The organism is Dyadobacter sp. UC 10 (assembly GCF_008369915.1).
Taxonomy (GTDB): Bacteria; Bacteroidota; Bacteroidia; order Cytophagales; family Spirosomataceae; genus Dyadobacter.
In genome coordinates this window covers 5,141,674-5,372,359 of record NZ_VSRN01000001.1, presented here as the reverse complement: position 1 = coordinate 5,372,359, position 230,686 = coordinate 5,141,674, and the positions used below count along the sequence as shown (strand labels likewise).

Below are 230,686 nucleotides of genomic sequence, written 5' to 3'. Positions count from 1 at the left end.
AGAATGTCAGATTGAGATTGGCTCCGAAGCTCTTCACGGAAGGTGTCTGAAAACTCGTGGCGGTTCCGGTAAACTGGTCCAGATCGATGTTGCGGGTATATTTGCCGGTAATGTAAAGCAGGTTTCGGCCTACCAGCGAAATACTCGCCGCCGATGCGAATTTGGTTTTTGCCAATAATTTGGAAGGCAGGTTATAGCTGATCACCACCTCACGCAGCTTCACGTAACTCCGGTTTTTAGCCGCTACATAACCCGACTGATAATAATTGGTAGCCCAGGCCTGCCAGAGTACCGGGACATCATTCGGCGCAAATTCCCGGGTGTCGGAGATAATTTTACCGTCCTGGTCCGTGTTCAGCTGCCCTTTCACGATGCGCTGGCCCTCGGTCATCACGGTGCCTTTGTATCCGGCCACATCCCGGTTATTCCAGTCTTTCAGACGAAACTCATTGGCTGATTCGGGAGCAGTTCCGCTGCCAAACTGTTTGGTATACATATAGTTATCAACTTTCCCACCGAAGCGACCATCGACCTGAAAGCTCAGCATCAGCGATTTGTGTTTGAAAGTATTGTTGATACCCGCGGTAAACTTGTTGTCGTAGTGACCGATTTTGGTGTTGTATGGATTGTAGGCAGGCATTCCATTTGTACCAACGATCATGTTACCCTGCTCATCGCGCTGAAAATCCTTGATATAATAACCGTCGGCACGGTCACCTACCTTAATATTTCCATTGCGCATTTGGGTGCCGTCGATCCTGTCAAGCCAGCGATGGTTGGTCGACCAGTTGGCTGCAACATTCCACGAAAAATCCTCGGTTTTAATCGCAGTCCCCTCGACAGTCAGCTCGGCGCCTTTTCTGACGTAGGTATATGCATTCTGCTGGATACCTGAAACACCGGAAGTGATCGAAGTCGGCACATTCACGATACCGGGGCCTTCTACATTGCGGAAAATTGCCGCGTCGAAAGCCAGCCTGTTTCGGAAAAAGCGTACTTCAAGACCCAGTTCAAGGGTTTTCACCCGAGCCGCTTCCAGGTTGTCGCTATACAAAGTACCCGTGTAGCTCACGCCAGTGTAAGAATTATTCCAGCGGCCTGAATTGGAGTAGGTAGGCAAAAGACTGTAAATCGCATACTGATCATTTTCATTCACAAAATCACTCGCCACGTTCGCATAAGAACCTCTCACTTTCACGAATGAAATCTTCTCCGGAAAAGAAATCACTTCCGACAAAACCGTACTCAGCGAAGCCGAAGGATAGAAATAAGTGTTGTTCTTTTTAGGCATTGTACTCGATTTGTCTACACGGCCCGTCAGGTTCAGAAAGAGGAAATCCTTGTAATCCATATCCACAAAACCGTACACACTTCCTACCTGGCGTTTTGCGTAATCATTGCTGGAAGTAGCTGGCTGCACCGAGTTCGACAATGCATATACGCCCGGCACAATAAGCCCCCTCGTCGTGGTTCCTGTCAGCGAAGTCACTTTCACCGACCGCAGGTTTCCGTAAAGTGACGCGCTCAGGCCGAAGTCCTGCGTAAGTCGCTTGTCGTATTTCAAAGAAGCCTCCGTGTTGTTTTCGAAGAATGTATCGTACGTTTCCGAGTAGCCGCCTGCCTGGTTCGGGAAACCGAAATTGTACAGGTTGGAAGAGATCGGGGCGCGCGTGCTGCGGTTTCTGTTCCAGGTACTTACATTCGAACGGAGGTTAAAAGTCAGCTTATCAGTGAGCTTGTAATTCATTTGCAGAAAACCATAGGTATCGTTCTTATAATAGGTTTTCAACGCCTCGTAAGCCGTCATCCACGGGTTATCGTAAATGGTATATTCACGGTTAAACTGCTGGGCATGCTCCTTTCCGGGCTGCCAGTAGTTGCGCATATCGTTCACATCATAATCCACTCCTCCCCATACCGTGAAAATGTAGATCGGACTGGCCGGACCATAATCGAGTGTAGGATAATTGGGCGAATATTGGCGGTTATAGTTGATGCTGGCGTCAAAGCGCAGCTTGCTGCCCGCATTGATCCCGCCCGAAATGTTGACGGTCGTTCCGCCCAGCTTGGTATTCGGCACCTGTCCGCGCTGGAACATTTGCGAGACGGAAAGGCGGAAATCACCGAAGTCGCTTTTGTTGGAAATTGCGATGTTATTGGTGCTCAAAAGGCCGTTACGAAGGAAGTTAGTGAAGTTGTCTTTTCCCCTTGCAAGCCAGGGAAGCGGTACGAGTTTGCCCGTTTCCGGGTCCGTTGGGCTGTTGTATTGGGTAATTGGCTGCCCCTCGAAACGCGGCCCCCAGATATTGTAATCATTATCGTTGATCCCGCCCCCGCGACCGTCGACAAAGGAGTACTGAAAATTACTTCCCGGGCCATATTCGGTCTGATATTTGGGGATCGCATTGAATCCCGCCTGCAACTGCGTGCTGGAATTGAAATCAACCTGAAAGCCCTTTTTGTTGCCAGATCCTTTTTTGGTGGTAATGATAATCGCACCATTCTGCCCCCGATTTCCGTAGAGTGCCGCCGCACTGGCGCCTTTTAATACAGAATACGTTTCGATATCGTCCGGGCTCAGGTTCCACGAATCGGTACTGACAGGCACACCATCCACCACATACAAAACGCCGCTGCGGCCCCGGAGTGTCACTTGCGGATTAGAAAAAAGATCGGTGCTCTGGGCAATGGTAAGCCCCGCCACTTTTCCGGTCAGCGAGGCAATCGCGTTCGGTTCGCGCGCTTTCACCATCGTTTCACCTTTGACTTCCTGCACGGCATAACCGACAGCTTTTTTCTCCTTCCTGATGCCTAATGCAGTCACCACCACTTCATTGAGCTGTCTTGGATCTGCGCTCAGCGCAACGTCGATGACCGTGCGATTGCCGGCCTGTACTTCCTGGCTCATAAATCCCAGAAATGAAAAGATCAGCACATCGCTGGTATTCTGCACTTCCAGCGAGTAGTTCCCGAATGCATCGGTGATCGCCCCTTTGGAAGAACCTTTGATCATGACGTTCACTCCCGGCAGCGGTGTGTTGCTGGAAGCGTCGACTACTTTACCGGAAATTTTTTCTACTGCCGGTTCGGTAACAGCTATTAAATGCGCCCTGGAAGGCATCGCGCCCACCGGAACGCCGCATGCTGCTATCAGGAAGAGGCAGGCCGACAACATACCTTTTGTCCGCCCGGGGCGATGAAGGGAGTAAACCTTGTTTTTCATAGATTAGGATGATTGGAGATTACCATCCTACTATCAAAAAGCCAGCCAAGTTACATTCAACTGAAAATCAGTACATTAACTAAAATATAGTGTCATTTTTTGATGAAACGGGTTCGTTTTGATGATATTTCGTCAAAAGCCGCACCATCCTTTCATTATCTTAACATTCAGATAATGCTGCCAATCCGAAATTTTTGAAACAATTCATCAACAAAGCCGAATAATGCAAATATATTTTTTGCAAACTGAACCAAAAGCAAAACAAATGCCCGGTCGCAGGTACGAACCGGGCATCTTGGTTGAGGAAGACTGATGATTAATCATCAAACTCTTTCGGCCGCCGGATCTGTAATTTCCTGATGCGAGATTGCAATGTGCGCTCGTTGATCTGCAGTAACCTGGCCGCCCCCTGGTCGCCCGTCACGCGCCAGTTTGTTTGCTGCAGGGCACGTATAATATGGAGCCGCTCATTTTCTTCCAGCGAATTCAGCGCTCCGTTTTCAGCACCGCCCGTTACCGGCATGTTGCCCAGCTCCTCCGGCGGGACTTTGAACTTATCGGTTTTACTCATGATCACACCTCTTTCCACCACATTTTCAAGCTCCCGGATATTGCCCGGCCAGTGATGCGTTTGCAAAAGCTGGTATGTTTTCTTGGAGATCCGCCTGATCACCTTTCCGTTCTTCAAGGCATATTTTCTCACAAAATGCCTGACAAGCAGCGGAATATCTTCTTTCCGTTCGCGCAGCGGCGGGGTATGAATGGGGAACACGTTGAGCCGATAAAAAAGATCTGCGCGAAATTTGCCTTGCTGCACTGCCGCATTGAGGTCCACGTGGGTAGCAGCGATAATGCGGACATCCACTTTGGTGGTCCTGGTCGCACCGATGCGATCGAATTCCCCTTCCTGCAATACACGAAGCAATTTGGCCTGCAATTCGAGCGGAAAATCACCTATCTCGTCCAGAAAGATAGTCCCCTGGTGCGCCAGTTCAAACCGGCCGGGCCGGGCCGAGGTTGCCCCGGTGAATGCACCTTTTTCGTGCCCGAACAGCTCGCTTTCAATGAGTTGAGCAGGAAGCGCGGCGCAGTTGATTTTGATAAATGGCTTTTGCCGCCGGTTACTGATCCGGTGTACAGCCCTGGCCAGCAACTCTTTACCTGTCCCTGTCTCGCCGGTGATCAGCACCGTCGCCTCGGTAGCTGCCACGCGGGCAGTACGCTGCAGCACTTCCTGGAAAACCGGGCTTTTGCTTACGATATCATCGAAATTGAAGGAATCGTTGACTTCTTGACGCAGCAGCTGATTTTCTTCTTCCAGTAAGGTTGTCAGTGCCTCAACTTCATGCAGCGCGCGGCTCAGTTCTTCATTCGTTTTTTGTAAGTGTACGATCAACCCCGCATTTTCCTGCTGCAGCGTGCGGATCTTCAAAGCTCTTTCGAACGCCCGCGTCAGATCTTCCTCCGCCCAGGGCTTTTGAAAAAAATGAAAGATCTTGCCGTGGTTCACAGCCTGGATAATCGTTTCGAGATCGCCGTAGCCGGTGAGCAGGATGCGGGCTGGCTCGGGGTTCAGGCCGTAAATGTGCTCGAAAAACTGCACACCCGACATGCCTGGCATACGCTGGTCGGCTACTACCAGATCGATGTCGTTTTCCACAAAAATCCTGATCCCCTCCTCGGCGGAAAGGGCTGTCAGTATATTGTACTCCCAGGAAAACGTGGCGGCGAAAAATCGGAGGTTGACCTCTTCATCATCGACGTACAAGATCGTATAAGGCTTTTGCTCCATTCTTTTTGTTAATAAATATTAAACATAGGAACTTGCCCGCCAATTCCGGTTATGCTATTGTTAAGTTTGTGGGCAGCCGGATAAAAAAAGTGGTCCCAACACCCGGCTCGCTCTCCACTTGCAGTGTTCCCAGGTGCTTTTGAATAATCCCGTAGGTAATAGAAAGACCAAGCCCAGTACCTTCTCCTACCTGTTTTGTGGTAAAAAACGGATCGAATATCTTGGCAATGATATGCTGGTCTATGCCAGTCCCATTGTCGCTGATCATAATTTCCACTGTTTCACCTTTCTGAATGGTTTTCAGTTGAATGAGACCGGAGTCGCGATCGGCTTGCGCTTCGATCGCTTGTACAGCATTCGTAAACAAATTCATAAAAGCCTGGTTCAAAGGACCGGGGTAGCAGGCCATTTCAGGAACATTGCTATCGTAGGATTTGACAAGTTCTATTCCTGTCTGCTTCAATTTAAAATGCAACAGTACCAGTGTTGAATCCAGACAGTTATGCACGTGCGCCATCGTCCGCTCCGACTCGTCGGTGCGCGCAAAATTCCTCAATCCACTCACAATATCGGCAGTCCGTTTTGCGCCCAGGCGTATCCCGGTGATAAATTCGGCTAAACTCTCCTTCACTTTCTCATAGCGGTTCTGCTGCTTCGTCTTTTCAATGACGGTTCGTTGCTCCGCTACTTTTTCATCCGGCAAATCCGCTGCGATTTCCAGCTCCTTTACCACATTCAGCAGCGCCTTCATATTCTTTTCCAGACCATTGATTCCCGTAAAAATAAAATTGACAGGGTTGTTGATCTCGTGCGCAATGCCCGCAGTCAACAAGCCGAGCGAGGCCATTTTTTCGGAATGGATCAGCTTGTCCTGGGTCAGTTTAAGGTCGGACAATGCATGCTCAAGCTCCCTATTTTTTTGGATAAGTGCCTCATTTAACAGCTGTTTGGAGCGGCTCGTCTGGATTACCACTACAATGATTGCAACGATGCCGATCACGATAAGGCCTAGCAGGTACAATGAAAATGTTTGTGTTTTTATTTGCACGATCTGCTGTTCCAGAACCGCATTTTGTTCACCGATCCTGGTGCGCTGCATATCAATCAGATTGTCTCCTTTTGCAAGCTCGGCAGCTTGCTGGGCGAGCCGTTCTTCATAATAATTCAAAAAATACACGAGCTTTCCCACTTTGTCAGCGGCCTGTTGTACCGAAACAAAATCAGCCGCCGTCGCATCAACGAAACGCGCCGGATCCACGGCGCCCCAGTTTTCCTGAATATGCCGCCACACCGCAGGGTCATCTTGGTGCAGGTTCAAAAAGAGTGTACGAAGTTCCTGCCGGAGCTGCTGCGGCAGGTTGCGCCGGATGACCACCGGGCTTTGGGTGATCGGCTCGGATTTCCAGACAATCCTGACAGCGCCTTTCTTCACTTTGCCGGTCGACTCGTAGTTGATCAGATCGTCGATGGAAACAAAGGCTGCACCGGCCCGTTTCTGGATTACTGAATTAATTGCCTCCAAATGCCCCCCTGAAAAATGAATACTTTCAAACTGCGCTTCCGGGTAAAGGACACCCATCGTCGCCAGCTGCATCCGCGGCACAATGTGCCCCGATGTGGATGCCACGTATGCAAAGTCGAGACTCGTTTTCTCTGATGCGTCGATCACCTGCTGCAAACTTCTGTACGGGCTCGACGGCCTGACGATCAGGCAGCTGCGGTAACTCTTCGCTTTGCCGCTGCTATCCCCCAAAATCATAAAAGGCTCGATATTCGTAATCCTGTCGCTTTTGGCGAAAACATATTGAAAGGTATTCATCAATGCCAGATCCACTTTGCCGTCCCGCAGCAAGGCGTGCATGCGTTTGGTCGACGGAATATTTTCGTATTTGACCGGTATGTTCAGCCGGGACGAGATATAATTGCAAAGTACCAGTGTCCTTTTTTCGTCGAAATAGGAAGAACCGGTAATTTTAAGCGTATCGCGCTGTGCGCTTGCGGAGAAGGCAAAGATCAGTAGACAAAATACGAGTACCGGCGTCGGTTTAGCCATTGTTTGCTGCTAGCATTTAAGGTTCGGGCCATGCAATTTAAGTAAGTCCTCCAAAATGAATATTAAACATAACATTACCTTCATATTGCTGTTCGATCAATTTGCGTGATTTGAAAGTTACTGACATATTTTGAATACAAACTTCCTGGTTATGAATGCCCGCCAGAAAAGACGTTACGAACGCAGGTTAATCAAGGTTTCGATCGCACTCGGCTCTATATTGACAGTCTGGGCCATTGTTGTCGGCATTTTGGGAGATTCGAAATCAATCATTTTCGATGCATTGTTTTCAATGGTCGGGATCAGCTTGTCGGGCGTGTCGCTTCTTGTAAATAACTTCATCCGCAAGCCGGACGATGAAAATCTGCCTTTCGGCCGGGCGCAGTTTCAGCCGTTTGCGATCACGCTGCAATCGTCGGTAATTATTTTCCTGTGCCTCTACTCGCTGGCCACTTCGATTATTGATATCATCAATGGCGGTAAGGTCGTGGAGCTGGGGATCGCACTGCCCTACCTGATCGCCTCCATTATCGTCTGTTTCGGCCTTTGGCTGTATTTCCAGAAGAAGGCGAAATTGTTACAGTCCGAATATATCAGGATCGAAGCGTCAGAATGGCAGCTGGATGCATTGCTGAGCCTGGGCGTTTTGTGCGGCCTTTCCCTGGGATATTTTTTCAAATCCACCTCACTGGCTTACCTGATCCCGTACCTCGACCCTGCCATGGTGGCGATTATTTCTGTGGCTTTTCTGCGCGTACCAACGCGGACATTTCGGAAAAACCTGAGGGAGTTACTTCAATTCGCACCGGACGACGATGTTGAAAATCAGATCCACGAAGTTGTAGAGGCTATTTCAGCTTCCCAGCGCTTCCTCGACGCATTTGTCAGAGTTACCAAAACCGGCAACAGCTATACCGTTGAAATAGACTTTCTGCTACCTCAGGAACTTGCACATACACCCGTATCGAAACTGGACGAAATAAGACAGCAGGTCCATGACCAGATCTCCGGCAACTATGAAATGTGGCTGACAATATCGTTTACCACGAAAAGGAAATGGATTATTTGAATGGCTGTTGATCAGAGAACGTGCGCGTTGGATGCTCAACGAAAGAAAATACCTCAGGGTAAGACCTTACTATTTATGTAAAGATGCAATGGGGTCAATTGTGTAATATTTACAAATAAAAATGGCGCTCAAACCAGGTATTATCGGAGAATAAATTGACTACATCATTTATTTAATGGAATAATAAAACACAACCGATTGAAGATTAAACAGCTAAATTACCGTTAATTAAATCATGCTTTAATTCTACAATTTTCAAAAAATAAAATATATAGGTTTGCCAACACTATAAATCGGAATTATCCCGATAAAGTCAAAACACCCCAATTCAGAGTCATCTGTTTCTTGAAAGTCTTCCGCCTTTTGGAGAAAGCATAATTGCAAATCATTGTTGATATACCTTCGTTCTACGGCATATCAACCTATCAAACTCAACAGAAATTTATAAAAATCTCTTTAACGCCATAAAAAATGGTGATGGGTTTTCTATTGTATTTAATCGATGTGTTTATGAGAAATAATTATACGGAAAAGATTACATTAATCATCAATTTTAAATCCAAAATATCAACATTAGTACATCATTTCAGTAAGGTATTTTGGTTTCTTACAATCTTCTACGGGTTCAATTCATTTGCACAAAATGTAACCTATCAAACCTTACATACTGGTGCCACTTTTGATAATCGGTTGATTAATCAAAACTTACCTGTCGGAAGTATTCCGGGGAGTGCAAATGTTGCATTGGGAGGTGCCGCTTATTCAATAGCAGTGGCAGTACCGCCCGGGACCAATGGAATTGCCCCGGCTGTCTCGGTGAACTACTATTCTTTGGGAGGAAACGGCCCTTTGGGGCAGGGTTGGGCAATCGGCGGCCTCTCTGAAATCACCCGGAGCACCCGAAATATGTATTTTGACAATGAAGCAAACCCTGTCGTCATGACAAACAGCGACAGGTTTGTTTTGGACGGTTCGAGGCTGATCGCCAAAGCAGGTAACTACGGGGATCCAAATACAACATACGGAACTGAAAGTGAAAACTTTGCGACCATCACTTCCAAAAGTACGCAGGGAGGTGGGCCTCAGTGGTTTGAAGTACTGACCAAAGATGGTATCAGGATGGAGTACGGAAATTCCCCGGATTCAAGGCTTACCGGCCAAAATGCGACTGTTCTTACCTGGGCGTTGTCCCGTATTGTATATCCTGATGGAAATTATATCTCCCTCAAATACAAAGCGCTAAGCTTCTGCTTGCTTATTGAAGAAATCAATTACACCGGTAATGCTGCGCAATCAGTAGACCCTTATAATCAGGTCAGATTTGACTACAAGATCCGAACCATTGATGAAAACGCGGGTTTTGAACATAATACGCGTGTTGAAAGTAAATATTTGCTGGATAAAGTTACGACCAAAACCAGCGGGGTGACTGTCAGGGCCTATCAGTTCAACTACGGTCACGATAACATCAATTCCTATCTGAAAGAGGTCATTGAATCAGGTGCCGACGGTACCGCCTTAAATGCAACTATTTTTAAATATGGGGATCCGCCGGCTGAATTTAGTACGGTTACCACAGATGGGTACGACCATCCATCCGCGACTACAATTACAGGTGATTTTAACGCCGATGGGTTAATTGATTTCCTCGAAGCCAGCCTGATCCAGAACCCTCCCGTATACAGGATGGTCGTTTACAATAAGTATCCCGCATACGATGCAAAACCAAACGATTTTTATGTAGGCAATGTGACAGATGTGCCTACCACCTATTCTGTTGTCAAGAAGCAAAGTATCCCCAATTCCTTTAATTTTCTCGCCTACGACTTCACTGGCGATGGGGCGGATGATGTGCTGATGACCAATATCGCAGGAGCGGGACAAAACCGAACGCTTACCAGTCTCCGTATTTATCGCACCGTCCAAAACTATGACTGGCAGACCAATGGACAGTTTGCAGTCCAGTTCGATCCGCTCACCATATCCCCTTATACAGGCTACTCTAAAATCCACCCAAGTGGACATTTCATTTTTCCTGGGGATTATGATGGGGACGGTATTCAGGATATCCTTACGATGCTTGGAAGTAACGCCGTCAATTACAATTGCCATTTGTACAATGGCAAAGTCCAGCCTGATTTTGGGTCAATCGTTATTTCAGGGACACACCTCTTTGAGACAACCGACTGGGTCACAGCTGACAAAGTGCATATCGTCGATTTTAACGGGGATGGCAAAAGCGATATCATGCTGATCAAAGGCACGAATTGTGAAATTTTCACTTTTGATGGGTGGACTGCGCGTCGTATCCACTACTCTACCAGTTATTTAAACAAAGACCACCTCAGCTATTTTGGCGATTTCAATGGCGACAGAAAGACAGACATTCTTGCCAAATTAACAACCTCCGGGGCATGGAAGGTTGTGATCTCTAATGGGGTTGGGTTCTATGAATCCCCTTTTACTTTTAATACAACACCTGATACCGATCTTTTTCTGGGGGACCAGCTGGGTATTGCCGACTTGAACGGGGATGGCAAATCGGATATCTACCATGGCTGGCAACCGATTGCCGTAGAGACAGCGAATTTCGATGTTTACTACGGAAAAGGGTACTCTAACGCAGGTGCCGCTTTTCACCGTATCAGTAGCACTTATATAGTAGAATTAGGCGCGCCACCTCCCATGATCGGCGACTTCAATGGAGACCGTAGGGCGGATGTTATTAATTTTAAAAATATAGCGCAGCCCATGGATGTTTTCAACTTCAAGAAAGAAGGACGGGAAAACATGCTGGAAAAAGTGAAGAATGGGTACAACCATGTCACTGAATGGAATTACAAAAAGCTGACGGATGAAAATGGCTTTCATCTACGCGGCAATCTCACCGCCTATCCCTTCAATGCAATACAACCCGCGCTGTACGCCGTTTCCGATTTTAAATTGCAGAATGGGATCGGCGGCTATACTACCACTCAATATTCATATGAAGGCACTAAACTGCACCGGGCGGGAAAGGGATTTCTGGGGTTTGGCAAGATCACAGCAAACAACCTGGCGACAGGGTTCAGGACGGTTGTTGAAAATGAATTCAATACGACTTATTACACCGCAATACCTTACCGGACTTCCACCTACCTGGCGTCCACCAATGCATTGCTCAGCCAGACTACCAATACCAATGTGCTGGTTTCTCCCGCAGCAAAACGCTTCTGGGTCAAGACCACCAATATCCTGGATAACAATGCATTCGAGGGACGGACGACCACTACGGTAAATATTTATGATAATTTCGGTAACGTCACAAAAAGCACGGTCAACAGTGGGGTTGAAACGATCGTAACGGATGCCGTTTACGGGGCTTATCCGGCGGGGGTTTTGAACAAGCCCACTTCCGTAACCGTCTCAAACACCCGGACAGGCCAGCCTGCACACACGGTTTCAACGGGTTATGGCTATAACCCGATCGGTCAGCTTACTTCGAAAACCGATTTTGCGGGACTTCCGAAAAGTGTAGCCACCATATACGAATATTATCCGCTGGGAAACCTGAAAAAGGCGACGGTTAGCCCGTCTGCTCTTCCTGCCCGGGCTACTTCTTCCGTTTACGATTCCAAAGGCCGCTATCCGGAAACCACGACGAATGAGCTCGGTCAAACCGCCTCGGCAACTTTTGATCCCAAATGGGGAAAGCCGCTGACCTTGACCGGAGTGGATGGTTTGGTAACGACGATTGAGTACGACGCTTTTGGCCGCGAGAAGAAAACCATATTGCCCGAAGGTTATTCGGTGACCCAGAACTACGGTTGGGACGTTTCAGGTAATTCGGTCTGGTATTTGAACACAAGTCATCCCGGCAAACCGGATGTAAAAACGTGGTATGACCTCGTCGCAAGGGAAATTAAAACCGAAAAAGAGGGTTTCCAGGCACAGGCGGTCACCCAGGTCAAAACCTACGATGCCCGGGGCAATATCTCTACCTCAACCGATCCGTACAAATCTGGCGAACCGATACTGACCACCACGACGCAGTACGATGCCTATAACCGGGCTTTCCATATCAGCAACAGCGGTCCCTTTGGCACCACTACCATCGGTTACGCCTACGCGGCAGGCAAGCTGACGACCACCACGACAACTCCATCAGGTGTGTCTTCGAAAACAACCGATGCGAGCGGCCAGGTCGTCAGCGCCACTGACAATGGGGGGACATTGACCTACACTTATTACAGCCACGGAGGTCTTAAGGAAGTAAGTAACGGCACTGTGATTACCAGCAGCCAATATGATGTACACGGCCGGCAAACGTCGCTGACCGATCTGAATGCCGGTACGACCACTTATGACTACAATGCGCTCGGGCAGCTTTCCAGCCAAACCAATGCCAACAATAAAACGCACACGATGCAGTACGACCTGCTGGGCCGGAATACGAACCGTACGGGCCCGGAAGGCACAACAGTCTACGAATATTATCCATCAGGCAGCGGAGCTTCGACCAATCAGCTGAAAAAAGTAACGGGCTTTGCCGGCAACCTGGAAGAGTATAGCTATGATGCCTTGGGAAGGTTGCAGACAGCAAAACAAACTGTCGATGCAACTGTTTACACCACCACCTACGGCTATAACCTTTACGGCGATATGACCTCGGTGTTATATCCTTCCGGCTTTGGCACCAACCATGCCTATGATAACAACGGTTACCCGACCACCATCAAGAACAGCACAAATGCTGTAACACTCTATACCAACAGTGGCATGAACGGGCTGGGGCAAAACACAGCCTATACGTTGGGAAATGGCAAATCGTCGGCCATTCAATACCATTACGGGATACCCAAATTGTTTGCGACCGCTGGCATACAAAACCTGGATCTGACCTGGGACTATCCCAAAGGCAACCTGGATAAGCGAAAGGACCTGATCAAAAACAAAGAGGAAAGTTTTACGTATGATAACCTCAACCGGCTCCTCACGGCGACCGTTTTGGGCAAACCGGCGCAGGTAACTTCCTACTCACCCTCCGGAAACATTACCGCTAAAAGCGATGCCGGGCAGACATTCAAGTATCACCCTGCAAAACTGAATGCGGTGACGGGCATCGTTTCTCCCACGACCGCAATTCCGTTGTTCACCCAGGAAATTACCTACACGGCATTCAACCAGCCCGAAAAAATTCTGGAAGACGCCACGGGCCAGCCTTATGAGCTGACCTACTCCTACGGGGCCGATTACCAGCGGCTGAAAGGGGTAATGAAAAAAAACAATGTGCTGATCAACACGCACTATTACTTTGGCAGTTACGAGAAGGATTTAACGCCAGGCATTGCGGACAAGCACCTGCATTACATCAGTTCTCCGGCGGGGCTGATCGCCATCGTGATCCGCCAGAACAATGCAGACCAATACTACTACACCTATACCGACCACCTCGGCTCCCTGCTGACGACCACCGCTGCCAACGGTACCGTCCTGCTCGACCAGAACTTCGACGCCTGGGGCCGCCTTCGCCATCCAGCCAATTGGGATTATGTGAATGTTCCGGCCCCGACGAGTTACCTGTACCGCGGTTTCACCGGTCATGAACATTTGACGAATTTTAATTTGATCAACATGAACGGCCGGATGTATGATCCGGTGGTGGGGAGGGTGTTGAGTGTGGATAATTATGTGCAGGATGGTTATTCGACGCAGGGGTATAATCGGTATTCATATGTAAATAACAACCCGCTAAAGTATACTGATCCAAGCGGTGAAATCTTCAAAATGGCTTACTTCTCAATGGCTTTTACCGCAGATTTTGCAAGTAATTTGTTGAATGGCGTTAGTCACCCTGGAAAAGTAGCATATAGAAATGCCTCAAATGCTACGAACGCGATGAGCAATTCCCTACAATTTCAAGTTTACAATAATGGAACCAGCTCAGTTTCGGTGGGCGTAGATCCCTTGGGGTTGGGAGTTTCTGCAAGTGTTTATCAAACTCAGGGTAATGTTACAACCGGCGTAAATGTTGGTGTCAACATTTCAGGAACCTTTTCAGTTAATGGGAGTACGTCTATTTCCGCTGGTAACTGGAATTTCAGTGTTGGCGGAGGCGGAGGCAATAATCACTCAGCCTATGGAGGAAGCATAAGTTACAAAGGATATGGGGCAGGTTATTACCAAACGCGGTACGGGGGAGCCACAGGACCAGATGGGATGTCTAATAGTCAGGTTGTAGGAGGTGCCAGCTTATCCCTGGGTAAAGTCTCAATCAGAATTGAAAATGATTTTTTTGCATTCAATCACCAGGATCGCTGGCGCTCCAATGCGTTAGAGATTGGAATCGGAGATTTTGTTGTGGGAACTAGGCTTTACAATAATGATCCAAAAGGCGGAAAGCAAGGAATTAAAAATCTGCCAGACCTTATGGGCAATTTCAACAAGCATGACAACCAGGCTTGGGAAAACGGTCAGACATATAATGCTCCATTTTGGGTTGGTTATCGCTTCGGAAACACTGTGGAAAGAATCGGATATAGCCACCCGATTTTCCAAGACCGGACACAGAATTTCATTCATTTAAGATTTCCACCGGGATATCAGCACTTTTATACGCGATATGATCAATTCAATTATGGTATTTTCATGCAATCAGGTTACTATAATCCTTACTCATTATGGGGGAGATAATAAAATTGAAAGCCATTGTGAAGATATGCTTGTTGCTAACATTTATAAGCTGTCGTCAATCCTTGAAAGCGAGAAGACAATTTTCTCAAACAGGCTATTGCTATACTGCAAACACTAATCTTGAAACGAAATTGCATCACGATGGTTTCTATTCATTTCATGATTCAAGCTATGCATATTCTGGTCATCCCGCCCGTATGACACTAAGTAATTATCGAGAAAATTATGTGTTTTTCGATAACCATCAGTTAGCAATTTTTTCAGATAATGATAAAGACTATTTCGTATGGGGGAGCTATACTATAGCTGGTGACACTATAAAATCACTCACTTTTGCAACTCCACCCAATGTAACCTGGGGGAAGAAGGAAATTTGGTTTAAAATACTAAACCGAAAAGAATTACAACAAATAGGTTTGGTATGGGAAAGAAAAATGACCCATTCAGATCTGGAAAGTTACCAATCCATGAACTCAAAAAAAAAATCTCTCTCTGGACATTTTATTAGATCCGACAATCTTCCAGATCCGGACAAAAGCTGGCTAAAAAAGCGTAAATGGTTTTGGTGCGATAAAAAGGAATATAAAAGATGGAAACAGGATAATTAGAAAATGACTATCAGCATTAAAATCCAAACACCAAATATGATTCATTCAAATATGCAATGATGTTCCAAAGTGGCTTTTACAATCCGTATTCATTATGGGGAAGATGAAGATTTTAAACATTAGCGTTCTAGTTGCGATTCTAATCGTCGGCTGCTGGCGTGACGCTCCAAAAAGGTCGAAGGTACGAGAAACAAATTTCTGTTTTTCACCAAATAGGGACAACTCAAAAATTGTTCAATCTAACGGCGTTTATTCATTTTACCATAAGTCTTCTAATAAATTGGAATCTTCTGAAAGAATACGCACGAGTGATTATAGCGAAAATTTCATATTTTATCCGTCTGGGGAATTATACACATTTCTTAGTACCGACTCATCCTATGGTCTATGGGGTAGTTACTACATTGAAAAAAATATAGTCAAAACTCAATATTTTTCACCTCCAATTACTGTGTCATGGGACAGAGATGAAGTATGGTTTGAATTAATGGAAAATCACAGATTGAAAGTAATTGGTAGAACATGGGATAAGATCTTATCCAAGTCTGACCTGGATAAATATCAGCAAAACAATAGAAACACGGATGCTGTGCTTAGCCAATTTACAAAATACAACACTTTGCCCGATCCAAACAAAAGCTGGTTAAAAAAGCGCAAGTGGTTTTGGTGCGACAAAAAGGAATACCAAGTATGGAAGAGGAATTTGAAATCAACCAGGTAATTGAAGGACCGGGTTGTATCACATTATCGATTAAACAAATTGTAGCGATTGCATATTTTCACAACTATTATGAAACACTTCATTTTGAATGCCGCATTAGACGGTGCAGGGATTCAAGAGAATTATAATGGAGAATTCTTAAATCCAGATGAACTACTGCTCTGTCAAAAAATAGTAGAAGATCTTAAAATGTGGATATCCAGGTATCAAAAGGAAATTTGTAATGAAGACATTGATTACTTGATGGTGTGTGATAATGAAAGAGAAGGCATATGCATCGCTAGAAAATTAAAAAACGAATTGCAACATGTAAGAATAGAATATCTTTCTGATATTTTAATGATAGAAATATATTGAGATTACATAACAATTAGCATTCCCTGCTTTGCACGGATTGTATATTTTGCCAATAAGAAATTAATACTACCACTTAAAAACTCATTATCCAAGATTAGATATTTCATGCTATAATTGGCGAGATATTGTGTCAATATCAATTTAAACAGGGTGAAGATAATTTCTATTTTAAATTGACAATACCGGAAACAATCAATACCATTTACAAACAATATATTTTATATGAGAAACCTTTCATTGATCTTCTTTATTTTGCTCTCCCCATTGAGTAGTCATGCTCAAAACCCGGCCGACTCTGCGGTAATCATTCAAAATCAGCAGCTCTACACTGTTGCAAAGCCCGAGAACCTGAATATCAAAGGACAGATAGACGCTGCCAGACATTACAAAAGATATAAGGGAGCTGCAACGGGAACATTGATAACCAGCTTGGTTTCTCCATTTATTGGTCTCATACCAGCCATTCTATGCTCGTCCACCTATCCAAAGATTGAAAACTTAGGCTACCCTAACGAAGAATTGTTCAGATAACCGGAATACTACAAGGCTTATACTAAAAAGTCGAAGAAAATTAAGCAACGAAAGGTTTGGTCCAATTGGGGTATTGGGCTAGGAGTTAATCTCGTGGTTATTCTGGTTCTGGCAAACTAATCGAAATTCCGATCATTGAACTTATTAAATATGGAAATAGTATGATAATCATTCCGCAAACTTTCAGAGGTATTGCATTTATTGGAATTTTTATGATGATTGCTTCCATTGCATTTACCCGAATGAATTCAAAAGAAAAAACTGAATACATTTCCTTGAAAGGGCAAATCATTTATCTGGATCAAACGATGGGGACGTTGCCAACCAGAGACAAAGGTAGTTATCGCTATTTGATAATCGATTCCTATCAATTTCCCTTTGAAATATACGCAGACAAGCAAGCGAGAATTGTTGATAGCTTAGCTATAGGCGATCATATAACTGTATACTTTTATGAGACTGGCAATACACATTCCGAAAAACTGAATCGATATCTTCAATTTCTTGAAAAAGACGGAATCATATATTTCAAAAGAACAGGATTCCAGAGGACGATGGGTTTTATTATGATTGGTATGTCATTGGGACTGGTTCTTTTCGGATATGCACTATGGAAGACAAATAAAATAGGATATTGAAAATTAATTTACATATGAGAATAGTCAGCTTAATATTTGTATTATGCATTGCGCATTTCGCCCAAGCCCAAATCAACCTCACAATCGATCACAATTGTAAAGACATGACCCTTGGTTTCTCTAACATCGAAGTAATCGGCAACAGAGAAGGCGAGAAACTGTTAGGCTATATTCATAAAGGAATAGGAAATAACAGCAAGCAAATCGTCTTCAACGGAAGTATTGCGGATAGCCTTTCTATGTTTTTCAAAGATAAAAACGGAACCATACCTAGTCAAAAATCATTGGTCTTCATTCTGAATGAGTTGTTCATGAATGTAAATACACGAGACATTCCTGAAAATGGGAAACTTAAATTGTCACTCCGTTTATTCCTTGAAAATGAATCCGGGAGATATTCTGAAGTACTTGCTGTTGACAGTATCTTCACAGTAAAAGGATTTGATGTCACCAAAAAGCTGTTTCGATCGGTAAGTGAGGAATTTTGTTCTATTTCAAAAGCAGCGACTGGAAGGAAGCTCGATGACGATAAGCCCGCATTCACAAAAGATGAGCTAAATTATCTGGATAGTCTGGAAATAAGTCGGATCCCAATTTTTTCAAATCAAATACCAAATCCAGGAATATTTAAAGACTATGCTCACTTTGCGCAGAATAACCCTGACATAGCAGCAAAAATAGTCATTGAGAAATCGAAGAAGGGAAAAATTACAGCCTATCGCTTCTATGGCACCAAAAAGAAAGGAGTACCATTAGAAACTACGGGTCTTTACGCAATCTCGGATGGACTGAATTTGTACAAAGCAACTGCGGCAGGCTTTTTCGAAATCAAAAAGTGTTAACCAGAGACTCTATTATGACCGGCCAGGATCTTTCACGGATGCGAATAGCGGCGCAATGTGGGGAATGTACTTTGGTGTTGCCGGAGCTGTCATTGCGACTTCAATGTCTCCTAACAGATCCTATTTGTTTCGTTTCAAAATTAACCATCGCAGAGGTAATTCCATTCCGATTGGAACAGCAGAATAGCGAGCAACTTACCCGACATAATTAATCATATTCCAAAACAACAATCAAATGAAAAACACACTAAGTCTTTCTATCTTGCTCCTCATCTCCACCGCCCAAACCTGCGCTTCCCAGGACAAACCGCAACCAATCAGCCAGGAATACGAATCCTGTTGCGGTACCCAGCCGGTTGAGTTTTCTTACGAAAAGAAGCGAATTTATGTACCCAATGTTTTCACTCCCAATAAAGATGGCGTGAATGACTATTTCGTGCCTTTTGTAAATGATGTGGTTACAGATGTGTGGGGATTCACCATATATAGTGCCGTGGGCGATACGATCCTTTACCAGAAACCCTATTTCAATTCCAATATGGCCATAGCAGCATATGGCTGGGATGGATTAAGGCCTGACGGGTCCCGGTACAAAGGTCTGTTTAAATATAAAATGCGTGTAGACGATATCGAGGCGCACAAACATATAGTAGCAGGCCAGGCATGCGTCATTATTTGCGGAAACGGATCGGAAGTTTTCAAAACAAAAACAGGATGTTTTTACCCTGCGCAGGGTGGCATAGATGGCACAGTAGACAAGTCGATCGCCAGCGGAGAAAAGGATTGCTTTTAACTTCAAATGTATTCGGACAGCTATGAAAACACGATATACGCTGCTAATTTCCCTGGCACTCTTGGCGCACACAGCCTTTGCCCAGAATATACAATTCGACTATGATGCAGGCGGTAACCGGGTATTAAGAAAGGCAGTAGGGGCGCTTCCCGTAACACTGGTCAGCTTCACGGCAGAGAAATCGAATGCCGCGGACGGTAGCCTCGAAAATACACTGGCATTGCTAAGTTGGCAAACTTCGGCTGAGGTTAACTTTGACCGTTTCAGTATTCAGCGCAGCCGCGACGGGAAAAATTGGTCCGATATAGGTAGCGTCAAGGCAAAGGGTACAACGAATCAGGAAGATGATGAAATTTCCAATACCTATACATTCACAGATAAAGCACCCGCAGAGGGCGAAAACCTGTATCGTTTAAAGATGATTGACAAGGATGAGAGCTTTGCGTATAGCCAAATACGTAATCTCTATTTTGAATTAAAAATTCTTGCCTACCCAAACCCGGTAAGTGATTTATTAACTTTAAAATGGTCAGCCTTACAAACTGTTCAAATATTTAATAGTTCCGGAAAAATGGTATATGAGACCTCGGAAAAAACCTCGACAATTGACGTAAGCGAATTAGCAGCCGGCGTATATATTTTTAAACTGATTGGTAATGCTGGAAGCAGCGTTGCACGGAAAATTGTAAAGGAATGAGGGACCTTCTTGGGAAATCTAAAACCGGTTTCTCAGCACCAATTTCAGCAACAAAGGACATGTTTTACACGGCGATCGGCCACAACCTATTCCGATCCGGAGGGCACTGGGCTTTTTTTAGGAGCAGTAAGCTGGTCGGGAATGTCGTCCGTGGCATTGCCAAAGTAGCTTTGCCTGGCAAAAAACGGTTTCAGCAATTACAACGAAAACACGCTGATCATGGTCTTTCCCTCAAATTCTGATAACGATGAAAAAACTGATCACTTTTGTGCTGCTGCTATTTGTATTTACACAATGCAAAAAGAAAGAAGATCCCGAACCGCTGCCGGAGATCGCTTCCATAGCAGGGAAATGGCGGGTAACAGCATATAGCCAAACAGAGGGCGACTCACTAATCACCAATCCTGTTTCCGAGGGGAACGTTACCATTTACCAGTTTCGGTTTGATGGGGCATTTTTGAATGAAAACGGATATATGCCTTGCTGTCTTTCTCAGAAATTTACTTTAAACGGGCAGCCGTTTGAGCCAAAGCCGCTAGCTCCTCTCCAATTGGACCCAAGTTGCGGTCTCGTTTATTGTATGCCTTGCGCCGAAATGATAATCACAACTCCGATAGCAGATGTAATTATGATTGAAACCTGTAAGGGAAACTTTATGACACTGGTACGGGAAAAGTAGGCGTTCAATTGCTATGTGGTTCCCCTGCCAGCTTCGCCCAGAATTGGACGCCTCCTTGTCCGCTATCAGGCAGAACGACGAATCAAAAATGCGCTAAGGCTAATTGTTCAGAGAGTTTCGGGGATGAAATCTTTAAGGCTCATTTCACTATATCTGAGTAAGACAATGTTTCCATCTGCGGGTTTCCTTCAAACATATGGCGCAATGACTCAATATGTCCCATACCATAAACTACCATTACCCGCTGATCACTTGCCGAGATATTGCTCATTATATTTGTGTAGATCTGTAAGTTCCGAACCACATTGGATATGGATCCGGTTACGCCTGAATCCAGTGCATTTTTATCCATTATCATGATATTGTTGGCATAATAGAGCTTTTTAGAGAATTCAGGGGTATTAATGATTCTCAGGGATTCTTTGACCGGCAATCCAGCGATTTCCTTATATGTCTTTTGAAAAGACGCAATTACTGATTTTGCGTTGGCTGTCCACCAGACATTATCATCTTCCTTTATCGTTTTGAAATGTTTGCTGACCGCATTTTGATAATTCCGATACATTTGATCGAAAGGCGAATTGCTGGTTGTATCGGATAGTTTCCAATGAACACCTATGACTGCTTTTGGCAATTTCAATCGTTGTGCCAATCGTGTGCCCAATTGAAAGGATTCGCTGCCGGCCCATCCATCTGTTGGTAAAATGCCCTTTTCGGCAAGAATATAGGCGCTGTCCCAATGGGCTTGTAAGAAGGGCATTACTTCGACAAAAATTTTTGTTGGACGAAATTCTTGCAGTTGATCAAGTACTTCATCAATTTCTTTCTGCCGTTTTGGACTTAGCATGTTGTCTGAATCTACTTTCAAGGGATCGTCTGTCCCGGCCATATGGTAGGAACCGACTAAAAGGACTTTTGTTTTTGATTGGCCCTGAACCCCGCAAAATGTTCCAAAGAAGAGAACTGAGAGGATGATTGCTAATTTGCTCGACATAGATTTATCAGGATGGTTGAACAGATACAAACGTTAGACCTGTTAAGCTATATGTAACTTTCGGACCTGGACTATTTAAGTTTTTTCAGGTATATATTCCCATTGTAATTGCTAATCATGATCTCCGGACCACCGCCGTCAATTTTGCCATACAGCCAATCATCCAGTGTTGATTTGTTTACTCCCGAATTGCTGGTCTTGACAACCCCGGCGGGAATTTTAGTAATATCAAAATCACTAAACACTTCCCCATTCTCTGATTTTACCTTCACATTGGCTTTCAGTGAAGAAGGGTATGAAACTTCGATGCGCCCACCCATAGAAGAAAAAGCCATAGGTTTGTCGAATCTGGTATCCTGAAACGATGCTTTCAGCTGTCCGTTATATGTATTTGCGACGATCGAGCCGCTGACATTTTTTAAGCTGATGGCACCATTTACGTTATCCACTTCCATATCACCAATTACATTTTCCACGATAATATCACCCTTATCGTAAGTTCTCAATTTTAACGAAGTGCGCCAGGGAACCTTAATAGTTAGATTGACCGGAAATGCGTTACTGTTTGTGCTTATAGAAATATTATTATTCCTCTCTTCTGCCGAAAGCCCCAGTGGGTTTCCTTTCGAGATACGTTTCAAACCCTCATTGCTTTCACGCTGCGATTCATTGCTCGACGCAGCATCAATAAGTACATCTTTACCGGCATAACCCTGGATATAGATTTGTCCGTAAACCAGATTTACATCCAGCATTCCAGGTCTGGCGGGATTGGACAGACTGACCGTTAGCTGATCTCTGGTCGTATTTTGTGCTTTGGTAACGCAGCTGGATATCAGTAAGATAAGGCCGATTTTCAGGTATCTGTTCATAGTTAAAGATTTAAATTGTACACAAAAAGTTGTGCTATGAAAGCTGTATAATGGATTGTTCGATTTTTGCTTTGGCCGGACTACGGATCCCTTTCTGCTGAAGTAAGCCGCGCAGTGCTTTGATTGAGCGCTTTTCCTGAAGTTTGACCATCAGATCGGCTAATGCCATTTGAACTAATGGAGAGTTCTGGTAAGGTAATGATTGAATGAGTCCTTCCCTGACATAAGGACTATCGGTGTACTTTATCAGTGCATTCAGAGTTACCAGGCGTACATTTACATTGGTATCGTAGCTCAATGTTGTTAGTAACGCGTCAATCACCTGTTGATCCGCATGATCAAGTTCATTGGACAGACTGACTGCCTGAAGTCGTTCTGATGCTGACGGATTTTCCAGTAAGGTCAGCATCATCATCTGCCTCATTTGTTGAATCTGCACAGCCATCGTATCAATCTGCGCCTGGGCCACTTGATCCCTGGGAGTCTGACTCCGCAACCAGTATCCTGTGATCATGCCGCAGCCGACCAAAAGGACCGTTGCAGCGATTTGTAACCATACAGTTGGATTAGTTCTAAATTTGAATTTTGTCACCGGGGAAGCGGACGTTTTTGGTATCTCTTCTGAGTTGACTTCTCCAAGCGAATAAAGCATGTCATAAAATTTGGTTTGCATCCTCAGACTCGGTTCAGGTGTCGGATCGGTTTGTAACCATTGGCTAACCTGCCGGGCGTGATCCAAATCCTTCTGACATTGTTCACACGAACTAATATGCGCATCCAAAGCAGCCTGCTCGGCGGCCGGCAAATTCCCTTTCAGTCCATCTAATATCCAGTCCTTTGCCTGGTTACAATCGAGAGGTCTAGCGTTCATGTTCGATTTTTAAATATTTGATTTTCAATTCATTGATTGCCCTGTGAACCCGGGTTTTAACCGCTCCTTCCGTTATATCCAGTATTTCGGCTATCTCTTTATATTTCAACTCCTGATACTCACTCATTACCAACACTTCCCGATGTGCGTCGCTTAACAGGGCCAGGGCATTTCTGAGCTGTATAGCTTGTTCCGTTTTTTGAAGCGACTCATCTGCCAGGGTACCGCCTCCAATCTTTTCAGCAAAGTCATCCAGATTTTGCCCATGATAAGATCGTTTATTTTGTTGCACATGATCCCGCAGCACATTACGGGCCAGTTGATACATCCAGGCTCTGAACGGCCCTTCGCCAGTAAATGAATTCTTGTATTTTATCATTCTATAAAATGCGGTCTGAACCATATCTTCACATGCGTCCGGATTTCCATACATATGGTAAAAAAAGCCAAACAGCTCCCGATGATAGTGTTTAAACAACACGCCCATCGAATATAAATCGCCCTCTTTGACCCGGAGCATCAGAACATTATCAGCCAGTGAATTCAAGTTTACAGACGGTCAGATGTTAAAATCGACGTGAAGACCAGTTTAATCAAAAAAGGTTACTCAGATAATCGTATATTTTTATAAAAACTTAACGAACCACTTAAAAGCCATTAAAATTTGAAACGGCTTTAAGTTAAGTTTAAACATTAACAAGTGTAGACTCACAAAATGCGAGAAAACTTTATTACCTACATACAATCCGGAAAGAAAAGGAATTACCGGGCGTCATTTATCCATATCAGACTTAACCCTCCCGTTACCGTCTCACAGGAGCTTACCCTGCCTACTGTCAGCTACCGGCCATGAAAGCCGCGTTGCTTAACCCGGAACAATGCTTGCAAGTAAAAAAAGCAGGACCTGACGCTGGTCTGTTACATGGAAACTGACTACTTTAAGCAAACCAATTCAAAACATCATCTGCTGGCCACTGTCAGTCTTCACAATGGTTAAAAACTATATAAAAATCGCATTCAGGGGATTTCAGAAAAATAAGGGCTACACGCTGATCAATGTGTCAGGGCTGGCGCTTGGAATGGCGATGGCCATGCTCATCTCTCTGTGGGTTTGGGACGAATGGAATTATAACAAAGGCTCCGGAAACTTTGTGCGTACAGCACGTGTGATGTCCCATACGGTACAAAACGGGAATACGGTCACTTCGCCTAATATGCCGTTTCCACTCGCTGCCGGATTGAGAGAGAACTTTCCTGACGATTTTAAAAATGTTGCCGTATCGTGGGATACCGAAGACTACAACCTGCTGGCGGGCGATAACAAATTCAGGAAAAAGGGCCGGTTTATGGAACCCGACGGCCCCAAAATCCTGTCGCCGCAAATGATCAGCGGAAGCATGACAGCCCTTACTGATCCTTCCAGTCTTTTATTATCGGAATCTGCTGCCATTTCCATTTTTGGCGACCGGCAGCCCATCGGCCAGACCATCACCATCGATAATGAACTGAAAGGGACTGTGGCAGGGGTGTACAAGGATTTCCCTTCCAATTCGGATTACTATAACCTGTCTTTCCTGGCCCCTTGGAAGCTTTTTGCTTCGGCCAAAAGAAGGCAGTGGGTTAACGAAGTAAAAGACAACTGGGAGGTAAAAACTTTTGAGATACTCGTTCAAACCAGGGAAAACAGCAGCATTGAAGGCGCATCGGCAAAAATCACACGTTTGCTGCAAAACCACCTGAAAAACGACGACCACCCGGGTACTGAAACTGCTCTTTTTCTGCATCCTATGGGCGACTGGCATTTGTATGCCAAATGGGAAAATGGTGTGAATGCGGGAGGCCAGATCTACTATCTGAAACTCTTTTCCGCTATCGCAGTCTTCATCCTGCTGCTGGCATGTGTGAATTTTGTAAATCTGAGCACTGCCCGCTCCGAGCACCGTGCGAGGGAAGTGGGCGTGCGAAAGGCGATCGGGTCCAGGCGGACGCAGCTTATACTTCAGTTCATTTCCGAATCATTCATTGTCGTAGCTTTTTCCTTTTTGCTGGCGGTCTTGCTGGTTCAGCTTGCATTGCCGTTTTTCAATGCGATCACCGAAAAGAAAATAGAATTTCTTTTTGGCGGCGGCATTGTCACCAATCCCTGGCTGCTATTGGCGGGTGCGCTGTTTTGTGTCCTGGTAAGCCTCATTGCCGGTGGTTATCCGGCATTGTACCTGTCTTCCTTCAAACCTGTCAACATATTAAAACCGGGATCCGGCAGTACCTGGCGGCTTACATCGGGGCCGCGCAGGGCACTTGTTGTCTTCCAGTTCACAATTTCCATTTCCCTCATTATCGGCACAGCGGGAGTTTTCCGGCAAATTCAGTTCGGACAGGACAGAAGTACCGGCTATGATAGAGAGGGACTGGTCAGTGTAAAGATCCCGCCCGGCAGCCCGCGTTTGGAAGCACTGAAAAATGACTTGCTTCAATCGGGTGTCGTGGCCTCCGCAGCTCAATCCTCCGGCCCGGTTAGCGACGTACTTTCCAACTCCAGAGGATTTTACTGGCCGGGGAAACCGGCGAATGCCCCGGACGAATTTGCAGTGATCGCGGCGTCCCATACCTATGGCAAAACAGTCGGCTGGCACATCTCCGCCGGAAGGGATTTTTCAGAAGAGTTCATGTCCGACTCCTCCGCAATTATTATCAACCAATCGGCAGCGAAATACATGGGCCTCAACGACCCGGTGGGCAAAAAAGTGAGGTGGAAAGACGGTACTTTCAACGATTCGGAATATCATATTGTGGGCGTGGTAAAAGATATGGTCATGCAATCGCCGTATGAGCCTGTCAAACAGACGATTTACTTTATGACTTATGCGCCCAACTATCTGTTTATCAAACTAAATAACCATGTAATAACAGCAGATGCAATCGCAAAAATCCGCCCGCTGTTCGACAGGCATTTACCTGGTAATGTTTTCGACTTTCAATTTGCAGCCGAGCAGTACGGTGCGAAATTCAAAACAGAAAACCGGATTGGAAGGCTCACATTTTTGTTCGCCGCAGTCGCGATCTGCATATCGTGCCTGGGCCTGCTCGGGCTGGCGGCATTCACAGCTGAGCAAAGGCGGGCCGAGATCGGTATCCGCAAAGTTTTGGGTGCCTCCATTGCCGGTGTCTGGAAATTGATTACGAAAGACTTTGTATATCTGACGGTCGTCGCCATTTTCATCGCCACACCGCTGAGCTACTATCTTTTGTCCCAAATGCTGGATAATTACCATTACCGTACTACAATTCCGTGGTGGCTCTTCGCTGGCTCAGGCCTTGCGGCACTTGTCATTGCATTGGCTACCGTTAGTTACCAGGCGATTAAAGCCGCGCTGGCCGATCCGGTGAAAGCCCTGCGTTCGGAATAGTATAGATTTTTCTGCCGAAAATCTTTTAAAAAATTTAGTTAAAAAAAGAGGTCCGGCATGGAAGCAGCCGGGCCTCGTCGCTATTGAAGCTTTACAATCGAGAAGTATTGCGACTCAGTAGCTGACAGCGATGCAACACCAAGAAGACCAAATGCCTGTAAGTTAACAACGGATCCTGCGGACACGTCTGCAATCACACTGGTCGAGAAGGTATCGAGTGTAGCTACCGGCGCGATCTCAGACCCCGCTAGCGGGGCGCCGTTGAGCATAATTCTGGTCGACATAAGAAGCGCAGCTGTCAGTTTTAGCCTGTAAGACAACTGATATCGTCCGCCAGTGTTAATAACGAAAGACGTGCTGCCGGGAAAGACAGTGAATTCGGGCGAAACAGTCTGGTGCGAAGGGAATGGGACGCTGATCCCCCCCAACATAATCACCAAAGAGGTCCCTGTATTATTGCCCGCATACAGACTGGGAATGGATGCGGTTGCACTTTCCGCAGAATTGACCAAACGCACCCATTGCGATCCGGTATAATAGTAGAACCCGGCAGGTGGATCGGTCTGGTACACCAGCAAACCCTCCGCTGCCGGATTAATGCCGGTCCTTTCAAAGCTGGCCATACGCGGGATCAGGACACCTTTGCTGTTGGAAGTAACATCAAGCTGGGCGGAACCGTCCGGGGTTGTAGTACCCACGCCCACCTGCGCCTGAGCGCCGAAAGCCAGTAAAGCAAAAGATGACGTAAGTAATAGTTGATATAATTTTTTCATCGATATAAGATTTTAACGTTTCACAACTTTCACGACCTGGCTCTGACCATCAGTCATAGTGAATTGCACCAGATAAGTTCCTGCGGGATAATTCTTCATATTTACTTCCTGCCCGGAAACCGGCTTTGGTAAGTTCAGCAGCTGCCTTCCAGAAAGATCCGTAAGTTTCATGCTGGCCATTTTCCCGGTCGCATTAATGAGGAGTTTTTCCGTTACAGGATTAGGATATGCGCTTACAAGTTCAACCGCTGTGAGATGGACACTACGTATCTCGCTATACGCATAACTCCCATCAGCATCAACCATTTTCAGCCGGTAGTACTGGCGGCCGCTTCTGAACGCAGGATCCTGAAAGGAATATTCTCTGAAATTTCTGCTTTCCCTCGCGGCCGTCACTTTCCCCAGTGCGTTCCATTTTCGTGCGTCGGTACTTTGCTGGACCTCGAAAAAATCACTGTTCTTTTCGTCTGTTGTCTGCCAGTTCAGCAAGGTCAAATTTTCAACGCGACTTACCTGAAAGCCGATCAGCGACACCGGAAGTGCTCCTTCCTGACTCGCGGTGACGAAAGTTAAATTCGTCAGACTACTCAGATTATTCGAAATGTAACCCTGCGCAGGCACCACTGTGCTGCCGGCTGTGGTGACGAAAGTCTCGTTACCGTGCGCGAGTTGCAGGTTGTTCTCCTCGTTCCCATTCAATTCCGTGGGCAAATAGAAGAAACCTAAATTCCCCGCAAAGTCTATCGGCGAACTGAAACTATAAACTTTGCCAATGCCCGGGGGGTTACCGCGGACAGGCGTAGAAGATATCGTCAGGCTTCGGTCAGCAAGCGTGAAGTCTGCGCTTGGCCTGATAGTAAGCCCATTGATGGCAACCTGGGTTTCACTGGCAATAAAAAGGCCGTCCTGACCTGCAACGAACTGTGCCTGAGCAGCCACAGCAGGAAGCAGCGTCAGCTGACAAAAAAGCAGATAACGTTTCATTTTTTGTGGTTTAGTATAATTTACACTGGTTACAATTGCAATAAAAGTAGATAAAACGTCTTTAAGTCGGCAACCTTTTATAAAATTATTTCTATAAGCAACCACAACTAGTTAATGCACGATGGACTCGCTGAAAATGACAAAACCGCTGCCGGTCTGATCCCGCAGCGGTTTTTCTTTATGTTAACGCAGGCTTAATGCCAAAACCACCTGGCTTTGTATACATGCAAACCGGGGAATGCAAATGCGCGTAACGGGTTGAGAAAACGCACGTGAAAGGTCCACCAGCTTTCTTCGGGAACGGTGTAAATGTATTGGCCCGATTTATCCTGACCCAGACTTTTGATATTCTCAGCGTCGGGAAAGCCCGCTATCTTTTCGAATTTCGCGGCTTTGATGTCAAATTTCCATGCGCCGTGATGCTCGGTCATAAACAGATGCTGCCCGCCGGGCGCCATCATCAGCTCGTGGCCTCCGATGCCCGGTATCGCCCACTTTTGCACCAGTTCGAGCTTTTCTCCTGCCTGTTTGTATTCGCGCAGCACCTTATAACCCAATGCATAAAGCCGGTCGTGGCCCGCGTTCCACACGGCTCCGTGTGCCGAATACAGCGTATCTGTATAGATAGGTTTGTTCCCTTTTTTCAAATCAAAAAGCATGAGCATATTCCCTGCTTTATGGGTAGAAGCTGCGGCGGCCAGGAAATTGCCGGGCAGCAATGCGATCGAATGTGCGTTGGGCACATCGGCTCTGAAATCGATTTTTTTTGTCGCAATATCAATGACCGCCACCGCACCTGAGGAGGAGGAGACGAGCAAGCGCCTGCCATTTTCAATTGACTTACAGTCATCCATCGTTCTGAACTTGGGCTTTTCCGCCTCAGGCAGGTCTGCTGCCGTTTTAGCATCCCATTCCCAGATCACCGCCGGGATACTGTCTTTCGACTGCACATAATCCACGATCAGCACTTTGGTATCGCCGCAAACGAGAAATGCTTTGGGCGGGATGGTCTGGCCCTGCACCAGGGTAATCCCGGGAAACAGGCAGGCCCAAAGGCCCGCCCACTTTATTGTCAGATTTTTTTTCAGCATAAATAGCATAGTCAGATTATTGCCAGCCCGGATTTTGTTTGAGCTCGGTATTTATCGTAAGTTCCTCACTCGGGATCGGGCTGAGATATTCCCAGTTATTAAAGACAGGAAGTGCCCGGCTATACGGTACCAGACGTCCCTTATTTCCCTCACTTAATGCAGCAACATTGTTCAACCGATAATATTGCACCCCGCTGATCTGGTTTGCAGGCGGCGTTTCGTTGTTGCGCAGTACATAAAGATCAGGTTTTCCGTCCTGGTCAAGATCAATGTAGCGGTGCAATGCAGATATGTAAATACCTTCATATGTCGCCCTGAACCGCTGTCCTTCGTTCCAGCGCTTCAAATCCTCTGTCCTGAAACCTTCGAAAGCCAGTTCGCTTCTCCGTTCGCGGCGCACTTCCAGGATAAGCGGGTCCGACTGGTGTTCATACAAAGATGCCTGGTAAGCATCCGCGGCCACGGGAAGTTTCAAACCCGGAATACCAACCCTTGCCCGGATCACATTTAACGACTTGTCAATATCAGCCTGCGATAACGTACCCAGCTCGGCTTTGGCTTCGGCATAGTTCAGCAGCACTTCGGCATAGCGTATCAGGATCACATCCCGGTATCCCCCACCCTGGTCTTCGCTCGGTGGGCCCACAGCTTTGTGGATCATGTAACCAGTGGTATTCTGCGCAAAATCACTCACCGACTTGCTGGTCGTACCCACCCGAATATATCCGGGATATACCAGCGACTGCGCCAAACGAGGATCACGGTCGGTAAATTCGGAGAAATAAGACATGGTGTCGCGCTGCTGCTGGCTTGGATACCGCTGCTGGAAGGTCTGCCCGTTTTTCATCAGGTAGGACGAGACGAGCGAGCGTGTTGCCCCATTGTTACCGTTCGAAGTGGAAGTGAACAGGGGTGTGTAGTAAAAGGTCTGCGTATCGGAAGAGCGGGCCAGAATCACCTCGTCGGTATAAGTGTCTTTCGGCTGAAAAAGCTGAAAGTAGTCCTTATCGGGGTTTCCTGTGCTGTACAGTTTGTAACTATTGGAAGCAATAAGTTCTTCCGCTGCACTGGCGGCCTCTGTCAGAAATCGCTCCGAATCCGTCAGCTTCTGCGCTGTCTGGTATTTGCGGTAAGTTCCTTCATACAGACCTATCCGCGATTTCAGCGCCAGCGCAGTCCATTTGGAAATGCGGTTTTTATACCTGGCAACCGGTAGGTGCGACACTGCAAAATCCAGGTCATTGAGCACCGAGTCCATCACCATAGTGCGCGGGTCACGGGCTTTGAATATCAGTTCTTCATCATTGGTATTGAGTACCTGCGAATACCAAGGGACGTCGCCGAACTGCCGTACTTTGTTGTAGTAAAACCATGCGCGGAAAAACCGGGCGAGTCCCAGGTACTCATTCCGGGTGGCGGCTGCCAGCTCTGCTTTTTCGATATTATTGATAAAATAATTGATGTTCCGGAGCTGCGTCCAGTTCCAGCCGCCGCTGGCCAGCGCGGTGGGCACGGCATACACGCCCCGGCGGATTTCGGGCGGATTACCCATATGCTCACAGTTGTCGCTGCTGAAATCAGCCGTGACAAGGCTGCGGTCGACATAATCGTAAAAACCATCCGAATAGGTTTTCAAGCTGCTTTCGCTCGTCCAGAATGATTCGGACTCTCCCAACTGGGTTTCAGGGCGCAATTCGAGGAAGTCATTGTTGCACGACCAGGTCGTTACGGCTGCGAGCAGCATGATGAATATCTTTTTCATGTCAGGAAATCTTTTTATCAGAATTTTAACTCAAAACCAAATGCATACACACGCTGCACGGGATAGGCAGTACCCAGGCCGACGCTGCCCTGATTCGCATCAGGATCTTTCGTTAAGCCTTCGGGATCAAGGCTGAAATGCAGCTTGGTTTTCTCCCAGAGATTTTGTCCGGTAACATACATCCGCAAGCCCCCCAGCTTTACTTTTCTGGTCAATCGCTCCGGAATGGTGTAGCCCAGCGTCAGACTTTTCAGTCGGAAGAATGCCGCATTTTGAAGGTATTTGGTTTGATTTTGGCCCAGATCATTACTCGCCAGTGCCAGGTAACCCTGCGGGCGGGGGAAATAGGCGTCCGGATTTTCAGGCGTCCAGCGTTCTTCTACAGTGTGTTTCAGCATCACCTGGTACTTGCGGTTATAAGGTCCCCAGAAATTGACGGCTTCGGCCCCGGGATAAATGTCGCGCTTGCCCACGCCACGGAAAAATGCATTCAGGTCAAAACCTTTCCAGCCTCCATTCAATGTGATGCCATATTGATAACGCGGCGTAGTATTGCCGATGATCTTGTAATCACCGGGATTATCCAGCGTCCGTGAACCATAGCTGATGACACCATCTCCGTTTACATCTTCGAATTTGATCGTTCCGGCGGCGGCATATGCCCGGTAGCCGCTGGTATTCAGCAATGCACCATTTTTGGCTTCCTCGTCGGTAGCGAAGTAACCCAGCGTGTTCAGCCCCCAGATCTCGCCCAGCTGCTGGCCTTTATAGTAATCCACCAGGTAGTTGGTCGGGTTATAGTAATCGGTGATCACAGAATTGTAGTCCGATAAATTGAACCGGATCCCGTAATTGAATTCGCTTTTCGCCAATGTGAACTGATCCGCCCAGTTGAGGTTCAGCTCCCAGCCGCGGTTCCGCATGGAAGCAATATTTTCCTTCGGCACCGTTGCCCCGAAAACCGAAGGCAGGGAACGGTAGTTGGCCAGCATATTTCTGGTGTTCCGCTGGTAAATATCCAGGGTACCGTTCAGTCTGTTTCTGAGAAACCCGAAGTCGAGGCCAAAGTTGGCAGTTTCCACCGTTTCCCAGGTAAAATTGGCCGATTTGGGAAGGGGATTACGGGTATAGTTCACGCGCGTCCCTTCCAGCGTGTAGGGCGATTGTACTACTTCCATAATGGGGATGTAATCGTACGAGCCGATGTTGGAATTTCCGATCGAACCATATGAAACCCGTACTTTCAGGTTATTGACCGCATTTTTGATCGGGTCAAAAAACTTTTCCTCCGAGATCCGCCAGGCAGCCGATCCGGCCAGGAACACGTGTCCCCGGTTTTCTTTCGCAAACTTCGACGAGAGGAAATAGCTTCCGTTCATTTCAAAGAGGTATTTCCCGTCGTAATTGTACATCAGCCTCGAAAACATGCTTCGCGAAGCATTCCGGCTGTCTTCGTCGCTGGCACTGAACGCGCCCGTGGCCAGGTTGAGCGACTTTTGCTCCACGTCGAGCGGATTCTGGTGTTCGGCGTAGCTGTACAGGTAGTCGTAGCTCTCCTGGTTGTAGCCGACGAGCAAAGTCGCGTCATGTTTGCCGGTCACTTTGGAGTAACTTCCATAGGCATTGACGTTTCCGGTAATGGTACGCCACATGCTGCGGTAAACTTTCGGCGGTCCCGCATCCGCATAGGCATCGAGCACGATGTTGCGGTTATTGAAGGAGTTTGAAAGGTAAGGTCCCTTGTTGTCCCACCAGCGGAGTATATTGGTATTGCCAAACTGGTAGGTTCCGTCCAGGTGAAATTTCAATGTGTTTTTCAACAGAGAAACGTCTGCCCCCAAAGTCGTTTTTACATCGTGAACACCTTCCTCAATGCCCGACTTGTCCCTCAGAAACTCCTTATAAAAACCAATATCCGTGGGCACCTGCTTGCCGTCGATGTCGACATACTCAGGCATCATCGGATGTGAGTTTTCGATAAAGCGATACACATTGGATGTAAAACCGTACAAATACTGATTGGGGTGCTCTTCGGTGCGCTTGATAAATGTCGTATTGTTGAAAAGCGAAATGTGATCGTTCAGCTTGTAAGTGAGGTTTGAGCGCAGGGTATACCTTTTGATTTTCTCCGGTTTAAATTTAATGGCGCCCTCCTCCGTATTGAAGTCGCCCGAAAGGTAGTACTGGAATTTCTCGTCGCCACCGCTGAGGCTCAACCTGTGGTTTTGTTTTGGCGTGTACTTGCGCAGCCATTCTTTGTAATAATTATGGACTTCCCCGCCCAGCAGCAAATTGGAGCGACCGCCGATCATTTGTACCTGCGCATGCGGCAGTGAAGGGTCCTGGGCTACCTGGTAGGGATATTCAACCTGGGCGTCGGTAAAATACGTCTGGCCGATATTTCCGTTGAACTCGTTTTCATTGATCGAAATATAATCGACCGGATTATCGTAAACCTCAGGTACACGCGTGGCGCGGCTTACCCCGAAATAGTTGTTGTACTGCACATTCAGCTTGCCTTTCTTACCGCGCTTGGTGGTAACAAGGATTACCCCGAAAGAAGCCCGCGCGCCGTAAATTGCCGTGGAAGCCGCGTCTTTCAGAATGGAAATATCCTCAATATCATAAGGCGAAATGTTGTTAAGGTCGTTACCGGTTTGCGGCACGCCATCGATGACGATCAGCGGGCTTCCGCCATTGATGGAGGTATTTCCGCGAATGTTAAATGAAGCGAAACGCCCTGGTTTCCCGTCGGCTATGTCCACAAATACACCGGGAATTTGTCCCTGCAATGCTTCTCCAATCGTATTCACCTGCAAAGCTGACAGGTTTTTGCTGCTGATCTGGTCCACGGCACCGGTCAGGTTGACCTTTTTCTGCGTGCCATACCCTACCACTACCACCTCGCTCAACGATTCGTTCGCGGGGCTGAGTAACATGCTGAGGGAAACCTGGCTTTCCTGTACGGTGACCTCTTTACTGATAAAACCTACAAATGAGAACACCAGCTTTACCGGCCCGGATTCGGGAATATCAAGTGAAAACACGCCTTTGCTGTCGGTAGTGGTACCTATGCCCGTTCCGGCAATGAGGATATTCACGCCGGGCAACACTTCGTTGGCCACACTGTCCGTCACCGTTCCGCGGATCTGCCGGTCGGCGGTAATTTTTGCGGCTGGCGCATTTGCGATTCTTTTTTTAACGATAATGTCCCCCTCTCCGTTAACCCGCGCTTCGAGGTCGCTGCCTCTTAAAACTTCTGAAAGGGCTTTTTCCAGCGAAGCGTTTTTCAGGGAGACGCTGATCCGCTTTTCCGGCAGCGACTGCGGGTTGACCAGCAAGCCTGATTTAGTCAGTCTTGAAATCTCCTGTAATGCCTCGCTTACCGTAACCTGCTGCATTTGCATAGTGATCATTGCCGCGTGCGGGGACTTTACCCGGGTCTTTTCGTAAAGGTCTTTTTTCTTGGAAACAAGCTGGGCGAGCGAGCCGGTGACGGGCATGAGCAACGTGGCCATTTGAAAAAGCACCGCCATACCCCAAAGGCAAACCCTGGTGAAGGAATTGTTCGTCATAACTTTGATTTTTATTAGAAAAAGGTCTTCTGTCAGTCTGGCTTCCGCCAAACGATTATATATATACGCACTCTGTTGTTACTTAAAAAGTTCGACTGTCCCTGAATTGCTGATCCGGTAATGCACGTCGAGCGAATACGCTATTTTGGAAATTACATCAGCAAAACTCCCATGATTGATATTGGCTGTCAGCGCAAGCGATTTCAGTTCTTTCGATTTGATAATGATATTGACTCCGTATAAATGTTCCAGCTGCCTGCTTACTTCCGGCAGTGACAGGTTTTCAAAAATCAGCCGGTTGCTGTACCAGCTCAGGTAATTGGTCGTATTACCCTGACTTACCTGAATACTTTCCCGGTCGAGCAGCCCGATATACCCTGCCCTCAGCAGCGACCCGGTTTTGTTTTTAGTTTTGTCGGAAAATAAAACCAGGCCTTCCATTACCGCAACCATCACGGTGGTATCCTGCCGGTTTTCCCTCACGTTGAAGGCTGTTCCGATGACCTTCACTACTGCGTTGCCCACGTGGATCAGAAAGGGCTTAACCGGGTTTTTACTTACCTCGAAATACCCTTCGCCTGTGAGCCGCACCTGCCGCTCCGTCCCAGCAAAATTGTCCGGATAGGTAATTGCGGCGCCTTTATTCAGCCGTACATAAGTCCCGTCGGGCAGCCACACGGAATCCTTTACGGTATTACCTGCCTCCACTTTTGTCCAGCTGACCGATTCGACCTCCTTCTGGTTTCCGGCACGTTTGGTAATCAGCATCCAGCCCATTCCCGCGCAGAAAACGAGCATTGCGGCTGCAAGCCAGTTTTTGGCGCTGAAACGCTTGTGCCGGGGCAAATCACTGTCTTCCAGTCTTGCGGCGACTTTCTCCCAGGCGCGGCTTACATTTTCACCGCTGTTATCTGCCTGCCAGTTTTCAGCCAGGGCATTGAACAAGGCCTTTTTAGATGCATCGGTGACAACCATTTTTTCAAGCATCAGGCGCTCTTCGTCAGTAGCCGCTCCGGCCAGACAGGCGATTGCCAGATCCAGAAATTCGTTTTGCTCCATTTGCTATTTCAAATTCAGGGGTAAGACAGAAAAGCCAGGATTTTCCGCCAGTGTGCAGGGAAATATTTTTTAATAAACCGGGATTTAATCAAGGTAACCTGTCATCGCAGCTTTCAGTTTCCGGCGGGCATTACCGAGGTGTTTCTCCACCGTACTTTCGGAAATACCCATTTCGAGGGCGATTTCGCGCTGCCGGGCACCAGCCAGCTGCAAATTAAATGCCTCCCGCGCCTGCGCCGGCAGTGCATCCATTTCCCTGTTAAAAGCAGTCGTCATTTCTGCTGCTACCAGCTGCCCGGCCGGATCAAAGGACAAAGGTGCCCCGATCATTTCGGCCACGTCCACACTCGAAAGGGTAATCGTTTTCTGATAATTGAAAAACCGGTTTTTGGCCGCGGTATACAGGTAAGCTTTGAAAGAAGAATGGATCGTGAGTTCATCTCTTTTCAGCCAGATCTCTACAAAAAGATCCTGCAAAATATCCTCCGCAGCCTCCCGCTCCGCCCGCAGAATGCGCAGAAAATCGAGCAGAGACGGATAGTACCTCCGGAAAAGGATTTCAAAAGCCTGTTTATCCCCGATCTGCATCTGTTGCAAACAGTGTTGATCGGACCGTAATTGTTTTGGTTCCATTGGCTGGTAGCTGTCGCCAGAATGAGCGCATAAAATTAGCCAGACCAGCGATGGCAATACCCAGGATCGGCATTAAGGAAATGTTAAGAAATGAATTTCAGCCCGCTTTAAAAGAGACAGGCTTTGGGTAAATGTGACTCTCTATTACCTTATGGCAGATAAGGAAACCGATCTCAGAATTCTCAAAGTCCATTCATGAAATTCAGATTCTTACTCATCGCCGCTATCCTGGTGCCAATGTTTACGCAGGCGCAGGTGAAATTGAACACAGCGCAGTTTAACCGGAAAGGGGAAGCGAGCGTGACCAGCCAGAAAGAGCTGATAGAAATTACATGGCCGGCTGGTGAAGGCAGATTTGGCAGGGTGCAGTTCGATATGTCGCCTTCCGGCGCGCTGTTCAGGCGCATTGCACTGGGCACCAGGGCTTCGCCTGTCACCATATCCGAAGAGCTGGACGCGGCATTTCTGCTCACCGTCGGCAAGCGTGACCTGCTTTCGCAGAACGGATGGAATATTTTCTTCGACAAAGTTCCGCAAAGGCCTTTCCAAACTTTTCCGGTGGTCCTGAAAAAAAACAGTATCTCGGTCAAAAGCATCGGCAGCCGCACGGTGGTTACCGTCGGTACACTGGCGGCCGACCGGTTTTCCGGGGCGTTGGAGGTAACGTTTTACAATGGCAGCCCGCTGTTCAACGTTGCCGCGGTGATATCAACCAATGCAGAGGCGACTGCGATCGTCTACGACGCCGGGCTGATCAGCAGGACGGAAAAATGGAAAACCCTGTCGTGGGCCAATACGAATGATCAGCTGGAATCAGCCGCAGTGCAATATAATGACCCTGCTAAAAATCTTTCCGTGAAATACAGGACTATCGCCGCGCAGGCTGTACAAGGCTCGCTGGCCATTTTTCCTCCACCCCACCAGTATTTTTATCCGCTCGACGAAGCTTTCAACCTGAAATTTATCTGGCAGGGCAAAAATCACCGGAATATGCTGGATGGTTACGGAATCGGGATCAGGCAGGAGCTGGAAGGGGACCGGCGCTTTGTCCCCTGGTTCAATGCGCCGCCGAAAACGAAGCAGCGCCTTAACTTTTTCTGCCTGCTTAGTGACGCGGGCAATGCAGAAGCAATCGGGTCGGTCAAAAAATTCACGAATGCCGATCGTTATGTCAGCCTGCCGGGCTTCAAAACCATGTCGAGCCATTTCCACAATGAATTTATCATGAATGTGGTGCTGGCAGGGAAGCCAGTTCCCGAAAAGCCTGAGTTCGTCGAGGTATTCAAGCGGCTGGGTGTTGATATGGTGCATTTGGGAGAATTTCACTACACAGCGCACCCGAAAGGCCCCGATTCACTCAGACTTAAAGAGCTGAAAGCGTTGTTTGAACAATGTAAGCGACTGTCGGACAACGAGTTTCTGTTAATGCCGGGAGAAGAGCCAAATGAATTTTTCGGGGGACACTGGATGAATATTTTCCCAAAACCAGTATACTGGATTATGTCGCGCGGCAAGGAAGTGCCTTTTGTTGAAAACAGGCCGGGGTTTGGCAAGGTATATCATATCGGCAATAAAAACGACATGCTGAAACTGCTGCAGGAAGAGCAGGGACTAGCCTGGACCGCCCATGCACGGACAAAAGGGTCGGTCAACACGCCGGACATTTATAATCACGAAGCTTTTTATAAATCAGACCGCTTTATGGGCGCTGCCTGGAAAGCCATGCCGGCCGATCTCTCTGAGCCACGCCTGGGCAATCGCGTGCTCGATCTGCTGGATGACATGAATAACTGGGGCGAAAAAAAAACCGTCATCGCGGAGGCCGACCTGTTTACCGTCACCCACGAAAACGAAATGTACGCGCATATGAACGTCAATTACCTGATGCTCGATCAGCTTCCTAAATATGATGAAGGCTGGCTACCCGTCGTAAATGCCATGCAGCAAGGCAGGTTCTTCTCGACCACCGGGGAAGTATTGATGCACGAGTTGAAAGCAAATGGCAAATTATCCGGCGAAACAATAACCTTGAATGCAGACGGAACCGCCGATGTAAGTTTAAAATTGAGCTGGACCTTCCCGATGAATTTTGTGGAGATCATTTCAGGCGACGGAGAAAAGGTGTACCGCGAGCGGATAGACCTGACCAAAACCCACGCCTTCGGAACGCAGCAATTTCAATTTAGCCCTCAGCTCAAAGGCAGAAAATGGATGCGGATAGAAGCCTGGGACAGCGCTGTAAACGGCGCTTTCAGTCAAACCTTTCATCTGGAAGCGGGTTCTGGCAAATAGGTCATTGAGGTATTGTATATCGCTAATTACTATCCCGTTTGCCTCTTTTGCGTTCTGTCTTAATAGTCCCCTTAGAATGCACATATAACGTTCTAATTTTCAAGTCTTTATTCGGCATCGGTATAACTCCAACATGACCGTTTGAGGTTACCGGAGCATGTATGAAATGAACATACAGGCTATCTTCGTTGCTCTTACCCAGATACCAGTCACTGAAGTCCTCCATGTATAAATTCTGAATTGCCTGACGGTTATATGCGAGAAAATCTATTTCCGATTTGGGCCAATATCCCCGCTCCTTTCGGTAATCAAATATTGACTTGCTAAAATCGTAGGGTGGGGCCACTTTATCCTTCCGTTTTTTTCCTCCTATTGTTGGGCCAGCAATTCCGAGTTGGTTAATACATGAAAATAGGCCGGTTGATGTCAATAAAATTGCAAGTAGTATTTTAAAAAATCCAGACATTATCTATTTGTTATCGCCGTAAATCTACACAAAAAGCGCCCTTTCTTTGCATTGTCCAAAGCGCTTCGCAAACACCTGACTTGGATATCGAGCGTTTCGCTGAACCGACGAAAGAAGTTTCCTCAGGAACGCAATCTGAAAGTTGGAAGTTGGCGAACAACTGGCTGCCTGATATATAATTGGTCATTTTGGTGAAACTGCCTCACTAAAATCCGAATCTTAACAATTAATTTACATTCAATAAAAAACTTCATAACAGATTAGAGAGTAAATTGTAACGAACACCACGCTTTTTGCTCTCCTGTTTCTATGAAGAGATCTTTTATCGTCCTGTTTGCCCTATTGTCGCTTGTTGCTTGCCGCAATGACAAGGATTTGCCTTTGCCCGGTATGCTGGAAGACAAAGATTGGTATATCCTGCGCGCCCCTGAAAACCGCCAGATTCAGGCTGTATACGGTGATATCGATGGCACACTCCTCATTACTGACCGTTTTCACATTTATTACACACGTGACAAAGGCACGACCTGGACCCAGGCCGATTACAAAAATAATGTGGGCCTTGCTGGGTTTGGTACTCGCAACGACACACTTTTCGTCATGGATACCGAAACCACCAGCAGTGCCGAGCCAGGCAACCGCTATGCAATCCGTCCGTACTTTTTTAGCCTGGATGGTGGTATGCGTTGGGAAAAGCTAAGTCAGCGGGGGGATGAACCGGAAATGAAAATTGCACTCAACTATGCATATTCCGGCAATGGAATCCGGTTTAGCATAGACGAACTAGTCTCCAACGGCAGTGTGACACACTTCGGGATCAAGAACGAAAGCGGCCGCAAGATTACCCTGCCACAGCGCCACAATTTAAACAACGTCTATTTTGACCAGAAATCACGGTTATATATAGCGGCATCTTCCCCTATTTGCGAAAAGAATGGCGCTGACCAGTTTTGCGACAACAATGATTTTCGTGGCACGCTTTACATTTCCAAGAGAGAAATTAACTACTGATCCATTGTATAGTATTAAGGCGAAAAGGGTATAAAGCAACTCTAAAATGCAAGTACTTCGAACGTTGGCTATTATTCTCTCATGCCTTTGCTTCCTGGCACTGTTGGCTGTAAGTGTCTTGTGGTGGAAGACTTGCCACACGAAAACCATTTCAATCGATAATGTGGGTAAAGGTCATGTCATCGCTTTCGAGAAACTTGGCGATTTGGTGGAACACAAACGGTTTTGGTATCCACATCGTCCATACTATGAAGTAACAGCCGTAAATAATGGACCTTATATGTTCGCTGGCTATCATCAGAAGGAAAACATTTTAGTGTATGGGCAGGAACCAGCGAGCGGGTATACGGCATATTGTATCGTAACGCACAAACAGTTGAAAGACATCACGTCCATGCTCTCAGATACAACCAGCTCGAAGGATATTCATAGGATCATCTCCAAATATCCACAGCCAAAGAGAATTCCTTTAAGAGATGAAATTTTTTGAATCGGAAATACAGCTGCTACTTTCTATTATAACGAGCAGTATGGCGTTGTCGACGCTCTCTATGAGAACATCGACAAATCAACCCTCCGCCTGCAACTTCAGAATATTGCAGATCAATAGTAGGGTTTTGTCAAGGCACTGTTCAGATTTCGATCGCACAACGGCGATTAACTATACCTTCTCTTCGAGAAAATGCCAACAAACTCCTGCGGCATCAATAATATTAACTTCTCTTCCGTAGGGTTGATCTGTCGGTTGTCCAATAAGCGGAATACCGAACTTTTCCGGAAGATTTCTTTTAGTTATGTCCTTCCAAAAGCCATCAATATCCTTTAATTTGATTACTAACATCAAATTTTGAGCAAATTCCTTATTATCATATTTCTGTAATATGAATTTGCAACTGCCATTGCGAAAACCAATGAGTTCCCCTTCTTCCCATTCTATTTCAAAACCAAGTTCTTGAAATAGTTGCTTTGATTTATGAAAGTCGCTACCGGAAGGAATAAAAGGTTCCAAAGATAAAAAAGTCATATTTTCTGAGTTTAGTTAAGCTTCGTTTCTACGCTAAGTCTCCTTCGTAAAGCGTTCGTAAACAGAGGTGATTGTTACCTGTTTCGCCCCTTCTTTTGTGTACAGATACCGTTTATTGACAATAACCAGTCTGCCAATGGGGTCCACTGTCACCGACTCGGGTTTTACCCATCGATAAGGATTTTCCTTGTCATTTGGAAACACATGGAGCGACTTCAGATCCTCAGCGAACCTGAACAAACGCGAAGTACCTTGCCTCAAAAAATCAATCCGTAATGCAGGGTCGTAATCCAAACCCGGCCCACCCGCCCATTGTTCGCTTTTCAGGCTTATATATTGTTCGGGCCATGCCTGACTAAATGAATATACCGGCCCGGCAGACAATGGATGAAAACCATAAATGCGCACCTCCACATTGAAGTGATAATTCTTTTCAAAAGGCAGGATATCTATTTCCTGAAACAAGTCAGTAGATGCTACACCATCCATATTTAGATCGACAGCTTCACTGCTGACAGAACTGACGACGCCATATTTTCCGTGAAACTGATCCCGAAGCGCAGCTATTTTTTGAGATGCTGCAATTTCAGGATTCAATGCGGGATCGTCTTTCCGGCAGCTCAACATTGTCGAAAGCAGGATCGGGCAAAACAGAAGAAGTGTTTTCATGACCTAAGGTTATAGCTTTGGGGAAATTATAGGATAATTTTCAAAAAGTCAATCGTGGTTACATTATTGCGGATTTTTCTCTCAGCCCCAAAAGATTAACACCAGATTATCGTTTCTATAAGTGGACATTCCCGTCTAAATTGCGTCCCTTTCCAGATAATTTTCACATGATCGAATTTCAGCCAGGCAGATACAGACGCACAATCGTCAGGATCTGGAAAACTACCGGCATATCTCTTGGCCTCCTGGTCTTCTTCATCGTTGCAGTCAGGTTTAATCTGCTGTGGCTGTTTGGTGGCATGCCCGATTTGGCTATGCTCGAAAATCCGCAAAGTGAATTAGCGTCGGAATTGATCTCGGAAGACGGCAGGTCACTTGGAAAGTATTTCTCAGAAAACCGGGTGCGGATTGAAGTTGACCAGCTTTCTCCCAACTTGATCCATGCATTGATAGCCACCGAAGACGCGCGATTTACCAATCACTCGGGAATTGACGGCCGCAGCATGTTGCGTGTAGCCAAAGGCGTGTTCACCGGCAATTCGAGTTCAGGCGGAGGAAGTACGATTACGCAGCAGGTTGCCAAAAATCTCTTTGAAACCCGGTCAAAAAAATACCGTGGTGTCCTCGGTAAAATCCCTCTGGTCGGCACTGTAATTATGAAGACCAAAGAATGGATGCTGGCAGTGATTTTGGAGCGGAAGTACACCAAAAACGAAATCATGATGATGTATCTCAACACGGTTTCGTTCGGGAATAACACCTACGGGATTAAAGTTGCGTCGAGAAGTTACTTCGGCAAGGAACCGATCGATTTAACAGTGACCGAAGCGGCACTTCTGGTTGGAATGCTGCAAAACCCTTCCTTACACAATCCTTTGCGGCGGCCGGCTAATGCCACCAGGCGCAGGAATGTGGTGATGTCACAAATGGTCCGGTATAATTACCTGCCAGCAGCAGAATTTCATGCGCTGAAAGACAAGCCACTGGATCTCCGGTTCAGGTTGGATGGCCCCAATGCCGGACTTGCTCCCTATTTTCAGGAATCCATGCGCGGTTATCTGGAAGCCTGGATCAAACTGTACAATGAAGAAAACGACACAGATCTGGACTTAAAAACCAGTGGGTTACGTATTCATACAACCGTTGATTCACGGTTGCAGCAGCATATGGAAACTGCACTGAAGGAACATATGCGCGAGCAGCAAAGACTTTTCGATGCGCATTGGAAGGGTCGCAATCCGTGGGCTTACCCGAATGGCCGCGAGGTACCGGGATTTATAGAGAAGGCAGTAAAATCCCTGCCTCATTTCATCGCATTAAAGAAAGATATCGGCGAAGCAGAAGCCTGGAAGGTGATGCGCAAGCCTTATAAAATGAAAGTTTTTTCATACGACGGGGAAAAGGAAATGCACATGAGCCCGATTGATTCAATCCGGTATTACAAGCGTTTTTTGCACGCAGGAATGATGTCGATGGATCCACGGAGCGGCCACATTAAAGCATGGGTTGGCGGGGTTGATTTTAAATACTTTAAATATGATCACGTCAAACAAGGTCGCAGGCAGCCCGGCTCGACTTTCAAGCCGTTCGTATATATTACGGCATTGCAAAAGAATTACCTGACCCCCTGTGACCGCATTACGGATCAGCCCGTCGAAGGAAACTGGAACCCGCCTTCCAGCCAATATTCCTATCAATCACTTACACTTCGCCAGGCACTCGGACAATCAGTAAACTCCATTAGCGCCAATATTATTCAGATGGTCAAGCCTGCTACCGTCGCCGATTATGCGCACAAATTAGGTATTACCAGCCAGCTGGACGAAGTGCCGTCACTTTGCCTGGGGATCAGCTCTGTTTCGGTATATGAAATGGTCAATGCTTATTGCTCCTTCGCGAACGGCGGTTACCGCACCGAGCAGCTCGCCATTTTACGGATTGAAGACAGGAATGGAAATGTTTTGCAGGAATTTCACCCGAAGCAAAACCAGGAGTTAAGTGATTTGATGGCCTACAACATGCTTTATTTAATGCGCGGGGCCGTTGAAGACCCCGGTGGAACAGCTGCCCGCCTGCGATCCTATGGTGTTACGGAAGGAAACGAAATTGCAGCCAAAACCGGGACGACACAAAATCATTCGGATGCATGGTTCATGGGTATGACGCAAAATCTGGTTTCAGGGATCTGGGTTGGTGGAGAGGATATGCAGATCCATTTCCGGACAATGGCTCTCGGACAGGGAGGACACGCAGCATTGCCGGCCTGGGGAATGTATATGAAAAACGTTTATGCAGACCGCACATTGGAACAATATAAGAAAGCTGCCTTTATCAAGCCCGCTAATTTCACGCCTGTTTGTGACGAATCACTTAAAGATTCCAGCGGCACCTACACCCCGCCTCATGCCTCAACCGATGAAGGCGCTCAGTTTTAATATAGAAAATAATTTATTGACCGTTAACATATATTTATTGATAAACAACAAATATATGTTAATTTGCGGCAGATCTTAACCATAACCATTATGTCGAAGAGTAACACCTTTGTATTTAAAGGCTTGTATATTGTTGCCTGGGTCATCTTCGTTGGCCTGTGCATTGAAGCCGGTGGACTGGTAGTTAATTTTATTTTCAGTTTATACAAACCTGAATTTGTCCGGAATCTTTACCAAAAGCTGGACTTAAGCGAACTGTATGAACGTAGTAAATGGGCCTTTTTCAGTATGTACAGTTTCATATTGGTCATTGCGATTTTAAAGGCCATCCTGTTCTATGTGGTCATTATGCTGATGAGCAAAATTGATTTATCAAAACCCTTCAATAGCTTCGTTTCGCGACAAATTTCACAAATTAGTTATTACACGCTTTCAATTGGGCTTTTAAGTTACGCAGCCCGACAGTCAGCAGGAAATTTAATGCATCGTGGCTTTGATACTGCAAACCTGGACCAGTTCTGGGCTGATAGTCAGGCATTTATTTTAATGGCGGCGGTAATCTATGTAATTGCCACTATTTTTAAAAAAGGAATAGATATTCAAAGCGAAAACGATTTAACAGTTTAAGCTATGCCGATTATTGTGAATCTGGATGTGATCATGGCAAAGCGAAAAATATCTCTGAATGAGCTTTCTGAAAGAGTTGATCTAACATTATCCAATCTCTCTATTTTGAAGACGGGTAAGGCAAAAGCAATTCGGTTTAGTACGCTGGACGCAATTTGTAAAGCATTGGATTGCCAGCCAGGTGATATTTTGGAATACGTAAGTGACGAAGTGAACAAAGGCGGCCATCCCCGGCTAAATCTGGCTTAAACGATTTAAGCATTTAAAATAATTTTCGTCTGCAATATTTCAAAATTTAAAATCGTGCGTACATTCGGTTCATGAAAATGCAAAATTCAGTTTCTTCAATTTCCCTCTGGTGGCACAATATCCGATTCCGGTATTGTGGACGCTGGCTTTCCTGGTAATATATCTTTCGATTTATACACTTGGCCCTCTGTTCACAGAGGGCTTTTTTTTGGTTTGTCAGAAAAACAGTTAGCGTATTTTAACAGTTAAATTTTATGTTCATCATTGAGAGTTATTCCACGGCAGTATTTTTTTGTTTTATCACGATGATTGCATGGGGTTCCAGTTCGAACACCCAAAAACTCGTTAGCCCGGATTGGAGAGTTGAACTATTTTGCTGGGACTATGCCTTCGGAATACTGATAACGTCTATAATTTTTGCACTAACAATAGGCAGTCATGGAATTGAAGGGCGAAGCTTTATCGCCGATATGCAGCAAGCCAGTATTGAAAACATCGCCAATGCGCTGCTGGGAGGGATTATTTTTAACGCAGCCAACATTTTATTTATAACAGCTGTATCAATTGCCGGCATCTCTGTTGCATTTTCTGTCGGCTCCGGTTTATCTCTGGTAATTGGAGTGATCGTCAATTACATCACTTCACCTATTGGAAATGCCAATCTTCTTTTCTTAGGTGTATTCCTGATTATCATTGCGATTCTATTAAACACAATTGCCTATAAGAGTATGTCGGCAACCGCCGGATCCGTCTCAATGAAAGGATTGTTGATATCAATTGCCAGTGGGATTTTAATGGGCCTTTTCTTTAAATATGTGGCGAACTCAATGTTCCTGGACTTTAAAATACCGGTTGAAGGAAAACTCAGCCCTTATTCCGCTGTGTTCATTTTTTCCGTCGGTTTTTTATTGAGCAATCTTATTCTAAATACTTTTCTGATGATGAAACCGATTGTTGGCATTCCCGTTAAATTTTCCGGGTATTTAAAAGGTACTGTTAAAAATCACCTTTTAGGTTTTGCCGGTGGTTCGATATGGTGTATTGGAATGTCTTTTAGCATTATTGCTTCCGACAAAGCAGGAGCAGCAATTTCATATGGATTGGCATCCGGGGCAATCGTTGTCGCATCTGTTTGGGGTATTTATTTCTGGAAAGAATTCAAAACCGCGCCAAAAGGTACCACCCTTATACTTAATATCATGTTAATCGCATTTCTTTCAGGGTTAATACTGATTGTCATTTCGCGGTAACTCCCGGATGTACGGAACAACAGAAATTTCTTGACCAGTACTTACTTCTTTTTGATATTAGTAATCTGAATCGGGCCTCCCGGAGGCGGAAGCCTTAACTCAGGATTAGGGCCCAGACACGTGTTTTTGATATTGCCCGAGATAACATAATTCCAGTTTTTTTCATCCTTACTTATTTCCCAGGCAGTATCCACCTCACACGCATACACGCTCATGTAACGAGCTAGTGTATCCGGGACAACAAAAGTACCGTCGCCAATGTATCTGGCTTGCAGGTTTTCGAGGATACGGCGTGTTGAGCCATCACATCCACAGTCTTCATTATTTTTGGAGCATGATGTAAATAAGAGCAATAAGATGCAGTAGTATTGGGCTTTGCGCATGAAACACATATAGATCGCTATTTGAATAATACTGCAAAGACCTCACTAATAAAAAGATGGTTGGAAGTATTTAACAAAGAGTTAAGTTCTCTCTTCCTTCTCATTTAATATCGAATCCGTTAAAAAAATCGGGATTGCCGTTTTCCGACAATCCCGATCCTGCTTTTTACCAGCCTGGGTTCTGGCCCAGGGCTTCGTTCCGGTTGCGGTCTGCTTCCGGGATCGGGTAAAGGTATTTTTTATCCTGCCATTCTCGCTGGCCGGGGTTCCAGATCACTTCACCGGAAGTCCCGTTTGAAAGCTGTATCCTGCCGACTGCCGCAGAGGCCGTCACATCTACGAATGCAATGCCCGGCGTTGTGGACGTAGGCTTGGTGCCCTGGTAGAAATATACGTCATTCTTTCCGTCCCCATTCAGGTCGTGCTCGCCCAGCTTGCTCACATAAATTCCGTTCATGGTTGCTTTCTGAAAAAGATTTCCAAGCCTCCACCTGATCAGGTCGTCGCGGCGAAGTCCTTCAAAAACCATTTCGGTACCACGTTCGCGCAGTACTTCCAGCAGGACTGGGTCGGTAAACTTGCCATCGAAAAACGCGACCATATACGGATCTGCCACGGTCGGTAAAGTGGTAAGCGTTGCACCTGTAATGCCTGCTCTTTTGCGCAGCGCGCCAATGGTATTGGTCCATTCGGCCGCCGTCATTTTATCCAGTTCAGCCAGTGCTTCGGCTTTATTGAGCAGTACTTCTCCCCAGCGCATAATGATATGCGCATTGTCATTCCGGCTTTCGTCATCATAGGGAAAACGCTCGTCGTACGACCATTTGATCGGCTGGTAGCCTGTCACGGTTTGTGCAAAGTTGGGAGGCGATACCAGCGGCACCCCATTCTCTGTCCTGGTGTAGTCGCCCAGGCGGATCGTCTGTTTCAGGCGCAGGTCGCGGTTTTTCACTTCTTCTACGAAAGGAGTTGTCTGGTAGCTTGCCTTGCCCGTGAAAGGTGTCCCGTCGATATTCAGGTAAGTATTGACAAAACGGCGGGTAAGGCTCGGGCGGTTACCGTAGGTCGGACTGATAAACCGGCGGTTGGCCGAGCTGAAAATCTGTAAGCTCGCGCTCAATGCAACAGACAGGATCGTCTCGTCCGTATAAGGCGTACGTGTAATAAACATCTCGCGATAAGCCCGGTCGAGCGACGCACCCTGGTGCAGAGAAAAACCGGTGATCGCATTCGCCTCTTTTACCACTTCCTCATACCATGCATTCGCTGTCGATTGCTTGCCATAGCTGGCGTGGTACTTACGGAACGACGCTTCATAAAGACAAATGCGCGTTTTGTAAGCTCTCGCAACGTTTTTCGTAATACGCGTAACCGAAGGATCGGAGGTCAGCGTGATGTTTTCGATAGCGAAATTAAGATCTGCCAAAACCTTATCCATTACTCCAAAACGGTCGTCGCGCGGTGAATTCAGCTTTTCCATATCCGTCACGTCGATCGGCGCTTCGATCCAGGGGACGTTTCCAAAACGCTTTACTTTCTCAAAATAGAAGTAAGCCCTGAAAAAGCGTGCGAGGCCCAGGTAATGGTTTTTGGTTGCGATTGTACTTTTCTCCGTATTTACAATAAAGTAATTGATATTACGAAGCGGCCTCCAGTTATCCAGGCTCCACCCCGAGCTCGTAATCGGACTTAATGCGCCGACTGCCAGGTAATCGTCGACACCATTTCTTGCCACAATATCCGAAACGTCGTCGTCCTGAAAAACGCCCACGTCCGTACTGGGCAGCATATCGTAAAAAGAATTCGCATATAATTCCAGGCCGCTTTCTGACCCGAAAACAGCTGCGTTGGTGGCAGTGTCCACCGGAACTTCATGGAGATCACACGAGCTGGTTCCTAGCAGAAGGGAAATAGCCAGTGTGCAGGTGATGTATTTGATCTTTTTCATAGTCAATTAAAAGTTTAGTGTCAGACCAACAGATACCGCTTTCAGCATAGGATAATTGTATCCGTCTCCCGAAGTCCCGCCGCTCAGGTCAGGATCAGATCCGTAGATATTGGTCACGTCCGTGTCGCGGGTCCATTTGTACATCGGCGACCAGGTCCAGAGGTTTTCTGCGGACAAATACACTTTCAGATCGCGCGCATGGATTTTCTCCACGATACGCTGCGGGATCGTGTAGCCAACTTGCAGGTTTCTCAGCCTGATATAGCCTGCATTTTGCAGAAAACGGTCGTTTGGCACCTGCAGGGCACGGCCTGTTCCCTGTGCGGTGTAACCGACCAACCGGGGCAGATAGGCATCGAAATTACCCAGTTCCGGACGGAACATATTGGCTTCGTGCCAGCGCGGATATGCATTGTACGGGCGGTTGTATTGTCCCCAGAAACGCGCTTCTGCCGAAGGGTACCAATCCTGTTTCATAACCCCCTGGAAAAGACCGCTGACAAAGATGCCGTTCCAGTCGCCAGAGAGGTTAATCCCGAAACTGCGGCGCGGTTCAGAATTTCCGATGATCGTCTTGTCGCCAGAATTGCCAACCCTGTTCAAACCATGGTAAATCACGTCGTCACCGTCCAGGTTCCTGAACTTGATATCGCCCGGATAGTTTTTCCGGGTGTTGGTGTTCGGGATATTGGCCTGTGAAGGTGATTCTGCAATTTCCGCGTCCGACCTGAACAGCCCTTCCACTTGATAACCCCAGATCTCGCCGATGCGCTGTCCTTCGTAAAACTCTCTCGCATTTTCGTTCGGATTGTTAACGTTCGTCAGGTTTTTCTCAGGATTGTTATATTTGGTAATGATCGCCCAGGAGTCCGCAAGCATGAATTTCAAATCATATTTGAAAGGCTTCGAACCCATATTGAACTGGTCTCCCCAGCTTACGCTCAACTCCCAGCCCGTCGTTTTCAAATCGGCATAATTTCCTTTTGGAACTTCAATACCAAATACGTTCGGTACTGTCGGCCCTACCGTAAACATGTCCGAAGTACGGCGCTGGTACATATCGCCTGTGAATGAAAGCTTGTTCTTGAGTGTAAAGAATTCAAGGCCGACGTTGGCAGTCGTTGAAGTTTCCCAGGTAAGCCCGTCGGGAACCACGCCCGGTTGGCGGGTAGTCTGCGGGCGAATACCATTGATAACCCGGCCGGATTGCGAGATCGAGAATTTCTCGTTAAACGAATAGGGATCCACATTACCGTTACCCAGCGAACCGTAGGAAGCACGCAGTTTCACATTGGAAAATACATTCGGATTCACCTTCCAGAAAGGTTCTTCGGAAATTCTCCAGCCAGCCGATACCGACGGGAAGAACGCCCACTGCTGGTCAGTCGGAAACTTGGAAGAACCATCGTAGCGGCCGTTCACTTCCAGCAGGTAACGCTCGCGGAAATTGTAGTTCAACCGGAAAAATCCGCCCGCGATTGCCCACTTTTGCAAACCGCCCGACGTCACAATACTCTGGCCCAAAGCCAGGTTTATATCATCCGCATCGGCATACACCAGCCCATTCCTTCTCGCAGTAAGGTTGCTGTAATTCGACTGCTCGTAGTTGAAACCAGCCAGCAAAGTGAAGTTATGCGCATTGTTAAAGGACTTCACATAATCGGCGTAGAAGTTGGTGGCCAGGTAATTGGTGGTCCGTTTTCTCTCCTCGATATCATTGGTATTCGTTCCCGTGTAACCGATTACACCCTTTGCGCGGCTGTAAGGTACCTGCACACGATTTTGCTGGGAACCGATATCCGTACTCTGGAAAGTCATATCAGCGCGTACCGAAAGCGCTTTGTCGAAAAACTGTGCTTTCGCGGCCACTTTGTTTTTCAAAAAGCGTTGCGTGTTATCAATCCCGTTTTTGCCGATGTAGTAGTCCCCTACCGTGTAAGCAGCAGAGAATGAAAGCGTTCCATCGGGGTTAAGCATTGGCGCCATCGGGTGTCCTTCATCGGCTATGTTACGGTAAATACCACTTCCTTCACCCACATTGATCGGTTGGTGGTATTTCATGGTGGAATACTCCGTGTTGTTGTCAATGCGCAGCCACGGCGTCACCTGGATACTTCCTTTCGCACGAAGGTTATACATGTTATAGTCATCGGAATTATACCTGAACAAACCGCCCTGTCCGTTGTAGCGGCCGCTCAGCAGGAACGTAGCCTTGTCGTTACCACCTGAAATCGACAGGTTGTGGTCATGTGCGCTGAAACGTTCCTTGTATAATTCTCTATACCAATCTGTGCTGTAAAAATACTGGTACTCGCCGGTGTTGGGATCCACCTCGAAACGCGGCAGCGAAGGGTCTTCCCATCTTCTCTTGATCTCGGCCAGGTATGCCGGCGAAAAACTGATGGTTTTATTGATGGCAGTCGGCGTATTCCCATTATCGTTCCAGCGCGACCAGGCGTCGCTGAAGCCTTGCGCCCAGGGATAGGAATCCACGATATTGTCGGGCACTTCCGTGGGCGATTTGATAGAATAATTAGCTGAATACGAAATGGTTGTCTTGCCTTCCGATGCAGATTTGGTAGTAATCAAAACCACCCCGAATGCTGCCCTGGCCCCATAGATCGAAGCGGAAGCAGCATCTTTCAGTACCGACACGCTTTCAATGTCGTTGGGATTTAAAAAACGGGGATCGGCCTCTACCCCATCGATCAGCACCAGCGCATTGCCGCGTTGCCCGATGGACGTGGTACCCCGTATGTTAAATGCGGGCGACTGGGTCGGTTTTCCGTCAAGCATTTTCAGGTTCAGGTTCGGTACTGCCCCCACCAGCCCTTGCGCTACGTTGGTGATAGGGCGGTTGCGAAGCACTTCCTGACCTACCTGGTCTACCGCGCCTGTCAGGTTCACTTTCTTTTGCGTTCCGTAACCCACCACCACTACTTCGTTCAGCGATTTGTTATCGGCTTTCAAAGCAATATCGATGGTGCTCCGGGTGCCTGTCTCCTGTTCTTGAGTGATATAGCCGACATAGGAAAAAACAAGGATTGCGCCTCCATCCGGAATATCCAGCGAATAATTCCCGCCGGCGTCGGTCACGGTTCCGGTTTGGGTTCCCTTGATAATAACGTTCACTCCGGGCAGGCCGTCGGGCGTATCGCCATCCGTCACCTTTCCTTTGATCTGGCGATCGGCCTGCGAACCAGGATTTAAGGATGAAAGAACTGGCCGGCGGGTGACGAGATCAGTCCCAGTCGGCGTTTTTGCCCAACTGGTGCCACTGATCAGCGTGATCAGCGCAAACCGGGCGAGCGATTTGGGTAAGGTGTTTCCGCATGGGAACAACCTGTGATTGCAGCTATGCATAGTCAGGTAGATTTGTTTTGAAAGAATAAATTGTTTTGGTGAGTTAATGTAAATTCCCTGGGAGCAGCGCCGCATCTCACTTTACTTTTCCCTCTCGCTGCTGTGTTTTCTAATCCTGCAAAATTGAATATTTCTCAGAAAGCAGTCCTTCATTCGCTGCGCATTTAACAATAAAATAACATAAGATTGCCTGCGGAGGGGCCAGACATAACCGGTGTAACGAAGATTTCAGGAGTGACTTTTTCTGTATTTAAGAGCCCGGCCGTAAAAGAATATACTGATTGAAAAATGCACAGGTAAGACGATATGATTTCCGGTTTTTAAAAAAAATATTTCGCATCTGTGTGACATTCTTGTCGTTGCTGCGAATAATTGCTCAAAAACAAACATTACCTTTTTTCAAGCAAACAGATCAGCCAATGCGCCTCTTACGGGATACTGCTAATTTTCTGAATGTAATGGAGGCTAACAAAGGCATTATTTACAAAGTAGCCAACGCATATTGCCGCGACCCGGAAAACAGGAAAGATCTTATCCAGGAAATTACGGTGCAGCTCTGGCTCGCATTTCCAAAATATGATGAGCAGTTCATGCTAAGCACCTGGATATACCGGATCGCACTTAACGTGTCCATTTCATTTTACCGGAAAGAAACAAAAAGGGATCAACTAAGTCAGGAGCTGACGAGCGAGATATTCAGTTTGACAACAGATGAAACCGGCTCGGAACCTGCAATGTCAATGCTACATCAGTTTATCCGGGAACTCAAAGCGTTCGACCGCGCGCTCATCCTGCTATACCTGGAAGAACGAAGCCAGCATGAAATCGCAGATATCCTCGGCATTTCACCTTCCAATGTTTCGACGAAAGTGGGGAGAATTAAAGAACAACTCAGACAAAAATTTGCAACCATAAAATCCTGATACCATGCAAGAAACCGAACTGATCGCTATGTGGCGGTCCTATGACAAGAAGCTCGAAGAGAACCTGACGCTGAACCGGAAAAATGCGGAGGCCATTACCCTCATTAAAATCAAGTCGCTGATGAACTCAATGGCGCCGATGAAGATTTTCATCATCATTGCCAGCGTGCTCTGGATTACCTTTCTGGGTGTTGTATTATATAAGACCTATTCGTATGCCAGCGCATTTTTTTGGTGGTCGATCTTCATTCATGCGGTATTGCTCGCTTTTGTGATCGGCGTTTACGTTTACCAGCTTGTACTGATTTTTCAGACCGATATCAGTGAGCCGCTGGTCGAAACACAGCACCGCCTGGCATCCTTAACAAGCTCCACGCTACTGATTTCCCGGCTCATGTTTCTGCACGCACCGATCTGGACGACTTTTTCTATCAGTGAAAAAATGTACGAGCATCCGGTCTGGCTGGCTTTACAGGTTTCGATAACGCTGGCTTTCGTTGCAACTGCCTTGTGGCTTTTCTTTAATATTAAATACGAAAACCGTGAAAAACGGTGGTTCAGGTACATTTTCAGTGGAAAAGAGTGGGAACCTGTCATGAAATCCATAGCGATGCTACGCGATATTGAGGGTTATGTTGCAACAGGTCCCCGCTCCTGAAAAGGTTTTTGTTACCATTTGCCGAACACTTTTTGCACCGACACCTCGGCAAAAAACGGATAGGTAGGATTGTCGCGGAAATCCTGTCCTGTCCGTTTTTTCAATTCCCGCCCAAAAACATAATGTTCCACATATCCGCCCGTCCCGTTCGCCTGGATACGCTGGCTTTCATTACTCAGTTTGATTGCATTTTTCTTTTCAGGAAGTTTTGCGGTTAAGTTAGATAGCAACCAGACAAAGCTGGACTAGATTTCGCTACCCAAATGCAGTCTGTCAATATGTTACATCTACAATTTTTGTCGAAAGGAAGTGCAACAAACAGGCAGTGGATAGCGTCTTTCAGAAAAACTACATTTATCAAACGGTTTGGTGCCACAGTTTGTTTATTGTTTCTTAGGCCTCGGTATTTGAATGAGTGAAAGTGATCTGGAATAAGAAAAATAACGTTTGAGGCCAAAACTGCGATGGCTTAAACGCCAAAAGATTTTCCGAACACTTGACTTCTATCTCTTAAAGTATTATTTTAACTACGCATTGTAGCATTATTTCGACCCATCCTTTATTTTCATGAGCCTAAATCAAATAGTATCTAATCTGATTGAATCTGGACTACGGACTGCAACCGCTGAGCTGCTCAAACGAGGTGAAAAATTAGAGGGCGTATCTCAAGAGGTCAAGCCCTATCTTCTGGAAAAAATGATCATGAATTCTGGCACTATCCTAATTTTTGATAGGGTCGGATTTGCACTATCTAAATACAACAATGTTTTGATGACGATTGATCATTCCAAACGCGTCATCTTCTATACACCAAACGAGCTGACATATTTGACAAAAAAGTCTTTTCCAAATTTTGAATTTGTGAAAATTGGTGACCTGAATTCTTTAAATGAAACTGATCAAAAATTAAATTTCGCATTGGTTGGCGATAATGAGAGATACTTCCTTGAGAAGACAACCGAGCACTCGAATCATCAGGACTATAAAAATCTGATTCGATCACTTTTCGGAGTCCAACAGTCGGAGAGACATTATGAATCTCGGCAAGAACAACTGCTTAACGTAAACTACGATACCGAGGTCCATTTTAGCGACCCGGCAAATGCCGTCAAGTTAATAAGCTATATAAGGAACTTGAAGGATACGCAAGAATGTCTGGCGACGAACTAGACGACAAACCTGCTGTCTTACCTCACTGGCTTTCCCTGACATGTAAGTTTTTATTAACATACATATGTCTAACGTTGCCATTTCTTGATTTGGAATACTTTAAACCGCTGAAGGAACTCGTTGAGGGTTCTAAGATGGGTTTATCTGATTTCAATTCAGTTTTTGAGGTGGCAGTCGGATTTGGATTTGCATACGGAGCTATAATCAAATTTCGTATCGGGACGAAGAGAAGAGTCTTTGAAAACGTAATGGGAAACCTTGTTAATAAGTTTAACAGTAGGTTTTCTAAAATTATTGTTAGCGAAAACACAACCATTCCGATTCAAGTCATTGCAAGTTTATTGATTTCTGATCTAACAAAGCGAATGAGAGCAGAGATCGCTAACAGTCAGGGTGAAAAAGAGCATCGAATTAAAGACTGCCTGATCTATTTCGCTTTTTTTGCATTGGTATGTATTGTCAATGCCGGTTTGTTGGATTCAATTAATAGCGTTGAGCCAGCTGTTTTTGAGCTGCAACTCAGGATCATGGTTTTCACATTGATCTTTTCCGTGCTATCCTACATTGCAGTGGAAATAAAATATGAATATTATAAAGATCCAAATTTCGAGGGAACTCTACTGATTTTCGCGGGTTTTCTCCTAATCAGCTATGCTGTAACGATATATACAAATCCAGCAAGATTCATATCAATCCTTGACAAGCGGTACTTTATGGATATTTCGACGCCAAATGCCTTAAATTCCAGAAAGTTTTTCAATTACGTCACGCTGATTGTAATCACGTTACAGGCCTTCCCCTATTTCCTCTACTTTAGGAAGTTGTATATATTAAGCTTTCTGTATATCTCTCTTTCTTTTTTCGTGTTCCCGATAGCCGTTTTTGCTAAGTATGTAAGGCTATCAGTGATTCTTATCGTGAGAGTCGTTAAAGAGGTTCGCGTCCAGCAAGTTGGAAAGTTTACAGCTTTTTTGGTTTCATTCATCCGCAATTTTCTGAAGAAATTTTGATCCACCCGTTAAGATATAACCATAAAGCGGACTCACTACAAAATTCATCACTAACCTAAAAAGGAGAAAAAAGCCCACTAGATTTCTCTAAATAAACCTTAACAGAAAATCCACGAATCCGAACAAAGCTTTACGGAGAAGGGTGACTTCACGAAGTTGGTCGAAACGATGCGGGAAAGTGGTTCGGCGCTGGTTGGAAAGCTGCGAATTATCGTAGTTTCGAATGTGCTCGATTTGGCATGCGAAGGTTTGATAAGCTGCCCGACCGGCAGCATTTGACCGACAACCGAAGACCTGTTTACCCCCTTGTGCCGGAGCCATTATTTTCCTCGATCGCCCCGCAGCATAACAACTCCATAAATCCTTCGGTCAGGAGCAGTCTACCAGCATCCGTTAAATAAGAACTCAGTGAGATCTGGACAAATAATGCCTGCGCCCGACCGGATAATCAACGCTATAATCTATTTTTACATTGATTGTCAGACGCTTACCCGTACAATACTTATAAATCAGTATTGCCGGTTGCCGATAGGAGCAGTTGTTTTGTAGAAATTTTAACAAAAGCTGAAAAATAAAATGAATGCAAACAAAGCGTTATGGGAGAAGGGTGACTTCACGAAGTTGGCCGAAACGATGCGGGAAAGTGGTTCCGCACTGGTAGGAAAGCTGGGGATTACCCCAGGTTTGAATGTGCTCGACCTGGGATGCGGAGACGGCACGACCGCGATACCCGCAGCCAGGCTCGGGGCAAATGTACAGGGAGTGGATATCGCCCGTAACCTCGTGGAGGCAGGTAATGCCAGGGCAAAAGCCGAGGGTTTGACCAATATTACATTCCGCGAGGGCGATGCAATCGATCTGCACGATATTGAAGACGAAACATTTGATCTGGCCGTAAGCGTGTTCGGGGCAATGTTTGCGCCGAAGCCTTTTGACGTAGCGAAAGAAATGTTCCGTGTTACCCGCAAGGGCGGCAGAATTGTAATGGGCAACTGGATTCCCGGCGACCCCACCCTGGTAGCCCAGATCCTGAAAGTGAGCTCGGCCTACACGCCCGCGCCGCCGGAAGGATTCATCAGTCCGATGCTCTGGGGCGTGGAAAGTAATGTGACCGAACGTTTCGTTGCAGCCGGCGCTGCGAAAGAGAATATTTCATTCGAGCGGGAAACATTCACATTTCAGGCACCATACCCGCCAGCTGTATTTCTGGAAACTTTCAGAAAATACTACGGGCCGACGATGAATGCATTTGAAGCCGCCGAAAAAAACGGTACCGAAGCTGACCTGCAGCGTGAACTGGAAGCGCTGTTTGAAAGCCAGAATCAGAGTGGCGACGAAAACACAACTTCTATACCGGCTACTTTTTTGAAAGTGACTGTTGTTCGGTGATTGGTAGAACCGAACTGTCGTTCCATTTTTTATACTGGTTAATTAAGCCGCCAGGTTACCGGGCGGCTTTTTCGCTGGTATGGTTTTTACATATTGGCGAACCTAATCAACATGATTTTGTAATGGCAAAAATAACAAATTACGAGGACTGGCTGAATGGGGTGAAACCGGAAGGCGACGAAGATATATACGATCTGTATAACTCTGTGAGCAATTTTGAAGGTTCAGGCAGGTATTACACGTCGAAAGAAGTAAAGAACGACGGATACGATTATTTCGTCAAAGCGGATGGTTTTGAAGATGAACTGCATCTGGATTCGGACGAAACCAAGTTTGCATTTCTGAATCACGTGAAAACGACCTACGCAGGCGCTTCCGAAGACGATATCGATAAATGGCACGAGCTCAAAGAGAAACTGGGCCGTACAGATTAGTAAGAGCAGCCTGGCCAAGAGATAGCCAGGCTGCCTTTTTTATTTGCTTTTGAAAACAAAACCTTCTACAACCGCGACTTCACCCTGTGCCCCTTTTGCGAGAATTCCTGCACGCACGGCCCTGTCCCACGGAGGCAAAAATTTGATATCCGGAGCTGTAATTTGCAATGCAGTGAAATCAACCCCCTTAACACTGTAAGAAAAGCTGATATCTGTATTATTTTTTACATTCATTTTTACAAATAAGCGCTTACCTTTTCCCTTCACCGGAAATTTACCAAGACTGCTTCTTGCCCCATCCTTCAAAAGCGTAATATGAATACTATCCTGTTTTGCAGCCGCGTAGATCAGGTTTTTCTCATCGCCGATCAATGCGACACCGGCCACAACACTTTTGCCAGGGATCAGTTCGACAGTCGCTTCGTAATCCGGGCTATCGATTTTCCTGGCGATAAACAGCTCCCGGTCATCCTTGATCTGCAAGCCAATCCGCCCGTTTTTCAGCTCTAAGGCAGGTTTATTGAACACAGACCAGTTCCATTGGAGATCGAGTTTTTCTTTGCTGAAATCGTCTGTTACCGTGTAGGTTTTGGGAAGATTTGTCGGTGCGAGGTACTCATCCGTAAAGCGCAGCCAGTTGTCGGGCGTGAATTCGAAGCCACGTACCAGCGCCTGGCGACCGGTATATTTGTTTGAAGACCTGTCGTAAGCATGGTACATAAAGTAGTTCTTTCCCTGATGCGTGACTGCTGTCCCGTGTCCGGGGCACATCCAGTCACCCTGACCGGTCATGATCGGATTTTTTGCATACTTCTCCCACGGCCCCATCAGTTTTTTGGAGCGGGCAACGCCGGTAGCATAGGTACAGCCCGGTCCGCAGCAGCCAGCCGCCGCATAGATCGCGTAGAAATAACCATTGTTTTTAACGATAGAAACACCTTCCACCAGGTTGGCCTCCCACGAAGTATCATTTCGGAAAAGCTCTTTTTTCTCACCGATCAATGCGGTTCTTTCCTCGTTAAGCTCCTGGATCCAGATCGGCGTGGGCTTATTGACACTGTTACCGTCTTCCTTCCAGATCAGGTGCAGCTTATTATTTTCATCGCGCATCGGAAAACCGTCAATGGATCCCACTTCCTCGCAAACCAGCGGGCCATGGTCCTTGAACGGGCCTTCTGGTGTCTCGGCACTGGCCACTCCTACACACAGGTTGCCACCCTTTTTATGTGCGGTGTAATACACATATACTTTACCGTTATCATAATTCAATTCCGGCGCCCAGTAATAATAATCGGCCCAGGCAGTTAGATCGGGAAATATATAGTTTGTCTGCTGCCAGTTTTTCAGGTCTGTGGATTTCATGACCGGGAAGCCGGGCGCCCAGTTGGAGCTTGTTCCCGCGGCATAATAAGTAGCTCCGACCTTGATCACAGACGGGTCCGCAAAATCTCCGCGAATAACAGCCTGCTGGGCATTTGCAATTTGAACTACTATTAACAGCAACAGGCTAATGCTCAATCTTTTCATAAATTACTTTTGATGTGGATACTGTTTTAAGGGCTTAAAGATAATCAAATAGGCTACTCGCCTGACGGAACAGGCACCGATCGGCCGGTCGCTACGGGCTCTCCGAAAGTCGGCAAACCGTCGGCAGTCCAGGTAAATCGCTGCATACGCACATTGCGCGAACTACCGCAACCCTGCCCGGCAGCCGAATTAGCATGGTAAATAATCCAGTCTTCTTTTCCGTCCCTCGATTTGAAAAAACCATTATGCCCTACCCCGAATGCATTCGCCGAAGCCAGTCCAGTGAAAACCGGTGCGGACATTTCGGTCCAGCTGGCGGGACTCATCGGATCACTTCCTTCTTTCAAAGTCATTAATCCAAGCGAGTAGCGGTCATCCCCGCAATAACTGCCTGAATATACCAGGAGAACTTTCCCCGCAGGATTTCGCAAAATTTCAGGCCCTTCATTTACCGGAAAACCGTGCCTTTCCCACGTATTCTGAGGAGAGCCAATTTGCACGGTCGGGCCGGTGAGCGTGAAGGGGTTGCTCATTTTGGAGATATACAAATGCTGGGTCAGGTCGGTACTGCCGCCCGCAAAGGGCCGCCCCGACCAGATCATAAAAAGGCTGCCATCCTGTTGCAAGACAGTCGCATCGATCGACCAGAGGTCGGCCGGCTGGGTCAGCAATTTGCCTTTGTCTGTCCAGGTACCCTGCGTCGGATCGGGGTTAGCATTTTCCAAAACCCACATTCTGTGCGTTCGGTCGTTTCCGTCTGAGCCGGTATAATAGATATACCATTTACCATTCAAAAAAAACAGTTCGGGCGCCCAGATATCCCTGGAATTGCCTCCCGAGGCCGGTGCGGTAAATACGGTAACCGGCGCCACGTCCTTCAACCGGCTCATTCTGCCCGTTTTCCAGATCTGTATCCGGTTACCCAGGGTATGCATGTAATAATAAGTCGTGTCTTTCTGAAAAACCCAGGGATCAGGCGCTGCATTCAGCAGCGGATTCGTGAAAGTGACTGCCTGCTCGCCGCCCGGCTTCGGTGCCTGCGTTTCCTTTTTGCAGGAAGCATTGATAAAAAGTAACGAAACACACCAGAGAATGACTGGCCTGTACAATGTTTTGAAAGACATGATCAAGGTTTAAATGCAAAGAAAATTTTGTAACACTACATATCAATAACCCGGGTTCTGTGTCAGGTTAGGATTCAGGTCAATATCCGATTGCGGGATCGGGTACCATTCATTCCTGCTCTTTACAAAATTGGTAAATTCCGGGTCACGCGCGGCCAGCTCAGGCCCCAGGTCGCCCCAGCGCTGCAGGTCGGCAAAACGCCAGCCTTCGCCAGCCAGCTCGGTGATGCGCTCATGTTTGATCTGCGCCAGAAACTGCGCCTGCGATAATCCTGGGCGCACCTGCGTGAGCGGCCGCAGGCCTGCGCGCACCCTTACCATATCCACATTAGGATAAGCCTGGGCGGTTTGTCCGAGCCCGTTAAGCGCCTCCGCATACATGAGCAGTATGTCAGCATACCGCAGCAGCCGGTGGTTATTCGGCGACCGGAAGCCTTCCTCGGTCCTGCCTGCCTCATTGTCATTCAATTGTTTACGAAACCACACTGCGCTGCTTTCTCCCGTGCTGGTCCCGTAGCGGCTCGCGAACGTTTGTCCATAAACCATCGTGAACTGCGGGCCGCGTACATCCGTGGAATCGAAAAGCAGGGTCGCGGCAAGTCGCGGGTCGCGGGTACCCAGCGCGGTGTTTTCTTTTTTAAATTCCCCCGCAAGCCAGCGGCGCGCGCCTCCGTCCGAAAATCCTACTCCTCTGGGCGCATAAAACTGTGCGATGGAAGTACCTGTGTTGTTAATGCGGGTTTCGTCCACATCGTCATCGGTATTCTCATTCGGATTGAACCGGAATTGTATTTCAAAAACCGACTCGCTGTTGTTCTCGGAGGAAGCTTTGAAATTGTCCTGGTAGTTGCTGGTCAATGTGTACAATCCTTTTCCCGCGCCGGTAATAAACCACGCCAGTGCATTGGCAGCTTCCTGATTTTTATTTTGCTGTAAATAAGCTTTTCCAAGCAAGCCCATGGCCGCACCACGCGTCGCCCGCCCGAGATCGTCGCCGGTATAGCTGAGCGGTAATGCGGGTGCAGCTTCCGTCAGGTCTTTTTCTACCTGCGCCCAGGCTTCCGCATTGGTTGCATTGGACGGCCGGTCAGTCGGCTCGGACGGTTCCAGTATAATCGGCGGGCGACCGAAATAAAGCGTCAGATTGAAGTAAAACAGCCCTCTTAGAAATTTCGCCTCCCCCAGAATACGCGTTTTGAGCGCCTCATCCATACTTATTCCAGGCACATAAGCCAGCACCTGATTTGCCCGGAAAACGCCGATGAAAAGGTTCTGCCACGTTCCGGCAGTCAGCCCCTCGTTGTAGTTGGTTTGGTTGAAGCTCATGACGTTGTTCAGCGTAATATCGCCGCCGGAGCCGTAACCTTCATCCGACCGCAGCATGCCGTGGTAAAAAAGAAAACGTGAATAAAGCGTGGCTGTCCGGTGAAAAGTGCTGTAAACTGCATTGATCCCCTTCACTGCATCCGCCTCACTTTTCCAGAAAGAAGCAATCGTGGGGTTGTTCGGGTTAGGCTGGTCGAAATCGCGATCGCAGGCCGTATTGACCAGCAAAACTAGAATAGTAAGCAAAAATATCTTTTTCATGTTGATGTCTTTTGAGATAAGTGACCGCTTTTCAGAAACCGAGGTTCAGGCCGAATGAAATGATGCGTGCCGAAGGATAGCCACCCAGGTCCACGCCGGGTTCGAGGTTAAAATTTGCCCCCACCACATCAGGATCGAGCCCCGTGTATTTCGTGAAAGTGAGCAGGTTTTGTGCACTCACATATATTCTGGCATTGCTCAAAGACAACTTGCCGGTCACACTTTCGGGAATAGCATAAGCCAGCTCTACATTTCTTAGCCGCAGATAGGAACCATTTTCCAGCCAGCGATCGGTATTGCCGCGCACGTTGGAAATAATCCCCCGGTCGGCAGAAGCAGGATCGCCGGCCGCCCCGGTCGAGTAAGCAACCCCGAGCCTCGGAAAATCGGTATTCGTGTTCTCAGGTGTCCACGGGTTAATACCGCGCCGGTAATTGGAATAGCCCATTCCGTCAATATCCCTTCTGACGTCGTTATAAATCTTCTGACCGAATGCCCCGTAAAACTGAACATTCAGAGACAGGCCGGACCAGGTTCCGTTGAGGATCAGGCCCGAAGTGAATTTTGGCCAGGGACTGCCTGCAAAAGTGCGGTCGCGGTCATTGATATCATCCTTCGTACCCTGGTCGATCCGGTTCACGTAACGGATATCGCCCGGTTTCGCGTAAGCAGCCTGTGCCTTGTGCGCCTGTATTTCTTCGTCGTTTTGAAATAGCCCATCGGTTTTGATCAGGTAATATTCGCCAATCGAGCGGCCGACTTGCGAGCGTGTATTGCCCGACTGGATATAGTTTCTCGGCTCGCCGGTATCTTCGTCCACGCCCAGGTTACCCAGTTCCAGTACCTTATTGCGGATAATGCTGAAATTCGGTGCGATACTCCACGTAAAAGGCCCGGAAGTTTGCCGGTAGGCAAAATCAAGTTCAATACCCTTGTTCTCGATAGACCCGATATTCACCAGCGGATCGCCCTGCAGATTGCCGATATACAGCGGCAGCGGCAGCGAAAGCAAAACGTCTTTCGCGACAGAGCGGAATGCATCTACGGTGACAGCCAGCTTGTTATTGAACAGTACAAGGTCCGCGCCGATATTGGTCGTCGCTTTTTGCTCCCACTTAATATCTTCATACACAAGTCTGGCCTGCGTCGCGCCGGGAAACTCTGTCTGCCCCGAACCGAAAACTGCCCGGGGGGCCTGGTTCAGAAATCCTGTAAACTGGTAGTTGCTCAAATTCGCAGATCCGAGAACACCGTAAGAGCCTCTCAGTTTCAGTTCCGTAATGAGGTCAGATTTAAAAAACTCTTCATTGCTGATTTTCCAGGAAGCGGCTGCGGAAGGGAAATATCCGGTCCGGTGAGCGGGTGAAAAGCGGGAGTCCTTATCCGCGCGGAACGTGAATGTGAGGTAGTATTTTTCCGCATAATTGTAGTTCAACCTGCCCAGCGCGGAGTTGATAAGCGTTTGAGAGCGCGTTCCGGTCGCAGTCATGCCGCCGCTAGCCGAATTGATCGTCGTGAAATACTCGCCGCCGTAAAAACCCAGCTGTAACCGTCGCCCACCAACGTCATCGTTGCGGATCGTTTGCTGGGTATAGCCGACGACACCGTTTAAATTATGTTTGTTAAAAGCAAAGTTGAAGTTCAGCGTGTGTTCAAAAAGGTAGCTCAGGAACTGTGCGCGGGTCTGTCCGACGCTGCTGAACTCGGGCGACTGGTTCCAGTACCATAGCCCTTCCTTTCTGACATTGTTTGTTTTGTCAAAACTGGTTTCCAGCCCCGCATTGAAGCGGTAACTCACGCCTTTGAAGATTTTATAATCGACAAAAGCATTCCCCAGTACCTTGAAAAAGTTGTAGGTAGTTTTGGTGATATCATTAATCGCAACCTGATTTCTCGAAAAAGACCGCGCATTGAACGAACCATAACCCCATCCGCCGGGATTGGAAGTACTCACCAGATCAAGGCTTTGCACGGGAATGATCGGCAGACTGGTCCACATATCATACCATGCATTTCCCTCCGCAAAACCACCCTGAAACGGCGTATTCCGCTCGGTACTGGAAATCATCAGGTTTTCTCCAAAAGTAAATTTATTCCGCGTCGCCTCGGTATTGATCCGCATCGAGCCCCGCTTGAAATTCCGCGCTTTCAGCACGCCTTCGTCCGCGAAATAGGAACCTGATATCAGGTACTTGCTATCCTTCCCGCCGCCCGACAGGCTGACGTTGTAATCCTGGATACTTCCCGCTTGCAGCAGTTGGTCGGCCCAGTTGGTATTCACTGCACCATTGTAATCAGCCACAGCCGGCTGCAATGCGTAGCCCGCCGCCTGGTAGGCGCGTGTATTCGTGGCGACATATTCCTGCGCATTCATCATATCCCACTTTTTGGGCAGCGATGAGATACCTACCCGCAGCGATGCATCCACTTTCAGCGCCCCCTCTTTCCCTTTTTTGGTAGTAATAATGATCACACCATTCGCAGCACGGGATCCGTAGATAGCGGCCGCGGAGGCGTCTTTCAGCACCTGGATCGTTTCTACGTCGTTGGGATTGACGGTCGTATTTGCGTCGGCGAGCATTCCGTCGATCACATACAGCGGGCTCGCGTTTCCAAACAAGGTGCTCAGTCCGCGTATATTGACCACCGCCTCCTGGCCCGGTGCACCGCCATTCCGGACCGTCACACCGGGCGTCATGCCCTGCAATGCCTCCGGTACCGATCGCGCAATGCGCTTGTTTGTATTTTGTGCATCAATGATCCCCGTCGCCCCCGTCAGGTCCGTTCGTCGAACCGACTGGTAACCAATCACCACGAATTCTTCCAGGTTCTGTGCGTCCTCCGCGAGCTGGATGGTGTAGGAAGATTCGTTCGTCACCGGAACTTCCGATGCCAGATAGCCGATGAATGTAACCCGGAGTGTCTGCCCGTTTTGAGCTGCGATTAAAAACTTCCCGTCCGCATCAGCGATGGTCGCTGTACTGGTGCCGGCAATCAGCACCGTAGCTCCGGGCAGCGGCTCGCCGGTGGCGGTTTGCACCACGCCGGTAACTTCCCTGCTTTGCGCAGAGGCCGTTTTTACGGAAAACAAAAGGAGGACAACAATGTGAAACAGTGTATAATTAATACGCATAATGGATGGGTTGATGATGAATGGAAGAAACGCACTGCGTAGCTGCTCTTACAGGATTGGTAGATTCTGTAACTATAAAAATTATGCCATCACAGCAATTTTATCCCACTCTTTTTCATCAGCTCACTGGCATTAAAATCCCTGCAAAGTCCTTCCGTAAGCGTATAATCAAAAAGCATCTCACGGTCATTGATCCTGCTATTGAAGCTGTAATTAACGACAGGAAGATAATTACCTGCGGTTTTAGCCAGTTCAATATCATGCGTGGAGATCAGGCCGAAAGCATGACCTTCGCTTAGCTGCCTGATCAGCGAAATTCCACCCTTGTAACGGTCCTGTGAATTGGTACCCTTGAACATTTCGTCCAAAAGAAAGAAAACGGGCGCTCCGCTTTCGACGAGCTTTAATAGCTGCTCAATCCGCCGGAGTTCGGCATAGAAGGAAGAAACGCCTTCTTCCAGGTTGTCCTGCGTACGCATGCTGGTAAAAAGCCGGACTGGCGCGACTTCCCCGCTGCGCATACAACACGGAGCTCCCATAAACGCCAGTACCAGATTGACGCCGATAGTCCGCAAAAACGTACTTTTTCCCGCCATATTCGACCCCGTAATCATCACAACCGACCCGTCGCCGGCAAGCGCAAAATCGTTACAGACTCGCTTAGATACATGGATCAAAGGATGTCCGAGTCCCGCAAACCGGACCAGATTACGCTCGTCGCTGATGGACGGAAAAGGAAATCCCGGATTAGAAAAAGCAAAGCCGCTCAAACTGGAAAATGCTTCGAACTCGCTGACCGCATCGGCCCAGCGCCGGAGGTTTTCACGATTTTTACTTTTCCAGGCTTCCGTCAGCAATACCCAGTAGATATCCAGCAGGAAAATTTGGTTCAGAATGGCATAAAAAGCATTGCCGCCGATCGGATCTTTGCCTGACCGCTGTATAAAAACGTCGAGTATCCGGCTCAACTTCCTTATCTCCCCGGCTGCTGAGTAGCCTTCGCCCCGAAAATGCATTTGCAGGTCGCTCAATAACCCCGGGCCGAAAGTTTCCGACTCGATTTCATTGATCAATGCTTCATACCCTTTTAATGTAGTGACGTTGTGGCGCAGCTTTTCGGCGATTTCCTCTGTGACCGTCTTCCATTTTTTGAGCACGAATTTATTGCAGATCAGCGCAGCCAGCAGCGGAAACATATATACCACCGAAAACGAATTTCTGAGCCGGAGCACGTCGATCAGATGCCAGGCAAAAAACGTAGCCGCCATAACAGTGACTACGCCCAGGAGCATACCAATCGCCAGATGTTTCCGCTTTTCCGGCAGGAATTTCGAGGACTCTTCATTCCAATCGAGCAGACTATCGTAGCTGCTTTTGGAATTGATAAATGGCATCCCCGCCGCCTGAAAAGCCTGCCGCCAATCCAACTTTCGCGCCAGCTCCTGTACCGCCTGCTGCCTTTTCAGAATAATGCTTTTCGAAGCGGGTTCTGCCATCCAGCCTGCTAGCAGTGCCTGTCCCGATTCGGTTGTCGCCCGGCAAAGCAGCTGAAAAAGAGAGTATGGACCAAAAATATCGACATCGGCAACATAAGGATGGTCCCGGACAAGAAAGCGCTGCCCGGTTGGAAACTCAGCCAATTTGTTATCCAGTCGACTGATTTCCTGTTCATTAACCGCCCGCAAAAATTTGAAACGGCTTAGCGCCCGGGCCGTCAGTTTGTATCTGTTCAATACAAATCCAAAAGCGAGCAAGCTAATCGGAACCACGGCCAGCAGCAAAGTGGCCAGCTGCTCATTGGCAAGAACAAAAACCAGTATCAGCGATCCGATAAAAATGAAGAGTCGTATCGTAGAGAGCCTGCGCAGCTCTTTTTCATATTCACCAATTTTTGACGAATACTGCTGCGCTCTTTCACTGTAAATTTCAGTCATTGAGAATAATGATATATAAAATTCCAATATATACCATATTCTCCATTACCGCCAGCTTTGTGAATTTATACGGTGACAAATTAGGCCGTTTCGAGTAGATAGGCGATCAACAGGAGGCTTGCGATAAAGATAGCGGCCGCCATCAATTTGATCAGCAATGTAGAATGGTAATACTGCCCGGTTTCAAGCAGTTTCCTGGTGTTGTGATATCTGATGTACGAAAACAGCGTAGCGAGCGCACCCACCGCGACCAGAACGATACCGATAACGGGAGAATAGCCGCTCGGCTTGATTACTGCCTCCTCACCCAATGCAGCGCCGATCTGTTTGACAAACAACGAAAATTTAACCACAACGAAGCCGAAGCCCATGATACCAATGCTGGTGCGTACCCAGGCCAGGAATGTCCTTTCGTTGGCGAGGTGGTCGGCCGCACTTCCCTTGTTTGTAGATTTAGTGTTTTCAGAAATCATATTTTAGTTGGTTCTGACCCATTTTGAAGTGTCCGCGGTATAAAACAATAGTACCTGTATGTTGCTCAATGATGCAGGTTGCATGGAATGAATGCAAGCGCTATTTTTTCAGAGATAATAACCCATTTACCAATTCCCCATTGAACTGACCAATTGTCGTAGTGCTCAGTAACCGGTAAATTTCCTCCCGGATCGCCTTAAACTGGCTGTGCAAAGGACAGGGGTTGACTTCCGAACAATGCTTAAGCCCCAGCCCGCAGCCATGAAACAGACCGTTACCGTCTACGGCTTCCACAATGTCACTCAGCGGCTTCGCCAGTGACGAATTCTCGATATAAAATCCGCCGTGCGGCCCTTTGACAGAACTGATCAATCCTTTACGGCTCAGGTCCTGAAGGATCTTGGCAAGGTACAGCTCCGGCGAATCTATCCCCGATGCAATATCCTTGATCCCTACCCGACTGCCATCACGCGATTTGTGCGCAATGTAAAAGACAGCCCGGATTGCATATTCACACGTTTTCGAAAAAATCGCCATAACATTTGGATTAGACTCAAAAGTAATAAAAGATATTCTTGTCCGCTATTAGCAAATCGCCTATGTTTGCATAAAAGATAAAAAGGTATTTATATATTAATTATGACAACTGAACAAAAAGACCTCGTCAGAAGTACAGTGCCCATTTTACGCGAGAGCGGTGTAGCATTAACCACTTACTTCTATAACCGGATGCTGACCGGAAATCCGGAGCTGAAAAACATATTTAACAGCGCCAACCAGCATACCGGCGTGCAGCCTACCGCACTGGCCATGTCGGTACTGGCTTATGCCGAGCATATTGATAACCCGTCGGTCCTTGCGAATGCGGTAAGCCGGATCGCCCATAAGCACGTCAGTCTGAATGTGCGGCCTGAGCAATACGCGATCGTGGGCCGCCATTTGCTGGCATCCATCAGTGAGGTTTTGGGAGCGGCTGCCGGCCCCGATCTCATGCAGGCCTGGGCGGAAGCCTACGGTCAGCTGGCGGCCATCATGACGGGCGCTGAGTCTGAACTGTACAGTCGCGCAGCGGCGCAAACCGGGGGCTGGAGTGGCTGGCGGCCGTTTGTAGTGAAAAAGAAAGTGCAGGAATCTGACGAAATCACTTCCTTCTATTTTTATCCGTCGGATGAAGGCGCAGTAGCCGACTTCACGCCCGGCCAGTACATTACCGTGCGCCTGTATGTACCTGAACTAAACGTGTTCCAGCCCAGGCAATACAGCATTTCGTGTGCGCCAAACGGGACCTATTACCGCATTTCGGTCAAAAAAGAACAAGGAGATGCTACACACCCGGCGGGCTATGTCAGCAACATGTTACACAGCGCAATAGCAGAAGGTGACATGGTGGAACTGGCTCCGCCGTCGGGTGATTTTGTATTGAATACCAGCAAAAACACGCCGCTCGTCTTCATCAGCGGCGGTGTAGGGCTCACGCCGTTTATCAGTATGCTGGATTATCTCACCCAGACCAATTCAAAAAGACCGGTTACCTGGATTCACGGCTGTCGGGGTTATCAGGTACATGCGTTCAGGGACAAGGTGATCGAATGGGGCAGCCACCATCAGGCTATGGATATCCATACTTTTTACGACAAGATTGAGCATGAGGTAGAAGTCGGCTGTTATGAAGGATATGTTGACCTGAGCAAGCTGGACAATGCGATCAGGCCCGGCGCTGATTATTACATCTGCGGCCCCGGCATATTTATCAAAACACATTACCAATACCTCAAAGCGCAGGGCATCTCCGCGGATTCGATTCACTTCGAAGAATTCAGCCCGGCCACATTGATTATCGACTAACCTAAGCATGCAAAAACGCGGCGCAAATCCCTGGGAAATGCGGCGCGTTTTGAATTTAAAGCTAAAAAAATAGTCAGAAGTTACCCTCCTATTTTCCCGCCGCAGGATTTTTGGAAGGAAGGCTGGCCCGCACTTCGTTCCGCCAGTTTGCCAGCATTTTCGTCAATTCGGCGGCTTTTGCGGCGTTTTGCTTATACACATTTCGCTGTTCTCCCAGGTCATTCTTTAAATGGTAAAGTTCAGGTTGGCGGCCTTCTTCATAAAACTCGATCAGCTTCCAATCGCCTGCCCGTACCGCCGAACCCGGTGAACCTCCCTGGTTGCCATAATGCGGATAATGCCAGAAAACGGGGCCGCGCGGCTTGGCTTTGCCTTTTAGCAACGGTACCATGCTTTTGCCGTCGATATGCTGCCCGGGCATCGGTGGCAAGCCGGCCATTTCCAAAATCGTCGGGTAAAAGTCAGTGCTGATCACGGTTGCATCCGACACGCTGCCGGTTTTGGTAACGCCCGGCCAGTGCACGATCATCGGTTCGCGGATACCTCCTTCATACAGCCAGCCTTTGCCTGCGCGGAGCGGCAGATTGGACGTAGGATGACCTTCCGAAGTAGCCAGCCCGCCATTGTCAGACATGAATATGATGACCGTATTTTTATCCAGCCCATTGGTTTTTAATGCTGCGATCACTTTGCCGACCGCCTTGTCCATCGACTCCACCATCGCACCATACACGGGCAGACATTGGTTGAGCCGCACTTTATTCTGATCTTCCTTACCCCATTTATCTTCCAGGCCCAGCCGCTTTTTCTTTTCCGTGTATTTATCAATCAAATCCTGCGGGGCGCCCAGCGGCGTGTGAACAGAATAAAATGAGAGATAGGCGAAAAACGGAGCTGACTTTTGGGATTCAATGAATGAAATGGTTTCATTGGCAAGACGGTCGGTGAGATTTTCCCCGGTCGGTCCGTCGGGCAAGCGCGGATTTTCGTAGGGTGTAAAATAATGGCCTCCTCTCGGCGAACCAGCCCAGTATCCTCCTTTATTGATATCAAAACCCTGGTTTTCCGGCCAGTTGCCTTCCTTTCCCAGATGCCATTTTCCCGCGAAAAAAGTTTTGTACCCTTTGTCTTTGAGCGCCTCTGCGATGGTAACTTCTCCGAGCGGCATTTCCTCGAGGTAAGGTGCGGGCAGCAATGGTTTGCTCTTTGTCCAGTGTTTTCCTACCGTTTCCGGTTGTGGCGCACCAAACCAGTCGGTCGTTTTCATTCTTGCCGGGTATTTGCCGGTCAGTATACTGGCTCGGGTAGGCGAGCAAACGGGGCAGGCCGCATAGCCGCTGGTAAGTTTCATTCCCCTGCCTGCCAGCGCATCTACATTTGGCGTTTCATAAAAGCTGCTGCCAAAAGCCCCGATATCCGCCCATCCCAGGTCGTCGACGAGGAAAAACAGGAAATTCGGTCTGGTAACCTCTGGTTTTTTATTTTGGAATGAAAAACTGATGCATGTCAAAGCCGCAATCACCGCCAGCGCAAAGTGTAATAATGAGCCCGAATATCTGTTTTTTAGCATTATTTCAACTGTTTATCAATTTCAAATACAACTCAGTACCCGTCGTTCTGCTTCAAATTAGGATTTGCGTCAATTTCCGATTGAGGCAATGGATAAAGTACATGGTGCGGCTTTGCGGCCTTTCCTCTCGCCACGGCGCCTGATACGAACTGACCCGCCCTGATCAGGTCCTCTCGCCTTTTTCCCTCACTAAAAAACTCCCAGCCGCGTTCCTTTAAAAGATGGTCGCGTAAACTTTCTTTGGTAGTAAAGCTGCCCAATGTCATTTCGGGAATTCCCGCACGCACACGGACCTGGTTCAGCAGACTGACCGACTCCGCATTCGGGCCGTTCAGCTCATTCAAAGCCTCTGCCCGGCTGAGCAGGATGTCAGCATAGCGAATTACAGGGATATCGTTTCCATTGTTCTGGGAAATCGCATTCGGGTCCGGCGCGTATTTAAAGCTGCGGGCATCGTCGACTGCTTTTCCACTGGCGTCCTGCAAGAGGTTGAAAGTCTTGCCATTGGTATCCGTGTATTCAGTCACAAACATTTTGAGGCGACGGTCCTGCGGGTGGAAAGACTTCACAAAACTGGTATAAGTCCGGAACTGGGCACCATAATTGATCCAGTTGGTGCGGATCGGGTAATTCGGTGGAAAGGCGTGCGGCATATATACATTGCCCGGCCCCTGCGCCACGCACGGATAGATGTAAATGTATTCGTCGTTATTTTCATTTTCCACCGCAAACAGGTTTTCAATCGCCGGGTAAAGTTTGTATTTATTCAGATCAATCACCTCTTTGGCTGCATCGGCGGCTTTTTGCCATTGTTTTGTATTAAGATAAAATTTGGTCAAAACTGCCAGCCCGACACCCTTGTCGGCTTTCCCGCGCAGGTCCTGTTTCAGCGGCAGGTCGCGCGCAGCTTCGGACAGTTCCTGGGAAATGAATGCGACAAATTCTTCACTGGAAGGTTTGGCAGGCTGTAAATCGTCCGTACCGGTCGTAAGTACCAGTGGAACCGGACCGAAATAGCGGTACAAATGCGCATAAGCTTCCCCGCGGATAAAGCGCGCTTCTGCCTTGTATTGCGCCAGCCGCTCTGCGGGCAGCGACGATACCTTGTCGATATTTTCGAGCAATACATTCGCATTGCGCACGGCGGTGTACATCTGCACCCATATCGTACGCAGGAATGCAGACGAGGCGTCCCACTGGAAGTTGATAAATGGCAATGCGTCTTTCTCAAACTGCCCCCCGCTTTCGAGGGTAAGGTCTGTCGGAAACTCGGAAAGCGTAAACTGATCTTCCCGCATGCCACCGTTCACCTGCAGGCGGCTGTATGCACCGATCAGCACTTTCCTGATCCCGTCTTCGCTTTTGACGAAATCTTCGGGCGCATATTGCGTGTACACATCTTCTTCCAGGAATTCGTTACAGGCTGTTTGCGTCATGCAAATCAGCAAAAATGAGAGGAGGGTCGTGAGTTTATGTATCTTTTTCATGATCGTTCTAATTTAAAAACCGATGTTTAAACCAACCCGGAATGTACGGTTCAGCGGATAACTATTGTAGCTGGCGCGTTCGACAGGGGCGCCCGAAACGCCCGCAGTAGCGGAGTTCGTCGTAAGCGTGTTGGCAGTGCCGGCTGCATTGGCATCCGGGTCGAAACCCTGGAATTTGGTGATCGTCAGCAGATTGTCGGCCGCCACAAATACCGAGGCAGATTTGATTTTTTTCCCCGACAACGGAATGTCATAACCGAGCGTAACCGTTTTCAGCCGGGCAAACGAAGCGTCGGTGACGGTCATGGAATTCACAGCAAGGGCGCCCCCGTAAGTGCTGGGATTCACGCCCGAAGGATACTTTGCGTCCGGGTTGGAAGGTGTCCAGCGGTCGAGGTAATGCGCCGCCAGCCGGTTCCGCTCGAAATTGATCGGATAAAGCGATTCAACAATATTTCCATCGAGTGTTTTAATGCCTTCAACCGCGGTAATCAGCACATTCAGATTAAATCCTTTATAAGCAAATGTGTTATTCAAACCAAAAATAAATTTCGGGAAAGGACTGCCCAGGATCACGCGATCGTTCGGGTCGATCTTCCCGTCATTGTTCTGATCGACAAATTTCGGATGCCCGGGTTTTGCACCAGGCTGGGCCGAAGAAGCAATATCATCGGTAGTTTGAAACAGCCGCTCCACCTCGTATCCGTAAAACGAACGCATTGCCTCGCCCGTCCGCACAATGGCGTAGTTACTCGTAAATCCGACGTTTCCGGTGATCACCTGCGGAATGAAATCGGGCAGTTCCACCACTTTATTTTGAAGCGCAGAGAATGTAAAAGTGGTGTTCCATTTGAAGTTATTGACAAAATTCCGCGATTCCAGCATCAGATCGATCCCCCGGTTGCGAACCGTTCCGAAGTTGACGCGGATACTTTCAAAACCGGAAGTGGTAGGAAGCGGTTTATTAAATAGCTGGTCGCTGGTATTTTTGATAAAGTATTCGAGAGAACCGCTCAATCTGCCCTGAAAAACGCTGAAATCAATACCTAAATCCAGTTCTTCGGTCGTTTCCCATCTCAGATCCGGGTTTGGGATACGCGCCGGCTCGACGCCCTGCACCAATCCGCCGCCCAGAATTGCCCGACCGCCCGCAATGAAAGTTTGCAGCGTTTCGAAGTTACCGATCGCCTGGTTACCGCTTTTACCATAACTCAGCCGTAGCTTCAGGTCATTAAAAAAATTGGTTTGTTTGATAAACGTCTCTTCCGACAACCGCCAGCCCAGCGCAAAGGATGGAAAGAATGCGAATTTGTTTTTGTCGGAAAAACGCGAGGTACCATCCGCCCGCATCGAGGCGGTGAGCAGGTATTTCTCATTGAATGTATAGTTCAGTCTTCCCAGATAGGAGTTGAGTTTGTTGGTGGAACGCCCGCTGCTGACATTATCGCCCCGGTCGCCATCGCCGCTTTGCAACAGGTTGGTCAGGCTCACATCAGACAAAAAACCCATCGAAGAAGCGCCTACCAGCCTGGTTTCATATTTTTCCAGCGTAGCCCCGCCCAGGACAGAGATCTGGTGTTTATTGAAAGTCCGGTTATAAGTGGTAAAAAGCTCCGAAATCCAGTGATTGTCTTCTACCGAAATGACATTGCCGTTTCCGCCGGAAGCAAGTCCCCGCTGGGTTGCGGTACTCACGTAACTGTCGCTCCGCTGGTTTTCAATATCGCCGCCCAGCCGCAGCGTCGCAGTCCAGCCTTTCAGAATGGTATATTCAGAGGACAGCGTACCAAAAGTGCGGTTGCTGACATTGGATTGATCAACGCCATTGATGAGCGCGAGCGGATTTTCGAGGGAAATGAGCGAATTGAACGGATACCGTCCCAGCGCGTTCAGCCCCGGCGCGATCGTCGGGTCAAACTGCAAAGCCGTGTTCATCGGCCCGGCATTTTCATTCCCGGAATTGGTCGTGAGAATGCTGTTGTTGATACTCCGGTTGGTATTAAGGTTCAGATTTATTTTAAACTTCTCACTTGGATTGAGCTCATAATTGAGGCGTATATTGTATTTTTTCAAACCCGACCGTTTCACAACGCCCTCCTGGCTCAGGTAATTGACACCCAGATAAAAAGTTGACTTATCAGATCCGCCCGAGAAAGAAAGCTGATGGTTGTGCGCCACGGCTTTGCGGAAAATCTGATCCTGCCAGTCGGTACCGGTTCCTATGGTGCGCATTTGTTCCTCAGTGAAGCGGGGCTGGCCGCCCTGGTCTGCCGAAAGCTCGTTCAATACCTGCATATATTGCTGCCCATCGAGCATTTCCATTTTCTTAGCGACAGTTTGGATGCCGACATATCCATTGTAATTCACCCGGGTTGCGCCTTTTTTGCCTTTTTTGGTTGTGATCAGCACCACGCCGTTTGCCGCCCGCGAACCATAGATCGCCGCAGCAGAAGCATCTTTCAAAATCTGTATAGACTCGATATCATCGGGGCTGATGGAAGTAGCAGACGCGCCCGGCAGGCCGTCGACTACGATCAGCGCCTCGTTGCTGCTGTTGATAGAACCTGCCCCGCGGATCCGGATGCTGATCCCACCGCCCGGCGCCGAACTCGACTGACTGATCTGCACGCCCGAAGCTTTTCCATTCACCAGTTGCAAAGCAGAATTATTCACACCCTGGGTAAAATCCTTTTCACCCACCGATACGACCGACCCAGTCAGGTCCGCCTTCTTTTGAGAACCATAACCGACCACCACCAATTCTTCGAGGGTTTTGGTGTCCGACATCAGCGTAACGTCCATAGCAGACTGGCCCCCTAGCGTCACTTCCTGCGGCACATAGCCCACGAATGAAAAAATCAATACCCCGTCATCCTGCGCAAATGTCAGCGAATACTTCCCCTCGCCGTCGGTAATGGTGCCGTTCTGGGTACCTTTCAAAACAACGCTCACGCCGGGAAGCCCCATTCCCTGGTCGTCGGAAACCTTCCCGGTAACGGTCCTTTCCAGGTTAGGAGCAACTTGCGGAGCGGGTACCAGGCCGGTATTCTGAGCCGGGGCATTTTGTTCGGGGCTTAAAACAATCTGCTCCCCAACCACCTCATATTTCAGTCCCAGCGGTTTGGTAACCTTTTCGAGCACTTCTGAGAGCGGCATATTGCTTACCGAAAGAGATATTTTTTGTTCTGCTGGGATGGATTTGGGCCGGTAAGCAAAACGGATCGACGTCTGCTGTTCGATCGAGCGCAGTACTTTGCGGACTTCCCATTTTTCGGCTTTCAGATTTACTCTTCGGTTGAGCAGCTCCTGTGCCAGCACCGGACCGGCCATGGAGCCGCCAGCCAGTACCGCGGCCAGCACGAGCTGGAACGCGGATATTTGCATAAAACGAAAAAAGAAACGGGTTAGGAATAGTCGTTTTTTCATAAATATTACATCTAAAAATTAGGGTTAGGAACAGTCGGGTGTCAGCAGCTTTTGCCGTAAATGATGACCTGCGCGTCGATCAGCTTATATTCAGTATCGAGCACTTTGCAGATCACCACCAGCTTTTCAAACAGGTCGGCCTTGCTCAGGTCCATGGTTAGCGTGCAGTTTTCCATGATCTGCTCATCAAAAATGACATCGATGCCATACACTTTTTCGAGGGTCTCGAATACCTCTGCTGCTGGTGCATTTTCGAAAACGAAGGAAGGTAAAGTCGCTTCCGGAACCACTACGGCCGGTTTTTCTACCAATGTTCTGCTCAGCAATGCTTTTTCTTTCTGAAAAACGGCTTTCTGATTGGGAGTCAGTACGATTCCTTCTGCCTCAGGATCAGACGCTTTGTTGCGCTGCTCAGAATAAACGGAAACAAGACCGGTTTTTACGGAGACCGTCACGTCCGGCTCATTTTCCACCGACCGGATCGTGAAACTGGTTCCCAGAACTTTGGTAACAAGACCATTAGCATACACCAGAAACGGCTTTTCCGGGTCTTTGCTCACATCGAAAAAAGCCTCTCCAATCAGCATTACCTCCCGTTTTTTGTGATCAAACTGCGCGGGATAGCGCACACTGCTGTTTTTTTCGAGGATAACCTGGCTTTTATCGGGCAGGCCGACAAGCAGCGGCTTTGCAGCGGTATTGCTTACTTCCTTCCAGTTGCTGCCTGCTGCAAAATGAGTGCGGGGATCTGCGCCTTTTTTATCTGTTTTTGCGACCAGAAATAAATAGGCAGCCAGCACAAGAGCGACCGAAGCCGCTGCCATACCTATGACCCGGAAAGGGAGCAATCTGCCGTTGCGCATCGGCACAATATCCGGCCCCGAGGCTTCGATTCGCGACCACAGCCGGTCTATTCGCTCGCTGGTAGCCACATCCGGCTCTACTTTTCCGAGGTTCAACACGAGCAGCCTTGCCTCTTCCAGTTCGTAGTATTTCTCGGGGTAATCTTTCAGGAATGCTTCCCAGAATGCATTTGAATCCGGATCGGATTTGCACACCCAGTTTTTGAAAAAATCGTCGGCAGCAAAGTCAACGGCATTATATTGATGGTAATTTGTCATGGCCCGGTGGTTCTGAATTGTGGCATGTGGGAGACTCAAAAATGATAGCAGAGGCACGGCAGCAGCAGCGAAATGATCCTGACCGTTTCCCTGAGTGCTTTGAGCCCGGAATAAATGAATTTGCAGGCGGATTGGTAATTGATACCCATTAATTCGGCAATTTCCTCGTTGCTCAAATGCAGGAAAAAGCGCATATGCAGTGCCTGCTGCTGTCGCTGGCTTAGAAATCCATAACTGGTACGCAGCTGCCGGAGCAGGCCGTCGCGCTGCTCTTCATCAATCAGATGCTGCTCGATCAGGAATTCATCCGCACTGCTTTCAAGCGTTTCGAAAGAGTCGTAATGGGAGTTTTTGCGCTGGCTGGTACTGATCTTGTTGCGCAAGGCACGGAATAAGTAGAAACGGATCGAGTCTGTTTCCGATAAATGGTCCCTCCGCTGCCAGATCTCTACAAAAAGGTCGTGTACACTGTCTTCGATGAGCTGAATATCCCCGCAGACTTTGTATCCGTAATTCAGCAGATCACCGGCGAAGAGCTGGTAAATCTGCCGGAAAGCGTCGCGGTCGCCCTGACGAAACCTGTTCCAAAGTTGTGAATCGGATTGCACTGGTGTCACGATGCTTTTTTAGATTTTGGCCCCAAAGGCCAGCCGGTTGTAAAGCATTACCTTCCACCTGGCCCTTATTTACTAATTCACAATTATTCTTTTTTTAATCCTTCATTTGGAATAAATATTTTCAATGGGGCCAATTTGACGGGAGGAACGGGTAGATATTTATTTAATTAGTTTACGCTGCCAATAGTCCAGATAATCTTCATCAGAAATCGCGGGATCGAGGCCTTTTTTTTCCATTTCCGCTTTGAACTTCGTTTTCATCAACTCCTGCGCATAGCTAACTTCCTCAGGGTCTTCGGGATAAGTACCTTTATCGGCGGTTGCCAGCCAGTTGTCCATTTGGCTGCGCAGTTCTTTCAGCTTGGTCTGGTAGGCTTTGTCGTTTGCCAGGTTATGCATTTCAAAAGGATCTTTTTTCAGATCGTACAACTCTTCCGCCGGGCGGGTTGCAGCCATAAATTTCGCCTGATCGGCATTGAGCCCGCCTTTTTTGTTCATCACCTGCATTAAAGTCAGCACCGGATAATCGTACTTTTTGTATGCATTAAATTGGGTGTAAGGCCGGTCGGGGAAAAAATTGCGGATGTATTTGAAATCCTTCGTCCGCACTGCCCTGATCCGGTCGAGCGTTTCGTCGCACCGGTCGCGTGCTGCAAATGCATAGGCACGAGGCCTGGCGTTTTTGTCAAGAAAGTCGATTCCCTGCAAATAGGCAGGGGTTTTTATCCCCGCGATCTGCATCGAAGTCGCCGAAAGATCGATGTTACTGATCAGCCGGTCGCTTTTGGTACCTGGCTTGATACTTCCCGGCCAACGGATGATGAGTGGCGTATTAATGCCCCCGTCGTACAAAAACTGTTTGCCCCGCACATGCGGCTGACCATGATCACCGAAGAAAAACACAACCGTATTTTCGGCCAGACCGTCTTGTTTAAGCCGGTCCAAAATCTCCCCTACCTGCTGATCGAGCAGCTGGATCGTTTCGAGGTACAAAGCCCAGTCTTTCCGCGAAACCGGGTGATTTGGGTAATATGGCGGTACTATCACTTTGTCCGGATCAATCGGCCGCGATGCGTCATTTTTGAATGGACGGTGGCTGTAAGTCAGGTGCACCTGCGCGAAAAAAGGTTGGTCTTTGCCCCTGCCCCGCCAGTCGAACCCGTCGTACATGTCTTTTCCGTCGTGGACAAAATTGTAGCCGGTGTAATAGGGACCGGTCATTTTTGTCCCGCCGGTATTGGCCACGTAATACCCCGCCTTTTTGAAATAATCCGTCACCGGTACAATGCCCGCCGGCAGGTTGGTCTTGTTCTTTGGAAACTGGTTCTGACAGTTGATACTCACCGAATACATGCCGGTGATAAACGACGAGCGGCTCGGCGAACAAACCGCCCCTACCGTGATCAGATTTTTGTATAGCGCCCCTTCGCCAGCCAGCCTGTCCAGGTTTGGCGTGTGTACCAGCTTATTTCCATAACATCCGAGGTCGGGACTGATATCGTTGGCGACGATCCAGAGAATGTTCGGACGTTTTTGCGCACCAGCCCTATTTTGCCCAAAAACATTTGAAGCAAATACAGAGATCAGGGTAACCAGCAGTATAAAGTTCTTTTTCATAATCGTCAGATAATCAATGTAGTAAATTATTTACTCCGCGTAATCGGGGTTGTTGGGTACCAGTCCGAGACTTCCCAGAAAATCCATGCACGCTGCTTTCACCTTATAATTCCGGCTTCTGGATTCATCAGCAAAGCGGTTTTCTACTTTCTGCACCGATCTGATCGTTTCGATAAATGGCTTTTTGTCAGAGATGTAAAGCAGGTAGTTAATGCTCATCAATGCCAGTTCTGCATTGTCCGAATCCACCGATTTGTTCAGATTCACCGCTGCTTTTTCATTTTTAAAAACGTCATAAACGATGGCGGAAGCCGTGATCGAAACCGGCTGGTAATTGTCTTCCATGGCTGCCACGAGTTCCTTTTCAAATGATTTCAAAACATCTGCTGACTGCGAACGAAGGCCCAATGCAGCCCAGTAGCGCACGATTTTGTTGGTATTTTTCAAAAGTTTGATCTGCCGCGAAGCAATATCCTTCCCGCGTTTGCCCGACAATTCAGCCGATGCAAATATTTCTTTGACCGGATAATTTTGATCCGACAACCTGTAATCATAGGCATTACCGGTTTGCGAAATCATCCCGATCTCGTATTCCGGCAGAAACATCACATCACGCGATTTTAAAAGTGCATTACTCAGCTGCCGCCTCATTTTTTCGGCTACTGATTTCAATTCAGGACCGTTAATCAGATTTTTGGTCTCCCACGGATCGTTTTGAACATCGAATAAAAATTCAGCAGGACGTTCGGCGAACAGACTGCTTTGCAACTTATCTAATTTATTGTCAGCCAGATCCTTGCGCATTTGCTGCTTCATTTCCGAAATCTCCATATACCGGATATAGCGTACCTCAGGCATGAATGGCAAGAAATTGCGGGAATACATATACCGGCCGTCGGTGACGCTGCGAATCATATCAATACCGTTGTCCGAGCGGTCGGAGGACAGTATCAAATGGTCCGTTTCGGCTGAACGTTCCGGGCCGACCAGCTTCCGGCCTTTCATGTAATCCGGGACTTTACCACCGGCCAGACTGATCAATGTCGGCGCAAGGTCTTCGAAATCAATCAGTTCATCCGCAACCATACCACTCGCCCCCCAGGGTGAAAGGTGCTTGTACATCGGCGGGAACCAGATCACAAAAGGCACGCGGTAACCCAGGTCGATCCCGTTCGTTTTACCGCGCGGGATTCCCTCGCCGTGGTCGCCAAAGAAAAAGATAATGGTACTGTCGCGGAGGTGATCGTCGTCGAGCCTCTTGAGCAGTCTGGCGATTTTGTTATCCGTCAGTTTAAGCGAATTGTAAACCCGCGCAAACTGTTTCCGCATTTCAGGACTGTCGCGGTAAATCGGCGGCATTTCAAATGCATTTTCAGCAATACGTTCGTTCTCAGGCAATTGATCCAGCACGTTCTTAACATATTTATCGTATGCATCCGTCATCGTCCGCGACTGGTGCGAATCGTTGTAATTAAAAACCGAAAAGAAAGGCTGTCCGGGCTGACGGTTCCACCAGCCAGCCTTAGCCGAACTTTCGTTCCACGCATCGGCGATAAACTGCTTCTCTTTGAAGACGTTATAATCCGTTTTGGCATTATTGGAAGTATGGTAGCCGGCCAGCTGCATATAATATGGAAATCCATGCAAATTGGCCGGAAGCGTGTAATTGCTGCGGTGGTTCCCGGTGCCGGTTTCGTAGGTTTTTACGCCCGTAATGAGCGCAGTGCGGCTCGGCGAGCAGACTGTCCCGGTTGAAAATGCATTGGTAAACCGCACTCCATCCTTCGCCAGCCGATCGATCGCGGGCGTTCGCGCGTCCTTATTTCCGTAGCAGCCGATGAACTTCGGCGATGTATCTTCAATGGTGATCCAGAGAATGTTAGGTCTTTTTTGGGCAAAAGAGTTAACGGCCAGGACTACCAGCCAGCACAATACTACGATCCGTTTTACAGTCACTATTCTCATTTTACAGCTTTTTCAAAATCCGACTCATTCACCCAGCCGGCCTTCATTTTTTCACCTTTCATAAATCGTTCGTAAAAATTCCGGGTAGCGGGTTCTGCATAGGGATATTGGTCAAAAACAGCGCCGTTGCCAAACATGCGCGGATCTTTCTGAATTTTCAACTCCTGCTCCATTTGCTTTTTAAGCGCAGCTTTTACCTGCGCATACTTCGGATCATTTGCCAGGTTTTTCATTGCATCGGGATCTTTTGCAATGTCATACAGCTCTTCTGCCCCTTTTTTCCCGAAAGACAAATCCCACAATTTCGAGCTTTTACCCTCCCGTTTTTCATTGATAATCTCCGTTTTTGTCGGGCTTCCGTCCGTATCCAGATACCCTGTTTCCGGATTTCCCGCCGGCCAGCGATCGGGCTCGTAGTTAATCGATAAAATCATGTTATCCTTCACGATCCCACGCACCGGATAACCCTCATCGCGCGGCCTGCCCACGTCGGTACGTTCCTTTCCAAGTAATACAAAATTGCGTTTCGGATCGATCCGGCCACTTTTAGGCGAAGTGATCAGGGACATTAACGATTTCCCCTGAACCTGCATGCTGCTTTTTGAAGTAATGCCCGATGCTTCCAGGAAGGTAGGCGCGAGATCAATAAAACTCACCAGGTCGTCGACTTTTCTGCCGGGATTTTTAAGTCCGCTTTTCCACATAATCGCGAGCGGCAAATGGTTGTCGTACTCATAAACATGGCCTTTGGTGCGTGGAAACGGCATTCCATTATCGGAAGTGACGATAACGATCGTATTGTCGAGCTCTCCTTTTTCTTCCAGTATGTTCAGCATTTTTTGAAGATGCTGGTCAAAATATTCGACCTCGTACGCATAGTCGAGCATATCGTTGCGGACGGTCTCATTATCCGGCCAGTAGGCGGGTACCCGGTCGATGTCGGTGATCTTCTTTTTGCCCAATGCAGCGCCGGTGCCGTACTCGTAAACCCGGTGCGGCTCGTGGCCGCCGTACCAGAAACAGAAAGGTTCGTCACCCGTTTTTTCTTTCAAAAACACTTCCAGATTGGCGGCGTAGTTGTTGGGTGAAATGGCTTTTGTCGGCGAGGCCATTTTGATCTCACTGTAATTTTTACCGGTCAAAAGTCGCGGGACACCATTCTTTTTCCCCATATCGCCCGGCGCCCAGCCTTTGCCGGTATAACCTGTTTTATAGCCATTTGCACCCAGCTCTTCCACCCAGGTCGCAAACTTTTCAGGGAAATAAGGAACATGGTTTCCGGCAGCTTCCAGTTGCCACGGATTCCGACCTGTGAGAATACAAGCTCTTGAAGGTGAACATTTTGCATTCGGAGTAAATGCATTGGTAAATAAAATTCCATTCTTCGCAACCCGGTCAAAACCCGGCGTTTTGACCCAACCATTGGAAAGTCCGTAAGCGCCCATGTGCCTGAACGACGCATCGTCGGCAATGCAAAAGAGGATGTTCGGCCTTTTCGCCGGAGCATGCTTCTCACCTTTCTGGATCTGGATCGCCGCCAGAACTGGAAAAAGCAGCAATGCCAGCCAAATGTGTTTTTTTAAGAGAATCATAAAAGGTTAAGTGTTTAGGAAATTAAGGTTTTGCCAAGGAAAGCTGATACTCTTTCGCGAAAGTCCGGAACCCAGATTTTGTGCTGACTGAGGCTGATTTCAAAATATTTTCATTCACCAGACTTTCCACAGAATGCCCTTTTTCCTGCCAGATTGCCGCCGCCTGAATCGCCACCGCTTCATCAAAAGCAGCCAGTTTTTTGACGAGGAGCGCAATATCTTCTTTCGACTCACGAATGAGCCTTTCAGCATAAGTATGCGCGCTCGACCAGCTTTTATCCCGATCCGCGTCAACGAAAACCGCCCCCGACGAACCCATTACTTTTTTAATCCAGGTTGTTGAAGTGGGCTGATACGGTTTGGCAATCTGCCAGAACGGGCCAACCTCACCCGGACCTTCGGCAATAGCGACGAGATGCACGTCATGTTCCGGCGCGGGAATATTCCAGGTTGCCGTCCATTTCAAACCGGGCTTTTGTCCGTTAGCGATCTTTGTCTCTCTGATCTTTTTTCCGTTTGCATACAAGGCAACTTGGTCGGCAGTAGTCCAGCCGGGGCCGGAAACGCGGATGGAAACGGATATTTCCTTTCCTGAAACCTGCACAGTATCGCTGGAAGCGTAGTCTTTGTTGACAACCAGCTCGGTTAGCAATCCATAACTGACCATCACCCTGCCTTTGGTGAACTGATCAATCGCGTGGGTAATATCGATTTTCGCCGGGTCTTGATCGGCGGTTTTGATGTAAGTCCGCGCCTGTCCGAGCAGGAACCGGCTCACCGTGTGCGTGTCGGTACTGCCTGCCGGAGTCACGGAATATCCGCGGTTGAGCAAGCCAAACCAGTCATCGTAAAGCCGCATAATATCCGATTGCGTCGCACCCGAATTGATGACTTCCATGGCATTGGCCGGGAATTTCCAGCCGGTCAGCGTCATCCCTGCGGAGGCAATATGCCGCGACGGATCGAATGGCCGAAAGTTCGAATGCAGGTCCCTGGCGTGGTTCAGGATAATCCCTTTTACATGGCCCACCTTCATCACGTTCACCGGCAGCTCGTCCCATTTGCTGATTTTGTGATCAATAACCGGACTATTCAGGTCAATCGGGAACATATTAAAATGGCCGATCGGCGTGGTGACTTCGATACCGTTTACGATGGTGAAAAATGCATTCAAACCCAGCTTTCTGGCGGCTGGATTGAGGTCTGCGTATAAGTTGTGGTCTGTGATAATGGGCAGCTCAATGCCTTCGCCGGCAATAGTCAGAATCCGTTCTTCATCGGTCGCGTCGCCGTGACGCGAATGCGTGAATGTATGAATGTGTGTGTCGCTGCTCACCCAGCCGTCAGTCGCGACTTCTCTTTTGATTTTGAACTGCTTTTTAAGAACATCCCCCGGTTTCAAAGTTACCAGCGCCGAATCGACAGCATATTCAAATCCGCGTGTCGCAAAAATCCGGTAAGTCCCGGCCGGCAAACTGATCATCGCTTTACCGTTTCCTGTGTACACAAATCCCTGGCGAATAGCGAGTTCCTGGCCCGGTTTGGCCATTAGCGGCATCAAAACGCCGTTTTTATCCGCAATGGTAATGCGCGACGGAATCAGTTTGTTTTCACCGTCGCGTACTTCCAGTTCCAGAGTTGCCTCGGAAAGCACCTCATTGACAGGCCTGCTTTCGATAAAAATTTCACTGATCCGAATGTCATTGGAAACGTTCGCCGCCGGTTTCTTGGCAGGCGCGATCTGCAATGTGTTTTGTCCTTCTTTCAGCAGTCCCGCCGGGATTTCGAAGAACGAGATCATATCCTTCTCGTCCTCCGAAAGTTTGCCCAGCTTTTGATCATTTAAGGTAACAATCCATTCAAGCTCGACGCTGTAATGCCGCACAAACAAGCTCTGCGCACCCGGAACCGGCTTGGCATCGAAAGTAAGCGCAAGTTGACCACCATCAGAAGCCGCCGGAAACTCCGCCCATTGCGGTTTGTCCCCGATCCGTAAATGATGGACTTTCTGATCTGAAAAAAGTCTCTGACCAACAGCCGAATGGCAGATCAGCAACAGTATCAACGCTTTACAGATTGTTACATGCATTGTTTACGGGTTTTGTATCAGGTTTTTATTCAATACAATTTCCTGTTGCGGGATAAAATAGATCACTCTTGGGTCGGTCGGCTGGATTACCTGCGTGTTTTCGCCGCTCAGTAAATGGTAACCCGGATAGTTCCGCACCATCGGCAGGTTGTTTCTGAAAACGTCAAATTTGCGGAGGCATTCGAATGACAATTCCAGTCTCCTTTCTTCCAAAACCACATTCAGCACCGAGGTATGGCCTTTCAGGTCTGTCGTCGAATACAATGCAGTTCCGGTAAGTCCTGCGCGGGTGCGGATCAGGTTTACATCGTCGATGGCCGCTTTTGCATTACCCAGTTTTGCATTGGCTTCCGCCCGTGTCAGGTATATTTCGGCCAGCCGCAGGTAAATCGGCGAGCTTAAAGTCTGTATGCCGTCCTGTCCCGAATATTTGAAAATAAAATACTTGGGAATGCCATTCCTGGCCGCAATCACGTCCTTTCCGGACGCATCTTTCACATAAGCAGGCTTCACAAAACTCTGACGGGCATCATTCGGATACTTGTTCAAAAGGTTCCGGTAGCTCTCGGATGCATACATTTCACCCCAGCCCAGCCCGGCCGTTCCGTCATACATCGAGCCGATCGCCTCTTTGGCAAGATCATCGACCACCATGTGTTTGATCGCAAAAATCGTTTCCGGGTTACTTTCGTTGGAAAGCGTGAAAAACTTCTTGTAAGTCTCCGTGTCCACCAGTTTGTACCTGCCCGACTTGATCACCTTATCGGCATATTCAATGGCTTTCTCATTGTTTTCCATATACAAATACACGCGCGACAAAAGTGCCTGTACGACTTCCTTTGAGGCAAAACTGCTGTTTTTGGTTGAGTTCAGAAGCGTTTCAGCTTTGGTCAGGTCGGCGATTACAAAATCGTATACCTCTTTCACGCTGCTGCGCGGCGGCAATGCGCTCACCTCGGTGTCCTTCCGGATCATCACGCCCGGATTGTTGCCCTGATTTTGGGCATAAGGTCTTCCGAATGTGTTCACGAGGTCAAAATGGATCATCGCACGCAGGTACAGGTTTTCCCCCAGCAGCTGGTCCGTTTCGGGCGATTTACCTTCCTCTACATTTTCGATGACCTTATTGGTACCATAAATCGCCTCGTAAGCCCGTCGCCAGAACCGGCTCGTTTGCGTCATTTCCACGAGATGGCGGTAGTTATAGGCGAAGAAAAAGTTGTTTCCGGTAGAACCGCTCAATGTCACATTATCACTCGGGTACTCTGTAATAAAGTGGTAGAACGTCGCGTAATCGAGCGTTTTCAAAAAACTGTAATTCCCCAGCGTAGCCGTTTGAACGCCCTCGGTTGTTGCGAAAATGGTATTCGCGTCCTTACCGTTATAAGGATCCAGCGAAAGCTCACAGGAAGTGGCCACTATGAAAAGCGCGGCGGTATGAAGGTATAATAGTAATTTTTTCATCTGATTTCAGGTCCGGTTTAAAGGCCGATATTGATTCCAAAAAGGACTTTTTTGCTGACAAAATATTTAGCTAAGCCTGCGGTAGCATTGTCGAAACCTACCTCGGGGTCCATCCCTGAAAACTTGGTCCAGGTAAACAGGTTATCCCCGCTCACGAACACATGCACATTCGCCAGTTTGATCCGCTGCATCCAGCCCGCAGGCAGGTCATAACCGAGCCGAACGTTGCGCAGACGGATAAAACTGCCATTTTCCAGATAGCGTGAAGACATTTTATTGGAATTCAAATTGCCCCCCAGAATAGCCAAAGGATGCGTAGCAATGTCGCCCGGCTTCTCCCACCTCGACTCTCCATCTCTCAAGACAATGCTATTCACCGTAGGGTATGCTCCTTCCGCACCCAAATTTTCTCTCAAGGCATGGTTGATCTGAACGCCCTGAACGAAATTGAAGAAAACATCCAGACTCAACCCTTTGTAGGTCAGACTATTTGTAAACCCACCGGTGAAATTAGGATTGCTTTTGCCGACGATCTGACGGGTGGCCAGGTTGTAGTTGGACGTATTTTCGCGCGCGGTCACATTCCCGTTCTCATCGTAAGTCAGCTTTTCCCAGAGCGGCCCGCCGGTTTGCGGATCCACGCCTATCCATTTTTGCATATACCAGGTTCCCAGCGGCTGGCCCACGATGACACGCTGCGTACCCAAATCAATGTCCTGACCGTTGTACAGCTCCATCACTTTATTCCGGTTAAAACCAATATTGAAATTAGTTTTCCATACGAAATCCCTGACATTGAAATTCGTAGTGTTCAGTTCAAGATCAATCCCCTGATTTCTGATCTGGCCGATGTTCTGTATCTGCGTTTTAAAACCGGTTGCCGACGAAAGCGGCACGTCGAACAGCAGGTTTTTGGTATTCCGCTGGTAGGCGTCGATGGACAGGTCGATGCGGTTGAAAAAACCGATATTCAGCCCCACGTTTGTAGTATAAGCCTTTTCCCAAGAAAGATCCGGGTTCGCAAGCCTGGCTGGAATTGCACCGGAAGTACCTGCATATTGGGTAGAAAAACTGTAAAGCGCCCGCGTAATGAAATCTGTAATGTTAGCATTTCCCGTGGTGCCATAGCTTCCGCGCAGTTTCAGCAAAGTGATGGTATTGGATTTGGGCATAAAATTTTCGTTCGTCACGATCCACGAACCACCCACAGCCCAGAAATTCCCGTACTGGTTATTCTCCCCGAATTTGGAAGAACCGTCCATTCTGAAAGAGGCTGTCGCGAAGTATTTGTTGTTGTAATTGTAGTCGGCCTGCGTGAAATACGAGTTAAATGCACTGCGGTTTTTCGATCCGGCAATCGCCACCGGCGTGGCTGAAACGTCCATGACATTCAGCCCCGAAGGAACACCTCCGCCGCTGCTATTGGTAAAATCGCCGTAATTTCCCTGAAACTCCGCCCCGATCAACCCGCCGATCGAATGCGCCCCGAAATTTTTGGAAGCCTTGAACAAATTGGAATTCAATAAAGTCTGGCTGTAAAGCAGGTTGTTGCGCAACAGTCCTTTGCGGATACCGCCTGTCAAGGTCCTTGGATCGTCGTAAATCTCCGCCCGTGAATTGTTCAGGTCGACGCGGTTTGTAGATGAAAAACTGAGCCAGTCGTTGATATCATAATTCAGTACAAAATCCCCCTGCACACCGCTTGACCTGGCGGTACTGTAATTGTACTGCATCGGAAAGAGGAAATTGAAACGATCGCGGCCAAACCAGTCCGGCTCGGTTCCGATGCGGATGCTTCCGTCGTCGTTGTAAGGCCGGTCGGTGGGGAGGTTGTAAAAGGTTGTAAACGCGCCGCCGCGTTCTCCCGAATAATCAAACTGGGTGTAGTCCATGCGACCGTTCAGCCTGCCTGAGATCCGCACCTTTTGGTTGATCTGATGATCGAGGTTCATCCTTACATTGAAGCGTTTATACCCCGAATTAGTCATCGTCCCCTGCTCATTGAAGTAATTCCCGCCGATATAAAACCGCGTCTTTTCATCACCGCCCGACGCCGAAACTTCGTAGTTCTGAGTAACCCCTTTTCTGTAAACAAGGTCGCTCCAATCGGTATCGTAGTTGAGCAGGCTGGCTGGAAAGTTGGTGTTCAGATAAGCGTCCAGAGAGGTAGCAAGCCCTTTTGTCTTTAAAAAAGCATTGATCTGATCCTCTGTCGGGTTAGGGGTTGTTTTGGAAAGATCATTGATAAATGCCTGGCGTTTCCCGTTGTAATCATTGACGTAAATAGGCCGCGTATAATCATAATATTGCTGCCTATTCATCATTTTGAAGTTACCCCGCGAAATAGTACTCACGCCGAGCGAGGTATTCACATTGATCCTCGTTTTGCCCGATTTGCCGCTCTTCGTCGTGATCACGATCACGCCATTTGCGGCACGCGAACCATAAAGGCCCGTCGCAGCAGCGTCTTTCAATATCGTAACCGACTCAATATCACTCGGGTTGGCTGTACCGCCGATCACCCCGTCGACCACATAAAGCGGATCGGCACCGGCACTGATGGTACCATTTCCCCTGATCCTTACCGCCGGAGTTGCGCCCGGCTGACCCGTGGAGGCAGATACCATTACCCCTGATGCCCTGCCCTGCAACAGGTTTCCCAGATTAGGGCTGGTTACGCCCCTAAGCTTTTCGGCACTTACTACCGAGACGGAACTGGAAAGCTGCGTTTGGTTTTTGGAGCTGTAACCTACCACAACCACCTCATTCAATGCCTTATCTTCGCCTGACAGCTTTACCGAAAGCGTGGTACGGTTTCCCACACTCACTTCCTGGGCGGTATAGCCAACAAAGCTGAATATCAGCACCGCGCTCTGGTCGGGCACGTCGAAATCGAAGGCACCTTCCGTATTGGTGGTGGTACCTCGCTGGGTACCTTTGAGGATCACACTCACGCCAGGCAGCGGCTCGCCCTGCTCGTCGGTCACCTTTCCGGTAATATTGATCTCTGCCCGAAAAGCAGGTACAGCCTGCGGGGCAACGGAAGACGCCTTTTTGTTGGGTTCCTTGCGTAGCACAATGTAATCTCCGGACACTTTATAATCGATTTCCAGCGGGGTGAGCAGCCGGTCCAGCACTACCTCCAGCCTTTCTTTGCTGGCAACCAGGGACACTTTTTTCTCGCCGCGTACCATCTGAGGAACATAGGAGAACTTTACTTTTGCGACTTCCGCAATGCGGTTCAGCACCACCGCCAGGTCTTTCTCCTCCACATCGATCGATACGGGCCGGTTCAGCAGCTCCTGCGCCACGCCGGTACTGGCGAACGAAAGGCTGGTAAAGATCAGGAGCAGCGTCAGTTGTACACAGGTGATCCTCATAATCAGGTTTAGGTTTGGGACATAATCCCGCAGGTTTTTCATAATTTAACCATGTTTTTTGTTCTCGGAACTGGGAATAAAGGGCAAAACAATCCCTTAGCCTGTCGGAACAGGCATACTTGCAGACGGCAGGGCCGGGGATTGGGACCGGTAATGTGACAGCATTACCGGCTTTTTCATTGAAAGTGAGGCAGGTCAGGATCTATTCATAGGCAAAGCGGCTTTTTAAAGTTCAGGATCATTCTGTTTTACAGCCTTTTCCGGATATCACGATCTCCGTTCCCCACACCTGGTAGGTCGCGCCGATGGTCTGGCAGATAATATCCAGTTTCCGGAAAAGCGGCTCATTCCCAAGCGGGGCTGTCAGATCACAATTTTCAACCGTGGCGGCATCGTAGGCTATTGAAACACCGTAGGATTCTTCCAGCGTTTCGAAAACTTTGCTCACCGAAGTATTTTCAAACAAAAAATCGGGGTATGCTTTCGGGGTATTGATCACGGCGGGTTCCGCGACAAAACTTTTGGATAGCAGGTTCTGCGCTGGATCGTAAGTGACCTGCATATTGGGCGTAAGTACCACTGCACTTGCAGACCTGCCGCTACCAGCCTTTCGAGCGGATTCCAGCATATAAACTCTCACTTTACCCGATTTCACAACCACGCTTGCCCTGGCATTTTCCGAGGAAGAAGTAACCGTAAAGCTCGTGCCGACTACCTGCGTGACGAGCCTGTTGGCGTACACGAAAAATGGCTTTTTTTCATTTTTAGCGACATTAAAAAAACCTTTTCCAGTGAAGTATACCTCCCGTTTCTCACTCGAAAAAGTGGCCGGATAGCTGATGCGGCTACCAGGAGAAAGTTCAACAGAACTGCCATCGGGCAGATTGATCAGCTGTGTTTTTTCGGTTGTATTGACCTTTTCATTCATTTTCACGGCCACCTGACTGAGCTGTCCGGAATAGGTAACGGACCGGTTTTCAACTCGTTTCGTAACTATATACCAGCCCAGCGAGCATAGCAGCAAGGTAACGCAGGCGGCGGCGGCCCAGCGCCAGGAAAATTGTAACGCCCCCCTTTGCAATACCTGCGGTTCGGCGGCAACCTCCGTTGCGGCAACCTCCGTTGGGGCAACCTCCGTCTGTTCATTGATGTATTCCCACATCCGCGCGCCCTGTTCCTCAGCTGGCAGGTTTTGCAAATTTCGCATCGCATTCAGCATAGCCCTGGCCGACAAAATCGCGGGCTTCTTTTCGGGAAACCTTATCAGGAATTCAGTCCAGTAAGCATGGGTTTCCGGGTCATTCGATAGTACCCATTTGCGAAAACGGTCATCCTGAATAAATTCTTCCGATGCATCATTGCGGTAGCCTTCCAATGTATTATAGGTATATAAAATAGAACATTTCTGCTTACTCCTGACAAGAGGAACGAATTCAGAAACTGTCCCCCCGAAAAGCAAAAAATATTTTCAATACTGAAATATAAAATCTATCGATATTGTAGACAAAAGTAACCCGAGTTTCCTCATGAGCAAGTTTATCCATATTAAATTTATGATCAGGATCGAAATCGTCCTTAACCCAGCTCTCCAATCATCGAAAGCAGGAAAAGCAATTCCATGAACGGTGCGAGGTCCCGGGTGTGTTCGCGCAGGTGCGTCAATGCCTTGTAAAGGGTATTGCGAACAGATTTTTCTGAGATCCCCATGATTGCGGCGATTTCCTCCGTTTTGAAGTTTTCGAAAAAGCGAAGGGTTACCACTTCGAGCTGGCGTTCGGGAAGCTGGCTGAGCATTCGCATCAGTTTCAAGGTCAGCAACTTCTCCTGCTCTTCCTGCTCAAAGAAATACAATCCCGGGTCGTCAGCAGGAACGTACTCCGGGTTGATGTCCTGAAAATGCCTGTTCCGCGACGAGAGTCTTGCAATATCACGCCTCAATGCCCGGAACAGATAGAATTTTACATGAACAACTTCTGAAAGTCCCTGCCGCGTGCGCCATAATTGAATAAAAAGGTCCTGGATCGCGTCCTCCACCTGCGCCGCATCGGGAAGCAATTTGTAGCCATAGTTATAAAGTGGCCGGTAATGCAATTCATAAAGCTGCCCGAATGCAGCCTTATCCCCCTGCTTGAAGGTTTGCCAAAGGGATTCTTCATGTGATTTGCTTTGATCCAATTCCGGCGGGATTGAGGGGATGATCAAATATAAATTATAAGGCAGTCCTAAAAAAGCTTTTTAAATACATATAACATATACATAAAAGAGGATGGACTAAAAGCCTCATCCTCCCTACGTTTGCACCAAAATATAATCCGGGAATATCAGTTGTGAACAAATGCCCCGGCCGGAACATGCCCGGCGTCGCCGCCCGGCGCCTGCCAGTTCATTGTCAATAGCGGCGCTTTACCTTCTTTGATATGATAAAAGATCCTGACCGGGTGGTCGCCCGCTTTCAGCGCTACCGAGGCGGCTGCCTGCTGGTCAGTTTGCCCCTCAAAACTTCCGTCAAGGACATTGGCCTGGTGTAGTTTCATCAAAAAACCGCTGTTACCCGACATAGTCATTTGATAAGTACCGTCTTTGTCAATGCGCACCATTCCCTCCAATACAATCAGGCCGGTTTTGGTTTTAATTTTAGAAAAATCCAGCGAAGACAAAACTCCTCCTTCGGCAGGCTTTTCGTCCTTCAAATCAGCCACCCAGGGAAAAATCCCTTTGTAAACCTTAAACCGCAGACCGGACTTGGTCGCCCTGGTCGCAACCGGCGGGATCAATGCATTGTCATAAGGTCGCTGCGCTTCCGCGTCGGGGCGGCGTACCTGCAATACCTGCGCTTTGAAATCCTGCTGCATTTGTCTGAATGCAGGATCGGCAGCCAAGTTTTTGGTTTCCTGCGGATCTTTTACCACATTATAAATCTCGAAATCATCCTCAGCCGAGTTGATCCCGTACCTCACCCCCACGAAATCTCCCTTCCGGATCTTCTGCATCTGGTTCCGTTTCCGCGACCTGTGGTTCGGCGAAAACTCTTCGAAATCGGGGGTTTTACCGTTCTGGTCGTATTCGATGTAAACCAGACTTTCGGTTTTGTTCCCCTTGCCGGTCAAACGCGGCAGCAGCGTTACACCGTCCGCACGTGCGGGCGACGGAACCTGGGCCGCATCGGCAAATGTCGACAGCCAGTCGTGCGAGGCACTTGGGGCGTCGATCACCTGGTTGGCCGGAATCTGTCCGGGCCAGCTCACGATCGTCGGTACGCGCACCCCGCCTTCCCAAACGTCCCGCTTGATCCCGTCGAACGGGCCGAAACTGTTGAAAAACTCGGGACTGTAATCCGCGTATTCTTTCGGCAGATACGATTCGACGGAAGGACCATTGTCGGAAGTGAATACAACCATCGTATTCTGATCGATTTTGAGATCTGTCAGCAATTTGAAAATATCACCTATCCCGTCGTCAATGCGGCGGCACAGCGTTGCGTAACGTTTATAAGTGTCCGGCCACGGCTTTTCGGGTGTCGACGGATTTTTGTCATCGTCATAAGTAGCATTGGCATAATCGGGATGCACGTAGGAATCGGGCTCCCCGCTTGCGGTATTGATCATTTTGCCGGGAGTACCCAGCCATTGTAAACCGCCCCTCAAGCCGCCGCCTGCGGGATATTGCTGTGTAGGAAGTTCGAGCACAGCGTGCGGGACGTCGTAGGCAAGGTAAAGGAAAAAAGGCTCTTCTTTTTTGCCCGTCTTTGTTTCTTTCACGATCCAGTTTTTCGCGGCTGCTGTCCACAGGTCGGTCGTAAAGCATTTGTCGAGCCCGTCGGAAACTTCCGTTTTATTTTCCCAAACCTTCTTTTTTCCCCTGTAAATGCCCTCTTTCGGATAATGCTCGTGGCCGTCTACGTGTTTGATGTACGCATAGGAATAGTCGAAACCACGGTTCAGCGGGTGAGCAGGCCACTCGGGTTCGGTTGCTTTCAGCCCTTGCAGGCCCCATTTGCCTACCAAACCGGTTTTATAGCCTGCCTTTTGCAATACATTCCCGATGGTAAATGTGTTTTGCAATTCCTTGTCAAACTGGTTGTCGCGCACATTCGAGTGTCCCTGACTGACCCCGAGCAGGATCGACGCCCGCGACGGGGCGCATACCGGCGCGGCGCAATAGTGGTTGGTCAGCATGGCACCACTTTTTGCCATCGCGTCGAGACTGGGCGTGAATTGCCAGGGTTCGCTGCGGTCATTTTTCTTTGTCCGCTGGTTTTGCCAGAAAGCCCCCACATCGCCCCAGCCCATGTCATCCACGAGAATGAAAATGATGTTTGGCTTGGCAGCCTTTTTCTGCTGCGCCGCGACCGGAAAACCGGCCAGTGCCGCAAGCAGCAATATATAAAAACTTGTTAACGTACTGATTTTGAATCTCTTCATACTATCTTGATTTGCTTACCGGTTGTAGTTAGGATTTTGATCCAGATTGGGATTTGTCTGCAATGCCGTGGTCGGAAGAGGCCAAAGGTAATCGCGTTCCGGGTTAAATGAGCGGTTATCCACGACTTTGCCCAGATAATTAGTTACCTCCTTATTCAGCTCTACATCTGCCGTTTCCCAACGTTTTAAGTCAAAATAATAAAGCCCCTCCCCTACAAATTCAATCCTCCGCTCGTGGCGCAAACGTTCCCGCATGGCGGCCTGCGTAAGTCCTGCCGGAAAATCGGGCATTCCTGCACGCTTACGCACCTGGTTTACAGCCGCATATACCGATGCATCCGGCCCCGCAGCCTCATTTTGAGCTTCGGCATAAGTGAGCAATACTTCGGCATAGCGGATCAGGACTACGTTGAGATCAGAGATATTGTCGACCTTTCCCGCCGGTGAAGCTTCGGCATCTTTGTAGGTAGTCCCTTTTTTCAATCCATACCCCGTCTGCGGATAAGTTGCAGCTACAACCGGCTTGCCTTTGAACTGGCTTCCTATGTAAATGATCGTATTTTTTAGCCTGGGATCACGATTTTCGAACGGTTTTGCCGGATCGTACAACGGCGAATCTTTGATCGACTTTCCATCTGTAAGTCCGTATTCATCTATCAGGTTCTGCGTCGGGGCAAAGGAATTGAACTGGTCAAACTGGATATCGTTGCTATGGGTAAATTCCGGCTGCTTGTATTGCACATCGAGTATCACCTCTGTATTCCCTTCGTTTTCCGGCATAAAAAGCCCCCGGTAATCGGGAAACAATGCATTGGATTTCAGGTCAATCACTGCTTTGGAAGCCTCCGCAGCAGCGGCCCATTTACCGCCGTACAATAAAATACGTGCTTTCAGGGCGAGTGCGGTTGCCTTGCTTACCCGTCCCTTATTGGCAGCGGTAACGGTGGCTGGCAATGCAGCGGCAGCGGCGTCGAGATCGGTGAGCATTTGTGTTTCGATCTCTTCGGCAGTATTACGCGGCAGGTCTCCCTGCTCCTTTACCGGCGGGTCGGTGATGAGCGGGACGCCGCCGTAAACCGACCACAGGCTGAAATAAAAGAATGCGCGCAGGAACTGCGCTTCGGCAATCACCGGCTTTTTCCGCGTTTCATCCATCACAATATCCGGAACGCGGGCGATCACCGAATTCGCCCGACCGATTCCCTGGTAGGCTGCGCCCCAGCGGTTATTGATAATCCCCGTATTGGCCGCGTCGTGGATCCCGCGGGCGATATTGCCTGCACCAGCCTGGTTATCATAGCTGTAAAAATTGGGCGTTATCGCATCGAAAGTCGCAGTTATGTTTCCGCCGAACACAGTCATTAACGAACTGTAAGTAGCTGTTAAACCCGCATTGGCGTGCTCTTCGGTTTTCCAGAAAGTAGCTTCGGTAAAACGGTCGGTCGGGTTTACGTCCAGGTAATCGGAACAGCCGGAAAGTAACAGGGCTGAAAGGATGAGTTTATATATTTTCATATTTTAAATTCTTAAAAAGATCAGAATGAAACGTTCAGGCCGAAGGAAACCACCTTGGCGATCGGATATGCAACAATACCAGCTGCAGCCGGGTCCCGCTCCGGGTCACCCAGACGGAACTTGGAAACTGTGATCATGTTCTGCCCATTCACATACAGCCTCACTTTGCCCAAACCCAGTTTTTTCACCAGATTCAATGGTACCGAGTAGCCCAGCTGAATATTTTTTAAGCGCAGGTAGGCGATGCTTTGCAGCCAGAAATCGGACACCTGGAAATTTTGAGGATAACCATTTGCGGTAGTCAGTCTGGGCAGCGATGCGTTCGGATTTTCGGGTGTCCACGAGTCGGTAAGCCAGTCACGGGTTACGCCGGCGCCATTTTTATAGGGCTGTGCCAGGTTGGCTGTCACATAAGTATCTATTTTAAATGTGCCCTGCCAGAACATCGCGAAGTCAAAACCCTTGTAATCCGCACCTGCCGTAAATGTGTAGGTGTAGCCCGGGTTAGACTGCCCGATCACCACGCGGTCGCCGCTGTCGATCTTGCCGTCGCCATTCTGGTCTTTATATTTGATATCACCCGGATTGGTCACATTATTCTGAAAAGGCGACGCGTCGATTTCTGCTTTGGATTGAAAAAGCCCCACAGATTCGAGGCCAAAGAACGAGTTGATCGGAGCGCCTTCCTGAATGATCCTGTTGGTATTATATAGAATAGCACCGTTCGTATTCTCCACTTTATTGATCAAATGGGTGATATTCCCCGCCACATTGTAGTTGACGCCGCCAATCCTGTCGCGGTAGCCGACCGTCAGCTCATACCCTTTATTGGAAACCGAACCGATATTGCTGAGCGGCCCCTGCAGGTTCCCTACCTGGGCTGGCAGGTTCACACGTGCGAGAATGCCGTCGGTATACTTGCGGAAAAGGTCGAATTCAAAGGTCAGCTTATTGTTAAAAAGCCCGCCGTCGATGCCGATATTGCTGGCGGTCGTCGACTCCCAGCCTACCGTCGGATCCGCCAGTGTCCTGACTGCCGCGCCGCTGGAAATGACGTTATTGAACGAATAATTGGTGTTGTACCCGCTTGAATTCAGCTCAACTGCATTGATATAGCTGAACAGCGGGATGTTCTGATTCCCCAGCTGTCCCCACGAAGCCCGCAGTTTCAGGTTGCTGATCGCACGCACATCTTTCAGGAAATTCTCCTCGCTGATCCGCCAGCCGGCAGAGAACGACGGAAAGAAACCCCACCTGCGCGACCGCTCAAAACGGGAAGATCCATCGAGCCTGAAATTCGTTTCAAACAGATATTTGTCATTGAACACATAATTAATGCGCCCAAAAGTGGACATAATGCGCGATTTGGTCGAAGTACCACTCACAAGCGGATTCAGGCTTCCGCCGTTTAGTTCGGTGATTTCATTGCCAAGATATCCCTGGTTTTGTGCACTGAACCTGCCGATGGAAAACTGCTCCAGACTGAAACCTCCCAATACATTCAGGTAATGCTTTTCTTTAAAGGTCTTCTCCCAGTTGAGTGTGTGAAAATTGGTGAAAGAAAAGTTAAGCCCGCTTTCCTGCTTCACGCCGCGAGGCGGAATATTGCCCATATTAACAATTTCGCCGGTTTTGGTATTAGTTATAGGGATAACCGGGTAGTTGAATTTCTCGTTTTCAAAGTAAATGTTCGGCGCTACCGTGATTTTGTATTTGATGTCAAAAGGCAGGTTAACCTGCGCGTAAAGGTTGGCTATCCCTCTCAGGCTTTTGTTAATGTGCCTTCCTTCCAGCGAAAGTGCGTATGGATTTCTGAAAAAGTTATGCCCCGGCACACGGATCCACTGGTCGGCATAAGCGCCGCTTGCAGTCAGGTTCGTCTGCATGGGTAAACCGCGGTAAATCAATCCCATGATCCCACCTTCACCGTTGGCATCATTGGCAGTATATGCGCCTTCGTTATTGTCCCACCAGGTCGCGATCACATTGCTCCCGATCGTCAGCCAGGGTGTGACATCCGAATTGATATTGGTACTGAAAGAATATTTCTGAGCGCCGCTTCCTGGCAAAACCCCCTTCTGGTTCAGGTAACCCAGTGAAACCGAGTAGGTCGACTTCTCACTTCCGCCCGACAGCCGCACATTGTGCTCCTGAATCGCCGCACTTCTGAACATCAGCTTAAACCAGTCTGTATTCGGGTAAACGTAAGGATCGGTACCGTTTCGGTATTCCTGCATCAACTCGGGGGAATATTCGGCGGCGCGTCCTTCATTGGCAAGCGCCCGGTTTTTGCCTTCCATATATTCCAGCGTGTTGGTCACCACATTGTCAGGCAGCCGCGTTGCCGTCTGCACGCCGAGGTAACCCGAATAATCCACCCGGACTTTCGTATTTTTCATCCCCGTTTTGGTCGTGATCAGCACCACGCCATTTTGCGCGCGGCTTCCGTAAATAGCAGCCGAAGCAGCATCTTTCAGAACCGTAACTTTCTCGATATCATTGGGGTTCACATCTCTTAATGAAAACTCGACCCCGTCCACCAGCACCAGCGGCCCGGTGCCGGTTTCGGTATTATAGGAACTTGCGCCCCGGATTGTGATATTGGCCCCGTCTGCACCCGGCCTTCCCTGGTTCATATTCACAAAAACACCCGGCAAACCCTGTAATGCCTGTGAAGAGTTCGTGATCGGACGGTTTTCGATCGCTTTTGAATCAATCGAGGCAATAGCGCCGGTCAGGTTCACTTTTTTCTGCGTTCCATAACCTACTACTACCAGCTCTTCCAATTCTTTCAGGTCCGGTTTTAAAGAAATATTTAACACCGACTGGTCTCCTACTGCCACTTCCTGTGCGATATATCCCACAAAAGAAAAGATCAGCACTGCCGCATCTTCTACATTCTCCAGCGCAAAGCTGCCGTCGACATTAGTGGTTGTTCCCGTTGCGGTACCTTTCACCAAAATGCTCACGCCCGGCAATCCAGCGCCCTTTTCGTCGGTAACGGTACCCGAAACCTTCTTCTGCTCGGGCTGTACTTTTGTCTTGGGCAGGTCAGTTTCCGGCCTGATCAGGGATCTGTCGGGAGTCAGGACGATCACTTTCTCTGTTGCATCGTAATTAATGCCGAGCGGTTTAAAGTACTTATCCAGTACTTCCAATACCGTCTGGTTTTTCGCAGCAATCGAAATAACACGCTGCGATCCAATCAGTTCAGGACTGAATACGAAACGGACCGTGGTATGGCTTTCAATCTCGTCGAGCACAGACTGGATCGACCGGTTTTTAATATCAATATTAACTTTTTTTCTGAGCAGGTCCTGCGCGTCAACGTCCAATGCAATTGCACTGACCGTACACGACAGCATCATCAGAAATGGTAAGGCGCTGATTTTCATTAGCCAAACAAAATAGTAGTAGCCGAGTATGCTTTTTTTCATACTTTTAAAATGGTTTTGAACTGTGGAAATGGTTGAAGCCAGCTCAATCCGATCCGTATCGTCGAAAATGCAAAATCGGAGAGCACAGACCGGCGGTGTTACAGCACTGCCGGTTTTTTAGTTTAGAAGTTTAGAGTTTATGAGTTTAGAGTTTATGAGTTTAGAGTTCGGGAGTTCGGGAGTTCGGAATTGTTTTTGGTTAAGAGTTTAGGAGTTAGGTTAAAAATTAAGGATTTAGGAATATTTCAAAGTTGAAGCTCCTCCGCAAAAAAAGCTTATTGCTTACAGCCTAAAGCTAACAGCTAACAGCTAACAGCTAATAGCTAAAAGCCAACAGCCAAACTAACACCCGCCCGACTTAATCACAATCCCGCCATTCTTAATCGAATAACTGGCATTGATCGCTTTGCACATAGCGTCGATCTGTTCCAGGAGGTGTATACCTTCGAAATTTGCGCGGATTTTACAGGATTTTAATTTTTTAGCGTCAAATGAAATGTCAATATCAAATGCCTTGCGGGCAATGCTGAGATAATGGACGACCTCGATATTCTTTCCGTTCGCGGCCGACCTCAAAAAATAGCTAATCTCGTCGTCAGACCTCAAAAGCGACTTCGAAATACCTTCGCCTTTCTTATTAACAGTGGCCTGCTGTCCCGGCACAACCTGTATTGCTTCTGCAAGGCTGCTGCCATTGAGGCGAGAAACAGCTACCTCGCCTGACCGCACCCCCACAACCGTATTGTCCTCTTTGGCAAATGCCCTGACGCTGAAACTGGTACCCAGCACTTTCGTCACAGTTGCATTGGCGTACACAAAAAATGGCTTCGATTGATCGGGGGCGATTTCAAAAAAAGCTTCGCCCTGCAGCTCTACTTTTCTGTGATCCGGCCCAAACTTGCCGGGATAACGAACTGCGCTGCCAGGTTTTAGAAATATACTGCTGCCGTCCGCAAGTTGTATGAGCTTTGCATGTCGGGTATTGTTCCATTCCCAGCCCTGCCGGTCATTTTGCTCCGACGGCATAGTGCTAACCTCCGGTTGGTTCCGGGCAGGTAACATGTAAAAACCGATGAGCACCGCCAGTATGGCCGCAGCGCCGGCGGCCCAATAGTAAAGCGGCATAAACCGCCGAATTTTTTCCTTTCTGGATGTGAGCCCGAATATTTGCTGTACAGCCTCCGAATGTTCCGAAGGCGACAGCGAAGTATGTTCTATGCGGACAGCGCGGACAATGTCCGCGGCTGCAAGCAATTTCTGCCCTTCAACAGGATACTGCTCGATCCATTGCCGGAATTCCTGCTCCTGACTCTCAGTCGGGTGCAGTACCAGCTCACGAAAAGCTTCGTTCAACGCCAGCTCTTCGACCGTATATTGACTAAAATATTCCATGCAGGGTCATTGCTTTTGGCGTACTATAGACACGCCGTCGTCACAGATACCCTCCGCGGATTAAAAATTTTTATCAGAATGTTTACAAAAAGCCGCCAACGTAAGAAAAACCACTGAGGACCAGTTTATTCGCAACCATTTTAAAGATTTCTGAAGTGTATTGGATACGGATTGCGGGCTGATCTGCATGATGTCTGCGATCTCGTCCCGGGAGAGATTTTCGAAGTATTTCAGGAGAATGATCTCTTTTTGCCGGGCAGGCAGACTGTTCAGCAATGCGGTAAACCGTCGGCTTAGCTCCCTGGTCGTTTCCGAGCGGATCAATTCTTCTTCCACACTGAAAGCAACCTGGAAATAGTCAGCTTCCCAACTGGCATCCGTACTGCCTGCGGGCGGCTCTGCCTGCCGGTGAATCCTTCTTCTCAGCGCAGCAAAAAGATAGGGAGCCGGCGGAATGCTGTCGTTCAGCCTTTTTCTGCTTTCCCAGAGTTTCAGAAACACATCCTGGATGCAGTCCCTGACCAGCTCTTTGTCCCGGCTGAATTTGGACCCGTAGTGAAAAAGGGAGGGATAAATCTGATCGACCAAAGACTCAAACGCCTCATCATCACCAGCTATAAATGCCTGCCACAGCGACTCTTCGGACTGCCTAGAAACGGTCTTCATGGAACAGGGCTAATGGTGATATAGGAAAGAATCATATTCATCGCAAAATAATTATATTAAGAGAACAAATGCTAACGGCGGGTGCTTTTAAGAATCGATGGAATTTATGGAATTAGACTTATTTTGTTCGCCGAACATTTAAAGTAAGCGTAACCGGTCAGTCAAAGACCTTATTTTGCTAAATGCTGTCCAATGAAATACAACCTCTTTGTCGACGAAAGCTGCCACTTAGAACATGACTCTATACCAGTCATGTGCATTGGCTACATTAAAGTACCGGCGACGGTGTATGGGGAGCTATACCAGAAATTTGAGGAGATCAAGCGACGTCACCGGACACCGGGTGAAATAAAATGGAATAAATTTTCAATTTCGCGATTGGCTTTATACAAAGAATTGGTCGATTTCTTCTTTTGTACACCCCTAGAATTCCGATGTGTTTTGGTCAAATATAAAGACCGGTTAAACAACCAGGATTTCAACCAAGGTTCCCATGATAATTTTTACTATAAGTTAACCTACTACCTGTTGCGTCCAAATCCGGTTGATCTTCAATACCGGATCTTCATGGACATAAAGGACACTAAGGGGAAACAGAAGCTTCAAAAGATCACGGAAGTTTTTAATAACTATCACAAAGGCAAATCTCCCTTCATACATTTCCAGCACTTGCGCTCCAACGAAAACATTTTTTTTCAGCTTACCGACTTATTTATCGGCGCGATTACATACAAAGCACGCGTTGAAAATAAAGAGTTCACGGGTCATCAGGCCAAACTGGAATTCATACACTATCTTGAAAAAGCTTCCGGCTTCTCGCTTCATGAAGGCACAGCGCCCTGGGAAACAAAGTTTAATATTTTTGATCATCAGCCTAAGAATCAATAGGAGATGGATCTGCATGAGTTAGGCGACCTTATTTATAACCTTGGGCTGGATCCTACTCAGGCTCATCTCAATCTTTTGTTTGAGGAATTTAAGCGAGATTTCATAGACAATCCCTTTAAAATTGACGGGCTTAATATAAAAATTGTGCTTAAAAACTCCTCAATTCCCGGCTTTGAAACCTATCCCGAAACATTTGTTCATCTGATTACACGAAAAGTGGAGTCCAGGCAGAGAATGTTTGACCGGCATCGGGCAAATAGGATACACTGGATACGCTGCATTCTGGAAAATAGAAATGAAGAAGAAATCATTTTCTTTCAATACCCAGAGGACAGTGGCCGGTTGAGAGATTATTATTGGTACCGAGATGAAGATTTTCTGGTGATTATGGAAAAGATTTTACCAGACTACCTTGTTATCACCAGCTTTCACATTGATAGCGAGCTCAATAGGAAGTATTTCAAAAAACGGCTCGACTGGTTTAGAGCTAACAGGACATAAAAATTGCCGCAATTACGGTAATGCGGCCCACCAGGTCCTTTTCCCTTTGGGAAATGACAAAGCAAAAGTAAAACAGATATAGGATGTTTGCAAGTTGCATCAGGTAAAGCTTCATTGCTTTCAAACTATGCTTATTTTAGCCACTTACCTTCAAACGCTTACTAACACTATGGGCAAGACAAAATTTGAAATTTCATTGGAGTCAGGTATTCATCAGCATATTCATGCGATGGTCGGGAAATGGGAAGGGGTTACCAAAACCTGGTTTGAACCAAACGTAGTCGCCGACGAATCGGCCATGACGGGCAGAATCCAGTCTATTCTGGGAGGCAGGTTTTTGTTGTACCAATACAGCGGTAGCCTCAGCGGCAAGCATTTCGAAGGTTCGGCGACGATCGGGTATGACCTTGCGAATGGAAAATTTCAGGTTTCGTGGATCGACAGTTTCCATATGGGCACGGCGATCATGCTTTCGGAAGGCAGTTCCGTTGAACACGGATTTTCTGTCCTGGGCAGCTATGGCGGCCCGGATATCCCCGTTCCCTGGGGCTGGCGCACGGTTTTTCAGCTCCATGAACTCAACCAACTGACTATTACCGCCTATAATATTTCACCCGAAGGCCAGGAAGACAAAGCGACGGAAACCATTTACCACCGCACAGAATAAACTTTTCAGATCTCCACCGCGATTTTTCCTGTGAACCCGCCTTCTTCCATTTTCCGATGGGCAGCGGCCAACTGTTCCAGCCCAAACGTTTCGGCGATATAAGGTTTCAATTCCCCTGATTCTGCTAACCGAGCCAGCTGATACAAATGTGCTATGTCGGGCTTTACTTTTACGATTTTCATCCGCTTCCGCAACAGCATATCCACAGCTGCCTCCAAAGCGCCCGTCAGATCGTCTGCTCCTGCACGGGTGGTCACAAAAAGGGCATTTTCTTTCAGACTTCCATCCAGGTCGCTGATCGTAAAATTTCCCGCTGCGTCGAAGATGAGATCGAATTGCTTTTGTTCAGGTACCTCCTTTTCGTCAAATGGAATGACGTGATCCACGCCGACTTCCCTCGCAAAAGCGGTATTCTCGCTGCTGCACGTGCCGGTAACAGTACAGCCGAAATGTTTTGCTATCTGCGTGGCCATCGTGCCAACTCCCCCCGTACATCCCGTAACCAGCACATTTTGCCCGGTGCCGAGCACGCCGTCGACAACCAGCCCCTGCCATGCGGTGAGGCCAACCAGGGGGATCACAGCTGCTTCGGTAAATGACAGGTTCGAAGGTTTTGCGGCCACGTCGCTTTCTTCTACCACGATCATCTCCGCATAAGCCCCTCCTTTTACAGCACTCATCATTCCATACACTTCCGTTCCGACCGAAAAAGCAGCGCTTTGGGATTTGATCACTATGCCGCTGAAATCAGACCCGATGATATGCTCTCCAAACAAACCCGTCAGCAGCCTTGTCTTGCCCTGCCTTACCAGTGTATCAACCGGGTTGACGGACGAAGCTTTGTTTTGAATCAATACCTGCCCGTCTTTTAACTCGGGAATCGGCATTTCCTTTATTTGAAAAACTTCCGGTTCACCGTACTTCTCAATGATTGCTGCCCTCATAATATGTCAAAACGTTGGATGGAACGAGAAGCAACCTGCTAAAACCATGCCGCCCGTCAAGCACCCCTTCTAATTTCAATGAACCAGATCAAACTGGCGCCATCGGAAAATCTTCGATTATCTATCAGTGAAAAATATTATAACGACAGTATTGTTCGCGCTGAAATCTAATTTGTTTGATTTACTAAAAACGCGACCAGCGTATCATTCTGAGTTTTCTATATTTTACTGACCCCAATTGCGGAAAATTTTAAGAAACTGCAAAGGCAGGTATGCTGAAAACAGGTTCGGCTACCGGCTTCCTTTTTGATCTTTTCAATTGCAGCAAATAAAGCGGAGTTACAACTCTCTTACCGGCCACGCGGCTATAAAGTCGGTGCGCTTTTTGGGCCACATAACTCCAGGTGAAGTTTTCATTAACCCGCTTCAATGCATTTTGGCAAAGTTTACGGTATTTCTCAGGGCAGGAAACCCCTTCCAGCACCGCATCGGCCAGGTTCCTGGGATCATGCGGCGGCACCAGAAAGCCCGTTTCTCCGTGCAAAACCGTATACTTAATCCCGCCGACGTCCGAGCCGATTACGGGGGTACCGCAGGCCATTGCTTCGAGCGGGGTAATGCCGAATGGTTCGTACCAGGGCGTGGAGATAAAAAAGTCGGCTGCCTGATAGTAATGGCGCAGCTGTTGCCTGTTCCTGCGCCCGACAAATTCCACGGCAGCGGCAACTCCCTCCTGTTCTGCAACCTCTTTCAAGCGACGGAGTTCCGTGTCCCGTGAAAAATCGGGCTTGTCATCGGAGCCGCCTACCACCAGCAGCCTTACTTTTGGAATATCCTTTAAATACCGCATCGCCCGTATCACGTTGTCAATACCTTTCCGGGGCACGATCCGGCCGAGCTGCAAAAGCACTACCTCATCTTTTTTCAGCCCCAGCCGCTGTCTCGCTTTTGCTTTGGAAGCCGGATAAAACTCTTCCGAACTGAACCCGCAAGGAATAATCGTGATCCGGGAGGGATCGGCGTTGTAATGCCCGATCAGGTCCTGCTTGTCCTGCGGGCATTCCGCGATAATGTAATCAGCATCGTTAACCAGCATTTGTTCAATATCCAGCCGGGCGGCAGGAAATGCGTCTTTTTCCTTCTGGTGTATCATGCGGATCTTGCCCAGTGCGTGAAATGTGATCACATACGGTATTCCAAGGCGTCTTTTGATCTCCGATGCCACCAGACCAGACATAAAGAAGTTCGCATGCACCAATTCGTAATCGAATTGCTGTTTTTTGATAAAAGTGATCATGCTTCTGGTGAATTCGTCCATATATCCCAGCAAGGCTTCTTTGGGAACTTCCTTCGCCGGACCGGCGTCCATGTGGATCACGCGGATCCCCGGCAACCAGCTTACGACCTCTGTCAGAACAGCGGCATCCTTTCTGGTGAAAATATCGATGATGTATCCCAGTGCAGCCAGGGATTTGCAAATTTCGGCCACATACACGTTTTGTCCGCCGCTATCAACTCCGCCCAATACAGCCAGCGGCGATGCGTGCTCACTGATAAATGCTATTCTCCTTTTCATGATTGTGGAAGTTTAATTGAATCGTCGCCCGGAAAACCCTTTCCCATTCGCTGGTAAATCGCCGGATACCGAACTTGTCAAGTGCTACTTGTTTTGCATGCTGGCCCATTTTCTGAGCGAGGACAGGATTTCTGATCAGGGTATTCATTTTGTCGACCAGCTTACCGATGTTGGTATCTGTATATCCGGATTTGCCATTTTCGATGACGGTTACATATTCGGTTGTGGCCAGGGCTACCACCGGCATTCCGGTCATCATCGCCTCGCAAACCGCCAGGCCGAAGCTGGTATATCGGATTGGATTGAAGAAAAAACGATAGTGGCTGATGAATTCGGGCAGCTGCGGGTTAAGTACCTCCCCCAACCCGCCTGAGCCGGAAGTTTCCATGCCAACCAGATCGAGCGGCACGTGTTTCCGTACTTCTTCAAAAACGTCCCAGCCCGTAATCCTGCCGCGCTGCTCAATGTGATTGATCACCACAATACCACGCGGGATATCGCCCTGATAAATCACCGGCGGAATGCAAACCCCATGCTCAATCACCTGTACATTACGTGTATTACCATTGTCCCACATTAGCTTGTTGAAGTGCGTAACATGGACCATCGTCACAGCGGGGTCGCTCATCACATGGCGGGTGTTGGTCGGGTGCTTTTCGGGTGTGTTGTGCTCCACATATACGCGGGGCATTGTCTTCTGCCAGTCGGCAAGGATTTCGTGCTGGTCGATCAGAAAATTTCGTTCCGACTGAAACAAAATGCAATCGAACTGCATGTTCCTGACTTGTTCCGCCGGCACTTCGATTACGTTCGGCCCAAACGGAAACGTTTCTCCCCGGCCATAGTAACCTTCCGGTTTGTCCTGTTTTACCGGGATAAAAATATCGTAATCCCCTTGTGAAAGATAGTATAAATAGCTCCCGTGAATGTGCCAGGTAAAGACCCTTAGCCTCCGGTTTTCAACGTCGATTCCATTCATAATTACTGCGTTTTCGCTTTGAACAGATCGGCGCTTGTAAAAAACGGTGCCAATACCCGGCAAACGCTTTCATATATATCAGGCAATTACGAAATCTCTGAGAAAAATGAACGGAAACATCCCGAGCACAGCGAGTTAACTTCCAGGCACACCTGTTTCGCGGCTGGGAAGAATGTCCACAGTTGTTGACTTGTACAAAATTTCACAGCCGGTCATGCTTTATGATTTGCTACCTGCTTTTGCCTGGAAGCGCATAAATGTTGCAATCCCAATATACCCCGACGGTTTTTAATTGAAATTGTCAATCCCCGCCCTCACTGGCATTATCCTTGTATAGCCCCGCTGCATTTTAATCATGACACATCGCCTATGTATATTCTCGGAATCAACGCAGCATTTCACGACACCGCTGCCGCCCTCGTGAAAGACGGCAAAATCATTGCCGCCGCCGAAGAAGAACGGTTTACCCACATCAAGCACGGCAAACGTCCCGTCCCGTTTTCCACCTGGGAACTACCATTCCACGCAATCGACTACTGCCTCAAAACGGCAGGCATCACGATGTGGGAAGTAGATCGGATCGCATATTCATTCGATCCCGACGGTGTGCATGAAGCTTTGGTATACGAAGAAGAGCTGTTGTCAGATACTGATGTACTGCCAGCGTCCGACGTGTACAATGGCTGGGATACGATTTTTTTAAACTACATCAGAAAAACGCCCGAGCAACTTCGCGACGGCTACCCGCACCATTTGCAAAAACGCCTGGCCAACGCGGGCAATCTGAATGAAAAGTGGGCATTTGTAAATCACCACGTTGCCCACGCCGCCAGCGCATTCTTTCCGTCTCCTTTCGACCAGGCCGCAGTATTGACGCTCGACGGGCGGGGCGAAATGGCGACTACCGGCTATTTCATCGGCCAGGGCAACTCATTGGTCCAGATAGCCACAGTCGATATGCCGCATTCGCTCGGTATGCTTTACGAAAAAATCACTAATTATCTCGGCTTTCTGCATTCATCCGACGAATACAAAGTAATGGCGCTGGCTTCCTACGGCAAGCCGGTATATCTCGAAGACTTCCGGTCGGTGATCCGCGTTGGTAACGATGGCCAGTATACGATTGATGAATTTGCGCCGGAACAATGGTGGGGGCCTGGTCGTAAAAAGGATGATCCTTTCGAGCAGCTGCACCATGACATTGCCCACTCACTCCAAAAGGCATTGGAAGAAACCGTACTGAAACTGGTCAATTGGCTGCACAGGCAAACCAACATGGAAAACCTGTGTATGGCTGGCGGTGTGGCGCTGAACTGCGTGATGAATGCGGTGATCCGCGATTACGGACCTTTCAAAAATGTATGGGTACAACCTGCTGCGGGCGATGCCGGTACAGCGCTGGGCGCAGCCCAATGGCTGGACGTGTCGCTCAACGGCGGAAGGGAGGTGAGGTATACCTCCGAAATGAACCATGTGTATTGGGGGCCGGAATATTCCGATGATGAAATCGAAAGGTTCATGATCTGGGCAAAAATGCCTTACAAGCGGCTGACGAATATTGCAAAAGAAACGGCTGCGATACTGGCCGAAGATAAGATCATCGCCTGGTACCAGGGCAGAATGGAATTCGGCCCGCGCTCACTGGGCAGCCGGTCGATCCTGGCCTCTCCTATTCACCCGGACATGCAAGCGCGGCTGAACGATATCAAAGACCGTGAGGATTTCAGGCCTGTTGCGCCGGTGGTACTGGAAGAAGACGCATCCGAATGGTTTGAAGACGCGCGTGTATCGCCATTCATGCTTTTTGTGTTTCCTGTCAAAGATCACAGGGCTGGCCAGATCCCTGCGGTGCGACATACGGACGGCACGGCCCGTGTCCAGACGATCAACCAGGAACAACATCCGCTTTATTATGAGCTTATTAAAGAATTCAAGGCGCTCACGGGGGTGCCGGTATTGGTCAATACTTCTTTCAATACCCGCGGCGAACCGATTGTTTGCACGCCCCGCGATGCCATTGAATGTTTCTGGACTTCTCCCTTTGATGCGTTGATTATTAACTCATTTATTCTGGAAAAATAATGGCTGTGAATATAAGTGTAGTAATTCCTACTTTACGCAGGCCGGCGCTGCTGCACAAATGCCTGAACGCAATCCTGGCCCAGCATTGTCCGGATTTTTCATTCGACGTCACAATCGTTTCCGACGGTCCGGATGCGGCCACTGAATCACTTGTTCAAAAAATTAAATCCGGCCATCCCGGTTTCCCTCTATACTTCCATTCGCTTGAAAAGAAAGCGGGTCCCGCGGCGGCCAGGAATTATGGGTGGAAAAAGAGTACCGGGGAGCTGATCGTATTTACAGATGACGATTGTATCCCGTCGGCAACCTGGCTGGCGGGATACTGGACGCGATACCGGGCGAATAGCCAAAACGTGATTGCATTCACGGGAAAAGTTGAAGTGCCGATTCCAGCTAAACCAACTGACTACGAAAAGAACGTCTCGCATTTGTCGACAGCGGAGTTTATTACGGCTAACTGCGCATGTACGCGGACCGCATTGGAATTGGTAGACGGGTTCGATGAAGCATTTCCCGTCGCCTGGCGGGAGGATTCAGATCTGCAATTCAGGTTAATGAAAAAACAAGTAGCGATCGTAAATGTCCAGCAGGCAGCAGTTTGTCATCCGGTACGTCCCGCTTCGTGGGGGTCCAGTTTACGCGATCAGCAAAAGAGTATGTTCAATGCACTTTTGTTCAAAAAACATCCCGGTTTTTACAGAAAAAGAATAGCGGAAAGTCCGGTATGGAATTACTATGTGATCTTCTTCTCAACGATCGCGGCCTTTCTGGCGGCTGTTTTTGCTGCACCTGCCTTACTGGCTCCCGCATTACTCTGCTGGCTTTTGGCTGTGGTCGGTTTCCTGTTCAAGCGGCTCAAAGGTACCGATCCGTCCGTTTCGCACCGCCTCGAAATGATCGTGACCTCAATACTGATCCCATACCTGTCTATTTATTGGACAATTCGCGGCGCATTGCGCTATAAAGTATTTTTCCTATGAAATTTCCAGCAAAGACAACAAGAAAAATAGCCATTTTCAGGGCTTTGCAGCTAGGTGACTTGCTGTGTTCGGTACCGGCATTTCGCGCCCTGCGGCATGCTTATCCCGACGCGGAAATCACATTGCTGGGATTACCATGGGCGGCTACTTTTTGCGAACGTTTCTCTCACTATATCGACCGGTTTATCCATTTCCCTGGCTACACGGGCCTCCCTGAGCAACCTATCGACATAGCCGGATGGAAGCGTTTTGAGATACAAATGCGTGCTGAACCATTTGACCTCATCCTTCAAATGCAGGGAAACGGGAGTATCGTCAACGATATGCTTGAAACCCTGCATGCAGGCCCGGTTGCAGGATTTCACAGCGCGGGCAATCACCGGAAAGGAGATCTTTTTCTGGAATATCCGACCGGTATTTCTGAGATCAGACGCCATTTACTCATGCTGGAAAACCTGGGGATACCAGGCAACGGAACAGACCTGGAATTTCCTGTTCGTGAGAGCGAAATGCAGCATTTACGCAAATCCACATCGTTCCTGCTAGATAGCGATTATGTTTGTGTGCATCCGGGAAGTCGTGGATCCTGGCGCCAGTGGCCACCTTCGTATTTTGCCTGCATTGCAGACTTATGCGCCGGAAAAGGTTATCGTGTAGTAGTAACGGGAACAAAAGAAGAAGCAGCTATTACTTCACAGGTTGTGGCACTAATGGAGTATCCTGCGCTAGACCTTACGGGGAAAACCGGCCTGGGCGAGATTGCCCAACTGATCAAGGAATCCAGGTTATTGGTTAGCAACTGCACAGGCGTATCGCATATTGCAGCCGCCACGCGCACCCCAAGTATTGTAATCAGTATGGACGGAGAACCGGAGCGCTGGGGACCATTAAATACCACTTTACACAAAACCATTGACTGGCTGCGCGATCCGGATATGGACAAAGTGCTTGATTGCCTTGAAGTGTTTTTGCCCGTTGCAAAATTTACTGTTTACCCTTAAATCAAGCTGATGCCACGCATTTACTGGCATTTATTCTGCAATTTCCTCACATAAAAAAAATTCCAGCTTCGATACTGATTTTGTGGTGTCCGAAGCTGGATAGTTTTGGTTTGTGGTGCTTATAGCGATCTGCTCGCGGTATCGGTGGCCATTGTATCCGTTCCCATTTCCGAGTCGGTGTTATCCATACCGGCAGAATCGATGCTTGTGTCGGTACCTTCTTCATTTGTCTTGCTGGTGCAGGCCGCAACACTCAAAAGCATGCTTAGGCTAAGCATTGAAACAACTTTTACTAACGTTTTCATAGTATTAAATTTAGATGAGTGTTGAAAACGTAACAAAACCGTTCCACTTGCATGCCACGACGTCCTAGTCTCCTGAAAATCAATTCATCGCTATTGTAGCTGCGTGGAGACAAAGGATTATCCCAGGTTGCATTTCAATACCAGCACCGAGCGGCCCTGTACCGAAATACTACTGCCCTGCGTAAATGATTCCCCATCTTCTCCGATAAACGCATCACTGGTGTCTATTACTTTATGCCACGGATCACCGCATTTGTCAGGCGGCAGGATATAGTCAAGAGGCCCGTCGTGCGCATTGAATATGATGTAGAAACTGTCGTCGGTCAACCGCTTCCCATCATAATTCACGCACCTTATTCCCTTCCCGTTCAGATACACGCCCATTGATTTGGCGAACCCGTTTTCCCAATCCTCATCCGGCATAATTTGCCCCTCAGGCGAGTACCAACGGATATCTTCAATATCCGATCCGGTGACAGGTAACCCCTGAAACCAGCGCCTTCGCTGAAAAGACGGGTGACTTTTACAAAACCAAATGAGGCCCTTCGTAAATGCAAGAAGATCATGATCAACCTTCTGCCAATCGATCCACGAGATTTCGTTGTCCTGGCAATATGCATTGTTATTGCCATTCTGGGTACGACCAAACTCATCGCCGGCCACCAGCATGGGCACTCCCTGTGACAGGAAAAGTGTGGTCAGGAAATTTCGCTTTTGCTTATTGCGCAATGAATTGATATCGGCATCCTCCGTTGGGCCTTCGACACCACAATTCCAGGAAGAATCGTCTTCGGCCCCATCTTTATTGTCTTCTCCGTTCGCCTCGTTGTGTTTTTCGTTATAACTCACCAGATCATGCAGCGTAAAGCCGTCGTGAGCGGTGATCAGATTGATACTCGCCATAGGGCTCCGGTACCCGCCCTGGTATAGGTCGGGGCTGCCGGTGAAGCGCTGCGCGAATTCCGCAAGGCGGCTTTCTTCCCCCCGCCAGTAATTTCTGACGCAGTCGCGGTACATTCCGTTCCATTCCGCCCAGCCGGGAGGAAACTTGCCGACCATATAGCCATCCTCATGGATATCCCAGGGCTCCGCGATCAGTTTTACCTGAGATATCACCGGATCCTGATGAATGATATTAAAAAACGACCCCAGCGTGTCCGTTTCATGCAGGGTTCTGGCAAGCGCGGAAGCCAGATCGAATCGGAAACCGTCTACATGCATTTCGGTGATCCAATAGCGCAGGCTGTCCATGATCAGCGCGAGTACATTGGGCAGGCGCGTGTTGAGCGTATTTCCTGTGCCCGTGTAATCCATATAAAACCTGGGTTCTTCCTGGCTCAGCCGGTAATAGGAGGCATTATCAATACCCCGGAAAGAAAATGTCGGCCCCAGGTGGTTACCCTCGGCCGTATGGTTATAAACCACATCCAATATGACCTCGATACCCGACTTGTGCAGTTCCCTGACCATATTTTTAAATTCCGTGACTTGTCCGCCGAGCGTACCGCTGCTGCTATATTTTGAATCGGGCGCGAAAAACCCGAGCGAATTATATCCCCAGTAATTGGTCAGTCCTTTTTCAAGCAAATGCCTGTCGGGGACAAAATCGTGTACCGGCATCAGTTCGAGCGCCGTAATACCCAGCCCTTTCAAATATTCGATACTTACGGGGTGTGCAATGCCGGCGTACGTCCCCTGAAGTTCTGCCGGGATTTTCGGATTAAGCCTGGAGAAACCCTTTACGTGCGCTTCGTAAATAATGGTTTCGTGATAAGGCGTTTTGGGCGCCTGGTCTCCTTCCCAGTCAAAATGCTGGTCTACGACTACGGATTTCGGTATAAAAGGCGCACTATCGGTTTCATTAAAAGATAAATCTTCCTCTTCACTCCCGATCTGGTATCCGAAAAGCGCATCATCCCACTTAACCGTCGAAGACAAAGCTTTCGCATAGGGGTCGATCAGCAGCTTATGGGGATTGAACCTGTGCCCGTTCTCCGGCTCAAATGGCCCATGCATACGGTATCCATACAGCTGCCCCGGCCTGAGGCCTGGCACATAAGCGTGCCAGATATGGTGGGTAACTTCCTCCACCTCAATCTTAATATTTTCGCTTTGTGCGTCGGGGCTATCAAAAAGGCATAGTTCAACTTTGGTCGCGTTTTCCGAAAAGATCGCAAAGTTGACACCATCTCCTGTCCAGGTAGCTCCAAGCGGATAGGGCGTGCCGGGGCGCAAATCCAGGTTTACAGACTCCGGTGCTTCGAGCACTTCATTTTGAATAGTATGCATCATTAAACTGACTTTTGGTGAGAAAAAAATTCAATAGCAATTGCCGCAGTCAATGCCTCACGGACAAATTGCAGCCGCCGCTATTCAAAAAGTCTGCCAGCTCGAAATAAAAGCGTTTTCCCCATATTTCAACTTTCTGGTTGCCCGTAAAAGCAGGTATAATATTTGAATGCGCCTACACCTTCATGTGAGCGGATCAACAAACTCTATTATGGATAACAGCAGCAACTCATTCAAAGAAAATAAGGAAAACAGGGCCATTTTCGGCGGATTTGACCGGGACGGTTCCTGTGAGAGCCTCTGGCAAAAGAATGCCGTTGAGCATGTAGCCTCCGGAAACTTCGACCCTCATGTAATTTACGATACAATAGTAGTTGGTGCCGGGATTACCGGCCTGACAACCGCCCTTTTACTGCAGGAGGGCGGAAAACAATGTGTTGTTGTAGATGCGCATAGTCTGGGTTTTGGGACAACCGGCGGCACCAGCGCACATATCAATACGTTCGCAGACACGACCTACGATGAAGTGGAAAAGGATTTCGGAAAAGAAGCTTCCGTTCAATTTGCCGAATCGATCGCGCGCTCCGTGGCGCTGATCAACCATTTCGTACAGAAATACCAGATCGACTGTGACTTCGAGTGGAAAAAGGGTTATGTATACTCAGAAACGGACAAGGAAACGGACCAGCTGAACACCCTGTTCGAAAGCGCATTACGCGCCGGCGTAAATGCGCAGATAGCCGGCCAGGCCCCCGCGCCAGTTGCCTGTCAGAAAGCCGTTGTATTCGATAACCAGGCACAATTTCATCCGTTAAAGTATATCAGCGCCCTGAAAATGCATTTTATCGAAAAGGGAGGTGTTTTGATCGAGCATACACGCATTGACGAAATCGATACAATGGAAGGATACCATCTGGCCAAGTCGGCGGGCAGGCAGATTAAAGCAAAAACGGTAGTATATGCCACGCATATTCCGCCGGGGGGAATAAATCTGCTGCATTTCCGAAACGCGCCGTACCGCAGCTACGTGATCGCCGCTACACTCGCGGACGGTGCATATCCTACCGACCTGATTTATGATATGCAGGAACCATACCATTATTTCCGGTCGCACACGATCGACGGCCAGCAGTATCTCGTTGCCGGCGGACATGATCATAAAACGGGGCACGGCGATCCGGAGCAATCTTTTGCTGATTTAATCGCCTATACCAGGCAATGTTATCAGGTAAAAGAGGTGGTTGCGCAATGGTCGGCACAATACTATGTTCCTTCCGACGGCCTTCCTTACATCGGCCAGCTGCCGGGTGTGTCTGAGGGTATTTACACCGCCACCGGATTCAATGGGAATGGTATGATCCTGGGAACAGTGTCGGCAATGGTACTGAGCGACCTGATCCTGCACGGAAGAAGCGTGGACGAAAACCTGTACAGTCCCGGTCGGATCAAACCTATTGCGGGATTTACCGAAGCGGTGAAAGAGAATGCGGATGTGGTAGCGAAGTTTATCGGTGACCGTTTCGGCATTGAGGAAATTGAGTCAGTCTCTGAGCTTCCGGCCGACAGCGGGCAGATCGTTGAATTAAATGATCAGAGACTGGCTGTTTATAAAGATGCGAACGGTAATGTGAGTGCGCTGAACCCTGTTTGCCCCCACGCCAAATGCATTGTTCAGTGGAACAACGCTGAAAAAAGCTGGGACTGTCCCTGTCACGGAGCCCGGTTCGATAAAGATGGTGTCGTACTCACCGGCCCCGCCCGGGCTAATTTGGAAAAGGTTGAAATCGGCATGCAAAATCAATAACTGGCGGATTCACATCATAAACTCTAAATCGTTCGCGATTAAAATACCGGTCTCGGAACCCGGCCTCGGAAGGGCTGGAAGCAATTCCCCAAGAATCAAATCAAATTTACCGGCCTGTCTGTTCCGAACCAGGCGGACCGGTTGCTATTCCTGCCAAAACGATCTCGAAAAGTAATTGGAGAAATACGATGCGCTTTGTTTATTACGGAGCGAATGTGGAATGCACGCTACGCACAACCAAAGTAACTCCATCTATGAAGTATCTTTTCAGTACAATTCTTCTTGTCACCTGCGTGTCCGCAGTAGCGCAAACCAAAAAAGGTCAGACAATCTGGACCGCGCATATCAACTCACAATTTGTACAAACTCTGCAGACTCCCGTCAAAAGTCCGAGATATAGCCATGGCGGATCCGGGGAAGTGAGTTTCTTTATCCGGGATGAATTGGCCATTGGAGTGGGTGCAAAGGGCAGCTGGGACGGATACAGGCTGGATATAGGGGATTCGGAAAGCTTGAAGATGGAATCCAAAACATCCACGAGTTCCGTGAATCCGTTCATGCGCAAATACTGGCAATTGTCCCCATTCACAATTTACGCAGGTGTTGGGGCTGATCTGGCGTTTTCAAAAAACAAATCGCTACAATACGCAGTCGGTCAGGCTTATGACGACCGTGTTAACCGAAGTGTGAACATTGCAGCGCAGGCACAACTCGGCGTAATATATCCTTTAACGAGCCGACTGGGTCTGGAATTTGGCGCACGATCCAACCTGTTCCCGCTCACTGTCAACACTGCCCGGCTCGGTCTGCTTCTTTTTACGGGTTCAGAAACAAAAACAAGGGCAGAAAATTCGCCGGAATCCCCACTTACCAAGGGACGATGGCTGCTTTCTGGCTCTTTCGGATATACTGTCAATGCAGGTCACACGGCCGATACAAACGGCCGGTTCGAATACCGTACCCCTGCTACATCGATTGAACTTGCACCAGCGCTTTTTATGCGGGACAGGTTACTGGTAGGTATTGGTATTTTCGCGGGATTCCAGGGAGGTGTTCTCAACACACCTGAAAAAGCGGCCTTTGTGACCGTGGGAGATAAAAAGCCGGTGCTGGTTGGGTTGCGACCTTTTTTAAGAAAGTATCTTTCCCCAACCAAACTGACTCCCTACCTCGAAGGTTACGCCAGCTATGACCGCATCATGGGCGGCGGCGGGCCAGCGACGAATACTTATAATGCGGGTGGGAAACTGGGTCTGGCTTACATCCTGGGTAAAAACTGGATCGTTGAAGCAAATCTGCTGGGAGTTGCCGGCGGATATAGTGAAGTGGGGGAAAACCGCAACGAGATTGCAACGATTGGCGGCGTAGAGCGCTTTCATGTGAAGCTCAATGCCGGTTTCAAGCCGGATTTTACGATCTCCTACGTTTTTCGTTGAGCTGTAAATTTGCAGACTCTGCTCCCGGTTATTACCCTGTCCTGTCTTTTCAATGCGGGGAATTAGCGCATCATTTTGTTTAAAATTGTGCCGGTTTGCCCGTACACCTGCCAGAAAAGCAGCCGTTTTCAACGCTTCCATATCACAATTGTTCCATCCTGTTTGCGTACATTGCTCATCGGACAAAATCCTGGTGATCAGCCAGAAATCTCCGCGGCAGTCTTTTAGCCAGCTATTGCAAGCAGGTTACCTGGCTGCCAACACACACTTTCCAGGCTACGGGTATGGAAATTGTGTGCATATACGTTTAAAGAAATACTCCATATGCCCCGATTGCTTTCAGGTTCGGTGATCTGTCTGATTGCCTTGTTTTTTTGTGTTTATAATTTTTACTTTTCAGTCAACTTTCCGTTTCAGGACGACTTTTTAGTCATACAATTCATTGAAGCGGCCTCAGAGGCAGGATTTGCATTCGGGGCCGTAGTGCAGGAAATGTTCCGGACTTTCAACGATCATAAAGCGGTTACGATCCGGCTGCTGGCGCTGATTGAGTATGCGATTAACGGTCATCAAAACTTTCGGTTCTACATCCTGCTCGTATCGGTCAATCTAACTTACATATTCTATTTCCTTTATTTACAATTCAAAAAATCGGGGCTACCGTTGTATTATTTTATTCCCGCACCCCTCCTTTTTTTCACACCATTGTACCATGAAGTATCCGGCTGGGCGCTCAACGGAATGCAGCATACGTTTCTCACGGCATTCACGGTAACCGCAATTTTACTCGCTTCGCGCAAAACGACCGCCGCATTCTGGCTTGCGATGGTATGCTGCTTCCTGGCCACTTTTACACATGGCAACGGGGTACTTTCCTTCCCGGCCATTGTCTTTTATTTTTTATGTTTTAAAGACTTTAAAAGGGCTACTCTGGCTTGTGTCGCCATGGTAGCCTGTCTGGCCATTTACGTGATCGGCTACGAAGCGGGGCAGGCGGGCCGGCTTCCAAACGATCTGATAAGCATGCTTTCGTCGCTTTTCGGCTTTATCGGGTCAAGCATGTCCCTTTTCCCCAACCCCGAGTTGTGGTCGGCACTTTGGGGATTGTTTATCGTTGGCTTTTTACTGGTATTACTGGTCCGGGTCTCGGCTATTTATTTTAATAAACCTGCTACCGTAAAACCCGGTACGATCGAGTTGCTGACACTTTTCGCATTCATTTTCGTTACCAGCGCTGTAATCGCGCTGTTCAGGTCGTGGGCAGGAAGCACTATTGCGAGCCGCTTTCAATTATATGCAGCTTTATCGACTGTTATCTGCTACATTCTTTTACTCGGTTACAGCTCCTTCTTCCGGAAGAAGCAGGTTTGGGCTGCGGTAACACTTTTGAGCGTGCTCTACTGGGGATACGCATATTTTTCGCTGACGAATATGGTCGCCGCGAAGAGGACCACTTACCTGGCCGATGTTTACAATTGGAAGACCAACCATAACCTGTTTTCAGTCGAAAAAACAATTGCGCGGAATGCCGATTTTTACCTGACGCCAGGCTACGAAAAAGGCTTTTTCAGGCTGCCGGAACCGGTTGTGGAAAAAGACGAACTCGATTCGATGTTTGCCAAAAAGGAAACAGCGGCCGTCGGAGACAGTATTTACCTGGAAGACTGGCACGTCACAAGAACGGTTCAGGGCGGAGTCGAGAACTTGAAACATACTTTCCTGGCCAGCAACAGGAAGCCCTTAAGAAAAAGCATTCTGAGCGACCGGTTTCTTGTTTTAAAAGACATAAAAACAGGCACGATCCATTTGCTGAATGCAAACCCCAAGACCGAAGGCCGCAAGAAATTTCTGCGAACGGGGACTTATTATAATGAAGGTTTTAAAACTTTCCTGCGCGCCGACGACCTTGTTGCTGGAGTATATCAAATGGCGATTCTGGATGTGGGATTTCGAGGCGAAAAAAAGTTTTATCCGCTCGATCCGGCGCTTGTCATAAATGGCACCGGGTTTTCTTTGCAAGAAAATCAATAACTATATAATTAGTTTTAAAGGGAATGTTCCTTTTATCTCAAAGGACATTTTATGAAAGTCGCCTGCTACTATTTCATATTTCTGCTGATCAGTTCGGGCTGCGCGCGGCAGCCTTCCCTTCCGGCAAACAGTCCATTTAATGTGACTGCTGTCCTGAATGACTCCATCTGGTATGGAACCGGCAAGGTATTGCGCCTGCGCACAAGCACAGAAAAACCGGAGCAGATACGAAAATTTAACCTGCTGGTATTCACCGATATTGACTATCCGGGCATGGGCGGCGGCCCTAATCCAAATACCAATAATGGTTGCCGCGACCCGGAATGCACCAGGACACAGGCCCTCGTCATTTACAAGATTCCTCTCAAAAAGGGCCGCAGCAAAATTGCGACATTGGATAAGCAAAGCCAGGTCAAACATGAAATCGCCAGCTTTTCTTACATTGGCAATTCAGGCTACCTTAATAACGGATACACCTATCAGGGGGCAAAACCCGGCTGGGTACGGGTCACCAGATTTGATAAGGCTACCGGTACGGTTGAAGGAAGATTCGAAGTTACATTCGGCAAGGATACTGCATACAAGCACCGGCTACAAGACGTAATGCCCGCAACCGCACGGTTTTCCGGTGGGTTGTTCCGTATAAAGCTTACAGATGTACTGGTGCGATAACTGGCACTGGATATTAATGCGCCTTATCATAACCCGACCAAGCAGCAACCCATTTCGGAAACGACTGCATCTAAGATTTCGGCTGCGGAAGCGACTTCCACCAGGTGAGTAGCTTCACACGCAGCGTCTCCCTTACTTTCTCCTCACCGGCGGCCACATTATTTTTCTCGGCTGGATCTTTCAGGATGTTGTAGAGCTCTGCATTGCTGCCATCATGGTCCATTAAAAGCTTCCACTCACCCGATCGCACAGCCAGCTGCGGGCTTTTAGCAGGTATTTTAGGATAGGCATAAGCAATGTTATTCCTGCCATATTCCCAGAACATATCCTTTTTGCGCAAAGAGGATTTACCCATTAGCACGGCAGCCCGGTTAGCGCCGTCGCCCTGATATTCAGCCGGTAAGCCGACATCACAAAGCGTTGCCAGAGTAGGCAGCAGGTCGGTTGCGTGCAATTCTGATCGCTCATCGGTCTTTCCTGCCGGGATTTTTTCAGGCCAGGTAACGATAAACGGCATTCTGATACCTCCTTCATAAAGTGAAAGCTTGGAACCCCTGAACATGCCGCTCCTGCTTCCGCCGAATGTGGGAAGGGCTCCGTTGTCGCTGGTGAAAATGATGATCGTGTTGTCGAAAAGCCCGCGTTCTTTCAACCCATCAATCAACCGTCCGATCTGCTTATCGTATTCTTCTAACACAAGTTTCAGCGCGGCTTCTTCCTGGGGTTTTAAAGGCGATCCGTCTGTTTCGGGCCTGGGTACCCACGGCGTGTGGACATCGTCGGGCCAGAGATTTATAAAGCAAGGCTTATCCTTGTGGCGCCCCATGAAGTCCAGGGTTTTATCAACGAAATAGGCTGTCCTGTCCCACCTTTTGATACTGTCCTTGTCGGACCAGATCCAGTTCGTTGCGGTCAGCGCCGGGTCCGGCTCGGGACTTTCATAAGTGCTCGCATGCTCGTCGAATCCATACTGGTCGAACTTCGGTGCCTCGGTCACATCCCTGCCGCCGCCCATATGCCACTTACCGAAATGGCCCGTCGCATAACCGGCATCTTTAAAGAACCTGGCCATCGAGGGCGCCTGAGGATCGAGAAAATCCGTCTGACCTGCGTCTTTGTTGTGGCTTTTTTTGTCGAGATAAGTAACAAAATTCCATTTTCCCGGTTGCATTCCGGTAAGTATCGCTGCCCTTGACGGGGAGCAAATAGGCGCACCGCTATAATATTGGGTAAGTTTTAATCCGCTGGCTGCGAGTTTGTCGATATTCGGCGTTGCTGCGACGCGGCCTCCGAAGGCGCCGATATCCCCGACACCCATGTCGTCGGTAAGGATGATGATGACGTTCGGCCGCGATTTTTCCTTTGCAGCAGCCTTGCGCTGGCCGCTTGCTGGCATGCATTGCAATACCAGCCAAAGTCCTGCCGCTAATTTGAACAGATTGATTCCTTTCATCAGTTAAGAGCGGTTTGTTTTTTACCAAGAGCCCCAAAGCTGGGAAATCATTACGAAAAGTCAATGCACTCCCGGGCTAAAATACCTCTTAGCAGTTTTATTCGGCAACTAGATACCGTTTAATCAATGGAAAGCCCGAATACTCATTCGTTGCGGCACATTTACAGAAAAATACTATTTGCAAAACCGTCCAGGCAGCGCGTTTCATCCGGGTTGTGTCTGTGTATGAAAAGTTTTATCAGGTCATCAACAACCGCAGGTTTCCAGGAGGATAAAATTAATCGCCCCCAATAATGATTGAAAATATCGCCGAAATTCAAAGGCCAACCTTCGTCAAAGCAGAGCGGATTTTTGGCCTTGACCTTATGCGTAGCTGCTCTATTATCATGGTGTTCCTGGCCCATTCCACAACCATCAATCCGGTGGACAAGCAGTTTCCTTTCGGGTGGCTGGGTGTAGGGGTCGAAGCGTTTTTTGTACTCAGCGGTTTTCTGATCGGCCGGATCATATTGCGCACCGTACTCACGCCTGGCATCAGCTGGCAATCGGTGCGGGTATTTTGGGTAAATCGCTGGCTCCGAACACTTCCTGCTTATCTGCTTACTTTTGCGATCTATTATCAATTTTCAGGCGCGATGCACAACAGCATTTTTTACCTGTTTTTTGGGCAAAATATCATTACCCCCATGCCGGGTTTCTTTCCGCATTCATGGAGCCTGGCGGTCGAAGAATGGTTTTATCTTCTGTTTCCATTGTTACTGCTTGCCATTGCGGGCTTGTCGGGAGGTGGCCAAAACCGGCATCGTATATACCTCGCCGGTGTCGTCATTTTTCTGCTTGTCGGTCTTGCTACCAAAGTTTTGTACCACTGGATGTACCGGCAGGATTTGTTTACCTACCTCGTCGCCCACAAGTTCCTGCTACCCAGCTGGAAAATATTCACCCCTCCTTCCGGCGAATGGGACAGCATGCGGAAAATGGTCATTTTCCGGACCGATGCGATTGCCTGCGGCTGTCTGGTCGCCTACCTGCTTGAAAAATTTACTATATCCAAAGCAACCATGAGGTGGCTGCTGACTGCCGGTTTTGGTGGTGTTTTAATCGGTTTTCAGATTGTCAACCATACCGTGGCGGGCGGAAAGGCTAATTTTTTTGTTGACGTTTTGCTTCTTCCGTTATTCTGCTGCGCATTTGCATTGATGCTTCCCTATGCCACATTTTGCCGCCGCCCTGGCGAGCTGGCCACGAAGGTGATTACCAATATCAGCCAAACATCCTATTCTTTTTATTTAATGCACATGCTGCTGATCGAGCTGGCTGCAAATTGGTACAACAACGCCCCATCATCAGGTTTGACCGTGCCCAAATGGCTGCTCTTTATCGGGACGTACCTGCTGATCTATTTGATCGCTTATTTGATGTATAGATTGATAGAACTACCTTTTATGAACCTCAGGAAAAGGCTTTTTATACCCGCTGCGAACCTCAAATAGAACGCTGTCCCTGTTACTCAATGGCTGCGATCTGATACCCTTTCGATCTCAATGTCCGAATGATTTCCGATTGTGAAATTTTCTCCTTCCGGAAAATAACCGATACAACGCTATCACGGATCTGAATGCGGCCTGGCCTGATACCTTCCATGAGCGTCAGATCTTTTTTCAGCTTTTCGGCATCGTACTGTCCATCAATAGCTAGTTCCAGCTTTCGGTGTGCCTGAAGAAAACGGAACTGGTCTTGTGCGATCACCTGCGTTTCAGTTTTGAAAGGTTCGGTATAACCAATCCACAGCCCGGCAATGCCGATGAGAAAGCCGGCCTGATAAGAAAACTTTTCGACCCTGTTGTGAAAAGAAGATTTCCCTATGTAGTGCAACGTCAATCTTAATCCGACATACACCAGGGTAGCCAGCTGCAAACTCAAAAAGAGCGGTTTGTGTTGAACAAAAGCATTAAAATTTCCCGCCGCTCCTGCCGCAACCGCAACCAGAGGAAAAATGCAGCAGCCTGCATGTAAGAGAGATACGAGGAGGACAAGCGGAAGACTGAAGATAGATTTAAGAAACATACAGACCTGAATATTGAAAAATTGATCAATTTCGTAATATTTGCAACATTGTTGCAAATACATTAGTTCAGTATCATGAAAAACTTCACTCGTCAAACTCTGGTCGTTTCTGGACTATTGTTTTTCCAATGCACACCCGATCACGGGAAAAGCGATGAACTCATCCAGGCAAACAACCTCCATCTCGAATCAATCGCTATTGCGGAAAATCTGGAAGAAAAGCTGGTAACACTTCGAAAAGATCATAGGGATCCGGCAGTAATGGCACGGATCGACAGCCTGTTAAACGTAATAGAGGCCTGGCAGGAAGCCGTGATTGAAGTTCCCGGATTTAAACACCATCATGAACACCATGAACACAAACCGGCACCTGAAATGACAGATCAGTCCATGCTTGATTATCAAAAGAATGCGAAGGAAGCAATTATGGAAGTAAGCGATAAAGTCGGGATTTTGGCACCTATGAATTAAACTCAAAAATAAAGCTGCATACCTCTGCAACGTTGTTGCAATAAAAACTATATTTGCAACAACATTGCACCATTGAATACTATTTATTTATTATTAAAGTGAAACGAATATCCATGAAGCTAAACAGAAAACTAACCTACTGCGCAGTACTCGGACTTGCTGCCTTATTTACACAATGCAAGGATTCCGGTAAAGAAGTAACACCGGACGATGAAAACGAATTGATTACCTCAGTGACACTCAATTTCAAGGAGGCCGGCTCAGGCACGGTGACGTCATTCAGCTATAAAGATGCCGATGGTGACGGCGGGAATGCGCCAACCAAGTTTGATACGGTAAGACTGAAAGCAAATACCGAGTACACGCTAACCGTTGGATTTCTGGACGAAAGCAAATCACCTGTGTCAGACATTACCGGCGAGATTGAAGAGGAAGCTGACGAGCACCTGATCGTTTTCACTCCCTCACCCGCTTCCCTGTTGACTTACACTTATGGGGACAAGGATAATAACAACTTTCCGATCGGTCTGACGGGTACCGCAAAAGCAGGCGCCGCGGGTGATGGTAAGCTAAAAATACAGCTCCGCCACCAGCCAGGCAACAAAAATGGCACCCCGGCCCCTGGAAGCGACGATGTAAATCTGGATTTTCAGCTAAGTGTGAAGTAGGGAATTTTAATGATTGAATGATTGAATGATTGAATAAAAACAGTCATTGGGTCATTGGGTCATTGGGTCATTCGGTCATTATTTCCCCTCACAAATTCTGCCGCACGAGTTTGCGAAAAGCTAGATTCGGTTGAATGGTGGTGTCGAAGCCGGCTTGTGTGAAGAGTAGTCCGTAATAGTTTTTTTCGCGGTTAATCCATGCGTGCACGCCGCGGGCACTGAGGCAGGCCACTTCTTTCGCGACGTTATGCTGTATTTCATACCTCCACAGGCCTAATCCGTATGTCTGGTCCACATTGTTTGAATTGTCGGCCTCCATCGTTTCCACTGACGCCGAACTGAGCACACGTACCCCATTATACGTTCCTTTATTATAAATCATGGTCAGAAATCGCAGGTATTCGTTCATCGAGCACATAATCCCATATCCGGTAGCCGGGTTTTTGGGGTGATCGGGACTGTACACCACATCCTGCATGCCGCATTTTGATCCTACCCTTTCCTGAAAGATCTGCGCCCAGGGTTTCTTCTCAACAATCTCTGCTATCCTGGAAGCAACACCGTAAGATACACTTCCGTATAATGCGCCTTTGCCGGGTGCAAATTGCAGCTTGGTCCGGGTTGCTATACTATCGATATTCTGCTGGAGCGTCAGATCGCTCCGGGAGTCGAAACGTGATTCATAAACCAGGCCGGAAGTATGTGCCAGCAACTGCCGGAGTGTAATCTCCTTTTTATCGTTGTTAAATGATGGTATATACTTGCTCACTTTGTCGTCCAGCCCGAGCTTCCCGGCTTCCACGAGGGTCATGATCACCGCTGCGGTTACTGGCTTGGAAGCTGACATGATCGGCAGTCGCGAGTCGGTATTATATTCTCCCTGCCGGTAGCAAAACAGCGTTGAATCACTCCTGCCAATGTACACCATCACATTATTGGCATAGTTGGCCGAATTGTTTCTGAGAAAATTGTGAAAGGTAATCTTGTTCTTGATACTGGTAACCAGCGGAATATTCCCGGCCTTTTCAAAAATGATACTCCGTAGATCCGCATCTTTGGCAGAAACCGTGCTGTCTTTACAAGCTGTGCAAACGGTATCAATGGGGTTTAACGGATCTTGTTCCAGCTCTTGCGGTTTGGGTGAGTTTCGTTGCCCATCGCAGGAAATGGCCACAACAGCCAGCATAACCATAATCAGATGCTTCATATCCAGGTATTGTTATTCACAACTCAAAATGCTTTCCTAACACACCTGCAATTCCATAAAATGTACAGTACGTGCTGATACCAAAGATATTAAAATCCGGGAAAATAGCGGGCCGCAAATTGCCGGCCCGCTAAATTTCGTCCTTACCGCTGACTTTATTGATATGACAATGATCAGCTTCGATCAGGTACTCCTCGTCCACAACGGTTGCATTGCCCCTTTTCCCGATGAACCTGAAAACTTCCTTTCTGTTCTTCAGAAGTTCCTTGTAAGAATCATCCAGAATCCAGTACCAGCCCGATGACGGTTCAATACCGGGTTTGGCCCGGATCGTGTCTGAGGTAGACAAGCGGATCGTATAATAATCGCTTAGCGGCTCGCCTGAAATCTTGACGCCGACAGTCCGGAACTCTTCCGTGCAATTGATATCCTTTCGCCCCGGACCCGGTTCGCAGGCATTCGATCCCGCAACCAGTAGCAAACTAATGAGCAGTGGCAGTTTTTGAGCTTTCATAAATGTCCCCGATTATTTGCAGGAGGACGCTTAATTCTGCCGATTGGTTCGAAGAGGTTGAAAATACTAGCCTTAACTTTGCGAATATACGCCCAGCCTATTTCCCTCGGTGTCGGTGAACAGCGCATAAAAGCCCATTTCGGGGCTTATTTCCGTCTTCGGCACGATAATGGTTCCGCTGCTGGCTGCGACCCGGTCGAGTATCACCTGCAAATCGCTGCCCCCATTCAGATAAATAACCGCTCCGTCCGGCGACGGGTTATAGCCTTCTCCGGCAATGACAGAAACTGAAATATTGGTGCCGTCATTGGGGAAAAGCCCCATTCGTATGCCACCCATATCCACTTCCTCGATATCGATATTCAGTACCGCCTTGTAAAACGAAACTGCCCTGGTGAATTCGGACGCAGGGATTTCAAACATTGAAATAAAACTTTCCATTGTTAAATGCGATTAGTACGTCCGCAAGTTATCTACCGCAATATTCCTAAAATTGTAAAATTGCGACAGGTCAGTCTTTTTGATAAAATGCGGTGGAAAGTGTCAGTTCATTGTCCATTAGAAATTTGTTCGGACTGGTGCCGGTCAATTCCCTGAAATCTTTAATAAAATGGGCCTGGTCATAGTATTGGTTTTCCATGGCAAGGCTTGTCAGGCTAGGACCTTCATTATTCAGCAGCATGCGGAGCGCTGTTTGTAAACGGACGATCCTGGCCAGCTGTTTCGGACTAAGGCCAACCAGTCTGGAAAACCGTCGTTCGAGCTGCCTTCTTTTCGAGATATTATCCTTCAACATCTCCGCGACGTGAAGTCTTCCTTTTGTGTAAAGGATCAGGTCAACGGTTGATTTCAGGATGCTGTCGATATTGCCGAAGTCCTTTAACCGGTCTGATAAAAAGGTTTCGATATGCCTGATCCTCTCCGCTGTATCGGCAGCATTTGTGATGCTGTATTCCAGGCCGGCCGCAACATCCGGACCGAGCACAACCGACAATTCGGTTTCCCTATTTGCCAACTCCCTGATAGATAAAGCTGTGAAAGGAATTAATCCGCACGGAAAAAAACGCACGGCGAACGTATCCACGACACCCATTGGCTCTATAAAGAACGGCCTGGTAAACTGGCCTAATAGCATGGAGCGGGGCTGAATGATGCAGGTATTATCTTCGATATAGCGTTTTATATCGTCCCCGAGTGTAAAAATCATCTCAACGCAACCGTCGGGAACAACGCGCTGCTTTTGCCCGTCCGCATTCTCCGGAACCTGCAGTGTCCAGTAACAACTTACGAACTCAGCTAACCCGGTGTCAGGCTGGTAGGTTTGGTAATCCATGAGAACAAGAATCCAGGTTTTAACAACACTCAGTTTACAATATAGAGATTCAGCAAGCGTAATTTTACTGTGGTTGCCGGGTACACGTGCGAAAAACACCTGACCCTTGATTTGTTAAATCATAAACCCGGGCTATTTGGAAGCAAAAGACCTTCCGGATGAACAGGCTGGGGTATCAAATAAGCCCGAAACCTTGCAGGACAGTACGCAAACTCAGGCCGATCACCAGTATACCGACTGCAATCATGAGCACGCGGCTATTGATTTTTCCGACCAGCAATGCACCGAATGGTGCAGCGATGACGCCTCCCAATATCAACCCTAAAACTACCTGCCAGCTATCGATCCCGTTGAAGATCAGAAACGTAATTCCGCTTGAAAACGTGATTACAAATTCGGCAGCATTCACAGAACCTATCGTATACCGGGCGTTTCTTCCCTGCCCCAAAAGTGTTGACGTAACGATCGGCCCCCAACCTCCGCCGCCGACAGAATCCATAAAACCGCCCGTCGCTGCCAGCACACCGATTTGTTTTGTCTTGGTTTTGACCAATTTCTTTCTGACCGCCTTTCTAATGATGATGATACCCAGGATAAGCATGTAAATAGCAATGTAAGGCTTGACAACATCGCCATCGATCACGTCAGAAAGCAGGTATGCGCCAACTACTGCACCGATCACACCCGGGATCAGCAGACTCTTGAAGAGCTTTTTGTTGATATTCTTAAATCTAAAGTGGGATATTGCAGAAGCACCGGTAGTGAACATTTCCGCCACATGGACGCTGGTACTGCTAATCGCCGGTGTTACGCCAAGACTAAGCAGAAACGAAGTAGAAGTTACCCCGTAAGCCATTCCCAAAGCACCGTCCACGAGCTGGGCAGCCAGTCCTACCAGGAAATACTGCATGAATTTACTGTCCAGAAATGACTGCACCTGGACGGCATCAACAGAGAAGAACACAAAACCTGCCGAAATGATAAGCAAACTTACCGGCAAGAGGTACCACCATTTTGAAACAGGTATTAACTGGATAACCTTCGAAAACATAAGCTTTGAGTGAAATTGGGAATCACAAAAATAGCGGAATAGTTTAATCTACTAAACAAATAGAGTAAATAGTTTCCTGAATTCACTCCACCCTGATTTTTCCGGGCCAGCCTGGGATAGTGTTTTTAAACAGCCGACAGGATTTTCCAGCTATTCCAGCACCTTCGGGGCGGCAGCCGGCATTCCAGGATCGATTTCACATTTCAACGCGCTTTCTCATCAGATCAAAACGCAGAAAGTGCAGCTTATCCGGGAAGTCTTTCAGGAATGTTAAGGAGGCAATAATTTTGAAGCTTCAAAACAAAACATCATTCCAGCTATGAAAAATCTATCCGTTATCAAAAACCTTGCAGTATTGCTACTGCTCTGTATCTCAATCAGTTCCTGCAAGGAAAACAAAGAAGAGCAGCCAGCACCGGCACCAGATCTGGCAACCAAAGTCCAGGGTATTTACACGTTTTACGAACTTGAATTCGACGGGAAGGTTGTTCCCGCAGACGAAAGTAATCTGAAAGGAGATATCCGTATCACCAAAAAAACAGATACAACCGTCGATGCCAAACTTGATATCCGTACCAAAAATAATAATGAAGAGTTCATGGTTTATGATGTGACCGATATCAAGCTGAAAGAATTCGGAAATACTGTTGAACTGGTTTACGAGGGAGAAACCGTTGCCAAGATCAGCGGCAAGAGGCTTATCGTGAACGGGACCGACGAAACAGGTACCGATTTCACGATAACTGCGACACGATAAGTCAAATATTTTTAGGATGGGCCGGGTTGTCTTACCTTTACCGCAGTACAAACCGGTCCACTGATTTTGAAAAATAAAAAGATTATCTTCCTTATTCTTATAGCGCTCACGCTCGGTTTTATCATCTACGATTCCACCTCATTGCCCAGCGCGAAGAATTTGGAAGGTAATTTCAAAGAAGTTGCCGTTTACCGAAACGAAAATAATACCGGCCCGATCAACCGGGTTTACGCGGTAACGGTGGAAAGCCAGGTTTGGGACGAAATGAAAAAGTACGGCGATCTCATGCCCTACACCAAATACGGAACCACGACCGTCTATTTCTTCGACGCCTCCCAAAAAGCCCCCGACAAGCTGGCGCCAGCAGCGCCTCATTTTGAAGCTGCATTAAACTCCGGCTGTCTCGCTACCTACTCAAAAGACCAGAATGGCGAGGTTTCTTTCAAAAAATCTTCTTTTTAAAGATTTTCGGGTTAACCGTAAAAATGCCCTTTTCACGCATTGGCACTATTTAAAGTTTTTTTTTCACTCCCCCCACTCCCTTTTTAGCTTCCACCCGGTGACATAATCCCGGGGAGCGATCCGACAAGGGCATTTTTTCAGCAAGTATTCTGACTATCCTTCAAGGCTTTTATAGGTGTTTATCTCCTAACTCTAAAACCAAGCCTGATTATGCGCATGATACGTAGTTGTTTACCAGCCCTGGCCGGGCTGATGTTCCTTGCGGTTTCGGCCCTGGCACAGTCCCGGCAGGTTAGCGGCAAAGTCGTCGACGAAGCCAATGCGGCAGTCCCGGGTGCCAGCGTGCTGATCAAAGGCACGACTTCGGGAACCAATACCGATGCCGACGGAAAATTCACGATCAGCCTGCCCGAAGGGAATCAAAAGCTCACGATTTCTTCCATTGGTTTTCAAACTATCGATGCCGATGTTCCGCGTTCGATGTCTGAAATTACGGTGCGGCTGCCGGCCGATGTAAAAAGTCTGGGCGAAGTGGTCGTGACCGCGCTTGGTGTGCAGCAGAACACCCGGAACGTGGGTTATGCGGTCCAGCAGATCGGCGGGGGCAGCATTCAGGAGGCGCGGGAAGTGAACTATATCAATGCATTGCAGGGTAAACTGGCGGGTGTGCAAATCGGCGGCAACAGCGGCTCGATGGGCGGATCTTCCAGGGTGACGATCCGCGGGTTGAAATCCATTTCGGGCAATAATAATGCATTGTTCATTGTGGACGGGGTTCCGATGGCCAATATGAACATGAACTCCGTGGGCGTGACGGGCGGCCAGGGAACAGGCGGCGGCGGTTTCGACTATGGAAACCCGGCCCAGCTCATCAATCCCAATGATGTTGAAAATATCTCCGTGCTCAAAGGAGCGGCAGCCACCGCACTTTATGGAAGCCGCGGTCAAAACGGGGTAATTTATATTACTACCAAAACTGGCAAGGGCTCGGGTAACCTGTCATTGAACTATGATTTCAACATTCAGATGGACCAGGTTTCCTATCTTCCCAAATTCCAGAATTCGTACGGCGGCGGAGGAAGTTCAAATTTTACCAAACTTTACATCAAAGATAACCCGGGCGGCTTTTTACCGGGAGGTGGCACTTACGACGATAATGATGGAAAAGGCAAGTACGACCTCATTCCGGACTACGGTACTGACGAATCGTGGGGACCTAAGATGGACGGAACGCTGGTGCGGCATTACTGGTCATGGGACCAGGACCGCAGTAATCCAAATTTCGGAAAAACGGCCCCTTGGAGCGCGCATCCTGATAATGCAAAGGATTTTTTCAAAACCGGCATTACATTTTCCAATAACCTTTCCGTTGCCAGCAGCAGCGATAAAGGATCGATACGCTTCTCGGTCGGGCAGACAAAGCAGAATTTTATTTATCCAGGCAGCGAGCTGAAACGCTTTTTTATCAGCCTGAACACCACCTACAAGTTTACGGACAAATTTACTTTCAGCGGCGGGATCAATTATGTCAACGATCACTCGAAAGGAAGACCGGGAACAGGGTTTATGGGAAACAATCCGATGCTGTTTTACGTCATGTACGGGCAGCGCCAGATCGACGATGCGTATCTTAAAAATTATAAGTATGCCGACGGTACGGAGCAATCGTGGAACCGGACTGCATGGAATATCCAAAAGCCAGCATTCAGCCAGAACCCATATTGGAACCAGTACGAAAACTATAATACCGACGGGAACAACCGCTATTTCGGCAATGCCGGACTTACTTACAAGTTCACAGACTGGCTCTCCGCCGACGTGCGCGTGTTTTCCGACTTCTTCGACCACATGGACGAGGTACGCGGAGCGAAAGGTTTTTTTGTGGGCAGCTATGCAAAAAGGGCGCTTCGGAACAACGAAAACAACTACCAGGCTACGCTTAATGTGAATAAGAATCTGGGCGATAAGTTTACCCTGGAAGCTGTGGCCGGGGGCAATATCCTGAGCATTAAGTCTAGCATTGAGTCAGGTACAACGAATGGCGGCTTGCAGACACCACTGGTATATGTACTGCAAAACTCTGTCACGCCTGCAACCGTTTCGACGACTTTTGGCAACAAACAGATCAATTCACTTTTCGGGTCGGTTACATTGGGATACAATAAATACCTGTACCTGACTGCGACAGGTCGCAATGACTGGGCGTCGACCTTGAAACAGACGGGCAACTTTTCCTACTTCTACCCATCGATCGCTGGATCTTTCATCTTCTCCGACGTGATCCAGAAAACCTCCTGGCTCACGTTGGGTAAAGCCCGCCTGTCTTACGCACGCGTCGGTAATGATGCAGACCCGTATTCAGTATCAAGGTATTATGACATAGTAACCCAGTTCGGCACATTTCCGCTGCAAAGCACGCCCGACAGGCTCCATAATAGCCGCCTGAAACCGGAGCTTTCCGCAGAGGTGGAGGGAGGAGTTGATTTCAAATTCTTCAATGAAATTCTGGGGCTGAACTTCACTTACTATGACCGGCGCACCGAAAACCAGATCTGGAACGTGCAAATTCCGGCGGAAAGCGGCTTTTCTACCAAAATCGTCAACGGCGGAACGGTACAAAACAAGGGTATCGAACTTTCCGTGAACCTGATGCCGGTGATGACCAAAAATTTCAGCTGGCGGGCATCCCTTAATTTCTCAAAAAACAAGAACAAAGTGCTCGACCTGAACAGTCCGGATGAAAGCATTCAGGGAATCGAGCGGTTCGTAATAGGCACGGAGCGCCGCACAGGTCGCGTTTCGATGGTGGCACAAAAAGGTATGTCACTGGGTACCATGCTCGGAACCGATTATGTATATGACGGAAAAGGAAATAAAGTTGTTGGCGCAAACGGCACATACAGCGTAACCCCTACTCCGGTAATCATCGGCGACGCCAACCCGGATTTCATCGGCGGATTGAATAATACATTCAGTTTCAAAAGTCTGTATCTGTCAGCACTCGTCGATTTTCAGAAAGGCGGCGATTTCTTCTCTTATACCAATCTGTACGGCAACAAATCGGGCATGTTTGAAGAAACTGCTTTGCCGGGTATCCGCGAAAACGGGCTGGTTAATCCGGGGGTAAAAGAAGACGGCAGCCCGAACGACATTGTAGTGGCAGCCCGTACGCACTTTAACTCTGACGGTGGAAACCGGATCAGCAAAGCCAACTTATACGACGGCAGCTTCATTTACCTGCGTGAGGTAAGACTCGGCTGGCAGCTTCCGGATGCGCTCGCTAAAAAAATAAAAATGCAGGCAATGCGCTTTACACTTACCGGCCGCAATCTCTGGCTGATCAAAAGCAATGCGCCCAATGTGGATCCTGCTAATATCACTAATTCGATCGGCAACCAGATTGGCTTTGAAGGCGGCGCATTACCGCCGGTCCGCAGCTATGGGGCCAACCTGAACTTCACATTCTGACCATTTTTGAAAAAACTCATTTTAAAACATTCTGAATATGAAATTGAAAATCTTTATCCTGCTGACGGCGTGCATGTTCGTCCTCCCGGGATGCGATAATTTTGATACGTTAAACAGTGACCCGGCTCGTTCCGGCGAAACCCAGCCCGAATTTTTGTTGGCCAATGCGCAAAAACGTGCTTCCGACCTGCTCTACGATACTTATTTTAACGGGCGGATCGGAATGCAGCTGTCGCAATACTGGACCGGAACCGACAAAACCGGCGAGAGCAGGTTTTTATTCACCAACGATGGCCTCTGGAACGGCATGTACGCGGGCCCGCTCATGGACTTGCAGGAAATCGGAAATTATTACAAAAGACATCCGCAGGAAACCAGTGAGCATATGCTGGCAGTGACTGAGATCATGAAAGCCTGGCTATTCCACATTCTGACAGATGTTTATATCGACATTCCATACTCCCAGGCGCTGCAGGGCGATGAGACGGTGCAGCCGGTTTATGACAAAGGAAAAGATGTATATACCGCATTACTGGCTTCGCTGAAAACGCAGGTTGACATTTTGGCTGGCCCCACTGCCGGCGCAATCCGCGGTGATGTGATCGCTGGTGGAAGTGCGGCGCAATGGATCAGGATCGGCAATGCGCTGCGGATGCGGATCGCGATGAGAATGGCCGATGCGATGCCTGCGGAAGCCAAAATTGTGATTGAAGATGCTGTCAAAAATACTTTTACTGCCACAGCCCAGGACGCTTTTTTCCCCTATAACACGGCAGCCGCAACAAACCGGTTTCCTTACAACGATGTGGACCGCCCGCTTGTCGAATTCGCCGTTACTTCCACAGTTATAGACTATCTGAAAGAAGTAAAGGATCCCAGACTGACGGTATATGCGCGTCCCGACGAAACCAACGGGCAATATGTGGGCAAACCTTATGGCACGGAAGCCAATACACCTACCATGATCGGCTTATCGAAGCCGGGCGTGCTGGCTTTCAGCGGGTCAGCGAGGGGTAATATGATCACTTATGCGGAGGTTGCGTTTATTAAAGCGGAAGCAGCTGCGCGCGGGATGAATGTGGGCACCGTATCTGCGGAGCAGTTGTATAACGAAGCGGTAACCGCTGCCATGACGCAGTGGGGAATCACGGATGCGAAAGTGGTTTCCACTTATCTGGCGGGTGTACCTTACAAGGCCGGCAACTGGAAAAATGTCATTGGAACGCAAAAATGGCTGGCGTTATATATGCAGGGAATACAGGGCTGGATGGAAAGGCTCCGGCTGGATATCAAAAAACCAAACGGGGACACCTTATTTATCGCCCCTGCCTCGGGCAGTCTTGACCAGGAAGTGAAGGACGGTATTGTGAAGCGCCTGAAATATCCGAGCGCCAGCCGGGCTTCGAATACGGTCAACAGTGAAAATGCCGCCAAAAGTATCGGGGGCGATTCGCAGGCCACGAAAAACTGGTGGGACATTTACTAGGAATCTGCTCCGGGTCAACAGCCCGGAGCTTTTTTTTCAATTTCAATCAATAATATAACCTTAACATTTACGCACCCCTGAGTTCACACTACGATCCTACTTTTAGGTTTCAATAGCATCCTAATCAAGCAGGATTACTTGTGATCAGACACCTTCTTGGCAAACGTTACGCCTATTGCGGTTTCTTGCTCCTGATGCTCTGGCCCAGCGTTGAGTTCAAGGGCACTTTCGGTGCAATTTCAATAAAGCACGCGCACGATCCGGTGCTGACGGACACCTCGCAAAACGGTCGTTTTTCAGTACTTACCTACAATATTGCCGGCTTACCGGAGATCATTTCCAGCGCGCAGACGGAACGGGCGGCCAGCATTGCCGAGATCGGTAAGCGGTTGAACCCTTTTGATATCGTGCATGTGCAGGAAGATTTCCACTACCATACCGAGCTGTACACCTCAGGTAATGCACACCCCTACCGGACTGAATCGAAAGGCAATATTCCTTTCGGTGACGGGCTGAATACGCTTTCCCGGTACCCCATTTCATTTATCAAACGGATTCCGTGGAATGATTGCACCGGCGCGGATTGTCTTACCCCAAAAGGCTTCACCCACTCGCGGGTACAGATCGGCAAAGCGCTTTTTATCGATTTGTACAACATTCATTCAAATGCATTCAACGACCCGGAAGCAGCGGCGGCCCGGCGGAAGAATATTGATCAATTATCCTCATTTATAAAAGATCATTCTGCGGGAAACGCGGTGATCGTGATGGGTGATCTGAATGGGCGCTATCAGTTTGCGTCAGACAATATTCAAAAACTATTGAATAACAATGACTTGCGCGACGCCTGGGTAATGCTCCGAAACAAGGGCCAGCTTCCAGTGGCTTCGTCCAAACTTCCTCCACGCGATATTCTGCACCTGACAGAAAACACTGAGTCGATCGATAAGATCCTATTTCGCAGCAGCGACGCGCTGGAACTCTTCCCTACCCGGTACGCGCTGCATGCCAACCTCTTTGAAAATCAGACGGGTGAGCCGCTGTCAGACCATCTTCCCGTCGGGCTGACTTTCAACTGGAAACTTCGGAAAAGTTTATGAAAATAGCTTTGCCGCGACGCGGAATGTATTGGTGTGCGCCTCGATGATCGTTTTGAGCTGCGGGGAATAGCCTCCCCCCATACTGCATTGCACCGGAATACCACGACTGGCGGCGAGCTGCAATACCATCTCGTCACGCAACTGGCAACCCCGCGCAGTGCAGGACATCCGGCCAATTTTGTCGGTTTGTAAAATATCCACTCCGGCCTGGTAAAATATAAAATCAGGCTTAACTCTTTCGACGAGTCCGGGCAATGTATTTGCTAAAATTTGAAGGTACTCGGCATCTTCTATCCTGTCTTGCAGTGGCAAGTCCAGGTCACTTTTCTCTTTACGGAACGGATAATTATTTTTTCCGTGCATCGAAAACGTGAATACCTCAGGCTGGTCCTGGAAAATATTAGCCGTTCCGTTTCCCTGATGTACATCGAGATCGATGATGAGTATTTGTTTTGCCTTTCCGTGGTCCAGCAGATATTGCGCAGCAACTGCGTGGTCGTTGATCATACAAAATCCTTCCCCCTGGTCGCGCCCGGCATGGTGCGTGCCGCCGGCTATATTGAATGCAATGCCTGTTTCGAATGCTTTCAGCGCTCCTTCAACGGTTCCGTTCGTGATCCGCAATTCCCGCTCCACCAACAGGGGCGACTGCTCAAAACCGATCCGTCGCATTTCCTGTTTGCTCAACTTGCATCGCACAAACCGGTCGATATATTCCTTCCCATGCACGGCATAAACCGGTTGCATCGCGATAGGTTCCGGGTCAAAAAAATCGCTTTGTTCCACGAACCCCTCCCGCAGCAGCTGCAAAGGCAACAGCTCATATTTATCCATCGGAAACCGATGCCCCTCCGGTACCGGGTATTTATAAATGGGGTTGTAAGCGATTGGAAACATGTGGTGGCACCGGGCTAACCTCGATCATTAAATCTGTCTTACCCCCGGCTTGTTGATAATCCATTGCCGGCCCTTGTTCCGGTAACCGTGGATATTGGCACTTATAAATACAATCACCGCAGCCCCGATAGCAGCGTATACGATCGGTTGCGCCCCGTTCCAGTTTGCAACTGCTACCGCTACCAACGCCCAAACACCCACCATTGCCGACTCGCGCAGGTTGCGTTTCCAGGTGATGAATATATTAATCGCCGCAGCGGCCAGAATCATGCCGATCGTCCAGGCTTGCGCCGGGAGACCGAAGCCTGACCAGCCCGTCTTGGTAAGATAAGCTGCGATATTTGCGATCAATGCTACATTGATCCAGCCCAGGTAAAATGCAAACGGCCAGCTTTCCAGCGCAATTTGTTTGAAAGAAATAATATCCATCTGCATTCTTGTTGCCAGCACAATGCGGATCAGGCAAGCCAGTAATGCGATCATGATCAGTACCGACAAACCGGTATAATCATAAAGCCAGGCGATTACCCACAGGCAGTTTGCGACACAGGAAAGTACAAATGTCCACCCGATCCTGTTCACAACGTCGGGCGTTTTACGGTTACGATTAAACAATCCCTTACTCTGGTGGATCACAAAGCCGGCCAATCCCAGATAAATAAATCCCCAGATCGAAAATGCATAGCCTGCCGGCGTAAACAGGTTTTCGTAAGATGCTGATACCGACGCCATCGTTTCGTTATTAAAGAGCCCGGTATTGGAAAGGTAATTCACGACAATCGTCGCGATCAATGCGATGATATTCGCCATTTGCAAGGTCTTTTGCATAGTTATGATGTGTTGCGTTTTACTTCCATTGAATTATATTACACCATACACAATTATTGTTCCTGCATGCCGCTGAAATGGCGCCAAACCATTTATCCTGCAACTTTTACCAGAACGAAGGCCTGGTAGTGGTACCGCCGGCGGTGCGGCAGTCTGTACAATTTGAAGATGCTACCAATACGGAATCCGCACGCGGGCCCCAGTAGGTCAGCAATAGCTGGGCGGTGTTCAATGCACAATCATCGTCCCTGCCCTGGCATCTTACCGGAATGGTATCAGGCTCGGTACATCTCGGAAAAATACCCAGCTTTGGCGTAATGGTCAGTCTGCGGGTTTCTTCTGTGGCAGCGCTGAAATAACCAAAAACAAGATCGCCGGGATCAGAAACGCTTCTGATGTTACCCGTTACCTGCGATGGCTGCGGATCAAAAAGGCTTCCCGTTGCCTGGGTAGTCTTGGCAAGGTCTGTCCAATATTCGAAAGCAGGCCGGGAAAGTCCGTATTGCCTGACCAGGATGCTGTATTTAATGAAAAGTTTATTGGTAGATACAGGTACCCGGTTCAACGGCAGGTTTTTAATGATATCACTGCTAAGCCTGATGGTACTGCCAAGCAAAATACTGCCCGACCTGGTATTCCCCCAGCATTTGTTGATATTATCTTTCCGGATGACCACCTGCTCATCAATCACTTCCAGAGCGGAGTAATACGTTGCATCATACTCCCAGGTCTCTTCGAATTTCCACCTGTAAAATTGCGTGCGGTTCTGCGCATCGTGGGTATTCACATAAAATGTCACTTCGTTTCTGGCGGCATCCAGCTTGTAGGTAAGGCTGTCGATAGCAGGTGTGCGGTTCACTGCCACATATTCAGAAAGGTATTCACGGCCGTCTTCAGTGTTAATCCGTAGCCTGTATTTGTCAGTCATACCATAAGATTGGGGTGGCAGCAGATACTGGCCCTCCCCGGACTCTGTAAATGGGTATGATTCTCCGGCTTCATTTTCCACGGTAATAGTGGCTCCCTTCTCAATGATCGGCTGGGCAGCCTGATTGATATTTTGTGTCCTTCGTAATGCTATCCGGCTCGTGTCCGTCCCGCCGACATTGAAAAACCCGTCAACGACCAGGTAATTTTCGTCTGAATTGATTTCCGGTGGGGAAAAAGGCTCTATACAACCATCTGTTAGAAATGGCAGCGCAAAAAGTAACAGAACCGCGGTAAGTATCCTGGCGTTTTTCACCTGATCTGCATTGATTTAATCCGTTCGCGGAAATTGCGACAGTTGAACGTGCAAGTATTGTAAATTTGCTTTTAATCAGCACTTAAAAGAGATACCAGCTCCCGGAATACCCTTGCCAGCCATGGAAAAAGTAAGGTAACTTCGATGAAACCGCCGCCAATGACATCCTCCTCTGCTCAAAAAACACATCCTGATATTAAAACGGGCTTTTTCAATTTCAGCCAGATCGAGAAATACTTCCTGAAAGCCAGTCAGGAAGATGTTTTCCACCAAATCAATGACCGGACTTTCCAGGATCTCGACATGGCGGATGTGTTCAGGTTCGCCGATCGCACCGTTTCTTCTGTCGGCCAGCAATATCTGTATCACATGATGCGCACAATTCCGCCGGATACAGATCGCAACGAAAAACTGGAAAGTACTATTCGTATTTTTAAGAAAAACCCTGAATTACGAACCGCCCTGACCAAAGAAATTGCCAGGCTCGATCAAAAGGATGCATATTACATTACTTCGCTTTTTCAGGAGCAATACATGCAGAGACCGAAATGGTTCTGGCTTATTCAGTGCCTTTCGGGTATCAGCGTGCTTTCGGTCGTGCTCGCTTTCTTTTTCCCGCAAATCCTGATTTTTCTGATCGTCCTGCTACCTGTTAACCTTGGCATCCATTATTGGAACAAAAATAATCTGTACCGGTATGGCAGCTCGCTTCCGCAGCTGGTGCTGCTCAACAAAACAGCGCGGCACATATTGAAAACTGCGGAATTTGCAGGTAGCGGCCCCGATTTACATAAGTCGGTCAAAATACTCGATAAGCTGGGCTTATCTATGTCCGTATTCAAAATTGAAGCGAAACTGCAAAGTGAGATCGGTCAGTTTGTTGAATATTTTATTGAACTGATCAAGGCACTTTTTCTGATAGAACCGGTATTGCTTTTTGCCACATTGAGAATGCTCGATTCCAGAAGGAAGGATATCGGCAATGTGTATCATTTCGTAGCCGGCATCGATGTTGCGCTCTCGGTCATGAACCTGCGTGAAAGTGTCCCTTACTCCTGCGAGCCAACAATTGGCGCTAACAATAGTAAATTGATTATCAGAGAAGTATATCACCCGCTAATCTTCGAAGGAGTAGCAAACGACATCAGCCTGGACCCGAAGTCTGCCCTGCTTACCGGTTCGAATATGTCGGGAAAAACAACCTTTATCCGCACTGTCGGCATTAATGCTATTCTTGGCCAGACCATCAATACCTGCCTCGCGGAAGAATTCATCATGCCTTTTATAAAAATTCACTCTTCCATCCGGATATCGGACGATTTGCTGAGCGACAAAAGTTATTATTTCGAAGAGGTAAGTGCCGTGAAGCAGTTGCTGGAGGAAAGCAAATCAGGCGCCTGCAACCTTTTTCTGCTGGATGAACTATTCAAAGGTACTAATTCGGTAGAAAGGATCGCGGTAGGAAAATCGGTGCTCAGCTATCTGGGACAGGCCGGTAATTTCGTCCTGGTTTCGACACATGACCGGGAGCTGGCCGATTACCTGACAGAAACTTTTGCCATTTATCATTTTACCGAAGTGATCAATGGAAACGACATCCGGTTTGACTACAAGATCAAACCCGGGAAACTGGCAACTACCAATGCGATCAGGATACTTGAATTGAACAACTACCCTCCGGAAGTGGTGCATGAGGCGCTCAGGCTGTCGGCGGAAATGAAAGTTGGGAATCACATTTTAAAACACCAGCCGGACAAATCATCAAACCGAACTCCCTGAAAACCAACTAACTTGTGCCCTTGCACATTCTAGAACAGCTGTAAACTGTAAATCGATTTGCATAGCGGAGTAAATTGCGCCTGATGCCTCTTTATTTAAATGGTAATGCGGTTTTTGTGTATTACTATCGCAGGTAACCGTTGCTAACCTGATCTAATTTTCAATCAATATGTCTACACCCCAGGTTACGTTACTGGAAAATTTACCTGATGCCGTTTTACAATTGGATAACTTCGGGAATATCCAGTATTGCAACGCCGCGGCCACGGCGCTCACGGGCTACAATAAAAACGAACTGTTAGGCAAGCCCCTTAACCTGCTGACCCTGAACCAGTATGACAATTTCAAAACAACTTACGAACTCGGCATTGCCGCTGCAAAAGGGATTTTTGTCGTAAACAACTGGAACAAGACAAAAGACGACAGGAAGTATTGGGCTGAGGTCACGATTTCCCCGCTACCCCAATCCTCTGAGCAACCGTCCACATTTGTGTGCATTATTCGTGACATTACGGAACGGAAAATGGAAGAAGCCGCGCTGATCGAAAATGAGGAGCGATTTCGTTTACTGGTGGAAGGTGTGCAGGATTATTCTATTTACATGCTGGATGTCAACGGGAATATTGTCACGTGGAATGAAGGCGGCCAGCACCTTACCGGTTATATTTCCAATGAAATTATCGGAAAACACTTTTCCATTTTTTATAACCCCAACGATCTTGTCGACGATAAACCCGCCAAAGAACTGGAAACTGCGAAGCGCACAGGCAGGTATGAAGAGCAGGGTTGGCGGGTCAAAAAGAACGGCTCTGTGTTCTGGGCGAGTATCGTGCTTACAGCGGTTTATAACAGAGAGAACAAGCTGATCGGCTTTTCAAAGGTAACCAAGGACCTTACAGAGCAAAACCGCGAAGAGGCTGCCCTGAGACAAAGCGAGGAACGGTACCGTTTGCTGGTTGAGCAGGTTACCGATTACGCCATTTTTATGATGGACGAAAAAGGCAGGATCGCAAGCTGGAACGAGGGCGCCAGAAGGATAAAGGGCTATGAACACCAGGAAGTGATCGGCAAATACTTCTCCATGTTTTATCCCGAAGAAGAAATTTTCAATAACAAACCCGCTTATGAGCTGAAAGTGGCGCGCCAGGAAGGAAAATACGAGGAAGAGGGCTGGCGCATACGAAAGGACGGCACGCAGTTCTGGGCCAACGTGGTTATTACGGCAGTTTATAATGCCGACAGGGTCCTGGTCGGGTTTTCCAAGGTTACCAGAGACCTTACCGACCGCAAGATAGCGGAGCAGGCGGAGCGGGACAGTGCCGAAAAATACCGCCAGATCGCTCGTGAGCTTGAAACAATCAATACAGAACTTTCGCGTACCAACAACGACCTGGAACAATTTACCTCCATCGTGTCCCACGATTTGCAGGAGCCATTAAGAACGGTAAAAAGCTTCCTGCACCTGATCACGGACAGGATTTCAAAGGGAAGATTTGATGAGCTGAACCTGTACGTAAGCAAATCCATTTTTGCCGCAAACCGCATGAAGGAGCTGATTGAAAACTTGCTTAGTTACTCGCAGGTGAGCAAAGGGCAGATCAGCACCCAAAGCTGGTCGCTGGACGAGCTGCTTGAACACGTGATACAAAATCTGAAAGGCTCGATCGACGCAGCCGGTGCATCCATCACGATTGAGAAGGACGAAGCCGAAATGATCACCGGCGACAAAGTCCAGCTGATGCAGCTTCTTCAAAACCTGCTCAGCAATGCGATTAAATTCACCAACGGGCACGAACCGAATATCAGACTGAATATCAGCCGTGAAAACGGGAACCTCCGAATCTCGGTTACCGACAATGGAATTGGGATGGACCCGGAAAGTACGCGCATGATTTTTGATCCTTTCAGAAGGCTTCACAATGCCAGGAATTACCCTGGCGCTGGCATGGGTCTTGCAATCTGTAAAAAAGTTGTGGAGCGGCATTGCGGCAGGCTGTGGGTTGAATCGCAGCCAGGTAATGGAAGTACTTTTCACTTTACGCTCTGGGAAACGGGGCCAAAACAACCCAAAACGCATGACACACTTTAAACTGATCATTGTAGAAAACGACGACGACGAGCGCTTTTTCATGAAAGAGGAGTTTCAGGCTTTTGGCGCGTTCGAGATTTTGGGTGACTTCATCAATGGCGATACATTACTGGAATGGATGAAAGAACATCCGGTCGATCTGCCCGATATCGTTCTTTCCGACTTGAATATGCCCGGTAAAAACGGCTACGATATCCTTTCATTTATCAGATCGGAGCCGGAATATGCGCATATCCGGGTGGTGATCACTTCCACTTCTTCCGTGATTTCTGTCCGCGAAAAGTGCCTGGCAATGGGCGCGACAGACTATCTGATCAAACCGGAGATATTTGTGGACTATGGTGCTTATGTAAAAGAATTTTATCAAAAAATGGAGCGGAGCTGAGGTCCGGCTTGAAAGAGCAAAAAAATTCAGGCATCAGATCAATTCACGAGGAACTTCCGGTATTCAGAATCGATCTGAAAGGTTGTGACGCCGAAACCGAGCATTCTTTTGCAATCCTCTCGCGCGTCGGAAAGGGCATCTTTCGAATCGCGGTAGTGATAGGTGTTGATCGCGGCAATTGTGACAATCCCGAGCGACTTCGCCCACTTCACATCTCCGACGCTAAGATTGGCGGGCCGCTCGAAGAAAAAGTAATTTTCGCTTTTGTAGCCGGTTTTTTGCATGTTTTCTTCCAGCTGTTTTCTCGAACAACTCAGTCTGATTTTTCCCGTAAAAAAATCCGTCGATTCGTCCGTCCCGATCATCAAAGCTGATTCGCGCAGCTGATATTTTTCAACAAGGGCTATGAGTTTTTCAAACAGCTTCACGTCCATTCCCCTGATCTTGTTGTCCAGCATCACACCCATCTGATGTTCGCGGCAAAACCGGAAAACATCTTCCAGCAAAACAGGGCTGCCGCCGTCGAGTGTGCTTTTTAATTTTTTAACGTCGCTCCATTCCATATCAACGACACGTTTATCCAGGCCGTAAAATCTTTTGAAATCAGCGTCATGATTGGCGATCAACTGGCCGTCTTTGGTAACCCTTACATCCGTTTCGATCATCGCGTAACCTTCTTTTGCAGCCTGCATTAATGCCGGCAGGCTGTTTTCGGTGTAAGTGCTGTCCACTACACCGCCCCGGTGGGCAATCAGCCGCACTGCCTGTGCACTCGCAACCAGTTCTGACAACAGCAAAAACGCCAGAACCGGCATATATTTAAGCAAATGTTGAAATACGTATCTATTTGCAGCACTGGTTGGCTTTTTCATGGTAATCATGCCTAAATTGATCAAGTTTACAGGATTGCGAGGCTAATATACGAATGCCCGATATATCGCCTTCAAAGCGAAGTATCGGTAAGGCTTTCCATAAAATCGACCACATGCTGGATTTCCGTCTGTGTCAGCTGCAATTTATCCGGTGCCAGCGTCTGATTTGGGACTTCGAGGCCAAGCCCTGCGCCTCCCCCTTCGTTATAAAATTCCATCACTTCCTGCAAGGTAGCCAATGCGCCGTTATGCATAAAGGGAGCGGTTTTGGCGATATTGCGAAGCGAACTTGTTTTGAACGCATGCTGCCATTGCGGAAAGCGGTTGTAGGCGCCCCTTCCCTTGTCGGCATCCATAACAGGGTGCTTCCAGTCGGCATCCCGGGTAGCGCCGAGTACTTCCGATTCGGTGCGCTGGTAGTCCGGCGGTACGGTGCCATTGAATAGCGGCACGAAATGACAGGTACCACAGCGTGCTTTTCCCATAAAAAGGTTAAAACCAGCCACCTGACTGTCGGTTAAGGCTAGCTTGTTTCCACGCATATATTGATCAAATGGCGAATCGAACGGACTGAGCGAGCGCACAAAGCTGGCCAGCGCATTTTGAACATAAACAGGCTGCACTGCGTCGATTTCCGGATAAGCTTTTTTAAACAGCTGATCATATTCCTGGTCCGAGGTGATCATTTGCGTGATTTTGTCCAGAGAACCGTGCATTTCTGCCGTATTATGGATCACATCGGAAGCCTGGTCTTCCAGCGAAGGAGAGCGGAGATCGTAAAACATCGCCTGCTGCAATGCTGCATATTTGATTGTCGGCGCATTGCGGCTGATTTCCGCCCCCGAAAAGCCCTTGCTGGTTTTGAACCCGTCGGTATAGGCAAGTGCAGGTGCGTGGCAGGAACCGCAGCTGGACTTTCCGTTTCCTGAAAGCCGCACATCATAAAACAGCTTCTGGCCCAATGCCACGCGGTCGGCGGTAGATTTAAATCTTGGATTACCGACCAATGCTTCCGGATCGTAGGCGCCTTTGTCAAATAAGGTAGCTACGCTGCCTTTCAATAGTTTTCGATCGTTGATGAAGGGTATTTTTGACAGCTTTTGATTTTGGTGCAGCTTTATGCATAGGGGATTAATGTGGTCGGCGATGAAAGTTGCCCGGTCGAATTCGTTGAAGCTTTTGCCTTTTTCCTCAAATGCGATAGCCTGCTCAATTTCTTTATCAAGCGCCTGGTATTCAGGCATTAGTTGATCGTAAGCCGAAAGATATTCCCGCAAAGAGCTGAGCACCACTTCACTCTCTTCCAGTGCATTTCCCGAGGCAGGTGTATCGAAACCGGAGATACCGAGCGTGATCAGTCTGAACAGTTCCAGCCGGAGCGCGTCAAGCACATGCGAATCGGTGATCCTGATATCGGCCCAGAGCATTTTGATCCGCTTGATATTGACCTGCATTTTGCGGACATGCCGCACGAGTTCTGCCTTGTCAGGCTTTTCTTCACTATAAATCAACTCCTCGATCACCTGTAACCCGCCCGGCTCGAAAACTGCATTCTCCTCGTCCTCTACCTCGTCCAGCGGCGCTCCGTTCACCTGTTTTACCGTAGTAGGCGCGAAATATTCTGCAAATGCTTCCACTTTTTTGTATTGCAAACGAAGCCGCAGAAACTCTTCCTGTAATCCCTTTTGATCTGAATTGTTACGCGCGTGGCCGAGGAAATCTTCATTTCTGCTAATGAGTGTATTGAGATCCGTGACAAACTTTTCAGAGACAGCTTCGACAGGACTTTTTTGCTGTAAACAACCGCTTAAAAGTACTGGCAATGCAAAAATGACAAGCTTATAAATTGGTTTCATACGGCCGGATAAGCACATCAGGAAGACCTCCGCTCGGAAGTCTTCCTGACATTATTTTACAAAAATGTTATTGTTTAATCCCTCTCACGATCACAGTCTGGCCGCCTTCCTTATTGGTAGAAATGCCGCTTCCATCCGCGCCTTTGTACTTTTCATCCTGCCAGGTGTGCGGGTGGATGTTGATCATAAAAGTTTCGGGAATGCCTGTTACATCCGAAATATCGATCATAGCACCATATTCCCAGGTGCTCAGCGAGTTGTTTCCAACCGAATTGTACTTCGCGTTGAATGCAGGCTCGTCGCGTCTGTGGTTCATGCGCAGCATTGCCTTCGATTGTTTCGTAGCAATATTGTACTGCCAGATCGTTCCGTCGTGGTCGTTATCTTTGTAAAAAGAATCGCCGTCTTCCTGCACGTAAACGTAGTTTTTGGTTACGCAAATGTTGTCAGGATTCACGATAAAGCTGCCCGGCTTATCGGCTCCGTCCATGATAATGTTCAGCTTGCCTTTCAGTGGGTTTGTCGCGTCAAATTTCAGATGATACACGCGGCCCCACATGTTTTTGCCGGCTACCGGGGTTACTTTATCCGCCTGGCTTACACCCGTAGCAGTAAAATAAATCTCTCTTCCTGCGCCATTGCCGCCTTTTACGTAATCAATATCCTCTACCCGTGCAAACTGGATCATTTTCTTGTCCACAGTCTGGGCTTGCAATTCTGTACCGGTGCTTGTTTTGACATTGTCGAAAGGCACAAACTCGACGTCGTAAGTCTGTCCTTGTACCATATCCGTCTCCACACTTTCCTGGTTGGTGCGGCGCAATGCGTACAATTTTCCATTGTTGAGGTCGCCCACTACGTCGGAAACGTAGGCTACCAGCTGCCCGTTTGTGTCGTCTTCACCGATGATGATTACTGTTTTACCTGGGAAAGCGTCTTTCGGAAGCGGTACTGCATTCTCAGCATTCCATTTACCGAAAGCTGCAACCGTCCTGGTTTTGTTCTTTTTGTCTGCCGGGGCAAAAGGATCGATCGCGTGCGTCATCGATTCAGAATTGGTCTCACCCGCTGTCAGGAAAACAGGCCCGAAACCGTGTTCCTCCGGCGTTGCCATTGTAGCCGAGCAAAGACGCCATTGTCCGCCTTCTGCATCCACAATATATTCGCCTTTTACGGGTTTCAGCTCTTTGTCCAGAAAAACACGCGACACTGAGAACAGGATCTCGTGGTTGTTGATCATCACAAATCCTTCCCCATTCGGATTTTTCATAAAAGCACCACCATCGGGCTGGGCGCCGTAAATGAAATCGGGTGAATCGGCAAGCTTGTCGTCGGAGCTGATCAGCGTTGTGATTTTCAGGTCTTCAAAGCCGGAAAGCGATTTGATGAGCGAAGGGTTAACAGAACGGTCGATAAGTTTGGAAGAATCGACAGGCACGTCGCCGTGGTCTTTCAGGCTGCACCCTGAAAACGTCATTGCGCCAAGGATCAATGCCGAGGCGCTGATTTTTTTGGTTAAAGTAAAGTTCATAAGCATGGTGAATTAATTTTCACAAAGCTATATGAACCTTACCTCGCACATTTTACGCAATTGTTAAGCAATCGTGAACAAAAAGAATTTTCGGTGGGATTGGATAACTGTTATGTCCAAATTTTATCGGTCATTTAACCACTGGAAAAGCGACAATCCTCACTTTTGTGAAACCATAAGGCACGAGGGTAATCTTTTCGACTTCTTGTTTCACTTCTCCTTTATAAATTCCTTCGCGGTCAGAAACTGGCTGTCTCGCGACCCCGTCGACGATCTTCCAGTTCGGGATTTTCTTTGCCGAAGCTGTAATTTCGATAGGAGCATGTGCCAGGTTCCAGACGAAGTTTTCTGAAACGGGCTTGACCACCTTCACCGACAAGTTTGCCTTGGGATCTTTTACAATATCCTGCAACAGTCCGTAGTTCCAATCCGATTTAGGAAAAACGCTGAAATAGTCCCCTTCCTCTTTCTGAGTGCCTTTCTCCCACCGCTCTTCCAGTTTCAATGCATATACCAATGGGCCGCGCTCGATTGTCCTGGAATTTTTGCCCCAATTGGAGGTAGCAACTTCCATTGGCAATTCCAGAGTGAGCTTGTCCATATTCTTCCACGTCCTGCTGATCGTCACGATCTGCCCACCTTTTTCTCTCCTTAACTCCTTTCCATTCAATGCAATCACCGCCTCAGTACACCAGGAAGGAATACGCAGCTGAAACGGGAAGGCAACCTCTTTGGATGTTGACAGCTCAAAAGTAACATTGCCCTCAAACGGATAATTAGTCACTTCATTAATCGTCACTTCGGTGCCGCCCTGCCCTACTTTCGCCTTGATTTCGTTCGGGCTGTAAGCCAATGCGGCCAGACCGCCATCCGCAGTTCCGTACCAGAGGTGGCTTGCAAACTTGGTCCAGCTTTGATGCATATTGGCCAAACAGCACGTGTAGCCACTTTTCATACCCAGAACATTATTCATCTCCCGGTCAAACGGCAGCGAAAAATCAAAAACGCCCCGACTGATCTGCACCTGGTTCGCGATCTGGAAATACTGTTTTGCGTTATAGTCGTCGGTAGTTTGCGTTGGCAATGCATTGAAAGTCATGCGCTCCAATGCATCCATATACTGAATATCCCCCGTGATGGCGATAATTTCTTCCAGTGAATACATTGCCTCGGCAATCGCACAAAGCTCAACACCCTGGGTAGGAGCATTTCCGTGCAGGTCTTCGTCTCCTGAAAAAATCCCCATCGGCAGGCCGTGCAGGGTCATCAGATCGGTGAAGCCGGTTTTGAGATAGGTAAGGTATTTCTTGTCCTTTGTCCGCTGATAATTAACCGCAGGGGATTTTAGCGCCATTCCGACATTTACAGCGTGCCGCTGCATCCATTTGTCATTATTCTGCTGTGTGGCTGCATTGATCACCCAGTCGCGGTTACCGAGCAGATCGCTCCATGGAAATGCCTGCGATTCGATCAGTGAAGCGAGTTCCAGCAGCGACGGGTCTTTGGTAATGCCGTACAGCCACTGCGCCATCATTACATTGTCGGCCCCGCGCGATTGGGCCCACTCTGTCCATTTTCCGAGCGGACAGTTTTTAATCGCGGTCGACTGATATCTGAAATACCTGGTCATAAACGGCACCACGCGCGGATCATTCGTAGCCTGGTAATATTGCTTTATCACTTTGAGCATGACCATTTTCGGCCACCAATCTTCCCCCGACGCACAATTTTCAGCGGTAATCTGTATTTTCTTTTCCCGCTCATCTTTGGTAACCGGCCCGAAATAGCCTGAGGGGCGTTGGTTATCGATTGTCCAGTTGATGTACGTTAATACCTTATCTTTCAAGATTTTGTCATCAAGCAAATAGGCAAGTGGTACTGCACCGTCGAGCCAGTATGGTGTTTCTTCCCAGCCGTCGCCTTTTCCGCCGAGCCAGCCATTGTCCTTCTGAATTTTAGCATGAACCTCATCCAAATGCCCGGTTGCCCCGTTTTTCATGATCACGAGCTGATCTTTCAGCCAGCCTTTCGGTTTGATCGCGCCGAGCGGGATTTCAGAATAAGGTTGTAAAGCAATGGCGGAAGCCTCGCTTTTCTGGGCAAAAGCTGGTGTCGAAAAAAGCATTGAGACCATTCCAGCCAGCAATGCAAGCTTATCATATTGTCGGGACATATTCCGGTGTTTGAGAAATGCGAGTTTAAGCAAATCCATCGAAAAAGCCGCCCCGGTACGGAGCGGCTTACAAGTAATTTGTACTCATTTTTTCAAAAAGTTTTATACTTACGGCTTTATGAGTTCGAACGGTTCTTTTGCGTAGGTTAGTGATGTATCCCACATCGGTCTTCCATTGTAAGTTGCTTTTTCAACAGAGATGTTCCCCGGTCTGACCCCGAATGAAGCTGATATCGTATCAGTGCTACCATCTTCGAATTCGAGATAGGTAACCCACTCATGATCGTTTCTACTTTCGTGAGTAGGGCCGTTAATAAATATCTGCAGTTGATAGAAAGATTCATTTGGGAATTTTTGAATGATATAACCACCCGGAGCATCCATCCACGGGTCATAATAAAACTCTTTGATACCGTTAACCAGATAATAAACCTTAAATCTTTTAAAAGAATTTGGAGAATTCGGGTCAAGCATATCCACCCCTGCCGCATTTTTTATTTCTAAGTAAACATTTTTATCCCATATGATTCCAACCAAGATTTCCTCTTCATATTTATCCCTGCATTTTAAATTCAACAAACCAATCATCATGATTCCGAGATATAACAGTGAGTTTCTCATGGCGTTTGTTAAGGCTTTTTGATAGATGTGACCATCTCTAACTGAGTAAAATACAGCCCTTGGTTAGATGGATCTGCCGCTGAAGGAGCATAAAAGCCATTTGCGTTGCCGTCCCAGCCCCAATTCATATGAAATAAAGGTCCATTAGATGAAGTGCAGGATATATACTGGTAATACCCATCACAAACCCAGGCGTGCCCGCCCGAATTTGCTTTTACACCCCCAAGAATTACAGGTCTTGCAAAGTTTAAAATTTCATTTTCCACGGTGCCTGCATTGAATGAATTGGACCAGGTGGTTTGAGGTGAATAGCCGAAAGAGCCAATAAGAGCGGCAGGAACAGCGGATAGATAGGCCCCGGAACCATTGCAATTATACATCATATTGACGCTATTGGCTGCCTGCCGCATAAGATAAGCTGTTTCGGATGAATTTGGCCCCATCAGGTTCCAATGGATGACACTTGGATGTTTATGGTAATTCATCACTTCGGCCATTGCGGTTGCCACACATCCGGTATACATTCGTCCATTGGGCAGACCTGTACAACCATACATCAATTGTAATGGCATATAGCTATTCCACTTATGAGTTTGGCCCCAAGATGCGGTGTTCAGAGTTACATAGATTTGGGAATCCTGGCAACCGGGATCAACAGGTGCATCCAAAACTCTTCCTCCTGAATTTTTGCTTTGCTCGGCCAGCTTAGTTATTGCAACGGTATTTTCCAATCTTTCCCATTCACTGCTGATATTCGGGTCAGTATCGCCGCCTTTCAACCGAAGTTGTTGAATCGACTCTCCGTAGCTGTTCATGACTTCTTTTACCCCGGCAGGAAATTCCTGGTCAATCGGAAAATCATTCGTATCTGAAAATGCTAAAATAGGTCGGGCCTTTTTCTCGGCTGACACAATGATAAACCCTCCTTCATTATAGGTAATAACTTGATAAAGAGGGTTTTGCTGTGCGTCACTAAATGTCCTGATCCTTTTTACACTTCTTTCTTTGTTGCCTGTTCTTGCATTCTTGCTTGACTCGCTTCTGTTACTAATAACAGCAGACAATAAGTCAAAATTCTTTGCGATCTGTATTGCATTGTCCTGCCTTTCATCCCTGTGCGCACTCAAATCACCAGACGAATTGACATTATCCGGCTGCTGACAGGAAGCTACGAAAAGGAAAATTGCGGAGAGTACCCAGTTAAACTTTTTCATAAATACATCAATTATTTGGTTTGTGAATGAATAATTAGACAAACCAAATAACTAATTGTATATTTTAATGAGCCGATTATCTATCGGCTCATTTGGTTGTAGGAACGGAAAAGTGTATCGGTGGATATAGTACTATTGAATTTAAACACTTTCTCATCTCAGGGTGTGTAGGTGAACCAGGAGGGAAGTTTAAAATTATCGGCTAAACGTCACCGCGTGAAGCGATTAATATAACAATCACATCGGGCCGCACATATTCAATGCCGATTCGATAGTTTCCCACGCGTATTCTGTAATAGTTTTGACCAGCTTTCTGGCCAGCTATAAACACGTAGTCTATACCTGAGGATTCCAGATCTGAGGCCTCTTTCAGCCTGTCTAAGATTACCTTTACGCCCGACTGAATTTTGGGGGATAGCTTCGAAATTTCTTTCAGGAATTTTCTTTTGTAAACTACTTCCATCCAAGTGATTTGTAAAGCTCGTCATGACTGAGTGTTTCGTCATCTTGACGCGCTTCCATTGCCCGCAACATTAAGTAGTCGTTAACATCCTCATTGTTGATGATGCCTACTATCTTTTTCACTTCTTCCAGGGTGAAAGTCTTGCGGTTTTTCTTTGCCGAAAAATTGACATTGCTAAGACCAATCTTTTTGGAGATGTAGTCGTTCCGGTAGCCCGACACCTCGATAAGTTTTCCAATATTCATAACAAGATCTTCGTAGTTGTTAACAATTTCTTCAATCATAACGGAAGTCGAGTTTTGTATTCAATTCAATACAAAATAGTAAAGAATTGAATACAAATCCAAGCTCTCTGCCAACTAGTAAGTCCTGTCATCCGCCGACGGCCCATAGATCGACGGCACCTGAATGTCGTTTAACCGCATATACACTGTGAGCTGTCCGCGGTGGTGGACCCAGTGGTTGATAGAAGAACTGATCCCTTCCATAATCGGCTGAGAATAAAGCTCCTCTTCGCCATTTTTCAAATAAAATGTCCCGCTTAGTACCTCATCTGTGGCACTTTGCAACGCATTTTTAGCGCCAGCCATATTGTCTTCGAAGACTTCCAGCAACTCTTCCGTTGTACGCGGCTGGTTATGGTTATAGGTAGCAAAATTCACTTCCCCTTCCTCAACCATCACTTTGATCCATTGCGGAATTTCTGCCACCAGCAACGTCAGATAGCCCATTTGCATCGACTTCGGGTGTGGCTTGTAGTCGAACAATTCGAAGGGAATACGTTCAAGACATTTTCTCGTAGAACTGTACTCTGCTTCCAGTTCTTTGATGTAGGCGGCTGCAAGTTCGGTGTTGTCCATGATTTAGATTTTGTTTATGTTCAGGGAGTTAAAAAATAATGCCTGCGATTCTTGAAGACGTTTCCTAACATACGCCAGCTCTACACACCTATCCAACCTACGGTACGCCAGTCGGCCGGGCATGTATCCTACCAGGAGTTTTTGCCGGATCCCGGATTGCAAAGTTTCATATACTGTTATTGGTCGCTGAAAACAAATCAGACACTCGCAGAACCGTTTAACTACCGCGTGGTGGCCGATGGCTGCATTGACATTTTCTTCGAGCTGACAAACCCGGTTGAAAATTTTGTGATGGGTTTTTGTAAGAAGTATACCGAATTCCCCCTTGAAAACAGCTTCCATTACGTGGGGATCCGGTTTTTGCCATCTATGTTCCCCCAAATTTTCAAAGTCGACGCTTCCAGTTTGAGTAATCGGTTTGAGGAATTGTCAAATGTAATACCAGCAACCGCCGACTTTATTGCTTCCAGCTTCAACGAAAGACTGAGCGCTTCTGAAATTGTGACCCGCTTTGACCAGTATTTTTCCAGACTCATTGCCCAGGTTACGTTCTATGACGACAACCGTTTTTATAACGCCGTCGGACTAATCCTTCAAAACGCCGGTGTCTTAAATATTGAAAATGACATCGATACCGGATTGAGCAGCAGACAATTACGTCGACTCTTTGAATTTTACATTGGAGACACGCCGAAGACTTTCAGCAAAGTAGTGCGGTTCCAAAACATTTTTCGCGCCAAACCCTCCCAGCAGAGCCTACGGGAAAACAAGCTGTTTTACGACTCCGGTTATTACGATCAGGCGCATTTCATTAAGGAATTCAAAAACTTTTATGGTGTCACACCCAGCCGCGCATTCGGCAGGTGATTTTGTCCGATTTTTACAATCTTCTGAGTGCATTCCGGGAGAACTTTGTATCGTAACATTCACGTAAATAACCGGGAAATGAAACGATTAGCCATACTCTCAATTCTTCTTTGCCTTGGGGCAAATGTATTTTCGCAAAACAATCCATCCACTAAAACTCAAAGAAAAATGAAACTGAACGCAGGAATTATCACAGCAAAAATGGCCGAAACGAAGGAGTTTTACACCAAAAAACTGGGCTTTGGTGTCACATTTGAAAATGAGTTTTATCTGTTGCTGCATACACCGGGCAAAGAGTCGGAGATCAGCTTTTTGCTACCCGACCATCCAACCCAGCAACCACTTTTTCACAAACCCTTCCAGGGCCAGGGAACGTACTTCACGATCGAAGTAAAAGATGTGGATTCACTCTACAAAGAACTGAAAAAGAAAGGAGTAGAGATACAAATCGACCTTCGCGACGAGCCCTGGGGCGACCGGCACTTTGCAGTCACTGATCCAAACGGAGTTGGCATTGACTTTGTGAAGTACTCGCCGCAGGCTAATTAAAAACGGTTTTTATTAGAGAGAAAAAGTAGTTTGAAGATTTAAACTTAATAATCTTCAAACTACTGATCTATGGATTTTTATCGCTGCCTCGATACCATATCTCCTACGACGCAACAGATCTTGCTATGGGCCTATGATTTAGATATGTATCTGACCGAACAGGATGAGGATTTGACGCTGCTTTCTAACAGATACATTGCTATCCTCCTGAGATTGTCTTGTGACGACAAATGCCCTAAACAGCATTACTGTTTTTCAATTTTAAAACATCATATCCAGCACCTTCTAGGCCAAAGAGATCATACTAACATACAAGAATCAATCGCAATTTTTGATCAGTTTGGTATTGTGACCAACACCGCCATTCGCGATTGGCTCTCGGACTTCAAATGGATGGCGCATTTAGTCGCCACCCCAAGAGAACTAACTTTCAGCGAAGCTCAAAAGATAGCTAAATTCATTATTGGATCAGAAAATGACCTAACTACTCCCACAATAACATGCATCACAAACTCCGGATACTTCCGGTACGAACAGGTTTTTGACGTATACCGGGATTTTTTATACATCAACACTTTAACTTCCGACTGGAAATATTCTCACATGATCCCACTAGATTGTATGTAACTCCTAAGCGATTCGTGCCTTATTCGTGCATTCGTGGCAATACCCTCATTATCGCGCTGCCCGCTGCAACATATCCGTTTCTTGCAAAATTTTGTTTTCAAGAAATTGCGGATAATCCTGATTTTCAGCCAGAAATGCATTCACAACCTGCGCGGCCTCTCGCGATGAATGCCCTGAAAAGGTACCGTGCAGCCAGCGGGTAGGGAAGAAAATGTCGCCCGTCAGTTGGATTTCCTTTAAAATGTTCAACGACGGGCGCAAATATTTGACTGCACCTCGGGCGCGCAGAGGATGATGCAAAAAACCCAGCGCTTCGATTACCCAGGCTTCCTTCTCCCGGTTAGTTTCATTTTGCAGCGATTCAAAAAAACGGTCGCGCACAGTTTCTGCCGAATCCAAAGCAGGAATAACAAACTGAAATCTGGCCTTACGGTCGGGGTTCTTCGTATTGCGCAGCTGCTCCTGTAACACAGCCCCTGACACTTCCGGCTGCTTTAATGCCAGCTCATAAGCCATCGAAATTTTATCATCTTCCGATAATACCAGATCTTTCACATCCAGCTTCCCATTCCACAGCGATCTCAATTTTTCGAGCCCCGGTGGCGTTTGCACCAAATTTTTAAAAGCCCTGAAATAGGAAGTCTTGATGCCTTTGTCTTTTGTGTCAATCAACAATTTCCAGATCAGCTTTTCCGCTGATTCCTGTTTTGCTTCCCTAATTTGCTGTCCTGCAAAAATCCACCAGTTCGTCTGTAAAATGCCCAGCATATAATCGATCAAAAGGGGATTGTTCTCTTTTGGCAGGGTTTCGAGCAAGTCGTCGATGAGCGCCTCCGGATTGGATTGAGACTCCCGCAAAAATCCCTCCCAGATATTGACCCACATCGCCCCCTTAAAAACGGGATCAGAGAAAATTGAATCCTGCTCATTGTAATGGGTTATGAAGTATCGCTTACTGAGGCTATCCATTCTAAAGTAACCATAACCAATCCCGTCGCCATTTGGAAAAACCAGCTTACCGTCCTGCGTATCACGCTCTTTTGATGTCAACGGTTGCTCCCAGATCCTGCCGGAAACCGAATCCGTCACTTGTGTCAGGATCGTTTTGTAGTCTTTTTCTCCGATTTCATAAGCAGGCATGCCGGGCGTTTTCACCCACACATTGCTCCATTGCGCGATGTTTTGCGGAGTTTGTCTATCAATAATCCCTATCAGATCGTCCCAGCGCGCATTCTTGAAAGCGTATGTCCTGAGATATTCCCGCAAACTTTGCTGCATTAAATCCGCTCCGATCATTTTTTCCAGCTTGCGCATCACAATCGGCGCCTTCATATATATGATCGCTCCGTACAAAGTCCCTGCATTTTTCAGGTTTCCCAGTTCCTGTAAAATAGGATTGGTACCCCTTGTGCGGTCGATTTCGTACGCATTCGGGTAATGTGCCAGCAAAAAGCGCAGCTCGTGATTGATTTCCGGAAAACTGGGCTGCACAATTTTGGCGGCCATAAAATTGGCAAAGACTTCTTTTAGCCACACATCATTAAACCAATCCATCGTCACCAGATCCCCGAACCACATATGTGCCGACTCGTGAGCAATCACGCTTGCCCGCGCCATGAGCCGGTTTACAGACGGATTCTCATCCAAAAACAAAGCAGATTCATTGTAAAAAACGGCCCCTGGATGCTCCATCCCGCCATATTGAAAAGAAGGCAGCAACACGAAATCAAACTTCCCGAAAGGATAAGATACAGCCGTGTAATCTTCCAGCCAGGCAAGTGATTTGGCATGAAGCTCAAAAACTTCATCGCGGTTCCGGTTCACTTTAGCAGTGTCGGTCTCGCGGTAATACATGGTCATTTCGCGACCATCGATTTGTTTGGAAGCCTTGAAAAACTTACCGGCGGCAAATGCAAAAAGGTAAGAACTGATTGGTTTGGTTTCGGCAAAGCGATATACACCCCGCTCGCCCTCCCGGGCTTTGGAAATCAGTTTTCCGTTTGAAACCGCCTCCCAGTCACCGGGCGTTTTAAGTGTCAGCTGGTAGCTGGCTTTTAAATTCGGCTGGTCAAAAAGGGGGAAACAGGTCGACGCTCGGTCCGGTACAAAAAGGGTATAGAGATAATCTTCACTGCAATTCAGTGAAAGATTTCCGGCAATGAAGCTAATTTGAATACTATTCCCGCCTTCATTTAAATACCTCGAAGGAATGATAATGTGCTCATTTACAAACTGATAATCTACTTGCTTGTCTTTAATCCTGACATGCTTTACAAAACTACTATCCGCATTAAAATCCAGCACAAGCGCAGAATCCAGTGCATTCAGATTGAAAGTAATTTGGATAACACCCTGGATTTGCTGGCTTTTTTGTGACGGAATGTCGAAAATGACGTCATAACGAATGTCTTTAAGTGTCTGTTTACGGCGATCGTTGAGCGCAAGCGAGACCCCTTTATCGGGTGAGGAAGACTGTTTCTGGCAAGAAGACATAGCTACTATCAGGCAAGGCAGCACCAAAAGAACGATCCGCATTTGAGACATTTAAGTATTAAAAAACATAAATATGATCTATAAAATCAAGAAACTCGCTTTTTCTCAAATCACAAAATCCGTTGGACAAACAATCCCCGCTATTCTCACACAGGTTTGTTACGCATCGAAACATTTTTTACCTTTAATCGGCATACAATATGAATGAATTTGAAATCAGAATGCGTATTGCAGCTTTACGTCAGTATCTTAATGATTTCCAGGACCAATTAACAGCCTCGGAAATCGATAGGGTGATTGATGCGATTGCGAAGTATACAGATCTTTTGAATGAAATCACTAAACGGCTATAACATGTTAAGCACATCGGTTGATAAAAAGGAATTCGAGAAAATGATGTCAGAGACAGAAGATGCTTTGCAAGAGGCAGTAAACTTCCTAAATAAGGATGGCAAACGCTATGAAATGCATGACTGGGTAACTATTGCGGAGTATTGTAAACGATTCAATATTAAGAATACACAAACGGTGAGCAACTGGATCAAAAGAGGCATTGTTCCGAAAGAAAATACCGTGGTGATCGAAGAGTATAACAATATTCGTTTAGTGAAAGCGGTGCCTTACCACGATCATCCTTAAAACTATAACTGCATTTAGCCTCTTGATTTCCTTTTCATGAAATTGAATTTACGCTTCCTCTTTTTTCTGCAAATCGCTTTTTTACCCGCTGCCTTTTCCCAAACCCTTGCGCCGTTGACGGTGGAGAAAATCATGCGGGACCCAAAAATCTGGATCGGGACTTCACCTACCGATATTACCTGGGCGGATGATTCCAAAACAATTTATTTTAACTGGAACCCCGACAAAAATCCGTCCGACTCGCTTTACGGGTATTCTTTGAAGGACAAAATTATCAGTAAGATCGCGCTGACGGAACGGAAAAAGCTTGCCGGCAGAAACGGCGTTTATAATCGCGCGCATGATGCAAGGTTGTACGAAAAGAACGGTGATATTTTTATTGTAAATCCCAAAGGCCAGCCCTGGCAAATCACCAATACCGTCGAGCGGGAAACAGATCCGGTTTTTAGTCAGGATGAGATGAGCGTCATTTATGTTAGGGAAAATAACCTGTTCAGCGTCAGGCTCACGAATGGGCTAAATACGCAATACACTGATTTCAAATCCGGTAAGAAAAAGGATGAGTCGAAGCTGGGGGAGCAGGAAAAATTCCTGAAAACTGATCAGCTGGCGCTGTTTGAAGTCTTAAAGGAACGGAAAGACAAAAAAGACCTCGGCAAAAAAGTAACAGAAGCCGAAAAACCGGAACGGCCTAAGGAAATTTATCTCGACGAAAAATCGGTCAATCACCAGCAGCTCAGCCCGGATCAAAAGTACATTACCTATCGCCTCACAAAGGCGGACAAATCTTCAAAATCCACCAATGTACCCAACTACGTCACAGAAACCGGTTTTACGGATGATATTTCCAGTCGTGTCAAGGTCGGTGCACCTGGTTCTTCGTACGAATTCTGGATTTATGACATTAAAAAAGATACCACCCGGAAACTGAGCGTAAAGAACATTCCCGGGATCAGCGACAAGCCGGATTACCTCAAAGACTATCCCAAGCTGGACACAGCCTGGAAAAAGAAAGAGCGGGAGGTCATTATTCATGGGCCAATCTGGTCGAAGAATGGTGAAAATGCGGTTGTGGTAATCCGTTCGCTGGATAGTAAAGACCGCTGGATCATGCAGCTCAACCCCGACTCGCTTTCTTTAAAGCTGCTTGACAGACAGCGGGATGAAGCATGGATCGGCGGGCCGGGTATCGGCGGATATCCGATGAGTGCAGGGGAAATTGAGTGGCTTGACGACGAAACAATTTATTTCCAAAGTGAGGAAACCGGCTACTCACATTTGTATTCAGTCAATATCAAAACCGGCAAAAAAACTGCGTTAACCTCTGGAAAATTCGAAGTGCAGAATGTAACGCTTTCGAAGGACAGAAAATCATTTTATATCATTACAAATGAAGTACAGCCCGGTGAACAGCATCTGTATCGCGTAGCTTCGACAGGCGGCACCAGAACACGGCTTACCCAAAACACCGGAGCGCACGAAGCCACATTATCTCCCGACGAAAGCAAAATTGCGATCCGTTATTCCAACAGTACTAATCCGTGGGAACTGTATATCATGGACAACCCGAAGTCAGGAACAAAAACCAAAGAGCCTGAGCGTGTTACAAAATCTGTATCTGACGAATTCCGCTCCTATCCCTGGCGCGAGGCCAAGATCGTAACCATTAACGCAACGGATGGGAAACCGGTTTATGCGCGTGTTTATGAACCCGAAAAATCAAACGGGAAAGCTGTCATATTTGTCCACGGCGCGGGATATCTGCAAAACGCCCACAAATGGTGGAGCCAGTATTTCAGGGAATATATGTTCCATAACCTACTGACAGACAGAGGATACACAGTGCTGGACATGGATTATCGGGCAAGCTCCGGCTATGGTCGCGACTGGCGGACGGGGATTTACAGGCACATGGGCGGGAAAGACCTGACAGACAATACAGACGGCGCTGAATGGCTTGTAAAAACTTACCATGTCAACCCTGAAAGTATCGGCATTTATGGCGGCTCTTACGGTGGGTTCATTACATTGATGGGACTTTTTACAAAACCTGACATTTTCAAAGCAGGAGCAGCATTACGTCCGGTGACGGACTGGGCTGCGTACAACCATCCGTACACAGCCAACATTTTGAACGAACCGCAGTCCGACAGTCTGGCTTACCGAAAGAGCTCTCCTATTTATCATGCGGCTGGTTTGAAAAATCATTTGTTAATGTGTCACGGAATGGTGGATGTAAATGTGCATTACCAGGATGTGGTACGGCTCTCGCAAAGGCTCATTGAACTTGGAAAAGACAACTGGGAGCTCGCCTCCTACCCGATGGAAGATCACGGTTTTGTGGAAGCGTCGTCATGGACAGACGAATACAAACGGATTTTGAAACTTTTTGAAGACAATTTATAAATGTGAAAACGTCCGGTACATTGACTTTGCCGGACGTTTCACTGTTTACCTTCCCAAACCTGTTATGCGGCATTGCTGATCCTGCGTATCAGCGGATACCCCCCGAAATCTTCCCACTGATGCACGATCAGGTTTTTCTCCCTGGCCGTGTGCAGGCTAAAATCGATGAGAATTTCTCCGTGTAAAAGACGATTTTGGAAATATTCTGCATAGTTCTCAGACAAGACAGAGCTCGACAGCGCGCGTGCGCCGCCTTTTGCGAAATCGGTTGCAACTACAAGGGCCAGTCCCGGAATCGCCACAAACCTGCCAAGCACATCCAATGCTTCCGAGATCCTGGTTACCTGTAGTTTCTTTCTTGCGGGGCTATGTTGGAAACGATTTACTTTCCGGTCATATAATTTGTCAAATGTCTCTTCTGCCATGATCAGCGTAATTTCATCCGCTTTATATCCTAAGTGCAGCAATGACTGGTAGGCATTTTCTGCATCTTCCCTCGTGGCAAATACTCCTGTTACAGTATTGATGCTCCTCTTTTGCTGTGATGATTCCATAATAATTGGCGTATAAAAGTTCTAAAAGTACTTGTCTTATTAAATGCTCAATAAGAATGACCCGTATACATAATTTCCGTGCCCTCAACACTTTACAACCCTGGGTTTTCAAATTCTTTTACAAACACGCTTTTATTAAAAATTCCAGAAATTTTGTGGCATTTATTCTACACAGGACAAAAACTTTGAGGTAGATACAGTATTTCAAATCAACACGTACTTATTATTTCAAATCAAATTCAATCTCAATAATATCAAACATGAACAGACAGTTTTCTAAAATAAGATTATCCGGTATCGTTGCACTCGTGGTAGTATGCGGTACTGCTGCCGCTACTTTTGCCCAGGTTGGTGTTGGCACTAAGCCCCCGAAGGGCGCAGAAATGTACCTGGACGGCAGCCGGAAAATGCTGGATGAAAAATGGATCTACTGGGAGGGACCTCGTTTCTCGGCCAAGCCGCCTATCAAATGGACGGTTGTTAACGACCCGGTGGACAAAGGCACGGTCATCAACTGCAACGATCCAGCTTCTGCCGGTGGCAAGTACGGTTCAGCGGATATTGTCACTAAAAAGCAGTTCAGGGATTTCCGCGCGCACGTCGAATTTTTGATTACCAAAGAAGGCGGCAACAGCGGCGTTTATTTGCAAAACCGCTATGAAATCCAGGTGCTTGACGGTGATACCACCTCGCATGGAATGGCGGCGGTGATCAACGAAACGAAATCTCCTTATCACGCATATAATGGAATCGGTAAATGGAATTCCTATGACATTCTTTTCAGGGCGGCGCGTTTCAAGGATGGTAAAATAGTTGAGCAACCGATGGTAACTTTGTATTTCAATGGTAAAAAAGTCCATTCCAACCAAAAAATCTCACAGGTTTGGGGCGGCCCGAACTCAGGTATCGATGGAGGCAACGATGGTGGAAAAGGTATTACCAACACTCCGGGAGGACTAAAATTGCAATCGGAAGGCCACGATGTTTACTATCGTAATATCTGGATCAAAGAAATGGAGCTGGATAAGCCAGATACCGATTTCTAACCCATTTCTGGCATGCGATTAGTGTTCTCCCGGCAGAACCTAATCGCAAACTATGCTTTCAGAGAAAATCAGTCTGGCAGGGAAAACCGCATTTATTACCGGTTCCAGCCAGGGAATCGGAAAAGGCATTGCCCTCGCAATGGCCGAGTATGGTGCAAAAATAATCCTGCATTACCGGAAAAATCTGGATGAGGCGAAAGAAGTGGCGGGAGAAATCAGAAAGCTTGGGTCGACTGCCGTGATCGTAGGCGGCGACCTATCCAGGCCGAGGGCAGTTTCCGCCTTATACAATCAGGTGACCAAAAAGGCAGCATCGCCTGATATTCTTGTTTTGAATGCATCGGTACAGATTCCAAAAGTCTGGCAGGACATTACCCAGGAAGACTTCGATATACAAGTCAATGCCAATTTCAGATCCACCTTCCTGCTGATGCAGCGTTTCGCTCCTGAAATGGTCTCCAAAGGCTGGGGAAGGATTTTAACCGTTGGCAGCGTGCAGCAGATCAAGCCGCACCCTTCCATGATGATCTACGCTGCTACGAAATCGGCGGTTTTAAATATGGTACAGAATGCCGCGATGCAGCTTGCGGACAAAGGTGTAACCGTCAATAATCTGGCACCCGGCGTGATCGGGACGTCGCGTATCGAAGAGGATGTTCCTGAGGCGGAAGAAAGGATCTCGCAACGGCTGGGAACGCCTTCCGGACAGATCGGTGACCCCGAGGATTGCGCCGCAATGGCCGTCCTCCTTTGTTCAGAAGCAGGACGGTTCATTACAGGGCAGAACATTTATGTAGATGGCGGTATGAGCCTGTAACCTATTTCTTCTTGTAGGCTATTTTGAAGATTGTCCCATTCAGGTCGTCGGTCACGTACAATGCGCCGTCGGGGCCTTGTGCGAGGCCACAAGGACGATGCTGGATCGGGCCGGTTGGTTGAACGAGATCAGTGCCTGCGAAATTATCCGCAAAAATTTCCCATTTGCCGGGCTTACCATTTACAAACGGTACAAAAGCGACCAGATAACCTTTTTTAAGCTCCGCAGACTGGCTGTGAAATGCGACAAAGGCGCCGTTTTTATATTTTGCCGGAAACATATTTCCCGAATAAAACAGCAATGCATTAGGCCCTAGATGCGCCGGGAAACCAACCAGCGGATTAATCGCTTTCTCGCCTGCTGTTTTTTTGCCATCTCCGCCGTATTCGGGCGCCAGGATTTTCTTATTCTGGAAATGATCATAATAGATGTAAGGCCAGCCGGCATCGTCACCTTCCTTTAAACGATAAAGGGTTTCCGCTGGCAATTCGGCACTTTGTTTTGGCGTATAGTATTGAGGGTACATATCGTCAAATTTTCCGCGGCCGTGCACCGTCGCATATAAAGCTTCGGTTTTATTGTCCCAATCGATACCTACCGCATTTTTTACACCCGTCGCAAAGCGCACGCCGTCAGAAAATTTCTGCCCGGCCTGATCCGCCTTGAATTTCCAGATTCCGCCTGCAGAATCCAGGATCGTGCATGGTGACATGCCTTTTCCTGAGCCAGTTTCACGGCAATTGTCGCTGTAAGAGCCTACGGTGACGTAGATATTCCCTTTATTATCCAGTGTAATCGGTTTCGCATTGTCGCGGCCTTTGTCAACCAAACCTTCTACGATCAACTCATGTTTATTGAGATCGACAATTTCTTCTTTTTCATTCAGCTTGTACCGGTACACACCTTTATTGGAGGAACTGTACAGATAACCGTTTTTGATAGCGATACCGGTTCCGGGATATTCTCCAAACAGCTTTTGTTCATCGATCGCGCCGTCACCATTGGTGTCTCTCAGCAGGTAAATACCTTTTCCGTCTTTCAGTTTCGACAGTTTTACGTACATATCTCCGTTTTTACCGACTACCATATGCCGGGTTGCGCCCAGATCGGTTGCCAGAATGCTGGCGGAGAACCCTGCGGGAAGCTTGATTTCCTTTGCTTCAATAGGAGTAAAAAGGGGTTTTCTGACGGAGGGGTTGTCAGTGAAACTTCTGTAAGCGGCTAGGCCCGATACGCCGGTTAGGGCCAGAAGTAACGCCGCAGACTTGAATAACTTTCTTTGCATGAAATGGTTGGGTTGAGATAAATATGATTTTGTCAAAAGTAATAGCCTTTCAAATTTTTTTCACGAAATCGTGACAGCAGCGCGACGATTTATTTTTCTGTGCGGACATGTAACATGGAATAATTTTTTTTAACACCTTTGGAAACAGAAGCGACATTCCCGTAAACTTTTAAACCAACTACCTACAAATCTTTTAATCTCAAAGCTATGAATCCATACGATGACGACGACGATGATGTGTTCGATGACGACCTGCCCGGTAACTATCCGTCGGAAGAGGATATATTCAGAAAAGGACTGATCGATGCTGATATTGATCCAGAAGATATTTCACGCATGAAACGTCCGGCAGAGCTGGATGCCGACGACTGGAATGAAAAATCATTCGAAGACGACATGACGGGAGAAGACCTCGATGTGCCGGGTTCGGAAGACGATGACGAAGATGAAATGATCGGTCGCGAAGACGAAGAAAATAACTATTACAGCCTGGGAGGCGACAATCACGAAGCCCAGGAAGAAAATCAGGGCGACTAATGCCCACGCTTCCAAATGAAAGCCTGACAAATGTTTGTCGGGCTTTTTTTTCGAATCATGCAAAGACCTATCAGCAATTTCCACAATATTTTAAAATAAGTATGAAAAACTGCGATTCCGCTTTTTTCTTGTAAAAACGAAAAAGAAATGGCTGCATTTACTCCCGACGCATTCAAAAAAGAACTGATCGCAATACTTGACTACTGGGAAAAATATGGCCAGGATAACGAGAAAGGCGGCTTCTACGGTCGGGTTAATTATGATAACCAGCCGGTAAAAGATGCGGATCGCTCGGTGGTTCTTGCAGGACGCATTTTATGGACCTTCTCACTGGCGCACCGGCTTTGCAAGGAAGCGAAATACCTCACCCTCGCAGACCGCGCTTACCAGCAGCTTACAAAGCATTTTATCGACCCAAAACACGGTGGCGTATATTGGTCTGTAACTGCGGATGGTGCACCGAAAGAGACCAGAAAGCAGGTTTACGGCAATGCATTTGCCATGTACGGACTGAGTGAATATTACCGCGTAACGCATTACAAACCAGCTCTTGACCAGGCGATTGCGCTTTTCAACAACATCGAACAACATGCATTCGACCCGGTTAACGGAGGCTACCGGGAAGCGTTTGCGCAAGACTGGTCCCCTACCGATGATTATATTCTGAGTAAAAGCCCGTGGATCAAAAGCATGAACACACATTTGCATTTGGTGGAGGCTTATACCAACCTTTATACTGTGTGGCCCGACAAAAGGTTAAAGAAGCAAACGGCTGGAATGCTCGACGCAATCATCACGCATATTGTAAATCCCGAGACCAATACCATGCAGCTTTTCTTCGATGAAAAATGGAAAGCGAAAGACCATATTATTTCCTTTGGTCACGATATTGAAGCCTCGTGGCTGCTTTTTGAAACCGCCGAAATTCTTGAAGACGAGAAGCTGATCGACAAAATGAAGGAACAATCTATCCTGATGGCGCGGGCAGCCAGCAAGGGACTAAGTCCCGATGGTGCCCTCAATTATGAATATGACCCTGCAACGAAACATACGCAGACCGATAGGAGCTGGTGGGTCGGTGCAGAGCAGCTCGTTGGATTTTACAATGCCTACCAGCTTACGAAAGAAGAACAGTTCAGGGAAAAGGCCCAAAAGAGCTGGGATTATGTAGTTGATAATTTTATCGACCACGAAAAAGGAGAATGGCACGGAACAGTGAAAGCGGACGGCACGCCGGTAAAAGGCGATAAGATCAACTTCTGGAAATGCCCGTACCACAATGCGCGCGCCTGCGCTGAAATGTGGCGCAGGGTTGCAAAAGGCTGAGATTTAATTAAAAAACATTTCGTCCACCAGCACAAGGGCTCTTTTGCCTTTCGAATTATGCCATTCCGGGATCTTTACGACGGGCTTCACTACCACTTTTACAAATGAAACGGTTTGCGGTTTGAATTTGCCTTCGACCATTTTCAAAGTAGCCTTGTCCCCTTTCGCAGGCTGCGCAGCTTTAAAAGTAGAGATCAGCTTCATGTCATCGCGGCTGCTTCCTCCCCACACCTCCACGCTCTCCGGCGGAAAAATACCCGTCGCTTCCTCGATCATGTAATGCATCCCCACCGACGATAATGAGATCGGCTTTTTAAATTCTGACATCAAAATCATGTCATTATTCCTAACCCCTGCCCAGTTATTAGCCCAGGCAGGATTGTTAGCTCCTATAACACCCAATTTCTTGTCAAAAAATGTCTTCGCCCCCTCGGCCTGGTGCACGCGGTTAAGTGGCGCCAGCAGGTTCACACTGTCGGGATCATATGCACTTTTGAAAAAATCGAAAACCGCAAGGTCACTTCCGTACCAGCCATTTTTATATGCTTTCGCTTTGATCGTGCCGCTGTTGGTGAGAATGGTCTTATTGTCAAAAAGCGGCGAATTAACGCTGTCCGGCTCGGTTCCGTCCATCGTGAACCTGATATCGACGCCTTTAATAGGGTGTTTTAGTTCCAGCGGGACCGTTTTCGCAAATATCATCGAACTATTCTTGACCTGCGGAGGATTCAGTTTCAACGGGTTTTTACCATCGTCCTTAAATCCACCGATAATCTCGACATTTTTAATATCCTTTTGCAATACCGCCACATCAGCCGCAGACAATTTTGTATCCCACACTGCTACCGTTTTCAGGCTTTTCAGTACCGGCAATACACTTTTAAGATCCGACAGATTTAATTTTGTCCCTGAAAGCGTGAGGCTTTGCAGGTATTTGAGCGACGAAAGTTCTTTCAACCCTGCGGCGGTAACGTCGGTAAAATTCAGATCCAGTTTACGCAGGTTTTCGAATTGCTTTACACTTTTCAAGTCAGCGTCTTTCACCGGCATCTTGTTCAGGTTCAGCGAGATTACCTGCTTTTTAATATCACTCAGTTCATCCAGCTGCTTTACATTGTACGCGGATGCATTGTAAATATTCACAGCCAAAGCCGGGGACTCACGCGCGAGGGGAAGGATGGTGCGGTAGTCGCTATTCAGCTTGGCAACGGCTTCTTCATCAGCCGCGGGGAAATCGAATTTATCTTCTGTTTCAGCTGGTTTAAGATAGGCAGTAGCCAAAACCCGCAAAGAGTCCGTTGCGGCGAGCTCAGTCAGCTTTTTCTTGAAATCAGCCTTTTGTTTGACCCATAATGTAAGAAGGGATATTTCCTGCAAAGTCAGCTGCGCCTTTCCGGAAGGCGGCATATGCTTTTTTTCTTCGACAGGTAAATGCACACGTTGCAGCAAAAGGCTCATTTGCGGATTCCCAGGCACAATGAGTTTACCAGATTTGCCACCTTTCAGAATTGATTCAGGATCCGAAAGATTTAGCTCCCCTTTTATCTTTTCAGGATTGTGGCAGCTTGTACATTTCTGATCCAGGATCGGCTTGATCACATTGGTATAAACCACCGCCTCGTCGAGCGGGACTGCGGCCATTTCATTATCAGTCGAAACCGGCTCCCAGATAAAGTTGCTCCCGTGTGTCAATGCTGCGCCATAATGCCCGGTCATGACAAGAATTACTACCGTCACAAAAGCACTTGCTTTTGCTACCGGCGCTCTGTACCAGGTTGTGTTCCTGATCCAGTAAATAATTGAGGCGATGAAAAAAATGCCCGCACCGGTCCATTTATGCAAAGTCAGCGTGTCGCCGGTATAGCCTTCTTCTCTCGATAAAAAGAGGCCCATAATCACCGTAATAGCGGCGAACAATGCCCCGATGAGCAGCAGGTTCTGAAGGAAATTCTTGTAAAACTGATTGGTCGAGTATTCCGGTTTGAAGCGGAAAAATTCTAGCAGCATCGCGATCAGCAGAATAACGATCGGGAAATGCAGGATCAGCGGGTGCATCCGGCCGATGGTTTGCAGCCAGGCCGGAACAACAAGCTTGCTTTCAAAAAGCAATAGAAAAAGAACAAAAATATTGGCAGCAACGAGCAGCTGTTCCGCAAAAAACCTGAATCTTAAATGCATTAAAGTTTTACCAAGGGTTTAGTCAATAGGAAATCTCTGGATCAATCAGCTGATAATATCTCGCACCACATTCCCCGAAACGTCGGTTAGCCGGTACCTTCTTCCCAGGTGCTTAAATATGAGTTTCTCGTGATTAAGGCCCAGCTGATGCAATATAGTAGCCTGAAAATCATGCACATGGACAGGATCTTTAGCAATATTATAACCAAGTTCGTCCGTTTCTCCATACACAATCCCCGGCTTGATCCCGCCGCCTGCCATCCAGATCGTAAAGCATCTCGGGTGGTGGTCGCGACCGTAATTATCGGCTGTTAATTTACCCTGGGTATAACTCGTCCGCCCAAACTCACCGCCCCAGATCACCAAAGTTTCATCCAACAAGCCTCTCTGTTTCAAATCGGTAACCAATGCCGCGGAAGCCTGGTCTACGTCCATTGCCTGTTTGGTGATCTCATAGGGAAGGTTTCCGTGCTGGTCCCAACCCTGGTGGTACAGCTGTACAAATCGAACGCCGTTCTCAGATAATTTTCTCGCCAGCAGGCAGTTGGCAGCATAAGTCCCCGGTACCAGACATTCGGGTCCATACAACTTAATGATATCGTCCGATTCTTTCGAAAGGTCCATAACTTCCGGGACCGCAGTTTGCATCCGGTACGCCATTTCATACTGCTTGATTTTCGCCGAGATTTCCGGGTCGCCAAATTCCTGGTACGACAATTCATTCAACTGGGAAAGATTGTCGAGCATTTCCCGACGTTCCTTGCGGTCCATTCCTTCCGGGTCACGCAGGTACAAAACCGGGTCCTCTCCTTTGCTGAACTGCACGCCCTGGTGGACAGAGTCGAGAAAACCGTTGGACCATAGTTTCGAATAAACGCCCTGCCCGTTACCGACTCCCCGCGACAGCAGAACAGTGAAATTCGGCAGGTTTTTATTCTCATTTCCCAGACCATAACTCAACCAGGAGCCCATACTAGGCCGGTTTCCCTGCTGGGAGCCGGTTTGTAAAAATGTCAAAGCCGGATCGTGGTTGATCGCCTCGGTGTACATCGAGCGGACAATACAGATATCATCTACAATTTTGGAAGTGTAAGGCAGCAGGTCACTTACCCAAGCCTGCGACTGTCCGTATTGCTTGAAATCGACAAAAGAACCCACAAGCGGAAACGAAGCCTGATTGGCCGTCATACCCGTCAATCGTTGGTTTCCGCGCACGGAAGGAGGTATTTCCTGTCCGAGCATTTCACGAAGTTTCGGTTTATAGTCAAAAAGCTCCTGCTGCGACGGCGCGCCATTTTGGAACATGTAGATTACACGCTTTGCTTTCGGGGCAAAATGCGGAATACCCGGCGCCAAACCTTCCTCCTCCAGACTTCCGCCCTTCAAAAGATCAGGCATCAGAAGCGAACCTAACGCCACTCCACCGATCCCAAGACTCATCGTCGACAAAAACCGGCGCCTGTTAAAGTTGAACCCGTGCTCTAAGATTTCTTTTTCCATGTGTTTTTGTTGGCTATTGGCTATTAGCTTTTAGCTTTTAGCTTTTAGTACTTGGCTGTTGATCCGGATTAGGCTAATTCCTTTTCCGGAATTATTATTAAACGTGTATGTTTTAATCTACTGTCACTAAGCCGACAGCTAATAGCTAACTGCTAAAAGCCAACTGCTATTAGCCAAAGCCTCTCCCTCAGCTCTTCGTTATCGTTTCCTCCAAATTGTAAATCGTCGAAATCACCCGCATCAGCGAGGCTAGTGCTTTTTTATCTACGTTCCTGGTTAAAGGATATTCGCCGATTGCGATCATTTTTTCGGCGGCTGTGGGACTGATGGATTTCAGCTCCTTATCATAATAGGCAGTCAGTACATTCAGTTCTTTTTCAGTAGGCGTGCGGCAAACGATGAGCCTGAATGCTTTGACGATCTTGTCCTTCGCTTCGGTTTTCTCCTGTAATAATTTGGCAGAAAGAACTCGGGAAGCTTCCAGAACAGCCGGGTCGTTCATCATCACCAACGCCTGCAAAGGTGTATTCGTCTTTAACCGCTTCACTTCGCACAAATCGCGGTTACTGGCGTCAAAAATGGCCATCGTAGGTGGCGGAACGGTTCGTTTAATCAGCGTATACATCCCACGGCGGTACAAACTCGGCCCGTGATCCTGATTGTAAACGGATAGCAGCCCGCGTCCGGAGGTAGCGCCCTCCCACAAGCCTGCCGGCTGATAAGGTTTTACACTCGGGCCGCCAATGGTTTTGTTCAAAAGTCCGCTGCTTGAAAGCACAAGGTCTTTGATAAATTCGGCATGGATGCGGTATCTCGATCCCCGGGCGAGTAAAATATTATCCGGATCAACAGCCAGCTTTTCTTTTGATACCACTGCGGACTGGCGGTAAGTGGCTGAGGTAACCATTTGTTTCACAAGTCTTTTGATATCCCAGCCGTGCTCCATGAAATCAACAGCCAGCCAGTCGAGCAAGGCGGGATGCGAAGGCAGCTCGCCCTGCATTCCAAAGTCGCCAGAGGTTTTTACAATGCCTTTACCGAAGAACTCCTGCCAGAGGATATTGACATATACCCGTGAGGTCAGTGGATTTTTCTTATCAAAAAGCCACTGCGAAAGGCCCAGTCTATTTTTAGGATATTTTTTGTCAAAAGGCAGGATTGCACTTGGCGTTCCGGGCTGCACTTCGTCTCCTGGCGCATCATAAACGCCCCTTTTCAAAATGTAGGTTTTGCGTGTGGAGTCCAGATCACCCATCACGGAAACGATCAGCCTGTTGGTATCAGGCTTATTGACAAACGTAAGAATGTTTTTTACGTCCTCGTCACTGATCTCCATCAAAGGCTTCTTCGCATAAGTTTCGGGGCCGCCGATCACCGATTCAATTCCCACTTCATTTACATTATTGAAGAAGGCAAACATCTGGTAGTATTCCTTTTGCGACAACGGATCGTACTTGTGATCGTGGCAATGCGCACATTCGAGGGTAACTCCCAAAAGTCCCTTACCGAAAAGGTCATTCCGGTCCGTGACATACATAATCCGGTATTCTTCGGGGATTACCCCGCCTTCTTCCGTGATTTTGTGGTTTCGGTTAAAGCCGGTTGCCAGCAGTTGTTCCTTACTGGAATTTGGAAGTAAGTCCCCCGCCATCTGCCACGTCACGAAATCATTGTAACGCATATTCTTGTTGAACGCATGGATCACCCAGTCGCGCCAGGGCCACTGCGTGCGGTAGCCATCATCCTGGTAACCGTGCGAATCCGCATATCTTGCCAAATCGAGCCAGTGAATGGCCATTTTCTCTCCATATGCAGGGCTTTTCAACAGCTGATCGACCATTTTCTCATAGGCATTCGCACTTTTGTCTGCCAGAAACTCATCCATCATTTTCAATGTGGGCGGCAGACCTGTGAGATCAAGGCTGAGTCTTTTCAATAGCCTCTCTTTGTCGGCTTCTTCGTTGGGTTCTAGGCCTTTCTGCTCCTGTTTTTCAAGAATAAAATGGTCGATTTCATTCTTCGGCCAATCCCCGTTATCCACTTCCGGGACAGCTGGTTTTTTAGGAGCTACAAATGCCCAGTGCTTTTCGTATTTGGCCCCTTGCTTGATCCACTTTTCAATAAGGGTAACTTCCCGCTGGGTCAATTTGAGATTCGATGCCGGTGGTGGCATTTTGAGCGAGGTATCGGCAGTAGTAATGCGGAGGTAAACTTCCGAAATCTCGGGTTTACCTGCCACGATTGCATGCGCTTTGGGATTTTCCTGCAATGCCTTGAATGCAGCCTCAGGATCGTCAAGCCGCAAGCCTGCCTCCCGCTTGTTGGCATCAGGGCCGTGACAAGCCAGGCATTTATCAGAAAGAATAGGCCGGATATCGAAATTGTAGCTTACCTGATCAGGAATTTTTTCATCCGTGACCTGGGTCGACGAGCTGTTATTGCAGGATTTAAAAATCAATGCGCCCCATACCAGAAGTATGGTGCAGGTAATTTTTGTCTTAAAATTCATGGTACCAGGTTCAGGAATCAACTCACACTTTTTCGTTCATCTTTCTAAGATAACTAAAAAAATGTATATTTATTGATACAATAATGCACATTTCAATCATTACAACTGTCCTGCTGTATACTGTACATTCAATAATTTGAGATTAAAACCGGACTATAACTTCCCGGCCCCTGATTCCTGGCAGGTTTTTGCTGACTAAAGCAGAACTGAAATTTCTTCTTCCACCTGCTGTCTTTCCGCATGGTGCCTTACGACCACGTGTCCGGCGAAAAGAATGGCTAGCCCGCCGATCGAACAGAATGCCATCATGGCTACCATCGGCATTGCGGTATTATTGTGAAAGAAACTTACCAATGCAGAAATGATCGCCCCAGCGCCCATCCGCCAGCTGCCCATCAATGCAGATGCGCTTCCGGTATGTTTGTTGAATGGCGCGAGCGACAGAGCCGAAGCATTCGGGCCGGTTAAGCCCTGGCCGGCAAGAAAAATGAACATCATGCCGATCAGCGCCAGCATCGAAAACCAGTTATTATAGACCCCGATGATCAGTACCATGCCGATCGCGCTCTGGCAGAGCAGGGTTACTTTGATTATTTGCTCGCTGGTAAATTTGCGAAGCAGGATATGGTTAAGCTGCGTTGACCCGATCATTGCAAACGCAAGAAATGCAAATATCCAGCCGTATTGCTGCTCCGAAACCTTGTAAATATTCATGAAAACGTCGGAAGAACCTGCGATATATGCGAATGGAGCGGCAGTTGCCAACCCTCCCGCGAGGGTGTAAAGCAGGAACTGAGGCTGTCCCAGCACGATACCAAACCCATTCATAACCGCTTTGGGCTTCAAAGAAACCGACGGATCAGCTTCCCTTCCGGTAGGTAGAAAAAAGTAAATTGCAAGCATCATTAAACCGACAATCCCCGCCAGGATCACAAATATCCACTGCCAGGCTATTGTGGCGGTCACATATCCCCCAATGGTTGGGGCGATCATCGGAGAGACCGCAATAACCAAGGTGATCAATGAAAATACCTCAGCTCGTTTCTGCGGTGCAAAAAGGTCACTGACCAGCGCCTGGGAAGCGACCAGGCCGACACAACCTCCCATTGCCTGAAAAAACCGCATCGCAATCAGCGCATCGACCGAAGAAGTCAATGCGCAACCCAGCGAGGCAATTACATACAGGCCCAGGCCAACATAAAGTGGCTTTTTACGCCCAAAACGATCCAGAAGCGGGCCGTATAGAATCTGGCCAAGACAGATCCCAATCAGATAACTGGTCAAAGAAAGCTGGACGCGGTCGATAGATGTGGCGAGGTCCGAGGCGATCCGGGGAAAACCCGGCAGGTACATATCTATTGAAAATGGGCTGACGGTTGCCAGCGAACCCAAAATAAGAATTATAAAAAAGTATTGCTTATTCGTCATGACAGTGTGAAACTACTGTACGATTAACGGGGTCAAAGTGCGATTAAGTTCCTCTGTTTTAATAAGTACAATCTTTTCACAAATGATGAACATTGAGGGAATTCTTCCCGACTTTGCTGCATTGCAGCGCATACTGATTTTGAATAGCCAACTAAAAACGAATCCCGGCCACTTGCATGACCAGGATTCGTTACAATTCTATTACTTGTTGCAACACATTTGATTCTCTTTAAAAGAATGGCGCGGCTATTACTTGTCGTCCACCTTCTTTTTCACGTCATCTCTTACTTCTTTCGCTTCCTTTTTGGTTGCGTCGTAAGCTTTATCAGCTCCCCTCTTTGTTTTTTTAGCCCCTTTTTCAATGCCATCGCCTACTTTCTCAGCACCGTCCTCAATATCGTCTCCTGCTTTTTTAGCATCTTTTTTAAGCTCTCTCTTCGCCTTTCTGGCGTCAGATTTGGTTTCTTCAACGGCCTTTTCCGTTTTTGTTTGCTCCTGTGCGTATGCTACTGATGACAGCCCTATTAATGCAGCTAAAACAAATGCCTTCTTCATAGTTTTTGAATTTTGTTGAAATATGAATTCATGTTCAACAAAAATCATTCCTCTGATTGCTGCGCGTCGATGATCTCGAATACCTGTTGTCTTATCCCGGAAATCATATTTTTTGCTACATCCCACACAATGAAATAATTGACACCCATGTAATCATGAATCAAACGATCTCTCATTCCTGCCATATTTTTCCAGGCGATTCCGCTCCATTGCAATTTGATATCAACAGGTATTTTTTTGGTAGCTTCTCCTATTATTTCAAGACTTCTTACTACAGCTCGTTTTAAGGTTTCGTCAGCAAAAAATCCTCGCGCTGCGTGTCAACTTTGATGACGGATACGATATAGTCGCATTCATAAAGAATATGCCTGAGATATTCCACGAATTCCTTAGACATATTCAACTTCCTTTAGAATATGTGGGCCAATAAAGGGACTAAGACCTTTTTTGGAGACAATGTCCAGTTTCAGGTTTGAGAGAACCGATTCCAGAAAATTGCAGGTTTCCATAAAATTTGCATACGTTTCCTTATCTGTCTCGAAATCCAAAAGGATATCAACGTCACTGTCTGCACTTGCCTGGTTTCTGACAAAAGAGCCAAAAAGACCAATCTCGCATACTCCCCATTTAGCCAGCTGCGGTTTGCTGGTCCGCAAAATTTTCCTGACTTCTACCAATTTCAGCATATAAACCGATGCATTTGAATCTAAAAATAAAGATGTCTTTACAACTTTCAAACAAAAATACCCGGCCACTTGTAGCCGGGTATCCAGTTTATTCTCTCTCCGAACACTTACTTCGCAGTTGCAGGCAGTTTTAATGCAACAATTTGCGTATTCGGTTCAGCTGAAACAACTTTTGCTGCGGTCACTGATTGAGCCTTCACTTTCGGGTTAACTTTCATACCATGCATATCCGAATTTTCCACCGCAATATGCGGGGCGATAACCAGAGAAACGATTGACATCAACTTGATAAGGATATTCATCGAAGGGCCTGAGGTATCTTTAAAAGGGTCTCCCACCGTGTCGCCTGTCACCGCCGCCTTATGTGGCTCTGACTTCTTGTAGAAGGTTTCACCATTGATCACCGCTCCCTTTTCAAAAGATTTTTTCGCATTGTCCCAGGCACCGCCGGCATTATTTTGGAAGATCCCCATTAACACACCCGAAACCGTAACTCCAGCCAGCGTACCGCCAAGCACTTCCGGACCAAACAAAAAACCAACAATTACCGGTACAATCAATGCGATCAAACCCGGAGCGACCATCTCGCGGATCGAAGCCTGCGTCGAAATAGCCACACATTTGTCGTATTCCGGTTTGGCAGTACCTTCCATAATGCCTGGAATTTCGCGGAACTGCCTGCGTACTTCCTCTACCATTTTCATCGCAGCCCGGCCCACAGCAGCGATAGCCAGTGACGAGAATATGAACGGGATCATTGCACCGACAAACAGCCCGGCCAGTACATTCGCTTTGTAAATATCAATCGAATTAATACCCGCAACACCGCAGAATGCGGCAAATAAAGCGAGCGAAGTAAGTGCCGCTGAGGCAATTGCAAAGCCTTTTCCGGTCGCAGCAGTTGTATTTCCAACAGCATCGAGGATATCCGTACGCCCGCGCACTTCTTCCGGCAAATGGGCCATTTCGGCAATTCCACCCGCATTATCAGCAATGGGACCGAATGCATCGATCGCGAGCTGCATCGCGGTGGTTGCCATCATACCCGCAGCCGCAATTGCAACGCCGTACAATCCAGCAAATTCATAACTGATAAAGATACCAGCCGCCAGAACAAGCGTTGGAATCACTGTCGATTCCATTCCCACAGAAAGCCCGCCGATGATATTGGTCGCGTGACCTGTTGAAGACTGATTTACAATAGATTGAACGGGTCTTTTACCCATCGCTGTATAATATTCCGTTACAGTTGACATGATAGCTCCTACGATAGAACCCAGCAAAATCGCCCAATAAACATCCATGGAAGTAAAATCAACGCCTCTGATTGTAAGATTACCCTCAGGCAACATCCACATTGTCAATGGATAACTTGCGATCAGCACCAAAATAATAGACCCCCAGTTACCGCGGTTCAAAGCGCCCTGAACGTCGCCGTTATCATTGCTTACACGTACCAGCATCATGCCAATAATAGAAGCGATCAGCCCGATCCCCGCGATGACCATCGGCAGTAGAATCGGTGCGATACCTCCAAAATTATCAGTGCCTTCGGCTACAATTTCTCTACCCAAAACCATAGTAGCCAGAATAGTAGCTACATAAGAACCAAACAAATCCGCGCCCATACCGGCTACATCACCTACGTTATCTCCCACATTATCAGCGATAGTTGCGGGGTTACGCGGATCATCCTCGGGGATTCCGGCTTCCACCTTACCAACCAGGTCGGCGCCTACGTCAGCCGCTTTTGTATAAATTCCTCCTCCTACCCTGGCGAAAAGGGCTATTGATTCTGCACCCAATGAAAAGCCAGCCAGTACTTCGAGGACTTTCTCCATCGCCAGTCCATTCACGTCGGTCGAATCACCTACAAAAAAATGATACAGTATGATAAAAAGCCCGCCCAGTCCGATCACCGCCAAGCTTGCTACGCCGATACCCATCACCGATCCGCCGGTAAAGGACACTTCCAGCGCTTTTGTCAGACTCGTACGTGCCGCCTGCGTGGTGCGAACATTTGATTTCGTCGCAATATTCATCCCGATATATCCTGCAAATGCAGATACAAAAGCACCGATCACAAAAGACAATCCGATAAAAGGGCTTGAATTTTCAACCAACGTCCCGGAATAACCGAGCAAAATCGCGACAATAATTCCAAAAACTATGAGTACACGCCATTCGGCTTTCAGGAAGGCAAGGGCACCATCTGCAATTGCGTCCGCTATCTCTTTCATTCCAGGATCTCCTGCATCCTGACGGACAACCCAGCCTCTTTTGAAGAACATCACCAGGAGGCCGATAAGACCTAACACCGGTACTAAATAGGTAATGGTACTCATGCGATATATAATGTTTGGTTGTAAGGTTTATAATTCCGTAAATATAGAGAATGGCACCTCATAACAAAATCGCAAAAGCCTTATTTTTGAGTAATTCGTATAGATTTTATAAAAATTTGGAGAATAAAATTGAGTGTAGAAGGCTGCAAAAACTCGTGGCCCGGGCACTAATTCAGGTTAACTGACTTACTCACAAAGCCTTTGCACTTTTTGGCCGTGCGAGCGAGAGCAAAATGAAGCTGGTAAGGAAGGTAACCAGGCCGGCAGTAACCGCAAGTAAGGTTCCTCCCAGAAAATATTGAACGAAATTAAGATGAATTGATTCGAGCGTAAGATGTTCGAGCGAGCTGATCTGAACACCATTCCTGTAAAATAACCCGCCGAACTTGTAGCTCAGAAATATAATCAGCGGGATCATTGGCGGTATACTGATGTTGGCCGCGGCAAGAAAAAGTACCTTGTTCATTCTGAAATAAATCGAAAGCGGTATTCCTACAAGCAACTGAAATCCCCAGATCGGTACGATTCCCATAAAGAAACCGAACCCTATTGACCGCGCTTTATCGAAGTTAGATTCACCCGGTTTAATGGCTTCCGATTTGATCAATTGCCACAGGCCCACTTTCCTGACTTCCAGAAAAAGCCTTTTGGGGAGGTAGTATAATAAGGTCAAAATAACAAGCCAGGTATTCAGGATACTAATTCGCGTGAAATCCCGAAACGGCCTGAAATGCGTCACACGCTCGTTTTTGTCATAAATTACATGAATATTAACCGGAACGATCGGAATATTCCGCCAAGCCATTTTCACGATTACTTCAATTTCTGTCTCAAACTTGGTCGTGAAAAGCTTCATCGTTTTCAGCGGTTCCAGGGGGTACAGCCGATAGCCGGTTTGCGTATCCGGCAGGGTGATGCCAGTTTCGAACTTGAACCAGAAATTTGAAAATTTGTTACCAAACGAGCTTTTACCAGGTACGCCCTCCTGTTCCATATTCCGGGAACCCATCAGCAGCGCGCCCGGATTTTTGAGTGCTGCGTCTATGAAGATGGGAATATCGCTGGCAAGGTGCTGGCCGTCGGAATCTATCGTGATCGCATTGCGATACCCCAGCCTGATCGCCTCCTGGAATCCCCTTCGCAATGAATACCCTTTGCCGTAATTGCTCACATTGTTCAACACCCTGATCTTCACGCCATAAGAAGCCAAAATGTACATGGTATCGTCCGTTGAACCGTCATTCACTACAACAACTGTCACTCCCGCAGCATAGGGCAGCACAGAATCGATGACCCGGCGTAAAGTATTCTCGTTATTATAGGTAGGAATGATAATGCAGCACTGAATATCCGAAAGGGTCATTGTCTAAAACGGGACTATTAGAAATCGATTTAACTGTCCGCTGAGTAAATAATAGAGCTGTAATGCTAAGCGTAAGTTGCCTGCATTTTAAAAAAAATCGCATCGTTCCCCTTTCCTGATGCGGTTACTTCTATCTCGTGCTCTTCTTTATACCTGATCGTTATCGTCATCGCCGGACTGGATGCCGGGTTCATTACTTCCAGAAACTTGCACGTTCTGAGCGATTTCAGTCGCAACGGTTTCGCCAGATATGCACTCAATATATCGCGCACCATTTGCAGCTGCATTACGCCCGGTGTCACCGGTGAACCCGGAAAATGTCCTTCGAAAACAGAATGACCTGCGTTAACCCAGACCTCAGAAACGAGTTGCCCATCGACAAGCACGATGTTTTTTATTTGGTAAAGCTCTTGCGGCATTATTTTCACGATATACTTAAAATTTTTCGAAGAGACTATCATTCAGTTGCGAATTGAATTTTTCGCTATGGAATTTCAGTAAACTCTTGTCCCCTCCTTTTTCGTAGAATGTGAGTTCCTTCAATCTCAACGTACTTTTTGGGAATACCATCGTGATTTTTGCGTAGATATTCTTCAATCTGCGGTTCACCGGGGTAAGTACAACCATATACTGGTCGTCGCTTGCCAGTGTGGTGATTGAAAACGCTTTGTTTTGCTGAAAATCACCATTTACCAGCCCGATCATCAGGTCTTTGATCTGCGCCGCCATTCTGCCCGACTGCCCCACATTCTTCTCCTTTCCGCCTTCCTGAATACGCAGCTTGTCGCCATTGATCATAATCACGTACTTCACAGGGACTTTCTGCTCCCATCTCATTTTATCCGCTTTGAAATAAAAAATACCTGACGAGCGCTCAGGTTCTTTCAACACGGCCATATGTTTTTCTTCGGTAAATGCAGCCTGTATCGAACTCGTTGCCTGGGAAATGCCTTTCAGATCTGCCAGAATTTTTGCCTGATCGGATGCCGGCTTGGAGTTTTGCGCATTCAAATTCCCGAAACAAAACATAACCAACAGACAGAGAATACTTTTGCTAACTGTCATAAGGAGCTTTTTCAATCAATTGAGAAAGGGGAACGATCTTGATCCCTTTTTGAAGACAATGCTCGATCACATCTTCCAGTGAATCCGCGGTGACTTTCAGGTTATCGTGCAACAAAACGATGTCTTTCGGCTTTAATTTTGAAATCACCTTATTGATGATCTGATATTTATTCTTAGCCCTGGTATCGAAGCTCCTGAGCGACCAGCCAACAGAATGCAGACCCAGCTCTTTCAATACGGTCGCATAAACCGGATTGGTAACCCCGAAGGGCGGCCGGAACAACAGCGGTGATTTGTTAATGGCTGACGAGATCGCTTCGCTGCATTTGGTAATATCAGTCTTTAACCTGCTTTTTGAGAAAAATCCTAAAAAGTAACTATGGCTGAAAGTATGGTTACCAACTGCGTGACCTTCTTCATCTATTTGTTTTAGCAGCTCAGGATATTTTGCTGCTTTCCTGCCGATCACAAAAAAAGTAGCCTGTACATTTTTGTCCCGAAGAACGCCAAGAATTTTCGGAGTTGTGTCAGGATCAGGTCCGTCATCGAATGTTAGTGCTATTGCTTTCCTTTTTCCGCTATTAATGGATTTCAGGAAATAATTGGATCGGATACTAAAAGAGCCGTAGACAGTGGCTGTGATGTACAGTATCGCAATGACAATGAAAACGATCCATGCAAAACCGGTATCCCAGAAAATGATGCCGCTTAATGCAAAAATGGTGATGGAGACGAATGTGACGATGTTATGCTTCAACGGCTTGTACCAGGGTTAGCCCCAGGTTTTCGTTTCTAAGTGAATTTAAAATGAGGATATTTCTGACCGATTTGTCATGCCTGATCAGGTCAGTTGCATAGTTCAATGCAAATGCCGACGCAGTCGGATAAACACCGGAAAGCGAAAGATAATCAATGCATTTCGCCGGATCGATACCTCCTTCTTCGAGGAGTAATTTAATCTCCCCTGTAATTACTCCACATTCCGGCGCAGCGAACAATACCGTATCTACATCGCTTATTTTCAATGAATTACTGCGCAAAAAGTGCTGCACCGAAGCTTTCAGGCTCTTTGCAAATGCAACCGGTTCGCAATCCTTAATGCAGGCAAGAGTTTCGTCGGTTTTTTGATTTGAAATAATAAAAAATGATGCCCCGGAAGTAAGCGGGTAGCCGGGCTGATAGCCTAAACGGTCAGTAATCTCAGACAAAATTTCAATATATTCATCTGCTGCACCGATCAGAATATGTTCTTCTCCCTCATTCAAAAGTAGCATCGCATCGAGCAACGCGTGCTCAAACGAAAGCGTATTCTGAGTGTGGGTCATATTATAGCCATGGTTGCCGAGGCTCAACGAAATCTGCCCGGCCATGGTGTTGTGTGTGGACTGTATAAAAGAAGTAGGCGGTAAAAGTCCCTCCACGGTAAGTGAAGTACTCAGGAATTTTTCAGTATCCTGTAAACAGCCGAGGCCCGTTCCCACTACGATTGCATCCGGCTGATCAATTCCTGCCTGACGAATGCAGTCTTTGGAGCACGCTACGGACATTCTTAGAATTTTGCTCATCCTTCGCAGTAACCCTGCGTCTATAAACTCCTTATAATCAGGACTCGCCAATACTGAATCCGAATCGAGTTTCCGGACAGACTCCGAGAAGCCATTTTTACCAAAAGTATCCTGATGGGAAATCGTAGACGCAGCAGATATATAGTACACGCTTCTTTCCATCTTATTCATGATCTGAGAATACCAGGGAAGAGTTGTTGCCCCCGAAACCAAAGGAGTTGGATAACACATTCCTTACCTGAACGTCGGTTTGCAGGCTGGTAACTGGCACAAGGCCGGTTTCTGTGATTTCCGATTGAAAATTGAGGTTAGGGTAAACCAGGTTATTTTCAATAGCCAATATTGAAAAAACAGCCTCAATAGCGCCGGCCGCGGCGAGCGTATGCCCGGTGAAGGCTTTTGTGGAGCTAAATAAAGGCACCTTATCACCAAATACTGTTTTTAATGCGACAGATTCCGACAGGTCATTGTTTTTCGTTCCGGTACCGTGTGCATTCACGTAGCTGATCTGTCCCGGATCGATCCCCGATTTTTTCAGGGCATTTTCGATTGCCAGGGTAGCACCTTTTCCTTCCGGTGAAGAGGCTGTCTGGTGATATGCATCCGCCGCATTTGCCCATCCCTTCAAATAACAAATCGTCCTGTTGCCCGAGAAACTGGCGCTTTTATCGCCTTCCAACAATAGGAAAGCGGCCCCTTCTCCCAGGTTCAGCCCGCTTCTGGATTCATCAAAAGGGCGGCACCAATGATCGTCGTAGATCATGAGTGACCTGAATCCGTCGATTGTGAAGCGGGTAAGCGCGTCGGAGCCGCCAACCAGCACCCTGTCGAGCTTACCCTGAAGGATCAGCCTCGCCCCGAGCATGATAGCATTCGCGCCTGAGGAGCATGCTGTTGATAGTGTATTAACGTAATCAGAAATACCCATTTCAGCCGCGATCCTTTCAGTGCTGGACCCGCTGTCGTGCGTTTTTAAAAGTGTATAGTCCGCATTATTCTGAGTCAGGTAGTCTTTGTAAAAAACCTCGCTGCGATCCATTCCACCCACGGAAGTAGCGGAAATAATGCCGGTTCGCAAAGTATCCGTCAGCTGATTATCCCCCCAGGCTTCCCTGGCCGCATGCAGTCCGAGCAGCGAGGTGCGCGAAATGTGTGCATTTCCAAGACCGTGCTTGGTTTTCAATGCTGCATCAGACGCTTTCACCTGGCCTGCGAGAAACTCACGCGTATCTTCCGCAAAAGAAATTTTACCGATACCAGTCGTACCCTCCTGCAATGCGCGCAAGTTTTCGGCAACTGTAAATCCAATCGCAGAAATAACCCCGATACCAGTTATGCGTACCCCCATTGAAATGCTCAGCTTTTCCGTTTGCGGATATATTCTGCCATCGTGTTGATGGATTTGAAAGCCTCCTTGCCTTCGTCAGGATTGGTAACCTGGATGCCGTGGTATTTTTCAAGCAAAACAATCAGTTCCAGCGCGTCGATCGAGTCGAGGCCAAGCCCCTCGTCGTTGAAAAGCAGGCTTTCATCGGCAATGTCTGAGGGCGTAATATCTTCCAGGTTGAGTTGTTCTATGATCTGCTTTTTAAGGTCTTCTTTTAATGTGTCCATTGCCAGTGCTATGTTGAGATGCGTTTTTAGTTGATTGAAGGTTTTTTGTTAAAAGATTTGTCAGATTTTCGGGAGTTAACGGGACGCCGTTTTGCTCGTTTGTTTCTACAAAAAACAATAATACATCGACCTTGCCTTCCAGAATTTCCAGCCAGCCGCAAAGCGCCGCTTTTGATCCGCCGCCTATTGTGATGTTGATGTAATTGATGAAAAAATCGGGTGTAAATTTAGGGAAAACGGCAAACATATTCTCGCCGTACCACTTATTCAGAATCGCTACCTCCCCAAGAATAATATTGGGAAGTGTATAAACAAACAGAGACGGGCTGGGCGATGCATTATCCTCGTAGGACTTCAGAAACCGCATATCGGTGTCGGCACTTGACGAACTGTTGGAAAAAACCATTGCGATCTCGTCGTCCTGATAACCACTAAATATTCCCGGACTTCCGCGTTTGATCAACTCGGAAGTCAGATAGCCTGCCTGCGCAAGCAGGTCCATTTTATAAAACTTCGGATAAACGAATTCGTGTTGTTTATAAATCTGTTTGAACCAGGTATCATCGGAACCGGCTGTACGCGTAGATACTATCTCCCCATTTACGGCGCAGACATCCTCATTTAGGCGGCAATATCCTGTTATGAAATTCATATGCTCCTGATTAGCAGCGCTGCATTACCACCTCCAAACCCGGAAGCGGTTTTCAGAACAGTTGACAACCGCTTTTTCTCGTTTTTTGTAATAATATTCAGGGGCTTGGTAGTGCCCTTGCTCCGGTAACCCAGGCTTTTTACCAGCTCACTGTTCCGCATCATTTGCATGGAAGTGGCCGTTTCTATCAATCCGGCTGCTCCTAGTGTATGTCCGAAATACCCTTTCAAGCTGCTCAGAGGTATATTGCCAATTCCCAGCCGATCGAAGGCAATGGATTCCATTTCGTCATTGTAAACAGTCGCAGTACCGTGCGCACATACAAAGTCTATTTCAGATGGATCGACACCATTTGCACTCAGCGTTTTTTTCACGCTTCTGACCAAACCTTCTCCCGTCCTCGATGGCCCTGAAATGTGATTGGCGTCATTTGCGCTTGCCCCTTCGAGTAGCCGGAAAGGATTTTGCTGAAAGATATCCCTGGAAACAGAAACTACCGTCGCCGCGCATCCCTCGCCCAGGGTAATGCCGTTGCGGTCCGCATCAAATGGGGCGCAAGGTTTGTCGCTGACGGCAAAGAGAGATTGAAAACCATTCACTACAAAGTCGGAAACGACGTCACAGCCGATGACGATCGCGTGCTCATAAATACCGGCATTGATGAGCTTGCCAGCTGCATTGATCGCAAGCACTCCGGAGATGCACGCGTTGGAAACTACGACAGGCTGGTTAGCGAGTTTAAAACGTTGTATGAGTGATTCAACCGGCCCTCCAAACTGATCCTTAATATTATGATCCAGCGCTCCCTTTGTTGAGCTGATGATCACGATGGTATCCGGTGAAGAAATAATATTCGGATCTATTCTGCACGCTGTTGCCGATAATGCGTCTGCTAGCAGGTTTTCAAACCGATTTTCAGCGGACAATGCAGGCATTTTTGCCAGGTACATTCCTCCTCCGCCAAATCCTGCCCCATCAACAAAAGAAATCCCTGACCGATTTTGAACCAGTGCATTCCAGTTTTCTTCCGCAGTATTGCCGAGCGGACTGATAATTACCTCGGCACCTATATAACTCATCCTATTCGCTAGTTTTTAAAAAGCAGGGTTACACCTGGTTCTTTTCTTTCCATTCCCGATAAAAATCCGGCGAGATCAGCTCGAGCGTGCGCGTTTCCCTGGCCAGAAAAACCTGCATGGTTTTCCCCAGCGCACACAACTCACCGGTGGTAAGGTTAAGTACTTCATATTCAAACTGGATCTTGGCAGACTTAACGGGTACATATCTGGTGATCACTTTGATGACCTGACCGTAATAAACCGGCGCCTTATGATCTATTTCTGATTTGACGATCGGGGTAAAATATCCGTGATCGAAAATTGTCAGGTATTCCAGCCCGAACTGCTTACCAAAAGCCTCCCGTCCGTCTTCAAAAAATTTGAGGTAATTCCCATGCCAGACTACTCCCATGGCATCCGTCTCACTAAACCTTATATCAATCTCGATTTCCGAAGCAATCATTCTATTATTTATTAGGGGTCATTCCGTCACTACAATTTTCATTTCACAACCCAGCAATATACGCCCTTCCAGGAAACTTTCACCTTTTACAAGGTAAATATTTCCCAGCTGATGCGTCGGAATCACAATAGTCTGAATCTTAGAACCGACCGGCGGGAGTTCGTAAACTTCCAGTTTACTGATCGCTCCAATGTACCCGATCCTGATCCCGCCACCTTCCCGGCTTCCCAGATAGCCAAATGAAAGTGCGCAGGTTTGCGCGATGTTTTCGATCAGTCCGGTTTCCTGGAAATAACCATCTTGGACGAGCAGATTTTGGGGTTCTATTATAAATTCAGTTTCAAATCGCGCGTCAGTAGCACTAACCAGGCTATCGACCATCACAAATGGTGCGCGATGTGGAATATAGTCGGTAATCGATTCTCTGGTTACCAGCATTAATTGAAGAAGTTATAGTAATTGAACCATTGTTCCGGATACTCCCGCACCTTTTTTTCAAGCTCAGCTACGTAAAGTTTCGCTATCTCTTCGGGTTTTGCTTTACCGGCTATTGGCGGAGTGGCACTCAGGTGGTAACTGTATTCACCGTCTTTTGCAGCAAAAACAAACGTTACCGGGGCGTCAAATTTTGAGGCTATTACAAACGGTCCGTGCGGAAATTTTGCTTTTTTGCCCAAAAAATCCAGCTCAATGAATTTTGAACCTTCCAGGTAACGGTCTGCATGAATCGCAACGAATTCGTTACTGACCAATGCGTTACGAATGGAAATAATGTGCGAAAGGTCGTTCTTGATTGGAATCACCTTGAATCTTGAACCACCGGTAGAAAGATCCATGTATTTCTTAATGTTCTCGACTTCTGCGTCGAGCATTACAATATTGATCGTGGGTGTGATACGGCCTTTCAGCAAATTTCCCGCGGTTTCCCAGTTTCCCAGATGGGCGCTCAGGAGAATACCTCCTTTTCCCTGGTCCCGGATATCGATCAGATATTGTTCGTTTTCGAAGGTGTGGGTGAATTTTTCGTCTTTCCCCAATAGAAAGGCAGCCCGGTCTACGAGTGTCTGGCCAAAAATATAAAAGTTTGTCCGGACGAGCTTTTTGGCAGCGGCTCGTGAAGTATGAAGGGAATTCTGGTAAAACTCAAGCAGTGCTTTCCTGGGCCTGGAAGCAAACAGATAGTAATAAAAAGTGACTACCCGCAGCAGGTAATAGGCAAAGTTCAGTCCCAGGGAATTAATGAAAAAGAGAAATATCTTGTACCCTGTTAAAGATCCCTTGGTCTTACCGTCCCAACGGCTCATTTACAGTGCAAGTTTCTTACGGACTAACTGATAAAAATCACCAAACGTCACTATATCCTTAAAATCCTCCCCGGTGAGCTTGACCCCAAGGTTTTCTTCAATCAGCACCACAAGGTCCACGTAATCAAGACTGTCCAGATCAAGGGTGTCTTTCAGGCTGTTTTCGGGGAGAATGTCGTCCTTGTCCACCTCGAATTCCGTTGATAAAAAATCCCTGGTCTCATCGATTACTTCTTCCCAACTCATTTTTACATCGTTAGCATACATAGCTGTAAAATTAGTTTATTCACTGATAGTTTAAAATATTCCCAGATTTTAAAATGCACCGGCCGGTTCACACAACAACTAACATTCGGTTAACTACCAGCAAATGACCTGGGGAGGAGAACAAAAATACAAAAATACAGGCACAAGAAATTGCCGGTTACGAAGTATTTGGCGGCCTGAAAACCTAGATTTTCCTGATGATCAGCGTTGAATTCGTTCCGCCGAAGCCAAACGAATTGGATAGGAAGCAGTTGATATCCTGGTCTTTCGTTTCCGGGATGATATTGATGCGGGCAGAATCTTCGTCGGGGTTATCAAAATTGATATTAGGAGCTATAAATGAGTTTTGCATCATCAGCAGCGAATACACAATCTCACTCGCACCAGCCATCCAGCATTCATGGCCGGTCATGGATTTAGTAGAGCTGACCGGCACTTTTTCACCAAAAACGTCAAATATCGCCCGGGCCTCGCTACCGTCGCCGACCGGCGTTGAAGTGGCGTGCGCATTGATATAATCAATCTCATTTTTGGCGATACCCGCCTGTTTCAATGCCATTTGCAATGACCTGATCTGCCCGTCGATACTAGGATTCGAAATATGGTCACCATTTGAAGAAAACCCGTAACCGATCAGTTCACCCAATATAGGCGCACCACGTTCCATCGCTGCTTCATAAGATTCCAGTATAACGGTTGCAGCTCCCCCGCTGGGGATCAATCCATCGCGGTCCCTGTCAAAAGGCCGGGAGGCCTTGCCGGGTTCGGTTTCCCGGACTGAGAAAGTGCCAAGTCCGTCGAAACTGGCCATAGAAGCTGAATTAATCTCCTGAGCGCCGCCACAGATAATGCGGTCCTGCAACCCCTGGCTGATCATCAGATAGCCCATTCCAATCGAATGCGACCCCGACGCGCAAGCCGCGCTAAGCGTGAAATTGATGCCCTTCAATTTGAAAATCGTTGACAGGTTCATATTCACAGTACTATTCATGTTCTGGAATATAGCCCCGCTGCCGATCAGCGTGGTGTCGTGCTTTTCCTTCGCCTTGTCAATAGCTTCCACGACGGAAGCCGCCGTACTATCGTTTCCATAAATAATACCGGTTTCGGTTTTTTCGAGATAATCGATATCCAGTCCGGCGTATGCGAGCGCTTCCCTGGTCGCCATATAGGCGTAAATCGCAGGCTGATGCATACCGACACGCTGCCTCCTGGACAGAAGACTTTTGAGGTCGGGTTCCTGTACCATCCCCGTCAAAGCCGAGCGGAAGCCGAAATCTTTTCTTTCCTGGTCAAATACAATCCCGCTTTTGCCTGCATACAGGGATTTTGTAACCTCTTCCAGGTTTGACCCCAGGCAAGAGTAAATTCCAATTCCCGTTATGACAACCCTCTGACCCATTATTTATGAATAAATCCCTCCGTTGATATTAATTACCTCTCCGGTAATGTAGCCTGCTTTATCCGAAACCAGGAAACTCACCAGATGCGCTACTTCCTGCGGATTCCCAAAACGATTCATCGGGATCATTTGTTTTAATTCGGTCTCATTCAAATCTTTTGTCATGTCGCTGGTAATGAATCCAGGCGCCACTGCATTTACAGTGATTTTCCGCTTCGCTACTTCCTGTGCCAATGCCTTCGTGGCCGAGATTACCGCACCTTTTGCAGCCGAGTAATTCGTTTGCCCGGCCACACCCTTCATGCCGGAAACCGACGCGATATTGACTATTCTTCCCGACCTTTTCCGCAGCATTTGCTGGATTGCATTCTGTGTCACATTGAAAAGACCTTTGGTGGAGATGTTCAGCACATCGTCCCAATCCTTTTCGGGCATCCACATAAAAAGACCGTCACGGGTAATGCCCGCATTGTTTACCAAAACACTGATGTGCTTTTCTTCGTTCTTTTCTTTCCAATCATTCAGTGCTTCGTCAACTTCTGATTTGGTCTGCACATTGAATTGAAGCAGCTCGCCGCTACCGCCCGCTGACTCGATTTCCGCCAGGGTTTCCTTCGCGGCTGTTTCATTGGAGGAATAGTTAACGAGTATATGCAGCCCGTGATCTTTCGCGAGCTGGACCGCAATGGCCCTGCCCAGTCCCCGGGACGCACCTGTTACCAAAGCACAGCTCATAATTGAAATGGGGTTTCTTTAATATATTCATAAACCGCTGCAATGCTTTCCGATTGCGGCAGGTCTTCTTTTACAAAATGTGCTTTTTGACGGATCTGCTGATAAACAGATCTGGCATTCGGTGAAAGCCGCTCTTTTTCCTCAGGTTCCAGTAAATCGATTGCCTGGCAGATTGCCATGATATGAATTGACATCACCTGGAATGAGTTCTCCAATACCTGCTTCGCGATCACCGCGCTATTGGTCCCCATACTCACAATATCCTGATTATCATTGTTATTAGGAATACTGTGCACATAAACCGAAGTTGAAAGCGCCTGGTTTTCGGCAGTTGTAGAAGTTGCGGTGAACTGCACGCCCTGAAATCCAAAATTCAACCCCCACGTACCAGCATTCAAAAACGGCGGGAATTTACCATTCAATTTGCTGTTCATCAAAAAGTTAAGCTGGCGTTCCATCAGCATCGAAAGCTTGGTCAGCACAATTTTCACTTTGTCCATTTCCAGCGAAATGTAGTCGCCGTGAAAGTTACCTCCGTGGAAAACATTGTCGTCCTCCGGCTTTACGATCGGGTTATCATTCGTCGAATTCAGCTCATTTTCAACCACTTCCTGCGCATACTGAACCGTATCCAGAATTGGCCCCAATATCTGCGGCACACACCGGATCGAGTAATATTCCTGGATCTTCCTTTCAAATTCCTTCCGCTGCATGGCGGTATCGTCTTTAAAAAGCTCTTCCCGGTTGCGGATCAATTGGCTGCCTGCCACAAAATCACGCATTTGCTGCGCAATCAGCTGCTGGCCTTTATGATGTTTAACCGCGTTCAGTTCTTTGGAAAATGAATCGTCAAAAGCTTCGATGACTTCATTGAGCATCGAGGAAGCTGCCACGGCCCATTGCAACAGTCTTTTGGCATATATAATATTAATAGCCGCCATTCCTGTCATACAGGAAGTGCCGTTGATCAGTCCAAGCCCGTCGCGGAGCTCCATTTTCAAAGGCTCCATGTTCTTTTGAGCCAGGACATCTTCCGTTTTTTTACGCACGCCATCATCATACACAAAACCTTCACCGATCAGGTTCAGGCCCAAATGCGACAATTGCACCAAATCGCCACTCGCTCCGACACTGCCGTGCTCGAAGATCTCCGGAACAATACCATTGTTTAGAAAAGCCACCAACTGCTTGATCACCGCCGTACTTACGCCGGAATTCGCCTGCAGAAATGAATTCAGCCTGGCCACCATCACGCTGCGTGCGTAAATTTCCGAAAGTGGCTTGCCGATTCCGCTGGAATGGCTGCGGATCAGGTTATATTGAAGATTACTGAGTTTGTCAGTTTCAATACGGTATTGGGCCATCGGGCCAAAGCCGGTATTGATCCCGTATATAATTTTATCTTTGGAGAAATTCGTTAAAAAGGCAAAAGATTTCGATACTTGATGGAGGGCGTCGTCGGCTAAGATAAATTCCTTTTTTTCAAAAGCATATTGCTCGATCTGAGCTAATGAAATACGATTCATTTAAGATGGAGTAATTGAATATTGTGTAAAATAAATCTTTTTTTGCGGCTTTGACAAACCGCACAATCACCGCTTCCGGACTGTATGAAGTTGTCTGATTTGTACATTTGATTAATTTTGTCTGACACTCACTCGTTACCCGCCGATGATCGGAGATTTGCTTTTAAGGTTAAATAAATTCCTTTCCGGCCACAAAACAGCTTTTTTCCTCAGTCTTATTTTACTTTCCGCGTTCCTTCTCTCCGGCATTTTCCGGCTGAGAGTCACAGAAAGCATTTTCGCCGCTCTGCCGAAAGGGAAAAGCTTCGAGGAATTTAACCGGCTGGTCGAGCAGAAAAACATCATTAACCAGGTCGTTTTTTCCCTCGATGTTCCGAAAGACACTGATAGCGAAGCCGCCAGGACATTAGCCGAGCGGTTTTCGGATTCGCTCAGGCGCTATACCAACGGCTATATCCGCAATTTACAGATTGAGCGGCCGAATGTGCAGGAAGATCTTTACCAATATGTGCTGGCTCATTTTCCTGAGCTAATCGACAAGCAGTACTACGAACATATCAGCTCCCGGATCATTCCCGATTCAATAAATACCTCAATAGCTTCGACTTACAATCAGCTGTTAACACCTGGCGGCTCTTTCTTCAAGGCCTTTATCCTGAACGATCCGCTCGGTATTACCGGAAAATATTTTCAGTCGCTCAATGCCATCAACAATGCGGGGGGACTGGTGATCGATGACGGGATGATGTTCTCGGCTAACCGCAGGCAAATACTGATTTTCGCTTCCACAACATTCGATTCAGGGAATTCGGATAAAAATGTGGAGTTATTTGAGCTGACAGAAGCTTTCCGCGCAAAGTGGAACACGCAGCACAGGTACAATCACCTCTCCTATTTCGGCACTTTCGAAATTTCAGCCCGAAATGCAATTCAGGTTAAACGTGACAGCTATTTAACGTCATTCATTGCCATCGCTGCGATCCTGCTTCTGCTGATCGGCTACTATCGCAAATTCCTGATCCCGGTATTTATGCTGCTGCCAGGGCTTTTCGGTGCGGTCTTCGCACTCGGGATAATTGGCTACGTAAGGCCGGAAGTATCAGGAATATCGCTGGCGACAGGCGCAGTCATTTTTGGCATTTTACTCGACTATGCCTTTCACTTTTTCACGCACCTGCGGCATACTGCCTCTATTCCGACGGCGGTAAAGGAAGTCAGCTCGCCTTTGCTTACCGGCAGTTTCACCACTGTACTGGCATTCAGTGCGCTCAGTTTTGCCAACTCTACCTTTTTGCAGGATTTCGGATTATTCTCTTCTCTGAGCCTTCTGGGAGCGGCGCTTTTTACGCTGATCGCACTCCCGGTTATCCTGGCGTCGGCTTCTTTTGATTATAAAAAATTACCTGCCGAAAGAAGATCACTCAGGTTACCTGCACTGGCGCCCAAATGGCGGCCGGCATTGCTCGCCCTGATCGCAATACTGACACTGATTTTCCTGTATTATGCCCGGTATACCGAATTTGACAGCGGTTTTGATAACCTCAGTATGCAAAGCGACGATCTTTCCGCGCGGGAACAGGCACTCACCGGAATCGACCCGAAAAGTCAGAAACGGATCTATGTTTTTGCAACAAATGCAAACAGGAATATTGCTGAGAAGGTGAACTTCGAGATTTATCAGAAGCTCGCGGGATTAAAAGATAATGGAAAGATCAGCAGTTTCGCCAGCTCCGGCGCACTACTGATTCCGAGGGCGTTACAGATCGAACGGATACGCGCATGGCATGACTACTGGGATCTCGGGCGCAAGGAACAGATTTTTAATATCATGGACAGAGCCGGAGCAAAAAGCGGCTTTAATTCATTCGCCTTTAATGATTTCAAAAACTGGATAGCAGGCCGGGATCAGGCTTCCGTTTCGCTGGATACCCTCTTCCGTGAGCTTGGTATCGATAACCTGATCGAACAAAACCGTGCAGGAAGTACTTTCATTTCAACACTGATCGTGCCTCAAAACAACCTGCCCTTTGTGAAAACCGAACTTCGGAAAATCGCTGGCGCAACTTTATTTGACCGCGGTGAGATGGCCGGCGAAATGCTTTCCATGGTCAAAAATGACTTCAACTACCTGCTTTTCATTTCAGCCTCGATTGTTTTCCTTACCCTGCTGATCGTCTATGGAAGGATCGAGCTTACCCTTCTTTCGTTTCTGCCCATGGTGATCAGCTGGATCTGGATCCTTGGTATCGCTGCGATCCTGGGCATTAAATTCAATTTTGTTAATGTGATCGTTACTACATTTATTTTCGGACTAGGCGACGATTTCAGCATTTTTGTAACCGACGGGCTTCTCGGCAAATACAAATACCGGAAAGATACGCTTAACTCTTACCAGTCGGCGATCATTCTGTCGGCGACCACGACTATTATCGGTACCGGCGTCCTTATTTTCGCCGAACATCCTGCAATTCACTCGATAGCACTGATCAGCGTAATTGGCATTGCATGCATCCTCTTCATTTCCTTCGCTTTCCAGCCTATACTCTTTGATTTTTTTGTTCAAAACAGGATTGCCCGAAAAAAGGCTCCGGTCACGATGCTGCCCTTTCTGATCAGCATTTCAAGTTTCACCTATTTCCTTTCAGGCTGCCTTTTTTTACACTCTAAATTGCTCACTGTGCTGATATTGCCGATTTCGAAAAAACGAAAACGAGCGATGATCAACAACTCTCTATCCTGGTTTGCGAAAACGGTAATCTACTCTGGCCCGCACGTAAAAAAGCAACTCTCAGGGCTGGAAAACCTGAATATGAACAAACCAGTACTATTTATTGCCAATCACACATCGTTTCTGGATATTCTGCTGGCCATTATGCTGCACCCCAAAATAGTGCTGATGGTGAAGGGCTGGGTTTACAAATCACCTTTTTTTGGGCCAATTATAAGGTACGCGGGTTATGTTTATACAGACGATGGCCCTGAGCGAAATCGTGAAAAAGTGAAAGCACTGGTGGAAGAAGGCTACTCTTTGCTCATATTTCCGGAAGGTACCCGCTCGGATGACGGCGAAATTGCGCGCTTTCACAAAGGTGCATTTCATCTCGCCGGAGAACTGGGTCTCGATATTCAGCCGATACTCATCCATGGTGCACACGATGTTTTACCGAAAGGCGATTTCCTGATCCGTCCGGGAGCCCTGAATGTGCGCGTATTGCCGCCTATCTCCTATTCAGACGAAAGGTGGGGCGGGCAGTTACGCGATAAAACAAAGAACATTGCCGCATACTTTCGTAACAGTTATGCCGGTTTCAAAGACGAGATGGAGAATACTGATTATTTGAAACATAAAATATTTACCAATTATGTATTCAAAGGGCCGATATTGGAATGGTATTTCAAAGTAAAGTGGAGACTCGAGAAATCGAACTTTACTTTTTACAATGAACTGATCGGCGATCGCAGGAACATTATGGATCTGGGCTGCGGATATGGCTATCTGTCATTTTACCTCCATTACAAAAATCAGGAGCGGATTATCGAGGGTATTGATTATGACGAAGAAAAGATATTGATTGCCAAAAACAGTTACAATAAAACCTTTAACCTCCGTTTCAGGCAAGCGGATGTAATGCAGGTGGGACTGGGGAAAACGGATGTAATTTTTTTAAATGATATCCTGCATTATCTGTCCAAAGAAAAACAGCTTAATTTACTGAAAGGTTGTGTGGCTGCGCTGAACCCTGGCGGCATCCTGTTCATTCGCGACGGCGTAACCGATGATGAAAAAAGGCATAAGAATACAAAAACCACAGAAGCATTGTCTACCGGTTTATTTTCTTTCAATAAGAAGGAAGAAGCATTCCACTTCTTCTCAACGCAGGATATTCGCGACTTTGCCGGAGAAAACCAACTTATATTCGAGCTGAAAACACATTCGAAAAATACTTCCAACGTGTTGTTCATTCTGCGAAAACCATCTCAACCGTCTGAAATCACACAAATTGCATCTTAACTTTTCCTGGCTATAAAATGCTGTCGTCGTTAGAAAGAGAGTACGATTTCGTCATTGTGGGAAGCGGCCTGGGAGGGCTGGTATGTGCTGCTATTTTGTCGATGGAGAATTATAGTGTGATTGTACTGGAAAAAAATCACCAGATCGGCGGGCACTTGCAGGTTTACAGCCGGGGAAAAAGCATTTTCGATACCGGCGTCCATTACGTGGGTAGTTTGGATGAAGGCGAAAATCTGCACCAGTTTTTCAAATATTTCGGTATTCTCGACAAACTGAAGTTGAAACGACTCGATGAGCAGTTCGATGTGATCCGGTTTGCGGATGGCGAGGAATACCCTTACACTCAGGGATTTGACCAGTTTGCCAAAAACCTGATTTCCTTTTTTCCCGAAGAAGAAGATGCGATAAATAAGTATTGCTCGAAAATATTAGAGATATGCACTAAGTTTCCGCTTTATAATCTGGAAAGTGCGTCCGACGGTTACTACCTGGAAAGCGACATTCTGACGATCAATGCGCACGACTATATCGCTTCGCTGACTGATAATGTCAGGCTGCGTAATGTGCTGGCGGGCTCCAACCTGCTGTATGCAGGAACGAGGCGTAAGACGCCTTTTTATGTGCACGCATTGATTATGAAAAGTTACTTGTCGGGCGCTTACAAACTTACCGACGGAGGCTCCCAGATCGCGATCCAGTTCAGTAAAATCGTGAGGCAGAACGGCGGGAAAATAGTTAAACATAAAAAAGTGGTGTCGGCCAACTACAATCAAGACGGTCTCGTACGGGAAGTAGTTTTAGAAAACGGCGAACGCGTGAGGGGAAAGCAATTTATATCAAATGTGCATCCGGCAGTAACGATTGATATTTTTGGACAGGAAAGGTTTCTGAACGTTTATAAAAGCCGGATACAGGGACTTGAAAACACGGTTTCTACTTTTCTGGTACACATCACTTTTAAAGAAAAAACATTTAAATATCTGAACCATAATATATATTTCCATGATACTGACAATGTTTGGGATACTGCGGATTACGAACCGGAAAACTGGCCGCAAACCAGCTTTATCTGCACCCCTCACATTTCCAGGACGGGCGAGTATGCAGATTCCATGTCGGTAATGACCTATATGAAAGCTTCGGAAACCGCCAGATGGGAGAAATCTTTCAGCACAATCGCAGAGCCGGGCGAGCGGCATGAGGAATATATTCAGTTCAAAAAAGAAAAGGAAGCACAGGTTATCCGTCGCATGGAAGAGCTATTTCCCGGAATTTCTGAACAAATTAAAGCAGTGCACAGCGCGACACCGCTTACTTTCCGGGATTATATCGGCAATAAAGATGGCTCTATGTATGGTATCATGAAAGATTCGGTATCGCCCGCGAAAACGCAGATCAATACCAAAACAAAAATTCCAAACCTGCACCTGACAGGCCAAAATATTTCGCTTCACGGGATACTTGGCGTCACTGTAAGTGCCTTTATCACCTGTTTTCCCTTTGTAGATAAAGATATACTCATTCAAAAAGTAAAGGACGCTTAATTATGCAAACAGTTGACGTAGTGGTTATTGGCGCTGGCCCGGCCGGAACGGTAGCAGCTTCTTACCTCCAAAAGCAGGGCTACCAGGTTACCATATTAGAAAAAGAAAAATTCCCGCGTTTCCAGATCGGCGAAAGTTTGCTTCCTTGCTGCATGGAGCATCTGAGCGAATCAGGTTTGCTTGAAGCTGTGGAAAAGCAAAATTTTCAGAAAAAAACCGGAGCAGCCTTTATGCTTGGCGAAAAACGCTGCGAGTTTTTCTTTTCGGAACAATTTACCAAAGGCTGGACCTGGACCTGGCAGGTCAAACGCGCCGATTTCGATAATACATTGGCTGAGGCGACGAGAGCAAAAGGCGTTGATGTCAACTTCGAGTGCGAAGTACTGCATGTAGCCTGCAGTGAGGATAAGCAGGTTTTGGAGTACAGGGATGTAAATGGCGATAGCCATACCATTCAATGTCGCTTCATTATCGATTCCAGCGGCTACGGGAGGGTTTTGCCCAGGCTGTTCGACCTGAGTAAACCATCGGCATTCACTCCGAGAGGGGCTATTTTTTCACATTTGGAAGATATTGAAAGAACCGAGGAGGCCAGCAACAACATTTTTGTCCATTCGTTTGACGACAATAAATCATGGATCTGGGCAATCCCATTTTCTGACGGTTCTACCTCAGTCGGCATTGTGAGCGATAAGGAAAAAGTAGTGGAACTAGCCGAAAACGAGGGACAAAAGTATAAGGATTTTATCCGCAATTTTGAAGACCTGAATGGCCGGTTCAAGGACTCCGAACTAAAATTCGAGCCTCGCCACATTCTGGGCTATTCGGTAGGTGTCAAAACGATGTACGGAGAAGGCTTTGTTCTTTCCGGCAACAGCACTGAATTTTTAGATCCTATATTTTCCTCAGGGGTAACATTCGCGACAGCCTCCGGATTACTTTCCGCCAAAATGACCGACCGGCACTTACGCGGAGAAAAGGTCGACTGGAAAAATGAGTATGAGAATGTAGTTCAAAAAGGCATTGATGTATTCAGAAGCTATGTTTCCGGGTGGTACAGCGGTGATTTCCAAACCATTGTTTTCGCCAGGTATATAGATCAGGACATTAAAAATCAGATCTGCTCGGTACTGGCGGGATATGTCTGGGACACTTCAAATCCATTTGTAAAAAAACACGATACGATATTGCCTACTCTGGCCAAGGTTATCAAAATGAAAGAGCAGCAAGAGATTTAGTCACTGGCAAGCAAAATCAATCCGTGCTGTAACCCTTTGAAGTGATTGTATATCAATACATTTCGGGTTTCGCGCTTCTCTGAAAAGTTGTACGTGCATTGGTCCGGCAAGGATTTGCCGTCATAGAGTTGAACAGCCAGCCACAGTGCAAATGCGGAAGCGGTAGGATAATCGCCGACCAGATTTTTGTAAGAATAGCAATTCGTCGCGGGGAATAGTTTTTTGTGCAGATCGGTATAGATGTGATCTGTGCGGCTATCTCCGCTCATACCGATGAACAAAGCGTCAATGCTTTGCGGCTCAAGATTATTTTTGGCTAAAAACGATATCACCTTTTCCCCTAACCCACTTTCCGGCAAATAGCTTGTTTGGGCCACATCTACAATTCGCGGCGCATTCGTTCCCGTTCTTTTGGCATCGATTACAAACATGGCCGCCCCTTCCCCGTTAACAGAGCCTGGTGTTCCTGAGCTGAACAATGTTTCAGCGCCTCGCTCTTCCGACTTGAATGCCCCTCCCAGCGAGTCGATGTTGTGGTTATAGTCGGATATCTCCTCCACGCTACCGATAACCAACCTGGATGCTCGTTTTTCCTCCATCAGCATCAGACCGTCGATCAGCGCAGCTTCGAATGCGAGTCCTTTGTGTACGTGCGTTATATTGTACCCGGTGGTTTTGCTCATCAGCGCGAGACTGCCGGCAACTGCATTGGGCGTACTTTGCACAAAATTGGTGGGAGTAAGTGTGCCTTCATTGAAATCGACGATCTGGTTCAAAAATTTCAGACAATCTTCCAGGCCGCCATTTGCGGTTCCCAGTATGATCCCGTCAATATCATTGTCGCTTACCAGCGGTAGTCCAGCCCCAACGCCCATTCTGATAGCTTTTCCCATGCGCCTGAGCAGCCCTGCGGGAATCAGTTGACTATATTCCGGTTCTATCGCCGCATAGCGGACCCCACGGTACAGCTTTACATCACCCTCGAGAAAAGCATTGTCAAAGGTTCGTTGAGGCGAAATGCAGGCAGATTGAGTGATATACATTCTTTTAAATGACGGTAATACGTATGGTACTTACGCTGATTTTGCATCGGAAATAAACTTTTGGATCAGGTCAGCATAATGTGAAATCTCATTTTGCTTTTGATCGTCACTCCATCCCAATTCCCGTGCCATCAAATCAGCCACAACAGGAAGCGCGCTCAGCGTTTCGAGCCAGCCGGTAATTTCCAAACGTATTCTTCTTGCAAAAAAATCGCGCAGGGTCACTGCCATTTCCTCCCGGACTGTGTATACCACCTCTGCCCTGATGTATGGAAGGTGATCCAATAGCCTGTCCTTCAAACTATTGTTATCCAAAGTCAACTGACCAATATAATCTGCGCGGGAACCGTATTTCCGGGTTAAGTGCTGGCAAATATTGTCAGGCAGCTTATAGGCAACAGCCAGTTTTTTCCATAAATCAAAGCTGTAATTTTCACCTCCTGCCAGGATGCAGGAATCGGTCGTGCAAGTATTGGTTTTTGAGAAAAACAGATCGGCCTCGTCGATGGTATCCTTGGCCATCAAACGGTAGGTCGTCCATTTTCCGCCAAGTAAGCTAATCAGGCCCGACTTCTCGTCTGTCTCCACTTCATGGTCTCTTACCAGACTTTTCGTTGACTTGCCCGGGTCGGCAGAAAGTAGCGGACGTAACCCTCCAAAGCCCGACTTTAACTCCTCTAATCTGATCGGTTTGGCCAGATAAGGATTCAGGGTATCTGCCAGATATCGCTTTTCTTCTTCGTTCAGCGTAGGCTCACTTGTAACATCCTTATAATCTGTGTCGGTTGTTCCGATCATGGTGGCGCCTTCAAACGGTATCGCAAAAACGACCCTTCCATCAGAGGTTTTCGGGATAAGCATTGCATATTCACTATTGAGCGTAGCGGCTGGCAGCACAACATGCACTCCCTTGCTGGGGCGAAGCCTCTCAGTAAGCGCAGGATTTGCGAGGAGCCTGATTTGGTCCGCAAACGGTCCCGTACAATTAATAACAAGCTTCGCCTTGATTGCGTATCTCTCTCCGGAGCGCGTATCAATAGCCTCGACTGCATTCAATTTCCCTGACGGGCTTCTTCCAAAACCTGATACCTCCATATAATTCGCCACAGCAGCCCCGGCCTCCGCTGCCGACTGGACGATAGCCAGACAATACCGTGCATCATCCAACTGCCCGTCGTAATACAGCACGCCGCTATGCAGTTTTTTTGAATCCAATGTCGGGATCTTGGCTAATACCTCCTTTTTAGTCAGCCACTTACTTTTGGGCAGCGTATCGTTGGTTGCAAATGCATCGTAAATCTGTAAACCGATTTTAAAATACAAACCTTCGACCCAGGAAGCAACAGGCGTCATTAATGCGAGCGGTCGTGCCAGGTGCGGGGCATTTTTAAGAACTATGTGCCGCTCTTCCAACCCGTGCCGGACTTGTTTAAGCTGCGCGAAATCAAGCTTTTTGAATGCCTGTTCGAGATAACGAACGCCGCCGTGAATAAGCTTTGTCGACCTGGAAGAAGTTTCAGAGGCAAAATCCTTTTTATCAATTAATGCAACTTTATACCCTCTCAGAACAGCGTCGAGGGCGCATCCGGCACCACTCGCGCCAGCCCCGATAATACATATATCAAACTCTTCACTTTTAAGTTTTTTAAGGGATTCGGGGCGATTCATTCAGTAGCGGGAACAGAAGTCGGCATTAATTTCAATGATTGCAAAAGTACAAAGTTGAAGTTTAAAACAAGTGTAGTGAGGCTATTTCATCTCTGAGTTTTGCTGGTATAATAATTGCAATTGCCGTTGTGGGAAAGATCGAAAGTGCTTCTCCCCCATTCAATCACCTTACCATTTAAAAAACAAAAACATGGGCTTATTCTCGTTTCTCAAAGGATCAGGCGAAAAGGTATTTAAAAAAGAAGATGCTGCCGCACCGGCTCCCGAAGTTGAACCGTTACGCGCCAGCGCCTTACTTGCGCACGTGAAAGCATTAGGACTTACTTACAACAGTCTCACGGTCAAAACAGCAGGCGACACCGTCACGTTGGAAGGCGAGGTGGCAAAACAGGAGGACGCAGAAAAGATCGCGCTGGCAGTGGGTAATGTAGAGGGAGTACAAGTTGTAGACAACCGCCTGAAAGTGGCTACTCCGGCACCTGAGGCTACCTATCACACTGTGGAAAAAGGCGACACACTATCTAAGATCGCACAGACCGTTTATGGAGATATGATGAAGTACCCGGTTATTTTTGAAGCAAACAAACCGATGTTGACACATCCTGATAAGATATATCCGGGCCAGGTATTGAGGATTCCGGCGATTTAAATGTTAGCTGTTAGCTGTTAGCTGTTAGCTGTTAGCTGTTAGCTGTTAGCAAAAAAACCGGGATCGAGTTATATACTCGTCCCGGTTTTCTATTTAAAAAGCTAAAACCTAATTGCTAATAGCTAACAGCTAAAACTAATCCTCCGCCGCAATTACATTCAGCGCGATTTTGTGTTTCACTTCTTTGTGAAGATCGATTGTCGCAGAATATGTGCCGATCGACTTAACATCGTCAACAGTGATTTTCTTACGGTCGATATCGAATCCTTTTGCTTTCAGAATATCAGCAACCTGCGTATTGGTAACCCGGCCGAAAATACGTCCGCTTTCTCCTACTACTGTTTTGATATCAATTGTCAGATCGCCGATTGCCGATGCGATATCCTCCGCATCTTTTTTCAGCTTCTCTGCTTTGTGGGCAGCCTGACGTACGTTCTCAGTTACGATTTTGCGGTTGGACGTGTTAGCCAACAGCGCAAATCCCTGAGGAATAAGATAATTACGACCGTATCCCGCCTTCACGGTCACGATATCGTTCTTATAACCTACTCCTGCTATATCGGTTAAAAGTATGATTTCCATTGTTTGTAGCTCTTTACTGTATTATTTCAATTGATCAGCAACAAATGGCAAAAGGGCCAAATGACGTGCTCTTTTAATTGCCTGAGATACTTTGCGCTGATATTTCAGGCTTGTTCCTGTAAGGCGGCGTGGTAAGATCTTACCTTGCTCATTTACAAGTTTCAGCAAAAAGTCAGGATTCTTGTAATCGATATATTTGATACCGGCTTTTTTGAAGCGGCAATATTTCTTACGGTTAATGTTCTTTTCAACCGGTTCGTTAACTAGTGACATAGCTTATGCGTTTTCGGTTTTAGATTCAGTAGATTCTTCTCTCTTCCTACCTACCAGTCCTTTGCGTTTTTTCTCGTTGTAAGCAATTGAATGCTTGTCAAGGACGATAGTCATAAAGCGCAAAATACGCTCGTCACGACGGAATTCTGTTTCCAAAACATCCACCACATTTCCTTCATTCGAAGTGTATTCCACTACGTGATAGAAACCTGAATTTTTCTTTTGGATGGGGTAGGCCAGCTTGCGCAATCCCCAGTTCTCTTCATGTACAATCGACGCTCCGTTGGAGGTAAGGATTGTAGTGAATTTTTCAACGGCGTCCTTTGCCTGGGCCTCAGACAAAATGGGAGTTAGAATGAACACCGTTTCATACTGTTTAGACATACGGTAATTTGTTAGTATTTATAAAAGTAAAAAACCCTCACCTTGGTTTAAACCAAAATGAGGGTGCAAAAATAGGATTTGTAAACCGAAATTCCAAGTCCTCAACAGTATTGAACGCAAGTTATTGCCGGCAGCAGATCATTTCACCGTGAAATCGCCCTCGCCTATTTTAAAACCTTCGCTATAAAGCTCGATCGCATATTTGCCGTCTTTCAGCGGGATGCCTCCCCTGCCGTAAAGAATATCAACGGACTGATTGCTGTTATCGAAAGTCACGGTCTGGGAAGAACTGAATATCAACTCCTTACCATTGTGCATGAACGAGCCTGAGCCAGTCGCCATGTCCGACAGCACTGCACCGTCGGGATCGAGGATACGCAGGTAAATCTGTTTTTCATTCTGTTTCGCTACTGCGTTTTCAGCCAGTTTGAAGTTTACGCGCAACTTATCAATTCGTTTTGCCTTGTATTTACCGCCCTGCCGCTCCTTACCTTTCGACGATACCGCATTGACAGTCAATGCTTCTGCTCTTAATGCAGAGGCCAGATTTACCTTTTCGCTCAACTCGCGGTTTTGTACCGAATAGTTGGTCACAGAATCTGCCAACAATTGTTTTTCAGATTCCAGCCCGGTCACTTTTTCGTTGAGCTCTTCGTTCTTAGAGGTAGCGACACCCAGTTGTTGCCTTAGATTGGCGATTTCACTATCCTTTTCAGACAATATAGATTCGTAGGATTTGATCTTCTTATTGTAATTGGCGGCCGAATAAGTGGTCGAATTTTTAAGCTCCTGCTTGTCTTTTTCCAGTTGCGCTTTCAAAGCTACGAGCGAATCGACGCTGCCACCCAATTTCTGGATCTCCGCGATTTTGACATCCAGCTCAGCGGAGATCGAATCCAGTTTTGTTTTAATGGATAAAACTTCTTCCGTTTTTGCAGTTATGATCTCATCCTTCGCCAGGTTCTCCTGTTTTTCGTGATAGATAAAATAAACAAGTACCAAATTGAGCAGTAACAATACAGCCAATGCTGCCCATAGAAGCGTCTTTCGGTCTTGTTTTTGTTCCTGGTTGTAGTCCATACAGAAGGTTAAATTGTTAATTAAGTTGGTAAAAGAAATATGTTTTTTTCAATTTTGAAATATGTCCACATCTAAATTCTGTTTCCAGATCCCGGATATTGTTATTTAAAACCTTAATTCTCAAAAAATTAACTACCATCAATGCCTTCTATTGCTGAAAATATTGCCCGAATAGAAAAAGGATTAAAACAGGAAACCCGGCTTGTGGCTGTAACAAAAACCAAGCCTGCGGAAGTGCTCAGGGAAGCTTATGAGGCTGGGGCCAAGCGGTTTGGCGAAAATAAAGTGCAGGAAATGGTAGCCAAATCCGAGGAACTGCCCGGGGACATTGCGTGGCATATGATCGGCCATTTACAAAGCAATAAGGTTAAATACATCGCGCCTTTCGTGTCGCTGATCCACTCGGTAGATAGTTTGAAATTGCTGAAAGAAATAAATAAAGAAGCCGGCAAAAACAACCGCACGATAGAGTGCCTGCTACAAATTTTCATCGCGAGCGAGGAAACCAAGTTCGGTCTCTCAGAAGCAGAAGCAAAGGAAATCGTCACCTCATCTGAACTGGCGGATTTATCCAATATAAAGATCGCAGGCTTAATGGGAATGGCCTCCAATACGGACGATACCAACGTGATCAGGTCGGAATTCAAGGGACTCAAAGCGCTTTTCGAATCATTTAAACAATATGAAAATGAGTGGGTTGAGATGCGGGAACTTTCAATGGGCATGAGCGGCGACTACCTCCTGGCGGCCGAAGAAGGCAGCACGCTCGTCAGGGTCGGCAGTGCCATTTTTGGCTCACGATAACGCAGATACCTTCGAGCTCTTGTCCAGCACTTCCTGTACCTTTTCCTTTACAAAATCAAAAGTCAGATCGCAGCAAGGCAGCTCAGGCTGGCGGACCAAAACTACATTTTCCTGCCGCCCATACGTGCCTGAGTAAGGATTGTAATTCAAAAAATTATTCAATGCACCCATCAGTATCATCCCAAAAGTGCCGGTTGCATTGGCCAGATGCGACGGGCCACTGTCCAGTCCGATAAAAAACTGCGCCCGGCGGATCACCTCGGCAGTTTCCAGGATCGACAACTGCCCGCACAAATTGTGGTAAGCTTTTGTGTCCACCTGCAGGCTGCTTTTCATTCCTACCTCTACAATCTGGTAATCGTAATTAGCTGCCAGCCAGGCTACAAGCATTTCCCATCTTTCGGAGGGCCAGTCTTTCGGCTTATAATTTGACTGACAATGCAGTACGACAAAACGCCCGGATAATTGTAGCTGATCTACTTTCGCGCGATGACTTTCCTGTAAATACAATCTCGGCTGGTCATCGGCAGGGAACTTGGCTCTCGCCGGGATCAGGCTACCTGTTTGTGCAAAAACTTCCAGCAGGTTACCATAATCGAAATAATTGAAAATAGTGATGTCCCGCTGCACTGCGACGGGGTTATCAATAAAGACCTGGCATTTCGGGCAATGGTTATTGTTGCTGAATTGCAGTTCTATCACTTCATCGAATACATTGCCCGCCATTAAAATCTGCCGCTGGGTGACGCAAAACTCTTTGAAAACTTCATCTACCGCCGGATTAAATGCTACCAGCTCATAAAATGCAGGTTTGACAAACCAGACAATATGTGCATCCGGGTGCAGTGACCTGACATATCGAGAAATAGGCTCAGCAGCAATAATATCCCCGAAATGTTCTGTGCGGACAATGGCGATCAGCTTCCGCCCTTTTTCTAATTTTCGCTTGACGCCCTGAAAATGTAAACGTGCCCGGTAGCCTAGCAAACGGGCTTCGAAAATGTGGGAATATTTATGATAGCGGTGTGTCCAGAGTTGAATAAAGCGTTCTAACGTCATTTGAGTAAGCTTGTGCGCGACTGGCGGAGTTAAAATAATGTCCGCTCTCTCCTGTGCCGCAATATAATAAAATTGGCACAAACCGTTGGTTGCCCTTTCGCCAGCGGCTAACTTTACCCGCTTACTAAAAAGAACAATTCTATGAAATTCATGATACAGGCGGGCGGCATATTAGGTGCTTTGGCAGTAGCGCTCGGCGCTTTCGGCGCCCACGCTTTGAAGGGAATGCTGGAAGCTTCCGGCCGGACTGATACATTTGAAACAGCAGTTAAATACCAGTTTTATCACGCACTGGCCATGGTGCTCGTAGGTATATTAATGCAGCGCGCAGGTGCAGATGCGGTAAAACTACTCGGCTGGTCAGGTAATGCATTCGCGATCGGTGTGATCATATTTTCCGGATCCCTCTATGCGATCTGCTTCACAGGCATTACCAAGTTTGGCGCCACCGCACCCATCGGCGGACTGGCTTTGATTGTCGGCTGGGTATTGCTGATCCTGGCAGCTGGGAAATTGTGAATGAATGAATGAATGAATGAATGAAAAGCTATTTGGTCATTGGGTCATTCGGTCATTCAATAATTGGGTCATTGGGTCATTCAGTCATTCAGTCATTCGATCATTAACCTCTGGACAATGTAAACGGCCGCTGGGCATCGATTTTGAGGAAAATGAACAGCAGAATCGAGAAGGACCAGAGTGAGGAACCTCCGTAGCTGAAAAACGGCAAAGGAATCCCGATCACCGGCATCAGACCGATCGTCATACCGACATTAATCATAAAGTGGAAAAAGAGAATTCCCGCCACACAATAACCGTAAACCCTCGCAAAGCGGCTTCGCTGTCGTTCTGCGAGAATGACAAGTCTTGAGATCAGACAAACAAAAAGAAAGACTACCACTGCCGCACCGATAAACCCGTGCTCCTCGCCTACCGTACAGAAAATGAAGTCGGTACTTTGCTCAGGGACAAAGTCAAATTTAGTCTGGGTACCTTGCAAAAAACCCTTTCCAGCAAAACCACCTGATCCGATCGCGATCTTGGATTGAATTACGTTCCAGCCAATACCTCTCGGGTCAGAATCCGGGTCGAGGAGTACCATGATCCGGCCACGCTGGTGTTTTTGCAATACATTATTCATAAAAAAATCAACCCCGAAAACGATCCCGATCATCACAAACGAAATCAGGATCGTCGCCCATAAACCGCCCCGACGGCGGGTCATAACCGGCATAATCCAGATCGCCAGTCCTGCAATAACGATGATCGCACCGGCGATATACCATTTGACAAAAAGCAGTGTAATGATCAGCAAAGCGGCCATTACCATGCCGATAGCAGGAATGAAACCAGGCATCCCCTCCCGGTATAGCACCACGGCGAAGGACGCAAAGACGAGCATCGAACCCGTTTCATTCGATAATAAAATTAGGAATGCAGGTAATGCGATGATACCCATGATCGGGTAATAATCTTTGAGCTTTCGCGTGAGACTGATCGCCGGGTCGCTCAGGTATTTAGAGATCGCCAGACTGATCGCCAGTTTGGAGAATTCCGCGGGCTGCAATGAAAATGCCCCCAGCTTGATCCAGGAACGCGATCCGTTGATATTCGAGCCGGCAAACAATACTATTACGAGCAATGCAATCACCACCGCGTAAATAATGAAGGAGAATGTTTCGTAAAATTTGTAATCGATCACCAGGATACAAACGATCAGCAATGCCGCAGTACCAATCCACATCAGCTGCTTCCCTGCATTGTTATTAAAATCGAACATGCTGGTTTGCGCCTCCGGGTTGTACACGGCCGCATATATATTAACCCAGCCAATAGCAAGGCAAGCAATGTAGATCAGCACCACAATCCAGTCTACATTCTTCGTAATAGGCTTATTTTCAGGCATTGAAATATTCGGAATTATAAATCCTTGAATTGATATTATGGATTGACGGCGACCGGCTTGTTTTGGGCCGAAGGCTTTTCAGGAGTTGCAGGTTTTTTCTTGGTAGTATCGACCGGAATTGGTTTTTTCTGTCCCGGCAGAATCACTTTGCTCATAAAATCCGCTTTCAGCATTCGCTCTTCAAGCGCCTTGTTGGTCACTTTTCCGGTCAGGTACTTTTCGATTACCAGGTTGGCAATGGGCGCGGCGGCCGAACCTCCTGCACCTGCATATTCAACAAATACCGCTATGGCGATTTTTGGATCCTCTACCGGCGCAAATGCAATAAAGATTGAACTATCGTCTCCTTTTTTATTCTGGGACGTACCCGTTTTCCCGGCAATCGTGATCCCTTCCACTTTCGATCTCCGCGCAGTACCTCCTTCCACCGCACCAATCATGCCCTCGATCACCGGATCAAAATTATGTGGGTCTACCCCGCTATCGTGCCTCACCAGGTATTCAGGCTTGACAAACTTTTTGTCTCCTATTCCGTGGATCACGTGGGGCGTATAGTAGTAGCCCCGGTTCGCGATGATAGCCGCCACGTTTGCCATTTTTAAAGGTGTGATCAGCAACTCCCCTTCTCCGATACTCAGCGAATAGATATTGGAAAATTTCCAGCGATACTCTCCATAAAAACGGTCATAGTATTTTTTATCGGGCAAATTCCCCTTGTACTCGCTGGGAAGATCGATCCCCAGACGTTGGCCGATGCCAAACTTGCTCATCCGGTCGTGCCACTCGTCCAGCCCGACTGCGGACGCCCTAAACGTATTCTTAATATTGTTTTTATAAATAAGCCTGCGGAAAACATTGTAGAAATACGGGTTGCAGGAATGCATCACCCCCAGTGCAACCGTGCTGGTAGCCGGATGAACGTGGCAGCCCATCGGACAGTTTGCATGCGTGAATCCACTTCCAGGCGTAATAACCCCCTCCTGCAAACCAATCAGTGCCTGTATCAGCTTAAATGTGGATCCTGGCCGGTAACTGGCCATGACCGGTCTGTTGAAAAGCGGTTTGTAAGGATTTCTGACAAGTGCCGCGAAATTTTTGGAGAAATACCTGCTCGCCAGGATATTAGGGTCATAAGTTGGCGCAGAAACTATGGAGATGATCTTGCCCGTCTTAGGTTCGATCGCGACCACGCTTCCCACTTTGTTAACCATCAGACTATCTGCATATTGCTGTACTGCCAGATCTATTCCGGTGTAAAGATTTTCGCCGGCCACTGCCATCGTATCCAGCTCACCGTTTTTCCAGGGCCCTTTATAAACCCCGCTGACATTCTGCATGACAAACTTGGTGCCCCGCTTCCCGCGCAGTTCATTTTCGTATATTTTCTCAATACCACTCTGACCAATGTAATCGCTTTGGCGGTAATAGGGCTCTTCCTGCTTTTCAAGCTGCGATCTGGTGATCTCGCTCACATATCCCAGGGTATTGGCCAGTGTAGGTGCCGTGTAGGTGCGCAATGAACTTTTGGCAAATTCGAAACCCGAATAATCGACCATCACGTCCTGTATAGACGCAAAATCTTCTTTTGACAGTTGTCGTAAAAAAAGCGAGGGCTTATACCGGCTATATGCACTGGCCGCAGCCATTAAACTATCGAAATCCCTCCTTTCAATCCCCAAAACCTGACAGAAACGCAACGTATCGTCGACCCTGGCTTTGTGAGGCGTAACCAACAGGTCGTAAACGGGGGTATTATAAACAATCAGTTTTCCGTTGCGGTCATAGATCTGGCCGCGGAAAGGTATCTCGATAACACGTTTGATGGAATTGCTCGACGACTCGATGGAATAGGTCTCGTCAAGAACCTGTAAGTAGAAGAGCCGCAATAAGTATATTAAACCTACTAATGAGAAAAATCCAATAATAACGAAGCGACGATTTTCAAGCATTCTGCACTATAAATTCCGGTTTTGTATTTTCATACGAAGTTCGTCATATCATTAGATATATCCAAGGCTGTTTATTCCCCTTTTGCTACTACCATTACCACTGATTCTTTATCAATTACCACTGCGCCGTCCGGAAGCCCTTTCGGTTTTCGTACAAATTTTTTAGGGGTATAAATAACGGGGCAAAGCGAGTCATTTTTTCGTTTGGAATAGAAGGCGGCCAGCTCGGCGGCGCGCTCGATAACGGGTGCGGGAAACGGTTTTCCAGCCTGATTTTTGACTACCACGTGCGAGCCGGTTACATCTTTTGCATGCAGCCAGAGATCTTCTTTTCCGGCAAATTGTTTGGTCAAAATATCATTATTCTTTGCATTTCTGCCAATCAGGATCACATAGCCAAGGAAGTCCACCCGTTTGAACAGATCATTTACAGGTGTCTCCGCCTTTTTTCCGTCCAGAAGGTGTGTTTTCAAATAGCTTCGTAACTCCCGTAAGGCAGCGATCTGACTAATGTTTTCGATATGTTCCGCCAGTTCTGCCCGCTCTTTCTCCCGAAAAGCCAGACTGTCGTTCAAGCGCGCAATCTCAATCTTCTCGTTTTTCGACTTACGGTAATAATTCTCCGCATTCTTTTGTGCCGAAAGTTCCTTTTTCAGCTTAATGCGGATCGGCGCATCCCGGTAAAAGTCAAAAAGCTCAACCTGTTCCGACCGCTCGGGGATGCTATGCATATTGGCCATGATAATATTCCCGATCTCGTCGTTGCGGACGGCATTTTCCAGCTCTACCAGTTTTGCAAACGTGTTTTCGAGATAGTTATCTGTTTGCTGAATGCGTTTTCGAAGTATCCTCAACCACTCCGCCTTTTCGCGGTCGAGTCCGCTGAGGCGGATATAGGTAATGTAAAATGCATTGAGCGCCTCGATCGGGTCTGTAAACTTTTGTATCAGCTCGCCGGTTTCAAATAATGTCAGCGCCGGCTCCCCATCGGTTTTTACCAGAAAAAACTCCGATGCATCCAGCTGTTGCATAACCTCCCGGATCACACTCCAACGCTCCCCGGCATCCTTCTTGCCCGCTAATTTCTGTTCCAGATAAGCATTAACCTGTTTGCCGAAAGTGGGAAAAAGGGCTTTATGGTCGAGGTTATTTTGAATATAAGCATCAAACGACTGGTTGATTTCACGATCAAACGACGCGAGGGACAAGGACTTATCTGGGACTAATTTATTGTTAAAGACCTGAACAACATTTCCTTCGGAATCAAAAGAAAGCAAATTCGACCTGTTGCCGAACAACTTTAAAACCAATGCACTGTCATCAGAAAACTGAATTTTGATAGCCCGCTCGTTTGTAAAGACCCTCACCAAAGCGACCGGTTTATTCTCAAAATCACTGAACAGGTTAACACTATTCCTGCGCGCCCGGTCAAACTTATCCGGGAAGCTCAAACAGGCAAACCGGGAAGTAAGCGTCGCTTTAATAAAAAACGGATTGATCAACTCATCTTCTCCCGCCCTGTCCGCAAAGACCAGGATGATCTCGTCCTTCTCCTGACTGAATGCCTCGATAAAGTATTTCCCGGCTAATCGGTCATGTAAAGCCGGAGCGAGTTGTTTTAAAAAATGATAATTCTGGTGCACGGGTTATTTTGGTAAAGAGGGTAAAAGTAGGGAGGATGGAGGAAGGAGGAAAGGGAGGAAGGTGATTTTTTGGGCTAATTGCCTATGAAAAACTATATGCATTAAGATGTAAAATTTGTTTCCTTCAAACGAATTACTTAGACACCGCATTCAATGACTCCAAAGCCCTTCCTCCTTCCTCCCTTCCCTCCATCCTCCCCTTCCCCCCAAAAAAAGAAACTTCCCAAACACGGAAAGCTTCTTTCACAACACTACTACACTTAAAAATTAATGCACTGCCGAGGTGTCTACCTTGCCTTTGCCGCTTTTGGTCCAAAGTACAAACGGTACACAAATAAGGAACAAAACGCCCAGGTATAGAAAAACGTCCATATAAGACATTACCTGCGCCTGTTTCGAAACCGTAAAATCAAGGAGCTTATAGCCGCTTTTCAGAGCAACATCGGAGGAAAGCCCCTTTGCCATAAATGAATGCTGCAAACCTTCGACGCGCTGCTGTACTGCCGGATTGTTAATATCCAGTTTACTTACCAGATCATTCCGGTGGAGCATGTTCTGGCGGGCGATGAACGTGGTGATCACGGCAACCCCGAATGATCCGCCCAGCTGACGCATCATCCCGGTAAATGCCGCTCCTTCCCCAATTTCACGGCCTTTTAAAGTCGATAATGCCAAAGTTGTAATCGGTACAAACAACAGCCCCAGTCCTATTCCGCGCACGATCAGCATATTAAAAAAAGCGTCACTGCCCGTATCAGGCGTCAGTACCAGGTAGCCCCAGTAACTGTAAATGAAAAAGAATACCATGCCGATTGCCACAAGGTATTGCTGCTTTACGCCTCGCTGCAAAAGCTGGCCTACGATCGGCATCATCATTGCGGTGACGATCGCGGCGGGTACCATCAGCATCCCCGATTGTGTCGCTGTCCAGCCTAACGTAGCCTGCGTGTAGAGCGGGATAATGAATGTCGAACCGTACAAACCGAAACCCAAGATAAATGACAGTATCGTCCCGACGCGCAGGTTTCCGTTCGATAAAACCCGCAGGTTAACAATCGGGTTTTTATAGGTAAGCTCCCGCCAGATGAAAAAGAAGAAGGAGAAAACAGTGGTGATCGACAGGATGGTAATGATCTCATCATTAAACCAATCTTCTTCCTGTCCTTTTTCCAAAACATATTGCAAAGAACCCACTGCGACCGCAAGGAACACAATACCCCACCAGTCAATTTCACTGCTGCTTTTTTTCTCAGAAAACCTGGGGCTTCTTACGAATTGCAGCGTCAGCATGGCTGCAATGATTCCGAGTGGGATATTAATATAAAAAATGTAAGGCCAGCTGTAATTGTCGACAATATAGCCGCCCAGCGGAGGGCCTAATGTCGGCCCTACAATGACGCCTAATCCGTAGATCGCCTGCGCAATTCCGCGTTTCTCGGGCGGGTAACTTTCGGTGATCAGAGTTTGCGCGGTGACCAGCAAAGCCCCGCCGCCGAATCCCTGGATCAACCGGAAAAATACCAGTTCCCAGATATTATTAGCATTACCACAGAGAAATGACGCGACGGTAAATATGATAATGGAAGCCGCAAAATAATTCCTCCTTCCGAATTGCTGAGATAGCCAGCTCGTCATCGGCACAATGATCACATTACCGATCGCATATGCCGTAATTACCCAGCTCACTTCCGATAATGTGCCGCCCAGGTTCCCCCGCATATCGTTCAGGGCAACGTTGACGATCGTCGTATCCACGATTTCCAGCAACGCGCAAAGCACGGCGGTAATCGTGATAATGATCCTTCTATACCCGTATTCTACGAGTGATTCCTGTAATTCCATCCTGATTTGTTTTCAAGATTACAAACTCAATATCTAGTTCAGCTCCACGTCCACGAGCACGTTCATGCCCGGACGCAATTGTGCGATAAGCGCATCATCGGCCTTTGTAAATTCAATCCTAACCGGCAGTCGCTGAACTACTTTTACGAAGTTACCACTCGCATTGTCAGGAGGAAGCAATGCGAAACGGGCGCCTGTTGCAGGAGAGAATGAAGCAACTTTCGCTTCAAATTGATGCTCAGGATAGGCGTCGACGTGGATTAATACTTTCTGCCCAAGCTTCATTTTAGTAAGCTGCGTTTCTTTGAAATTCGCTACTACCCACGGTTCTGTGGCTGATATAATGCTGAAAAGAGATTGTCCTGCCTGCAAAAACTGACCAGGCTGTGCATTCACTTTGGAAACACGACCGTCGGTGGGCGCCGTGATGACGGTGTATGACAAGTTCAGTTCCGCGTTCGCGATTTCTGCCTGGCGGGCTTTTATATTGGCATTTGCAACCGTAGTCTGGCGCGAAGTTGCGCTTGTTTGCTTTCCTGCTGCCCTGGCCTGACGTTCCGCAGCATTCTTTTGGGCCACCAATACAGCCAGCTGGCGTTCCGCCCTTTGTTTGGTAGCAGAAGCCTGTTCGAATTCCTGCTGCGTGATCGAATGATCCTTGATCAGGTTTTCATATCTGGCGAAATCCTGATTTGCCCTCCATACATTGACTTTCGCTTCCTCGATCTGCGCTTCCACAATAGACACATTCGCCTCATAAGTAATACCGCTTGCCTGCGAGGCACTGGTTGTCGCATTTGCTACCACCAAACTTCCCTCAGATCCTGCCAGTGCAGCTTTTGCCTGCTCCAACCTGATCAGCTGATCGCGGTTATCCAGCACAATAAGCGTATCCCCTTTCTTAACTTCCTGGTTATCTTTCACTTTGATCTCTGTAACATAACCCGAGATTCTCGGAATTACAGGGCTGATGTTAGCGTCTACCTGCGCATCGTCTGTTTCTTCATGGTGCAGTCCGTGGTTATATTTCGTAAATCCCCAGGTCCCGCCGGCAATGATCAACACGGCCAGGATGATTATAAACCTATTGTTTTTCTTCTCAGGTACGGTTTCCATATTTTTTGAATGACTGAATTAGTGAATGACTGAATGATTGAATGAATTTTTGGGAGGAAGGAGGAAAGGACGAACGGAGGAAGAGTTGCTTCGCATCATATTAAAGAACTAAAAAAACCTCCCCTTCGTCCTTTCCTCCTTCCTCCCTCTCCTCCCTCTCCCTCCTCTCCCTCCTACCGTATTACCCCCGCAGTTTGTTCCAATCGCTTGAAAGCTACAATTGCGTCAGCTTTTGCGGCTTCGTAGTTGATTTTGGATTGAACCTGGGCTACATCTGCATCGAGGAGTTCGGTGGTGGTTACGAGGCTGTTATCGAATTTATTTTTCGTGATGCGATAGTTTTCGTTTGCTTGCTCTACTGCTTTGGCATACACATCTATTTTCCTTTTGCTCAAAACATAATTATAGTAAGCAGTATTAACTTCGAGATGGATCCGGTCGACCAGGATTTCTTCATTGGTTTTCAGTTGGTAAGCGTGAGTCCGTGCCTTGGCAATTTTCGAGCCTGATTTCCAGAGTGATGCTACGTCATATCTGATACCAATTCCCGCATTAACTGCATTTGGAATCACTGCTACACCGGGAATATTCAGCGCCACATAACCAGCTGTGAGGGCTATACTCGGGTAAAAATCTGATTTGGCACCTTTGATGTCGATATGGGCAGCTTTCTGGCGGATACCGTTTGCTGCAACATCCTTTCTGTTTGTCAATGCAGTTTGTTCCCAGTCGCCTGCATTCCCCTCTTCTTTAAATACCATGAAACTGGCTGAATCGGCAAGCAGCGGGGTATTTTCCGGTAAACCCAGCAGCAGGTCCATATTGATGGTGGTAACTTTCAGGTCGTTTTCCGCATCGAGCAAAGCCAGCTCTACGTTGGATTCCTGCAACTTTGCTTTCATCAGATCGTTTCTTGCCAGCATACCATTCCTTTCACGGTTGGTAAATTCTTCCACGCGCTGGCGTTCACGCAACAGGTTTTCCGCAACCAGATCGAGTGATTTTTTCGCTTTATACAGATTACTGTAAGCAGCAATTGTATTCTGAACCACCGCATCCCGGTCATTTTCAGCATCCAGTTTCGCAGCTTCTTCCAGGTAATGCGCGGATTGCAGCCCATATTTAAATCTGAAACCGGAAAAGATTGGCACGGACGCACTCGCCATTCCGTACATCGCCTGGTGCACGTTCGGGGCTGCGCCCGAAGAAGTGCTGTCGTTTCCGCCCGGCTTTATTTTCAAATTAATATCAGGTGTATTAACACGCAGGTATGAACCCGAAATGCTCAGACTGGGGAGCTGGTTCTCTTTAATCTGACGGATGTTCAAGCCTGCCAGGTCTACATTTGTCTGGCTCAATTTGAGCTGCTTGCTGCTCTCCAGGCTCATTTCAATTGCCTCTTCGAGGGTAATCGTGCGTGCGCTCTGAGCAATCGATTGGATATGAATTGCGAGCAGGAATATTCCGCCCGCGACACAAACCAACCGCCTAATTATGATTGTGGTGTTCATTTGTTACTGTCGATTTAAATAAGCTTTTTAAATGCTGGCTTAGTTTGCGTTTCAGGTATTTCTGAAATTCCTCCTGGTTCATCGATTCCAGGTTGTTGATTTTCTTGTAAAAGTCCTGGGTAGCAATAGCGTAATTGACTGTCCCGTAAAGTGTGGTGCTCATCAGGCTCATATCAATGTCATCGCGGAAGACACCAGCCTCCTGGCCTTCCTGAATGAGTCGCTGCATGAGCGCTACATTACTTAGTTTCAGATTCATGATATGTTCAGAAATCGCAGCATTTCGCTCGGAAGTAAGTGCTTCCCGCATCATGATATTATGAAAGCACTGATTCCCCATCAATCGATCTATTACACTATCAATCAGCATATTGATCTTTTGCATTGGACTCAGTTCTCCGTCGGTGAGCAGCATTTCAAGCCGGCTTCTGGACTCTGCCATTCTCAGCTGGAACAGTGCCTCGATCAGTTTTTCCTTTGACCCGAAATAATAGGAGATCATCGACACGTTCACGTCCGCTTCCTGGGCAATGTCACGTACGGAGGTCCCGGCGAAACCCTTCTTTGCAAAAAGTCGTTCGGCCACCTCTATAATCTGTACTTGTTTTGCGTTGTATTCCATTTATCTATCTCATCAGCAACTTGTTATGTTTTACTTTTGCTGAATGGCAAGACAAAATAAACTGATTAAAAGTCAAAATTCAAACGATCGTTTGAAAAAATCAAACAAACGTTTGAATTATTGCATCAATTATTGGCTCAGTACCATTAAAATTTTTTAATATTCAAATTAAAATGAGGCAACGATTCAATCACAGTTATTGTCCTATCTTGGACATTATTATAACTCACCCGTTTCCTTTCGTTCGTCAATCCATTTATGAATGCATCTTCTACCAGTAGATTACTTCTGGCTTTTCTGTTCATTCTAGTTTCCAAAGTCGCTGTTTCACAGCCGAATCCGCCTTCCTGTGCGACCAATGATTCCCTCGCTGGCGTCTACCTCACTAAGTATGCGAAGCTTAAAGATCTCACCCGTGCAAGGACCTCGGCCGGTGAAAGACTGGAATACCGCCTCGGTATCGATATCAATTATGCTACTTATCAGATTTATAACGGGGATAAAGACCGGCTGACGAAGGAAGCCCACCGCTTCATACAAGCAGCTTCAGATATCTTCGAGCGGGAGATTAATGTAAAGCTTACGATCACTTACATACAAATTTGGGACAAGCCGGAGCCCTACGAGTTTACTAATGATTTCGACTATTTTTATCATGTGCAGAGCTACTGGACAGCCAACCGGTTCGAAGAGCGCGATGCCGTAGTAGGGTTTTCCTGCCGTGGCGGCTGGTTTTATGGCGGATACCGCATGTGTACATCCAACTTTCCGGTTCCTGATAATTCTTACATTGACGTAGACCTGCTTTCTCACGAACTCGGGCACACCCTGGGCTCCCCCCATACCCACAGTTGTTCCTGGCCCGGTGGCCCTATTGACCGCTGCACCAATGTGGAGGGATCTACATCCGAGTGTGAGGACGGGTATCCAGAGTATGTAAACGGATCAATTATGTCCTACTGCAGGAATGTATTGAGCTTTCACCCACTATGCAGAAATTTAATGCGCGATTATGCGGAGGGTAAAGTTGACCAGACGTTTCAGCTAGGCGCGTTTACCGAGCAACCCAGTGCGCCAACCGAACTGACACTCCGCGATCCGGACGCCAATGCAACCGCTACCACGCCATCTTTCGAATGGAAAGCGGCATTGCGGGCCGACCGTTACCGGGTCCAGATCGCAAAAGATGAAGCCTTTAATCAGATCGTGGAAGATACCTTGGTCAGACAGGCCCATTTTCAGTCGCGCGGTCAGAGTCAAGGGAGTTATTTTGCGAGGTATCGCCCGGAAAATGACATCAAGGCAGATGCGTGGTCGCAAAATGTTCGCTTTACGATCGCGCCGTTTTCAGAGAACAGCCTCCCTCCGCTCCTGTTCAACGTCAGGATCGTCAGTGAAAAAAATATGACCGGCTTCTTCTACACATCCGCTGGTATCAACGATTACGAAATTGAGCTTAATGATGTGAATGCAAATCAGGCTTATAGCCGCACATTTGAAACGCGTCAGGGCACGCAGCAGTCGTTTTCATTTTTGCATGAATATGAATGGTACAAGCCCTATTCCGTTCGCTTACGTGTCAGAAAGAATGATGTCTGGAGTAAATGGTCGACCAGATTTAATCTCACACAAGTCTGGACGCATGCACTAAGTTCGGCTAATCAGGTTTCAAAGGTTTCCAGCCGGCCTGTGTTGACCACAATATTGTCAAAAGGCACGCTGCATGCGGATCCGCTTTTTGGTTACCTCGAAATCGCGACGGACGATCAATTCAGAAATATCGTCGTCCGTGATTCCGTTGTTTCAAATACGCTGAATAGTTGGTTTACCAGCAAAATGCTTTACAGGCCACTTTTGGAAGAAAATACTTCCTACTATGTGCGTTCCAGGTTGAAATGGGCGCCAAAAACTTTTACTGAATGGTCGGTATCGCAGTTAAATACAGGGTTTCAGGATCAGAGATTCGAATATCTGGGTACTATTTCGCCCAGTTTGCAGAATCCCGGATTTACGGCGATGTTCAGAAATAGGTTTTACAAAGCAGCGGATCGACTGTTCGTTCACACCATAGACGCTGGCTATTACGAATCGCGTGACTTGAAAAAGTGGACTGGTTATACTTCGTCGGGCACAAATGGCAAGTCGCCGAACAGTCTGATTTTCTTTGGACAAGCAATAGATGGCAACCGCTACATGATGGATCAAGGCCAGAATATCCTGGTAAAATCGGGAGAAACTTATGAACGCTATGCTCCGCCCACGAAATTTTATACACCGGGCTATACTCCGTGGGTCATTACAGCAAACAGCGGAGTCTTCTTCACTACCTCCGACAGAGGTATCGGCCGTTTTGATCAGGGCAATTGGTACTTCTATGAGCAAAGCACATTTGGAGGAAACGTATTCATGGCAATTACCAATACTCCCGACGACGAAGTCTTGGCGGTCACCGACCAGGGTAACATCTGGAAATTCGCAAAAAATAACTGGTCGCAGCACTCCTTCATTCCCCAGGGCTACCAGGTAGCAGGCATTGTATTCGACAATCAAAAGAATGCATTTGCTTATGGTGAGTTCGGTGTCAGGCAGTTCAATCCGGGCAGCAACAGTTGGGAGTTAATAGAGGCAATTCCTGCACAATCGATCCGCAAGGTGATTTTTGATAAAAACAACCGGCTGTGGGCGGCGTCTTTCAGCTTTGTCGACAATAATACGATCTATCAGTCTTTGATCAACTACAAAGAAGGAAAGGCAAACATCTATTCTGACGGCCTAAATATCCTCAGAGAAAATTTTGATATTGAAATCTTTAACGACAAACTGGTCCTGCTGACGGGCGGCGGCGAATTGTATACGTTTGAGGAGAATAAAATACAACGTTTTGAAGCCAAAGCCGGCTATTGTGCCGGAGAGGAAATTACTGCCACCATCACCTCCAACTCCTCTTTCTCAAAAAGCAACAACACAACAATAGCGATCCGGAATATCCAAACGAATATAACAATGTCCATTCCTATTGAAAATGAAAACGGGCTGATCCGTTTCCAGCTGCCCGACTCATTGAAAAAGGGAACGTACGCTTTCCGGACTTTTACCTCAAACCCTTCAATTGAAAGCAATGAGAGTCAGCAGTTTGAGGTAAACGCACCTACCCCGATCAATGTGTCAGTTGAAGCAACAGGACAGTTTAAAAAGACATTGATAGTCCCCACAAATGCGGATCAGAATTACCAGTGGCAATTGAATGGAACTGACATTCCAGGTGCAACCCAACCTACGCTCGTCGCTTCGGAAAACGGTGATTACAGGGTGGTTATATCAAATGCCGGTGGCTGTGTGAACAGATCAGCCAATATCTCTGTAGATCTGGACAGGCCTGAGGAGATCACATTGCTTCAAAATACACCAAACCCGGCAGGTAACGCTACTGAGATCGCATTTTATCTGCCTGCATCTGTGGAAATCAACCTGGAAATGTTCAACCTGCACGGTCAGAACGTGATGCAGCTGAAAAAAGGAAGCATGAAACCCGGCTGGCATTTTGCAAAAGTCGATGCGAACCGGTTACCTAACGGAATTTACATTTACAGATTGAAGGCAGGGAACACGGTCAAAACACTGAAAATGATCAAATAACGATCATTTCACCCGGTTGGGATTTTCATTCACGAATGCGCCCCAACCACCTTTTTTTGACTTCGGCGAAGATCCGGTTGCCGTGGAGGCCGGTGAATTGGCATGATACTGATGGCAGATCGCAATCGCAATGCCGTCGGTAGCATCCATAAATTCCCTGCTCAGTTCTATTTTCAGTATTTTTTCCAGCATATATGCTACCTGTTCCTTCGAAGCACTGCCACTGCCGGTCACCGATTGTTTCACTTTCTTGGGAGAGTACTCGACGATCGGTATATTCCGCGCCAATGCAGCTGCCATTGCCACTCCCTGCGCCCTTCCTAATTTGAGCATTGATTGTGCATTCTTTCCGTAAAACGGATCTTCAATCGCCATTTCGTCGGGCAGGTAGTCTTCAATCAGCTGGGTAATGCGTTCAAAGATTTTCTTCAACTTCAACTCGTGGGTAGTATATTTGCTCAAATGAATGACCCCATATTGAACCAGAGAAATTTGCTGATTTTTGACCGATATCACACCATAACCCATCACTTGAGTACCGGGATCCACTCCGATAATAATCTTCTCCGGTACTTCGGCCTGCTGCAATTTTATCATGGTGCAAGATAACGAACTCTCCCCTCCGAAAGAAAAATCCGCCAGGCTAAACATATTCTGGGCGATCAAGCTCGTAGTCACTTTTTTGATCCTGAGCTACATTTATAAGACTTTTCAAAACGAACAAAAAGGAATAGGCGACGTTAGCGAGGTCTTTGGAGATGCTTTAACTTACACCAATCTCGCTTTATTCATGCTGGTGCTAATCCTCGTTCCTGTAAACTGGGCATTGGAGAGTTTGAAATGGCAGAAACTGGCGCAAAAAGTTCTGCAAATCAGTTTTTGGGAAGCATTTCGGGGTACCCTTACCGGCCTTGCAGTAGGTGTAGCAGCACCGGCGCAGCTCGGCGACACGATCGGAAGAGTGGCTGCGCTGAAATCAGACAGGCGGCTGGAAGCAATTGGTGCGGCCCTGGTTTCAAACGGAATTCAGTTCAGTGTATCCGTTGCAGCAGGCGCGATCGGCTGGTTTCAGTTGATGGACCGGCTGGCTATCCCGCAGGTAACCAAATCCGCAGTCAGCATACTTATTACTACCATTTTTATACTGAGTTTCATTTTAGTCTGGTTCAGGAAAAAGCTCACAAACTGGCAGCCTGGCCGACCTATATTTCTCAAAATCCATTCTTACATCCGCATTATAGGGACTTATTCGGCATCTGAACTCCGCTGGGCCTCCGCATATGGAACCTTGCGTTACTGTGTTTTTTTGAGCCAGTTTGTCCTTGCACTATTGCTTTTCGAAATTCCGGTCGGTTTACCAGATCTGTTTGCATGCGTATCATTGATCTTCCTGGCGAAGACCTTGATCCCCGCCATTAATGTGCTGGGAGACCTGGGGTTACGGGAATTTACAGCGCTGGTTGTGTTTGCATCGTATAATCTGCCGCCTGAAAAGATCATCGCCGCCACATTCATGGTTTGGATCGTCAACGTATTGGGCCCGATCCTGGTCGGCATTTATCTGATCTGGAAGTACAAATGGAAAGCATCTAGGTAAATTTCGGGCAAGAATGATAGAACAATACGTACTTCCCTGGCTTCTCCCCCTTCTCTGGCTTTTCTCGGTGAGCTACGCCTGCTTTACGTTGCTGCTACTGTTTTTTTGGTCAAAAGTCAAAGCTCCTGCCGCTGCGCCAACCGTACACGGTGCTACTGTTTCAGTTATCATTCCGGTCCGTAACGAAGCTGCTAATATTCTCTTGCTCCTGACCGACCTTGCCAATCAGACTTTGCCGGCCGATCGGTTTCAGGTACTGGTAATGAACGACAATTCGACTGATGCAACGGCTGCGTTGGTCAAGGAGTTTTCCGAAAAAAGTAAAATCGACATCCAACTGATCAACCTGCCGGATACCCCTACAAGCTCGCCTAAAAAGCGGGCGATAGAAACCGCGATCTTCATTGCAAAAGGCTCACTTATTGTTACCACAGACGGTGATTGCCGCGTTGGCCCCAACTGGCTGAATGCGATTGCGACCTATTACGCCGCTACGAAAGCGAAGCTGATCAGCTCGCCGGTCACGTTTTCGAAGGCAGGGAATCTTACTGATCATTTGCAGATCGTAGAATTTGCGAGTCTGATCGGCAGCGGTGCCAGCGCGATCGAAGCAGGTTACCCTTCCCTTTGTAACGGGGCAAACCTGGCTTACGAAAAGGATGTATTTAGCGCAGTAGGCGGTTACGATGGTGTAAGGCACATTGCTTCGGGAGACGACGAATTTTTAATGCATAAAATCGCCGCACAATATCCCGGATCCGTTCATTTTCTCAAAGATCAGCGCGCCATCGTCACCACTGCCCCACATCACCGCTGGGCCGATTTCTTTCGCCAGCGGAAACGGTGGGCCAGCAAGTGGAAGCACTATCAAACCCCCACACCGCTGGTTTTGGCCATATATGTTTTCGCTTGCAATTTCTCAGTAATACTAAGTGGTACTTTATGGATTTCCGGGAAGCTTGACACAGGCAGCTTTCTGGCGATGCTGGCATTCAAGAACCTGCCTGAATGGCTTTTTCTGAGTAGTGTATTGCGTTTTCTGGGTAAGGCAGGCTCTATCGTATTTATTCCCGTCACCCAAATGATCTATCCATTCTACGTATGCTTTTTTGGCCTGGCTGCGCAAAAGCCTGCATATAACTGGAAGGGCCGCAAATTGGTTTAGCGAGTTGGCTGGATAAAAAAACTGCCCGCAGAAAGCGAGCAGCTTTTAAGAAGTTAACATAACGCTTTAAGATCAATTACTATTTTTTCAGGAGCTTTGAAGTGTGCTTTCCTTCCCCATTTACCACGTTCACGATATATAACCCCTGCGCAAATGCCTGCACATTGATTTTGAATTCAATTTGGTTTGGTACCGGCGTGGCGAAGTAAACCTGCTTTCCGGACAAGCTCACGATTTCCAGTTTTTTGACAGCTGAAAAGCTTTTCACATTTACTTCATCCTGAGTTGGGTTCGGATAAAAGTCAACAGATAGTCTTGCATCACAACTGCCTGCGTCGACGCTTCTGATTACGCTGTAATCGAAAGATTCGTCGGTGTCAACTTGTTGCAAACGATAGTAATAATGTTTTGCCGGTGCAGTTTCACCAGAGAATGGCGAATCAGAAAAACGGTATTCCTTCTGGCTGGCATTGTAATCGATGCGGGCAAGCGACTGGAAGTTTCTTGCGTCTGTTGAACGCTCCACTACGAAGTGAGAAAAGTCAGTGGCCTCAGTAACAACCCATTTCAACTCGGCATTACAATTATTGTTTTCTGCCGTGAAGCTGGCAAGCGTAACCGGCAATGTAATTGGTGGAGGACTGGTGAAGCAGGTTCCTGTTGAAGCAGGATATTTGATGTTAATAATTTTCCATGGATCTACGGTGACGCGGATGGTCGCACCATCTTTGCGAAGTGAGGTCCAGCGATCCTCTACTTCTTCCCATTTTGAGCCGTTTTTCTCAAATCCGGGCCAGGCAACTCCATTTCCCTCCAGGTCGATAGATGCACCTGGAAAAAGAACGCTTCCGCTCAAAGGCATATCTGTATCTTCATGAACGATCTTACCGTCTGAATTAATCCATTCGATCTTGGCAGTTTTACCGGTGGCGTCAAAGTTGGATGGAGTGATACTATAATCCAGCCAGGGTGCATTTTTCTCGCACTTGGAGCTGGCACTTACTGAAATTGTTTTTTCGGCAGGCTCCGGAACAGCGGGAATAAACGGCCAGAAGTGGATTTCATCGCCATTGTGCGCAAATTTCTTTGCGATAATCTGACCGTTGATATTTCCGTTGTTACCTTTTATGAGCTCCGCCTGGGGAGTGAATATAGTTCCGTGTATCACGCTGCCTGTAATGGTCATTTTTTTCGTAGCATCAGGGAAGTTGTAGATCACATAGCTACCCTGTGAGTCAGACAAACCGCCTACATTTGGAAATTTGATGCTGCTGTTACCTCCACGGGATGCACAGAAAGTTGGAAAGTCTACAATGTTGATGATCAGGCCGAATTTGCCACCACCTGCTGCATATTGTTCATCGGTTGTGCCAAGTTGCGGGCCCGAGGGTATATAATCGAAATTAATGTTATTGATGCTGTTCCAAACCTCCGCCGAGACAGTTAAGACATTGATTGTGTTTGGGTTGACCCTGATCCTGGGATTCTGATCAAACTTATTGGGGTTCGAATAAGGCCCCATCTCAGCGCCGTCGATCACGCCGCCATTCTGGTTCAGTATAGGCAGGTTATCTTTTAAGTCTTTCAGATGTCCTGATCTTTTAGTTAGCGTAATAAAAGCGCCGTCAATGTCGATCTGATCCCCACCGGTTCCGAAGATATTTTCAAAAATTGGATTGTAAGAGTCACCCACTTTCCGACCAGGTTTAAAATCATTTACATTGGCATTCAGCTGGATGTTTGGCTGACTATCCCATCCGCCGCTGACGTCGGTAATGCGGATCGTAGATTCAGCGTTGTTGTTGTCTTTGTACCAGATTTTCAAATTGTTCAAATCAGCGGCATTCGGGGTTCCGTTTCCGATTTTAAGATAGTTCTGCCCGTTGATCTGCAGGGTTCCACTGTTAAGTTTTACACCACCGCGAACCGCAAGTCCGATTGAGACGCCGTCGACAAAGAACGCTCCGTGTTTTTTGTCGAAATTGATCTGATACTGGTTGGAAATTAAATTCCCCCCAACCGCGATGGGCCCTTCTGTTTCGTTTGGTGCAAGCGTAAGGTCACCCAGGACGAAAATATTGAATCTGCTGGCAGCTGCGGTAGGACTTTGTGCATGGATTCGATTGAAACTGAACGCTGATAATAGAAGGAGGCTTGTAAGTAAACGTTTGACGAACATTGTTGAGTCGAGTTTTGATTTCTCAACGAAATTATGCCGCCTCTAAAAAACAATAATTCTTTTTGTGACCATGGCTGCTAAGTTTGGGGTAACTCAGACCATTTTCGGGGTATCAAGAATTCAAAAATTGCACTATACAAATAAAGCCCACAATCAGGTTGTTAACTATATTTAAGATACCCGTAAGTAAATTTTAACTATTTAAAGCACTAATTCTACAACAATGGAGCAAAAAAAGTGGATTTCATCTAAAATCCGCTACGAAATACATTAGAAAAGTTTCGATTTAAGGTTAAACCGAAACTTTGAAGTTGTATTATAACAAGAATCACCCTCTCAGACAAACGCCCCGATACAGGAAGTGACTCTGCCTGAACATACAATTATTTGTATACAGCTTTACCTTTTATTTCCTTGATTTCATTCTGCATATCCTGTAACATCCGCATGAGCTGCTGCATATCCGACTGCGGCTCCGGAAGCTGCTTGCTGTGGAAACTATAGTATTCCCAAAATTCGATTACATCCGTGATTGGCACTGTGTACGCGAAATACTGTTTGTTGAAAGATTGCAGCAACACGGTTCCATCCTTATTGATAGTAACCTGTTTGAAAACAAAATCCTGGTCACCTTTCAATATAACGATACAAGGGGTTTCCGGCTTGATGGCGGTCCAGTCCTGAACATAACGCGTGATAATGTCGCTGCCTTCCGGCACTGGCAGCATCGAATCTCCCACAGTAGGGAACATCCTGAACGTTCCGTTCCTGGGAACGGTGGGCAAATTGAACCTCGGTAATGTCGCCAAAAATTCAGGGTCTGCATAACCTGACCGGTAACCTGCTTTGGCGTGGACCGGAACATATTCGATGTTTTCCTGCTCTTCCTTATCGACCGTGATCGCCAGGACGCGAATCTGGTCGCCTTTCATAAATAGCTCACTACCTTTTTCCAGGTCCCTTATTTTCTGACCGGAGAGCTTAGTAAGGTCTATTTTCAGGATACTGTCAATGCTCATGCGGAAAAACTCGGAAAAATTGATCAGGTCATCGATCGTCGGATTGGCCGTGCGCCCGCTTTCATGCGCATTCAGCTTCACCCTGCTGATCCCCAACTTTTCCGCCAAGGCCTCCTGGCTCAATTTTTGACGCAGACGTAAGAACTTAATGTTAACCGACCAAAAAATCTCCTGAGTTTTCATAACGAACGATTGATATTTAAGAAACCAAATATAAGATATTTTAAATATCAATAGCAGAAGAATTTAATTTTTTCGCAAATAATTATGAAAAAGTTTTTGTTTAAGTAATTTTAAAAAAAGTTAAACAAAATGTCGTCATATTCTATCAAAGACCTGGAACGTATCAGCAACATGAAGGCGCACACCATTCGTATATGGGAGCAACGCTACGGCCTGCTTACGCCCGGGAGGACTGACACGAATATCAGGTATTATGATGACGAGCAACTGAAGAAACTACTGAATGTCTGCACGTTGCTGAACCAGGGCATGAAGATTTCGCGTATCAGCCAGCTTAACAAGAGGCAGATGGCTGAGGAAATCGATAAGGTTATAGCGGGCTCCTTCCAGAGCGATAACCACGTTGAGGCGATCGTAAACCAGGCATTGATTGCTACTGCAACATTCGACGCAGCCATGTTCGAAGAAGCATTCGGCAATGCGGTGAAAAAATTTGGAATCAAAAAAACATATGAAAAAGTTATCTACCCGCTGCTTGTCAGAACCGGGCTTCTGTGGGTAAAGGACGACCTGCTTCCTTCTCAGGAACATTTTTTATCGAACCTGGTCCGCCAGAAACTGTTTGCTGCAATCGATTCGCTCCCGCTTCCGGAAAATTCCTCTCAAAAATGGCTGCTGTATCTGAACGAACAGGAGGACCATGAAATCGGCTTGTTATTTGCGAATTATTTGATCCGGCAGCGCGGACAAAACGTAATATATCTCGGCGCGCGCGTGCCGCACAGCGACCTGGCACATGTCGTGAAGCAATGCAGACCTTCACATATATATTCATTTATAATCGGAAATCATGACCAGCTGGATGATATGTTGCGCAAGCTGATCACCGATTTTGGAGATTCGATGCTTTGCCTTTCCTGCGGCAATCCGGACATGCGCAAAAAAATTTCTGAATACCCGATTACGCAAATCGGATCAATTGATAAACTGATTGAAATGCTGAACGATGCAGAATAAGGGTCAAAATACAAATACCCCGGCGCGGAAAATCGCCGTGATCGGATCGGGATTTTCCGGCATGGCGGCGGCGGCACTGCTGGCAAAGGCAGGTAACAATGTGACTGTTTTCGAAAAAAACGAAATGACAGGAGGGCGCGCGCGCACTTTTTCGGAGGGCGGATTTGTATTTGATATGGGCCCAAGCTGGTATTGGATGCCCGATGTTTACGAGCGCTTTTTTCAAAAATTTGGCAGAACATCCGCTGATTTCTACGATCTGAAAAAACTGGACCCCGGATTTGCAGTGATATTCGGCAACGCGGAGCTCATCGATATTCCCGGAGATTTTGAAGAAATATGCGCCCTTTTCGAAAGCATGGAACCCGGAAGTGCTGCGAAGCTCCGAAAGTTTATTGCAGAAGGTGAGTTCAAATATGAAGTCGGAATGCAGGATATGGTTTACAAACCAGGGCATTCCTTCACCGAGTTCTTCAGTCTCGGACTCCTGCAAAAAGCACTGAAAATTCAGCTATTCACCTCATTTTCATCACATGCGCGACAATACTTCCGCGATCCGCGCCTGCTGGCATTGATCGAATTCCCGGTCCTGTTCCTGGGCGCAATGCCGCGCGACACACCCGCATTATACAGCCTGATGAACTTCTCGGGATTAAAACAGGGCACTTATTACCCGATGGGCGGCTTTGGCAAAGTGGCCGAAGCATTCCAGCAGATTGCAGAAAGCGAGGGTGTGACATTTCGCACCGGCCAACGCATCGAAAAGCTCGAAATTTCAGACGGCACAATCCGGCAAATACGCGCCAACGGCATGTTACAAAACGTCGACGCGGTAGTGGGAAGTGCTGATTACCAACATATTGAATCAACTCTATTGGACCCGGAATATCAAATGTACCCGGCCTCCTACTGGGAAAGCCGGACGTTCGCTCCCTCCTGCCTGTTATTTTATTTGGGTATAAGCAGAAAGGTTGACAAGCTCCGGCACCATAACCTGTTTTTTGATGAAGATTTCGGGCAACACGCCGTGGAGATTTATAAAGACAAAAAATGGCCGACAAAACCGCTTTTTTACGTTTGCTGCCCATCTAAAACCGACCCTTCTGTTGCCCCTGAGGGTTGCGAAAACCTATTTGTGCTCATGCCTGTCGCGACCGGGCTGGAAGACCCCGAGGCCATCAGAGAAAGATATTTCACGCTTTTGATGGACAGGCTCGAAAAATTTGCAGGTGTGCCCGTCAGAGAACATATCATATTTAAAAGGAGCTATTCCGTGTCCGATTTCAAGGGTGACTACAATGCTTACAAAGGCAATGCTTACGGGTTGGCCAATACGCTGATGCAGACAGCCATTTTTAAACCAAAAATGAAAAGTACCAAGGTCACCAACCTCTTTTACGCCGGGCAACTGACGGTACCGGGTCCGGGCGTACCTCCGGCGATTATTTCCGGCCAGATTGCCGCCAACGAACTGTTGAAATCCCTAAACTGATACACTATGAAAATCCTGTATGACAACTTATCGGCATCGTGCAGCAAGAAAACCACACAGCTTTACAGCACCTCCTTTTCACTGGGTATCTACTTTCTCAAACCCGCACTACGCGCGCCGATCTATGCGATTTACGGCTTTGTGAGATTGGCCGACGAAATCGTCGACAGTTTTCATGACTACGACAAAGTGGCGATGATGGCCGAAATCAGGGAAGCCACCGTGGATGCGATCCGAAAAGGGATCAGTATCAATCCGATCCTGAATAGTTTCCAGCATGTTGTCAATGCATATCATATTGAATGGGAGCTGATTGATACGTTTCTGAGAAGTATGGAAATGGATCTGATGAAAAAAGAGCACACGCGGGACACGTTTCATGAGTATGTACTCGGCTCGGCTGAGGTAGTCGGCCTGATGTGCCTCCGTGTGTTTTCGGAAGGCGACGACCGGATATTCCAGGAATTGAAACCGTATGCTATGAAACTGGGTGCCGCTTTTCAAAAAGTCAACTTTTTGCGCGACCTCAAAGCCGATTACCAGGACCTGGGGCGTACCTATTTCCCGGAAGTGAACTTTGACCATTTTTCACGCAGGGACAAAGAAATTATTCAGGCCGAAATCCAGGAAGATTTTGACAATGCGCTGATAGGCATCAGGAAATTACCCGGCGGCGCGAGGCGCGGAGTTTATCTGGCCTATTATTATTATAAAAAACTGTTTCTGAGAATAAAGGAGACTCCGGCCGAAAAAGTCATGAATGCGAGGATCAGAATCCCTGATTACGACAAGCTGGGCCTGATGTTTCGTTCACTTTTGAGGCACCAGTTTGACCTGTTATGACGTTGTACCATTAATATAGTGCGAACGATCAGCCCCGAAACCCACCAATAATATGCAAGATCAAGTTGTTCTGGTAAATGAAGAAGACGAAGCCGTGGGCCTGATGCCCAAACTGGAAGCACACCAGAAAGGAATGCTCCACCGTGCCTTTTCGGTGTTTATTTTTAATACAAACGGCGAAATGCTGTTGCAGAGACGCGCATTCGGAAAATATCACTCGGAAGGATTGTGGTCGAATACCTGCTGCAGTCATCCTTTTCCCGACGAGTCGGCGCACCATGCAGCAGTAAGGCGGCTGCGTGAAGAAATGGGTATCACGGCCGGGCTCGATTTTCTTTTCACATTTCAATATCGCGCGGCCCTTGAAAACGGATTGACCGAAAACGAACTTGACCACGTTTTCTGGGGCATTTCGGATGAGAAACCTTTGATCAATACCGAAGAAGTGAGCGACTTTAAATACATAAAGTTGAGCGACTTAAAAAAGGACCTCTCTCAAAATCCCTCGCGCTACACGGAGTGGCTTAAAATTTGCTTCGACGAAGTTTCAGAAAAAATCAGGCTTAAAAAATAGATATTTCAACCGGCCCCAATTTGATATTATGCCGATCTGGATTACAAATACAGTGATTACCTTCGCAGCATTCATCGGTATGGAATGCATTGCCTGGCTTGCCCATAAATACCTGATGCATGGTGCTTTATGGTTTTTACACCACGACCACCACCAGCGCGACGACGGCGATTTTTTTGAGAAAAACGATTACTTTTTTGTCATATTCGCCACTCCGGGCATTCTGTTCCTGACGATCGGCCTCAATCAGGATCTCAACTATTTATTCTGGATCGGTCTCGGCATTACCATTTACGGTTTTACCTACTTTTTTGTCCACGACATCTTCATTCATCAGCGTTTCAAGCTTTTCCGAAATACGGATTCTGTCTATTTAAGGGCGATCAGGCGGGCCCACAAAATGCATCACAAACATTTAGAAAAGCACGAAGGTGAATGTTTTGGGATGCTTTGGGTACCATTGAAATATTTCAGAGAAGCGAAAAAAACGGTCGCAAAATGAATTCACTTTATCTATTGATAGACCTGGCGTCCATTTCAATCCCAATACTCGCTTCCTTTCATCCTAAAATCGGTCTGAGTAAACACTGGCCGGTACTCTGGCCGGCAATACTGCTGTCAGCGCTGCCCTTTATCGTCTGGGATAGTTTTTTTACAAAAATCGGTGTCTGGGGATTTACGCCCAAGTATCTTCTGGGAATCTATTTGCTGGATTTGCCCATTGAAGAAATCCTCTTTTTCATTTGCATTCCTTACGCCTGCATTTTTACCTATTACACATTCCGTGTGTTTCTGAGCACAGATTACCGGATCAGGGCGGAGAATTTCGTTTTGTGGCTTTTCATTATTGTTTCAGCAGCCGCAGCCGTCCTGTTTTACGACCGTGCCTACACGCTTTCCACTTCCGTATTGCTCACACTTTTTCTTTTGTATTTAAAGTTTTACGTCAAAGCGAAGTGGCTGAGCCTGTTCCTTTACTCACACATGTTCCTGCTGATACCCTTTATTATCGTCAACGGAATCCTGACCGGAACGGGGCTTGACGAACCGATTGTGTGGTATAACGATGCTGAAAATGTAGGCGTTCGTTTTTTGACCATACCCGTCGAAGACCTTTTCTACGGTATGCTAATGCTGCTTTTAAATACATTTTTGTTTGAAAAATTGCTGGCAAGACGCACACTCACAACCCGTATCAGCTAGAATTTCTCACCGTGCGTGAGGGCTACAAGTTTATTCAAAAGCAGAGGAGATTTGTCCAGAAAACGCAATGCGAGATCGGTTGTCAGTCGTTTCCCGAACAGGTTCTGAAGGTAATATCCGGCTGTGATGCGTTTTCCAAATGCCTGCTCCCAGGCCCTGTGATAGTGGGTGCTGAGTGCTTCGCGGGATTGCTGGTTATGTAAATATTTCGCTATTTCCCCGGCCAGCAGCAAAGAAGCGTGCATTCCCATACTCATCCCGTTTCCGCAAAGCGGCGTAATTGAACCGGCTGCATCTCCCAGAAGAAATACCCCGTCTGCCTCGGTCGCTTTCTTTTCAAAAGTAATATTGCTGATTACGAGAGGCTGCTTGTTTACAAATTCGGAGCCAAGAAATATCCGTTTCAAATGGGGATTATTAAACAAAACCCGCTCTTCCATTACATTAATATCCTTCCCGCTTTCCTGTAAATTTTTGGATGAGGTGAGATAACAAAGGCAAAATTTATCTCCATCCACTTTTGAAATACCGCAATATCCGTCACGAAAATTATGTAGTTCGATCCGGTCTGCGGGCTGGCTTATCCGCACGTGATATTTCACGCCAATATAGTTGGCCCCTGTCTTTTTTGCGGGAAGATCAATAAACTGAGGCGCATACTTTCCATAGCTGCCACAAACTATACGCGCATGGAATACCCCCGAAGCTGCGGTTATCTGATAATGCCCCCCACTCCGCCTTACATCGCTTACTTTGCTATTTTCCTGCAAAACAACCCCTTTTTGAACAGCAATCAGACTTAGCTGATGATCCAGCGTATGACGACTGATACCAAACCCGCCGGGTTCCAGCACATGTTCCAGCATATACCCCTGCTCAGAGCTGATACCCAGCCGATTGATCAAAGGAATTTTGAGCGAATCAAACGGAAGGCCCAGCCGATGCAGAAAATTGTAGCTTTCCATCGAAATATACTCGCCGCAAACTTTGTGAAAAGGGTACTGATTTTTTTCAAACAGCATAACAGAAAAGCCCTGATCTGCCAGCTGTATCGCCAGACAAAGTCCCGCCAGCCCGCCGCCGACAATGCCGCAATCGAAAGTTTCAGC

At 47.3% G+C, this 230,686-nt stretch carries 186 protein-coding genes (3 of these 186 only partly in view); 71 read left to right on the top strand and 115 right to left on the bottom strand.

Features of this window, described 5'->3' with window-relative positions; genetic code table 11:
- From FXO21_RS22225 to FXO21_RS22215, 3 genes are all read right to left on the bottom strand, one after another.
- Positions 1-3,223 carry the 5' portion of a SusC/RagA family TonB-linked outer membrane protein gene (locus FXO21_RS22225; protein WP_225865802.1) on the bottom strand. The gene continues 2 nt to the left of window position 1, outside the view, so the window shows 3,223 of its 3,225 coding nt (coding positions 1-3,223); it begins with the start codon at positions 3,221-3,223; only part of the stop codon is in view: it crosses the left edge, with 1 base visible at position 1.
- Between the two features lie 316 nt (positions 3,224-3,539).
- On the bottom strand, positions 3,540-5,015 hold the full coding sequence (locus FXO21_RS22220; RefSeq protein ID WP_149642137.1) for a sigma-54-dependent transcriptional regulator: 1,476 nt from the start codon (positions 5,013-5,015) through the stop codon (positions 3,540-3,542).
- A 49-nt stretch (positions 5,016-5,064) separates the two neighbouring features.
- Complete coding sequence (locus tag FXO21_RS22215) at positions 5,065-7,068, bottom strand: sensor histidine kinase (protein ID WP_149642136.1); 2,004 nt, start codon at positions 7,066-7,068, stop codon at positions 5,065-5,067.
- A 130-nt stretch (positions 7,069-7,198) separates the two neighbouring features.
- Here FXO21_RS22215 and FXO21_RS22210 point away from each other — a divergent pair, with 130 nt between their 5' ends.
- The 11 genes from FXO21_RS22210 to FXO21_RS22160 all read left to right on the top strand — a co-directional run bounded on the left by FXO21_RS22210 (position 7,199) and on the right by FXO21_RS22160 (position 20,675).
- On the top strand, positions 7,199-8,137 hold the full coding sequence (locus FXO21_RS22210) for a cation diffusion facilitator family transporter (protein WP_225865801.1): 939 nt from the start codon (positions 7,199-7,201) through the stop codon (positions 8,135-8,137).
- Between the two features lie 510 nt (positions 8,138-8,647).
- Complete coding sequence (locus FXO21_RS22205; protein WP_149642135.1) at positions 8,648-14,809, top strand: polymorphic toxin type 23 domain-containing protein; 6,162 nt, start codon at positions 8,648-8,650, stop codon at positions 14,807-14,809.
- Entirely contained in the window at positions 14,797-15,417 is a 621-nt protein-coding gene (locus FXO21_RS22200) for a hypothetical protein (protein ID WP_149642134.1), read from the top strand. The genes FXO21_RS22205 and FXO21_RS22200 overlap by 13 nt, the downstream gene beginning before the upstream one ends.
- Positions 15,418-16,207: 790 nt before the next feature.
- Entirely contained in the window at positions 16,208-16,495 is a 288-nt protein-coding gene (locus FXO21_RS22195) for a hypothetical protein (protein ID WP_149642133.1), read from the top strand.
- A gap of 222 nt (positions 16,496-16,717) precedes the next feature.
- Positions 16,718-17,026, top strand: coding sequence for a hypothetical protein (locus FXO21_RS22190; RefSeq protein WP_149642132.1), 309 nt, complete (start codon positions 16,718-16,720; stop codon positions 17,024-17,026).
- A gap of 161 nt (positions 17,027-17,187) precedes the next feature.
- Complete coding sequence (locus FXO21_RS22185; protein WP_149642131.1) at positions 17,188-17,664, top strand: hypothetical protein; 477 nt, start codon at positions 17,188-17,190, stop codon at positions 17,662-17,664.
- Between the two features lie 14 nt (positions 17,665-17,678).
- Positions 17,679-18,506: a hypothetical protein gene (locus FXO21_RS22180; RefSeq protein ID WP_149642130.1), complete on the top strand. Its 828-nt coding sequence runs from the start codon at positions 17,679-17,681 to the stop codon at positions 18,504-18,506.
- Between the two features lie 235 nt (positions 18,507-18,741).
- A complete protein-coding gene (locus tag FXO21_RS22175; protein ID WP_149642129.1) occupies positions 18,742-19,299 on the top strand; it encodes a gliding motility-associated C-terminal domain-containing protein in 558 nt (185 codons plus the stop codon).
- 22 nt (positions 19,300-19,321) lie between these two features.
- Positions 19,322-19,996: a T9SS type A sorting domain-containing protein gene (locus tag FXO21_RS22170; protein ID WP_149642128.1), complete on the top strand. Its 675-nt coding sequence runs from the start codon at positions 19,322-19,324 to the stop codon at positions 19,994-19,996.
- Positions 19,993-20,238: a hypothetical protein gene (locus tag FXO21_RS22165; protein WP_149642127.1), complete on the top strand. Its 246-nt coding sequence runs from the start codon at positions 19,993-19,995 to the stop codon at positions 20,236-20,238. Before FXO21_RS22170 ends, FXO21_RS22165 begins: the two co-directional genes overlap by 4 nt.
- Before the next feature lie 5 nt (positions 20,239-20,243).
- Complete coding sequence (locus tag FXO21_RS22160) at positions 20,244-20,675, top strand: hypothetical protein (protein WP_149642126.1); 432 nt, start codon at positions 20,244-20,246, stop codon at positions 20,673-20,675.
- 139 nt (positions 20,676-20,814) lie between these two features.
- Here FXO21_RS22160 and FXO21_RS22155 read toward each other — a convergent pair whose 3' ends face one another.
- The 4 genes from FXO21_RS22155 to FXO21_RS22140 form a co-directional block, all read right to left on the bottom strand.
- The gene (locus FXO21_RS22155; RefSeq protein ID WP_149642125.1) at positions 20,815-21,669 is read right to left on the bottom strand and encodes a DUF5694 domain-containing protein; all 855 of its coding nucleotides are present in this window, start codon (positions 21,667-21,669) and stop codon (positions 20,815-20,817) included.
- A gap of 71 nt (positions 21,670-21,740) precedes the next feature.
- The gene (locus FXO21_RS22150; RefSeq protein WP_149642124.1) at positions 21,741-22,541 is read right to left on the bottom strand and encodes a DUF4097 family beta strand repeat-containing protein; all 801 of its coding nucleotides are present in this window, start codon (positions 22,539-22,541) and stop codon (positions 21,741-21,743) included.
- Between the two features lie 34 nt (positions 22,542-22,575).
- Entirely contained in the window at positions 22,576-23,412 is an 837-nt protein-coding gene (locus tag FXO21_RS22145) for a zf-HC2 domain-containing protein (protein ID WP_149642123.1), read from the bottom strand.
- Entirely contained in the window at positions 23,402-23,959 is a 558-nt protein-coding gene (locus FXO21_RS22140) for an RNA polymerase sigma factor (protein ID WP_310586926.1), read from the bottom strand. The genes FXO21_RS22145 and FXO21_RS22140 overlap by 11 nt, the downstream gene beginning before the upstream one ends.
- Positions 23,960-24,401: 442 nt before the next feature.
- Here FXO21_RS22140 and FXO21_RS22135 point away from each other — a divergent pair, with 442 nt between their 5' ends.
- Positions 24,402-26,819 carry an ABC transporter permease gene (locus FXO21_RS22135; RefSeq protein ID WP_149642122.1) on the top strand — a complete coding sequence of 806 codons (2,418 nt, stop codon included), beginning with the start codon at positions 24,402-24,404 and terminating at the stop codon, positions 26,817-26,819.
- An 80-nt stretch (positions 26,820-26,899) separates the two neighbouring features.
- On the opposite strand, the gene FXO21_RS22130 is transcribed toward FXO21_RS22135, so the two are convergent.
- The 7 genes from FXO21_RS22130 to FXO21_RS22100 form a co-directional block, all read right to left on the bottom strand.
- A complete protein-coding gene (locus FXO21_RS22130) occupies positions 26,900-27,592 on the bottom strand; it encodes a BclA C-terminal domain-containing protein (RefSeq protein ID WP_149642121.1) in 693 nt (230 codons plus the stop codon).
- Positions 27,593-27,604: 12 nt separating this feature from the next.
- Entirely contained in the window at positions 27,605-28,576 is a 972-nt protein-coding gene (locus tag FXO21_RS22125; RefSeq protein WP_149642120.1) for a T9SS type A sorting domain-containing protein, read from the bottom strand.
- A 194-nt stretch (positions 28,577-28,770) separates the two neighbouring features.
- Positions 28,771-29,667, bottom strand: a complete 897-nt coding sequence (locus FXO21_RS22120; protein ID WP_149642119.1) for a DUF6528 family protein — start codon at positions 29,665-29,667, stop codon at positions 28,771-28,773.
- 16 nt (positions 29,668-29,683) lie between these two features.
- A complete protein-coding gene (locus tag FXO21_RS22115; protein WP_149642118.1) occupies positions 29,684-31,429 on the bottom strand; it encodes a RagB/SusD family nutrient uptake outer membrane protein in 1,746 nt (581 codons plus the stop codon).
- A gap of 17 nt (positions 31,430-31,446) precedes the next feature.
- Positions 31,447-35,004 (bottom strand): SusC/RagA family TonB-linked outer membrane protein, encoded by a 3,558-nt coding sequence (locus FXO21_RS22110; protein WP_149642117.1) that lies wholly within the window; start codon positions 35,002-35,004, stop codon positions 31,447-31,449.
- Positions 35,005-35,082: 78 nt separating this feature from the next.
- Positions 35,083-36,063 (bottom strand): FecR family protein, encoded by a 981-nt coding sequence (locus tag FXO21_RS22105; RefSeq protein WP_149642116.1) that lies wholly within the window; start codon positions 36,061-36,063, stop codon positions 35,083-35,085.
- Positions 36,064-36,147: 84 nt separating this feature from the next.
- Positions 36,148-36,651, bottom strand: coding sequence for an RNA polymerase sigma factor (locus FXO21_RS22100; RefSeq protein ID WP_192579297.1), 504 nt, complete (start codon positions 36,649-36,651; stop codon positions 36,148-36,150).
- Positions 36,652-36,891: 240 nt separating this feature from the next.
- Here FXO21_RS22100 and FXO21_RS22095 point away from each other — a divergent pair, with 240 nt between their 5' ends.
- Together FXO21_RS22095 and FXO21_RS22090 are read left to right on the top strand one after the other, a co-directional pair.
- The gene (locus FXO21_RS22095; RefSeq protein WP_149642114.1) at positions 36,892-38,988 is read left to right on the top strand and encodes a CehA/McbA family metallohydrolase domain-containing protein; all 2,097 of its coding nucleotides are present in this window, start codon (positions 36,892-36,894) and stop codon (positions 38,986-38,988) included.
- Between the two features lie 775 nt (positions 38,989-39,763).
- On the top strand, positions 39,764-40,465 hold the full coding sequence (locus FXO21_RS22090) for a hypothetical protein (RefSeq protein WP_149642113.1): 702 nt from the start codon (positions 39,764-39,766) through the stop codon (positions 40,463-40,465).
- Between the two features lie 661 nt (positions 40,466-41,126).
- Here FXO21_RS22090 and FXO21_RS22085 read toward each other — a convergent pair.
- Together FXO21_RS22085 and FXO21_RS22080 are read right to left on the bottom strand one after the other, a co-directional pair.
- Complete coding sequence (locus tag FXO21_RS22085) at positions 41,127-41,489, bottom strand: VOC family protein (protein WP_149642112.1); 363 nt, start codon at positions 41,487-41,489, stop codon at positions 41,127-41,129.
- A gap of 33 nt (positions 41,490-41,522) precedes the next feature.
- The gene (locus FXO21_RS22080; protein WP_149642111.1) at positions 41,523-42,158 is read right to left on the bottom strand and encodes a hypothetical protein; all 636 of its coding nucleotides are present in this window, start codon (positions 42,156-42,158) and stop codon (positions 41,523-41,525) included.
- Positions 42,159-42,325: 167 nt separating this feature from the next.
- Here FXO21_RS22080 and FXO21_RS22075 point away from each other — a divergent pair, with 167 nt between their 5' ends.
- The 4 genes from FXO21_RS22075 to FXO21_RS22060 all read left to right on the top strand — a co-directional run bounded on the left by FXO21_RS22075 (position 42,326) and on the right by FXO21_RS22060 (position 46,719).
- Positions 42,326-44,593, top strand: coding sequence for a transglycosylase domain-containing protein (locus FXO21_RS22075; protein ID WP_149642110.1), 2,268 nt, complete (start codon positions 42,326-42,328; stop codon positions 44,591-44,593).
- A gap of 63 nt (positions 44,594-44,656) precedes the next feature.
- The gene (locus FXO21_RS22070; RefSeq protein ID WP_225865800.1) at positions 44,657-45,220 is read left to right on the top strand and encodes a DUF2975 domain-containing protein; all 564 of its coding nucleotides are present in this window, start codon (positions 44,657-44,659) and stop codon (positions 45,218-45,220) included.
- Positions 45,221-45,223: 3 nt separating this feature from the next.
- Positions 45,224-45,469 (top strand): helix-turn-helix domain-containing protein, encoded by a 246-nt coding sequence (locus FXO21_RS22065; RefSeq protein WP_149642109.1) that lies wholly within the window; start codon positions 45,224-45,226, stop codon positions 45,467-45,469.
- 254 nt (positions 45,470-45,723) lie between these two features.
- Entirely contained in the window at positions 45,724-46,719 is a 996-nt protein-coding gene (locus tag FXO21_RS22060) for a GRP family sugar transporter (RefSeq protein ID WP_149642108.1), read from the top strand.
- A gap of 41 nt (positions 46,720-46,760) precedes the next feature.
- Here the strand turns inward: FXO21_RS22060 and FXO21_RS22055 are convergent, their stop codons facing one another.
- The 3 genes from FXO21_RS22055 to FXO21_RS22045 form a co-directional block, all read right to left on the bottom strand.
- Positions 46,761-47,102 carry a hypothetical protein gene (locus FXO21_RS22055; RefSeq protein ID WP_149642107.1) on the bottom strand — a complete coding sequence of 114 codons (342 nt, stop codon included), beginning with the start codon at positions 47,100-47,102 and terminating at the stop codon, positions 46,761-46,763.
- A 166-nt stretch (positions 47,103-47,268) separates the two neighbouring features.
- Positions 47,269-49,050, bottom strand: a complete 1,782-nt coding sequence (locus FXO21_RS22050) for a RagB/SusD family nutrient uptake outer membrane protein (protein WP_149642106.1) — start codon at positions 49,048-49,050, stop codon at positions 47,269-47,271.
- Positions 49,051-49,056: 6 nt separating this feature from the next.
- A complete protein-coding gene (locus tag FXO21_RS22045) occupies positions 49,057-52,413 on the bottom strand; it encodes a SusC/RagA family TonB-linked outer membrane protein (protein ID WP_149642105.1) in 3,357 nt (1,118 codons plus the stop codon).
- A 419-nt stretch (positions 52,414-52,832) separates the two neighbouring features.
- On the opposite strand from FXO21_RS22045, the gene FXO21_RS22040 reads away from it, so the two are divergent.
- A complete protein-coding gene (locus tag FXO21_RS22040) occupies positions 52,833-53,336 on the top strand; it encodes an RNA polymerase sigma factor (protein ID WP_149642104.1) in 504 nt (167 codons plus the stop codon).
- Positions 53,337-53,340: 4 nt separating this feature from the next.
- A complete protein-coding gene (locus FXO21_RS22035) occupies positions 53,341-53,994 on the top strand; it encodes a hypothetical protein (protein ID WP_192579296.1) in 654 nt (217 codons plus the stop codon).
- Between the two features lie 11 nt (positions 53,995-54,005).
- Here FXO21_RS22035 and FXO21_RS22030 read toward each other — a convergent pair whose 3' ends face one another.
- Positions 54,006-54,224, bottom strand: coding sequence for a hypothetical protein (locus FXO21_RS22030; protein ID WP_149642103.1), 219 nt, complete (start codon positions 54,222-54,224; stop codon positions 54,006-54,008).
- A gap of 337 nt (positions 54,225-54,561) precedes the next feature.
- Between FXO21_RS22030 and FXO21_RS22025 the strand changes: the two genes are divergently transcribed.
- From FXO21_RS22025 to FXO21_RS22005, 4 genes are all read left to right on the top strand, one after another.
- The gene (locus FXO21_RS22025) at positions 54,562-55,164 is read left to right on the top strand and encodes a hypothetical protein (RefSeq protein ID WP_149642102.1); all 603 of its coding nucleotides are present in this window, start codon (positions 54,562-54,564) and stop codon (positions 55,162-55,164) included.
- A complete protein-coding gene (locus FXO21_RS22020; RefSeq protein WP_149642101.1) occupies positions 55,146-56,174 on the top strand; it encodes a hypothetical protein in 1,029 nt (342 codons plus the stop codon). Before FXO21_RS22025 ends, FXO21_RS22020 begins: the two co-directional genes overlap by 19 nt.
- A 576-nt stretch (positions 56,175-56,750) precedes the next feature.
- Positions 56,751-57,563: a class I SAM-dependent methyltransferase gene (locus FXO21_RS22010; protein WP_192579295.1), complete on the top strand. Its 813-nt coding sequence runs from the start codon at positions 56,751-56,753 to the stop codon at positions 57,561-57,563.
- 122 nt (positions 57,564-57,685) lie between these two features.
- Positions 57,686-57,997: a hypothetical protein gene (locus tag FXO21_RS22005; protein WP_149642099.1), complete on the top strand. Its 312-nt coding sequence runs from the start codon at positions 57,686-57,688 to the stop codon at positions 57,995-57,997.
- Between the two features lie 39 nt (positions 57,998-58,036).
- Here the strand turns inward: FXO21_RS22005 and FXO21_RS22000 are convergent, their stop codons facing one another.
- From FXO21_RS22000 to FXO21_RS21970, 7 genes are all read right to left on the bottom strand, one after another.
- Positions 58,037-59,524, bottom strand: a complete 1,488-nt coding sequence (locus FXO21_RS22000; protein ID WP_149642098.1) for a family 43 glycosylhydrolase — start codon at positions 59,522-59,524, stop codon at positions 58,037-58,039.
- 53 nt (positions 59,525-59,577) lie between these two features.
- Positions 59,578-60,648, bottom strand: coding sequence for a glycoside hydrolase family 43 protein (locus FXO21_RS21995; RefSeq protein ID WP_149642097.1), 1,071 nt, complete (start codon positions 60,646-60,648; stop codon positions 59,578-59,580).
- Positions 60,649-60,690: 42 nt separating this feature from the next.
- Entirely contained in the window at positions 60,691-62,235 is a 1,545-nt protein-coding gene (locus FXO21_RS21990; protein ID WP_149642096.1) for a RagB/SusD family nutrient uptake outer membrane protein, read from the bottom strand.
- 31 nt (positions 62,236-62,266) lie between these two features.
- Positions 62,267-65,368 (bottom strand): SusC/RagA family TonB-linked outer membrane protein, encoded by a 3,102-nt coding sequence (locus FXO21_RS21985; protein WP_149642095.1) that lies wholly within the window; start codon positions 65,366-65,368, stop codon positions 62,267-62,269.
- An 89-nt stretch (positions 65,369-65,457) separates the two neighbouring features.
- Positions 65,458-67,302, bottom strand: coding sequence for a MutS-related protein (locus tag FXO21_RS21980; RefSeq protein WP_149642094.1), 1,845 nt, complete (start codon positions 67,300-67,302; stop codon positions 65,458-65,460).
- Between the two features lie 80 nt (positions 67,303-67,382).
- Positions 67,383-67,775 (bottom strand): YidH family protein, encoded by a 393-nt coding sequence (locus FXO21_RS21975; RefSeq protein WP_149642093.1) that lies wholly within the window; start codon positions 67,773-67,775, stop codon positions 67,383-67,385.
- Positions 67,776-67,875: 100 nt separating this feature from the next.
- Positions 67,876-68,313 (bottom strand): RrF2 family transcriptional regulator, encoded by a 438-nt coding sequence (locus tag FXO21_RS21970; protein ID WP_149642092.1) that lies wholly within the window; start codon positions 68,311-68,313, stop codon positions 67,876-67,878.
- Positions 68,314-68,415: 102 nt separating this feature from the next.
- Here FXO21_RS21970 and hmpA point away from each other — a divergent pair, with 102 nt between their 5' ends.
- Positions 68,416-69,621: an NO-inducible flavohemoprotein gene (hmpA, locus tag FXO21_RS21965; RefSeq protein ID WP_149642091.1), complete on the top strand. Its 1,206-nt coding sequence runs from the start codon at positions 68,416-68,418 to the stop codon at positions 69,619-69,621.
- Between the two features lie 88 nt (positions 69,622-69,709).
- Here the strand turns inward: hmpA and FXO21_RS21960 are convergent, their stop codons facing one another.
- The 18 genes from FXO21_RS21960 to FXO21_RS21875 all read right to left on the bottom strand — a co-directional run bounded on the left by FXO21_RS21960 (position 69,710) and on the right by FXO21_RS21875 (position 101,380).
- On the bottom strand, positions 69,710-71,191 hold the full coding sequence (locus FXO21_RS21960) for a sulfatase (RefSeq protein WP_149642090.1): 1,482 nt from the start codon (positions 71,189-71,191) through the stop codon (positions 69,710-69,712).
- A gap of 32 nt (positions 71,192-71,223) precedes the next feature.
- Positions 71,224-72,678, bottom strand: coding sequence for a RagB/SusD family nutrient uptake outer membrane protein (locus tag FXO21_RS21955; RefSeq protein WP_225865799.1), 1,455 nt, complete (start codon positions 72,676-72,678; stop codon positions 71,224-71,226).
- Positions 72,679-72,690: 12 nt separating this feature from the next.
- Positions 72,691-76,104 (bottom strand): TonB-dependent receptor, encoded by a 3,414-nt coding sequence (locus FXO21_RS21950; protein ID WP_149642089.1) that lies wholly within the window; start codon positions 76,102-76,104, stop codon positions 72,691-72,693.
- A gap of 41 nt (positions 76,105-76,145) precedes the next feature.
- The gene (locus FXO21_RS21945) at positions 76,146-77,225 is read right to left on the bottom strand and encodes a FecR family protein (RefSeq protein ID WP_149642088.1); all 1,080 of its coding nucleotides are present in this window, start codon (positions 77,223-77,225) and stop codon (positions 76,146-76,148) included.
- Between the two features lie 35 nt (positions 77,226-77,260).
- Positions 77,261-77,842 (bottom strand): RNA polymerase sigma factor, encoded by a 582-nt coding sequence (locus tag FXO21_RS21940; protein ID WP_225865798.1) that lies wholly within the window; start codon positions 77,840-77,842, stop codon positions 77,261-77,263.
- 159 nt (positions 77,843-78,001) lie between these two features.
- Positions 78,002-79,459, bottom strand: coding sequence for a sulfatase family protein (locus FXO21_RS21935; RefSeq protein WP_149642086.1), 1,458 nt, complete (start codon positions 79,457-79,459; stop codon positions 78,002-78,004).
- 30 nt (positions 79,460-79,489) lie between these two features.
- Positions 79,490-81,424: a sulfatase family protein gene (locus FXO21_RS21930; RefSeq protein WP_149642085.1), complete on the bottom strand. Its 1,935-nt coding sequence runs from the start codon at positions 81,422-81,424 to the stop codon at positions 79,490-79,492.
- Positions 81,421-83,016, bottom strand: coding sequence for a sulfatase family protein (locus FXO21_RS21925; protein WP_149642084.1), 1,596 nt, complete (start codon positions 83,014-83,016; stop codon positions 81,421-81,423). Before FXO21_RS21925 ends, FXO21_RS21930 begins: the two co-directional genes overlap by 4 nt.
- A 22-nt stretch (positions 83,017-83,038) precedes the next feature.
- Complete coding sequence (locus tag FXO21_RS21920; protein WP_149642083.1) at positions 83,039-85,105, bottom strand: CehA/McbA family metallohydrolase; 2,067 nt, start codon at positions 85,103-85,105, stop codon at positions 83,039-83,041.
- 3 nt (positions 85,106-85,108) lie between these two features.
- Entirely contained in the window at positions 85,109-86,569 is a 1,461-nt protein-coding gene (locus FXO21_RS21915) for a RagB/SusD family nutrient uptake outer membrane protein (protein ID WP_149642082.1), read from the bottom strand.
- A 17-nt stretch (positions 86,570-86,586) separates the two neighbouring features.
- Positions 86,587-89,991, bottom strand: a complete 3,405-nt coding sequence (locus FXO21_RS21910) for a TonB-dependent receptor (protein ID WP_149642081.1) — start codon at positions 89,989-89,991, stop codon at positions 86,587-86,589.
- Positions 89,992-90,187: 196 nt separating this feature from the next.
- Positions 90,188-91,324, bottom strand: coding sequence for a FecR family protein (locus tag FXO21_RS21905; RefSeq protein WP_149642080.1), 1,137 nt, complete (start codon positions 91,322-91,324; stop codon positions 90,188-90,190).
- A 200-nt stretch (positions 91,325-91,524) separates the two neighbouring features.
- Positions 91,525-92,124, bottom strand: coding sequence for an RNA polymerase sigma factor (locus FXO21_RS21900; RefSeq protein ID WP_192579294.1), 600 nt, complete (start codon positions 92,122-92,124; stop codon positions 91,525-91,527).
- A 146-nt stretch (positions 92,125-92,270) separates the two neighbouring features.
- Complete coding sequence (locus FXO21_RS21895) at positions 92,271-94,370, bottom strand: sulfatase-like hydrolase/transferase (RefSeq protein ID WP_149642078.1); 2,100 nt, start codon at positions 94,368-94,370, stop codon at positions 92,271-92,273.
- Positions 94,371-94,385: 15 nt separating this feature from the next.
- Positions 94,386-95,885: a RagB/SusD family nutrient uptake outer membrane protein gene (locus FXO21_RS21890; RefSeq protein WP_149642077.1), complete on the bottom strand. Its 1,500-nt coding sequence runs from the start codon at positions 95,883-95,885 to the stop codon at positions 94,386-94,388.
- 20 nt (positions 95,886-95,905) lie between these two features.
- Positions 95,906-99,322 (bottom strand): TonB-dependent receptor, encoded by a 3,417-nt coding sequence (locus tag FXO21_RS21885; protein WP_149642076.1) that lies wholly within the window; start codon positions 99,320-99,322, stop codon positions 95,906-95,908.
- A 342-nt stretch (positions 99,323-99,664) separates the two neighbouring features.
- Positions 99,665-100,714 carry a FecR family protein gene (locus tag FXO21_RS21880; protein ID WP_149642075.1) on the bottom strand — a complete coding sequence of 350 codons (1,050 nt, stop codon included), beginning with the start codon at positions 100,712-100,714 and terminating at the stop codon, positions 99,665-99,667.
- 60 nt (positions 100,715-100,774) lie between these two features.
- Positions 100,775-101,380, bottom strand: coding sequence for an RNA polymerase sigma factor (locus tag FXO21_RS21875; RefSeq protein WP_149642074.1), 606 nt, complete (start codon positions 101,378-101,380; stop codon positions 100,775-100,777).
- Positions 101,381-101,572: 192 nt separating this feature from the next.
- Here FXO21_RS21875 and FXO21_RS21870 point away from each other — a divergent pair, with 192 nt between their 5' ends.
- From FXO21_RS21870 to FXO21_RS21860, 3 genes are all read left to right on the top strand, one after another.
- Positions 101,573-102,268, top strand: a complete 696-nt coding sequence (locus FXO21_RS21870) for a DUF3800 domain-containing protein (protein WP_149642073.1) — start codon at positions 101,573-101,575, stop codon at positions 102,266-102,268.
- A gap of 144 nt (positions 102,269-102,412) precedes the next feature.
- Positions 102,413-102,769: a hypothetical protein gene (locus FXO21_RS21865; protein ID WP_192579293.1), complete on the top strand. Its 357-nt coding sequence runs from the start codon at positions 102,413-102,415 to the stop codon at positions 102,767-102,769.
- Positions 102,770-102,938: 169 nt separating this feature from the next.
- On the top strand, positions 102,939-103,436 hold the full coding sequence (locus tag FXO21_RS21860; RefSeq protein ID WP_149642072.1) for a DUF1579 domain-containing protein: 498 nt from the start codon (positions 102,939-102,941) through the stop codon (positions 103,434-103,436).
- Between the two features lie 5 nt (positions 103,437-103,441).
- On the opposite strand, the gene FXO21_RS21855 is transcribed toward FXO21_RS21860, so the two are convergent.
- The 3 genes from FXO21_RS21855 to FXO21_RS21845 all read right to left on the bottom strand — a co-directional run bounded on the left by FXO21_RS21855 (position 103,442) and on the right by FXO21_RS21845 (position 106,935).
- Positions 103,442-104,380 carry an NAD(P)-dependent alcohol dehydrogenase gene (locus FXO21_RS21855; protein ID WP_149642071.1) on the bottom strand — a complete coding sequence of 313 codons (939 nt, stop codon included), beginning with the start codon at positions 104,378-104,380 and terminating at the stop codon, positions 103,442-103,444.
- Between the two features lie 250 nt (positions 104,381-104,630).
- Positions 104,631-105,956, bottom strand: coding sequence for a glycosyltransferase family 4 protein (locus tag FXO21_RS21850; protein ID WP_149642070.1), 1,326 nt, complete (start codon positions 105,954-105,956; stop codon positions 104,631-104,633).
- Entirely contained in the window at positions 105,928-106,935 is a 1,008-nt protein-coding gene (locus FXO21_RS21845) for a glycosyltransferase family 4 protein (protein WP_149642069.1), read from the bottom strand. Before FXO21_RS21845 ends, FXO21_RS21850 begins: the two co-directional genes overlap by 29 nt.
- A 369-nt stretch (positions 106,936-107,304) precedes the next feature.
- Here FXO21_RS21845 and FXO21_RS21840 point away from each other — a divergent pair, with 369 nt between their 5' ends.
- Genes FXO21_RS21840 through FXO21_RS21830 form a run of 3 tightly spaced genes read left to right on the top strand, consistent with a single transcriptional unit; the run spans position 107,305 to position 110,998 of the window.
- Positions 107,305-109,017 (top strand): carbamoyltransferase family protein, encoded by a 1,713-nt coding sequence (locus tag FXO21_RS21840; RefSeq protein WP_149642068.1) that lies wholly within the window; start codon positions 107,305-107,307, stop codon positions 109,015-109,017.
- Positions 109,017-109,997, top strand: coding sequence for a glycosyltransferase family 2 protein (locus FXO21_RS21835; protein WP_149642067.1), 981 nt, complete (start codon positions 109,017-109,019; stop codon positions 109,995-109,997). Before FXO21_RS21840 ends, FXO21_RS21835 begins: the two co-directional genes overlap by 1 nt.
- Entirely contained in the window at positions 109,994-110,998 is a 1,005-nt protein-coding gene (locus tag FXO21_RS21830; protein WP_149642066.1) for a glycosyltransferase family 9 protein, read from the top strand. The genes FXO21_RS21835 and FXO21_RS21830 overlap by 4 nt, the downstream gene beginning before the upstream one ends.
- A 119-nt stretch (positions 110,999-111,117) precedes the next feature.
- Here the strand turns inward: FXO21_RS21830 and FXO21_RS21825 are convergent, their stop codons facing one another.
- Positions 111,118-111,303, bottom strand: coding sequence for a hypothetical protein (locus FXO21_RS21825; protein ID WP_149642065.1), 186 nt, complete (start codon positions 111,301-111,303; stop codon positions 111,118-111,120).
- 117 nt (positions 111,304-111,420) lie between these two features.
- Positions 111,421-113,592, bottom strand: coding sequence for a glycogen debranching protein GlgX (gene glgX / locus FXO21_RS21820; protein WP_409014844.1), 2,172 nt, complete (start codon positions 113,590-113,592; stop codon positions 111,421-111,423).
- A gap of 211 nt (positions 113,593-113,803) precedes the next feature.
- Here glgX and FXO21_RS21815 point away from each other — a divergent pair, with 211 nt between their 5' ends.
- The 4 genes from FXO21_RS21815 to FXO21_RS21800 all read left to right on the top strand — a co-directional run bounded on the left by FXO21_RS21815 (position 113,804) and on the right by FXO21_RS21800 (position 119,535).
- Positions 113,804-115,396 carry an FAD-dependent oxidoreductase gene (locus FXO21_RS21815; RefSeq protein WP_149642063.1) on the top strand — a complete coding sequence of 531 codons (1,593 nt, stop codon included), beginning with the start codon at positions 113,804-113,806 and terminating at the stop codon, positions 115,394-115,396.
- Between the two features lie 188 nt (positions 115,397-115,584).
- Positions 115,585-116,832 (top strand): hypothetical protein, encoded by a 1,248-nt coding sequence (locus tag FXO21_RS21810; protein ID WP_149642062.1) that lies wholly within the window; start codon positions 115,585-115,587, stop codon positions 116,830-116,832.
- Between the two features lie 324 nt (positions 116,833-117,156).
- On the top strand, positions 117,157-118,863 hold the full coding sequence (locus tag FXO21_RS21805; RefSeq protein WP_149642061.1) for a hypothetical protein: 1,707 nt from the start codon (positions 117,157-117,159) through the stop codon (positions 118,861-118,863).
- Between the two features lie 51 nt (positions 118,864-118,914).
- The gene (locus FXO21_RS21800; protein ID WP_149642060.1) at positions 118,915-119,535 is read left to right on the top strand and encodes a hypothetical protein; all 621 of its coding nucleotides are present in this window, start codon (positions 118,915-118,917) and stop codon (positions 119,533-119,535) included.
- A 70-nt stretch (positions 119,536-119,605) separates the two neighbouring features.
- On the opposite strand, the gene FXO21_RS21795 is transcribed toward FXO21_RS21800, so the two are convergent.
- Positions 119,606-120,988 carry a sulfatase family protein gene (locus FXO21_RS21795; protein ID WP_149642059.1) on the bottom strand — a complete coding sequence of 461 codons (1,383 nt, stop codon included), beginning with the start codon at positions 120,986-120,988 and terminating at the stop codon, positions 119,606-119,608.
- Between the two features lie 293 nt (positions 120,989-121,281).
- Here FXO21_RS21795 and FXO21_RS21790 point away from each other — a divergent pair, with 293 nt between their 5' ends.
- The gene (locus tag FXO21_RS21790) at positions 121,282-122,481 is read left to right on the top strand and encodes an acyltransferase family protein (RefSeq protein ID WP_149642058.1); all 1,200 of its coding nucleotides are present in this window, start codon (positions 121,282-121,284) and stop codon (positions 122,479-122,481) included.
- A gap of 13 nt (positions 122,482-122,494) precedes the next feature.
- Here FXO21_RS21790 and FXO21_RS21785 read toward each other — a convergent pair whose 3' ends face one another.
- Positions 122,495-123,055: a hypothetical protein gene (locus FXO21_RS21785; protein ID WP_149642057.1), complete on the bottom strand. Its 561-nt coding sequence runs from the start codon at positions 123,053-123,055 to the stop codon at positions 122,495-122,497.
- A 75-nt stretch (positions 123,056-123,130) separates the two neighbouring features.
- On the opposite strand from FXO21_RS21785, the gene FXO21_RS21780 reads away from it, so the two are divergent.
- Together FXO21_RS21780 and FXO21_RS21775 are read left to right on the top strand one after the other, a co-directional pair.
- Positions 123,131-123,526 (top strand): hypothetical protein, encoded by a 396-nt coding sequence (locus tag FXO21_RS21780; RefSeq protein WP_149642056.1) that lies wholly within the window; start codon positions 123,131-123,133, stop codon positions 123,524-123,526.
- Positions 123,527-123,639: 113 nt separating this feature from the next.
- Entirely contained in the window at positions 123,640-124,194 is a 555-nt protein-coding gene (locus tag FXO21_RS21775) for a hypothetical protein (RefSeq protein WP_149642055.1), read from the top strand.
- An 88-nt stretch (positions 124,195-124,282) separates the two neighbouring features.
- Here the strand turns inward: FXO21_RS21775 and FXO21_RS21770 are convergent, their stop codons facing one another.
- From FXO21_RS21770 to FXO21_RS21750, 5 genes are all read right to left on the bottom strand, one after another.
- The gene (locus tag FXO21_RS21770) at positions 124,283-125,401 is read right to left on the bottom strand and encodes a serine hydrolase domain-containing protein (protein WP_149642054.1); all 1,119 of its coding nucleotides are present in this window, start codon (positions 125,399-125,401) and stop codon (positions 124,283-124,285) included.
- A 130-nt stretch (positions 125,402-125,531) separates the two neighbouring features.
- Entirely contained in the window at positions 125,532-125,915 is a 384-nt protein-coding gene (locus tag FXO21_RS21765; RefSeq protein WP_149642053.1) for a hypothetical protein, read from the bottom strand.
- Between the two features lie 72 nt (positions 125,916-125,987).
- Complete coding sequence (locus tag FXO21_RS21760) at positions 125,988-126,356, bottom strand: VOC family protein (protein WP_149642052.1); 369 nt, start codon at positions 126,354-126,356, stop codon at positions 125,988-125,990.
- Between the two features lie 70 nt (positions 126,357-126,426).
- Positions 126,427-127,248 carry an AraC family transcriptional regulator gene (locus FXO21_RS21755; RefSeq protein WP_149642051.1) on the bottom strand — a complete coding sequence of 274 codons (822 nt, stop codon included), beginning with the start codon at positions 127,246-127,248 and terminating at the stop codon, positions 126,427-126,429.
- 175 nt (positions 127,249-127,423) lie between these two features.
- On the bottom strand, positions 127,424-128,299 hold the full coding sequence (locus FXO21_RS21750) for a sulfite exporter TauE/SafE family protein (RefSeq protein ID WP_149642050.1): 876 nt from the start codon (positions 128,297-128,299) through the stop codon (positions 127,424-127,426).
- Between the two features lie 319 nt (positions 128,300-128,618).
- Here FXO21_RS21750 and FXO21_RS21745 point away from each other — a divergent pair, with 319 nt between their 5' ends.
- The 5 genes from FXO21_RS21745 (at position 128,619) to FXO21_RS21725 (ending at position 135,572) form a co-directional block, all read left to right on the top strand.
- Complete coding sequence (locus tag FXO21_RS21745; protein WP_149642049.1) at positions 128,619-129,056, top strand: hypothetical protein; 438 nt, start codon at positions 128,619-128,621, stop codon at positions 129,054-129,056.
- Positions 129,057-129,122: 66 nt separating this feature from the next.
- Positions 129,123-129,518: a hypothetical protein gene (locus FXO21_RS21740; protein ID WP_225865797.1), complete on the top strand. Its 396-nt coding sequence runs from the start codon at positions 129,123-129,125 to the stop codon at positions 129,516-129,518.
- A gap of 210 nt (positions 129,519-129,728) precedes the next feature.
- Positions 129,729-132,986, top strand: a complete 3,258-nt coding sequence (locus FXO21_RS21735; protein ID WP_149642047.1) for a SusC/RagA family TonB-linked outer membrane protein — start codon at positions 129,729-129,731, stop codon at positions 132,984-132,986.
- 37 nt (positions 132,987-133,023) lie between these two features.
- Positions 133,024-134,472 carry a SusD/RagB family nutrient-binding outer membrane lipoprotein gene (locus FXO21_RS21730; protein ID WP_149642046.1) on the top strand — a complete coding sequence of 483 codons (1,449 nt, stop codon included), beginning with the start codon at positions 133,024-133,026 and terminating at the stop codon, positions 134,470-134,472.
- 140 nt (positions 134,473-134,612) lie between these two features.
- A complete protein-coding gene (locus tag FXO21_RS21725; RefSeq protein WP_225865796.1) occupies positions 134,613-135,572 on the top strand; it encodes an endonuclease/exonuclease/phosphatase family protein in 960 nt (319 codons plus the stop codon).
- Here FXO21_RS21725 and FXO21_RS21720 read toward each other — a convergent pair.
- From FXO21_RS21720 to FXO21_RS21710, 3 genes are all read right to left on the bottom strand, one after another.
- A complete protein-coding gene (locus tag FXO21_RS21720) occupies positions 135,567-136,469 on the bottom strand; it encodes a histone deacetylase family protein (RefSeq protein ID WP_149642045.1) in 903 nt (300 codons plus the stop codon). The genes FXO21_RS21725 and FXO21_RS21720 overlap by 6 nt on opposite strands.
- A 27-nt stretch (positions 136,470-136,496) precedes the next feature.
- On the bottom strand, positions 136,497-137,297 hold the full coding sequence (locus tag FXO21_RS21715; protein WP_149642044.1) for a tryptophan-rich sensory protein: 801 nt from the start codon (positions 137,295-137,297) through the stop codon (positions 136,497-136,499).
- A gap of 106 nt (positions 137,298-137,403) precedes the next feature.
- Positions 137,404-138,540, bottom strand: coding sequence for a DUF4249 domain-containing protein (locus FXO21_RS21710; RefSeq protein ID WP_225865795.1), 1,137 nt, complete (start codon positions 138,538-138,540; stop codon positions 137,404-137,406).
- Between the two features lie 159 nt (positions 138,541-138,699).
- On the opposite strand from FXO21_RS21710, the gene FXO21_RS21705 reads away from it, so the two are divergent.
- The 3 genes from FXO21_RS21705 to FXO21_RS21695 all read left to right on the top strand — a co-directional run bounded on the left by FXO21_RS21705 (position 138,700) and on the right by FXO21_RS21695 (position 142,793).
- On the top strand, positions 138,700-140,319 hold the full coding sequence (locus FXO21_RS21705; protein WP_225865794.1) for a MutS-related protein: 1,620 nt from the start codon (positions 138,700-138,702) through the stop codon (positions 140,317-140,319).
- A 169-nt stretch (positions 140,320-140,488) separates the two neighbouring features.
- Positions 140,489-142,408 carry a PAS domain S-box protein gene (locus FXO21_RS21700; RefSeq protein ID WP_149642043.1) on the top strand — a complete coding sequence of 640 codons (1,920 nt, stop codon included), beginning with the start codon at positions 140,489-140,491 and terminating at the stop codon, positions 142,406-142,408.
- On the top strand, positions 142,395-142,793 hold the full coding sequence (locus FXO21_RS21695) for a response regulator (RefSeq protein WP_149642042.1): 399 nt from the start codon (positions 142,395-142,397) through the stop codon (positions 142,791-142,793). The genes FXO21_RS21700 and FXO21_RS21695 overlap by 14 nt, the downstream gene beginning before the upstream one ends.
- A gap of 38 nt (positions 142,794-142,831) precedes the next feature.
- Here FXO21_RS21695 and FXO21_RS21690 read toward each other — a convergent pair whose 3' ends face one another.
- The 9 genes from FXO21_RS21690 to FXO21_RS21650 form a co-directional block, all read right to left on the bottom strand.
- Entirely contained in the window at positions 142,832-143,665 is an 834-nt protein-coding gene (locus FXO21_RS21690; RefSeq protein WP_192579292.1) for a glycerophosphodiester phosphodiesterase, read from the bottom strand.
- A 71-nt stretch (positions 143,666-143,736) separates the two neighbouring features.
- Positions 143,737-145,521, bottom strand: a complete 1,785-nt coding sequence (locus FXO21_RS21685; RefSeq protein WP_192579291.1) for a cytochrome-c peroxidase — start codon at positions 145,519-145,521, stop codon at positions 143,737-143,739.
- Between the two features lie 67 nt (positions 145,522-145,588).
- Positions 145,589-147,052 (bottom strand): PhoX family protein, encoded by a 1,464-nt coding sequence (locus FXO21_RS21680; RefSeq protein ID WP_225865793.1) that lies wholly within the window; start codon positions 147,050-147,052, stop codon positions 145,589-145,591.
- Positions 147,053-147,182: 130 nt separating this feature from the next.
- Positions 147,183-149,225: a beta-L-arabinofuranosidase domain-containing protein gene (locus FXO21_RS21675; protein ID WP_149642038.1), complete on the bottom strand. Its 2,043-nt coding sequence runs from the start codon at positions 149,223-149,225 to the stop codon at positions 147,183-147,185.
- Between the two features lie 108 nt (positions 149,226-149,333).
- Complete coding sequence (locus FXO21_RS21670; protein WP_149642037.1) at positions 149,334-149,846, bottom strand: hypothetical protein; 513 nt, start codon at positions 149,844-149,846, stop codon at positions 149,334-149,336.
- A gap of 8 nt (positions 149,847-149,854) precedes the next feature.
- On the bottom strand, positions 149,855-151,060 hold the full coding sequence (locus FXO21_RS21665; RefSeq protein ID WP_149642036.1) for a C10 family peptidase: 1,206 nt from the start codon (positions 151,058-151,060) through the stop codon (positions 149,855-149,857).
- Between the two features lie 202 nt (positions 151,061-151,262).
- Complete coding sequence (locus tag FXO21_RS21660; protein ID WP_149642035.1) at positions 151,263-151,523, bottom strand: type II toxin-antitoxin system RelE family toxin; 261 nt, start codon at positions 151,521-151,523, stop codon at positions 151,263-151,265.
- Entirely contained in the window at positions 151,514-151,768 is a 255-nt protein-coding gene (locus FXO21_RS21655; protein WP_149642034.1) for a hypothetical protein, read from the bottom strand. Before FXO21_RS21655 ends, FXO21_RS21660 begins: the two co-directional genes overlap by 10 nt.
- 114 nt (positions 151,769-151,882) lie before the next feature.
- Positions 151,883-152,383, bottom strand: a complete 501-nt coding sequence (locus tag FXO21_RS21650) for a DinB family protein (RefSeq protein ID WP_149642033.1) — start codon at positions 152,381-152,383, stop codon at positions 151,883-151,885.
- Positions 152,384-152,434: 51 nt separating this feature from the next.
- Between FXO21_RS21650 and FXO21_RS21645 the strand changes: the two genes are divergently transcribed.
- The 3 genes from FXO21_RS21645 (at position 152,435) to FXO21_RS21635 (ending at position 154,426) form a co-directional block, all read left to right on the top strand.
- Positions 152,435-153,250, top strand: a complete 816-nt coding sequence (locus FXO21_RS21645; protein ID WP_149642032.1) for an AraC family transcriptional regulator — start codon at positions 152,435-152,437, stop codon at positions 153,248-153,250.
- Between the two features lie 168 nt (positions 153,251-153,418).
- The gene (locus FXO21_RS21640; protein ID WP_225865792.1) at positions 153,419-153,799 is read left to right on the top strand and encodes a VOC family protein; all 381 of its coding nucleotides are present in this window, start codon (positions 153,419-153,421) and stop codon (positions 153,797-153,799) included.
- A gap of 69 nt (positions 153,800-153,868) precedes the next feature.
- Entirely contained in the window at positions 153,869-154,426 is a 558-nt protein-coding gene (locus tag FXO21_RS21635) for a hypothetical protein (protein ID WP_149642030.1), read from the top strand.
- Between the two features lie 48 nt (positions 154,427-154,474).
- Here the strand turns inward: FXO21_RS21635 and FXO21_RS21630 are convergent, their stop codons facing one another.
- A complete protein-coding gene (locus FXO21_RS21630) occupies positions 154,475-156,961 on the bottom strand; it encodes a M1 family metallopeptidase (RefSeq protein WP_225865791.1) in 2,487 nt (828 codons plus the stop codon).
- A gap of 158 nt (positions 156,962-157,119) precedes the next feature.
- Here FXO21_RS21630 and FXO21_RS28845 point away from each other — a divergent pair, with 158 nt between their 5' ends.
- The 3 genes from FXO21_RS28845 to FXO21_RS21620 are packed head-to-tail and all read left to right on the top strand — an operon-like array spanning position 157,120 to position 159,964.
- The gene (locus tag FXO21_RS28845; RefSeq protein ID WP_192579290.1) at positions 157,120-157,272 is read left to right on the top strand and encodes a hypothetical protein; all 153 of its coding nucleotides are present in this window, start codon (positions 157,120-157,122) and stop codon (positions 157,270-157,272) included.
- Position 157,273: 1 nt separating this feature from the next.
- On the top strand, positions 157,274-157,558 hold the full coding sequence (locus tag FXO21_RS21625; protein ID WP_149642028.1) for a hypothetical protein: 285 nt from the start codon (positions 157,274-157,276) through the stop codon (positions 157,556-157,558).
- Positions 157,559-157,594: 36 nt separating this feature from the next.
- On the top strand, positions 157,595-159,964 hold the full coding sequence (locus tag FXO21_RS21620) for a S9 family peptidase (protein WP_225865790.1): 2,370 nt from the start codon (positions 157,595-157,597) through the stop codon (positions 159,962-159,964).
- A 62-nt stretch (positions 159,965-160,026) separates the two neighbouring features.
- On the opposite strand, the gene FXO21_RS21615 is transcribed toward FXO21_RS21620, so the two are convergent.
- On the bottom strand, positions 160,027-160,518 hold the full coding sequence (locus FXO21_RS21615; RefSeq protein WP_149642027.1) for a hypothetical protein: 492 nt from the start codon (positions 160,516-160,518) through the stop codon (positions 160,027-160,029).
- A 260-nt stretch (positions 160,519-160,778) separates the two neighbouring features.
- On the opposite strand from FXO21_RS21615, the gene FXO21_RS21610 reads away from it, so the two are divergent.
- Together FXO21_RS21610 and FXO21_RS21605 are read left to right on the top strand one after the other, a co-directional pair.
- Positions 160,779-161,564: a 3-keto-disaccharide hydrolase gene (locus tag FXO21_RS21610; RefSeq protein ID WP_149642026.1), complete on the top strand. Its 786-nt coding sequence runs from the start codon at positions 160,779-160,781 to the stop codon at positions 161,562-161,564.
- 52 nt (positions 161,565-161,616) lie between these two features.
- On the top strand, positions 161,617-162,381 hold the full coding sequence (locus FXO21_RS21605) for an SDR family NAD(P)-dependent oxidoreductase (protein ID WP_149642025.1): 765 nt from the start codon (positions 161,617-161,619) through the stop codon (positions 162,379-162,381).
- 1 nt (position 162,382) lies between these two features.
- Here FXO21_RS21605 and FXO21_RS21600 read toward each other — a convergent pair whose 3' ends face one another.
- Entirely contained in the window at positions 162,383-163,666 is a 1,284-nt protein-coding gene (locus FXO21_RS21600) for a PQQ-dependent sugar dehydrogenase (protein ID WP_149642024.1), read from the bottom strand.
- 207 nt (positions 163,667-163,873) lie between these two features.
- Here FXO21_RS21600 and FXO21_RS21595 point away from each other — a divergent pair, with 207 nt between their 5' ends.
- Together FXO21_RS21595 and FXO21_RS21590 are read left to right on the top strand one after the other, a co-directional pair.
- Positions 163,874-164,203 (top strand): hypothetical protein, encoded by a 330-nt coding sequence (locus FXO21_RS21595; RefSeq protein WP_149642023.1) that lies wholly within the window; start codon positions 163,874-163,876, stop codon positions 164,201-164,203.
- Positions 164,204-164,350: 147 nt separating this feature from the next.
- The gene (locus tag FXO21_RS21590) at positions 164,351-165,529 is read left to right on the top strand and encodes an AGE family epimerase/isomerase (protein ID WP_149642022.1); all 1,179 of its coding nucleotides are present in this window, start codon (positions 164,351-164,353) and stop codon (positions 165,527-165,529) included.
- Positions 165,530-165,532: 3 nt separating this feature from the next.
- Here FXO21_RS21590 and FXO21_RS21585 read toward each other — a convergent pair whose 3' ends face one another.
- The 24 genes from FXO21_RS21585 to FXO21_RS21470 all read right to left on the bottom strand — a co-directional run bounded on the left by FXO21_RS21585 (position 165,533) and on the right by FXO21_RS21470 (position 189,744).
- The gene (locus FXO21_RS21585; protein ID WP_149642021.1) at positions 165,533-167,707 is read right to left on the bottom strand and encodes a c-type cytochrome domain-containing protein; all 2,175 of its coding nucleotides are present in this window, start codon (positions 167,705-167,707) and stop codon (positions 165,533-165,535) included.
- 45 nt (positions 167,708-167,752) lie between these two features.
- Complete coding sequence (locus FXO21_RS21580; RefSeq protein WP_149642020.1) at positions 167,753-169,207, bottom strand: DUF1501 domain-containing protein; 1,455 nt, start codon at positions 169,205-169,207, stop codon at positions 167,753-167,755.
- A gap of 187 nt (positions 169,208-169,394) precedes the next feature.
- Complete coding sequence (locus FXO21_RS21575) at positions 169,395-171,716, bottom strand: PSD1 and planctomycete cytochrome C domain-containing protein (RefSeq protein ID WP_149642019.1); 2,322 nt, start codon at positions 171,714-171,716, stop codon at positions 169,395-169,397.
- Between the two features lie 195 nt (positions 171,717-171,911).
- Positions 171,912-173,144: a multidrug effflux MFS transporter gene (locus FXO21_RS21570; RefSeq protein WP_149642018.1), complete on the bottom strand. Its 1,233-nt coding sequence runs from the start codon at positions 173,142-173,144 to the stop codon at positions 171,912-171,914.
- Between the two features lie 249 nt (positions 173,145-173,393).
- Entirely contained in the window at positions 173,394-173,699 is a 306-nt protein-coding gene (locus FXO21_RS21565; protein WP_149642017.1) for a hypothetical protein, read from the bottom strand.
- A 44-nt stretch (positions 173,700-173,743) separates the two neighbouring features.
- Entirely contained in the window at positions 173,744-173,953 is a 210-nt protein-coding gene (locus FXO21_RS29005; protein ID WP_229245242.1) for a HepT-like ribonuclease domain-containing protein, read from the bottom strand.
- A gap of 135 nt (positions 173,954-174,088) precedes the next feature.
- Entirely contained in the window at positions 174,089-174,385 is a 297-nt protein-coding gene (locus FXO21_RS21555) for a nucleotidyltransferase family protein (protein ID WP_149642016.1), read from the bottom strand.
- Between the two features lie 107 nt (positions 174,386-174,492).
- Positions 174,493-176,730: a sodium-translocating pyrophosphatase gene (locus FXO21_RS21550; protein ID WP_149642015.1), complete on the bottom strand. Its 2,238-nt coding sequence runs from the start codon at positions 176,728-176,730 to the stop codon at positions 174,493-174,495.
- A gap of 190 nt (positions 176,731-176,920) precedes the next feature.
- Positions 176,921-178,093, bottom strand: coding sequence for a DUF2062 domain-containing protein (locus FXO21_RS21545; RefSeq protein WP_149642014.1), 1,173 nt, complete (start codon positions 178,091-178,093; stop codon positions 176,921-176,923).
- 65 nt (positions 178,094-178,158) lie between these two features.
- Positions 178,159-178,512: a 3-hydroxyacyl-ACP dehydratase gene (locus FXO21_RS21540; RefSeq protein ID WP_225865789.1), complete on the bottom strand. Its 354-nt coding sequence runs from the start codon at positions 178,510-178,512 to the stop codon at positions 178,159-178,161.
- 16 nt (positions 178,513-178,528) lie between these two features.
- Positions 178,529-179,158: a LolA family protein gene (locus FXO21_RS21535; protein ID WP_149642012.1), complete on the bottom strand. Its 630-nt coding sequence runs from the start codon at positions 179,156-179,158 to the stop codon at positions 178,529-178,531.
- Positions 179,148-179,915, bottom strand: a complete 768-nt coding sequence (locus FXO21_RS21530) for a polysaccharide deacetylase family protein (protein ID WP_149642011.1) — start codon at positions 179,913-179,915, stop codon at positions 179,148-179,150. Before FXO21_RS21530 ends, FXO21_RS21535 begins: the two co-directional genes overlap by 11 nt.
- Positions 179,905-180,894 carry a beta-ketoacyl synthase chain length factor gene (locus FXO21_RS21525; RefSeq protein WP_225865788.1) on the bottom strand — a complete coding sequence of 330 codons (990 nt, stop codon included), beginning with the start codon at positions 180,892-180,894 and terminating at the stop codon, positions 179,905-179,907. Before FXO21_RS21525 ends, FXO21_RS21530 begins: the two co-directional genes overlap by 11 nt.
- Positions 180,887-182,071 (bottom strand): beta-ketoacyl-[acyl-carrier-protein] synthase family protein, encoded by a 1,185-nt coding sequence (locus FXO21_RS21520; protein ID WP_149642010.1) that lies wholly within the window; start codon positions 182,069-182,071, stop codon positions 180,887-180,889. Before FXO21_RS21520 ends, FXO21_RS21525 begins: the two co-directional genes overlap by 8 nt.
- A gap of 8 nt (positions 182,072-182,079) precedes the next feature.
- Positions 182,080-182,337 carry a phosphopantetheine-binding protein gene (locus tag FXO21_RS21515; protein ID WP_149642009.1) on the bottom strand — a complete coding sequence of 86 codons (258 nt, stop codon included), beginning with the start codon at positions 182,335-182,337 and terminating at the stop codon, positions 182,080-182,082.
- Positions 182,312-182,989 carry a hypothetical protein gene (locus tag FXO21_RS21510; protein WP_149642008.1) on the bottom strand — a complete coding sequence of 226 codons (678 nt, stop codon included), beginning with the start codon at positions 182,987-182,989 and terminating at the stop codon, positions 182,312-182,314. Before FXO21_RS21510 ends, FXO21_RS21515 begins: the two co-directional genes overlap by 26 nt.
- Positions 182,986-184,068 (bottom strand): beta-ketoacyl-[acyl-carrier-protein] synthase family protein, encoded by a 1,083-nt coding sequence (locus FXO21_RS21505; RefSeq protein ID WP_149642007.1) that lies wholly within the window; start codon positions 184,066-184,068, stop codon positions 182,986-182,988. Before FXO21_RS21505 ends, FXO21_RS21510 begins: the two co-directional genes overlap by 4 nt.
- Before the next feature lie 28 nt (positions 184,069-184,096).
- Entirely contained in the window at positions 184,097-184,510 is a 414-nt protein-coding gene (locus tag FXO21_RS21500) for an acyl-CoA thioesterase (RefSeq protein ID WP_149642006.1), read from the bottom strand.
- Between the two features lie 18 nt (positions 184,511-184,528).
- Positions 184,529-184,948 carry a hypothetical protein gene (locus FXO21_RS21495; protein WP_149642005.1) on the bottom strand — a complete coding sequence of 140 codons (420 nt, stop codon included), beginning with the start codon at positions 184,946-184,948 and terminating at the stop codon, positions 184,529-184,531.
- Positions 184,948-185,814 carry an LpxL/LpxP family acyltransferase gene (locus tag FXO21_RS21490; RefSeq protein ID WP_149642004.1) on the bottom strand — a complete coding sequence of 289 codons (867 nt, stop codon included), beginning with the start codon at positions 185,812-185,814 and terminating at the stop codon, positions 184,948-184,950. Before FXO21_RS21490 ends, FXO21_RS21495 begins: the two co-directional genes overlap by 1 nt.
- A complete protein-coding gene (locus tag FXO21_RS21485; protein WP_149642003.1) occupies positions 185,815-186,081 on the bottom strand; it encodes an acyl carrier protein in 267 nt (88 codons plus the stop codon). It lies immediately after the preceding gene.
- Positions 186,082-186,265: 184 nt separating this feature from the next.
- Entirely contained in the window at positions 186,266-187,483 is a 1,218-nt protein-coding gene (locus tag FXO21_RS21480) for a beta-ketoacyl-[acyl-carrier-protein] synthase family protein (protein WP_149642002.1), read from the bottom strand.
- 3 nt (positions 187,484-187,486) lie between these two features.
- Positions 187,487-188,218 (bottom strand): 3-oxoacyl-ACP reductase FabG, encoded by a 732-nt coding sequence (gene fabG / locus FXO21_RS21475; RefSeq protein ID WP_149642001.1) that lies wholly within the window; start codon positions 188,216-188,218, stop codon positions 187,487-187,489.
- Positions 188,215-189,744 carry an HAL/PAL/TAL family ammonia-lyase gene (locus tag FXO21_RS21470; RefSeq protein ID WP_149642000.1) on the bottom strand — a complete coding sequence of 510 codons (1,530 nt, stop codon included), beginning with the start codon at positions 189,742-189,744 and terminating at the stop codon, positions 188,215-188,217. The genes fabG and FXO21_RS21470 overlap by 4 nt, the downstream gene beginning before the upstream one ends.
- A 145-nt stretch (positions 189,745-189,889) precedes the next feature.
- Between FXO21_RS21470 and FXO21_RS21465 the strand changes: the two genes are divergently transcribed.
- The 3 genes from FXO21_RS21465 to FXO21_RS21455 are packed head-to-tail and all read left to right on the top strand — an operon-like array spanning position 189,890 to position 196,538.
- Positions 189,890-193,756, top strand: a complete 3,867-nt coding sequence (locus FXO21_RS21465) for a 1-acyl-sn-glycerol-3-phosphate acyltransferase (protein ID WP_149641999.1) — start codon at positions 189,890-189,892, stop codon at positions 193,754-193,756.
- Positions 193,757-193,773: 17 nt separating this feature from the next.
- On the top strand, positions 193,774-195,300 hold the full coding sequence (locus tag FXO21_RS21460; protein WP_149641998.1) for a phytoene desaturase family protein: 1,527 nt from the start codon (positions 193,774-193,776) through the stop codon (positions 195,298-195,300).
- A gap of 2 nt (positions 195,301-195,302) precedes the next feature.
- Positions 195,303-196,538 (top strand): NAD(P)/FAD-dependent oxidoreductase, encoded by a 1,236-nt coding sequence (locus tag FXO21_RS21455; RefSeq protein WP_149641997.1) that lies wholly within the window; start codon positions 195,303-195,305, stop codon positions 196,536-196,538.
- On the opposite strand, the gene FXO21_RS21450 is transcribed toward FXO21_RS21455, so the two are convergent.
- On the bottom strand, positions 196,535-197,581 hold the full coding sequence (locus FXO21_RS21450) for a beta-ketoacyl synthase chain length factor (RefSeq protein ID WP_149641996.1): 1,047 nt from the start codon (positions 197,579-197,581) through the stop codon (positions 196,535-196,537). The genes FXO21_RS21455 and FXO21_RS21450 overlap by 4 nt on opposite strands.
- Positions 197,582-197,611: 30 nt before the next feature.
- Positions 197,612-199,249 (bottom strand): glycerol-3-phosphate dehydrogenase/oxidase, encoded by a 1,638-nt coding sequence (locus FXO21_RS21445; protein ID WP_149641995.1) that lies wholly within the window; start codon positions 199,247-199,249, stop codon positions 197,612-197,614.
- A 190-nt stretch (positions 199,250-199,439) separates the two neighbouring features.
- On the opposite strand from FXO21_RS21445, the gene lysM reads away from it, so the two are divergent.
- Positions 199,440-199,898 (top strand): peptidoglycan-binding protein LysM, encoded by a 459-nt coding sequence (lysM, locus tag FXO21_RS21440; protein WP_149641994.1) that lies wholly within the window; start codon positions 199,440-199,442, stop codon positions 199,896-199,898.
- 135 nt (positions 199,899-200,033) lie between these two features.
- On the opposite strand, the gene rplI is transcribed toward lysM, so the two are convergent.
- From rplI to FXO21_RS21420, 4 genes are all read right to left on the bottom strand, one after another.
- On the bottom strand, positions 200,034-200,480 hold the full coding sequence (gene rplI, locus FXO21_RS21435) for a 50S ribosomal protein L9 (protein ID WP_149641993.1): 447 nt from the start codon (positions 200,478-200,480) through the stop codon (positions 200,034-200,036).
- A gap of 21 nt (positions 200,481-200,501) precedes the next feature.
- Entirely contained in the window at positions 200,502-200,753 is a 252-nt protein-coding gene (gene rpsR, locus FXO21_RS21430) for a 30S ribosomal protein S18 (RefSeq protein WP_015811483.1), read from the bottom strand.
- Between the two features lie 3 nt (positions 200,754-200,756).
- Entirely contained in the window at positions 200,757-201,137 is a 381-nt protein-coding gene (gene rpsF / locus FXO21_RS21425) for a 30S ribosomal protein S6 (RefSeq protein ID WP_149641992.1), read from the bottom strand.
- Positions 201,138-201,275: 138 nt separating this feature from the next.
- The gene (locus FXO21_RS21420) at positions 201,276-202,217 is read right to left on the bottom strand and encodes a hypothetical protein (protein ID WP_149641991.1); all 942 of its coding nucleotides are present in this window, start codon (positions 202,215-202,217) and stop codon (positions 201,276-201,278) included.
- A gap of 141 nt (positions 202,218-202,358) precedes the next feature.
- Here FXO21_RS21420 and FXO21_RS21415 point away from each other — a divergent pair, with 141 nt between their 5' ends.
- On the top strand, positions 202,359-203,021 hold the full coding sequence (locus FXO21_RS21415) for a YggS family pyridoxal phosphate-dependent enzyme (protein ID WP_149641990.1): 663 nt from the start codon (positions 202,359-202,361) through the stop codon (positions 203,019-203,021).
- On the opposite strand, the gene FXO21_RS21410 is transcribed toward FXO21_RS21415, so the two are convergent.
- Positions 203,013-204,080, bottom strand: a complete 1,068-nt coding sequence (locus FXO21_RS21410; RefSeq protein WP_149641989.1) for a glycosyltransferase family 9 protein — start codon at positions 204,078-204,080, stop codon at positions 203,013-203,015. The two genes, FXO21_RS21415 and FXO21_RS21410, sit on opposite strands and share 9 nt — an antisense overlap.
- Positions 204,081-204,221: 141 nt before the next feature.
- Here FXO21_RS21410 and FXO21_RS21405 point away from each other — a divergent pair, with 141 nt between their 5' ends.
- Positions 204,222-204,599 carry a DUF423 domain-containing protein gene (locus tag FXO21_RS21405; RefSeq protein ID WP_149641988.1) on the top strand — a complete coding sequence of 126 codons (378 nt, stop codon included), beginning with the start codon at positions 204,222-204,224 and terminating at the stop codon, positions 204,597-204,599.
- Between the two features lie 103 nt (positions 204,600-204,702).
- Here FXO21_RS21405 and rodA read toward each other — a convergent pair whose 3' ends face one another.
- The 7 genes from rodA to FXO21_RS21370 form a co-directional block, all read right to left on the bottom strand.
- Positions 204,703-205,986 carry a rod shape-determining protein RodA gene (gene rodA / locus FXO21_RS21400; protein WP_149641987.1) on the bottom strand — a complete coding sequence of 428 codons (1,284 nt, stop codon included), beginning with the start codon at positions 205,984-205,986 and terminating at the stop codon, positions 204,703-204,705.
- A 35-nt stretch (positions 205,987-206,021) separates the two neighbouring features.
- The gene (locus tag FXO21_RS21395) at positions 206,022-207,935 is read right to left on the bottom strand and encodes a penicillin-binding transpeptidase domain-containing protein (protein ID WP_149641986.1); all 1,914 of its coding nucleotides are present in this window, start codon (positions 207,933-207,935) and stop codon (positions 206,022-206,024) included.
- Between the two features lie 71 nt (positions 207,936-208,006).
- Positions 208,007-209,578, bottom strand: coding sequence for an NFACT RNA binding domain-containing protein (locus tag FXO21_RS21390; RefSeq protein ID WP_149641985.1), 1,572 nt, complete (start codon positions 209,576-209,578; stop codon positions 208,007-208,009).
- 267 nt (positions 209,579-209,845) lie between these two features.
- The gene (locus FXO21_RS21385; RefSeq protein ID WP_149641984.1) at positions 209,846-211,420 is read right to left on the bottom strand and encodes a DHA2 family efflux MFS transporter permease subunit; all 1,575 of its coding nucleotides are present in this window, start codon (positions 211,418-211,420) and stop codon (positions 209,846-209,848) included.
- A 33-nt stretch (positions 211,421-211,453) separates the two neighbouring features.
- Positions 211,454-212,536: an HlyD family secretion protein gene (locus tag FXO21_RS21380; RefSeq protein ID WP_149641983.1), complete on the bottom strand. Its 1,083-nt coding sequence runs from the start codon at positions 212,534-212,536 to the stop codon at positions 211,454-211,456.
- A gap of 173 nt (positions 212,537-212,709) precedes the next feature.
- Positions 212,710-214,047, bottom strand: coding sequence for a TolC family protein (locus FXO21_RS21375; RefSeq protein WP_225865787.1), 1,338 nt, complete (start codon positions 214,045-214,047; stop codon positions 212,710-212,712).
- Positions 214,025-214,669 (bottom strand): TetR/AcrR family transcriptional regulator, encoded by a 645-nt coding sequence (locus tag FXO21_RS21370; protein ID WP_149641982.1) that lies wholly within the window; start codon positions 214,667-214,669, stop codon positions 214,025-214,027. Before FXO21_RS21370 ends, FXO21_RS21375 begins: the two co-directional genes overlap by 23 nt.
- Positions 214,670-214,927: 258 nt before the next feature.
- Between FXO21_RS21370 and FXO21_RS21365 the strand changes: the two genes are divergently transcribed.
- Positions 214,928-218,305, top strand: coding sequence for a zinc-dependent metalloprotease (locus FXO21_RS21365; protein ID WP_149641981.1), 3,378 nt, complete (start codon positions 214,928-214,930; stop codon positions 218,303-218,305).
- Positions 218,306-218,308: 3 nt separating this feature from the next.
- Here the strand turns inward: FXO21_RS21365 and ruvC are convergent, their stop codons facing one another.
- A complete protein-coding gene (gene ruvC / locus FXO21_RS21360) occupies positions 218,309-218,902 on the bottom strand; it encodes a crossover junction endodeoxyribonuclease RuvC (protein WP_149641980.1) in 594 nt (197 codons plus the stop codon).
- Between ruvC and FXO21_RS21355 the strand changes: the two genes are divergently transcribed.
- Together FXO21_RS21355 and FXO21_RS21350 are read left to right on the top strand one after the other, a co-directional pair.
- The gene (locus tag FXO21_RS21355) at positions 218,901-219,902 is read left to right on the top strand and encodes a lysylphosphatidylglycerol synthase transmembrane domain-containing protein (protein WP_149641979.1); all 1,002 of its coding nucleotides are present in this window, start codon (positions 218,901-218,903) and stop codon (positions 219,900-219,902) included. The genes ruvC and FXO21_RS21355 overlap by 2 nt on opposite strands.
- 13 nt (positions 219,903-219,915) lie before the next feature.
- Positions 219,916-221,067, top strand: coding sequence for a glycosyltransferase (locus FXO21_RS21350; RefSeq protein ID WP_149641978.1), 1,152 nt, complete (start codon positions 219,916-219,918; stop codon positions 221,065-221,067).
- Positions 221,068-221,146: 79 nt separating this feature from the next.
- Here FXO21_RS21350 and FXO21_RS21345 read toward each other — a convergent pair whose 3' ends face one another.
- Both FXO21_RS21345 and FXO21_RS21340 read right to left on the bottom strand, forming a co-directional pair.
- A complete protein-coding gene (locus FXO21_RS21345; protein WP_149641977.1) occupies positions 221,147-223,246 on the bottom strand; it encodes a choice-of-anchor A family protein in 2,100 nt (699 codons plus the stop codon).
- Positions 223,247-223,629: 383 nt separating this feature from the next.
- Positions 223,630-224,448: an XRE family transcriptional regulator gene (locus FXO21_RS21340; protein WP_149641976.1), complete on the bottom strand. Its 819-nt coding sequence runs from the start codon at positions 224,446-224,448 to the stop codon at positions 223,630-223,632.
- Between the two features lie 129 nt (positions 224,449-224,577).
- Between FXO21_RS21340 and FXO21_RS21335 the strand changes: the two genes are divergently transcribed.
- The 6 genes from FXO21_RS21335 to FXO21_RS21310 are packed head-to-tail and all read left to right on the top strand — an operon-like array spanning position 224,578 to position 229,577.
- Positions 224,578-225,465, top strand: coding sequence for a MerR family transcriptional regulator (locus tag FXO21_RS21335; protein WP_149641975.1), 888 nt, complete (start codon positions 224,578-224,580; stop codon positions 225,463-225,465).
- Positions 225,455-226,957 (top strand): phytoene desaturase family protein, encoded by a 1,503-nt coding sequence (locus tag FXO21_RS21330; RefSeq protein WP_149641974.1) that lies wholly within the window; start codon positions 225,455-225,457, stop codon positions 226,955-226,957. Before FXO21_RS21335 ends, FXO21_RS21330 begins: the two co-directional genes overlap by 11 nt.
- 6 nt (positions 226,958-226,963) lie before the next feature.
- Positions 226,964-227,800, top strand: a complete 837-nt coding sequence (locus FXO21_RS21325; RefSeq protein ID WP_149641973.1) for a phytoene/squalene synthase family protein — start codon at positions 226,964-226,966, stop codon at positions 227,798-227,800.
- Positions 227,801-227,852: 52 nt separating this feature from the next.
- Entirely contained in the window at positions 227,853-228,374 is a 522-nt protein-coding gene (gene idi / locus FXO21_RS21320) for an isopentenyl-diphosphate Delta-isomerase (protein ID WP_149641972.1), read from the top strand.
- Between the two features lie 28 nt (positions 228,375-228,402).
- Positions 228,403-228,876: a sterol desaturase family protein gene (locus tag FXO21_RS21315; protein WP_149641971.1), complete on the top strand. Its 474-nt coding sequence runs from the start codon at positions 228,403-228,405 to the stop codon at positions 228,874-228,876.
- Entirely contained in the window at positions 228,873-229,577 is a 705-nt protein-coding gene (locus FXO21_RS21310) for a lycopene cyclase domain-containing protein (protein ID WP_149641970.1), read from the top strand. The genes FXO21_RS21315 and FXO21_RS21310 overlap by 4 nt, the downstream gene beginning before the upstream one ends.
- On the opposite strand, the gene FXO21_RS21305 is transcribed toward FXO21_RS21310, so the two are convergent.
- A protein-coding gene (locus tag FXO21_RS21305; protein WP_149641969.1) for an NAD(P)/FAD-dependent oxidoreductase crosses the window boundary here: on the bottom strand, positions 229,574-230,686 show its 3' portion. The gene runs 12 nt beyond the window's last position; only the last 1,113 of its 1,125 coding nucleotides appear in the window; its start codon lies beyond the right edge, outside the window; its stop codon occupies positions 229,574-229,576. The two genes, FXO21_RS21310 and FXO21_RS21305, sit on opposite strands and share 4 nt — an antisense overlap.
- A protein-coding gene (locus tag FXO21_RS21300) for a methyltransferase domain-containing protein (protein WP_149641968.1) crosses the window boundary here: on the bottom strand, positions 230,682-230,686 show its 3' portion. It continues 691 nt past the right edge of the window; only the last 5 of its 696 coding nucleotides appear in the window; its start codon lies beyond the right edge, outside the window; the stop codon is at positions 230,682-230,684. The genes FXO21_RS21305 and FXO21_RS21300 overlap by 17 nt, the downstream gene beginning before the upstream one ends.

Coding starts and splice junctions, on each gene's coding strand:
- FXO21_RS21545 (WP_149642014.1), bottom strand. CDS start 178,093: ATGACCCTTTCGGATATTCAGTGCTGCATTATCATTCCTACCTATAAT.
- FXO21_RS21455 (WP_149641997.1), top strand. CDS start 195,303: ATGCAAACAGTTGACGTAGTGGTTATTGGCGCTGGCCCGGCCGGAACG.
- FXO21_RS21505 (WP_149642007.1), bottom strand. CDS start 184,068: ATGAGTTATATAGGTGCCGAGGTAATTATCAGTCCGCTCGGCAATACT.
- FXO21_RS22130 (WP_149642121.1), bottom strand. CDS start 27,592: ATGAAAAAATTATATCAACTATTACTTACGTCATCTTTTGCTTTACTG.
- FXO21_RS21405 (WP_149641988.1), top strand. CDS start 204,222: ATGAAATTCATGATACAGGCGGGCGGCATATTAGGTGCTTTGGCAGTA.
- FXO21_RS21635 (WP_149642030.1), top strand. CDS start 153,869: ATGGATTTTTATCGCTGCCTCGATACCATATCTCCTACGACGCAACAG.
- FXO21_RS22090 (WP_149642113.1), top strand. CDS start 39,764: ATGAAGAGATCTTTTATCGTCCTGTTTGCCCTATTGTCGCTTGTTGCT.
- FXO21_RS22190 (WP_149642132.1), top strand. CDS start 16,718: ATGAGAAACCTTTCATTGATCTTCTTTATTTTGCTCTCCCCATTGAGT.
- FXO21_RS21755 (WP_149642051.1), bottom strand. CDS start 127,248: ATGGATTACCAAACCTACCAGCCTGACACCGGGTTAGCTGAGTTCGTA.
- FXO21_RS22035 (WP_192579296.1), top strand. CDS start 53,341: ATGCAAGAAACCGAACTGATCGCTATGTGGCGGTCCTATGACAAGAAG.
- FXO21_RS21615 (WP_149642027.1), bottom strand. CDS start 160,518: ATGGAATCATCACAGCAAAAGAGGAGCATCAATACTGTAACAGGAGTA.
- rpsF (WP_149641992.1), bottom strand. CDS start 201,137: ATGTCTAAACAGTATGAAACGGTGTTCATTCTAACTCCCATTTTGTCT.
- FXO21_RS22200 (WP_149642134.1), top strand. CDS start 14,797: ATGGGGGAGATAATAAAATTGAAAGCCATTGTGAAGATATGCTTGTTG.
- FXO21_RS21950 (WP_149642089.1), bottom strand. CDS start 76,104: ATGAAAAAACGACTATTCCTAACCCGTTTCTTTTTTCGTTTTATGCAA.
- FXO21_RS21625 (WP_149642028.1), top strand. CDS start 157,274: ATGTTAAGCACATCGGTTGATAAAAAGGAATTCGAGAAAATGATGTCA.
- FXO21_RS21915 (WP_149642082.1), bottom strand. CDS start 86,569: ATGAAAAAATTACTATTATACCTTCATACCGCCGCGCTTTTCATAGTG.
- FXO21_RS22010 (WP_192579295.1), top strand. CDS start 56,751: ATGAATGCAAACAAAGCGTTATGGGAGAAGGGTGACTTCACGAAGTTG.
- FXO21_RS21490 (WP_149642004.1), bottom strand. CDS start 185,814: ATGAGCCGTTGGGACGGTAAGACCAAGGGATCTTTAACAGGGTACAAG.
- FXO21_RS21550 (WP_149642015.1), bottom strand. CDS start 176,730: ATGAGTACCATTACCTATTTAGTACCGGTGTTAGGTCTTATCGGCCTC.
- FXO21_RS21720 (WP_149642045.1), bottom strand. CDS start 136,469: ATGTTTCCAATCGCTTACAACCCCATTTATAAATACCCGGTACCGGAG.
- FXO21_RS21835 (WP_149642067.1), top strand. CDS start 109,017: ATGGCTGTGAATATAAGTGTAGTAATTCCTACTTTACGCAGGCCGGCG.
- FXO21_RS22175 (WP_149642129.1), top strand. CDS start 18,742: ATGAAAAACACACTAAGTCTTTCTATCTTGCTCCTCATCTCCACCGCC.
- FXO21_RS22080 (WP_149642111.1), bottom strand. CDS start 42,158: ATGAAAACACTTCTTCTGTTTTGCCCGATCCTGCTTTCGACAATGTTG.
- FXO21_RS21500 (WP_149642006.1), bottom strand. CDS start 184,510: ATGATTGCTTCGGAAATCGAGATTGATATAAGGTTTAGTGAGACGGAT.
- FXO21_RS21535 (WP_149642012.1), bottom strand. CDS start 179,158: ATGACAGTTAGCAAAAGTATTCTCTGTCTGTTGGTTATGTTTTGTTTC.
- ruvC (WP_149641980.1), bottom strand. CDS start 218,902: ATGATAAAATTGCAGCAGGCCGAAGTACCGGAGAAGATTATTATCGGA.
- FXO21_RS22005 (WP_149642099.1), top strand. CDS start 57,686: ATGGCAAAAATAACAAATTACGAGGACTGGCTGAATGGGGTGAAACCG.
- FXO21_RS21335 (WP_149641975.1), top strand. CDS start 224,578: ATGTCGTCATATTCTATCAAAGACCTGGAACGTATCAGCAACATGAAG.
- FXO21_RS21935 (WP_149642086.1), bottom strand. CDS start 79,459: ATGAAAAAGAACTTTATACTGCTGGTTACCCTGATCTCTGTATTTGCT.
- rpsR (WP_015811483.1), bottom strand. CDS start 200,753: ATGTCACTAGTTAACGAACCGGTTGAAAAGAACATTAACCGTAAGAAA.
- FXO21_RS21785 (WP_149642057.1), bottom strand. CDS start 123,055: ATGTTTCTTAAATCTATCTTCAGTCTTCCGCTTGTCCTCCTCGTATCT.
- FXO21_RS21510 (WP_149642008.1), bottom strand. CDS start 182,989: ATGAATTTCATAACAGGATATTGCCGCCTAAATGAGGATGTCTGCGCC.
- FXO21_RS21920 (WP_149642083.1), bottom strand. CDS start 85,105: ATGCATGTAACAATCTGTAAAGCGTTGATACTGTTGCTGATCTGCCAT.
- FXO21_RS21880 (WP_149642075.1), bottom strand. CDS start 100,714: ATGGAATATTTTAGTCAATATACGGTCGAAGAGCTGGCGTTGAACGAA.
- FXO21_RS21555 (WP_149642016.1), bottom strand. CDS start 174,385: ATGCTGAAATTGGTAGAAGTCAGGAAAATTTTGCGGACCAGCAAACCG.
- FXO21_RS21450 (WP_149641996.1), bottom strand. CDS start 197,581: ATGTATATCACTCAATCTGCCTGCATTTCGCCTCAACGAACCTTTGAC.
- FXO21_RS21960 (WP_149642090.1), bottom strand. CDS start 71,191: ATGCTAAAAAACAGATATTCGGGCTCATTATTACACTTTGCGCTGGCG.
- FXO21_RS22020 (WP_149642101.1), top strand. CDS start 55,146: ATGTCTGGCGACGAACTAGACGACAAACCTGCTGTCTTACCTCACTGG.
- FXO21_RS21595 (WP_149642023.1), top strand. CDS start 163,874: ATGAATCCATACGATGACGACGACGATGATGTGTTCGATGACGACCTG.
- FXO21_RS21715 (WP_149642044.1), bottom strand. CDS start 137,297: ATGCAAAAGACCTTGCAAATGGCGAATATCATCGCATTGATCGCGACG.
- FXO21_RS22170 (WP_149642128.1), top strand. CDS start 19,322: ATGAAAACACGATATACGCTGCTAATTTCCCTGGCACTCTTGGCGCAC.
- FXO21_RS21570 (WP_149642018.1), bottom strand. CDS start 173,144: ATGACGAATAAGCAATACTTTTTTATAATTCTTATTTTGGGTTCGCTG.
- FXO21_RS21695 (WP_149642042.1), top strand. CDS start 142,395: ATGACACACTTTAAACTGATCATTGTAGAAAACGACGACGACGAGCGC.
- FXO21_RS22050 (WP_149642106.1), bottom strand. CDS start 49,050: ATGAAAAAGATCAAATACATCACCTGCACACTGGCTATTTCCCTTCTG.
- FXO21_RS21840 (WP_149642068.1), top strand. CDS start 107,305: ATGTATATTCTCGGAATCAACGCAGCATTTCACGACACCGCTGCCGCC.
- FXO21_RS21580 (WP_149642020.1), bottom strand. CDS start 169,207: ATGGAAAAAGAAATCTTAGAGCACGGGTTCAACTTTAACAGGCGCCGG.
- FXO21_RS22065 (WP_149642109.1), top strand. CDS start 45,224: ATGCCGATTATTGTGAATCTGGATGTGATCATGGCAAAGCGAAAAATA.
- FXO21_RS22120 (WP_149642119.1), bottom strand. CDS start 29,667: ATGCTGAAAAAAAATCTGACAATAAAGTGGGCGGGCCTTTGGGCCTGC.
- FXO21_RS22125 (WP_149642120.1), bottom strand. CDS start 28,576: ATGAAACGTTATCTGCTTTTTTGTCAGCTGACGCTGCTTCCTGCTGTG.
- FXO21_RS22185 (WP_149642131.1), top strand. CDS start 17,188: ATGATAATCATTCCGCAAACTTTCAGAGGTATTGCATTTATTGGAATT.
- FXO21_RS21775 (WP_149642055.1), top strand. CDS start 123,640: ATGAAGCTAAACAGAAAACTAACCTACTGCGCAGTACTCGGACTTGCT.
- FXO21_RS21970 (WP_149642092.1), bottom strand. CDS start 68,313: ATGGCGATTTTTTCGAAAACGTGTGAATATGCAATCCGGGCTGTCTTT.
- FXO21_RS22055 (WP_149642107.1), bottom strand. CDS start 47,102: ATGCGCAAAGCCCAATACTACTGCATCTTATTGCTCTTATTTACATCA.
- FXO21_RS22045 (WP_149642105.1), bottom strand. CDS start 52,413: ATGCATAGCTGCAATCACAGGTTGTTCCCATGCGGAAACACCTTACCC.
- FXO21_RS21995 (WP_149642097.1), bottom strand. CDS start 60,648: ATGTCTTTCAAAACATTGTACAGGCCAGTCATTCTCTGGTGTGTTTCG.
- FXO21_RS22135 (WP_149642122.1), top strand. CDS start 24,402: ATGGTTAAAAACTATATAAAAATCGCATTCAGGGGATTTCAGAAAAAT.
- FXO21_RS21800 (WP_149642060.1), top strand. CDS start 118,915: ATGAAAGTCGCCTGCTACTATTTCATATTTCTGCTGATCAGTTCGGGC.
- FXO21_RS21875 (WP_149642074.1), bottom strand. CDS start 101,380: ATGAAGACCGTTTCTAGGCAGTCCGAAGAGTCGCTGTGGCAGGCATTT.
- FXO21_RS21745 (WP_149642049.1), top strand. CDS start 128,619: ATGAAAAATCTATCCGTTATCAAAAACCTTGCAGTATTGCTACTGCTC.
- FXO21_RS21600 (WP_149642024.1), bottom strand. CDS start 163,666: ATGCAAAGAAAGTTATTCAAGTCTGCGGCGTTACTTCTGGCCCTAACC.
- FXO21_RS21815 (WP_149642063.1), top strand. CDS start 113,804: ATGGATAACAGCAGCAACTCATTCAAAGAAAATAAGGAAAACAGGGCC.
- FXO21_RS21790 (WP_149642058.1), top strand. CDS start 121,282: ATGATTGAAAATATCGCCGAAATTCAAAGGCCAACCTTCGTCAAAGCA.
- FXO21_RS21385 (WP_149641984.1), bottom strand. CDS start 211,420: ATGGAATTACAGGAATCACTCGTAGAATACGGGTATAGAAGGATCATT.
- FXO21_RS22025 (WP_149642102.1), top strand. CDS start 54,562: ATGAGCCTAAATCAAATAGTATCTAATCTGATTGAATCTGGACTACGG.
- FXO21_RS21410 (WP_149641989.1), bottom strand. CDS start 204,080: ATGACGTTAGAACGCTTTATTCAACTCTGGACACACCGCTATCATAAA.
- FXO21_RS21485 (WP_149642003.1), bottom strand. CDS start 186,081: ATGTATGCTAACGATGTAAAAATGAGTTGGGAAGAAGTAATCGATGAG.
- FXO21_RS21445 (WP_149641995.1), bottom strand. CDS start 199,249: ATGAATCGCCCCGAATCCCTTAAAAAACTTAAAAGTGAAGAGTTTGAT.
- FXO21_RS21845 (WP_149642069.1), bottom strand. CDS start 106,935: ATGAATGGAATCGACGTTGAAAACCGGAGGCTAAGGGTCTTTACCTGG.
- FXO21_RS21925 (WP_149642084.1), bottom strand. CDS start 83,016: ATGATTCTCTTAAAAAAACACATTTGGCTGGCATTGCTGCTTTTTCCA.
- FXO21_RS21520 (WP_149642010.1), bottom strand. CDS start 182,071: ATGGGGGTACGCATAACTGGTATCGGGGTTATTTCTGCGATTGGATTT.
- FXO21_RS22165 (WP_149642127.1), top strand. CDS start 19,993: ATGAGGGACCTTCTTGGGAAATCTAAAACCGGTTTCTCAGCACCAATT.
- FXO21_RS21810 (WP_149642062.1), top strand. CDS start 115,585: ATGCGCTTTGTTTATTACGGAGCGAATGTGGAATGCACGCTACGCACA.
- FXO21_RS21750 (WP_149642050.1), bottom strand. CDS start 128,299: ATGTTTTCGAAGGTTATCCAGTTAATACCTGTTTCAAAATGGTGGTAC.
- FXO21_RS21855 (WP_149642071.1), bottom strand. CDS start 104,380: ATGAGGGCAGCAATCATTGAGAAGTACGGTGAACCGGAAGTTTTTCAA.
- FXO21_RS22180 (WP_149642130.1), top strand. CDS start 17,679: ATGAGAATAGTCAGCTTAATATTTGTATTATGCATTGCGCATTTCGCC.
- FXO21_RS21630 (WP_225865791.1), bottom strand. CDS start 156,961: ATGCGGATCGTTCTTTTGGTGCTGCCTTGCCTGATAGTAGCTATGTCT.
- idi (WP_149641972.1), top strand. CDS start 227,853: ATGCAAGATCAAGTTGTTCTGGTAAATGAAGAAGACGAAGCCGTGGGC.
- FXO21_RS21515 (WP_149642009.1), bottom strand. CDS start 182,337: ATGGACACATTAAAAGAAGACCTTAAAAAGCAGATCATAGAACAACTC.
- FXO21_RS21350 (WP_149641978.1), top strand. CDS start 219,916: ATGATAGAACAATACGTACTTCCCTGGCTTCTCCCCCTTCTCTGGCTT.
- FXO21_RS21495 (WP_149642005.1), bottom strand. CDS start 184,948: ATGCTGGTAACCAGAGAATCGATTACCGACTATATTCCACATCGCGCA.
- FXO21_RS21770 (WP_149642054.1), bottom strand. CDS start 125,401: ATGAAGCATCTGATTATGGTTATGCTGGCTGTTGTGGCCATTTCCTGC.
- FXO21_RS21885 (WP_149642076.1), bottom strand. CDS start 99,322: ATGAAAAAAAGCATACTCGGCTACTACTATTTTGTTTGGCTAATGAAA.
- FXO21_RS21540 (WP_225865789.1), bottom strand. CDS start 178,512: ATGCCGCAAGAGCTTTACCAAATAAAAAACATCGTGCTTGTCGATGGG.
- FXO21_RS21850 (WP_149642070.1), bottom strand. CDS start 105,956: ATGAAAAGGAGAATAGCATTTATCAGTGAGCACGCATCGCCGCTGGCT.
- FXO21_RS22150 (WP_149642124.1), bottom strand. CDS start 22,541: ATGAACAGATACCTGAAAATCGGCCTTATCTTACTGATATCCAGCTGC.
- FXO21_RS21345 (WP_149641977.1), bottom strand. CDS start 223,246: ATGTTCGTCAAACGTTTACTTACAAGCCTCCTTCTATTATCAGCGTTC.
- FXO21_RS22100 (WP_192579297.1), bottom strand. CDS start 36,651: ATGCAGATCGGGGATAAACAGGCTTTTGAAATCCTTTTCCGGAGGTAC.
- FXO21_RS21470 (WP_149642000.1), bottom strand. CDS start 189,744: ATGAATCGTATTTCATTAGCTCAGATCGAGCAATATGCTTTTGAAAAA.
- FXO21_RS21980 (WP_149642094.1), bottom strand. CDS start 67,302: ATGACTGAAATTTACAGTGAAAGAGCGCAGCAGTATTCGTCAAAAATT.
- FXO21_RS21830 (WP_149642066.1), top strand. CDS start 109,994: ATGAAATTTCCAGCAAAGACAACAAGAAAAATAGCCATTTTCAGGGCT.
- FXO21_RS22220 (WP_149642137.1), bottom strand. CDS start 5,015: ATGGAGCAAAAGCCTTATACGATCTTGTACGTCGATGATGAAGAGGTC.
- FXO21_RS21355 (WP_149641979.1), top strand. CDS start 218,901: ATGGTGCAAGATAACGAACTCTCCCCTCCGAAAGAAAAATCCGCCAGG.
- FXO21_RS21380 (WP_149641983.1), bottom strand. CDS start 212,536: ATGGAAACCGTACCTGAGAAGAAAAACAATAGGTTTATAATCATCCTG.
- FXO21_RS21760 (WP_149642052.1), bottom strand. CDS start 126,356: ATGGAAAGTTTTATTTCAATGTTTGAAATCCCTGCGTCCGAATTCACC.
- FXO21_RS21665 (WP_149642036.1), bottom strand. CDS start 151,060: ATGAAAAAGTTTAACTGGGTACTCTCCGCAATTTTCCTTTTCGTAGCT.
- FXO21_RS21730 (WP_149642046.1), top strand. CDS start 133,024: ATGAAATTGAAAATCTTTATCCTGCTGACGGCGTGCATGTTCGTCCTC.
- FXO21_RS21365 (WP_149641981.1), top strand. CDS start 214,928: ATGAATGCATCTTCTACCAGTAGATTACTTCTGGCTTTTCTGTTCATT.
- FXO21_RS21315 (WP_149641971.1), top strand. CDS start 228,403: ATGCCGATCTGGATTACAAATACAGTGATTACCTTCGCAGCATTCATC.
- FXO21_RS21575 (WP_149642019.1), bottom strand. CDS start 171,716: ATGAATTTTAAGACAAAAATTACCTGCACCATACTTCTGGTATGGGGC.
- rplI (WP_149641993.1), bottom strand. CDS start 200,480: ATGGAAATCATACTTTTAACCGATATAGCAGGAGTAGGTTATAAGAAC.
- FXO21_RS21375 (WP_225865787.1), bottom strand. CDS start 214,047: ATGAACACCACAATCATAATTAGGCGGTTGGTTTGTGTCGCGGGCGGA.
- FXO21_RS21765 (WP_149642053.1), bottom strand. CDS start 125,915: ATGAAAGCTCAAAAACTGCCACTGCTCATTAGTTTGCTACTGGTTGCG.
- FXO21_RS21325 (WP_149641973.1), top strand. CDS start 226,964: ATGAAAATCCTGTATGACAACTTATCGGCATCGTGCAGCAAGAAAACC.
- FXO21_RS21975 (WP_149642093.1), bottom strand. CDS start 67,775: ATGATTTCTGAAAACACTAAATCTACAAACAAGGGAAGTGCGGCCGAC.
- FXO21_RS21655 (WP_149642034.1), bottom strand. CDS start 151,768: ATGAATATTGGAAAACTTATCGAGGTGTCGGGCTACCGGAACGACTAC.
- FXO21_RS21610 (WP_149642026.1), top strand. CDS start 160,779: ATGAACAGACAGTTTTCTAAAATAAGATTATCCGGTATCGTTGCACTC.
- FXO21_RS22060 (WP_149642108.1), top strand. CDS start 45,724: ATGTTCATCATTGAGAGTTATTCCACGGCAGTATTTTTTTGTTTTATC.
- FXO21_RS21465 (WP_149641999.1), top strand. CDS start 189,890: ATGATCGGAGATTTGCTTTTAAGGTTAAATAAATTCCTTTCCGGCCAC.
- FXO21_RS21340 (WP_149641976.1), bottom strand. CDS start 224,448: ATGAAAACTCAGGAGATTTTTTGGTCGGTTAACATTAAGTTCTTACGT.
- FXO21_RS21640 (WP_225865792.1), top strand. CDS start 153,419: ATGAAACTGAACGCAGGAATTATCACAGCAAAAATGGCCGAAACGAAG.
- FXO21_RS21910 (WP_149642081.1), bottom strand. CDS start 89,991: ATGAAAAACCTGCGGGATTATGTCCCAAACCTAAACCTGATTATGAGG.
- hmpA (WP_149642091.1), top strand. CDS start 68,416: ATGACAACTGAACAAAAAGACCTCGTCAGAAGTACAGTGCCCATTTTA.
- FXO21_RS21525 (WP_225865788.1), bottom strand. CDS start 180,894: ATGAATAAGATGGAAAGAAGCGTGTACTATATATCTGCTGCGTCTACG.
- FXO21_RS21605 (WP_149642025.1), top strand. CDS start 161,617: ATGCTTTCAGAGAAAATCAGTCTGGCAGGGAAAACCGCATTTATTACC.
- FXO21_RS22160 (WP_149642126.1), top strand. CDS start 20,244: ATGAAAAAACTGATCACTTTTGTGCTGCTGCTATTTGTATTTACACAA.
- FXO21_RS21985 (WP_149642095.1), bottom strand. CDS start 65,368: ATGCGTATTAATTATACACTGTTTCACATTGTTGTCCTCCTTTTGTTT.
- FXO21_RS22215 (WP_149642136.1), bottom strand. CDS start 7,068: ATGGCTAAACCGACGCCGGTACTCGTATTTTGTCTACTGATCTTTGCC.
- FXO21_RS21660 (WP_149642035.1), bottom strand. CDS start 151,523: ATGGAAGTAGTTTACAAAAGAAAATTCCTGAAAGAAATTTCGAAGCTA.
- fabG (WP_149642001.1), bottom strand. CDS start 188,218: ATGAGCTGTGCTTTGGTAACAGGTGCGTCCCGGGGACTGGGCAGGGCC.
- FXO21_RS21700 (WP_149642043.1), top strand. CDS start 140,489: ATGTCTACACCCCAGGTTACGTTACTGGAAAATTTACCTGATGCCGTT.
- lysM (WP_149641994.1), top strand. CDS start 199,440: ATGGGCTTATTCTCGTTTCTCAAAGGATCAGGCGAAAAGGTATTTAAA.
- FXO21_RS21620 (WP_225865790.1), top strand. CDS start 157,595: ATGAAATTGAATTTACGCTTCCTCTTTTTTCTGCAAATCGCTTTTTTA.
- FXO21_RS21685 (WP_192579291.1), bottom strand. CDS start 145,521: ATGAAACCAATTTATAAGCTTGTCATTTTTGCATTGCCAGTACTTTTA.
- FXO21_RS21895 (WP_149642078.1), bottom strand. CDS start 94,370: ATGAAGAGATTCAAAATCAGTACGTTAACAAGTTTTTATATATTGCTG.
- FXO21_RS21930 (WP_149642085.1), bottom strand. CDS start 81,424: ATGAGAATAGTGACTGTAAAACGGATCGTAGTATTGTGCTGGCTGGTA.
- FXO21_RS22105 (WP_149642116.1), bottom strand. CDS start 36,063: ATGGAGCAAAACGAATTTCTGGATCTGGCAATCGCCTGTCTGGCCGGA.
- FXO21_RS22195 (WP_149642133.1), top strand. CDS start 16,208: ATGAAACACTTCATTTTGAATGCCGCATTAGACGGTGCAGGGATTCAA.
- FXO21_RS21870 (WP_149642073.1), top strand. CDS start 101,573: ATGAAATACAACCTCTTTGTCGACGAAAGCTGCCACTTAGAACATGAC.
- FXO21_RS21330 (WP_149641974.1), top strand. CDS start 225,455: ATGCAGAATAAGGGTCAAAATACAAATACCCCGGCGCGGAAAATCGCC.
- FXO21_RS22085 (WP_149642112.1), bottom strand. CDS start 41,489: ATGACTTTTTTATCTTTGGAACCTTTTATTCCTTCCGGTAGCGACTTT.
- FXO21_RS21780 (WP_149642056.1), top strand. CDS start 123,131: ATGAAAAACTTCACTCGTCAAACTCTGGTCGTTTCTGGACTATTGTTT.
- FXO21_RS21955 (WP_225865799.1), bottom strand. CDS start 72,678: ATGAAAAAGATACATAAACTCACGACCCTCCTCTCATTTTTGCTGATT.
- FXO21_RS21650 (WP_149642033.1), bottom strand. CDS start 152,383: ATGGACAACACCGAACTTGCAGCCGCCTACATCAAAGAACTGGAAGCA.
- FXO21_RS21860 (WP_149642072.1), top strand. CDS start 102,939: ATGGGCAAGACAAAATTTGAAATTTCATTGGAGTCAGGTATTCATCAG.
- FXO21_RS22155 (WP_149642125.1), bottom strand. CDS start 21,669: ATGTCGAGCAAATTAGCAATCATCCTCTCAGTTCTCTTCTTTGGAACA.
- FXO21_RS22110 (WP_149642117.1), bottom strand. CDS start 35,004: ATGACGAACAATTCCTTCACCAGGGTTTGCCTTTGGGGTATGGCGGTG.
- FXO21_RS21990 (WP_149642096.1), bottom strand. CDS start 62,235: ATGAAAAAGATATTTTTGCTTACTATTCTAGTTTTGCTGGTCAATACG.
- FXO21_RS21395 (WP_149641986.1), bottom strand. CDS start 207,935: ATGCTTGAAAATCGTCGCTTCGTTATTATTGGATTTTTCTCATTAGTA.
- FXO21_RS22145 (WP_149642123.1), bottom strand. CDS start 23,412: ATGAACGCTAGACCTCTCGATTGTAACCAGGCAAAGGACTGGATATTA.
- FXO21_RS22000 (WP_149642098.1), bottom strand. CDS start 59,524: ATGAAAAGATTGAGCATTAGCCTGTTGCTGTTAATAGTAGTTCAAATT.
- FXO21_RS22040 (WP_149642104.1), top strand. CDS start 52,833: ATGCGCCTCTTACGGGATACTGCTAATTTTCTGAATGTAATGGAGGCT.
- rodA (WP_149641987.1), bottom strand. CDS start 205,986: ATGCCTGAAAATAAGCCTATTACGAAGAATGTAGACTGGATTGTGGTG.
- FXO21_RS22075 (WP_149642110.1), top strand. CDS start 42,326: ATGATCGAATTTCAGCCAGGCAGATACAGACGCACAATCGTCAGGATC.
- FXO21_RS28845 (WP_192579290.1), top strand. CDS start 157,120: ATGAATGAATTTGAAATCAGAATGCGTATTGCAGCTTTACGTCAGTAT.
- FXO21_RS21370 (WP_149641982.1), bottom strand. CDS start 214,669: ATGGAATACAACGCAAAACAAGTACAGATTATAGAGGTGGCCGAACGA.
- FXO21_RS21795 (WP_149642059.1), bottom strand. CDS start 120,988: ATGAAAGGAATCAATCTGTTCAAATTAGCGGCAGGACTTTGGCTGGTA.
- FXO21_RS21825 (WP_149642065.1), bottom strand. CDS start 111,303: ATGAAAACGTTAGTAAAAGTTGTTTCAATGCTTAGCCTAAGCATGCTT.
- FXO21_RS21805 (WP_149642061.1), top strand. CDS start 117,157: ATGCCCCGATTGCTTTCAGGTTCGGTGATCTGTCTGATTGCCTTGTTT.
- FXO21_RS21945 (WP_149642088.1), bottom strand. CDS start 77,225: ATGACAAATTACCATCAATATAATGCCGTTGACTTTGCTGCCGACGAT.
- FXO21_RS21680 (WP_225865793.1), bottom strand. CDS start 147,052: ATGAACTTTACTTTAACCAAAAAAATCAGCGCCTCGGCATTGATCCTT.
- FXO21_RS21460 (WP_149641998.1), top strand. CDS start 193,774: ATGCTGTCGTCGTTAGAAAGAGAGTACGATTTCGTCATTGTGGGAAGC.
- FXO21_RS21890 (WP_149642077.1), bottom strand. CDS start 95,885: ATGAAAATATATAAACTCATCCTTTCAGCCCTGTTACTTTCCGGCTGT.
- FXO21_RS21415 (WP_149641990.1), top strand. CDS start 202,359: ATGCCTTCTATTGCTGAAAATATTGCCCGAATAGAAAAAGGATTAAAA.
- FXO21_RS21420 (WP_149641991.1), bottom strand. CDS start 202,217: ATGGACTACAACCAGGAACAAAAACAAGACCGAAAGACGCTTCTATGG.
- FXO21_RS21565 (WP_149642017.1), bottom strand. CDS start 173,699: ATGAAGAAGGCATTTGTTTTAGCTGCATTAATAGGGCTGTCATCAGTA.
- FXO21_RS21585 (WP_149642021.1), bottom strand. CDS start 167,707: ATGCATTTAAGATTCAGGTTTTTTGCGGAACAGCTGCTCGTTGCTGCC.
- FXO21_RS21310 (WP_149641970.1), top strand. CDS start 228,873: ATGAATTCACTTTATCTATTGATAGACCTGGCGTCCATTTCAATCCCA.
- FXO21_RS21480 (WP_149642002.1), bottom strand. CDS start 187,483: ATGGGTCAGAGGGTTGTCATAACGGGAATTGGAATTTACTCTTGCCTG.
- FXO21_RS21675 (WP_149642038.1), bottom strand. CDS start 149,225: ATGTCCCGACAATATGATAAGCTTGCATTGCTGGCTGGAATGGTCTCA.
- FXO21_RS21670 (WP_149642037.1), bottom strand. CDS start 149,846: ATGAGAAACTCACTGTTATATCTCGGAATCATGATGATTGGTTTGTTG.
- glgX (WP_409014844.1), bottom strand. CDS start 113,592: ATGCATACTATTCAAAATGAAGTGCTCGAAGCACCGGAGTCTGTAAAC.
- FXO21_RS22115 (WP_149642118.1), bottom strand. CDS start 31,429: ATGAAAAAGATATTCATCATGCTGCTCGCAGCCGTAACGACCTGGTCG.
- FXO21_RS21705 (WP_225865794.1), top strand. CDS start 138,700: ATGACATCCTCCTCTGCTCAAAAAACACATCCTGATATTAAAACGGGC.
- FXO21_RS21690 (WP_192579292.1), bottom strand. CDS start 143,665: ATGAAAAAGCCAACCAGTGCTGCAAATAGATACGTATTTCAACATTTG.
- FXO21_RS22095 (WP_149642114.1), top strand. CDS start 36,892: ATGAAATTCAGATTCTTACTCATCGCCGCTATCCTGGTGCCAATGTTT.
- FXO21_RS22205 (WP_149642135.1), top strand. CDS start 8,648: ATGAGAAATAATTATACGGAAAAGATTACATTAATCATCAATTTTAAA.
- FXO21_RS21735 (WP_149642047.1), top strand. CDS start 129,729: ATGCGCATGATACGTAGTTGTTTACCAGCCCTGGCCGGGCTGATGTTC.
- FXO21_RS21590 (WP_149642022.1), top strand. CDS start 164,351: ATGGCTGCATTTACTCCCGACGCATTCAAAAAAGAACTGATCGCAATA.